170 protein-coding genes, 1 tRNA gene, 1 pseudogene and 1 other annotated feature (1 of these 173 cut by a window edge) are annotated in these 230,686 nt (G+C 28.8%); of the genes and pseudogenes, 46 read left to right on the top strand and 126 right to left on the bottom strand.

The window, feature by feature from the left end; all coding sequences use genetic code 4:
• The 10 genes from V3255_RS00860 to V3255_RS00815 form a co-directional block, all read left to right on the top strand.
• Positions 1-401, top strand: partial view of a 5'-3' exonuclease gene (locus tag V3255_RS00860; RefSeq protein ID WP_333503802.1) — the 3' portion only. Its footprint begins 490 nt before the window's first position; 401 of the gene's 891 nt are visible here — the last part of the coding sequence; its start codon lies off the left edge, out of view; it ends in the stop codon at positions 399-401.
• 16 nt (positions 402-417) lie between these two features.
• The gene (locus V3255_RS00855) at positions 418-1,608 is read left to right on the top strand and encodes an endonuclease/exonuclease/phosphatase family protein (protein WP_333503803.1); all 1,191 of its coding nucleotides are present in this window, start codon (positions 418-420) and stop codon (positions 1,606-1,608) included.
• A gap of 189 nt (positions 1,609-1,797) precedes the next feature.
• Positions 1,798-1,968 (top strand): hypothetical protein, encoded by a 171-nt coding sequence (locus V3255_RS00850; protein WP_333503804.1) that lies wholly within the window; start codon positions 1,798-1,800, stop codon positions 1,966-1,968.
• 186 nt (positions 1,969-2,154) lie between these two features.
• Positions 2,155-2,361, top strand: a complete 207-nt coding sequence (locus V3255_RS00845) for a hypothetical protein (protein ID WP_333503805.1) — start codon at positions 2,155-2,157, stop codon at positions 2,359-2,361.
• Positions 2,362-2,378: 17 nt separating this feature from the next.
• Complete coding sequence (locus V3255_RS00840; RefSeq protein WP_341516276.1) at positions 2,379-4,184, top strand: MnuA family membrane nuclease; 1,806 nt, start codon at positions 2,379-2,381, stop codon at positions 4,182-4,184.
• Positions 4,185-4,219: 35 nt separating this feature from the next.
• A complete protein-coding gene (locus V3255_RS00835; protein WP_332976623.1) occupies positions 4,220-4,870 on the top strand; it encodes a phosphotransferase in 651 nt (216 codons plus the stop codon).
• A gap of 180 nt (positions 4,871-5,050) precedes the next feature.
• The gene (locus V3255_RS00830) at positions 5,051-6,970 is read left to right on the top strand and encodes a DNA gyrase subunit B (RefSeq protein ID WP_333503807.1); all 1,920 of its coding nucleotides are present in this window, start codon (positions 5,051-5,053) and stop codon (positions 6,968-6,970) included.
• Between the two features lie 661 nt (positions 6,971-7,631).
• Entirely contained in the window at positions 7,632-10,889 is a 3,258-nt protein-coding gene (locus V3255_RS00825) for a P97 family adhesin (RefSeq protein WP_341516275.1), read from the top strand.
• A 25-nt stretch (positions 10,890-10,914) separates the two neighbouring features.
• Positions 10,915-14,124, top strand: coding sequence for a P110/LppT family adhesin N-terminal domain (locus tag V3255_RS00820; RefSeq protein ID WP_341516274.1), 3,210 nt, complete (start codon positions 10,915-10,917; stop codon positions 14,122-14,124).
• Positions 14,125-14,944: 820 nt separating this feature from the next.
• Positions 14,945-16,123 (top strand): IS3 family transposase, encoded by a 1,179-nt coding sequence (locus V3255_RS00815; protein ID WP_341492024.1) that lies wholly within the window; start codon positions 14,945-14,947, stop codon positions 16,121-16,123.
• A 241-nt stretch (positions 16,124-16,364) separates the two neighbouring features.
• Here the strand turns inward: V3255_RS00815 and V3255_RS00810 are convergent, their stop codons facing one another.
• Positions 16,365-17,513, bottom strand: a complete 1,149-nt coding sequence (locus V3255_RS00810; protein ID WP_337892317.1) for an amidohydrolase family protein — start codon at positions 17,511-17,513, stop codon at positions 16,365-16,367.
• 942 nt (positions 17,514-18,455) lie between these two features.
• Here V3255_RS00810 and V3255_RS00805 point away from each other — a divergent pair.
• Genes V3255_RS00805 through V3255_RS00795 form a run of 3 tightly spaced genes read left to right on the top strand, consistent with a single transcriptional unit; the run spans position 18,456 to position 21,865 of the window.
• Positions 18,456-19,220 (top strand): glucosamine-6-phosphate deaminase, encoded by a 765-nt coding sequence (locus V3255_RS00805; RefSeq protein WP_341516273.1) that lies wholly within the window; start codon positions 18,456-18,458, stop codon positions 19,218-19,220.
• 22 nt (positions 19,221-19,242) lie between these two features.
• Positions 19,243-21,024 carry a PTS transporter subunit EIIC gene (locus tag V3255_RS00800; RefSeq protein WP_341516272.1) on the top strand — a complete coding sequence of 594 codons (1,782 nt, stop codon included), beginning with the start codon at positions 19,243-19,245 and terminating at the stop codon, positions 21,022-21,024.
• A 10-nt stretch (positions 21,025-21,034) separates the two neighbouring features.
• Positions 21,035-21,865, top strand: coding sequence for a class II fructose-bisphosphate aldolase (locus V3255_RS00795; RefSeq protein WP_341516271.1), 831 nt, complete (start codon positions 21,035-21,037; stop codon positions 21,863-21,865).
• 524 nt (positions 21,866-22,389) lie between these two features.
• Here the strand turns inward: V3255_RS00795 and V3255_RS00790 are convergent.
• The 3 genes from V3255_RS00790 to V3255_RS00780 form a co-directional block, all read right to left on the bottom strand.
• Entirely contained in the window at positions 22,390-24,345 is a 1,956-nt protein-coding gene (locus V3255_RS00790; RefSeq protein ID WP_341516270.1) for an ATP-binding cassette domain-containing protein, read from the bottom strand.
• Between the two features lie 88 nt (positions 24,346-24,433).
• A complete protein-coding gene (locus tag V3255_RS00785) occupies positions 24,434-26,758 on the bottom strand; it encodes an ATP-binding cassette domain-containing protein (protein ID WP_333503970.1) in 2,325 nt (774 codons plus the stop codon).
• Between the two features lie 26 nt (positions 26,759-26,784).
• Positions 26,785-26,967, bottom strand: a complete 183-nt coding sequence (locus tag V3255_RS00780; RefSeq protein ID WP_333503969.1) for a hypothetical protein — start codon at positions 26,965-26,967, stop codon at positions 26,785-26,787.
• Between the two features lie 283 nt (positions 26,968-27,250).
• On the opposite strand from V3255_RS00780, the gene V3255_RS00775 reads away from it, so the two are divergent.
• The 5 genes from V3255_RS00775 to V3255_RS00755 all read left to right on the top strand — a co-directional run bounded on the left by V3255_RS00775 (position 27,251) and on the right by V3255_RS00755 (position 31,822).
• Positions 27,251-27,583, top strand: coding sequence for a glycine cleavage system protein H (locus tag V3255_RS00775; RefSeq protein ID WP_010321305.1), 333 nt, complete (start codon positions 27,251-27,253; stop codon positions 27,581-27,583).
• Positions 27,564-28,427 (top strand): deacetylase SIR2, encoded by an 864-nt coding sequence (locus V3255_RS00770; protein WP_252262718.1) that lies wholly within the window; start codon positions 27,564-27,566, stop codon positions 28,425-28,427. Before V3255_RS00775 ends, V3255_RS00770 begins: the two co-directional genes overlap by 20 nt.
• Positions 28,428-28,429: 2 nt before the next feature.
• Positions 28,430-29,461 carry a lipoate--protein ligase gene (locus V3255_RS00765; RefSeq protein ID WP_333503968.1) on the top strand — a complete coding sequence of 344 codons (1,032 nt, stop codon included), beginning with the start codon at positions 28,430-28,432 and terminating at the stop codon, positions 29,459-29,461.
• Positions 29,462-29,463: 2 nt separating this feature from the next.
• Positions 29,464-30,636, top strand: coding sequence for an NADH-dependent flavin oxidoreductase (locus tag V3255_RS00760; RefSeq protein WP_333503967.1), 1,173 nt, complete (start codon positions 29,464-29,466; stop codon positions 30,634-30,636).
• Positions 30,637-31,312: 676 nt separating this feature from the next.
• Positions 31,313-31,822 (top strand): dUTP diphosphatase, encoded by a 510-nt coding sequence (locus V3255_RS00755; protein ID WP_333503966.1) that lies wholly within the window; start codon positions 31,313-31,315, stop codon positions 31,820-31,822.
• A gap of 35 nt (positions 31,823-31,857) precedes the next feature.
• Here the strand turns inward: V3255_RS00755 and nrdE are convergent, their stop codons facing one another.
• From nrdE to V3255_RS00720, 7 genes are all read right to left on the bottom strand, one after another.
• The gene (gene nrdE / locus V3255_RS00750; protein WP_333503965.1) at positions 31,858-34,020 is read right to left on the bottom strand and encodes a class 1b ribonucleoside-diphosphate reductase subunit alpha; all 2,163 of its coding nucleotides are present in this window, start codon (positions 34,018-34,020) and stop codon (positions 31,858-31,860) included.
• Entirely contained in the window at positions 34,021-34,476 is a 456-nt protein-coding gene (gene nrdI / locus V3255_RS00745) for a class Ib ribonucleoside-diphosphate reductase assembly flavoprotein NrdI (RefSeq protein WP_341516269.1), read from the bottom strand. It abuts the gene before it with no gap.
• Position 34,477: 1 nt separating this feature from the next.
• Positions 34,478-35,524 carry a class 1b ribonucleoside-diphosphate reductase subunit beta gene (gene nrdF, locus V3255_RS00740; protein WP_080719434.1) on the bottom strand — a complete coding sequence of 349 codons (1,047 nt, stop codon included), beginning with the start codon at positions 35,522-35,524 and terminating at the stop codon, positions 34,478-34,480.
• 268 nt (positions 35,525-35,792) lie between these two features.
• A complete protein-coding gene (locus V3255_RS00735; RefSeq protein WP_333503963.1) occupies positions 35,793-36,122 on the bottom strand; it encodes a hypothetical protein in 330 nt (109 codons plus the stop codon).
• Positions 36,123-36,243: 121 nt separating this feature from the next.
• Positions 36,244-39,786 carry a P110/LppT family adhesin N-terminal domain gene (locus V3255_RS00730; protein WP_341516268.1) on the bottom strand — a complete coding sequence of 1,181 codons (3,543 nt, stop codon included), beginning with the start codon at positions 39,784-39,786 and terminating at the stop codon, positions 36,244-36,246.
• 33 nt (positions 39,787-39,819) lie between these two features.
• Positions 39,820-43,323 (bottom strand): P97 family adhesin, encoded by a 3,504-nt coding sequence (locus V3255_RS00725; RefSeq protein ID WP_337898698.1) that lies wholly within the window; start codon positions 43,321-43,323, stop codon positions 39,820-39,822.
• 1,124 nt (positions 43,324-44,447) lie between these two features.
• Positions 44,448-50,369, bottom strand: coding sequence for an MGA_1079 family surface serine endopeptidase (locus V3255_RS00720; RefSeq protein WP_333503955.1), 5,922 nt, complete (start codon positions 50,367-50,369; stop codon positions 44,448-44,450).
• 717 nt (positions 50,370-51,086) lie between these two features.
• Here V3255_RS00720 and V3255_RS00715 point away from each other — a divergent pair.
• Entirely contained in the window at positions 51,087-53,369 is a 2,283-nt protein-coding gene (locus V3255_RS00715; RefSeq protein ID WP_333503956.1) for an ATP-binding cassette domain-containing protein, read from the top strand.
• Positions 53,370-53,446: 77 nt separating this feature from the next.
• Positions 53,447-55,411, top strand: a complete 1,965-nt coding sequence (locus V3255_RS00710) for an ABC transporter ATP-binding protein (protein ID WP_333503957.1) — start codon at positions 53,447-53,449, stop codon at positions 55,409-55,411.
• A gap of 793 nt (positions 55,412-56,204) precedes the next feature.
• Here V3255_RS00710 and aspS read toward each other — a convergent pair.
• From aspS to secDF, 3 genes are all read right to left on the bottom strand, one after another.
• Positions 56,205-57,917 (bottom strand): aspartate--tRNA ligase, encoded by a 1,713-nt coding sequence (gene aspS, locus V3255_RS00705; protein WP_333503958.1) that lies wholly within the window; start codon positions 57,915-57,917, stop codon positions 56,205-56,207.
• Complete coding sequence (gene hisS / locus V3255_RS00700) at positions 57,910-59,196, bottom strand: histidine--tRNA ligase (protein ID WP_333503959.1); 1,287 nt, start codon at positions 59,194-59,196, stop codon at positions 57,910-57,912. Before hisS ends, aspS begins: the two co-directional genes overlap by 8 nt.
• A gap of 98 nt (positions 59,197-59,294) precedes the next feature.
• On the bottom strand, positions 59,295-61,889 hold the full coding sequence (secDF, locus tag V3255_RS00695; RefSeq protein ID WP_341516267.1) for a protein translocase subunit SecDF: 2,595 nt from the start codon (positions 61,887-61,889) through the stop codon (positions 59,295-59,297).
• Positions 61,890-62,020: 131 nt separating this feature from the next.
• Here secDF and glyA point away from each other — a divergent pair, with 131 nt between their 5' ends.
• Positions 62,021-63,277 (top strand): serine hydroxymethyltransferase, encoded by a 1,257-nt coding sequence (glyA, locus tag V3255_RS00690; RefSeq protein ID WP_333503961.1) that lies wholly within the window; start codon positions 62,021-62,023, stop codon positions 63,275-63,277.
• 172 nt (positions 63,278-63,449) lie between these two features.
• Here glyA and V3255_RS00685 read toward each other — a convergent pair whose 3' ends face one another.
• Positions 63,450-64,628, bottom strand: coding sequence for an IS3 family transposase (locus tag V3255_RS00685; RefSeq protein ID WP_341516266.1), 1,179 nt, complete (start codon positions 64,626-64,628; stop codon positions 63,450-63,452).
• Between the two features lie 698 nt (positions 64,629-65,326).
• Between V3255_RS00685 and V3255_RS00680 the strand changes: the two genes are divergently transcribed.
• The 3 genes from V3255_RS00680 to V3255_RS00670 are packed head-to-tail and all read left to right on the top strand — an operon-like array spanning position 65,327 to position 67,921.
• Entirely contained in the window at positions 65,327-66,193 is an 867-nt protein-coding gene (locus tag V3255_RS00680; RefSeq protein ID WP_341516303.1) for an AAA family ATPase, read from the top strand.
• The gene (locus V3255_RS00675; protein ID WP_333503408.1) at positions 66,133-67,137 is read left to right on the top strand and encodes a GxxExxY protein; all 1,005 of its coding nucleotides are present in this window, start codon (positions 66,133-66,135) and stop codon (positions 67,135-67,137) included. Before V3255_RS00680 ends, V3255_RS00675 begins: the two co-directional genes overlap by 61 nt.
• Positions 67,124-67,921 (top strand): hypothetical protein, encoded by a 798-nt coding sequence (locus tag V3255_RS00670; RefSeq protein ID WP_341516265.1) that lies wholly within the window; start codon positions 67,124-67,126, stop codon positions 67,919-67,921. The genes V3255_RS00675 and V3255_RS00670 overlap by 14 nt, the downstream gene beginning before the upstream one ends.
• 162 nt (positions 67,922-68,083) lie before the next feature.
• On the opposite strand, the gene rplQ is transcribed toward V3255_RS00670, so the two are convergent.
• The 33 genes and pseudogenes from rplQ to V3255_RS00505 all read right to left on the bottom strand — a co-directional run bounded on the left by rplQ (position 68,084) and on the right by V3255_RS00505 (position 87,505).
• Positions 68,084-68,446, bottom strand: coding sequence for a 50S ribosomal protein L17 (rplQ, locus tag V3255_RS00665; RefSeq protein ID WP_010321375.1), 363 nt, complete (start codon positions 68,444-68,446; stop codon positions 68,084-68,086).
• 2 nt (positions 68,447-68,448) lie between these two features.
• Complete coding sequence (locus V3255_RS00660) at positions 68,449-69,447, bottom strand: DNA-directed RNA polymerase subunit alpha (RefSeq protein WP_069099484.1); 999 nt, start codon at positions 69,445-69,447, stop codon at positions 68,449-68,451.
• A 6-nt stretch (positions 69,448-69,453) separates the two neighbouring features.
• Positions 69,454-69,858 (bottom strand): 30S ribosomal protein S11, encoded by a 405-nt coding sequence (gene rpsK / locus V3255_RS00655; RefSeq protein WP_010321373.1) that lies wholly within the window; start codon positions 69,856-69,858, stop codon positions 69,454-69,456.
• Between the two features lie 6 nt (positions 69,859-69,864).
• Entirely contained in the window at positions 69,865-70,281 is a 417-nt protein-coding gene (gene rpsM / locus V3255_RS00650; protein ID WP_010321372.1) for a 30S ribosomal protein S13, read from the bottom strand.
• Between the two features lie 109 nt (positions 70,282-70,390).
• The gene (gene rpmJ / locus V3255_RS00645) at positions 70,391-70,504 is read right to left on the bottom strand and encodes a 50S ribosomal protein L36 (RefSeq protein ID WP_010321371.1); all 114 of its coding nucleotides are present in this window, start codon (positions 70,502-70,504) and stop codon (positions 70,391-70,393) included.
• A gap of 36 nt (positions 70,505-70,540) precedes the next feature.
• Complete coding sequence (gene infA / locus V3255_RS00640; RefSeq protein ID WP_044285649.1) at positions 70,541-70,768, bottom strand: translation initiation factor IF-1; 228 nt, start codon at positions 70,766-70,768, stop codon at positions 70,541-70,543.
• Positions 70,769-71,521 carry a type I methionyl aminopeptidase gene (gene map, locus V3255_RS00635; RefSeq protein ID WP_333503411.1) on the bottom strand — a complete coding sequence of 251 codons (753 nt, stop codon included), beginning with the start codon at positions 71,519-71,521 and terminating at the stop codon, positions 70,769-70,771.
• The gene (locus V3255_RS00630) at positions 71,512-72,153 is read right to left on the bottom strand and encodes an adenylate kinase family protein (RefSeq protein ID WP_303438467.1); all 642 of its coding nucleotides are present in this window, start codon (positions 72,151-72,153) and stop codon (positions 71,512-71,514) included. The genes map and V3255_RS00630 overlap by 10 nt, the downstream gene beginning before the upstream one ends.
• A 29-nt stretch (positions 72,154-72,182) precedes the next feature.
• On the bottom strand, positions 72,183-73,604 hold the full coding sequence (gene secY, locus V3255_RS00625; protein ID WP_333503413.1) for a preprotein translocase subunit SecY: 1,422 nt from the start codon (positions 73,602-73,604) through the stop codon (positions 72,183-72,185).
• Positions 73,604-74,050 carry a 50S ribosomal protein L15 gene (gene rplO / locus V3255_RS00620; protein WP_044285653.1) on the bottom strand — a complete coding sequence of 149 codons (447 nt, stop codon included), beginning with the start codon at positions 74,048-74,050 and terminating at the stop codon, positions 73,604-73,606. The genes secY and rplO overlap by 1 nt, the downstream gene beginning before the upstream one ends.
• Before the next feature lie 183 nt (positions 74,051-74,233).
• Entirely contained in the window at positions 74,234-74,866 is a 633-nt protein-coding gene (rpsE, locus tag V3255_RS00615; RefSeq protein WP_337903080.1) for a 30S ribosomal protein S5, read from the bottom strand.
• A 1-nt stretch (position 74,867) separates the two neighbouring features.
• Positions 74,868-75,233: a 50S ribosomal protein L18 gene (gene rplR / locus V3255_RS00610; protein WP_044284050.1), complete on the bottom strand. Its 366-nt coding sequence runs from the start codon at positions 75,231-75,233 to the stop codon at positions 74,868-74,870.
• 2 nt (positions 75,234-75,235) lie between these two features.
• The gene (gene rplF / locus V3255_RS00605; protein ID WP_044284051.1) at positions 75,236-75,775 is read right to left on the bottom strand and encodes a 50S ribosomal protein L6; all 540 of its coding nucleotides are present in this window, start codon (positions 75,773-75,775) and stop codon (positions 75,236-75,238) included.
• 5 nt (positions 75,776-75,780) lie between these two features.
• The gene (rpsH, locus tag V3255_RS00600) at positions 75,781-76,176 is read right to left on the bottom strand and encodes a 30S ribosomal protein S8 (protein ID WP_258824813.1); all 396 of its coding nucleotides are present in this window, start codon (positions 76,174-76,176) and stop codon (positions 75,781-75,783) included.
• A gap of 4 nt (positions 76,177-76,180) precedes the next feature.
• Positions 76,181-76,366, bottom strand: a complete 186-nt coding sequence (locus V3255_RS00595) for a type Z 30S ribosomal protein S14 (protein WP_010321361.1) — start codon at positions 76,364-76,366, stop codon at positions 76,181-76,183.
• A gap of 48 nt (positions 76,367-76,414) precedes the next feature.
• Positions 76,415-76,960: a 50S ribosomal protein L5 gene (gene rplE / locus V3255_RS00590; protein WP_277446603.1), complete on the bottom strand. Its 546-nt coding sequence runs from the start codon at positions 76,958-76,960 to the stop codon at positions 76,415-76,417.
• Between the two features lies 1 nt (position 76,961).
• Positions 76,962-77,285, bottom strand: coding sequence for a 50S ribosomal protein L24 (gene rplX, locus V3255_RS00585; RefSeq protein WP_044284054.1), 324 nt, complete (start codon positions 77,283-77,285; stop codon positions 76,962-76,964).
• Between the two features lie 3 nt (positions 77,286-77,288).
• Positions 77,289-77,657, bottom strand: a complete 369-nt coding sequence (rplN, locus tag V3255_RS00580; RefSeq protein WP_010321358.1) for a 50S ribosomal protein L14 — start codon at positions 77,655-77,657, stop codon at positions 77,289-77,291.
• 1 nt (position 77,658) lies between these two features.
• On the bottom strand, positions 77,659-77,943 hold the full coding sequence (gene rpsQ / locus V3255_RS00575) for a 30S ribosomal protein S17 (protein WP_252262519.1): 285 nt from the start codon (positions 77,941-77,943) through the stop codon (positions 77,659-77,661).
• Positions 77,933-78,292: a 50S ribosomal protein L29 gene (gene rpmC / locus V3255_RS00570; protein ID WP_313414105.1), complete on the bottom strand. Its 360-nt coding sequence runs from the start codon at positions 78,290-78,292 to the stop codon at positions 77,933-77,935. Before rpmC ends, rpsQ begins: the two co-directional genes overlap by 11 nt.
• Before the next feature lie 7 nt (positions 78,293-78,299).
• Complete coding sequence (gene rplP, locus V3255_RS00565; RefSeq protein ID WP_010321355.1) at positions 78,300-78,710, bottom strand: 50S ribosomal protein L16; 411 nt, start codon at positions 78,708-78,710, stop codon at positions 78,300-78,302.
• A gap of 2 nt (positions 78,711-78,712) precedes the next feature.
• Complete coding sequence (gene rpsC / locus V3255_RS00560) at positions 78,713-79,396, bottom strand: 30S ribosomal protein S3 (RefSeq protein ID WP_044284057.1); 684 nt, start codon at positions 79,394-79,396, stop codon at positions 78,713-78,715.
• A 95-nt stretch (positions 79,397-79,491) separates the two neighbouring features.
• Positions 79,492-79,860, bottom strand: a pseudogene (rplV, locus tag V3255_RS00555) (50S ribosomal protein L22); the annotation flags it as partial.
• Between the two features lie 13 nt (positions 79,861-79,873).
• A complete protein-coding gene (gene rpsS / locus V3255_RS00550) occupies positions 79,874-80,149 on the bottom strand; it encodes a 30S ribosomal protein S19 (RefSeq protein WP_010321352.1) in 276 nt (91 codons plus the stop codon).
• The gene (gene rplB / locus V3255_RS00545; RefSeq protein ID WP_044284059.1) at positions 80,149-80,997 is read right to left on the bottom strand and encodes a 50S ribosomal protein L2; all 849 of its coding nucleotides are present in this window, start codon (positions 80,995-80,997) and stop codon (positions 80,149-80,151) included. The genes rpsS and rplB overlap by 1 nt, the downstream gene beginning before the upstream one ends.
• Positions 80,997-81,479 (bottom strand): 50S ribosomal protein L23, encoded by a 483-nt coding sequence (rplW, locus tag V3255_RS00540; protein ID WP_333503420.1) that lies wholly within the window; start codon positions 81,477-81,479, stop codon positions 80,997-80,999. The genes rplB and rplW overlap by 1 nt, the downstream gene beginning before the upstream one ends.
• Complete coding sequence (gene rplD / locus V3255_RS00535; protein WP_318047319.1) at positions 81,466-82,125, bottom strand: 50S ribosomal protein L4; 660 nt, start codon at positions 82,123-82,125, stop codon at positions 81,466-81,468. The genes rplW and rplD overlap by 14 nt, the downstream gene beginning before the upstream one ends.
• Positions 82,118-82,813, bottom strand: coding sequence for a 50S ribosomal protein L3 (gene rplC, locus V3255_RS00530; protein WP_044285661.1), 696 nt, complete (start codon positions 82,811-82,813; stop codon positions 82,118-82,120). The genes rplD and rplC overlap by 8 nt, the downstream gene beginning before the upstream one ends.
• Position 82,814: 1 nt before the next feature.
• A complete protein-coding gene (rpsJ, locus tag V3255_RS00525; protein WP_029513109.1) occupies positions 82,815-83,135 on the bottom strand; it encodes a 30S ribosomal protein S10 in 321 nt (106 codons plus the stop codon).
• 316 nt (positions 83,136-83,451) lie between these two features.
• Positions 83,452-84,735: an MFS transporter gene (locus V3255_RS00520; protein WP_333503427.1), complete on the bottom strand. Its 1,284-nt coding sequence runs from the start codon at positions 84,733-84,735 to the stop codon at positions 83,452-83,454.
• Positions 84,719-85,318, bottom strand: coding sequence for a M28 family peptidase (locus tag V3255_RS00515; protein ID WP_341516264.1), 600 nt, complete (start codon positions 85,316-85,318; stop codon positions 84,719-84,721). The genes V3255_RS00520 and V3255_RS00515 overlap by 17 nt, the downstream gene beginning before the upstream one ends.
• Positions 85,319-85,383: 65 nt before the next feature.
• On the bottom strand, positions 85,384-86,379 hold the full coding sequence (locus tag V3255_RS00510; RefSeq protein WP_277446776.1) for an IS30 family transposase: 996 nt from the start codon (positions 86,377-86,379) through the stop codon (positions 85,384-85,386).
• Positions 86,380-86,443: 64 nt separating this feature from the next.
• Positions 86,444-87,505 carry a hypothetical protein gene (locus tag V3255_RS00505; protein WP_341516263.1) on the bottom strand — a complete coding sequence of 354 codons (1,062 nt, stop codon included), beginning with the start codon at positions 87,503-87,505 and terminating at the stop codon, positions 86,444-86,446.
• 942 nt (positions 87,506-88,447) lie between these two features.
• Here V3255_RS00505 and V3255_RS00500 point away from each other — a divergent pair.
• The 5 genes from V3255_RS00500 (at position 88,448) to V3255_RS00480 (ending at position 95,802) form a co-directional block, all read left to right on the top strand.
• Positions 88,448-90,340, top strand: coding sequence for a hypothetical protein (locus tag V3255_RS00500; RefSeq protein WP_333503429.1), 1,893 nt, complete (start codon positions 88,448-88,450; stop codon positions 90,338-90,340).
• Positions 90,327-92,711, top strand: a complete 2,385-nt coding sequence (locus V3255_RS00495; protein WP_333503430.1) for an ATP-binding cassette domain-containing protein — start codon at positions 90,327-90,329, stop codon at positions 92,709-92,711. Before V3255_RS00500 ends, V3255_RS00495 begins: the two co-directional genes overlap by 14 nt.
• Before the next feature lie 80 nt (positions 92,712-92,791).
• On the top strand, positions 92,792-93,529 hold the full coding sequence (locus tag V3255_RS00490; protein WP_333503432.1) for a hypothetical protein: 738 nt from the start codon (positions 92,792-92,794) through the stop codon (positions 93,527-93,529).
• Between the two features lie 286 nt (positions 93,530-93,815).
• Positions 93,816-94,547 (top strand): hypothetical protein, encoded by a 732-nt coding sequence (locus V3255_RS00485; RefSeq protein ID WP_333503433.1) that lies wholly within the window; start codon positions 93,816-93,818, stop codon positions 94,545-94,547.
• A 514-nt stretch (positions 94,548-95,061) separates the two neighbouring features.
• Positions 95,062-95,802 (top strand): hypothetical protein, encoded by a 741-nt coding sequence (locus V3255_RS00480; RefSeq protein ID WP_333503434.1) that lies wholly within the window; start codon positions 95,062-95,064, stop codon positions 95,800-95,802.
• A 472-nt stretch (positions 95,803-96,274) separates the two neighbouring features.
• Here V3255_RS00480 and V3255_RS00475 read toward each other — a convergent pair whose 3' ends face one another.
• Genes V3255_RS00475 through V3255_RS00465 form a run of 3 tightly spaced genes read right to left on the bottom strand, consistent with a single transcriptional unit; the run spans position 96,275 to position 99,263 of the window.
• Positions 96,275-96,703 carry a PTS sugar transporter subunit IIA gene (locus V3255_RS00475; RefSeq protein WP_333503435.1) on the bottom strand — a complete coding sequence of 143 codons (429 nt, stop codon included), beginning with the start codon at positions 96,701-96,703 and terminating at the stop codon, positions 96,275-96,277.
• Complete coding sequence (locus V3255_RS00470; RefSeq protein ID WP_333503436.1) at positions 96,694-97,794, bottom strand: mannitol-1-phosphate 5-dehydrogenase; 1,101 nt, start codon at positions 97,792-97,794, stop codon at positions 96,694-96,696. The genes V3255_RS00475 and V3255_RS00470 overlap by 10 nt, the downstream gene beginning before the upstream one ends.
• Positions 97,794-99,263, bottom strand: coding sequence for a PTS mannitol transporter subunit IICB (locus tag V3255_RS00465; protein ID WP_333503438.1), 1,470 nt, complete (start codon positions 99,261-99,263; stop codon positions 97,794-97,796). Before V3255_RS00465 ends, V3255_RS00470 begins: the two co-directional genes overlap by 1 nt.
• An 861-nt stretch (positions 99,264-100,124) precedes the next feature.
• Between V3255_RS00465 and V3255_RS00460 the strand changes: the two genes are divergently transcribed.
• From V3255_RS00460 to V3255_RS00450, 3 genes are all read left to right on the top strand, one after another.
• Positions 100,125-100,889, top strand: a complete 765-nt coding sequence (locus V3255_RS00460) for a MurR/RpiR family transcriptional regulator (protein ID WP_332976683.1) — start codon at positions 100,125-100,127, stop codon at positions 100,887-100,889.
• 215 nt (positions 100,890-101,104) lie between these two features.
• Positions 101,105-102,001, top strand: coding sequence for a hypothetical protein (locus tag V3255_RS00455; protein ID WP_333503439.1), 897 nt, complete (start codon positions 101,105-101,107; stop codon positions 101,999-102,001).
• A gap of 100 nt (positions 102,002-102,101) precedes the next feature.
• The gene (locus tag V3255_RS00450; RefSeq protein WP_341516262.1) at positions 102,102-103,001 is read left to right on the top strand and encodes a hypothetical protein; all 900 of its coding nucleotides are present in this window, start codon (positions 102,102-102,104) and stop codon (positions 102,999-103,001) included.
• A 79-nt stretch (positions 103,002-103,080) separates the two neighbouring features.
• Here V3255_RS00450 and V3255_RS00445 read toward each other — a convergent pair whose 3' ends face one another.
• The 10 genes from V3255_RS00445 to V3255_RS00400 form a co-directional block, all read right to left on the bottom strand.
• Entirely contained in the window at positions 103,081-103,317 is a 237-nt protein-coding gene (locus V3255_RS00445) for a hypothetical protein (protein WP_333503441.1), read from the bottom strand.
• Between the two features lie 330 nt (positions 103,318-103,647).
• Positions 103,648-104,604, bottom strand: coding sequence for an MSC_0882 family membrane protein (locus V3255_RS00440; protein ID WP_333503443.1), 957 nt, complete (start codon positions 104,602-104,604; stop codon positions 103,648-103,650).
• A gap of 67 nt (positions 104,605-104,671) precedes the next feature.
• Complete coding sequence (lepA, locus tag V3255_RS00435; protein ID WP_044284079.1) at positions 104,672-106,468, bottom strand: translation elongation factor 4; 1,797 nt, start codon at positions 106,466-106,468, stop codon at positions 104,672-104,674.
• The gene (locus V3255_RS00430) at positions 106,469-106,699 is read right to left on the bottom strand and encodes a hypothetical protein (RefSeq protein WP_069099100.1); all 231 of its coding nucleotides are present in this window, start codon (positions 106,697-106,699) and stop codon (positions 106,469-106,471) included.
• Positions 106,700-106,710: 11 nt separating this feature from the next.
• A complete protein-coding gene (locus V3255_RS00425) occupies positions 106,711-106,983 on the bottom strand; it encodes an HU family DNA-binding protein (protein ID WP_069099101.1) in 273 nt (90 codons plus the stop codon).
• 35 nt (positions 106,984-107,018) lie between these two features.
• Entirely contained in the window at positions 107,019-108,332 is a 1,314-nt protein-coding gene (der, locus tag V3255_RS00420; protein ID WP_129644639.1) for a ribosome biogenesis GTPase Der, read from the bottom strand.
• 20 nt (positions 108,333-108,352) lie between these two features.
• On the bottom strand, positions 108,353-109,036 hold the full coding sequence (gene cmk / locus V3255_RS00415; protein WP_303536162.1) for a (d)CMP kinase: 684 nt from the start codon (positions 109,034-109,036) through the stop codon (positions 108,353-108,355).
• Between the two features lie 52 nt (positions 109,037-109,088).
• Positions 109,089-110,216: a DnaJ C-terminal domain-containing protein gene (locus tag V3255_RS00410; protein ID WP_337903083.1), complete on the bottom strand. Its 1,128-nt coding sequence runs from the start codon at positions 110,214-110,216 to the stop codon at positions 109,089-109,091.
• Between the two features lie 154 nt (positions 110,217-110,370).
• Positions 110,371-112,167 (bottom strand): molecular chaperone DnaK, encoded by a 1,797-nt coding sequence (gene dnaK / locus V3255_RS00405; protein ID WP_044284084.1) that lies wholly within the window; start codon positions 112,165-112,167, stop codon positions 110,371-110,373.
• 168 nt (positions 112,168-112,335) lie between these two features.
• Positions 112,336-112,647 (bottom strand): hypothetical protein, encoded by a 312-nt coding sequence (locus V3255_RS00400; RefSeq protein ID WP_044284085.1) that lies wholly within the window; start codon positions 112,645-112,647, stop codon positions 112,336-112,338.
• Positions 112,648-112,756: 109 nt separating this feature from the next.
• Here V3255_RS00400 and V3255_RS00395 point away from each other — a divergent pair, with 109 nt between their 5' ends.
• Complete coding sequence (locus V3255_RS00395) at positions 112,757-114,337, top strand: GIY-YIG nuclease family protein (RefSeq protein WP_333503449.1); 1,581 nt, start codon at positions 112,757-112,759, stop codon at positions 114,335-114,337.
• A 494-nt stretch (positions 114,338-114,831) separates the two neighbouring features.
• On the opposite strand, the gene V3255_RS00390 is transcribed toward V3255_RS00395, so the two are convergent.
• The 26 genes from V3255_RS00390 to V3255_RS00265 all read right to left on the bottom strand — a co-directional run bounded on the left by V3255_RS00390 (position 114,832) and on the right by V3255_RS00265 (position 146,727).
• Positions 114,832-117,687 carry an SGNH/GDSL hydrolase family protein gene (locus V3255_RS00390; RefSeq protein WP_341516261.1) on the bottom strand — a complete coding sequence of 952 codons (2,856 nt, stop codon included), beginning with the start codon at positions 117,685-117,687 and terminating at the stop codon, positions 114,832-114,834.
• Between the two features lie 108 nt (positions 117,688-117,795).
• The gene (locus V3255_RS00385; protein WP_337898599.1) at positions 117,796-122,547 is read right to left on the bottom strand and encodes a DUF4011 domain-containing protein; all 4,752 of its coding nucleotides are present in this window, start codon (positions 122,545-122,547) and stop codon (positions 117,796-117,798) included.
• 60 nt (positions 122,548-122,607) lie between these two features.
• On the bottom strand, positions 122,608-123,852 hold the full coding sequence (gene tyrS / locus V3255_RS00380) for a tyrosine--tRNA ligase (protein ID WP_333503452.1): 1,245 nt from the start codon (positions 123,850-123,852) through the stop codon (positions 122,608-122,610).
• A gap of 23 nt (positions 123,853-123,875) precedes the next feature.
• Positions 123,876-124,703: a deoxyribonuclease IV gene (locus V3255_RS00375; RefSeq protein ID WP_333503453.1), complete on the bottom strand. Its 828-nt coding sequence runs from the start codon at positions 124,701-124,703 to the stop codon at positions 123,876-123,878.
• The gene (locus tag V3255_RS00370) at positions 124,697-125,470 is read right to left on the bottom strand and encodes a Nif3-like dinuclear metal center hexameric protein (RefSeq protein ID WP_333503454.1); all 774 of its coding nucleotides are present in this window, start codon (positions 125,468-125,470) and stop codon (positions 124,697-124,699) included. Before V3255_RS00370 ends, V3255_RS00375 begins: the two co-directional genes overlap by 7 nt.
• 7 nt (positions 125,471-125,477) lie before the next feature.
• Positions 125,478-126,839 carry an RNA polymerase sigma factor gene (locus V3255_RS00365; protein ID WP_425183347.1) on the bottom strand — a complete coding sequence of 454 codons (1,362 nt, stop codon included), beginning with the start codon at positions 126,837-126,839 and terminating at the stop codon, positions 125,478-125,480.
• A gap of 622 nt (positions 126,840-127,461) precedes the next feature.
• Entirely contained in the window at positions 127,462-129,309 is a 1,848-nt protein-coding gene (dnaG, locus tag V3255_RS00360; protein ID WP_333503455.1) for a DNA primase, read from the bottom strand.
• Entirely contained in the window at positions 129,302-130,669 is a 1,368-nt protein-coding gene (locus V3255_RS00355; protein WP_333503457.1) for a glycine--tRNA ligase, read from the bottom strand. Before V3255_RS00355 ends, dnaG begins: the two co-directional genes overlap by 8 nt.
• A 24-nt stretch (positions 130,670-130,693) precedes the next feature.
• Positions 130,694-132,016, bottom strand: coding sequence for a signal recognition particle protein (gene ffh, locus V3255_RS00350; RefSeq protein ID WP_333503459.1), 1,323 nt, complete (start codon positions 132,014-132,016; stop codon positions 130,694-130,696).
• 80 nt (positions 132,017-132,096) lie between these two features.
• Positions 132,097-132,999: a translation elongation factor Ts gene (gene tsf / locus V3255_RS00345; protein WP_333503460.1), complete on the bottom strand. Its 903-nt coding sequence runs from the start codon at positions 132,997-132,999 to the stop codon at positions 132,097-132,099.
• Positions 133,000-133,020: 21 nt separating this feature from the next.
• Positions 133,021-133,998, bottom strand: coding sequence for a 30S ribosomal protein S2 (gene rpsB / locus V3255_RS00340; protein WP_252262559.1), 978 nt, complete (start codon positions 133,996-133,998; stop codon positions 133,021-133,023).
• Positions 133,999-134,151: 153 nt separating this feature from the next.
• Complete coding sequence (gene recU / locus V3255_RS00335; RefSeq protein ID WP_333503462.1) at positions 134,152-134,637, bottom strand: Holliday junction resolvase RecU; 486 nt, start codon at positions 134,635-134,637, stop codon at positions 134,152-134,154.
• Positions 134,638-134,742: 105 nt separating this feature from the next.
• On the bottom strand, positions 134,743-135,003 hold the full coding sequence (locus tag V3255_RS00330) for an ATP synthase subunit epsilon (RefSeq protein ID WP_044285688.1): 261 nt from the start codon (positions 135,001-135,003) through the stop codon (positions 134,743-134,745).
• On the bottom strand, positions 134,990-136,405 hold the full coding sequence (gene atpD / locus V3255_RS00325; RefSeq protein ID WP_258824775.1) for a F0F1 ATP synthase subunit beta: 1,416 nt from the start codon (positions 136,403-136,405) through the stop codon (positions 134,990-134,992). The genes V3255_RS00330 and atpD overlap by 14 nt, the downstream gene beginning before the upstream one ends.
• Positions 136,406-136,422: 17 nt before the next feature.
• A complete protein-coding gene (gene atpG, locus V3255_RS00320; protein ID WP_303438540.1) occupies positions 136,423-137,253 on the bottom strand; it encodes an ATP synthase F1 subunit gamma in 831 nt (276 codons plus the stop codon).
• Positions 137,254-137,279: 26 nt separating this feature from the next.
• Positions 137,280-138,803: a F0F1 ATP synthase subunit alpha gene (atpA, locus tag V3255_RS00315; RefSeq protein ID WP_333503466.1), complete on the bottom strand. Its 1,524-nt coding sequence runs from the start codon at positions 138,801-138,803 to the stop codon at positions 137,280-137,282.
• A 19-nt stretch (positions 138,804-138,822) separates the two neighbouring features.
• Entirely contained in the window at positions 138,823-139,368 is a 546-nt protein-coding gene (locus V3255_RS00310; RefSeq protein WP_333503468.1) for a F0F1 ATP synthase subunit delta, read from the bottom strand.
• A gap of 3 nt (positions 139,369-139,371) precedes the next feature.
• The gene (locus tag V3255_RS00305) at positions 139,372-139,920 is read right to left on the bottom strand and encodes an ATP synthase F0 subunit B (RefSeq protein WP_333503470.1); all 549 of its coding nucleotides are present in this window, start codon (positions 139,918-139,920) and stop codon (positions 139,372-139,374) included.
• Positions 139,921-139,937: 17 nt separating this feature from the next.
• On the bottom strand, positions 139,938-140,246 hold the full coding sequence (locus V3255_RS00300) for a F0F1 ATP synthase subunit C (protein WP_318055633.1): 309 nt from the start codon (positions 140,244-140,246) through the stop codon (positions 139,938-139,940).
• Positions 140,247-140,306: 60 nt separating this feature from the next.
• Positions 140,307-141,035: a F0F1 ATP synthase subunit A gene (locus tag V3255_RS00295; protein WP_069099121.1), complete on the bottom strand. Its 729-nt coding sequence runs from the start codon at positions 141,033-141,035 to the stop codon at positions 140,307-140,309.
• A 435-nt stretch (positions 141,036-141,470) separates the two neighbouring features.
• Positions 141,471-142,625 (bottom strand): DNA polymerase IV, encoded by a 1,155-nt coding sequence (locus V3255_RS00290; RefSeq protein WP_337897672.1) that lies wholly within the window; start codon positions 142,623-142,625, stop codon positions 141,471-141,473.
• 47 nt (positions 142,626-142,672) lie between these two features.
• Positions 142,673-143,098: an MHO_1590 family protein gene (locus V3255_RS00285; RefSeq protein ID WP_333503837.1), complete on the bottom strand. Its 426-nt coding sequence runs from the start codon at positions 143,096-143,098 to the stop codon at positions 142,673-142,675.
• Entirely contained in the window at positions 143,099-144,304 is a 1,206-nt protein-coding gene (locus tag V3255_RS00280; RefSeq protein WP_337903084.1) for an MHO_1580 family protein, read from the bottom strand.
• Positions 144,305-144,307: 3 nt separating this feature from the next.
• The gene (locus tag V3255_RS00275; protein WP_044284109.1) at positions 144,308-144,670 is read right to left on the bottom strand and encodes an MG284/MPN403 family protein; all 363 of its coding nucleotides are present in this window, start codon (positions 144,668-144,670) and stop codon (positions 144,308-144,310) included.
• 67 nt (positions 144,671-144,737) lie between these two features.
• The gene (obgE, locus tag V3255_RS00270; RefSeq protein WP_303438553.1) at positions 144,738-146,003 is read right to left on the bottom strand and encodes a GTPase ObgE; all 1,266 of its coding nucleotides are present in this window, start codon (positions 146,001-146,003) and stop codon (positions 144,738-144,740) included.
• Position 146,004: 1 nt separating this feature from the next.
• On the bottom strand, positions 146,005-146,727 hold the full coding sequence (locus V3255_RS00265; protein WP_333503838.1) for a phosphotransferase: 723 nt from the start codon (positions 146,725-146,727) through the stop codon (positions 146,005-146,007).
• A gap of 235 nt (positions 146,728-146,962) precedes the next feature.
• Here V3255_RS00265 and recA point away from each other — a divergent pair, with 235 nt between their 5' ends.
• From recA to V3255_RS00235, 6 genes are all read left to right on the top strand, one after another.
• Complete coding sequence (gene recA, locus V3255_RS00260) at positions 146,963-147,976, top strand: recombinase RecA (RefSeq protein WP_044284112.1); 1,014 nt, start codon at positions 146,963-146,965, stop codon at positions 147,974-147,976.
• Positions 147,977-147,991: 15 nt separating this feature from the next.
• Positions 147,992-149,524 (top strand): phospholipase D-like domain-containing protein, encoded by a 1,533-nt coding sequence (locus tag V3255_RS00255; protein ID WP_333503839.1) that lies wholly within the window; start codon positions 147,992-147,994, stop codon positions 149,522-149,524.
• 48 nt (positions 149,525-149,572) lie between these two features.
• Positions 149,573-149,806, top strand: a complete 234-nt coding sequence (secG, locus tag V3255_RS00250; protein ID WP_075949690.1) for a preprotein translocase subunit SecG — start codon at positions 149,573-149,575, stop codon at positions 149,804-149,806.
• A gap of 5 nt (positions 149,807-149,811) precedes the next feature.
• On the top strand, positions 149,812-151,902 hold the full coding sequence (gene rnr, locus V3255_RS00245; RefSeq protein WP_333503840.1) for a ribonuclease R: 2,091 nt from the start codon (positions 149,812-149,814) through the stop codon (positions 151,900-151,902).
• Positions 151,903-152,429: 527 nt separating this feature from the next.
• Positions 152,430-153,029 (top strand): hypothetical protein, encoded by a 600-nt coding sequence (locus V3255_RS00240; protein WP_341516260.1) that lies wholly within the window; start codon positions 152,430-152,432, stop codon positions 153,027-153,029.
• A 37-nt stretch (positions 153,030-153,066) separates the two neighbouring features.
• The gene (locus tag V3255_RS00235) at positions 153,067-153,678 is read left to right on the top strand and encodes a DDE-type integrase/transposase/recombinase (RefSeq protein WP_341516259.1); all 612 of its coding nucleotides are present in this window, start codon (positions 153,067-153,069) and stop codon (positions 153,676-153,678) included.
• A 325-nt stretch (positions 153,679-154,003) separates the two neighbouring features.
• Here the strand turns inward: V3255_RS00235 and V3255_RS00230 are convergent, their stop codons facing one another.
• Genes V3255_RS00230 through V3255_RS00215 form a run of 4 tightly spaced genes read right to left on the bottom strand, consistent with a single transcriptional unit; the run spans position 154,004 to position 161,667 of the window.
• On the bottom strand, positions 154,004-154,606 hold the full coding sequence (locus tag V3255_RS00230) for a signal peptidase II (RefSeq protein WP_333503720.1): 603 nt from the start codon (positions 154,604-154,606) through the stop codon (positions 154,004-154,006).
• Positions 154,590-157,238, bottom strand: a complete 2,649-nt coding sequence (gene ileS / locus V3255_RS00225) for an isoleucine--tRNA ligase (RefSeq protein ID WP_337903060.1) — start codon at positions 157,236-157,238, stop codon at positions 154,590-154,592. Before ileS ends, V3255_RS00230 begins: the two co-directional genes overlap by 17 nt.
• Positions 157,239-157,241: 3 nt before the next feature.
• Positions 157,242-159,746, bottom strand: coding sequence for a DNA topoisomerase (ATP-hydrolyzing) (locus tag V3255_RS00220; RefSeq protein ID WP_333503719.1), 2,505 nt, complete (start codon positions 159,744-159,746; stop codon positions 157,242-157,244).
• On the bottom strand, positions 159,739-161,667 hold the full coding sequence (locus tag V3255_RS00215) for a type IIA DNA topoisomerase subunit B (RefSeq protein WP_333503718.1): 1,929 nt from the start codon (positions 161,665-161,667) through the stop codon (positions 159,739-159,741). Before V3255_RS00215 ends, V3255_RS00220 begins: the two co-directional genes overlap by 8 nt.
• A gap of 156 nt (positions 161,668-161,823) precedes the next feature.
• Here V3255_RS00215 and gap point away from each other — a divergent pair, with 156 nt between their 5' ends.
• The gene (gene gap, locus V3255_RS00210; RefSeq protein WP_333503717.1) at positions 161,824-162,834 is read left to right on the top strand and encodes a type I glyceraldehyde-3-phosphate dehydrogenase; all 1,011 of its coding nucleotides are present in this window, start codon (positions 161,824-161,826) and stop codon (positions 162,832-162,834) included.
• A gap of 1,269 nt (positions 162,835-164,103) precedes the next feature.
• Here the strand turns inward: gap and V3255_RS00205 are convergent.
• Positions 164,104-164,194: transfer RNA gene (locus V3255_RS00205), tRNA-Ser, on the bottom strand.
• A 63-nt stretch (positions 164,195-164,257) separates the two neighbouring features.
• Between V3255_RS00205 and tsaD the strand changes: the two genes are divergently transcribed.
• The gene (gene tsaD, locus V3255_RS00200) at positions 164,258-165,244 is read left to right on the top strand and encodes a tRNA (adenosine(37)-N6)-threonylcarbamoyltransferase complex transferase subunit TsaD (protein WP_333503716.1); all 987 of its coding nucleotides are present in this window, start codon (positions 164,258-164,260) and stop codon (positions 165,242-165,244) included.
• Here the strand turns inward: tsaD and V3255_RS00195 are convergent.
• The 4 genes from V3255_RS00195 to V3255_RS00180 are packed head-to-tail and all read right to left on the bottom strand — an operon-like array spanning position 165,210 to position 170,102.
• A complete protein-coding gene (locus tag V3255_RS00195) occupies positions 165,210-168,047 on the bottom strand; it encodes a lysylphosphatidylglycerol synthase transmembrane domain-containing protein (protein ID WP_337903059.1) in 2,838 nt (945 codons plus the stop codon). The genes tsaD and V3255_RS00195 overlap by 35 nt on opposite strands.
• A gap of 6 nt (positions 168,048-168,053) precedes the next feature.
• The gene (gene scpB, locus V3255_RS00190; protein ID WP_337903058.1) at positions 168,054-168,638 is read right to left on the bottom strand and encodes an SMC-Scp complex subunit ScpB; all 585 of its coding nucleotides are present in this window, start codon (positions 168,636-168,638) and stop codon (positions 168,054-168,056) included.
• Positions 168,628-169,365 (bottom strand): segregation/condensation protein A, encoded by a 738-nt coding sequence (locus V3255_RS00185; RefSeq protein WP_258824757.1) that lies wholly within the window; start codon positions 169,363-169,365, stop codon positions 168,628-168,630. Before V3255_RS00185 ends, scpB begins: the two co-directional genes overlap by 11 nt.
• A complete protein-coding gene (locus V3255_RS00180; RefSeq protein ID WP_337903057.1) occupies positions 169,365-170,102 on the bottom strand; it encodes a 1-acyl-sn-glycerol-3-phosphate acyltransferase in 738 nt (245 codons plus the stop codon). The genes V3255_RS00185 and V3255_RS00180 overlap by 1 nt, the downstream gene beginning before the upstream one ends.
• 473 nt (positions 170,103-170,575) lie before the next feature.
• On the opposite strand from V3255_RS00180, the gene V3255_RS00175 reads away from it, so the two are divergent.
• Positions 170,576-171,280 carry a hypothetical protein gene (locus V3255_RS00175; protein ID WP_337903056.1) on the top strand — a complete coding sequence of 235 codons (705 nt, stop codon included), beginning with the start codon at positions 170,576-170,578 and terminating at the stop codon, positions 171,278-171,280.
• Between the two features lie 605 nt (positions 171,281-171,885).
• Here V3255_RS00175 and tsaE read toward each other — a convergent pair.
• The 6 genes from tsaE to V3255_RS00145 form a co-directional block, all read right to left on the bottom strand.
• Positions 171,886-172,305: a tRNA (adenosine(37)-N6)-threonylcarbamoyltransferase complex ATPase subunit type 1 TsaE gene (tsaE, locus tag V3255_RS00170; protein ID WP_337903055.1), complete on the bottom strand. Its 420-nt coding sequence runs from the start codon at positions 172,303-172,305 to the stop codon at positions 171,886-171,888.
• A 6-nt stretch (positions 172,306-172,311) separates the two neighbouring features.
• The gene (locus V3255_RS00165; protein WP_337903054.1) at positions 172,312-176,547 is read right to left on the bottom strand and encodes a DNA-directed RNA polymerase subunit beta'; all 4,236 of its coding nucleotides are present in this window, start codon (positions 176,545-176,547) and stop codon (positions 172,312-172,314) included.
• A 67-nt stretch (positions 176,548-176,614) separates the two neighbouring features.
• Positions 176,615-180,277 carry a DNA-directed RNA polymerase subunit beta gene (locus V3255_RS00160; RefSeq protein WP_341516258.1) on the bottom strand — a complete coding sequence of 1,221 codons (3,663 nt, stop codon included), beginning with the start codon at positions 180,275-180,277 and terminating at the stop codon, positions 176,615-176,617.
• Between the two features lie 195 nt (positions 180,278-180,472).
• On the bottom strand, positions 180,473-180,838 hold the full coding sequence (gene rplL / locus V3255_RS00155; RefSeq protein WP_333503657.1) for a 50S ribosomal protein L7/L12: 366 nt from the start codon (positions 180,836-180,838) through the stop codon (positions 180,473-180,475).
• Positions 180,839-180,850: 12 nt separating this feature from the next.
• Positions 180,851-181,348 (bottom strand): 50S ribosomal protein L10, encoded by a 498-nt coding sequence (gene rplJ, locus V3255_RS00150; RefSeq protein ID WP_044285718.1) that lies wholly within the window; start codon positions 181,346-181,348, stop codon positions 180,851-180,853.
• A gap of 288 nt (positions 181,349-181,636) precedes the next feature.
• Positions 181,637-182,056 (bottom strand): hypothetical protein, encoded by a 420-nt coding sequence (locus tag V3255_RS00145; RefSeq protein ID WP_341516257.1) that lies wholly within the window; start codon positions 182,054-182,056, stop codon positions 181,637-181,639.
• A gap of 304 nt (positions 182,057-182,360) precedes the next feature.
• Here V3255_RS00145 and V3255_RS00140 point away from each other — a divergent pair, with 304 nt between their 5' ends.
• Both V3255_RS00140 and V3255_RS00135 read left to right on the top strand, forming a co-directional pair.
• Positions 182,361-184,127, top strand: a complete 1,767-nt coding sequence (locus tag V3255_RS00140; RefSeq protein ID WP_333503655.1) for a S8 family serine peptidase — start codon at positions 182,361-182,363, stop codon at positions 184,125-184,127.
• Positions 184,114-184,926, top strand: coding sequence for a hypothetical protein (locus tag V3255_RS00135; protein ID WP_333503654.1), 813 nt, complete (start codon positions 184,114-184,116; stop codon positions 184,924-184,926). Before V3255_RS00140 ends, V3255_RS00135 begins: the two co-directional genes overlap by 14 nt.
• 328 nt (positions 184,927-185,254) lie before the next feature.
• Here the strand turns inward: V3255_RS00135 and V3255_RS00130 are convergent, their stop codons facing one another.
• The 12 genes from V3255_RS00130 to V3255_RS00075 form a co-directional block, all read right to left on the bottom strand.
• On the bottom strand, positions 185,255-186,706 hold the full coding sequence (locus V3255_RS00130; RefSeq protein ID WP_341516256.1) for a hypothetical protein: 1,452 nt from the start codon (positions 186,704-186,706) through the stop codon (positions 185,255-185,257).
• Position 186,707: 1 nt separating this feature from the next.
• On the bottom strand, positions 186,708-188,177 hold the full coding sequence (locus tag V3255_RS00125; RefSeq protein ID WP_337903051.1) for a hypothetical protein: 1,470 nt from the start codon (positions 188,175-188,177) through the stop codon (positions 186,708-186,710).
• A gap of 558 nt (positions 188,178-188,735) precedes the next feature.
• The gene (locus tag V3255_RS00120) at positions 188,736-189,605 is read right to left on the bottom strand and encodes a hypothetical protein (protein WP_333503649.1); all 870 of its coding nucleotides are present in this window, start codon (positions 189,603-189,605) and stop codon (positions 188,736-188,738) included.
• Complete coding sequence (locus tag V3255_RS00115) at positions 189,592-191,478, bottom strand: AAA family ATPase (protein WP_333503648.1); 1,887 nt, start codon at positions 191,476-191,478, stop codon at positions 189,592-189,594. Before V3255_RS00115 ends, V3255_RS00120 begins: the two co-directional genes overlap by 14 nt.
• 188 nt (positions 191,479-191,666) lie before the next feature.
• Positions 191,667-194,141 carry an Ig-specific serine endopeptidase MIP gene (gene mip / locus V3255_RS00110; protein WP_333503647.1) on the bottom strand — a complete coding sequence of 825 codons (2,475 nt, stop codon included), beginning with the start codon at positions 194,139-194,141 and terminating at the stop codon, positions 191,667-191,669.
• 23 nt (positions 194,142-194,164) lie between these two features.
• Entirely contained in the window at positions 194,165-196,324 is a 2,160-nt protein-coding gene (locus tag V3255_RS00105) for a putative immunoglobulin-blocking virulence protein (protein WP_341516255.1), read from the bottom strand.
• Between the two features lie 790 nt (positions 196,325-197,114).
• Positions 197,115-198,596, bottom strand: coding sequence for a hypothetical protein (locus V3255_RS00100; protein WP_333503645.1), 1,482 nt, complete (start codon positions 198,594-198,596; stop codon positions 197,115-197,117).
• Between the two features lie 636 nt (positions 198,597-199,232).
• The gene (locus V3255_RS00095; RefSeq protein WP_333503644.1) at positions 199,233-200,657 is read right to left on the bottom strand and encodes a hypothetical protein; all 1,425 of its coding nucleotides are present in this window, start codon (positions 200,655-200,657) and stop codon (positions 199,233-199,235) included.
• On the bottom strand, positions 200,647-202,737 hold the full coding sequence (locus V3255_RS00090; RefSeq protein ID WP_341516254.1) for a S8 family serine peptidase: 2,091 nt from the start codon (positions 202,735-202,737) through the stop codon (positions 200,647-200,649). Before V3255_RS00090 ends, V3255_RS00095 begins: the two co-directional genes overlap by 11 nt.
• Before the next feature lie 179 nt (positions 202,738-202,916).
• Complete coding sequence (locus V3255_RS00085; RefSeq protein ID WP_318089708.1) at positions 202,917-203,180, bottom strand: hypothetical protein; 264 nt, start codon at positions 203,178-203,180, stop codon at positions 202,917-202,919.
• A 66-nt stretch (positions 203,181-203,246) separates the two neighbouring features.
• Positions 203,247-204,692, bottom strand: a complete 1,446-nt coding sequence (locus tag V3255_RS00080) for a hypothetical protein (RefSeq protein WP_333503642.1) — start codon at positions 204,690-204,692, stop codon at positions 203,247-203,249.
• Positions 204,682-206,664, bottom strand: coding sequence for a S8 family serine peptidase (locus tag V3255_RS00075; RefSeq protein WP_337903049.1), 1,983 nt, complete (start codon positions 206,662-206,664; stop codon positions 204,682-204,684). Before V3255_RS00075 ends, V3255_RS00080 begins: the two co-directional genes overlap by 11 nt.
• A 499-nt stretch (positions 206,665-207,163) precedes the next feature.
• Here V3255_RS00075 and V3255_RS00070 point away from each other — a divergent pair, with 499 nt between their 5' ends.
• Together V3255_RS00070 and V3255_RS00065 are read left to right on the top strand one after the other, a co-directional pair.
• On the top strand, positions 207,164-208,459 hold the full coding sequence (locus V3255_RS00070) for an ATP-binding protein (RefSeq protein ID WP_333503640.1): 1,296 nt from the start codon (positions 207,164-207,166) through the stop codon (positions 208,457-208,459).
• Positions 208,460-209,718: 1,259 nt separating this feature from the next.
• Positions 209,719-214,152 (top strand): MGA_1079 family surface serine endopeptidase, encoded by a 4,434-nt coding sequence (locus V3255_RS00065; RefSeq protein ID WP_341516253.1) that lies wholly within the window; start codon positions 209,719-209,721, stop codon positions 214,150-214,152.
• A 1,347-nt stretch (positions 214,153-215,499) separates the two neighbouring features.
• Here V3255_RS00065 and V3255_RS00060 read toward each other — a convergent pair.
• The 12 genes from V3255_RS00060 to V3255_RS00005 all read right to left on the bottom strand — a co-directional run bounded on the left by V3255_RS00060 (position 215,500) and on the right by V3255_RS00005 (position 229,048).
• On the bottom strand, positions 215,500-215,688 hold the full coding sequence (locus tag V3255_RS00060) for a hypothetical protein (RefSeq protein WP_252262605.1): 189 nt from the start codon (positions 215,686-215,688) through the stop codon (positions 215,500-215,502).
• 117 nt (positions 215,689-215,805) lie between these two features.
• Positions 215,806-216,561 carry an Eco47II family restriction endonuclease gene (locus V3255_RS00055; RefSeq protein ID WP_252262606.1) on the bottom strand — a complete coding sequence of 252 codons (756 nt, stop codon included), beginning with the start codon at positions 216,559-216,561 and terminating at the stop codon, positions 215,806-215,808.
• A complete protein-coding gene (locus tag V3255_RS00050) occupies positions 216,548-217,576 on the bottom strand; it encodes a DNA cytosine methyltransferase (protein WP_337903046.1) in 1,029 nt (342 codons plus the stop codon). The genes V3255_RS00055 and V3255_RS00050 overlap by 14 nt, the downstream gene beginning before the upstream one ends.
• Positions 217,497-217,724 carry a helix-turn-helix domain-containing protein gene (locus tag V3255_RS00045; protein ID WP_265347903.1) on the bottom strand — a complete coding sequence of 76 codons (228 nt, stop codon included), beginning with the start codon at positions 217,722-217,724 and terminating at the stop codon, positions 217,497-217,499. Before V3255_RS00045 ends, V3255_RS00050 begins: the two co-directional genes overlap by 80 nt.
• Positions 217,725-218,541: 817 nt before the next feature.
• On the bottom strand, positions 218,542-220,311 hold the full coding sequence (locus V3255_RS00040) for a hypothetical protein (protein ID WP_337892280.1): 1,770 nt from the start codon (positions 220,309-220,311) through the stop codon (positions 218,542-218,544).
• A 236-nt stretch (positions 220,312-220,547) separates the two neighbouring features.
• Positions 220,548-220,883, bottom strand: a complete 336-nt coding sequence (locus V3255_RS00035; RefSeq protein ID WP_337892279.1) for a hypothetical protein — start codon at positions 220,881-220,883, stop codon at positions 220,548-220,550.
• A 151-nt stretch (positions 220,884-221,034) separates the two neighbouring features.
• Entirely contained in the window at positions 221,035-222,840 is a 1,806-nt protein-coding gene (locus tag V3255_RS00030) for a hypothetical protein (protein ID WP_337903045.1), read from the bottom strand.
• A 72-nt stretch (positions 222,841-222,912) separates the two neighbouring features.
• The gene (locus V3255_RS00025; RefSeq protein ID WP_337898626.1) at positions 222,913-223,209 is read right to left on the bottom strand and encodes a hypothetical protein; all 297 of its coding nucleotides are present in this window, start codon (positions 223,207-223,209) and stop codon (positions 222,913-222,915) included.
• A 253-nt stretch (positions 223,210-223,462) separates the two neighbouring features.
• Positions 223,463-225,232, bottom strand: coding sequence for a hypothetical protein (locus V3255_RS00020; RefSeq protein WP_337903043.1), 1,770 nt, complete (start codon positions 225,230-225,232; stop codon positions 223,463-223,465).
• The gene (locus tag V3255_RS00015; protein WP_332977457.1) at positions 225,204-225,752 is read right to left on the bottom strand and encodes a hypothetical protein; all 549 of its coding nucleotides are present in this window, start codon (positions 225,750-225,752) and stop codon (positions 225,204-225,206) included. Before V3255_RS00015 ends, V3255_RS00020 begins: the two co-directional genes overlap by 29 nt.
• 88 nt (positions 225,753-225,840) lie before the next feature.
• On the bottom strand, positions 225,841-227,646 hold the full coding sequence (locus V3255_RS00010) for a hypothetical protein (protein WP_337903041.1): 1,806 nt from the start codon (positions 227,644-227,646) through the stop codon (positions 225,841-225,843).
• Positions 227,618-229,048 carry a hypothetical protein gene (locus V3255_RS00005; RefSeq protein WP_332977459.1) on the bottom strand — a complete coding sequence of 477 codons (1,431 nt, stop codon included), beginning with the start codon at positions 229,046-229,048 and terminating at the stop codon, positions 227,618-227,620. The genes V3255_RS00010 and V3255_RS00005 overlap by 29 nt, the downstream gene beginning before the upstream one ends.
• Positions 229,049-229,959: 911 nt before the next feature.
• Positions 229,960-230,686, bottom strand: a sequence feature (23S ribosomal RNA rRNA prediction is too short).

Raw genomic sequence — 230,686 nt, 5'->3', positions numbered from 1 at the left:
TTAATTTGGAAAATTTTCACCAGAATTTTGGGATTAATCCTGACCAAATTGTTGATTTTAAAGTTTTAGCAGGTGATAGTTCTGATAATATTAAGATAATTGATGGTCTAGGAGCAAAAGGCGCAATAAAATTACTTGAAAAACATAAAAATGTAGATAACATTTTAGAAAATCTTGATAAAATTAGTGCAAAATTGTCAAAACAGATCGAGGAAAAAAGGGACAAAATAGTGTTTTTTAAAGATTTTATTAGATTAAATTATGGTGCTAAATTTAATTTTGATATTTTTGAGAGTTTAAATATCAAAATTTGTCCTGATTTACTAGAAATTTTAAACGAACTTGAGTTAAAAAAAGTTAGTGATGCTCTAATTGAATTATCTAAAAGGAAAATTGATTAACAAAATTTAATCTAAAATGAAAAAAGCTATTTTATTCCCGCTTATTTTTGCGGGATCGGCAGCAGCTATTGGCGCTGGTGCATATTTTATTTATAATTCATCTACCGGAGAACAAACTGGAAAGGGAGTTATTATAAATAAAAGTCAAACATCGCCTAGGAAAAACTTATCCGCTTCGGTTGATGAGACTCAAAAACAAGATCAAAATGAACAAAAAACTCCAGAACCTGAAAAAAATCCGCAAGACGGTAATATCCAATCAATTCGCGTTGGTTTTTGAAACGTTTTAAATTACACAAATAAATCAAAAAATCCAAATAGTGCAAAAACTTATGCTCTTGCTAATGTTATAAATTCTTCTGGAAGTGATGTTGTTGGTCTTGCCGAAATTACTACAACTGGTGATGGGACTGATATTGTAAAAGATCTTGAAAAATTAAACCCTTCCGCTGGTTGAAAACAAATAACTACTGACAAATATGGGAAAACAAACCAACAAGAAAAATACACTTTTTTATATAAGTCTTCGCTTCTTGAAACAATAAATTTTGAAGGAAATTCTAATCCATACTTAATTCAAAACGGTACAAATTTGACATGAGCTCGACCGGTCGCGGCTGTTAAATTTAAAACTAAAACTAATATTAAAAATGATTTTACTTTAGCAATTGGCCATTTTGATGCGCCGGGTAATAAAAGTAAAAGTCGTAATGAAAAAGCTGATTCTGAAGCTCGTGATCAGGGTGAACAAGAAGCAAATGAAGCTCGTGATTTAGTTAATGTTTTAACTGAAATTGATAAAAAAGATGGCCCAAATAATGAAATAATCTTCATGGGTGATACAAATATTCGTGGTGAAAACACGGAAAAATTATTTAAGTCAACATTAGAGTCATACCAATCGCTCCTTAATAAAGATGAAAAAACAAGTTTATCTTCTAAAGATTTTGGTGAATATGCAAATTCTTATGACAAAATTTTTTATAAAGGTGATTTAAAGACAAAAAACGCACAAAAATACGACCTGTATTCAATTTTTGAGAAAAAAATAGTCGATTTAGAAAAATATGACAAAATGCGAAAACAAGATAATAGATCAACAAAGTATAAAGTCGGAGATCCAAAAGATATAAATAGAATTAGGGCGATTTCAGACCATACAATGGTTTATTTTGATCTTGAATTAAGCGAATCTGACAAAAACTAAAATAGATAATTTTTCTCGATTAATCAAAAAAAACCTATGAATTCCAGCGTTTTTCCTCAAATATTAGTGCTTTGATAAAAAATCCAACCTTAATTTATTGTGGTTTACATAATTATGCTTTTATTGCTTTTTATCAAGACCAAAAAGCGCAAATTCGAATAGCAAAAAATAATTTTGTTGATTGACAAAATGAAAAAAAATTTCATTCAAAATGATCCAAATTTTCTTTTGCACCAAAAGGGAAATTACATTAAAAAATGGATTGAAGGACAAATTTTAGATTCAGAAAACTTGGATTTTTATATTAAAAAGTTATTCACTAAACTTTCAAAGTTTCACCACAAAAAATTAAAAAATTAGTAAATTTAATTGACAAATTGTCGAAATTACGATGAAAAATACAAAAAAAGATCAATTTGATCCTTAAGTAATTTGTCATAATGATTTACAGTTTAAAAATATTATCGTTTCTAAAACAATAAATTACAAGAAAAATATAAAAATGTAGATAACATTTTAGAAAATCTTGATAAAATTAGTGCAAAATTGTCAAAACAAATTGAGGAAAAAAGGGACAAAATAGTGTTTTTTAAAGATTTTATTAGATTAAATTATGGTTCCAAATTTAATTTTGATATTTTTGAAAACTTAAATATCAAAATTTGTCCTGATTTACTAAAAATTTTAAACGAATTTGAGTTAAAAAAAGTTAGTGATGCTCTAATTGAATTATCTAAAAGGAAAATTGATTAACACAAATTTAATCTAAAATGAAAAAAGCTATTTTATTCCCACTTCTTTTTGCAGGATCGGCCACAGCTGTTGGCGCTGGTGGATATTATATTTATAGCACATCTACCGGAGAACAAACTGGAAAGGGAGTTATTATAAATAAAAGTAGTCAAACATCGCCTAGAAAAGACTTGTCTGCTTCGGTTGATGAGACTCAAAAACAAGAACAAAATCAAGAAAACACGCAAGAACCTGAAAAGAATGTAGAAAAAGACTTGTCTACTACGGTTGAAGAGACTAAAAATCAAGAACAAAATCAAGAAAACACGCAAGAACCTGAAAAAAATGTAGAAGCAAACTTGTCAGCTTCAGTTGAAGAGACTAAAAAACAAGAACAAAATCAAGAGCAAAATCAGGAAAAATCCTCAGGACTTGAAGAAAATGTAGAAAAAGACTTTTCTACCTCGGTTGAAGAAACTCAAAAGCAAGAGCCAAATCAGGTAAAAAGCCAGGAACCTGAAAAAAATTTAGAACCAAACTTGTCTGCTACGGTTGAAGAGACTAAAAAGCAAGACCAAAATCAAGAAAAAACTCCAGAATCTGGAAAAAATGTAGAAAAAGATTTTCTCACTTCGGTTGAAGAGACTAAAAAGCAAGACCAAAATCCAGATAAAACTCCAGAATCTGAAAAAAATGTAGAAAAAGACTCGCCTGCTTCGGTTGATGAAGCTCAAAAGCAAAAACCAAACCCAGGAAAAAGCCAAGAATCTGGAAAAAATCTGGAAAAAGAATCACAAACCTCGATTGACGACACTAAAAAGCAAGACCCAAATCCAGAAAAAAGCCAAGAATCTGAAAAAGATTTGCAAAAAGATAATAATCAATCCATTCGCGTAGGTTTTTGAAACATTCTAAAATACACAAATAAAAAAAAGTCAAATAACGCCAAAACTTATGCTCTTGCTAGTATTATAAATTCCTCCGGAAGTGATGTTGTTGGACTTGCTGAAATTACTACAACTGGTGATGGGGGTGATATTGTAAACGTACTTGAAGAATTAAACCCTTCTGCTGGTTGAAAACAAATAACTACTGACAAATATGGAAAAGAAAACCAACAAGAAAAATATACTTTTTTATATAAGTCCTCGCTTCTTGAAACAATAAATTTTGAGCCAAAATCTAATCCATACTTAATTCAAGAAGGTACAAAATTGACCTGGGCTCGACCAGTAGCGGCTGTTAAATTTAAAACTAAAACTAATATTAAAAATGATTTTACTTTAGCAATTGGTCATTTTGATGCCCCAGGTAAATATAATGGGAAAAGTAATAAACGTAAAGAAAATGTTGATTCTGAAGCTCCTGGTCAAGGTGATCAAGAAGCAAATGAAGCACGTGATTTAGCCAATGTTTTAGCTAAAATCGACGAAAAAGATGGCCCAAACAATGAGATAATTTTTATGGGTGACACAAATATTCTCACTAAAAACACCGAAAAATTATTTGAGTCAACATTAAAGTCATACAAATTGCTCCTTGATAAAGATGAAAAAACAACTTTATCTTCGAAATTTGGCGAATATAAAAATTCTTATGACAAAATTTTTTATAAAGGTGATTTAAATACAAAAAATACAAAAAATGCAAAAAAATACGACTTGTATTCAATTTTCGATAATAACATAGTCGATTTAGAAAAATATGACGAAATGCGAAAGCAAGATAAGAGACCAACAAAAGATAAATCCCGTAATCCAAAAGATATAGAAAGAATTAAGGGAATTTCAGATCATACAATGGTTTATTTCGACCTTGAATTAAGCGAATCTGACAAAAACTAAAATAGATAAATTTTCTCGATTAATCAAAAAAACCTATGAATTTCAGCGTTTTTCCTCAAAATATTAGTGCTTTGATAAAAAATCCAACTTTGATTTATTGTGGCTTGCACAATTGTACTTTTATTGCTTTTTATCAAGGTCAAAAAGTACAAATTCGAATAGCAAAAAATAATTTTGTTGATTGACAAAATGAAGAAAATTTCATTCAAAACGATCCAAATTTTCTTTTTTACCAAAATGGAAATTACATTAAAAAATGGATTGAAGGACAAATTTTAGACTCAGAAAACTTAGATTTTTATATTGAAAAGTTATTCACTGTACTTTCAAAGTTTCACCAACAACAAAATCAAAAAATTACTAAATTTGATTGACAAATTGACGAAATTGACGATGAAAAATACAAAAAACTAGTTCAAAAATATCAATTTGATCCTCAAGTAATTTGTCATAACGATTTACAGTTTAAAAATATTATTGTTTCTAAAACCAATCTTTATTTTATTGATTTTGAATGAGTTAGGTACAATGACCCTTATTTTGATTATGTTTCTTTCCATCTAAATTTAGGAATTTCCGCTGATAAAATCATTGAATTTTTTGGTCTGAACACTGAAAAATTCAATGATTTTATATATTTATACAAGATTTTTACAGACTTTTGAAATAAAAAGTGGTATGTTTAGAGTTAATTTTACCAACCTGTTTTTATATAAAAATTTAAATTTTTAAGCTGATTTTGATAGTATTTTTTCTTATTTTTTAACTTATTTTTTAAAATTATCAATTAAAAAATAAGTTAAAACACTTACATTTTTTGCTTTTTATGGTAAAATTTTAATGTAACTTGTCGGAGAAAAAATATAATGTCAAAAGATTATCAAGCTGAAAATATTGTTGTTTTAGAAGGTCTAGAAGCTGTTCGCAAACGACCTGGAATGTATATTGGTGGAACCGGAATTAACGAATTACACCATTTAGTTTGAGAAGTTGTTGACAATGCTGTTGATGAAGCGCTTGCTGGTTTTGCATCTAAAATTACCTTAACAATTATAGATGACAATACAATAAGTATTGAGGATAACGGGCGTGGAATTCCGGTTGGAATTCACCCAAAACATGGTGTTTCGGCTGCTGAAGTTGTTTTTACCGTTCTTCATTCAGGTGGAAAATTTGATGGAAAATCCTATAAAGTTTCTGGCGGACTACATGGAGTTGGCGCTTCTGTTGTTAATGCCTTAGCTAAAAATTTAAAAGTTTATATTAAACGCGAAGGCAAATTGTGGTTTCAAGAATATGTAAATGGCGGTCAAAAACTTGCTGATTTAAGTCCAATTGCTGACTTGGAAAAAAATGAAACAGGAACAACTATTATTTTTCAGCCCGACTTTGAAATTTTGGAAAAAAATAATTTTCAACTTTTAACAATCGTAAATCGTATTAAAAACACAGCCTACTTGACTCAAGGAATCGAGTTTGCAATTATCGACAAAAGAAACGGATTTAATCAAAGTTTTTGCTATAATGGCGGAATTCGTGATTATGTTTCTGATCTTAGCAAGGATTTTGAAAAAGTTAGTGACAAAATCATTTATGCTGAAGGTGAATTTGAACATAATGATGAAATTATTAAAATCGAGGTCGCCCTAAATTATATAAGTGAAGATCACGAACAAATTAAATCATACACAAATAATATTCACAATATCGAAGGTGGAACTCACGAACTGGGACTGTCAGACTCACTTTTAAGAATTCTAAATAATTATGCAATTAATAATAAATTTATTAAATCTGAAGCTGATAAATTTGACAAACAAGATATAAAAGACGGCCTAATTGCAATTATTTCGGTTAAACATACAAACCCTATTTTTGAGGGTCAAACAAAAGCAAAACTAAATAACAAAGAAGTTCGTCCACTTGTAAACAAAACTCTAAGCACTGTTCTTGAACGGTTTTTAGCTGAAAATCCAGAAAATGCCGATAAAATTATTAAGAGAAATCTACTAGCTCAAAAAGCAGCTCGGGCAGCTAAGTCTGCTCGCGAAGCAGTAAAGCGTAAATCAGCCTTTGATGTAGGAACTCTTCCAGGAAAACTTGCTGATTGTTCAACAAAAGATCCCCAAATCGCCGAATTATATATAGTTGAGGGAAACTCAGCTGGCGGGAGCGCCAAAATGGGTCGCGATCGTAATTTTCAAGCAATTTTACCTTTGCGAGGAAAAGTGATTAACTCACAACGCTTTCAACTTGAAAAAGTTTTACGCAATGAAGAAATTATTTCAATGATCACCGCTTTTGGTACTGGAGTTGGTCCTGAATTTAATATTAGTAAAATTAGATACCAAAAAATTATAATAATGACTGACGCTGATTCAGATGGATCTCATATTCGCTCATTACTTTTGACATTTTTATTCCGTTATTTTAAAAAGTTAATTGAATATGGTTTTGTTTATATTGCAATTCCACCGCTATACAAAATTTCTTACAATAAAAAGATCGAATATGCCTATAATGATGCAGAAAAAGAGGCTATTTTAAGTAAAATTAGTGGTGAAAATCCTAAATTTACTATCCAAAGATACAAAGGACTTGGAGAAATGAATCCTGAACAACTTTGAGAAACAACAATGGATCCAAAAACCCGTCGAATGACACAAGTTCAAATTCATAATATCCAAGAAGTAGCACAAATTTTTGACTCACTAATGGGCACAGACGTAACTTTGCGTAAAATTTTTATCGAAGAAAATGCCCAATATGCAAAAATTGACATTTAATTTTTTGCATATTGTCAAAAAAAGAAATAAAAGCTAGAAGTAATTTTTCTAGTTTTTATCTTTTTTTACGAGCTTCCCTGATGGACTAAACAGCAAAAATCATAAAAAATACAACTACTATTTAAACTCAATGTAAATAGAAAACTCGTTTTTATTTGCAGCGAGCCTAAAAAAACATATGAAGTTTTGAAAGAACAATAATTAAAAGCCTTAAATTTGTAGATTTCTAAACGGTCAAATTTAAGGCATACCATCATATTTAAAAATATAATGGAAAATTCGCATTTTCTGATTTTTTACAGCAAAAACATAACTAATTCCTCCTTAATTCAATATCAAAATTTATTAATTATTCTTAAGTGAGATTTATTATAACATAATTTTATTTTAGACCAAACATTTTTTTTTTTTTTTGCAAAATCTTAATTTTAAAATAATAAAGATTAAGGTTTTAGTCAAAAAACACGGATTTACGGGTATTTTTGCATATTTATATCAACTGAAAATTGAATTTTTGCCATGAAACTGTCAAACTCAGCTCCTTTTTTTTTTTTTTTTAATTGAAAATTAGTATAATTACTATGTATAATTATGAAAATAAAATTAGTTTATAATTTAAACTATTTATTTTTTTATTTTTAGTACAACATAGGAGGTTTCTATGAATAAATCATCAAAATCCAAAACCCTTTTGCTAGCAGGGGGGATTTCGGGACTTATCGGAGCTGGTATTGTCGGCCTAACCATAGGTCTTACAGTAAATATAAAATATAATTCTGAAAATCCAAGAACTCAAGTAAATCAGTTTGCATCTCGTGTTTCAAATTTGGCCTTTAATTTAAATGCTTTTAATGCTGATTCAGATTATAAAGACGTAAAATCAGCGCTTTTAGATGAAAGCAACAAAATTAAAAATGCCGAAAATGCGCTTGAATCCTTTTCTTTTTTTGAGAAAAAGGGTGGGAATTTAGAAAAATTAGACTTTTCTGACTCAGAATTTTCTGATGCAAAAATTAGTTACCAAATTCTAGAAATTCTCCCAGATGATGCTAACCAAAATTTTAAAGTTAAATTTCAAGCTAGCCAAAAATTACAAAATGGCGATGTTGCCAAATCTGACATTTATGAACAAGTTGTTTCTTTTGTCAAAGAATCAACTATTTTAATTGCCGAATTTAATTTTTCCTTACAAAAAATTACCAGCAGACTTAATCAGCAAGTTCAAAATTTAATTTCTGCTAGAACCGCCAATTTTGCTGATCAAAATTCAGCTAGTTCAAATCCAACAGATCCTAGCACAATTAGACCAGTTGATTTTCAACATGACCTAAATAAATCAAAAGACTCAAAAGAATTTGGTGAAAAAATTAGCTCTTATTTTCCTTCACTTAAGAATTTATTAGCTAGCCTCAAAAACTCACAGGAAAATAAACTTCCAAATTCAATGGATACAATTTTTAATTTTGATTTTGCCCGTGATAAGTCAACCGGTCAATTTGTTAGTCTTCAAAATCAAGTTCCTTCATTTTTTTTAGAGGCAAATCTTACTTCAAGCGCTAGACAAATGCTTGACTCAAGTTCAAGTTTTTCTACTGTTGTAAATGCAATTAAATTAGAAAAAAACGATAAAAGTTCTTATTTTTTAAATTATTCAGATTTTTTTGATAATTTAAGTTTGAAAAATTTAACAAAAACAGACTTTAATTCAGAAATGGGCGACAAACTGGCTGTTGAATTTTTAGCCCAAATTAAATCTGGATTTTTTAGCGATCCAGCTCAGCGCTCTGAGAGTCTAAAGTCAGAAATTTTAGATCTTTTAAAAGACAAAGAACTTGCTTTTAGTTTTGGTAACTTTGGTCAAAAGTTCAAAAATCACAACTCAAGTCAAGCTCTTAAAGTTTCATTTGATCCATTAGAAGCAAAAATTGATGAAAGCGATAAAACTAAAGTTTTAATTCCTTATACAATTTCAGTTAATAGCCAATTTTTCATGCCAAGCAATTCTCCACTCGAAATTAGTCAAAAAACTGGAACTCTTGAGATTAGCGGACTTAAACAATTAGAAAACTTAGGCGAGTTAAATAGCGATATTTTTAAAACACGCTTTTTAGAAGGACTTGGAGAAAAAAACAAACAAAAACAGGCAGTTTTTGACCAATATGGTGCAGGAATCAAATCATCTGCACGTAAGGTTGCAAAAGAAGAAATTGATGCTCTTTTTAAAGACAGTCCAAAAACCAATGAAATTCGCAATATTTTAGAACGTAATTACGATTTAGACTTTAGACCTTATATTTCTTTATTAGATTCTTGAGTTGGAAAAATTAAACACCCAAGTTTATCTGATATTAAAAGAATGACCAAAGACGGGACTCAATCAACTAGAAATGCTGGAGTTTCAAGTATTGAATCTCGTAATTTTTTCCGTGATGGACACCAAGTTGCTAGTTATTTCCAAGATTTACTAACAAAAGACAGAAAAACTTTTTTGGAAACACTTTTTGAACTTACTAAAAAATGAGGACTTATTGGTGAATCAAGTCAAATACCTCAAAGTCTTTTAGATTCTAAAGACAATATTTTTGAAGAAGCAAATAAAATTAGTTTGACTACAACTTCAGACGATATCAAAAAACTTTCATTCAATACTTTGTGAAGAGACAGCGAAGGTATCGGTTTTTATGGAACTTTGGTTCTGCCAACAAAAATTAAAACTGAACTTGAAAGTAAAAAGGATGACTCATCAATTTTTGACTTTCTAAAAACTCAAAAAGTAACAACTAAAGAAACAAGTGGGTCTGCAACTGATACAGAAAATTATGCCAAATTTGAAAAATTTGGCGATGTTTTATCAGCATTTTTCCTAAAAGCTGGTCAGTTTGACAACTTTAAGTCTTGGGCAAAACTTGATGACAATTTAAAATATACACTTGAATTTACCAAGGAAGCTGAAGAAGAAAAAGATGGACTTTCTAAAAAAATTGAAGAAGTAAGCAAAGAAAAAACTGAAGAAGAACAGAAAAAAGCTGAAGGTGCACAGGATCAAGGCAAAAAAGCTGAGGGCGCACAAAACCAAGGAAAAAAAGCAGAGGGCGCACAAAACCAAGGTAAAAAAGCAGAGGGTGCTCAAAACCAAGGCAAGAAAGTTGAAGGTGCTCAAAATCAAGGCAAAAAAGCTGAAGGAGCTCAAAACCAAGGCAAAAAAGAAGAGAAAGTTTTACCTGTTAAATTTAGCTTCAAACTTGAATCCAACGATGGAAGTATATTAAATGTTAAAACTCCAGAAATAAAAGCATTTCTAGAACTCGAAGATGAAACTGTCTATAAAAATAGAAAAGAAATTAATGAACTAGATAGTGCCGTTATTAAACTTCAAAGCCAATTTAGAGAAACCAGTCTTGACTCAGACAGTTATTCAAAATTAACTTTCCCAAGAGCAGAAGGCTCACAAAATCAAGGTAAGAAAGTTGAAGGAGCTCAGAACCAAGGGAAAAAAGCTGAGGGAGCGCAAAATCAAGGTAAAAAGGCTGAAGGAGCTCAGAATCAAGGCAAAAAAGCAGAAGGCGCTCAGAATCAAGGCAAAAAAGCTGAAGGTACTCCAAACCAAGGTAAAACTGAAGACACAAGCCTTAAAAGTTACCTTCCTGAATTAGGAAAAAGAGTTGATGAATACCTCGAAACTCATTTTAAAGATAAAAATTATAAAACCCTAGTTGAATCAATTTCAGACTCATTTGGCAAAACTACTAAAGATCTATTTTTTGTTTTAGTAAAAGATGAATCTAGTTCTAGTTCAGGTACAGAATCATCCGGAACTACAGCAACTCCTCAAAAAAGATCAACTCTAAGAGTTAAAATTACTATTAGTAAAACTGAAACCACCTCAACAGCAGCAGCGACTGTCAGTAGCAGCAGCTAAATAATTTTCAAAATAGGAGAAAAAAATGAAACTATTAAAAAAGCCTTTTTGATTAGTATCAACAATTTTAGGATCAGCAATTGCACTAAGCGCTGTTATTGGGATCCCGCTGGGTCTAAAAGCGTATAATAATTCTTATTATTCATTTTTAAATGAAAGCCCAACAGAGCACGCCCTTGCAAATACAGGTAGTGTTTCAAGCGAACAATTTAGTACAATTGTCTCAAATTTAAAACTAAATCCAAATATTGCTAATATTTCAGCAAAAACTGCACTTGCAGCAGCCAAAAGTAGACTTTACCAATTTGATTTAAGTTCAGGTTTTGATTTTGGCGATCTAAAATCAAAAGACTATCAAATTAGTTTTAATTTTGAAAATGCCGTTGTTGAAGGTAATTCAATTAAAAATGTTGTAGTTTTTGCTCGTTCAGAAAAAGAACAAATAACTTATTCAAAACAAATTGAACTCAAAGGTTTTGCAGCTAGTGATCAAGCCAGCGGTGATCTTGATAAATTTCAAGTTGATGAGTCAAAATCTTTTATTGATGTCTCAAGAAGCAATCTTTTACAAAAAGAATTTGAAAATAAACTAAAAACAAATTTCCAAAAATCAACAAGTATTATCAATAATTTTTCCAAACTTGAAAGCTCACTGGCTACTTCTGGGGCTAGTCTTAGTCTTTATAATTCTTTAGATGAGCCGATTTTCTTGGATAGTGATTATAGTCTTGAAGCTGTTGTTGGCTCAAAAAACCAATTATCTTTTACAGAAAAAGATAAAAAATTATTTTTAGATGTTAATTTAGTTAATAAAAAAGATAACAAAACTAAAAAATTAAGCCTTGAAATTCGTGGTTTAATTGATCCTGATGAATTTAAATCAACTCTTATGACTTGACTTCAAGATCATTTTAGCGGAAACATTAAAATGAAAGAAGTCCTTCAAGATGCACTAATTAAAGACAAAACCACATTAGTTGATTTTTTATACAATAAAAAATCAGGAACAGATACTGAAGAAATTATTAAAAAACCAGTTAGTGAACTTTTTGAAATTGACTTAAGCCAATTAAGTCCAAGAACAAAATTCGGGACTTTTGATCTCAAAATTGAACCAAAACTTTTTGATGCAACCAAAATTAGCCAAGCTGATCAACAAAAACTTCTTAAAGATAAAAAAGTTCGCTTTGAATTTGATATTAACTTTAGTCGTCAAGATAGCGAATTAGAACAAAAAATAACCGTTTATCTTGATGTAGTTGTTGATTTGAATAAATACGAGCAAGCCTTAGGTCAACTTCTTGGATCAGTAAATTCAGTTCAAGAATTTAGTCTCAAAGATCAAAGTGGACCAAGAACACTTTCAACTAATGAAATTAAAGAAACAGTAGACGAACTTTTTGAACTAGCAAAAGCTAACGAGAATCTAGAAAATCCTAGCGATGAAGTTGTTACAAAAGTATTTTTACTTGACAATGGTAGATTCCCAACAAGCAAAGAAATTACAAAATCAAAGCAAGAACTTAAAAAAGTAATAGAAGAAGCTAAAGCAAAAGCTAGCTCAATTAGCTCACAATCTGTAAATGTTTCTAATTTTGCTGAAGAAGAATCGAGCGGGGGTAGTGGTTCAACTGGTGACTCAAATACTGATTCAGCTTCAGGTGGCGGTTCAACCCCTGAACCAGCTCAAAAAATTGGAACTAATGTTTGGACAACACTAAATACAGCTTCAATTTATAATCTTAGTGATGCAAAAGTTGAATACCAAATTGATGTTAAAGAAGATCACCAATTAGTTTTTGACTTTAAATTAGTTTCAACCAATGATAACTCAAAAGTTCTTGCTTCTTCCCAAATTGTTGTTAATAATGTTATTAACTCTGAAAAATCAGCTTATGACATTATTAAAAAATATAATCCCTCCTTATTTTTAGATCCAATTAGTTTAGAACTTAACGAAAAAGCTGGTAAAGTTGATTTAGTTGATCCTGAAAACAAAGGACTAGCTTTCCAATCTGAACAAGCAAGAAGAACCGCTGATGGTCTTGAGCTTACAAAACCTTTGAAATTTCAAAGTATTCAACCTGAAGGTTCTAAAACTGAGGAAACAAAAGTTGAGCCAACTAAAACTGAAGCGACAAAAACAGAGGCAGCAAAACCGGTAGCAACAAAAACTGAGGCTACAAAAACAGAAGCCACTAAACCTGTAGCCGTAAAAGCAGAGGCTACTAAAACCGAAGCAGCTAAGCCAAAGGTGTCTGCAAAACCATTTTCACGTATCGATTCAGGTGTGCTTTATTTAGCTTTTAGTGCAAAAGGTATTTCTGATGGAAAACAGCATTATCTTTTATCGGATAAAGATGGAAAAGGGATTTTTATCCAAAAACTTGAATCAAAAAAAAATCAAAAACCAGTTTATGTTATCGGAATGGATTATAAACAATTTGAAAATTATTCTTCCTTCACTCGGGTTTTTGGCGACAGAAGTCTCGGATTTAGTGCCTTTACTCAATTTTTTGGTGGTTATGCCAATAAATTAAAAATTGTTGATAAACAACAAGTTCTAGTTACATCAGGAATTTCTAGAACAAATGCAACCCCAGAAAATAGACCAACAACTCTCAAACCATCTTCACGCTTGCAGGATTCAGCTGCTGCTGTTGGTTTATTTCCTAACGATAAATCAACCAAAATACTTTATAAAAAAATTGAATTTTTTGTAAACGATAATAAATCACAACCAACAGTGCCAGCAATTAATGACACTGCAAATAACGTCTATTTTAGTCAATCTTTTTACTCACCAAAAGAAGATGTTGATGTTGAAAAAAATAAACATTTAATTGAAGAGGATGCAAATCTTTTATTAGAAATAATAAAAACACCTTATTTAATAACTTTAAGTCTATATTCTTCCAACACTCAGGATCCTAAAAATTACAAAGAAGTAGGAGATGTTATTTATAATATCAACCCTTCAAAAATCTGAACCCCTTACCCAAACTTCTTTAATTTAGATTGAGCTCAAATAGGTCCAGTTGAACCAGCTGCAACAACTTCAAGAGGGACAACGTTTGAAGGCCAACCTCAAACTATCGACTCTGGTAAATCTCAATCTACAATTACATTGAAAGCTTTAGCTGTTTTTGATAATCGTGATTTTGCAGAAGGTAAAACTGCTCTTGCTCGTCAAGAAATAGTTGATGCATTTATTGATGCTTACATTAAGAAATAGTTTTTATTAAAGTTAATCAAAAAAACCTATGGATTCATAGGTTTTTTTGATTTTTAGGAAAGAAAAGTTATTTTCCCGAGTTTCCTAGCTTGATGAGATCATATTAAAAAAGTTCCTAGTTTTGGGCACCTTTTAACTTTTTCGGTAAAGTCAGGAAAAATAACTATCAAATCAAAAACACTAAATTTTAAATCTAACACTCATGAATGCAAAATCAACTTATTAATCAAATAAAGCAAACTAAAAAAGCTAAAATTTTAACTTAAAAAGCAAAATTATGAAATTTTTAAACTACTTTTTTAGTTTAAAACACTAACAAAAATCATAAAAAAATACAACTACTATTTAAACTCAATTTAAATAGAAAACTCGTTTTTATTTAAATTGAGCCTAAAAAAATATATGAAGTTTTGAAAGAGCCATAATTAAAAGCCATAAATTTGTAGATTTCTAAACGGTTAAATTTAAGGCATTTCATCATATTTAAAAACATGATGAAAAATTCGCGCTATCAGAGCGCATTAGACAAAAAACATAACTAATTCCTCCCTAATTCAATATCAAAATTTATTAATTCATTCTTAGTGACTCTATTATAACAGAAATTTTTTTTAGACCAAGCATTTTTTTTTTTTTTTTACAAAGGGCTGATTTTAAAATAATAAAAGTTAAGGTTTAGGTCAAAAAACACGGATTTTAAACTAGGACAAAAAAAATTAACACTAAGGTGTTGGCTTTTTTGTCCGAGTTTAAGGAGAAAGCTAACACCAAAAGTGTTAGTTTTTTTAAATTTTCAAATGCAACAAAAAGGGAAATACTAATGTCAAGACACTTTAAAAAAGACGAGTTTGATATGATTTATAAAATTTACAATGAATTTGGATTAAAAAAAACAATAAATTATATAAATGATATTTCGCCAGATACAAATTTTACAACCAGAAGTCAACTAGTTCGAAGAATCAAAAAAATTATTCGGTATTATAATAATGGTATGCAAGATCAATTATTAGATAAAAAGGGCGCGAGGAGAAAGCCAGGGAGTGGCAAACCTAAAAAACAAATTGAACCCGATTGAAACGAATTTACAAAAGAAGAATTAATAGAAATAGCTAAGAGATATTACGAAACCAACAAAAATAAATTAAAATCAGGAAAACTTAGTGAAGCCAAAACACTAAATATTGCCTACAGCAAATCTGCAAAAATTTTTAATGTATGCAGACAATCAGTGGCAAAATCTAAAACTAGAGTTATAAAAGTAAAAGAGCACAAAAATGACGCAATAATTAAAAAATCCTTTCTTGATAACAAAGGTAGATATGGTCGCCTAAGGTTGAGTGCTTATATTTATATAAAATATAATATTTACATTCACCCTCGAAGTCTTGGAAGACATTTAAAAAGATTGAATTTAGTATGCAAAATTAGAAAAAAAAGAAGAAAGAGCGAAATTAAGAACACCAAATTCGCACTGCCGGATATTGTTAAACGCGACTACAATGATAAATTAAATAGGAATATTTTTGCTACTGATGTTACATATATAAAAGCTCCCAGAGATGTTAAGGAAAACCATGTATTTTTGTCTGTAATAATTGAGCATAAAACTAAAAAAATCAGAGATTTTAAACTATCTGTAAGCAATGATCTTAATTTAGTTATGGATAATATAAAGACATTTAGGTCTATAGATAAAGATTTTGTTATTCATTCAGACCATGGATTTCAATACACTTCAAAAGTCTATATTGACAAAATAAATAAAATGGGAGGAACTGTTTCGTTGTCTCGCATAGGAAATTCTTTGGATAATAGGGAGGCTGAATATTGATTTTCAATTATAAAAAGTGAATGCTTAAACGAGTTAAACTACAGCAAAATAACTTTTGAAGATCTGAAAAAAATAATTGCAGATTATATATTTTGATACAACAACTATAGAATTCAATCAATTTTAAATTGAAAAACACCACAGCAATATGCTATGATGTTATAATAATATTAAACTGTTAATTTTTTTTGTCCTAGTTTATTTGTCGGTATTTTTACATACTTATATTCACTAAAAAGTGAATTTTTGCCATCAAACTGTCAAACTCAGGATAGTTTTTATTAAAATTATCAAAAAATCCTATGGATTCATAGGTTTTTTTGATTTCTGAAAAAGAAAAAGTTCAGAATTCTAAAATCAAACTTATATTTTTTATCTCTAAATTTATTCTTTGCTACAAAAAAATTTAAAAATGAGTGTAAATTTGACCAAAAATTACTACCATCTTTAGATTAAAATCATCATCAACAATAACAAAATTTGCCTTTTGGCCAACTTTGACTATCCCAAAATAATCTAAAAGATTGTTGGCTTTTGCAACATTATACGAAGAGCAGAAAACAATTTCTTGCCATGAAAGTTTAAGGTTTTGCTTTAAATTTTTGAGAATACTAAGATAGCTCATACCACTTCCGGCGATTTGTTGTGAATTTTTCAAATAAAATAAATCGCCTTTTTTCTCAGTTTCTAAGTCTCCTAAATTATAAAATCCGTCTTTAAGTCCTTTTTGGGCAAGTGAATCTGAAACAGCAATTCAATTTTCCTTTTTAAGATTTTTTATTGTAAATTTTAATGTTGAATTTCTAATATGAAGTCCGTCAGTAATTAGCTCAACAAGAAAATTTCTAGGTAATTTTGATTCAAAAATTAGGTTAGTAAGTGATTGACTTCTATGATCAAAATTAGAACTGCCATTAAAAAAGTGAGTGAATCTACGGTAGTTTTTTAATTCATGATCTTTTTCAAAGTCAAAACAATTTGAATGGCCAATTGCAAAATTAATTGACTTATGATAAAAATCAATTAATTTTGCCGAGTTTCTTTCAGGGGCAACTACAACTGTAATTTTTTTAGCAAATTTTTTTGCTAAAAAATCAAAATGAAAATTTTTAGCCGAAATAATTAGATTTGGATCATGAGCACCCTTTTTTTCAACAGAAATAAAAGGCCCTTCTAAATACCAATTTAGCAAAAAATATGGATATTTTTTAAGTAAAATACTAAAAAACTCAGAATTTTGTTGAATTTTAGTCCAAGATTGAGTGACTGTTGTTCCAAAAATAGCCGCTACACCTTCAAATTTATGTAATTTTTCTTTATACTCAAGAAAATTCTTTTCTCAATCTGGACTAGAAAAATCCTCAAATGAAAAACCATAACCACCATGAGTGTGCGAATCGATAAAAGCTGGTAACAAAATGTTATTTTTGCAATCAATACCTTCAAAATCGGTATTTCCACGTCCTAAATTGACAATAGCTCCGCACTCATCTAACTCAATTCAACCAAAAAATTCTTCTAAATGGCTTATAATTCTTAAATTTTTGTATAACATTTTTTAAATTTGCCTTTATTTTTTAAGCTATTTTTAAAATACTTGAATTTTTAAATAATTGTATCACTATTTAAAAAATTAGTAGAAAAATTAACAAAAGTCGTCCAATCAAAATCACCGATAAAAAACTAGTTGTTTTATTTTTTTCTACTAATTTAGTCTGGTTTTGTGCACTTTTTTAACTTTTTTGGCAAAAGTTAATTACCTATTTTAAAACACTGGCAAAAATAATAAAAAAATACAACTGCTGTTTAAACTCAATGCAAATAGAAAACTCGTTTTTACTTACATTGAGCCTAAAAAAAATATATGAAGTTTTGAAAGAACAATTAAAAAAGCCATAAATTTGTAGATTTCTAAACGGTCAAATTTAAGGCATACCATCATATTTAAAAATATAACGGAAAATTCGCATTTTCTGATTTTTTTATGGCAGCATCATAACTAATTCCTCCTTAATTCAATATCAAAATTTATTAATTCATTCTTAGTGAGGTTTATTATAACAAAATTTTTTTCTAGACCAAACATTTTTTTTTTTTTTTTTGGAAAAGGGCAACTGTAAAATAATAAAAATTAAGATTTTAGCCCAAAAAACACAGATTTACCGCTATTTTTGCGTATTTGTATTCACTAAAAAGTGATTTTTTTGCAATCAAACTGTCAAACTCGGGAAATTCTTCCTAAAAACATAAAGTTGCAATTTTTAGGACTTTAAATCCAGCAATTTTAATGTACTTAAATTTGTCCTCAACTCTAAATTTGTATTGTTTCATTTTGACAAACCTTTTTTTAATGCGTCTTAAATTAATATACTAACTTTTTTTACTTTCTTATACTTTTTTTTACTTTTTTTTTTTTTTTGTCTGTTTTGATAAAATTATAATTGAGCAAATAATAATAACAACTTTTATTTGCTATTTTAAATTGGAGAACATTAAAATGAAAATATTAATTTTTGAAAAATTAACTGACCTACACAAATATTGTGCAGACCTTTTTATTGAACAAATCAAAACAAAACCTAATTCAGTTTTAGGTTTTGCAACCGGAGTTTCGCCAATTGAAACTTATAAACTTTTAATTGAAGACCACCTGCAAAACGGGACTTCCTGGGATAAAATTACAACATTTAATCTTGATGAATTTGTCGGAATTGACCAAGATCATCCAGAGGCATTTATCAAACAAATGAAAACTAATTTATTTGACCATGTTAATGTTCCAGTCTCCCATATTAATATTCCTAACTCAAAAGCGGTAGATCTTGACCAAGAAGTAAAACGTTATGAGCAAAAAATCGCTGAAAATCCGATTGATTTGCAATATATTAGCATCGGAGTCAACGGGCATATGGCCTATAATGAACCTGGAACACCTTTTGACTCAAGTACTCATGTTACTAATTTAACAGATGAGACAATTATTGATATGGTTAAAAAAGGGAAATTTTCCGACTTTGACGAGTGTCCAAAACAAGCAATGACAATGGGAGTTCAGACAATTTTAAAACACACAAAAAAAGCAATTATGGTTTCTTTTGGTTTGCATAAAGCCGGCGTTACAAAACAAATGTTAGAAGAAAAGCCTAATTCAGAAATTACTGCTTCTTTTTTACAGTTGCATCCAAATTGTACTTTTATTTTAGACAAAGAAGCTGCCTCTAAATTATCAAAAGAAACACTTGATAAAGCAATTTTTTACTAAAAAAAAATTGAAAGGTTTTTAAATGACCGCTAAATTTTCTGGTAAAATTAAAAAAATTACTCCAAAACAAAAATCACATAAATCAGAAAATTCGGTTTTCAATCGGATTTTAAACCAATTACAACGGCTTGGAAAATCACTTATGTTTCCAATTGCAGTTTTGCCAATCGCTGCACTTTTATTAAGAATTGGCGCATTAATTCAAGATCCTTCGGCAAATGGTTCTATTGGAATTTCCGAGGCACAAAAATTTATCGGGCGACTAATTTCAACTCCAGGTGGAATTGTTTTTGATAATTTGGCAATTATTTTTGCAATCGGAATCTCGTTTGGTTTTGCCAAAGATAATCGCGGCGAAGCCGCACTTGTTGGTGCTGTTGTCTGATACGGAATGACAGCACTTTTAAAACAAAATCAGCTTGCTGAAGCAATTTATTCAAAAGTTTTAGTGGCCGAATCAGGCGAACTTAAAGGACTGACGCAACTTTTGTATTTCCTAAAAGCTGGCAAGCCCGTCTACCAGTTAGACTCAGGGGTTATTGGCGGTATTGTTGTCGGAATTGTTGTTGCGTTTTTGTATAATAAGTACAAAAACGTTAAATTACCCCAGACTCTTTCATTTTTTGGTGGTCGAAGATTTGTGCCAATGTTAGGAATTTTATCAATTATTCCGCTTGGTTTATTTTTTGCAATTATTTGACCTTGGGCTCAATATGGACTAATTAAAATTGGCTCAGCCCTTTCAGATCAGAGTGCAAATCGTTATGCCCGGGGATTTTATGTCTCAGTTTATGCATTTCTTAATCGACTTTTGCAGCCTTTTGGACTTCATCATATTTTAAATACTTTTGTTTGATTCCAATTGCCAATTGAAGGTGTATTAATTAGTCCTGTTGTTGATTCAGTGGGAAAAACTATTGCAAATGCTGGTGATATTCATACTGTAAATGGAGATATAACTGCATTTAATACCGGAATTATTGGTTCTGGTGGATTTACAACTGGATTTTTCCCGTTATATTTAGGTGGACTTCCTGGTGCTGCTGTGGCAATGATTTTTGCCGCAAAACGGGAAAATCGCAAAACAATTACTACATTTTTGGCAGGTGCAACACTTGTAAGTTTTCTCACTGGAATTGATGAACCCTTAATTTTTACTTTTATTTTTATTTCACCACTTTTATGACTTTTAAATGCTTTTCTTACTTCATTAATTTATATGTTCGTAACATGAACTGGAATGAGTATCGGAATTGGATTTAGTGCCGGATTTATTGACTATATTGTCTCTTTCCCACGTTCTTGAGCCTTTGCAAAAACTAGTGGAATTTTGGCAAATCCACTATGAATTTGGGCATTTTCAGCAATAATGTTTTTAATTCAAGGCTCAAGTTTTTACTTTTTCATTAAAAAGTTTGATATTAAAACCTTAGGTCGCGAAGACAAAATTGAAACTGAATTAAGCACTAATAATGAAAATTTAGAAACTGACAGTACTAAAAAAATAGACCCGCATAATGAAAATATAGCTAAAAACACTGATAAAGTTAGTGACAAATATGAAAAAATGGCATTAGACTTTATTGAAATTATCGGTAAAGAAAACATTGAAGAAGTCTCAAATTGTGCAACAAGACTGCGACTTATTGTTAAAGATAATAAAAAAGATGAACATTTAGATGCAAAAATTCTTGCAGCTGGTGGTCGAGGAATTGTTCGTGTTGGCAATAAAGGTTTACAAATTATAGTTGGCACTGATGTTGAATTTGTTGCTGATCACGTTCGCAAAATAATAGGAAAATAATAGGAAAATAATGGCACTTATTGATCCAAGATCTGTATTTTTGAAACTAAATGCAGAAAATAAAGCAATTTTTGCTTTTAATGTTTTAAATTTAGAAACACTTTTAGCCGTAATTAAAGCAGGGGAAATTTCCCAAAAACCTTTAATTATTCAGCTAAGCCAAGGGGCAATAAAATATTCACGAATTGAAATTTTGGCACCTATGATTTTATCAGCAATTCAAAATTCCTCTGGTAAATTTATTTTTCACCTTGATCACTGTGATGATTTAAATCTTTTTGAAAAATACCTTGCATTTGGATTTAATTCTGCAATGTTTGATGGTTCAAATTTTCCAATTGATGAAAATATCGAAAAATCACTAAAAGCTAAATCAATTGCTGATAAAAAAAATGTTTTTCTTGAGTTAGAAATAGGTCAAATTGGCGGCAAAGAAATTGGACATCAAGAAAATACTGAACAAATTTTTGAAATTGATAGTGTTAAAAAATTCTACCAAAAAACAGAACCAGATCTTCTTGCAATTGCTTTTGGAACCGCACACGGAATTTACAAAAAAAAGGCTAATTTAGATTGAGATTTAGTCAAAAACTTTAAAAAAGACTATAAAATCCCGCTTGTTATGCACGGAACCAGCGGCCTTTCTCTAGAAGAAATTAAAAAAGCAATCAATTTTGGAATTAACAAAATTAATGTTGGCACTGACCTTTTAGTTAATTTTTCTAACGAAGTTGAAAAATATTTTCAAGAAAATCCTAAAAGTTATGACATTAGAAAAATTAATCAAAAAGGAATTGAAAAAATGATCCAAAAAGTGCTTTTTTACCTTGAATTATCATAAAATCTTATGATTTTATATTTAATTTTTTCAATTTTAATTGCCATTTTCCTGTTTTTGGTTGCTATTTTTCTTTGATTTTATCAAAAGAAACGCAATCAAAACTGATCAGATTTTAAAAAAGAGATAATTAGACTTGTAATTTTTATATTTATTGTGTTTGGTTTTGTCTTTATAATTTCAGGTTTTTATCTTTTTTTTAAAAAATAACCTAAAAATAAATTTCTAAACAAAGTTGTATAAATTTAGCCATTTTCAAATTACTTTCAAATTTGAAAATGGCTTTATTTTATATTTGAACAATAAGAAATATTTAAGATTTTTTTGTTTGAAAACCACAAAAAACCTATAAATTATAGGTATATTAATTTAAAAAATTCAGTCACTTTTTTGATTTGTTTCAGCAAAATTAAGCCTTATGTTAAAATATTCTGTTTTTTGGCGATGCTTATAGAACACAAAAAATAAAATACCGAATATTTGAAAAAATATTCGGTATTAAATTGTCTATTTTTAAAAAGTGATTGTTAAAATTGATCGAATTTTAGTAATTTTGTGACAGGTTTTCTATAATTAATCCATGAAATCAATAAGTAAATAAACGAAATTATAAAAAACATTGCTATTCATATTATGAAAATTAATATTACTATTTGTGAAATCGAAGGATATATGGCTTCTTGACCGAGTATTTGCATGTAAATTTTTGGAATTAACGGGAGAGACACTGATAAGTTAATGACTAAAATTAGAAATGAAATTATAATTATATTTAATCAGTGATAAAGAAAAATCTGCCATGTCTTAGCGCGAAGCGCCTTTAGGGTTCCTATTAATTTTACTTTTGAATCAGTTAGATTTTTTGTATAAAGAAACGTTTGTATTAGTAAAATTACTACAAAAACAATTAAAATTGCTCCAACAATTATATTTATAAAATTTTGTAATTCATGAGTTAATTTTGATATACCTTTTAATGAGGAGTCAATTCCATACTTTTTATTATTATTCTCAATAAAATTATTAATATTATTTTCCAAATTATCATTTTCAAAATACAACCTTAAAATAATTGGTTCTATTTTTTTGTCTTGACTGACTTGTGAATTGTCTGGATTTTTGTTTTTGGTTCTCTGTAATTCGATATCTTCACCAAATTTATAATGCAAAAAAGTTAGGTTTAATTTTTTTGCATTAAGTAAATTATTTATTCCAACAACTTTTAATGTTTTTATATCTTTGGCAGCAGTTAAAACAGTAATTTCTTGTTCTTTTGGTTCTTTGATATCAAATTCTGTAGCTACTTCTTTTGAAATTATAACTTCATCTAATTTTTCAATGTTTCTTCCTATTAAATTTTTTTGATCAAAATTGAACCTATTTTTAAAAAATTCACTTTCGTCAATGTAATCAATATCTGCTCCAAGCTTTCTTTTGCCATTATATTCAAAACTTAATGATGGATAAGTAAAGAAAGGAGTAATTTTTTTTATTGTTTTATTTTTTTCTCTAAGATTATTAATATCATTATTTGTGAAAGTTGTTAAATTTGTTTCTGATTTTTTGCTAATTAAAACAGAATCAAGTTGCAATTCATTAACTTTAGGAGAATTAGAAGCGGAAATATTTAAATTTAAAACACCAAATAATAATGTCCCAAAAATGCTTGTTAGAAAGAGTATTACAAATAAAATGGTTGAAACTATTTTTGATTTATAATCTGCAAGAGTAAGCAAAAAACCTGTTTTTAATTCTTGCTTAATTTTTGCAATTTTTGAATAGGAAGAAGTCTTAAAAGAAACTAATTGTCTACTTTTTTCATTGTTGATTGCTAAATTTTCTTCAGTTTTGTCAATGTTTTCTTCGGAAATTTTCCCTTTTTCAATGCGAACGATCTTGTCGGCATATTTTTTTGCAAATTCTAAATTGTGACTGACTACTAATATTGTTTTATTTTTTGCAATATTTTTTAAATTTTCAAATACAGAAACACCGTTTTCAAAATCTAAATTTCCAGTTGGTTCGTCAAGTAAAATAAAATCACTATCTCTTGAAAGCGAGCGGAGAATTGCTATTCTTTGTTTTTCGCCACCAGATAAATCATTTACTTTTTGCTTTAATTGCTGAGTTTCAATCGACACATATTTAGACTGTTGTTCCAATTCTTTTGGATCTAAAAGTCTATTTATTACATTATTTGCAATTAAAATATTATTTTCTGATGAAATATTTGTGATTAAATTAAAGTCCTGAAAAACAACATCGACTAATGGTTTTTTAATTTCAGTGCCATTTTCATCCAAAAAAGAGATTTTTCCACTATCTTTTTTAGTAAAACCGGCAATTAAGTTAATTAGCGTAGTTTTGCCAATCCCTGATTTACCAATTATAAACGTTATTTTTCTTGAAGGTATATCAAGATTTAGATTATCAAAAATGATTTTGTTATCAATCTTTTTCGTTAAATTCTCAATTTTTATCATTTTGCTCCGAGTTTGCTACATTTTCTTATTTAACATTATAAAATCAAGACTTTTGATAACAAAATATAGTTTTAATAATTTTTAAAAATTATTTTAATAATGTCACAATATCTTTTTTATAAGTTATATAAGAAATTAATGAATATATGATTGATAAAATAAAGAAACTTGCAAGCCAGATAATTATAAAAATAACGGCAATTTGCTGATAATCAGGAAAAACTGAATTTTGATTTGAAATTGCACCATAAACTAAAGGTACAAAAGAAATTGAAAATATAATACCAAAAACGAAAACAAAAGCAGAAAGTATTACCAAATTTAATCAATGATACAAGAAAATTTGTGATGTTTTACCACCAAGAGACTTTAGAATACCGATTGATTTTTTCTTAAAGTTGGAAAGATTTGTTGCATATAATGACACAAAAATTAACAAAATTATTCCAAAAATTATTATTGACGCAAAAATAATTAATAACAAAGTATGTTGAGAGTTAATTAATTGATTTAGAACTTGATCAATACCGCCAGATGTCGCATAATAACGACTAACGCCTGGTTTGCTATATTTATTTATAAATTCATTAATATTATTATATAAGTTATCATGATCAAAATAAACCACAGCGCTTGTTGGGAGTAATTCGTTGGAATATTTTTCAATACTATTATTAAAAATAGCGATATTTTCATCATTTTTTTCGGGATCAAACACTCCAACAACTTTAAAAATTATAGTGTTTTTCTTATTAGTAATTTGTAAAAGTTTACCTATTTTATCAGTTATATTCGAGCTAACTGCTATTTCATTAAAATTTTTAGGCAATGTACCTTTTTTCAAATTTATTGAATTAACTTGATTTGAATTCTCATAGAAAGACTTATGTATTTTATTGGGAGTGAAATTTATCTCGTCGTCTGCCAGGGTTGATGGTCTACTAGAAGCATACTCTAAAAGGTGTGATGAAAAATAATTATCAAGTAAAATCTCAAATTCATCAAACTTACTTTCTTTTTCATTTTGTATTGATTTTTGATAAACTGACTTTAATTTATCTGTGTGAACAAGCGAAAAATTGGCGCGATCATCAAGAGACTCATCTAAAACTCCCACAATTGTTGCTGATTCAGAAAAGCGTTCTAAATTATCATGGTTTTGCTCGAAATTGAATCGACCAGGGTGAGCAATTTTAATTGTTTTTCCAATTGGATTATCGATTTCTAATTCTTCAATTAATTTTTGCGAGAGGATAACTTCGTTTGGATTGGTAATAAACTTGCTATTAAAATTTTTATCTTTGCTAAATGAAGAACTATATCTGTTTTTAAAAAAATCAGATTCATCAATTGGTCAAATAGACCTATTCTTAAAAGAAACCTCCTTACCATTATAGATGAATGTATAATAAAACAGCGGACTATATAATAAACTAGTGTGTTTTATTTTGGGATTATCCTTTTTAAGTTGGTCGATTTCTCCAGGGGCTAAAGAAACGATACCCTTTTCGCTAACTCTAATAGTATCAAAATTGGATTGGGCAATCTCGTCAATGACTATATTTTTTGCTGAAACATGTAAGTTCATGAAAATAACCATGCTAAAAATTAAAGCAAAAAATGTTACTAGAACTAAAATAAAACTCGTAATTTTTGATTTCAAATCCGCTAGTACAAGCAATAAAGCTGCTTTAAATTTTTGTAAGAAACCAGGTTTTTTATAAGTCTGGCTCGATATCAGGTTTGAGTGTTTATTTTTGGATTCAACATTAATTTGTTTGTTATTTTCTATAACATTAACGGACAAATTTTCTAAATTAATAATTTGATCAGCATATTGGTTTGCTAATTCTAAATCATGACTAACAATTAAAATTGTTTTATTTTCAGAAGCTTTAACTAACAAATCGAGTAAGGCAATGGAATTTTCATGGTCCAAATTACCAGTTGGCTCGTCAAGCAAAATAAAATCACTTTTTCTTGATAAACTTCTTAAAAATGCTGCACGTTGTTTTTCACCGCCAGATAAATTTTTTGCTACTTGATCCAATTTGTTGGTTTCAATACCAATAGAATTCGCGGCTTGTTGTATTTCTAAATCATCTGATTCGCGATTCAAAATGTGATTTGCTATTAAAATATTATTTTTTATACTTAATGACTCAATTAAATTAAAGTCTTGAAAAACAACATCAACTAATGGTTTTTTAATTTCAGAACCATCTTTGTCAAAAAAGGAGATTTTTCCTTTGTCTTTTTTTGTAAATCCGGCAATTAAGTTAATTAGCGTGGATTTCCCAATTCCAGATTTTCCAATTACAAATGTAATTTTATTTAAAGGAATTTCCAGATTTAAATTATTAAAAATAAATTTATTATTAATTTTTTTAGTTAAATTTTCTATTTTTATCATTAAAATTTGCCTTTGTTATCCGTATATTATGGGTATGTGGTGGTTTTATAATTTGTAATTTTGTCGAGAATTGGCGGATTATTTGTTGTGATTGTGCTATATTTATAGTCATCTATCACAAACGCAGTTGCATATTGACCAAATTCTGTTATTTTGTAATTCCATCCAACACCTTGATAATTGATTACTAGTCTATTTGTGTTTATCATTATACTATTTTTTACAAAATATTTTTGTATTTTAACTTCATTTTTTAATTAAAATTTATAATTTGTTAAACAAATTATTATTTAGGGAGCATTTATAATTTTGTTTTTAAATGTGATTCTCTATTGTTTCAATTTGACGCAGTATTCATGATTTTTTGAAATTAATATACTAATTTATCCAATTTTTGAAGTGATTTATTTATATTTATAGATTTTTTGCCATTAGTTGCTTTTTTGTGGTAATATCATTTTAGATATTAACAAAAAATTTAAGAGGATTGCTATGAAAAAAATTGCTAATTTCTTGATAATTGAACAAAAAAATGAAATTTTTACTATCTATTTAACGGCCGAATTACAAGATGATCTTGGAACAATCGGATTTTTAAAATTTACAAATAAAAAACAACTAGAAAAAGATGATGTTGTCGCTAAAATTGAAGCGTCAAAAACTGTTTTTTCAATAAAAACACCCTTAAAATGTAGAATTATTGAACTAAATCAATTAGCTGAAAAGGATCCAAAAATTTTGAATTCGCATGAGTCAGACAAAAATTGACTTTTTAAAGCAAAAGATATAGACCAAAGTGAATTTGATGAACTTGAGGACTTTTAGTATTCTAGATCAAGCGATAAAGATCAAGAAAATCCTTGATTCAGCTGATGCAATTGTTGTTGGAGTTGGTTCAGGACTAACAAGTGCAGATGGAAATAATTATTATGGATCAAAATTCAGTGATAATTTTAAAGATTTTATCGAAAAATACCATTTTTTAGATATGCTTCAAGCTTCGCTTTATGATTTTGGATCATGAGAAACATACTGAGCTTTTCATAGTAGATTTGCAAAAGTTAATTTTTTAGATCTTAAAGAATCAGAAAGTTTTTTGAATTTGAAAAAAATTTTAGAAAATAAGAATTTTTTTATAATAACCACAAATTCTGATAGTTTTTTTGAAAAATCAGGATTTGACAATCAAAAAATTTTTTACATCCAGGGTAAATATAATTTAATGCAGTGCTCAAAAATGTGTAAAAATTTTTTATACCAAGATGATGAACTAATTCTAAAAATGGTACAAAATCAAAAAAATATGAAGGTTGATTATAATTTATTGCCAAAATGCCCAGAATGTAATGCCTTTTTAGAAATAAACAAAAGAATTTCGTTTAAAGGAATGGTTGAAGATCAAAACTTCGACAACCAAAAAGCAAATTACAATAATTTTATTGAACAAAATAAAGATAAAAACTTAGTTTTTCTTGAAATAGGGGTTGGATTTACGACCCCGCAATTAATTAAATTGCCTTTTCAAGAGATGACAAAAAAATTTAAAAATGCAAAATATCTAGTTATAAATCAGAAAAAATACCGTACTAACAAGGATATTCTTGAAAAATCCTATTTTTTTCATGAGGATATTAAGTTACTGCTACAAAAAATAACAGAACAGGAATAAAAATGTACTTAATCGAACCAAAACGCAATGGAAGCTGAGTTTTTGACGGTGCAATTTTGCTCGCTATTCAATATTGAGCAATCAAAAACTTAAAACTAGATGAAACAATTGTTTTTCCTTATATTTGTGATCCACATGTCCAAATTGGTTATTTCCAAAATCCAAGTGTTGAAGTTAACCTTGAGCTTTTAAAGCAAAAAAATATTGAAGTTGTTAGACGCGACACCGGTGGTGGAGCAATTTATTTAGATAGAAATGGTGTAAATTTTTGTTTTTCATTCCCGTATGAAAAAAATAAAAATTTACTCGGAAATTATGCACAATTTTACGATCCTGTTATTAAAGTTTTGCAAAACTTAGGGATAAAAAATGTGCAATTTAGTGGAAAAAATGACCTTCAAATTGAAGGAAAAAAAGTTTCTGGTGCGGCAATGTCACTTGTAAATGATAGAATTTATGCAGGTTTTTCACTTTTATATGATGTAGATTTTGATTTTATTGGCAAAATTCTAACTCCAAACCAGAAAAAAATTGAAGCAAAAGGAATAAAATCTGTTTCTCAACGGGTAACTAATTTAAAAAATAAGCTTTCAGAAGAATATCAAAATTTTTCAGTTTTTGAAATGAAAGACTTATTTTTAACTGAATTTTTGAAAGTAAATTCAGAAGAAAAGTTTAAAAAATACGAACTTACTGATAGTGATTGAGCCCAAATTGACAAAATGGTTGCTGAAAAATACAAAAATTGGGATTTTGTTTGAGGACTTAGTCCAAATTATTCGTTCAACAGATCAATTAGAACAAAAGTTGGAACAATAACATTTTCTTTAGAAATTGATGAAGGAAAAATTAGCAAAATTAAAATTTCAGGCGATTTTTTCCCGAAAAAATCACTTTTAGAGTTAGAAAATTTCTTAATTGGGACAAAATTAACTCAAGATGAACTATTAAATCGGCTAAAAGATGCAAAATTGGATGATTATTTTACCCAAAAAGTTGATGAAGAAGAAATTTGTAACTTACTTTTAAGCTAAACATGAAAAACAAACTTTTTAAACCGTATCAAATTGGTAATTTCACATTAAAAAACCGATTTGTTTTTAGCCCAATTAATCTTAATCTTTCTGAAAAGGGTCAAGTTTGCCAAGCAGATTTAGATTTTTTTAGCGCTAGAGCCCATAGTGCGCCAATGACAATTACAGGCGGAGTTTATGTTTGTAAATCAGGTAGTTTGTTCAAATATGGTCATAGTATCGAAAATGACAGCGATATCGAAGGTCTAGCAAAACTTGCAAAAGCAATAAAATCAAAGGGAAGTATCGCAATTTTGCAATTAATTCACGCTGGTTCTCACTCTGTTTCAAAAATTGAAAAAGATGGTTTTTGCTATGGACCTAGTGCTGAAAAGCGAAATTATCCCGTAAAATACAAGGTTTTTCGCCTTACACAAAAGCAAATTCAAAAAATTGTTAGTCAATATGCAGATGCTTGTCTAAGGGCAATTAAGGCTGGTTTTGATGGGGTTGAAATTTCTTCAGCGCAAAAATTATTACCACAAGAATTTTTCTCACATTATACTAACAAGCGAAATGATAAATATGGCTGTCAAAATATTGAAAATAGATCTCGATTTTTGGTACAAATATTAGAAAAGGTACAAAAAACTATTTTAAAATCAAAAAATCCTAATTTTTTGTTAGGCTACCGGGCAACTCCTGAGGAGCGAAGAGGCGATAATTTAGGTTACACAGTCGAAAATTTCCTAGATTTCTTAGATCTAATTGAAAAAAGAGGGATAAAAATTTCTTACCTTGCAATTGCCGGTTGGGGTTTTGACGTTTTTCGTGACAAAGTTCGGTCAAAATCAAATAATTTTAACCGATTAATTTCCGATGTAGTTTATGAAAAATTACAAGGGAAAATCCCTGTTATTGCTAGCGGTTCAATAAATTCCTTAGAAAAATCAGTCGAAGCTATTCAATTTTCTGATTTTGTCGGAATTTCTTCAGCATTTGTGCCTGATCCTGATTTTGTTGAAAAAATTGAGAAAAATCAGCCAATAAAATTAAGTCTCGAACCGGAAGAATTTGAAAAATTAAAAATAAGTAAAAATGCCTTTAAAGAAATTGGCCATTATTTTGAATATGGCAAATCTTTACCTGAAAATGCTCGAAAAACTATTTTAAATAATTCAAAAAAAGCGGAATAATTTTTTTCCCGACTTTCCCAGTTTGATGAGATAATCTTAAAAAAGTGTCCGGTTTTTGGGCACTTTTTAACTTTTTTGACAAAAGTTAATTACAATTTTAAAACACTGGCAAGAATCAATTTATGAACAAAATAACAAAAACCATAAAAAAATACAACTACTATTTAAACTCAATGCAAATAGAAAACTCGTTTTTATTTGCAGCGAGCCTAAAAAAACATATGAAGTTTTGAAAGAACAATAACCAAAAGCCCTAAATTTATAGATTTCTAAACGGTTAAATTTAGGGCATTGCATCATATTTAAAAATATGACGGAAAATTCGCATTTTCTGATTTTTTTATGGCAAAAACATAACTAATTCCTCCCTAATTCAATATCCAAATTTATTAATTCATTCTTAGTGAGGTTTATTATAGCATAATTTTTTTCTTGTGCCAAGCATTTTTTTTTTTTTTTAGAAAAGGTTAATTTTAAAATAATAAAGATTAAGGTTTTAGGTAAAAAAACCGGATTTACGGGCATTTTTTTATATTTATATTCACTAAAAAGTGAATTTTTGCCACTAAACCAGGAAACTCTGGAAAATGCAAAATATTTTTTTTTCTTTGAAAAATAAACAAAAAAATATATAATTATACATTTATTAATTATATATTTTTTTGTGTGAAGTAATATGATTGTTGATTTAAAACTAATTTTTGAAAAACAAAAAATTTTAGATAAACTTTTTGCTGAATATAGTTATGGTAATGATTTAATTACAAAAGTCGATCACCAATGGCAAGATAAGGTAATAATTGCTGCCATAGTCGAAATTGCTGAATTTGCAAACGAAATTGAAAGCTTTAAATATTGAAAAATTAACAAAAAATCTAATTTTGATAAAACTATCGAAGAATTTGTTGACGCAATTCATTTTCTTGTTTCAGCCGGAATTCATTTTCAAAGCCAACAAGTTTTTGAAACAAAATTTGTTGAGAACAAAGATATTAACGAGCAATTTAAAAAAGTCTTTATTTTAGCCGCTGATTTTTTGCATAAAAAGGAAAAAGAAACTCTTGTGAATTTGTTTGAATATTTCCTTGGCTTTATTGAAATTTTGAACTGAAATATTGATCAGGTAACTCAAGCTTATTTAGAAAAATACAATAAAAATCTTGAAAGAATTAAAAATCAATATTAAACATTAATTTTTCAAAATAATTTTATTTTGAAAAATTAAACGGCACAAGACTCGCAAAATTCATAGTTTTCTGAATCTTCAAGGACATCTTGGCGAATTCTTACATAATAAATTGACTTGCAACCTTTTTTAAAGGCATGAATATATGCTTTATTTAAATCGCGAGTTGTTGCTTTGTCAGTTAAAAATAATGTCATTGAAATTGACTGATCCACATGTTTTTGGGCCTCGGCAACGATGTTAATAATTGGAATTGGTCCAAGTTCGTATGCTCCTTTTTGATAAAAGTCGTATGTTTTTGGACCTAATTGATATGAAGGAACATAAATTCGCCCTAATTTCCCTTCTTTTCTAACTTCAACAGGGGCAACAACCGGCTGCAATGAAGGAGTACAAGAATTAAGATAAGAAATTGACCCAGTTGGAGCAATTGCCATTAAATGTGAATTGGCAATTCCGTGAATTTTAATTTGCTCGACAAGTTCAATTCAGTCCTCTTGAGTCGGAATTGCAACTTGATAGTCTTGAAAAAGTTGCTGAATTCTAGCGGTTTTTGGTACAAAAGTTGAGGGTTCAACTTTTGTGTATTTTTCAAAATATTTGCCGCTGGCAAATGTGGTTTTCTCAAAACCAGCAAAAGGACCGAATTTTTTTGCCAATTCTAAAGAAGACTTAAAAGCAGAAAAAGCTAGACAATAAAAGAAAATATTTGTAAAGTCAAGGGCTTCTTGCGAGTCATACATTATTTGGTTTTTGGCTAAAAAACCGTGTAAATTCATAGTTCCAAGTCCAATTGCATGGTTTAAATTGTTCCCTTTTTGAATTGAAGGGGCAACTGAAAGATCAGAATTTCTGGAGACACTATCAAGGCCAACAATTGAATAGTGAACCATTTTTTGAAAATCTTTACCTGATTCCATGGCTTTGTCAATGTTTAGTGAACCTAAATTACAACAGATATCCTGACCAATTTCTTTAAAACTTAAGTCAGGAAAATAAGAACTTGGAGTTGAAGGTTGAGTAATTTCTGAACATAAATTTGACATTACAACACGATCAGGATGAGCATTTGCATCATTAACAGTGTCTTCAAATAAAATATAAGGATAACCGCTTTCAAATTGTAGTTCAGCAATTGTTTGAAATAATTTCCTTGCTGAAATAAAGGTTTTTTTAATTTGTGGATTATCTAGCATTTTGTAGTATTCTTGACTGATTGAGATGTCACTAAAAGGTTTTTGGTAAAACTTTTCGGTGTCATAAACAGAAAAAAGTGCCATTTGCTCGTTGTTTTTGGCCAAAGTTAGCGTTATATTTGGGATTATAACGCCCAGAGAGAGCGATTTTATTCTGATTTTTTCATCAGCATTTTCCCTTTTTGTATCAAGGAAAGAAAGAATATCAGGATGGTGAACATTTAAATAAACAGCCCCAGCACCTTGACGTTGACCAAGTTGGTTTGCATACGAAAAAGAGTCTTCAAGTATTTTCATGACAGGAATTACACCTGTTGCTTGATTTTCAATGTTTTTAATTGGTGCCCCTAGTTCACGTAGGTTTGTCAGCAAAACACTAACTCCGCCACCACGCTTTGAAAGTTGCAAAGATGTTGTAATTGCCCGCGAAATTGATTCCATATTGTCTTCAACTCTAATTAAATAGCAAGAAACAAACTCTCCTCTTCTTAGTTTTCCTGCATTTAAAAAAGTTGGGGTAGCTGGTTGAAATCTGCCTAACATTATTTGCTCAAGAATGGCTTTGGCATCTTCAAAATTTCCGTTAGACAAAAATAAACTATTTAACAAAGCCCGGTCAGGAAAATGTTCTAAATATGTTAGATTATCATCAGATTTTAGGGCATATGAAGAATAAAATTTAAAAGCACCCATAAATGAAGGAAAAAAATGATTATAACTTCAAGCTTTTTGATTTAATTCCTCAAGTTGGTCAAATGAATATTGATTTATGACTTTAGGGTCATAATAATTTTGGCTTAGCAAAAAATTAATTCGGTCTTTGAACGAATTAAATACTTTAAATCGAGGCTCAATATGTTCGCTAATATATTTTTGCCCGGCTAAAATATCAAATTTATATGCATCTGGATTTTTTGAAAATAATTTGGCCTTTGCATTTAGGCTAATATAACTTTCAGAACTACTAGAACTAAAAGCATGATTTTTGTCGTGTGTTTTCATCTATTTTTCCCAAAAATTATTTAGTATTGTCTTAACATTAATAACATCTTCAGAAGTCCCTAAGAGCTCAAAGTGATATAAAAAAGGGACATTCAATTTTTTTGACAAAACCGGGCCAGCAAGAGCGTATGTATCGCCAAAATTAGTGTTTCCAGAGGCAATAACTCCTTTACAAAATTTACGGTTTTGTTCATTATTTAAAAATTTTATTACCGGTTTTGGCACCGATCCGCTTGTTTCACCTTTTCCGCCGCTGTAAGTAGGGCAAAAAAGTACATAATCTTGATCAACTTGAATTTGAGAGTCAATATCAATTGGAATTCTTTGATTTTTAAAGCCAAGTTTTTCAATAAAACGGTGAGTATTATTAGAAATTGAAGAGAAATAAACAAGAAAAATTTCGCCTTTAGGTTTAGAATAATCGCCTAATTCATAGAGTTTTTTGTTATTTTCCATTTTAGAACTCCCAGTCTTCATCTTCAGTTTCTTCAGCAAGAGCCATTACATAAGAAGAACCATTTCCTGAGAAAAAATCATGATTCTCGTCTGCCCGGGCTGATAATTGGCTAAAAACTTCAGGTTCAATTTCAGTTTCTTCTTTTGTAAAAGGTGAGTCATATCCTAAATTTTGTAAAAATTTGCCAGCATTATAAAGACTAAATTTTATTGCAGATTCAGCAATTCCAACTTCAGAATATAAGTCATATAAATAATCTTTTTCTAAGTCAATTAATTTATAAAGTAAATCAAAAACAAAGTCTTTCATTTCTTTTTGTTTTTCAGGGCTTAATTTTTCAACTTTTCTTTGATATTTATAGCCTGAATAATAATTGTGGATCACTTTGTCGCGTAAAATTAAACGGATTATATCAGAAGTATTTGGCAGTTTTGAACGTGAAGAAAGGTAAAAAGGAAGATAAAAACCGCCATAAAGTAGAAAACCAGGCATTAGTGCGGCAGCAACTTTTGATTTTAAAGGATCTTTTCCAACATAAAAAGGGATTAGAATTCTTGCTCTTTTTTGTAATTTTTCGTTATTTATTACTCAATTGTGTGCCTCTTCGATTTCTTCACTTGAACAAAAAGTTGAAAAAATCGAACCATAAGAACGAGCATGAACCCCTACCATAAAGGCAAAATTAGCATATATAACTTGCTCGTGATCGGTCAGAGAATGACCAATTTGGGCTACATCACCAATTGTTGCTTGAATTGTATCAAGCAGAGTTAGACCAGTAAAAGTTCGGGTTACAAGTTGTTGTCATTCTGGTGACAGACTTCTTCATGATTCTAAATCGTTTGAAAGCGGAATTTTTTCTGGAATTCAAAAGTTTTGAACTACACGGGTTCAAACTTCTAAATCTTTAGGATCATTGATGACATTTCAGTTTACTGAACGCATTTTGCCCGAAAAATTATTATAGGCATATTCCAGAGGCGAAACTGAAAGGTTATAGTAATCATTTTTTTGTTTAATTTTTAAATTGTTGTTTTCTTGACTCATTTTTCCACCTCTAAATAGCTCTTTGAATAATTAAAAAATTAAATGGAATATAATTTTACCAAAAGAAAAGGCAAATAAAGAAAATTTATTTTTTTAAAAAATTTTTTTTATTTTTTTTGACACAAAAAAATTCAAAAAAACCCTTTGAATTCATAGGATTTTTTTGAATTTGGGGGGCGAATAGATTAAAAATTTTTTTATTAGTTTCGAAGCTTTTGGAAAAAACTAGGAAAAAATAATTTTAAAGACAAAAACAACAAAATTAGACTTATAAAGTTGTTAAGGTGTTGCCAAATGCAAAAACAAAACCGCCAACAACAAAAATTACACACAAAAAAATATGGGCATTATATTTTGCTCTTTGCCAAGCGGGTAAAAACATTTTTGTCTGCTCGTAAGTAAAATGTTTTTTGCCGGGATTTTCTCTTTTTCAATCTTCCATTTGAAGTTCTTTGTATTGTTGAATTTTTTTTCTTGTATATTTGTGAAATGAAATTGAAATTATCGCAAGAACAAAGAAAATAACAGAAAGACTAATTAAAACCGGTTGTGGAAGATCTATTAGTCTAATTCCAGAATAAAAAGGATTTGTTCGCATAATATAATAATTATAATATTTTATTTTATATTTTAATATAAACTATTGTTATTAATACAAAAAAGTAAACTTTTAAAGACAAAAGTTTACTTTTTTGTATTTTTATTTTTTTATTAAAAAATTATTTAATGAATTTTTTAATAAAAAGATTATTTAAGTTTGAGACTGCCTCAACATTAGTTGCCAATGTAGGGGAATCATAAACTGCAAAACCTTTAAACAAGATTTTTGTTGGAGATACAGTTTCAGCTTTAGTATTAGGACCTAAATGAGTTCAAGTTAGATTTTTAGTGTTAAAATCAGGGAACGCATCTAGATCTAAAGTACTAGAAATTCTTTGACTGTAAGGGTTTTTTGCTTTTGATGAAGTAAGTCGAATTGTCCATTTCTCTTTATCTTTTATTAAAGTTAGGAACATTAAATCCCCATCTTTAATAAAGTCAAAGTCATCAGCTACACCTTTATCTACATTAGTTTGTTTAAATCCAAATGGTACAGTAATTTCTGTATTTTCTGTTTCATCAGAACTTGAACCTGAACCATTAAATTGAAGGAAATCATCGGTCTTTTCTACTTCAGTTCCAGAAATTAAAGCAACAAATGATTCAACAGTTGTACCTTCGGCATCTCTATCAGCGCCTTCGCCACTATCACTACCATTTTCAGAAGTAGCATCTCCCGGATTTTCATCAATTCCTAAAACATATTTCTCAATTTTACCATCACCTAATTTGACTTTTTTAATAAAAATACCTTTACCATCTTTAGATGAAATTAAATAATGTTTTTTATTGCTGTCAATATTATGTGGTTGAAAAGCTAAAAATATTACTCCAGATTCAAGAACTTGTTTTTTAGGTTCAACAGTAGGTGTAGCTGTGGTTGTTGGAGTTTCCATTGTGGTGGTTGTCGCTACTTCGGTTGTTGGCACTGTAGTTGCTACTGTTGTTTCAGTAGGCACTGTAGCTGTTGTGCTTGTTGGCATAGCAGCTGTTGTTTCTGTACTTGCTGGCGCTGTAGCTGTTTCAGCGGTTGCTGCTTGTGCTGTCGTTTCAGCTGGTTTCTCCTGACCTGGAGCCGTAGGAACTTCTTTAATTTCAACGGCTTTTTTTACTAATAATCCATGTTTACTAGCAACATTATCTTTATCTTTTTCAAGATCAATTTTTACATCGCCACGGTTAAGCGGTTGTATTTTTGTAATTTTATCACTGCCATCTGTTTTTTGATTTTGGCGAAAATCAAAAAATACAGTTGGATTATAACTTCTTAAAACATCATAATCAGCATCGTTTTCTAATTGTGTAATTGAGAAAATAGCTTTAGGATTTGAATCTTTTAGCTCTGTTTCAGTTTTTGTTCCAAAAGTAAGAATTACATCAATTTGACTATCAGATTTTGTAACTACTTCTGCTTGATAATCAGTTTGACCAAGTGCAGAATAATTAGATTTTTGTAAAAATGCTCAAAGTTCAACACCTAAACCTTTAAAAGTTGAAATTTCTTTTGATTCAGTATTAGTTTTAGTGTTTGAATCATCTTCGAATGCTGTTGTTGATAAGGTTGCTTGGACTCCATTTTCTGAGGTAGTTGAAGTGGCGGCAGTACCGGCAGCTCCAGCTCCAGCGGCTGGAGCACCAGTTGATGGTTGAGATTCTGCTGGTTGGCTTCCAGTTGTTTCACCTTCTTCTGTTTTTTTCTCAGATTCTTTCTCACCTTCTGCTGGTTTTTCGCTACCAGTGTCTTTAGAAGTTGGCTCAAATCTTGGTTTATTTCTATCTATATATTTTTGGAGAGCGCTGACACTTTCCGGCTCCATTCCAAGATCTAAAATGAAAAGTTTTTTAGCTACTTCGGTAAAAGTTTTTTGTTTTTTAGCATCTTCAACAACTTCTGACACAAGAGATTTAACATATTCTAAAGTTAATTTTGGACCATTAGGATTTTCTTTGAATTCAAAAGTTTTAGCTAGAGGATTAAAGTTTTCAAACTTTGGATCTTGAGGATCGATTTTGTCTAAATTTGTAAAGTCTTCTGAATTTTGTTCTAAAACAGCATTTAAAACTTTTCGCTGATTTTCATCATAATCAAGTTGAACTTCAACATTAGATTTTGAAGAACCAAGATCAACTAAAACAAATTTAGAATCATTTCCTTTTCCTAAACTTGCAAGCGAAGATTCAAGAACTTTTGGATAATTTGACTGAACAAATTCACTTTCAAGGTAAGGCGCTTCAATATTTAGTTGTTTTTCAATTTGAAAATCAACTTCAAAAGAAACTTTATTTTCTTCTACAAGTTTATCTTTTTGCGCTTGGGTTAAATTTTCTGCTAATTTAATGCTGTTAATTTTAACAAAATAACCATCAAGTCCAGGAACTTGGAATTTTTCAGACTTTAAATTGAAAAAAGCGCTTAAATCTTGGCGGTTTATGTCAACTTTGGCATTATTAGCTTGTGAATTTTGGCCTGAATCTTGGAAAAGTTGGGTCGAAACTTGGCTCTGTCGTCCATTTTGTTGCGAGTTTTGCGTAATTTTGCTCAAGACTGTTGCGAGATTAACGGGGTTATTGTCGGTTTTGTAGACGATTTGGGCCAAACTTAGGTTATCTTTGACAAGTGCAATTTGAACCAGTGGTTTTAATTGAACAAAATCGCTAAATTGTGAAAGAATTTTTTGCTCAACAGTTTTTACATCATCGCTTAATTTTTTAATTCCTAAAATTGGAAAGTCAAATTCTCTGATAAGTTTGCCTGTTGGATTTTTTAGCTCAAAAGAAATTGAAAGAGTTCCGTCATTATCGTTAAGATTTTTGAAAACTAAGTTTTCAACTTTCATTAGACTATCAACTCTTTTGGTGTCTGAATCACCAACCATAACTATTTTTTCTTGTTTAGCTTTTTGGTTTTCAACTGTTTTTGGTGCCAAAACATAACCTTTTTCCAAAATTGAAGGCAGACCTAAAGTATTAACTAAATTATAAGCCAGTCCATTTTGGAATAAAGCATCAGAAAAAGCTTGTGATTTTGAACGTGTTCTTTTGTAAAAAGCTTGAAAGTCATTATCAAGTTTAAAAGCAACCTCTGAGGCTACTAAATTGGAATTTTTTGTGCCTGTAAGTTCTAGTTTTGACTTTTCAAGGTCAATTTGGAATCCAACTAAATCGCCATCAGCCTTATCACTTTGGGCAAAGCCTTTGAGGTCAGTCTGTTTTGAATAAGTAAGTTTGAATTGATCTGAATGAGCATAAACTACAACATTTTTTACTTCAGTGCCAGAAGCATTTGCTTTTTCAATGTCTAAAACTACCCGGAAATTGTGTTTAGTAATTGGACTAAAGTCATATGCATTTAAAAAATTAAATGCATATGAAGGATTTTTAGCCAGTGCAAGTGCTGTTTTTGCTGATAAATTTTTGTACTGGTCATGTAACTTTAGTTCATTAAGGACATTAATAAAATCTTCTTCGCTAAAAGTAGACTGAGTTTTTAAATTGACAACTTCATTTTTATCAACGTTTCCAAAAATTTGCGAACTATATGAACGCTCAAAAATTGTTAAGCCAATAGGAACTGCAACGATTGTTGTAAGAATTGCGGTGATCGAAAAACCTGTTGAAATTATTGTTTTTATACTTTTGGATTTATTTTCTTTATTTAACATTTTTTCTCCTTTAAAATGGTAGAAATTTTCTTATTATTGTGTATCGTCTAGTGCAATTCTAACTTGGAAACTAAGACTTGACTTAACTGACTGAGAAGCTGAACCGTCGGCAGCTGTTGGTGTAGTTTTTTCGATTTGCAAATTCACAACTTTGAATTTTTGCGGACTGATTTTATCTTCGTCTATTGAAACAACTGAGAGTTTGAGATCTTTATTGTTTTCTTGAATTTTTGCTTGAATTTCTTTGAATGCTGAAGTTTCTTCAAATTTTTTATTGTCTGTAGTTTGATCAGATTCACCTTTTTTGAGCTTCTCAAATTCCTCTTTTTTAAGGTAAAATAGCGAAAATGATGGCGGAATACTTAAAACAGCTTTATTTAATTCATCTCTTTCAGTTCTTTGAGTATCTTGTTTATTAACTCATAAATTTAAGTCAATTTTTGGAGTTTGATATTTATCAACACCTGTATTTTTGTCAAAAACCTTGTAATAATAAGTTAATTTATAGTCCTCAAGTCCAGAAGGTGTAGTAAGAGTTTCACCACCACCTGATGAAGTTGAACCTGAGTGTTTTTCAAAAATAATTTTATAATCTAGATCATTACCTAATTTTGATCAAGCACTAAAGTTGCTTAATTCTTTAGCTTTATAGTAAAATGCTAGCAATAAATCTTTTAAAGTGCTAAGTGATTGTGTTTTTTCTTGGAAGAATTTTTTGATTTCAGCTTCAATTGTAGATGGTGTAGTTGAACCTGAACCACCAGCGCCAGCTCCTCCGCCTCCGCCACCATTACCATCAACACCAGCTTTCAAAATTGAGGAGCTTTGTTTTTTCAGTTCTTCTTTAATTTTTTTAGCAGCATCTTGCAATGATTTATAAAGATCATCGCCTGTTCCTGAACCATTCATTCCTGAACTAGTTGATGTATTTGACTCAACTTTTACAGGTGAATATTGATTTAATTGGTTAAAAATATCACTGTCATTAATTAAAGTATTTGTTTTTTGCCAAACACTTTTTGGTAAAAATAGATTAGAAATTCAACCACGAGAATCAAAACCTAAAAACTGATTGTTAAAATCAAGTGAATAAACTGGGTTATCTTGAGTTGTCTTAAATTTAACGTCTGAGGCAATTTTGAAAATATTGTCATCTTTTATATCATTTAGATTAATTGAAGCATTTTTATCAACTAAACCGTTTGCTTTAGCAATTTCAAATAGATAATTTAAAACCTGAGCAGGTTCCATTTGGATTAAATACGCATAAAAGGAAGCAACATCATATTCATTTTTGAAGAATTTATCAGATTTTAATGATTTAATTTTGTAATCTGATGCAATGAAATTATTTTCCGTAAAATTAGCAAAATCTTCGATTTTAGGGAATTTTTGCTGTCCAACTCAAGCTTTTAGCATTGATTCATTTGCATCAAAATCATAGGCATATTGGAAAGGATTTCCGATAATTTTCTTAATTTCTTCAAATTTAGGAGCTTTTGATTCGCTGTTTTGCTCGGTTCCCTCGCTACTTCCACCAGTTTGACCGATTAAATTTTCTAATTCAGTTTTAGAAATATAAGCTGTTGTTGAACCAATTCTAATTTGTTTATTTGTTGGGGTAGTTGATGCAGCTGTTGAAACAGTAACTGCAGTTGCTTGAGAAGAAGTTGAAGGTAAACCGTCAAGATTATAAAATGTTTTTCGCTCTGTATCTAAATTAGATTCAATATTTGTGCCTGCACCAGTTTGTGTTCCAACCTTCTTGAAATTAGGAATTTCAAAAACTGAAGTTTTAGATCCTAAAAGTTTGTTTTCTGAGTCACCAAAAAAACTTGAATAAAGATTAATAACAACTGGAATTTCAAGATTTGAATTTTCTGCATTAACACCATCTTTTTCTTGTGCTTTAGAAAGATCTAAGTAAAAATCAACACCTTGAGGTTGTTTTTGACCAAAATACTGATTAAAATCACCAAAATCAAGGGAAATTGGCTTAATTAATAATTCAGAATTTATTTTATCTACTACTTCTTTAGATTTTTCTCTAACAGAAGAGTATATTTTTTTATTAAAACTAGCGAAAAAATCATTTACAGTGCGAGTTGAAATTTCAAGATATTTGACTAATTCTTTTGTTTTGTCTTCAGGTTGAGCTGGAGTAGTTACGGGAGGTTGTTCTGTGGTGGTTTGTCCGTCAGTTTGCTGTTCTGTGGTTGATCCATTTGATCCTTCTTCAGCTCCCGCTGCTCCTGCGGCTGCCACTCCGCCTGTTCCAGTTGATCCTGTACTTCCTTGTTGCCCGGTTTGCTGCCCAGTTCCCCCAGTAGTTTGTCCAGATTCCGCAGCTTGAGGTTGGGCTTGACCTTGGGTAAGATCGGCGGCAACTTGAACTAGTTGGTTAATATTTCCAGAAGCTACTAAACTAGCCTGAGCTTGAACTTGAGTATCTACTGGCGTACTTCCAACTTTAAAATCAGTAAACTGTAATTTTCTGAGTGAAATTTTTGACAAAATATCGTCTACATCGGCAAAATAAGTTGCTTGTTTTTCTGCAGTTTGATCCTGACTTGATTCAGAACTTGAACTAGACTGCGGAACTAAATCAATTTTTTCAAGTAATTGGGCATCTTCGATATTGAAATTTTTAAGCTCAAATTTTGCATCATCGCTTAATTCAGCCTTAACTAAAAAACTTGGAACTGAATTTGGACCAACTGAAATAAAATTATTTGTTCCAGGATGTTTTTCTAAACTAAAATTGTAAATTGTTCCTTGTTTGAAAGGGAAAAAATTATTTTTGTCAAAGTTTAATTCGTTAATTAATTTTTGAAAATCAGGGAAATATTGACTTATTTTTTCAATAGCCTCTGCTTCAGTTCCAGATTTATTAACATCAGCGGCAAAATCTTCTGCACGAGTTAACGATGCGATTTTTTGGTCAGTTAAACTTGGATTTATAACACTAGAACTAAAATCTTGTCTTCTTAGATTTTGAATGTTTTCTTTGAAACTTTTAGTTATTTTTTCTAAGTTTGAATTAAATTCGGCAAGAGCAAATTGTGAACGTTGTGCATAAGAAACTTTTTTTGAAATAATTGTTGAAAATGCTGTGTGGTTGTTATCAACTTGGTGCTTTGCACGGAAACGGAGCTCAAAACTTTGATCATTATCATTTGGAATTAAGTCAATAAATTCTAAAAATGGCTTATTTGGTGCAAAAGTTGGCTCAAATTTACGTAGTTTGGAGTTAACCTGTGTGTAAAAAGATATAAATTTATTTAAATCTGTGCCAGCTAATAATTTTCCACTTTGGTCAAAAAGTTGTGACTTTATTTGGCTATATGTGGTAGAATCATCAAAGACATCAGATTTAAAGGCAACATTTTGGACTCGCGAAACTAAACTTTCTAATTCAGCTCGGGGATTTTCTCCTGTATAGCGAATTCGAGTTACAAGCCCAATAGTCGTTGCAAAAATAGCAACACCACCAACAGCGGTTATTGCTATTGCTAATCTATTAGTATTTTTAGGCATATATATTTTTCCTCTATGTGGTTTTTAATCAAATATTTAAAATTATAGCACTACAATGGTGTTTTTTTATGATTTTATTAAATAAAAAAGTAAAATTTACTTCATTTTACCTTTTAGAAATAAATTTTACTCTTTTTTTAGTATTTTTTTACAAATTTTTGCGACTTTTTAGACTAAATGGATTATTAACTTTTTAATTTTAATGTCAATAAAATCGGTAAAAATAGAAAATTTAAAATAAATAGACTAAATTAATAAACTAATTTTTGGGCTCTAAAATTATTTTACTTTTTAAAATTTTTGAAAAAACCAAGGGATATTGTATTCGCGCGGATTTTCCTGAGTTTGACGTTTGATGGCAAAATTTACTTTTTAGTCAATATAAATACAAAAAATGCCCGTAAATCGCGATTTTTGAGGCTAAAATCTTAATTTTTATTGTTTTAAAATCGGCCTTTTGCAAAAAAAAAAAAAAAAATGTTTGGTCTAAAATAAAATTATGTTATAATGATCATCACTAAGAATAATTAATAAATTTTGATATTGAATTAAGGGGGAATTAAGAATGTTTTTGTCATAAAAAAATTTGAAAATGCGGCTTTTCCATTGTATTTTCAAATATGATGGTATGCCTTAAATTTAACCGTTTAGAAATCTATAAATTTAAGGCTTTTGGTTATTGTTCTTTCAAAACTTCATATGTTTTTTAGGCTCGCTGCAAATAAAACGAGTTTTTTATTTGCATTGAGTTTAAATAGTAGTTGTATTTTTTATGATTTTTGTTAGTCTTTTAAACTAAAAAAGTAGTTTAAAAATTCATAATTTTGCTTTTTAAGTTAAAATTTTAGCTTTTTTAGTTTGCTTAGTAGTAGATTTTTCTTTCGTGATGGCTAGATTTAAAATTTAGTGTTTTTGCTTTGATAGTTATTTTTCTGAGTTTGTCAAAAAAGTTAAAAAAGTGCCCAAATAATAAACCAGGACACTTTTTTAGGATTATGTCATCAAACTGGGAAACTAGGGATTTTGAACCTTTTAGTTTTAATGTCAATAAAATTAGCTAAAATAGAAATATTTAAATAAATAGACTAAATTAATAAGCTAATTTTTGTGACTTTAAAATTATTTTATTTTTCAAAATCCTTGAAAAACCAAGGAAGACTGTATTCACGCGGATTTTGAGCATTTAGTCTCATTATCATTGATGATAAACTATATTTACTTTCTAGTTCAAGCGGTTTTTCATTTTGTCAATTTATTCCAAAATAATTATGAGTTGCTGTTGAATAATTCCAACTTTGTAAAAATGTAAGTGGCGAACCTCCATTAATTGTTGAAATATACTCATCATTTGGACCTAATACTCCTGTTCCGGAATTACCAGCATTAAAATATGATGGAGTATAACCTTTTTGATTCAAAATAGTAACATTTTGTTGATCTGAATTAGCCCTGTTAATTATATAACCACTTTGTTTTGCATAAGGAAATCCATTCATTCCAAAATATTTAACATTTTGACCAAAAAATGTTAAATCTGTCTGACCGTTTGAATTTAATTTTAAGTTAGGTAATTTATATCAATTCAATAATCAGGCTGCTTTTTGGAACTCACCACTTTCATAAGCTGCTTTAATTAAAGGTTTAATATCAACTATTAAAACAGTTATGTCAACATTTTTTGGATTTTTTCCTTTTACATCCGGTTGTTTAATACCGGTTCAAACTATCCAAGTAGGAACATTTTTGACGGCGTTTGGTCCACCTCAATAGCTATAACCGCCATCAATTGAATTAGAATAATATTTACTTGCAATAGCCATGTAACGATTATTTGATAAAGAATGAGTTAAATCTTTACCAAAAAGGGTATTTAAATCAAAATTTGCGCCACCTTCGACGTGATTATTTGTGATTATGTAAAATTTACCATCATCTGGGTCATCATTTACTTTTGCAAGCATAGTTGCACTTCCAAAACTAAAGCCAAAGGTTCTAGCTAATAGATTTTTTGCTAGTGGGAACTTTTTAGTATCTCAAGATTTATGTAAAAATTCTAAATCTTGTAAATATCCTTCATGTAATTTATAAGGAACGTTTTGGTTTGGATTATATTTTTCTAAATTGTAAGCATCTGAATTGGTGAAAAATGTAATTGGTTGCTCTTCATTAGTATAGTCAATATTTTTATAATCAAATTGATTTGTCTTAGAACCAAAATCTTCATTTTCAAGCGAGTTTGTGTATTCAATATGAACTCTTGCTCCAGCTTTATGTAAAATAAAGGCTTTTTTTGGATCAAAAGTGTCAAATTTTGAGCTAGTATAGAAGTCAGCACCTTGTTCAACATGATTAAAAACATTATCAACTATCAAGCCAAGATTAGGATCATTTAGTCATAATTTAAATTCAATCCCTTTATCTTTGATATATTGGGCGCTTAAATTGAAACTAAAATCCTGAAATTTTTTGTTTGAATCTTCAAAAAATACATTTTTAGTTTTTTCAGTAATTGCTATTATTTGGCCATTTGCTAATTTTTCAAAGTCAAAAACAAAATCATAACCACCTTTAGTTGGTGTGTTTGTGGTTAAGTCCTTTCCTCCGCTAATTCGGGTAAGTCTTCGGGTATTTTGAACTAAAGCATTTCCAAATAATTGTAGTTTTATTTTGCGGTTTTTAGGATTATTCTTTAAAAATGTTTGAGAAAAATATTTTTCTTTTAATGTTCATTTAGCTGTTTTTGTAGAATTTTCGTAATTTCAATATAAATCTTTATAATAAGGTTCAATTTCACGACTTCTAGTTACTTCATTTTGAGATTCAAATAAAGTAACTAATGGCTTTTGTGTGTCTAAATCTATATTGCCCTGAATATTTTGGTTATTAATATTTGTTAAAAAATATCAAGTTTCACCTTCGACAATATGAGACCCATTAACGTATTTTAGACGGAAATATAATTTATTATTATGTTTTTTTGTCTCAAGAAATTGTAAATTTTCCTTTGAGATTTTAAAATTATTGTACTTAAGAGCTTCTTCTTTGATTTCAAAAAGATCTTTAAAATTACTGTTATTTAACAAGTTTGTTGTAGTTGATCCAGTATTTTTACGAACAAAATCAGAATATTTGATTCCATTTAGAATTATTTCAGGATAAAGTTTATTTTTATAATCATTTTCTAAGTTTTGTAATTTTATATCTTTCTTAGGACTATAGCGGATTTTTGTGTTATGCTTGTTAATAAAGCCAAGTTTGAACGTCATTTCGCCTGGTTTATCAGTGGTTTTAACATCATAATAATAAACAAAATAATCCTTTAAAATTTTTGAAGTGTTAAGTGAAACATCAGGATCATTATCAAAAAATATTTGCTTTTCGACAATTTTTGGTAATTTTTCACTATTTTGTCCACTTTTTTTGTCTTCACCTTCAAGTTTGACTTCTTGATTTTTAAACTTATCTAAATCACTATTTCTAGCGGTTTCACTGTTAGCTTTAATTTGAAGTAAATAATTTAACTTTGATTCAGCTTTTTGTTCAACAATATCAGCAGGGTCTATTAGTCTATATTTTATGTGTATCTTCTCGTTTTTATAAAATTCGCCGGTTACTCTACGATAATCAAAGTGGCGACTATTAATTTGATCAATAATTGATTTATCATCATTGGAAATCGCATTGGATATTGAGATTTCTCTGCCATTTTGTCTTGTTTTTTCTAAAATTGGTGAAAAATCTTCACTGGTGAAATTAGATCCATTTTTAGGCTTAATATCGCTATAAGTGGCTGGCAGTCAATTTGAAAAATTAATGGCTTTTTCAGTTTTGAAAACATCAGTACGTGTAGTTCCTTCAACAATTAGCGGATATTCTAAACCGTTATATTTGTATCAAAAGAAAATTTTTGCTTGACCTTTTAAAATGTCTGTAGAAATGACATCTTTTGCAAAAATTTCAAATTTACCTATTTTAGCAAATGTATAAAGTTTGTTAAGTGAGTCGATTATTTCCGAATTCGTTTTTCCGACTAGTGAAATTTGGCCGTGGGTATTATCAATATCATTAATTTTTGTGTTTTTAAATAATTTTTTACCGCTAGAATCACCTAAAATTTCTTCAATTAATGATAAATCAGCTTTATCACGCGGTGATAAAATTGGTTTTAAGTAATCCTTAGGTGCAAATTGTACAATTTCTTCTCTAGTGTGTTGACCTTTTTTTATTAATAATTTTAAGGAAATACTTTGAGTGGTACTCGAGGTTAAAACTCTTCTTTTTTCATTATCAACATCAAAAGTTGAAAACGAAATTGTGGAATTTTGAGGAATTTCGTAGTTAAAAAATTGCTGATCTTTTAAAATTTTATCAAAAATTTTATCAAGGTCAGCCTTACTTAATTCATCTTGTTGTGTTGGGTTTTCTGAACCAAATTCTGAAACTTTTACAACTTTTGCGTTATCCTTAAGAGTTTTAAATTTTTTATTTGGAGCTATTTGCCCTGCTTTTTGCAATGTTTCTAAAGTTGGTTTTAATAAATATTTATAAAATCAATAGCTACCAACCCCACCAGCACCTGCAGGTTCTTCGAAATGCCAATAATAATCTAATGGATCTTTTAAATTAGTATAATCAAGAACAGCATATTCAGGATCGCTAAGGTAAGTTTGCTTATAAAAACTGGTGTTTTTAAAGTTTTGAGTATATGCGATTTTTACTGGCAAGTTATCTTTTTGTTTAAACTTAACCTGATTCTTGGACTTAGCACTAACTGTTTTAATAACTTGCTTATTAAATTTAATATCTAATTTTAAAGATATTTTATTATCATCGGTAAAGGTTAATTCAGGTCGCTCTGGTAATGCAACATGGAAAAAATTTCCGATTGTTTGTCTTGATTGAGAAAAATTTTCTGAAATAAATTTTTTTAGGTCTTGCTTAGGGAAGTCTTCTTTTTCAAAATCAAGGAATGAATTATAGTAAATATCAAAATAGTCATCAAGAGAATCTATATTTAACGAAGAAATTACCGTATTTAAGTCAACATCATTATTAGAAATTAAAAGTTGGGTGGATAAAGTTGTTGAATGTGAAGGGTTTTTTACTGAAGTTGCCTCATAATTAAGGACTAAAATATTTCTGTTGCTGCTATCTAATGATAAGTCTAATAATTTGAAATTGATTTCATTATTTTGTGGTTGTTTTAATCAAAGATTTGCATTTTTAAGGTTAAAAGAAGCAGAAGTAAGATATTTTTTTATACTATGACGGTCAAGCCCTTGGTCATCAAGACTAATTTTTAGGGCGTCTTGGGCTTGTTGTTTAAAATCTGATAAATTTTGTGCAACTTTTACTGGTGGTTTTTCTTGCACAATTTGGTTATTTTGCGCTTTTGAAACTAAAATTGTTTGTGAAAATGAAGTGACTAAATTAGCAAATTCATCAGCAAAAGTTACCAAATTTTCACTATCAATTACATTGAGTCGGAGATTTTGGTCTAATTTTTCTTTAATTTTATTATTTTTTTCTTCAAGTTGTTGCTTATTTGTTGTAGATGTACTTGAGTTATTCAATAATAATTGAGAATTTTTCACTTCAACATTATATAAATCAAGGGAATCTGCTAATTTTAAAATGCTAGAACTTATATCTTTAATATCAGAAACTAATTTTTTTGAATCTGCCAGTGTTTTAATATCAGAAACAAAATTTGGACTAAATTTGCCAGATGATAATTGATTCTCCAAAGTTTTTTTAGCATCGCTTAACTTAACATTACCATTAAGACGTGCTATTTCTGACTTTACATTTTCATGAAGTGTTAAAGTGTTAGATAGAAAATATTTTGTATTATCAGAAATATCATCATTTAATACAAGCTTATTTTGTTCATCTAAAAAATTTAGCGAACTCATTAAATCATCTAATTCTGTTTTATTTTCAGAATTTAGATAATTAGGATTATTTTCTAGTTCTATTTTTTCTGTTTTCAATGAAGATAGAAGTGATGCAACACCTTCTAGTTCTGAAATAAATGTCTTAATTTCACTAATTTGTGATTCAGTAATTGACCTATTTATTTTTTCCTTAAAATTACTTTGAACACTTTGTGATAAATTAGCAGTTTTCTCAACTTCTAAAATAGCAGATTTCTTTAATTCTTGTAGTTTTTCGTTTTTTCCCGCTGACTCATTAACAATTTTTTCTAAATTAGTTTGGATACTTTTAAGATTTTGAATTGAATCAGTGACATTGTTAATTAAGTTATCAGAATTTATATTTGAATTAAAATTTGTAATTAAATTATTGAAAGTTTCATTGCTCACAGTGGAATATTCATTTTTTATTGATTTAATTTGGGTAATAATATTTTCTAAAATGAGTAAATTTGAGGTGAAATTTTCAATTTCTTGTTTATTATCATTTTTATATAAAGTGGTAATTTTGTCATTAATTTGCGCACTTAAGGCTTTAAGATTAACAAGATTTGCGTGTTTTAAAACCGTGTTAAATCAGCCAAAAGTTGAAAGTTCTTGACTAAGGGTGTCGTTGGTTTTAGTAATTTCCGCGTTTAATTCAGTTATTTTGGTTAAATACTCATCCATTTTAGTTTCAAAATTAGATGAATTTAGAATTTTTTGATTAAACGATTCAATTTCACTTTTTAAATTATTGTATTTTTCCTCGTTAACACTAAAAGACTTATCGATTGTCTTAGATTTAAAATTCGACTCGAATTTTTGAAACAAATCTAATGTTGATGAGTATTTTTCTACAAATTGAGAAACTTTGGGCATATATTCTGAATTTGAGAAATTTTGTGAGGAAATATTTAAGGAATCTTTTATTTTATTTTTAATAGCTTCAGGAAAATTAGGATACTGAAGAAAAAAATTATCTACCTGATTTTTTTGAAGACTTTTATTTGGATCGGTGTAATTTTGAAATGAATTTGAGTTTGAAGTTGAACAAGAGGCAACAACAAGTGAAAAAATACCAACCCCGAATAAAAATATTGGGTTGGTTTTTGCTTTTTTTCTGTACATTATTTTTCCTATTTCGTGAGAGTTTTAATTTATTAATTATATAATTATATAACAAAAAATTAAAAAACCTATATATTTCAATTTAAATTAGTGTGTTAATTTGTTTTTAAACACTCGTATTAAATTCTCACGGCACTTTGCAGCTAGAATTAATCAGTATTGAATGCTGAATTTTTGAAAATTTACTATTGCTTATCAAAAATAAGTTCATTCATTAATTTGTATAACAATTCAAGACTTTAAAGTCACTTTTCATATAAAAAACCAAGCGTTCATATAGAAAATATAAACAAAAACAGTGAAAACAATATCATTGATAAAAAGCTAGTTGTTTGAATTTTTTGTGTAATTTATTTTAAAAATATTTGATTTTTTATTTTTTTAAATTTTTTTTCATTTAATAAAAAAATGTATTTAAAAAACTAAAAATTTGTTATAATTTTTTATTAATTAAATTAATAATATGCGAGGTTGACCATGAACAAAGTAAGATCTAAATTACTGGCTTAATAATTGCATACTTTTCGATACTCACAATAACTGCTAAAACCTAAAAAACAAACACAAATATTAAAAACTAGCAACGACGAACTCAATATTAGTGTCAAATATGTCAGCATGTATTGATTTTTATACTAAAGAGCTTATTAATTACCTTAAAAAATATGACCAAAGTTCCTATTAAATCATTTAATTCCAAACAAGAGGTTTATTTAGATGATAAAAATTGAAAATTTATCAAAAAAATTTAACAATAAAACTATTTTTAATTCAATAAATCTTGATATTCCATCAAATAAAATAACATTTATTGTTGGAAAATCAGGAATTGGCAAAACCACCCTGATTAACTTAATTGTTGGCTTTACAAAAAAGGATAGCGGAAAAATTTCTTTTTTTAAAAACGGTAATGAAATTGAAAATCCTTTAGTGGATGTTGTTTTTCAAGATTTTAATTTGATAGAATCGCTTTCAATTAAAAATAATATTTTAATTGCAAATCATATTCTAAATCGTTATGTTGAAAATCACGAAATTGAAAAGGAAGCTAGCGCAATTAACATAAATAGTCAAAAATTAAATCGATTAGCTAAAAATTTATCAGGTGGTGAAAAGCAAAGAGCTGCATTTTTAAGAAGTTCATCAAGAAATGCAGACTTTATTTTACTTGACGAGCCAACTGGGAACTTAGATAAAGAAAACTCAATTGCATTGCTTGATTTGTTAGTTGAGATATCACAAAATAAGACCGTTTTGGTTGTAAGCCATAATTTAGAACTTGCAAAAAAATATGCTGATCAAATTATTTATGTAGAAAATGAAAATATTCAATCAATAGAAAATAAAGATAAACCACAAAAAAATCTACAAAAATCTACGAATAATTTTTTAGCAAATTCTGAAAATAAAGTATATAAAAAACCATCTTTTTACCAAAAAGCAAAAGTTGCCTTACTTTTGTCTTTTGCTGATTTTAGATCGAAAATTACTACTTTTATTCTTGTTTTAATTTCATTTTTAGCAATGATTTTTGGTGTAGTTTTATTTGTTAACTTGAATATTTCTGCTAAAAATATTAATTTTGACAACGTTGTTCAATATAATTTAGACACCTTAAACATAAGTGAAAAGGTGATTGCTTCCTTTCATATTAATGAATTAGAAAAACTTAAAAAAGAAAACCCAAAAATAGAGAAAATAATACCGATATATTCTGATTTACAATTTTTTAAATTTAGTTATGATGATAAAACAATTTCAACAGGCCCAATTTTCCCCGTTGATGAGTCAGATTTTTTTAAAAATAGATTTACTGACATTATTAAAAGCCAAAAATTTAATAATAATTTTATATCTAATCAAGATGAAGTTATTTTACCTGAGAAAATTATTAATCAACTTGAAATCTCAAACCCAATAGGAAAAAAAATAAAAATTTTTTATTCTAACCATTTTGAAGAATTAAAAATTGTTGGAATAATTGAAGAAAAAAGTATTGATCAACCTAAGTTCTCTTTGATTCATACAAATAAATTAAAAACAACATATGAAAAGGGATATAAAGAAACATCCAAAAATTTCCATGACTTCGATGTTTTGGCAGATAATTTTTATTCTCTTGGCTTTGGCGATCGAACATCAAATAGCAATACGACATCTATTAATCCGACTATTAGCAAATCTTTTTATCAAAATTCAACCCAGGCACATTCAATAAATTTAACTAAAGGTAATTTACCTCAATCATTTGACGAAATTGCAGTTAGTTCTAATATTACTAATAAAATTGGAAAACTAATAAAAATTAACACTACTTTTGATAGTAATTATATTTTTAAAGTTGTTGGTATTTTTGATGCTGATAAAACTACTAATAATGCTTCAGAAGAACCCGAGAATATTGTAATTTTTAACAGTGAAGTCGAAAATTTCTTCAGCCAAGCACATCCTAGCGAATTTTTAGTCTTTTTTAATCATGAAAATCTTTATAATAATATTCAGGATTTTTTAGATAAATATGGTAAATCTGGTGTCAAACGTTATTATTTCATCTCTGGAGGGGTTGATGAAGTAAGACAGCATCTCTTTGCCACCCAATTTACTTTGATTGCGGTTATTTTTGCCTCAATTATAGTTCTTGGTATTACTTTATTGATTTTTATTAGCGTTTATGCTGTAAATCTTTCCAACTTTAAGAAAAAATCGATAGCAGTTTTAAAATCACTAGGCGGTAAAACGCTAGAAATTTTCATGTACCATTGATTAAATTTAATAATTATTAGTGTTTTTGTATTTTTTGTAGGTATAATTTTATCGACTTTGATTGTCCCAGAAATTTATAAAATAGTTCTGAATCAAAACTTATTTCAGCCAGATTATTCGCAAATTGTCGTAATTTTTCTTTTGACTTGGTTAGTCGGTTTTGTTTCTATGTCTTTTATTTACCTATTAATTTCTTATAAAACATATCGAAAAGATGTCGCAACTTTATTGAGATAATCTAAAATCACATCCGTGATTTTTTATATAAATATAAAAAAGATTTACAAGTTTTTTAATTTTAGACCTGAGGAAAAATGATAAAAATTCAAAATTTAACGAAAAAAATTGATGACAGATTTATTTTTAATTCACTAAATCTTGAAATTCCTTCGAACAAAGTAACTTTTGTAGTTGGTGAGTCAGGAATCGGTAAAACAACTCTTATTAATTTAATTGCCGGTTTTACAAAAAAAGATAGTGGAAACATTTCTTTTTTTGATGAAAATGGTTCTGAAATTAAAAAACCATTAGTTGATGTTGTTTTTCAAGATTTTAATTTAATCGAAAAAATTACATCTAATGACAATATTTTAATAGGAAATAATGTAATAAATAAACTTTTAGACAAAAATGCATTAAATCAAAATGCAAATTTAATGTCGATAAAAACTGAACAACTTGAACAAAAAGTAAATAATTTATCTGGCGGTGAAAGGCAAAGAATTGCAATTTTACGCTCACTTTCACGTGATAGTAGTTTTATATTACTTGATGAACCAACAAGAAATTTAGATATTGAAAATGCAAAAATTGTATTTGAAAATTTAACTAATATTGCCAAAAATAAAACTATTTTAGTAGTTAGTCATAACCTTGATTTAGCAAAAAAATATGCCGACAAAATTGTTTATATTGAAAAAAACAAAATTTCTGAGGAAATTTTTGACAAAAATAGCCAAAATCAGTCCTTAATTACTAAAGATACAGCTAAAAACAGCGATTTAAACTATCAAAAAACAGCTAAAAATTCAAAACTTTCGAAAATTAAACAAGAATTTAAAACAGGTTTTTTATTAACAATTACAGATTTTAAATCAAAACTTACTTCAAGTATTTTATTTTTGTTGCTTTTTTTAACCAGTTTTTTTGGGACATTATTATTTGGGGTCTTAAATTTAAATATTAGCAGCACTAATTTGCAAAACACGATTGAATATCAATTAGATTCGGTTGTAATAACCAAAAAATCAAATGCAGAAATAAACACATTTTCTACTAATGAAATCACAAAACTTCAAGAAGATAACACAAAAATTGTAAAAATTGTTCCTATTTTTACCTTTCCTAAGGTTACTTTCACTTATGGCGATAAAGTAGAGTTTGATTCTTCTGTTGACTATATTGATGAAAGTGATTTTTTTAAAAATAGATTTATTTTTGACAACAAAAATTTAGTAGGCAGAAATATTCAGAACAAAGATGAAATAATAATTTCAAAATCTCTAGCAACAAAATTTAATATAGAACAGCCAAACAATCAAAAAATTAGTGTCTCAAGTTTTCGAAACACAGCCGTAGATCTAAAAGTAGTTGGCATAAGTAGTTTGGCTACTTTAGATAGATTAAATTTTAGCTTTTTACATCATAAATTTTTTGAACCAGCAAAACCTGTGCAAAAAAACAACGGACCAAATGAAAATCTTGACAACAATAAGCCAGAAAAAATTGACCCTTGAGTATTGAAACTTTATTTTAATATTGATGATGATTTAGCCAATAATATTGAAAATTTTGCTAAAAACAACAAAGAATTTGAAATCCAATCGTCTCTAGGTGGCATAACAAAATCAATATTAAATACACAATCATTTACAAATATAGTTATTGGTGCTATTTTAGTTTTATTTGTCATAATTTTGCTAATTCAGACAGTCTTTTATGCTAAAAACCTGAGTGATTCAAAAATGAAATTAATTGGAATTCTTAAGGCACTAAATGCTAAAACTTGACAAATTTTCTTTTACCATTGACTAAATATTATTATAATTTCGCTCTTTATTTTGTTTATTAATTCAATCGTTTTCATTCCGTCAATGGGAAAAATTTATACCGCAATAATTGGTCAAGATATTTTACTACCTTCGCTGAGCCAAGTTGGGGCTTTACTTATAATAATATGACTTATAATGTTTGGGTCTATTTCGGTGATTTACCTAATAATTTCTTGACTAAGTTATCGTAAACCGGTAATTAAATTGCTAAAATTTGAGCAATTCTAGTTTTTGAATTTTGCTTGTATATTAAGACTAAATTTTAGATAAATTTGCAAAATCTCTTTGTTATATATTATAAATTCCTAAAGATTTAGAGCTGTTCAAGGCTTAATTCTTTAGGAATTTTTGTTTTGGATTAAAGATAAAAATTAGTTACTTTTTGCTTAAATCCTGAGTTTGCCAGTTTGACGGCAAAAATTCACTTTTTAGTGAATATAAATACGCAAAAATAGCTGTAAATACGTGTTTTTTGATGCTAAAACCTTAATTTTTATAGTTTTGAAATTAACCTTTTACAAAAAAAAAAAAAAATGTTTGGCCTAAAATAAAATTATGTTATAATAAAGCTCACTAAGAATAAATTAATAAATTTTGATATTGAATTAAGGGGGAATTAATTATGTTTTTTGGCTAAAAAATCAAATATTGCGAATTATCCATTATATTTTTAAATATGATGGAATGCCTTAAATTTAACCGTTTAGAAATCTTCAAATTTATGGCTTTTGATTATGGCTCTTTCAAAACTTCACATATTTTTTTAGGCTCAATTTAAATAAAAACGAGTTTTCTATTTGCATTGAGTTTAAATAGTAGTTGTATTTTTTATGGTTTTTGTTAGTGTTTTAAACTAAAAAAGTAGTTTAAAAATTTCATCATTTTGCTTTTTAAGTCAAAATTTTAGCTTTTTTAGTTTGATTTATTTGAAACTGGGAAACTCGGAAAAATTAGTTGCTTTTTCCTTAAATTAATATTCTAATTTGTCTTATTTATTCAAAATTTGTAAGCTTTTTAAAAATTATTCTTTATCTATGTCGCTAATTTTGATATTATATTCAGATAATGACTCAGAATTTATTGATGAAGGTGAATTTAGCAATAAGTCCAAACCTTTTGAATTTACTGGAAAAGCAATAACATCACGAATTGAGTTTGTTTGTAATAAAATCATAATTAGACGGTCAAGACCAAAAGCAAAACCTCCATGAGGTGGGACTCCAAAATTAAAAGCTTTTAAAAGACTACCAAATTGAAGGTTAATTTGATCTTGATTAAGACCTAAAATTCTAAAAATTTTACTTTGTAATTCAGAATTATTAATTCTTATTGAACCAGAACCAAGTTCAAAACCGTTAAGCACAAGATCATAAGATTGAGCGCGCACTTTTATAGGGTCAGTATCTAAAAATTCAATATTTTCAGCAACGGGCGCCGTAAAAGGGTGGTGAGCGGAAGTTATTTGCTGATTTGAATCAAGCTCAAAAAGCGGTCAATTAATAATTCAGGCAAATTTAAATTCATTTTTATTAATAATAAGGTCATATTTTTGTGCTAATAAATTTCGTAAAGCCCCAAGAGCTAATGATGTTTCTTGATAATTATCAGAAATTAAAAATAAAGTTCCATTTTGATAATTGTTGTCTAATAATCAAGTTTCAAGCTTAGATTTCAAGGCAGATTCATCAGTTTTAAAAGAAAAATACGAAATTTTTCCAGATTCAATGTGAATATATAAAAGTCTGTTCGCATTATGTTGTCTTATTTTTTCAGAAAAAATTCGGTAATCTGGTTTTGAAATTAAAACATTTTCAAGAAAAATTCCACGCGTTTTACCTTGGAAAAGTGGATCATGACCATCAAGAAAATCAAGAGAAAATAATTTATTTTCAAATCGCAAGTCAGGTTTGTCGGTTCCATATTTGTCAATTACAAAATCATAATCAAGCCGCGGAAATTCAATTTTTGAATTAGAGTAAATTTTTTCTCACAAATATTTTATAAGGTTTTCAATCTGATTGGAGATTTGTTCAAAATTACTAAAGCCAAATTCTAAATCTAGTTGACAAAATTCAAATTGGCGGTCCTTTCTTAAATCCTCATCACGAAAGACACGCGCAAATTGGAAGTATTTTTCAAATCCAGAAACCATTAAAAGTTGCTTATAAATTTGAGGTGACTGCGGTAAGGCAAAGAATTTTCCTTTTTGACGAGTAGGAACTAAAAAAGATCTTGCTCCCTCAGGTGTTGATTTTGACAAAATCGGGGTTTCAATTTCGATAAAATTATTTTCAAAAAGGAAAGAGCGAATATAGTGAAAAATTCGATAACGAAAAGTCAAATTTTTCTGCATTACTTCCCGACGTAAATCTAAAAATCTGTATTCCAAACGTAAATCTTCATTAGCGTGAGCCTCATTATGAATTTCAAACGGAATTGGCTGTGAAAATGAAAGTGTTTCAAAATTTATTGCATTTATTTCAAGATCGCCGTTATGAATTTTTGTATTTGGATTGCTTCTTAGCGATAAAATACCTTCAACACGCACAACAGATTCTTTTGAGTATTTGTCGACTTTTTTGGTATTTTCATCAATAATTACTTGAAAAATTCCCTGATAATCACGGATTACCACAAAGGTTTTACTTTTAATTTTACGAATATTTTGGACTCAACCTTGAATTGAAACTATATTTCCAATTTGTTCTTTGGATAAATTTTTTGAATTATACATGTGTTTCTCCGTCTATAAGTGTTTTTAAAAATTTAAAATCAATATTTAAAAGTGAAATGACTTTGTTAATAGATGTTTGAAGGTTTTTGATTGATATTTGGCCTGGTTGTTCGTCTTTTTCAAAGAAAAAAGCAAATTTTGCACTTGATTTTTTTGCTTTTTGAAATCCATCTTTAATTGACAAGGGTAATTTATTTAAATCAACTCGAAAATTTTGCTCACGAAGTAAAATTGCAAGTTCAAAATTTTTAAGAATTTCATCTTGACTAAAGCCAATTAAATAAAAATCTAAATTTGTAAATTTAGTAGGGGAATTAGATTTAAAAATTTCTATCAGACGCTCAATTCCAAAGGCAACCCCGATACTTTTAAAATTAGACATGCCAAATTTTTGTGGTAAATTATTATAACAACCTCCACCTGCAAAAGTTAATTTTGAGCCTAAAATTTTGTCAGTATCGATAAATTCAAAAACAAATTCATCATAATAATCAAGCCCTCGAACTAAAGAATAGTCAATCACGTAATTAATTTTAAATTTTTCAAAAATTGAAATTATTGAATTGAAATTTTTCTTATCATCAATTGATCAAAAGTCGCTTATTTTTGGGGCTAATTTGACAAAATCTTTAGAAGATTCTATCTTGTCATCAAGAATTCTCAAAGGATTATTCTTAATGCGTAATTTAGAAATAGGCTCCAGTTTATCGATATATTTTTCAAAATATTGACTTAAAGCTTTAGAATATTCTTCTCTTGTTTGTGAATTTGAAAGGTAATTAATTTTAAGTTGGTAGTTTTGAATTTTAAGATTTTCAAGAATTTTAATAACTAAAAGAATGACTTCTAAAACTTGTAAAAAAAATGACTCTGGTTTATAGTTAGTAATTTCAAATCCGGCTTGGTAAAACTGACGAAAACGGCCTTTTTGCGGTTTTTCATAGCGAAACATGGGGCCAAAATAAAAAAACTTTTTTTCAATTTGGTGCAATTTGTGCTGTCAAATTGCCCGCATGATTGGTGCAGTTCCCTCAGGTCTTAAAGCTAATTGTCGATTTGATTTATCCAAAAATTTATAGAGTTCTTTGGTTACTACGTCTGAATCTTGGCTAGTTTTTTCAAAAATTTCTGCATATTCAAAAATGGGTGTTTCAATATATGAGAAATTAAATTTTCTAGCATATTGGAAAAAAATATTACGGATTTTTAGGAATATTTCACTTTCTTGCTCAACAATATCATAAGTACCCTTAGGACTTGAATTTAAGAATGATTTCATTTTTAACCTTTAATTTTAAACGATAGAAAAATTTTAACAAAATAAAAACCAAAAATTAAAATAGATATTTTTTAGTAATTATTTTAATTTTTGGTTACTTATTTCTCATAGTCGTTAATGCTTGCAAATGTTTGTTCATGAACTTTCTGAATATTTCAGTATTTAGCGTTAATTCTTTTTTGTTTTTTATAGTTTCGATATGCTTCTAATTTATTTCATATTCTAGTTGCGACAAATAATGAAGAATATGTTCCGATTATAACACCTATAAGCATTGTTAAACTGAAAACTACATCAATTGATTCATAAAAAATCATTAAAACTATGATTGTAAAAATTGTTGTTAGCGATGTAAAAATAGATCTTTTGGCTGTATCTTTAATTGCCTCTAATGAAATTTGGTTAATTTTTTCACTTTTGTAAACATCAACGTGATTTGTTTCACTAAATTTTGTCTTAATACGGTCAAAGACAACAATTGTATCATTTACGGTATAACCAATTAGAGTTAAAATTGCAACAACCAAATTTTGAGATATTTGAATTCGAGTAATAATAATCACAGAAAAGACCATTAAAACATTAAATAATTGAGAAAGAATAATTGCAAATGAAAAAGTTCATTTAAATCTAATCAGTGTAAAGATACTTACAAAAACAAGTGCTAAGCCAACTGAAAGTATTGCATTAAAAATTAATTTTTGTGCTTCTTCATTTGAAATTGAATAATTCGTCATTCGAATATTTGAAAAATTGCTTTGAATTTCTGAATTAAGGGTCGAAAGTCTGGAAGCTAAGTCTAGTTGGGTTTTGACTTCAATATTGAAAACAGAAGATGACTCGTTTAAAGGATTTAAAATTATTTGCGAATTTGTACTATTAATATTATGTGAATTTAAAAAATCAATTATTTTATTAGCTTTTTCTTGGTTTATCAAGTCAAAACTTGAATTTGAGGTTTCAATTAGCAAGTTTGTACCACCACTAAAGTCAATAGCTAAATTAAATCCTGAACCAAAAGACTTATAAATTCCGGCAAAAGTTGCAAAAACCACTAAGGAACCTACAAACAAAACAAGCGGAGTTCATCTAGAATATTTATAAATTTTTTCATAATTAATTCTTGAATAAACTGATTGGTAACCCCGTTCATATTTTTTCAAGTAATAATTTTTTATACCTAAAAGTCAAAATCTGTTACTTTTTTGGAAATAATCAGCTTTAAGAATAAAGCTTGTGAAAAATTTTGTAAATCCGATTGTCACTATTAGTGTAAAGACAATTGAAAAAATAAGAGTAATTGAGAAACTTTTTACATTTTTAGTTCCAAAAAAGAACAAAACAAGTGCAGCTATCAGTGTTGTAACATTTGAGTCAATAATTGCATTAAAAGAGGTTCGATTAGCCTGGGAATTTGCTTTTATTGCCGAATTACCGGCATAAATTCTCGATTTAAATAGTTCAAAACTAATGACATTTGCATCAATGTTCATCCCAATTCCAACAACAAGCGCTGAAATGGTTATTGGAGAATATTCACCTCGAACAATTGTGAAAAAAAGTAATGTTAAAAAGACATAAAGTGAAAGCGAAACTGTTGCAACAATTCCTAAAACCCCGTAATTTACAATCAAAAATAGCGAAATTATCGCAATTGCTAGACCAATTGCGATTCATCCAGCAATAAAGGCTGACTCAGACTTGGTTTTGCTAACAAATGAAGCTGACAAAAAATCTAATTTATAATCAGCAGTACCATAATTAATATCCAGTGCTAATTGTTTTGCCTCTTGTGGAGAAAAATTACCTGTAATTACAAAGGATTTTCCATTTAAAGCTTGACTAACTGTTGCATCGGAAATTAAATACCTTTTTGCATCAATTTGGAATTTTTTAAGTGAAGGTTGCAAAATTTTTCGGTCTGGCAAAAAATCAGGGGTAGTTTTTTCGCCAACGTGCAAAAAATTATATATATTTTTATTAGCTCTTTCTCACTGAAGCGGGAATTTTTCTTGGGCTATTTTTTTAAGTTCAGAAATATTAGACCAAATTAAAATTCTGTTTTGACCACGAGGCAATTTTGAAATATGTTCAGTGGCTTTAGTTCACTCTAATTGAGCATTGTTGTCTTTTAATTCGATTAATACTTGATTACTTGATGGATTTTGGGGATTTGGCTGTGAAAGGGCAGAACCTGGAGCAAATGGAACTAGCCAATTTGACTCATCACCGTTTTCAAGACTAAGGTTTGTTGCAAATTTACCATCAAAAAAAAGGGGATTTGTGTTAACATCTGTAATTGTAAGTGTTGGTTTATTGACTATTTCATCAATAAATTGCTCTAATTCACGATTATTTGAGATTTTATTACGTGAAATTCTTATTCGTCCTTCACCTTCGGTAAAAACGTTAGTACCATTCAAATTAGCCCCGCCGGTTAGACGCTGGAAAATAGCTGAATCTGCCTCCTGAACAACTTTTGAAGATGGAATTTTTCCGTCCAAAGTTTTAACTTGAACTAAAACCTCAGCACCGCCACCATATTCAATTGAGCGATTAATGTTCTGAGAAATATAGTAATTTGAAACGAGAAAAACACCACTTCCAAGAAAAGAAAATGTTAAAAAAGCAAGAAAAAAACGCTTTCAACTATTAAGCGAAAACAACCTAGCAAAAAAACTACGTATTTTCATGACTTCCCCTTCTAGTAAATTTAAAATTATACCATGTTTTGCTTAGCAAATGCAAAAAAATTTTTTGCAAAATGTTGGCTGTTTTTAGAGAATTCCTTATTTTTATAGTATAATTTCTATGTTTTTGAAAAATGTACAAGAAAATTAATATTAAAGATCAACAAATTTCTGAGCTAATTAATTTAGAAAGTCAAAGACAAAACGACCAAATTGAGCTAATTGCCAGTGAAAATTATGCCTCCGAAGATGTCCTAAGCGCAAATGGAACAAGTTTGAGCAATAAATATGGCGAAGGTTATCCTGGAAAACGCTATTATGGTGGTTGCGAGTTCATTGACAAAATTGAATTAATTGCAATTGAGCGTGCAAAGCAACTTTTTGGAACAAAATTTGCAAATGTCCAACCCTATTCGGGCTCAAGTGCAAATTCAGCCGTTTTTGCCGCACTTTTAAAACCTGGAGACAAAATTCTTGGCCTTGATTTAAGTTCAGGCGGCCATTTAACTCACGGATATAAAGTTAATTTTTCCGGAATTTTTTACACCGGAATTAGCTATTTTCTTGACAAAAATGAAACTCTTGATTATGATGAAATTGAAAAAATAGCTGTTCAGACTAGGCCAAATTTAATAATTTGTGGCTATTCGGCTTATTCAGGTTTGATTGATTTTGTCCGTTTTCGACAAATTGCCGACAAGGTCGGAGCCTATTTACTGGCTGACATTGCTCATATTGCCGGCCTTATTGCTGCAGGCGTGCATCCTTCGCCAGTTGGAATTGCGCACGTAATAACATCAACAACCCAAAAAACTCTGCGCGGACCTCGAGGTGGCTTGATTTTAACAGACATTGAAGAAATTGCAAATAAAATTGACAAAATTGTTTTCCCTGGAATTCAAGGTGGTCCACTTTTTAATACAATTGCCGCAAAAGCTGTTGCATTTAACGAAGCTCTACAGCCTTGATTTAAAGATTATTGTCAGCAAATCGTTAAAAATGCCGCTTTTTTTGCAAATGAATTTGCAAAAAAAGGTGCAAGAATTGTCTCAGGAAAAACTCAAAATCACCTTTTTATTGTTGATGTTAAAAAAACCTATGATCTAACAGGTAAACAAGCACAAATTTTACTTGAATCAGTAAATATTATTACAAATAAAAACACAATTCCAAATGATACTCTAAGTCCTTTTGTAACTTCAGGAATTCGTTTTGGCACTCCAGCGATGACTTCTCGCGGTTTTAAGGAAAAAGAATTTGCTATTCTTGCTGAAATTATTGATTTTGTCTTGAGAAAGAAAAATTTAAATCCTAGTGAAATTGAAGAAATTAAACTAAAAATTCAGGAATTAACAAAAAAATTTCCGGTTAAGTCTAGTTACTGGATTTAAAAAGAATAAATTATTTTTTGTTTAGCAAAAATCATCTCCATTTTTAAGAAGATGATTTTTTTTTTTTTTTTGATTTGTGGTTTGATGGCAAAAATTCACTTTTTAGTGAATATAAATAGGCAAAAATACCGGTAAATAAACTAGGGCAAAGAAAATTAACAGTTTAATATTATTATAACATCATAGCATATTGCTGTGGTGTTTTTCAATTTAAAATCGATTGAATTCTATAATTGTTGTATCAAAATATATAATCTGCAATTATTTTTTTCAGATCTTCAAAAGTTATTTTGCTGTAGTTTAACTCGTTTAAGCATTCACTTTTTATAATTGAAAATCAATATTCAGCCTCCCTATTATCCAAAGAATTTCCTATGCAAGACAACGAAACAGTTCCTCCCATTTTATTTATTTTGTCAATATAGACTTTTGAAGTGTATTGAAATCCATGGTCCGAATGAATAACAAAATCTTTATCAATAGACCTGAATGTCTTTATATTATCCATAACTAAATTAAGATCATTGCTTAGTGATAATTTAAAATCTCTGATTTTTTTAGTTTTATGCTCAATTATTACAGACAAAAATACATGGTTTTCCTTAACATCTCTGGGAGCTTTTATATATGTAACATCAGTAGCAAAAATATTTCTATTTAATTTATCATTGTAGTCGCGTTTAACAATATCCGGAAGTGCGAATTTGGTGTTCTTAATTTCGCTCTTTCTTCTTCGTTTTCTAATTTTGCATACTAAATTCAATCTTTTTAAATGTCTTCCAAGACTTCGAGGGTTAATGTAAATATTATATTTCATAGAAATATAAGCACTCAACCTTAGCCGACCATATCTACCTTTGTTATCAAGAAAGGATTTTTTAATTATTGCGTCATTTTTGTGCTCTTTTACTTTTATAACTCTAGTTTTAGATTTTGCCACTGATTGTCTACATACATTAAAAATTTTTGCAGATTTGCTGTAGGGAATATTTAGTGTTTTGGCTTCACTAAGTTTTCCTGATTTTGATTTATCTTTGTTGGTTTCGTAATATCTCTTAGCTATTTCTATTAATTCTTCTTTTGTAAATTCGTTTCAATCGGGTTCAATTTGTTTTTTAGGTTTGCCACTCCCTGGCTTTCTCCTTGCACCCTTTTTATCTAATAATTGGTCTTGCATACCATTATTATAATATCTAATAATTTTTTTGATTCTTCGAACTAGTTGATCTCTGGTTATAAAATTTGTATCTGGCGAAATATCATTTATATAATTTATTGTTTGTTTTAATCCAAATTCATTGTAAATTTTATAAATCATATCAAACTCGTCCTTTTTAAAGTGTCTTGACATTAGTATTCTCCTTTTTGTTGAATTTGAAAATTTAAAAAAGCTAACACTTTTGGTGTTAGCCTCCTCCTAAAATCGGACAAAAAAAGCCAACACCTTAGTGTTACTTTTCTTTGTCCTAGTTTATTTAGTGGTATTTTTCATATTTATATTCAATAAAAAGTTAATTTTTGCCATCAAACTGGATAACTCAGGAATTTCTTTATTATTTCAAAAAACTAAAGAATTTGAGTTTCCCAGTTTTATGAGATAATTTTAAAAAAATTCGGGTCGCTTTTTTAATTTTTTTGTAAAAGTTAATTACATTTTTTTTACTATTTTATTAAGATATCGAAGTAAAAATCATACCTATTTCAAATATTTAGATTACTGGGAAATTAAGAAAAAAATCCAAAAATTTTTTTTTAAAAAAGTATTTACTCACAGTTTTAATTGTTAAAAATTTATGCTATAATTTTCTTAGGATAATTTTTTTCCGAATAGCCCTAAATTTATAGGGTTTCCTAGAATCGCAAAACAATAGAATAATCCAGGCACTGGCTATTTCTATTGTTTTAATCTATAAAAAACTTAAATTGATATTATTTATAATCACGCTTAATAACTAAGGGAATTATGGTTAAAAAAACAAAAGAAAAACAAAGAGCAGAAAATATTGCAGAAAAACTCACAGAAGAACAACAAAATGTTGTTAATTTAGCATTAAAGGGGAAAATATTCTAGTTGATGCTTGTATTGGAAGTGGAAAAACATCAGTAATTCAGGTTCTCTGCGACAAATTTCCTATTGATAAAAAAATTTTGTACTTAACTTACAATAGGCTATTAAAAGTTGAAGCTAAAAATAAGATAAAAAACAAAAATGTTACGGTACAAAACTACCACGGATTTGCATACGGACTTTTGAAAAAAGAAGGCATTAATTCTTCTTCTGCAGATGCAGTTAAAATATTTTTAGAAAACAACATTTCTGTTGGCACTTATGATGTTCTGCTAATTGATGAATACCAAGATATTACTGATGAAATATCTTTGTTATTGGAAAAAATAAAAGAAAGAAATCCTAATATACAAATTGTTGCTGTTGGGGATATGAATCAAAAAATTTACGATAATACAAAATTAAATGTCACTGATTTTATTGATAAGTTTTTAGGATCATATAAAAAAATTAGCTTAACATTTTCCTTTAGAATGCCAAAAGAACACGCTAATATGTTGGGTCGAATTTGGGATAAAACAATTAATGGAGTCAACGAAAATTGTCAAATCCAATATATGGAACTGGAAGAAATTAAGGAATTTTTGGCTACACAAAAACCTGGTGATATCTTATGTTTAGGGCCTCGAGTTAATGATGAAATGACAGAAGTGTTAAATTATCTTGAAGAAAATCATAGTGATATTTTTAATAAAAAAACCGTTTATGCTTCTATAAGAGAAAGAGACGCAAATTTGTCTCCTAAAAAAATTCAGCTATTTTTACAACATATGATAGCTCAAAAGGATTGGAAAAACCTATTTGTGTTGTTTTTGATTTTACCACAGACTATTGAGGAAGACGCTTAAGGCCAATTACAGCAAATTATGAAATTGTAAAAAATATATTTTGTGTAGCGGCAAGCAGAGGGAAAGAAAAAATTATCTTTTTAGAACCAGATGAAGACGAAACCACACTATTAAATGAAGAATTCATCAAAGAATCCAAGAATTTTGCAAAATTAAACACTGATTTATCTTGAATGTCTGATATGTTTGATCACAAATATGATATTGATCTTCAAGATATGTTAAAAATGCTTGATGTAAAAAAAATTAAAACTGAAGATACAACTGAAATAAAAGCGCAAACACACGATGATTTAATTGATCTTACACCATGTATAGGGAAATTTCTTGAAGCATCTTATTTCGACGGTTGGGATATAGAAAAAGAAATTAGTTTTTTTATCAACTATATTGAACAACGTCATAAAAACCAACCAGCAAAAGTAAAAAAGTTAAAACAGGACTATGAAGATTATATTAGTGAAAGAGATTCGATAAAAGATTTAATACTCTTTCTTGTTTATTTGGAAACAAAACAAGAAAGATACATTAAACAAGCATCACCTGATTTTGTAGATGATAATGCTGTTGATCAAATGCATAAAAGATTATCAAAAGTGCTTGAAAAAGACGAGATAATTCAACAAGAATGTTCATTGGAATTTAGTGATAATAATGTTAAAATAAAAGCTCAGGGAATTGCCGATGTTATCAAGGATGATATAGTTTATGAACTTAAATTTGTTAGCGATTTAATGACTGCTCATTTTTTACAAACCGCTTCATATATGCTAGCCTTAGAAAAGGAAAAAGGTATATTGTGGAATATTCGAAATAACGAAATGCACGAAATTAGAATCAAAAATCGAGAAGAATTTAGTGAAAAACTTGCAGAAACAATTTCAAAAGGAGTTTATAAACCTAAAAGTCAAAGAGAATTTGAGGAATCAGATGGAAGCAATTAAAAAACAAAAAATTACTAACGTGAATAAATACATTGCTGTAATTGATGTAGAAACAAACTATGATAGTGAGATTTTTTCCGTTGGAGTTGTAATTGCTGATAGTGCTAATTTTCAATGATTTGATAAAAAATATTGAATAATAAAAAACAATTGAAAAGTAGGCGGAATGTATATCCATCAAACCTTCCTTCCCCTTCCCCTTAAATTTAGAGAAGAAATTAATGTTGTTCAAACACGTAAAGAAATGATTACTCAACTAATTCATTTCTTGAAATCTTATAAAGTAAAAAATTGGTTTTCATATACAAAATATGATTTTAAACATTTGCCTGAATTGCACAAATCATTCAAGCATAACGATATTTCTATATTCACTAAAAGCAAGCAATTTAATAAACATATCCCATTAAGTGCAGAACTAACTAAAAACGGTGATTTAAAAAGAGGATGGAACGCACAAGATATATACAGAATGTTAACCAAAGATCGACGTTATATTGAGACACATAATGCCTTACTTGATGCAATGGACGAATTAAGAATTATGGAATTATTAGACTTAGATATTGAAACATTTCTAAATCCAAATAATAATAATAATAATAATAAAGAAAAAACAACTACCCCAAAAAAAATTAGTTTGACAAAAGCAAGTTTGAGCAAAAAAAGTGCTCTTAAAAGTGAAAAAAGTGCAAAAGGCACAGAGACTGCAAAAAGTGCAAAAAGTGCAAAAGGCACAGAGACTGCAAAAACTACAAAAAGTAAGAATTTAACTTTAAATTAATAGACTGGATTTAGTGGTATTTTTGCATATCTATATTCACTAAAAAGTCAATTTTTGCATCAAACCTGCAAACTCAGGATTCAGGAACAATTTTTAACCTAAAAGCACAAAAAAACCTATGAATTCATAGGTTTTTTTAGATTTTAGTCTTTAAATTACTAACTAAACTAGTTCAATAATCGCCATTTTGGAGTTATCACCATTACGGCTAGGAATTTTCACTATTCGAGTATAGCCACCTTGTCTTTCTTGATAACGAGGTGCTATTTTTGTAAACAAATAAGGCATAACTTTCATTCCGTCTTTGGTTTTTTGGTTATATAAATAACTAAGAACCTGACGGCGAGCTGCTAGATCATTTTTTTTGGCTTTAGTTATTAGTTTTTCAACAACAGAACGAAGACGTTTTGCCCGTGCAAGCGTGGTTTTTAGATGACCATGTAAAATTAAAGAAGTTGCAAGTGAGCGGAAAACTTGGCGATCTCAGGCAGCATCACGGGAATAAATTTGGTGCGGATTAGCCATAATTAGTTTTCTCCTTTTTGTTCGTTTTTATATATTTCAAGTTTTTCAATTATTTCCTGAACTGATTTACGGCCAAGATTTTTAATATTTTCAAAGTCATCTTGTGTTAGGTTTTCAATATCAGAAATTTTATAATAATGTGCGCGTCTTAGCGCATTTATTGAGCGTACGGAGAGGTCAAGAGACTCAATTGCATCCGAAAAGCGGCGGGATGGTTCTTCTTTGACAACCAAAGGTTCAAAAAATTCTTCGGAGAATTTGTTAATGTTTTCAACATTAGCTAAAATATTAAGGTGGGCAAGCAAGATTTTTGAACCCTCAGAGACAGCGTCTTTTGCTTTAATTGAGCCGTCAGTTTTGATTGAAAAACTTAGTTTTTCTTCAACAATCGGACTGGCTGAGTTAATTTCAACAGATTGATAATTAGCACTTAAAACCGGTGAAAAATCACTATCAACAGCCAAAACTGTACCATCAAGGTTGGATTCAAGACTTAGTAAAACTTCGTTGACGAATTTTTTGTTAGTTTCAAAGTCGCTAAAACCTTTGCCTGAGGTTATAAAAAGTTCAAATTTAAGTGAATTAACCCTTGAGACATCAGCAATATATAAATCAGGATTGACAATTTTTAGTCCGCTGTCAGAAACAATGTCCCGAGCATAAATTTGTCCGGCTTTTTGGCCATTAAAACTTGCCCGGTGAATTTGATTTTGATCAAAAAGAGCAGGATCATAGAAAAAACGGACTCTTTTTAGGTTATTTAAGATGGTTACAACATCTTCAATTACATCATCAAGAATACTAAATTCATGAGTTACGCCGGCAATTTTTACCCCAAAAACAGCACAAGAAGTGATGGAAGACAGAACTACACGACGAAGGGCATTTCCGATTGTATTTCCAAGTCCGCGCTCGAGCGGTTTTAGTTCAAAACTTGTTTCAAATTCACTAATTTGGTCAGTTAAGTTTTCAGAATAATAAACATTTGCATGTTTTTTCATAAAATCCTACCTTTTTTCCTGACGTTTAAATCATTTACGCGGTGGCCGAGTTCCATTGTGCGGAATTGGGGTAACGTCCTGGGTAAGTAAAATATTAATTCCTGAAGTTATAATTTGTTTACGAGCAGCTTCTTTTCCTTGCCCGGTTCCTTTAAGGTGAACAACAACCTCGCGCATTCCGTGTTCACGCGCTTTTTGGGCAGCAGCAGCTGTTGCTAAGGTAGCTGCATATGCGGTTTTTTTCTTTGTTCCTTTAAAACCAATTGATCCTGAACTAGCTCAAGAAATTACATTTCCTTGTTTGTCAGTAAAAGAAATTATCGTGTTTTGGTGTGAAGAGTGAATGTGGGCAATTCCGGCTGTTACATTTTTTGGACGGATTTTTTTAACTTTACGTGTATTAGTTGCCATGATTAACTATTTTTTACCTTTGTCTTTTTTTGCCATAATTGCTTTTCTTGGACCTTTTCGAGTACGTGCGTTTTTCTGAGTTACTTGACCACGAACTGGAAGACCTTTACGATGACGGATTCCACGATAACATTTAATTTCAATTAGTCTTTTAATATTTGACTGAACTTCACGGTGCAGGTCGCCTTCGGTTTTATAAGTTTTTGCAATATCACGAATGATTTGCAAAACATCTTCTTGGATTTCTTTAACTTTTGTATCTTGGGTTAAAACAGGATATTTTTTCCCAAATTTTTCTTGCTGAATTGCAGCAGTTTTGTCAATTATTTCTGCAGCAAGCGATTTTCCAATTCCATAAATACTTGTAAGAGCAATTACAATTCTTTTATGATTGGGGATTTCAACATTAAGAATACGTGCCATATTTTAAACTTATTTAAATAAATATATTTTCCTTTTTATAAAATTTTATTTTTCACCTCTAAAAATTTAAAGGTGAAAAATACTAACAAAATAGAACAAAAATCAAAAACTACCCTTGTCTTTGTTTGTGTTTTTTTAAAACACAAATTACACGGTTCACCGAACGACGCTTAATTATTTTGCAATCTTTGCAAATTTTTTTAATACTTGCTCGAACTTTCATTTTTTTCCTTTAAATTAGGTAATAATTTCAAAAAAATTATTTAAAGCGGTAGACAATTCTTCCTTTTGAAAGATCATAAGGTGACATTTCAACCTTAACGCTGTCGCCTAAAATAATTTTAATGTGGTGAAGTTTCATTTTCCCAGCAATATGACAATTTAATTTTACTCCGTTTTCAAGAGTTACTTCATATTCTTGGGAATTAAAAACGTGTGATATTTTACCTTGAAATAATAATTTTTGTTCTTTTGAAGAATTTTGCATCTATTTTTGGTCCATTTCTGTTAGTATTATTCCCTTCCCGTCTTGAATTAAAATTGTCTGTTCATAGTGGGAAGTTTTTTTACCATCATTTGATTGCACCGATCATCCGTCTTTTAAAATTTTTATTCGCGGAGAACTCTGGACGATCATTGGCTCAATGCAAATTACCATATTATTTTGTAATTTTTTTCCTCTGCCCGGGACGCCAAAATTGAAAATATTAGGATTTTCATGCAATTTTTTGCCAATACCATGCCCGCAAAATTCAACAGGGGTAAAAAATCCATAAGATCTTATTACTTGATTGATAGCAAAACCAATATCACCTGTTGTTGCGCCAGGTTTGATTGCCTTAAATCCGGCAAAAAAAGCTTCCTCAGCACATTTTATTAGTTTTTCATTTTCAGCATTTTGGCCAAGTGATTTACTAAAAGCACTGTCGGCAAAAAAACCATTATAAGATAGTCCTAAATCAACTGAGACCAAATCTCCTTCTTGAAGAATGTAATCATTTGGAATGCCATGAATAAGGATTTCATTAACACTTATACAAATAGTTGCCGGAAAACCGTGATAATTTAAAAATGCTGGTTTGGCGCCTCTAGCAATAATCTCATCAAAAGCGATGGCATCAATTTCTTTTAAAGAGATTCCTGGTCTTACAAAGTCATAAATTTTTTTCTTGACTTCTGCCAGGAGTTTACCGGCTATTTTTAGTTGCTCAATTTCAAATTCTGTTTTAATTAGAGACATTTTTCAATTTCACTGACAATTTCATCCAAGCTTCGCTCGACATTTAAGTAATAAATTTTACCATGTTTTTCATAAAAATCAACAATTGGGCTTACAGATTCATTAAATTTTTCAATTCGAAGCTTAACAATTTCAGGACGATCATCCGGTCGGGTAAATAAAGGCTCGTTGTCAATGTCGCATGTATTTTCTACTTTTGGTTTTGCCAGTAATAAATTATATGATTTTTGACATTTACTGCAAAACAAACGTTGAGAAAGGCGGCTAACTATTGTCTCTGGCTCAATTTGGAGGTAAAAAACTTTGTCAACCTCAATTTTATTTTCGTTCATAAAATTGAGTTGATTTAATGTTCGCGGGTAGCCATCAAGAATATAACCGGTCTGAGGCGATAGTTGACTGATAAAATTTGACAATAAATCGTTTGTGATTTCATCAGGAACATATAGGCCATTTTTAACATAGTTTTGAATTTTCTCGGCAAAATCACGATCTTTTTCAATTTTTTCACGGAAAAGATTACCAGTAGAAATATGAACTAATTTAAACTTGTCAACTAGAATTTTTGAAATACTACCTTTTCCTGAACCAGGGGCGCCAATTAAAAGAATTTTTGAATTAGATAATGACATTGTTAAATTTCCAGACCTTTTTTAATTTTTTACCATAATAAATCACGACTTGACTTTGCAGAAGAAGAATCTTGTTTGTATGAAAGATTTTTGCGGATTTTTTTTGTTTGTTTTAGTACTTTTTGTGCTCCATAACGTGCTTTAATTTGCGATATAGTCTCAAGAGCAGTTGTTCCTAAAATTATTATCGAAGTTCCTGAAAAAGTTATTGCCGAAGGTAGACCTAACATTATCGCAATTGGTTGAAAAATTCCAAGAAAAGTCAAATAAATAGCACTAAATACTGAAATTCGAAGAATAACACCAATTAAATAATCTTCAGTTTGCTCGCCAGGACGAATACCGGGGATAAAAGTTGAATTTTTTGCAAAATCCTGGGAAATTTTATCAATCCGTGATTGCTGAAGCGACATAATAATGCTAAAAATAATATTACATACAATAAATATACTAAGTCCAATTGGATGATGAATTTGCAAATTATTATCGATTCAATTACGAACAGCTGAAGTGTTTCGGTCAAAAAATCCGGTCAAAAGTGAAGGGATTGAAACAACAATTAAAGCAAAAATTACTGGCATAATTCCGGCTGGATTTAGTTTTAAAGGTAAAACCGATATTTCTTTAATGTTTTTGGACATTCCTGAACCAGTTTGTTGAATTGGGATTTTTCTCTCGGCCAAATAGACATAAACTGATATAAATAAAATAGCCAAAAATGCAACAATATAAAGGATAAAACTAAGAACTTGCGTTATTAAAGAAGAAGGGGAAGATAGATCGACTAAATACTCAAAAGCATGACGAAAACGTTGTGGAAGACCAACAATTATTCCCGAAAAAATTAATAAGGAAGTACCGTTTCCTACACCTTTATCGGTTATCTGTTCGGCTAAAAACAAGGAAAACAACGAACCAGCGACTAAAATTAAGGGTAAAACAAATCAAACATATGCAGCGCTAGTAATTTCTAAACGAACAAAGCCAAAACTTTCATTAAGAATAACGGTTCGAATTAAAACAATCGCCTGAATAAGCGCAACAAGAAGAGTCAAAAACCTTGTAATTATATTGATTTTTCTTCTTCCGGCAGGACCAGACTGGGAAAGTCGATGAATTGGAGGAAAAATCTTTGTCTGAGCAATAAGCATAAACAAAGACGACGTAATAAAAGGGCTGATGCCTAAGGCAACAACTGAAAAATTAAGTAACCCGCCACCACCGACGGTATTAATGATACCTAAAAATGAGTTGGTATCAATTTGGAATTGCAACAACCTGAGCCCAGGAATAGTAATTGTACCACAAACAATAAAAATTACCAATAAAAAAAATGTAAAAATTATTTTGCGGGCAAGAACTTTTTCTTTATAAACAAGTTGGATATAATTTTTCAGACTTATATATCCAGAATTTGTTTTTTCTCAAAGTTTAGCAAAAAGTTTGCTCACTAGTTTACCTCAGTTATTGAACCGCCAAGCTCTTCAATTTTAACTAATGCCGCTTCAGAATAAGCATTTGTTGTTACAAAAAGTTTTTTTGTTAATTCACCTTTTGCAAGTAATTTTGCTGGCAAATTACGTTTTTTAAGCACACCTTTAAGATAAAGTGACTCAAGACTAACTTTATCTCCATCTTGATAACGGCTCTCAAGATCGGCTAGATTAAAGATTTCATATTTTTTTGAGTTAAAATTGCGGAAACCAATTTTTGGCACACGACGAAATCAAGGGTTTTGACCACCTTCAAAGCCAAGACGAACAGTTGAACGTTTTTTTTGTCCAGATTGACCTCTACCGGCTTGTTTACCTTTTCCAGCAGCATGCCCACGCCCTTTACGGTGTTTTTTTGTTCTTGCACCAGGGGTATAAGTTAAATTTTCAAGTCTTATTGCCATGTTTGTTCCTATTTTTTTAAGTTATATAATTATACTTTATTTTAAAACTTTTTTTCAAAAAAAATGAAAAAAAGTTTTAAGCAATTTTTAGTGCCTAAATTTTACGCTAAGGCACTACAAATTTAAAGATTTTTTGCTATTTTTTAAATAAAGGGAAAAATTTATGAATTTGTAAAGCAAAAGTTATTTTTTTTGGGCTAGAACCTGTGAAGGATTAAGATCACGAAGTTCAGCTATTTGATTAATAGTTTTTAGTCCTAAAAGCGCTTTGAGAGTTGCGCGCACAACGTTAATTTTTGTTCTTGATCCGTAAGTTTTTGTATAAATATCGGTATATCCAGCAAGTTCAACAACAGCACGCACGGTATTTGAAGCAACAATTCCTTTACCTCTTGGGGCTGGTTTAATGAGAATTTTTGAGGCTGAATATTTAGCATTTATCTCGTGGGGAACAGTTGATCTTCGGTAAATTGGCACAGACACAAGCCGGTTTTGTGCATCTTTAACGGCTTTTCGAATTGAGTCTTGGACTTCGTTAGCTTTTCCGTGACCTAGTCCAACTTTTCCTTTTTTATTTCCAACAACGGCAAAGGCACTAAAAGAAAAACGGCGACCACCTTTTACAACTTTAGTTACCCTGGCAACTGAAATTATTCTTTCTTCAAACTCAGGGCGAAAATTTTTTTCTTTTGGTTTTTGACGCTGAGCACGTGGACGTTGTTGACGGCTTGCTTCTTTTGCAGGAAATTGTTTTTGATTTTGACTGTTTTGGTTTGTTTTTTGCTGGGTTGGTTTATTTTGAAGATTTGTATCCATTTTAGAATTTTACTCCTTGGGCTCTTAATGATTCGGCAAAAGCTTTAATGCGACCATGATATAAATAACCGCTTCGGTCAAAAACAAAAGGATTTTCTTCCAATTTAAGCTCTTTTAATTTAGCGTATAATTCAGGGGCTAAATTACTTGCAGCTTGGATATTTCCGCTGTATTTATCAGATTTATCAAGTGTTGAAACCGAAAGGATAACTTGATTTTTCCAAGGATCAAAAATGTAAGCATAAAAATGACGTAAAGATTTATATACGCCAATCCGGTATTTTTTTTGCTCTTGGTGCGAAGGACTAAGTTTTTTCAAAATACGGACATGTTTTGCTTTTCGGTGAAAATTACGTGATTTTTGCATAATTATTTAGAAGCTTTTTTCCCTTCTTTGAGTTTAAGAATTTCGTTGCTATAGGAAATTCCTTTGCCTGAATAAGGATTTGGCCGACGAACTTGACGAATTTGGGCGCTAAATTGGCCAACTTTTTGTTTGTCAATCCCTTTAATTACAATAGTTGTTGCATTTGGTACTAAAACATCAAGTTCGTTTGGCACTTTGAGTTCAACTGGATGAGAATAACCAACTAAAAGTTCAATAACTTTTTCTTTTAGTGTTGCCTTGTACCCAACCCCTTTAATTTTAAGTTCTTTTTGAAAACCTTTTGAGACACCAATTAGCATTCCACTAAGGTGAGAATTTGTTGTTCCATGAAGTTGTTTTACTTGTTTTTCTTCAGATTTTCTGATTGTTTTTAGTGTATTATTTTCTTGAATTATTGTAATTAAATCAGAAAATTGGCGCTCTAAAATACCAAGCGGACCTTGAATTTTAACATTTGAGCCATTAATTTCAACACTAACTTTTTCAGGAATAATTAAAACACGATTACCGACACGTGACATATTTTTTACCAAATGTAGGCGATAATTTCACCGCCGACATTTTCCTTTCTTGCTTGTGAATCAGTTAAGAGCCCTTTTGAAGTTGATAAAATTGCAATTCCGTAGCCAGATTGGACAAAAGGAATTTTTTGGGCAGGAGCATAAACGCGAAGCGAAGGTTTAGAAATTCTTTTAAGTCCAGAAATTGATGAAGTAGTTCCTTTGTATTTAAGCTCAACAGTTATTGTTTTTTTAAGCTCGCCTTCAATTTGGAAATCTTTGATATATCCAGCTTCTTTAATAATTTCTAACATTTTTACTTTAATTTTTGAGTGCTGAAATGATACTTGTTTGTGTTTTCTGATTGTTGCGTTCCGAATTCGGGTTAGCATATCAGCAATTGGATCTGTTATAAAAGCCATAATTTTACCAACTCGCTTTCTTAATTCCGGGAATTCGTCCTTGGTGAGCCAAAGTACGAAAACAAATACGGCAAATACGGAATTTTCTTAAAACTGAATGAGAACGGCCACACAACTGACAACGAGTATAGGCACGAACTTTGAATTTAGGAGCCCGATTTGCTTTGACTTTTCACGACATTTTTGCCATAGATTTATCCTTTAACCTAAAAAATTTTTAAAATTTTTTGCGAAAAAATTAACTTTTTTTCGCAAAAGGAAAGCCTAATAATTCAAGAAGTTTTAAGGCTTGCTCATTATTTTTTGCACTTGTTACTATTATTACATCAAGTCCGCGAATTTTTGTGATTTTATCAAAAGTTATCTCAGGAAAAACGATTGATTCTTTAAAACCAAGGGCAAAATTTCCTTTGCCATCAAAAGACTTAGGTGAAAGACCACGAAAATCACGAATACGAGGAATTGCAATATTGAGAACTTTTGAAAGAAAATTCCACATTTGTTCACGACGGAGAGTAACTTTTCCACCAACTGGCATTCCTTGACGAAGTTTTCAAGTTGCAAGTGATTTTTTTGCCACTGTTTTATACGGTTTTTGACCGGTAATGTTTGCAAGATCATCAAGAACAGCTTCAATTGCTTTTGCATTTGTTACTTGATTTCCGGCAGTCATATTAACGACAACTTTTACAATTTTGGGAACTTCAGAAGGGGATTTGAAATTAAAATGGTCTTTTAGTTGGCCAAAAACATTATCACGATAGTACTCTTGAAGCTTTGTCATACTAAATAGCCTTTCCTGTTTTTTTTGCAATTCGGGTTTTTTTACCATTTTCGACTTTAAAGCCAACACGAGTTGGAACAGCTGGCTTATCTTTTCCAGCTTTTTTGGCAACAAGCGCTAGTTTTGAAAGTAAAATTGGCGCCTCATAAGTGACAATTTCACCTTTTGTATTTTGATTTGAAGGTTTACGGTGTTTTGTTTTAATGTTGACATCTTTAACAATTGCCGCATTTTTGGCAGGAATTATTTCAAGGACAGATGAAACTTTACCTTTGTCATCGCCAGATAAAACTACAACTGAATCATTTTTACGAATTTTTTGCATTTTTTAGAGAACCTCCTGCGCCAGTGAAGCGATTTTTAGGTAACCTTTTTCACGGATTTCTCTGGCAATTGGTCCAAAAACACGTGTTCCTCTTGGGGTTCCATCCTCTTTGATAATTACAACTGCATTGTCATCAAATTTTATATGTGAACCATTCGGACGACGAAGACCGTATGTTGAACGGACAATTAGTGCTTTTACAACTTGTCCTTCTTTGAGCATTCCGTTAGGAATTGCTTTTTTAACAGAAACTACAACAATGTCACCAATATTTGAAGTTTTTTTAACAGATCCACCTAAATTTCTGATTACACCAACAATTTTTGCGCCCGAATTGTCAGCAACATTTAAACGAGATTGTTCTTGAACCATTTTAGACTTCTCCTTTTTTTTGTAAAACTTCAACTAGACGGAAATGTTTTGTTTTTGAAATTGGACGGCATTCTGCTATTTTAACAAAATCACCAACATTTGCTGTTCCTGCTTGGTCATGAGTTGCAAATTTTTTAGTTTTTTTGAACCGTTTTCCATAAAGTTTATGTTTATAAGCTGTCTCAACAGAAACCATTATTGTTTTATCAGAAGTGCGAATCACTTTTCCTTGCAGTGTTTTACGAAGATTACGCTTTTGGGGCATTTTTTCTAAATTATTGTTCATTTTGGCTACTCATTTCTGCTGGTTTTGTTTGAATTTTTGGGGCTAAAAGCGGCTTGATATGTGCATTAAAATGGGCTTTGATTGATTTTGGCGATTTTGCAAATACGACTTTTTGTGCTTTTTTTTGCTTTTTGGTGAGTTTTTTTGGCTTTGGACTTTGGGCTAATTTTTGCTCAGATAGAATTGTTAAAATTCGGGCAATTATTTTACGAATCTGGCTGATTTTATGAGTTTGATCTAAATTTGAACTTTGATTTTTAAATCTTAAAGTAAATAATTCAGAACGGTATTCAAGAAGAAGTGCATTAAGTTCGCTTGGTGTTTTTTTTAAAAGTTCTTTATATTCCATTATTTTCCTAAGATATAGTTACTATTTTTCATTTTAGTGGTAATTTATGCCCACCAAGTCGAAGTGCATCACGAGCAACATCGTCTTTTACACCTTTAATTTCAAACATCATTGTATTTTTCTTAACAACAGCGACTCAACGATCAACTGAACCTTTTCCAGATCCCATTCGAACTCCAATTGGCTTAGAAGTTAAGGACAAATGTGGAAAAATTCGAATAATAACTTGACCTTCACGTCCCATTCTTCTTGTAATTGCAATACGGGCAGCTTCAATTTGGGCTGCAGAAATTCAAGCTGAGCCAACGGCTTGAAGTCCGTAGTCACCAAAGGCTAGAAAATTTCCTGAGTGTGCTTCCCGTTTATCGTGATAAAGACGGAAAGTTTTACGGTGCTTAGTTTTTTTTGGTTGCAACATTTTTATCTCCTTTTATCACTTCTTATGACAGATTCAATATCAATTTTTTGTCTTGACTCACCAAGTGAGACTCAAACTTTAACGCCCAAAATTCCGTAAGTTGTTTTTGCAATTGCGGTTGCATATTCAACATTTTGACGTAAAGTGTGCAATTTCATTTCACCTTCGGCATAACCTTCAGAACGAGCCATTTCAACACCATTAAGACGACCAGAGACAAGTGTTTTTACCCCTTTTGCCCCCGCTTTTAGTGCGGTTCGAATTGCAAATTTTTGCGCAATTCGGTAGGATCCACGTTGTTCAAGTTTTTGGGCGATTGTTTCAGCCATTAATTTTGCATTTAATTCAGGATTTGTGATTTCAATTGCATCAATGTGTAAAACAATTTTACGGTTTTTAAGAGTTTTTTTTAGTTGTTCAACAATTTTTTTCAGATTTTCGCCTGAAGATCCAAGAAATGAACCAAGTCTTGCTGTATAGACTAAAACAGTAATTGCATTATTGCGATCACGACGAATTATTGTGTTTCCAATTTGGTATTCACGGGTTAATTTTTCAAAAAAACGGTGAATTTTAACATCTTCTAACAAATTAGTGGCAAATTTATTTTTGTCTGCATACCAAATTGCATTATGAGCTCTTGTTATTCCAAAACGGAAACCATTTGGATTTACCTTTTGTCCCATTATTTTTCTCCTTGTTTTGGATTTAAGTCTTGATTGTTAGTTTCTGGTAAAACTTCAGCAGAAGTTGTACTTTCAGAGTCAAAAGTCTCAAAAGTATTTGAATCTTGACTGTTGTCTAGGGCTGCAAGAACGACTTTGAAATGAGAAGTTCTTTTAAGAATTTGACTTGCTGATCCTTTTGCCCGTGGACGAAAACGTTTTAGTGTTGGACCTTCATTAACAATCGCTGATTTTACAACTAAATTTGCTTGTTCAAGACCATGATTATTAATTGCATTGGCAATGGCAGAATTGATTAGTTTTCGAAAAATTGGTGATGCTTTTTTATTAGTATGGGCTAAAATTGAAAGGGCTTCAAAGACAGGTTTATTTTTAACTAAATTAGCAACAAGGCGTGCTTTTGAGGCAGAAATTCTTTGGGTTTTTAAAGAAGCAACTGCATAATTATTGTTATCTAAATTCATTTATACTGTCCTTTTATTTCTTTTTAGCCTTGTCTTTTCCATGCCCATAATAAGTTCTTGTTGGTGAAAATTCACCTAATTTGTGGCCTACCATATCATCGGTAACATAAACTTCGTTAAAAATTTTGCCATTGTGGACCAAAAAAGTTAGACCAACAAACTGAGGGAAAATAGTTGACCGGCGTGATCAAGTCTTAATTGGTTTGCGTGAGTTTTTCATAATTGCATCATCAACTTTTTTAAGAAGATGCTCATCAGCAAATGGACCTTTTTTAAGTGAACGAGCCATTATTTTTTAGATTCCTTTCTTGAACGGATTATCAATTTAGTTGAAGCTTTTTTAGGATTTCTTGTCTTAACTCCCAGTGCTTTTTTACCTCAAGGAGTAAGTGGAGTTTTACGTCCAATTGGTTGTTTACCTTCTCCACCTCCATGTGGGTGATCATTTGGATTCATTACTGATCCCCGAACGGTTGGTCTAATTCCTTTGTGACGATTTCTTCCTGCTTTTCCGATGTTAACAAGTGAATTTTCTTCATTTCCAACTACACCAACAGTTGCCCGGCAAGTAGATAAGATTCGACGGTATTCTCCTGATTTTAGTTTAAGAATAACGTATTTTCCGTTTTCATCACGACCTTGAATTTGGGCTCAAGTTCCGGCTGAACGAATTAGTTGACCCCCTGCTCCTGGATGGAGTTCGAGATTGTGAACAAAAGTACCCTCAGGAATATTTTTAAGCGGCAAGCAATTTCCAACAAGAATATCAGCCTCAGGACCGGAGGAAATTTTTTGTCCTACTTTTAGATTTTTAGGTGCTAAAATGTAACGTTTTTCACCGTCAATATAAGAAACAAGGGCGATATTTGCTGAACGATTTGGGTCATATTCAATTGTTTTTACAATTGCGGGAATATTGTCTTTGTTTCTTTTAAAATCAATTAGACGGTATTTTCTTTTGTGCCGTCCACCTTGATGTCTAACGGTAATTTTACCTTGAGCATTACGGCCTGAGTGTTTTTTTAAAGTTACAAGCAAAGACTTTTCTGGTCTGTTTGTTGTTAAATTTGCGCCAAAATCAAGTGAAGACATATGACGACGGCCGTTTGTTGTTGGTTTATAATATTTAAGCGCCATTAGTTTGTCTCTCCTTGTTCGTTAGTTTGGTTTTCAGGCTGATTTTCCTCAGTTTTTTGACTTTCGGCTGCCTGTTTTTTTGCAAGTTTTTGGGCTATTTCTTGATTTTTTTGCTCTAGCTCAGCTCTTTTTTCTTCAATTTGTTGACTAAATTCTTGCTGGTCTTTGTTGGTTTGGTCAATGCTTCCTGCTGCTGGAGTCTCGTCCTCAAAAAGATTAATTGTGTATCCTGGTTTTAATTTTACAAATGCTTTTTTGTATTTAGTACTAAAACCACGTGATTTTCCTAGTTTTTTTTCTTTTTTGGGAACAGTGAAAATATTAACTTTTTCAACTTTGACATTAAAAATGTATTCAACAGCTTTTTTTGTCTCAGAACGATTTGTTGTCGGACTTACTTTAAAAGAATAAACTCCTTGAGACATTAACTGGTAGGATTTTTCAGTTAAAATTGGACCTTTAATAATATTATTTACGTTCATCTTCAATCCTTTTTTTAAGACTTGAAATATCATTTTCGGAAATGATTAGCAAATCAGTTTTTACTAGTGATTCAACTGTTATTGAATTAGGTTTTACTAACTCGACATTTGGTAAATTTCTTGCTGATAAAAATAAATTTGTATCAGTTGAGGCGATTAAAATGTGACGAAGTTTATCAATTTTAAAGGTTTTTAACTGTTCTACCAGAAGTTTAGTTGAAATTTTGTCCATTGAAAAATCATTTACTAAAACTTGGTGATTTTGTGCTAGTTGGGAAAGGGCGCCAAAAAAAGCTAGTTTTTTTACTTTTTTGTTTACTTTTAGAGTGTAATTTCTTAAAGTTGTCGGTCCAAAAGCACGACCCCCGCCAACAAAAATTGGTGATCTTCTTGATCCAGCACGGGCTTTCCCGGTTGATTTTTGTTTTCAAGGTTTTTTACCTGTCCCTGAAACTTCACCACGGTTTTTAACTTTGTGAGTTGAAAAACGACGTGAGGCTCTTTCGGCCAAAATTGAGTCAAAAATAGCTTGAGTTTTTAGTTCTCTTTTTTCAAATAAAACTTCTGGAAGAGCTTTATCAGGGTTAAATTTAACAATATTTTCGTATTTTGCGCTCTGAATTGAAATTGGTGTATTTTTATTCATGTTTTAACTCCTGATCTTTGGGACTAACTTCAAAAAGATTAATGGGAGTTTTAGAAGTTGATTTTTTAATTGCTGTTCTTATCATAACAAATGATTTTTTTGGACCAGGAATTGAACCTTTTACTATTAATAAATTATTTTCCTGGTCAACTTTAACAATTTCAAGTGACTGTTTAGTTACACGAGAATGTCCAAGACGTCCTGGCATTGTCATTCCTTTAACAACTTTGTTTCCGGAAATATCTCCAAGTGAACCAGTTTGACGAATTGGTTTTGAACCACCCCCACCACCGTGAGATCTAGGTCCAATTGCTTGATTGTGACGTTTAATTGGGCCAGCAAAACCTTTTCCTTTTGAAGTTCCAATTACATCAACAAATTCACCAGCACTAAAAATTGAAACATTAATGGTTTGACCTAATTTTAAACCTGGAAAATCACGGAATTCACGAACAAATTTTTTCGGTTTAGTATCAGCTTTTGCAAAATGACCTAGTTCAGGTTTTTTGTGAGCTGATTGCTTTTTATCAAAAACACCGAGCTGAATTGCTTCATAGTTATCTTTTTCTTTTGTAAGAATTTTTGTAACTATGTTTTCAGGAACTTCAATGACGCTAACAGGAATTGAAATACCATCAACTGTAAAAAGTTGTGTCATTCCAATTTTTCTACCTAAAATTCCTTTCATTTTAATTTACCTCGATTTCTAATCAAACGCCAGCTGGCAATTGTGTTCGTGAAATTTTTTCTGTAACTGCTTTTTGATTGTTTGGCGAAACTTTTAAAATTACTAGCCGTTTGTGAGTGCGACTTTCAAATTGTTCACGAGATTTTTTATTAACGTGGACAGATCTCAAAATTGTATAAATCGCTCTTGAAGTTGGCAGCGGTACCGGGCCACATGTCTCGACATTAAGTTCACGTGCTAAAAGAATAACCTTTTTAGCAGCAGCATCAATTTGACGATGGTCAAACGATTTGAACTTAATTTTTATTGATGTTGTGCTCATAAAAATAAGTGAGTTGCTCCTGTTCATATTTTTGAACGGACTCTACATAAAAACCAATACACAAAAACAACTCCTTCTCGTGTATTGCAACCTTATGTTTCATAGTCCTTACAATGTAAAGATTAATTATAACAAAAAAAGGAAAAATTTTCTTATCTTTGTAAATATTTTTTAGAGAAATTTTACCAAAGCAAAAAATAAGAAAACTTTTCTTCGAATAAATGCTTATTTATTATACATGCAAATCCCTTAAAACAAAAGACAAAAAATGATTTTTTCTAAATTAATATAAGAATTATAAGAATTTATAGGTTTTCTAGCTTTTTGTAGTTTTGATTTTAACTTTTTTAATAGTTAATTTTTTAATTTTTCAGTAGCTAAAAATGACTATCAAGCCCAAAACTGAGATGAGAACCATAAATATTAAAAATGAAAAGTAAAATGAAAGATAAATAAAAGTTGCGGTTGTAGCAATTGTAACTAAAGTGTAAAAAATCGCTCTAGTTACTAGTGAAATTCCGTTTTGGACATGGAATTTTTCTTTACTAAAAAATAAATATGACAAACTGGAAAAAGTTGGGAAAAACAACGAAAATATAAACTGATTAAAACTAGTAATTATCATATATGAATAAAATTGAACATTTAGATTTTTGATAAAAGCAACAAAAGGCCAAATTCAACCTAATATTAGCAGGCCAACCAAAAGTCAAATAATGCTAATTTTTTTCCTTGTTTTATTTAGTATTAAAAAACTGATGATTGTTCCTAAAACTGAAGCAAACGAAAAACCAATATTGAATCATGTTGCTAATTGCTGGTAATTAAAAATCTCAACTTTACTTTGAGAGTTAATATATTCAAAAACCGGCGGAAATAGCGTTGTTCTTGGTAAAAAGAAAATTGCAACAATAAAATGGCCAGCTAAGACAAAAACTCATTTATAAGTTGAAATTTTTTTGTCATTTTCTTTGAAATTTTCTTGGTGACTAAGGGCAAAATCAAATTTTTTTGCATTTAATTTTAACAAAAAATAAAGCAGACCTGAAATTGAATAGGTAGCCATATTAAACAAAACCATTCAATAAAAATCAAGTCTTGAGTAAATGACTAAGGCAAATACTGCCGAAATTAAAAATCCCATTGCTGTTGCAAAAGAGGAAAAAACATTAATATTTTGCATCTGTTTTTCATTATTTGCTAGATAATAAACAATATTTTTCAAATAAATAAATCGAAAAGCATGGATAAAACCAAGCAATGTATTAACTAAAATTAATATTATTGAAAAAGTAAAAAGTTGACTATTAGCTAGACTAAAAAAAATAATCAACAAGAAAGATAAACAAAAAACACTCAAAATATCTGAAATTAATAGAATAATTTTGTCATTTTTTCATTTTTGGACAATTTTACTACTAAATAAATAAACTACCAAATTAGGTATTTGAATTAACAAATATAAAATTGTAACAAGCCAAAAATCACCTGTAATTTTAAATATGTATAAAGACGAACTAAACTTAAAAGCTTCTGAACCTATAAGCGAAGTGCTAAGTGAACTAGTAAATTTGATTGAATTTTTAAAAAATATTGTCATTTATTTCCTTGCAAATTCAAAGCAAAAAGAAAAAATTTTTTATTAGTGACATCGAGGAATTAGAATGTATTTTTGACGCGGGAATTGATAAAGTTATGGCATTTTGATTTTGAAAATTAGTGATATCAGTTGAACCTGAGCCAAAATAAGGCTTAAAAGAAATACTATTTTTTTGAAAAATTTCAACAATTTTGTTATAAAAAACAATATTATGTGCCGTAAAATTATCAGCTACTCTAATTTTTATACCTTCATTATCTCAATTTTGGTCCTCACAGACGTCAATATTGACCAAAAATTTGTATTTTTTAATTTGATTAGTAACAAAAAAATCTTTTGTTCCCTGTAATTGAATTTCTTCTTTTGTTGTCAGAAGAATATCAAAATTTTTATCAATATCCAAAAGAATTCTAGTTAATATGTTAGAAATTTTATTATCTTGATTTCGGCAAAAGATAGTAAATCCGGAAATTTTTACCTCACTTTTGGGTAAAACTTGGTAAATTCCATTTTCAGGGATTCCAAGACACTTTAAATTAGGCCGATTTATTTTTCTACTTTTTTCTTCAGAAAAAAGTCCCAAATTAAAAATATAAATGCAACACAAAGATATTTTTAAAACCGCCGTTTGGCGATTTTTTTTAAACCTTAAATCACCAAGTTATCATTAAAGACCTCTAAAGCGGATTTTCAATTAAAAATTTCCCTAGGCATTGAGTTAATTTTACCAATTGTATTTTGCAAATCATCATCGCTGATTAGGTTGAAATCAAAACCTTTTGGATAAAACCTTCTAATTAATCCATTGGCATGCTCGTTAGAACCTCTTTGAAATGAAGCATATGGCTCTGCTTTATAAACTATTATTTTTAACCAATATGCCAATAATGCAATTTGCTCAAATTCCAATCCATTGTCGCAAGTGATAGTTTTGATATGTAAATTATTTTCATTTGCAAGATCTTTGATGGCTTTATTGATGGCTCTGGGATTTTTATTTCGTACTTTTTTAGCAAATAATTTTCTGGTTTTTCTTTCTACTAAGGTAAGGATACTATCGTGTCCGCTAGTCTTTTTGCCAACAACTAAATCTAGCTCTCAATGTCCAAAATCTTGCCTTGAATCTATGGATTTATCGCGTGCTCAAATGGGTTTTACATAGCCTGCTGGAACTAATCTTTGCACGGCATTTCTGGTTCTTTTTCCACCTTTTTTGTAATATTGTCTGAGTCTGTCACTCCTAACTATTACCCATTTATTAGTTTTGATTCAGTTAAAAACAGTCTTTAAAGACGGTCTTTCAATGTTCGGAAAATTTTCTGCTATATAAAAATATGTCGCTTTAACTCCATGGACTTTTTTGTCGTATTTTATTGCAAAAATTTTGCTAAATTCCTCATATTTTCCTAACTCAACAAATCTAAAATAATACCTATGATAATATCTTTTTCGTCTTTTTGTTATTGCTAAATTAGCTTCATAAATTCCATATTCATTTAGATTTCTTTTAATTTCTCTTGAGACAGTTGAGGGCGAAACATTAAGTTGTTTAGCGATATACCTAATACTTTTATTGTTCTGCAATAAAAACTCAATTTTTACTAAATCTTCGAAACTAAAATGTTTAAATTTTCTTTTTTCCATGATACTTCCTAAATAAAAAAATGCAACAATAATATTATTATATCATACGTTGCATTTTTATCTTCTATTTAGGACTTTTTTCTTCAGAAAAAAGTAGATTGTCAACTTTGACACAAGAAATTTCATTAATTTTTTCTGAATTCTGGTCAAATATTTCAAAAACACCTGAGTCAAAATAAGTTGTTCCTTGATTAAAAACCTCACCAGCTATTGCAATGCCGCCTACTTCATCGCTGTGATTTATGAATAAAACATTGTTATTCTTATTATTTTTTGATAAATAACCGCCGTTTGTTTTTTTATGAATATTATCGCCAAACAGTTTTTCGACATACTTTTTTTCAAAACCTGGAATTGATGGGAAATTCAAGAAATTTAACATCATATTTGTATAAATTAACTTGTTTTTTAGTATTTTGTCAAAAAAATCTAAATTGCTTTTAAATTGTTCTTTTATAAAAGTTAAAAAATTATAGATATAATTTTTTAACGATTGGTCAAAATAATCATTGTAGCTTTTTAATTTTAAAAAATCAAAATATTTATCAAGCATTTTGTCATAATTATAAAACCAATAAATAAAGAAACTATTTCATAGACTATTTTGAAAGAAATTTTTCTCGCTTTGATAATTAATATTGTCTGGATTTTTACTTAGTATATTTCAGGAAATGCTCAAATCATCAATTATACTTAGCATTTTTTTATTTGAATCATGTGGAAAAACTGGACTTAGAACATAACCCATCATTGTAATTTTTTGAAAAAAAGCATACTTGATCTTTAATTCATAAATATTTTTGTATTGGGATTCTTTTAAAAATTGCTTGTTTATTGTTTCTAATACTATAAATTCAATAATAAAACCATTAATTCTAAGTATTTGTAAATTGTCGTCTTTTTTTATTAATTGAGCATTTTTTTCCTGCAAAATAAAATTAATAAATTCTTGGCGTTGTCTAAAGGAGCAATTTACAAAACCTAAATCCAAATCGTTGGGCTTTCGACTTATAAAATTTTCCTTCCAAAATAGATAACTTCCTTTTAGAAAAATTTGCAAATTCAAATTATTTTCTTTATTGAATTTGCAAATTAACGATGCTATTTGGCTAATAATTTCTTGCATTTTTATGGTAAAATTTCCAAACTTACTTCTCTAGGGATTAACTCAACTTTGCGGATTTAGATTTGTTTATTATAAATAATAGCAATCATTCAAGGCAAATACTAAAACCAGAAGTTTTTAAAGATATATTTTTTATCATTTCTGAATATCGCTTGTATTTTTTATGACCTTTTTATGATATTATAATGAATTTAACGTTTCATTGTGATTTTATTTATACTTTTTTGGTAAAATGGCACTATTATTGTGGGGAAATTATTTAATAAAATAATTTTTTGTAATCATCAAAATTCATGTTTTTGCCTTTTGTTGTTGATTTTTAAAAAAGAAAAACTAACTTAACGCTTAAAATATAATTGTAATTTTGTTGAATTAGTAATTGAAATTGCCAAAATTGTAACATAAAAAAACATAAATTGGTAGAAAAAGTAGCTGAATATTAAAATTTTGTTTTATATTTATAGAATTTATAGTTTGTAAAATTAGCTATGAATAAAAATATAATTTTTAACATTTTTTAACAAAAATTATATTTTTGTATTTTTATTATTTTGTTCTTTGTTATTTGATTTAGTATGATAAAATTATAACTAACTCTAATTTATAAATAAAAATTTATTAAGGAAAATTTATGACAATTACAAAAAAATAAAGAAAAATTCACTAGACCTAAATAAAATTTGATGGTGAATTTTCAGCTAATTCGAGTGCAAATCTAGATGTTTTAATTGATTAAAATGGTTATCTTACTAACTCAATCACTAGTTATAATCATAAATTGCTAGAACTGATAAAACTATTAGGGTTGAAAATACAAAATAACAGCATTTAGCAACTTAACGTCGGCAAGAACTGAATGCAATGAAGGAAAAGTTACAAATATATTGCTAAATCTTCTTTTTATAAAGTTTCAAAATTATCCCAAAATTTAGAGGAACAGTCATGATACCTAAAATTTTTACAAAAAAATGAGTTATTTTTTCAATTATTGGTGCTAGTTTGGGATCAATTGCTATAAGTGTCCCTTTAATTTATTATGCTCTTACTAGGTCTGTTGAAGTTGAAATAAATAAATTTGAACCCAAAACATTAACTAGTAATTTAAAATCGGCATCTATTTTTTCTAATTCTGATCTAGAAAAAATAAACAGTTTTATTTTAGAAGGCGAGTTAAAAAAAGGTACACAAAAAAGTGACTATGCTCTAAAAAGTAATTTTCAGGTAGAGTATGATTACGAATCTGCAAACCAAATTTTAGCAATTTTAAAAATGTCGAATAACATTAATCAATTTGACAAGGTCAAATCACTATTAAAAGATGTGCCTACTATAATGCAAAGGCCGGGATTTGGTTTGAGTGGTGAATACGAAGTAAGCAATATTCATTTTAACATTAACCCAATTAATAATGTTCCTAAACTCGTTAATTTTATTTCAAGATACTATGACAAAAATAAAAAACAGTTTATTGATATCAAAGATGACTTTTGAGATTTAGCATGAAATATTTACTATTTTAAATTAAATGGGCATGATTTTCTAAAATATTTCGATATTAAAGATTGAATTAGCACCGAATTCAAGAAAATGAATTTTGAAAGCGAAGAAGTATTGTTGAACGGGAGTGAAAATCCCGAATCACTAGACAATAAAGATTCACTACTCACGAAAAAATATATCTCGATTTTATCAATAATAAATACTTTAGGCAACAATCATTTTTCTGATATTATAAAAGAAAAACAAAAATCAATAAATATTTTAATTGAAAAATGGGATAAATATTTTAGACAAATCATTGAAAATCAGGAAACAGAAGAAAATATAAGAAAATTGGACATTTTACTTTATCCAATATTTAGTTTTTACCACTTTAGCAAGAATTTTTATAAGTATTCTTCAGAGTATTTGTCAAAAATAAATGAGTTTACTAAAAACTGATTGGTAAATTTTAAAACAAACGGTGATACTCGGGACTATGCCGGTGTACTTCTTTACTATTATTTTGGAAATAATAAAAATTTAGAACCCGAATTACTTAAAAAAAGCGAAGAAATTGTAGATTATGTTCTTGAAAATAGATTGTTTCGTCAAGAGGCTGATATCACAAAAACTATTTTTGTAAAGCAGATTTTAGAATTAAGCGAGAAAAAAGATAATCAAGTACAAAAAATAAATCAAACAATAGAAACCTTATTTAATCAAACAACGGAAAAACCGGAAAATAATCCTGATTTTTTTGCAGACTTATATAATTATGTATTTTTTTCAATTAAGACTCATCCCGATTTTTTAAAGAGTCAAAAAGATTTTTTAAATACAATAATTGGTTATAGTAAATTTGTAAAAAAACCAATTGATTTTTTTTATTTGTCTAAAACAATTGCCTTATTAAATAATTTTTATAATACAGACAAGCCGGCAAAAATTAATGTTTCCAAGCAAATTTTTGACAATATTATGAATGCAAAACTAGAAAAAAATGCTCCATTTTTTTTAAAATTTATTAACTTATTTATTAAGTTTATTTTTAAAAATGAATTAGACGACAACAAGGAAATTGTTGAATTTATAAACCAAAATCTTGATGAAAAAAATATAAATAACGCTGAATTTTTAGAACATCTTTTTTGGTATATTGAATTTCAAAGCGCAATTAAATCAAAATTGGAACACCAAATAGACTCTACTAAATTAGAAAAATTTATTTCATTACTAAAACAAGATATTTTAGATAAAATTGATAGAAAAATAGGTAAAACACACTTTTTGAATATTAAAACTATTTATATGACTTATCAAATAGATTGGCTACTTAAAAATGATAAAAATTAAAAATCTAACTAAAAATTTTAACCGAAGAGCTATTTTTAAAAATTTTAGCCTAGACATTCCTTCCAATGAGTTGGTCTTTGTCGTTGGACCTTCTGGAATTGGGAAAACTACTCTTATTAACCTGATTGCTAATTTTAGTCAAAAAGATAAAGGAGAAATTCTTTTTTATAAAGATAACAAAGTTGTTAAAAACCCTTTAATTGACGTTGTTTTTCAAGATTTTAACCTAATTGAATCTGCTACTGGTATGGAAAATATTAAAATTGGCACAAATGCAATAAATTTTAATATTGATGAAAAGAATATTGAAGAAAACGCAAGTTTTGTTAATATTTCAAAAGAAAATTTAGCAAATAAAGTGAGTGATTTATCGGGCGGTCAAAAACAACGAATTGCAATTTTGCGATCATTAGCGCGTGAATCTGACTTTATTTTATTAGACGAGCCTACTGGAAATCTTGATGTTGAAAATGCTGAAATTCTTTTTGAAAAAATACAAATATTAAAGAAAAATAAAACTATTTTGATAGTTAGCCACAATTTGGATCTTGCTAAAAAATACGGTGATAGAATAATTTATCTAAAAAATGAATCTGTATTAGAAATTGATAAAATCGAAGAAATAAATAAGGGCAAATCTTTAAATAAAACTGATTATAATTTTAAATTTGAAAAAAAACCTTTAAAAATAAGTGACAAATTAAAATCAATTATTTTATTTTTGAAGCTAGATTTTAAAAATAAAATAATTATTACAGCATTACTAATTATCACATTTCTAATAAGTATTTTAAGTCTAAATTTATTTGCTACACTTGATACGCAAGCCAATGCTGTTGACTCGCAACGAATTCTTCAATACAATTTAGATTCTTTAGAGGTTCAAAAAAAGGGAATATCACCATTTTTTGAGGAAGAAATCGAGAAATTCAATGCTAAAAAAGACATTGTTAATAAAATTATTCCTGTTTATTTAACTGAAACCTTTGCTTTTGCTTATAATAATAACGGCAAAGAATTAATTTCTGAGAAAAATTCTATTGAATTAATCGACCAATCTGATTTTTTTAAAAATAGATTTAAATTTGACGACAAAAACGTTCAAGGTAATCTTATACAAAATGAAGATGAGATAATTATTTCAAATTCAGTTGTCGAAAAATTAAAAATTACTGATCCTATTGGCAAAAAAATTCAAATTAAAGATATACGTCATTCGAATGTTGGTAAAAATGCAACAATTTTTGAGGCTACTATTGTCGGAGTAAACCATTCGATTGATGCCTTTGGCAAAATACCCTCTTTTTTACATCATAATTTAGCAAAAAAAATTAATGAAGCTTTTCCCAAAAACACAGGCGGTGATTCGCCTTTCGACGCCTTAACAATCCGTCTTTTAAATGTAAGAAATTTTAACGTATTTTATGTTGATAAACAAAATTTTTTAAAAGATTTAAAGGTAGAAAATTTAAAAATTAGTGATGGTGAACTTCCTAAAAATAAAGATGAAATTGTTGTTTCAGTTAACACTATTGATGAAATAAATAATCTTATAGATGATTTTAACAATAGAGCTACTGAATTAAACAAAAACAATAATTTTAAAATCGATAAATACGAGAAACTAAAAATAGGGTCTAAAGTTGAATTATCAAACAAAAATGGAGAAAATATTCCTTTTAAAATAGTCGGAACTTTCGATCTAAAGGAAAACCAACATTTGCAGGAACAAAAATCTGAAACTGGCACTCCCGAAGAACAAAGACCTGAATTTAAGAACCAAATCATAATGCGCAATGACGGTGATGAATATAGAAACGAAATAAGACCACGAGGTGCAAGAATATTTTTAAAATCTGACAATATCAATGAAAATTTAGACTCATTTAAGAAAGATTTCCCAAATTATTGATATTCAAAAGATCTTGACTCAATAAAAATTTTACTTTTAAGCTCCACTTTTTTAGTAAAAGCAGTACTACTTGCTATCCAAGTAATTCTTATAGTTTTATTGGTAGTTTTTTCAGTTCTTTATGCAAAAAATCTAACACAATCAAAATTAAAATCAATTGGAATTCTTAAATCACTAGGCGAAAAAACTAAAAAAATCTTTTTCCTACACATATTAAATATTTTTGCAATTTCTTCCTTAATTTTAATATCAGGGCTAATAATAAGTTTGCCTAGCATGCCATATTTTTATAGCTTGATAACAACCACTGATTTTATAAGTCCAACTTACACACAAATTTTTATCAATTTCATTGTAATTTGATTCTCAATTAGCTTACTTATTTTTCTTATCTATTTCTTCATATCGTTAAGATATTACAAAAAACCTGTTACTGAACTTCTTAAAAATAGTTTATAATTTCTAGGTCATATTATATCTAAATTAGTGTGCTAATTTAGACTTGATTTAGAAAAAAATCAACGCAGGTAGTTATTAGAATGAAATCAATTTTACTATTTTATAAGCTATTATTTTTTAAGCCCCTTTATATTGTTTCAAACGTTTTTTTATCGTTGAGTTTTCTAATAAGCACACCTCTCCAATTAGCATTTCCTGAACATATAATTATTTTAAGAATATTTGTTTTTGGCTCAATTTCTTTGCTTATTTTTATTAACCTTTCAAGATACATTTGATTTATTTCCAAATACAAAAAAGAGGCTTTGAATTTATCAAATGAAAAACTTAAAGAAAAGTATCCTCAACTTTTAAGAATTGAAAAAAATTTACCTCTATATGCAACGCCCGTTTTAAATTATGAATTTTGACTAAGAACTAGATTACCTTTTATTGCTTCTGAATTTAATGAACAAGATCCTGATTATGAAGAAAAACAAAAATTTTTATACAAGATGCATTTAAGATTATACATTGTTGAATCATTTTTAGTTGTTATTGTAATTGCATGCCTTACCTTATCTTTCTATTTTATATTTGCATGAACATTTTCGGTTACTCCAAGAACTAATAATTTTTCTGTTAATTATAGTCTTATATATTCGATAGTAACTAGTGTTGTACTTTATATTCTTGGTATGTTTGCCATAGTGTGAATAAATCTATCAAAAACCAAAATAATACAAATTTCTAAAAATCTTTTGACTATTTCTGTTGAGGAATGTAAAAAAGCCTATAAAAGTACTTTTTTTAGATTTTATCTTCCTAAAAAAAATTAAGATTGGATAAATTTTTTAGAAAATCAAAGTTAAAACACAAAATTATGAACACTCCCTGATTTTATAAGTTCATCTTATAGACAAATTTTTATCAATTTCATTTAGATTTGATTCTCAACTGGCTTACTTATTTTTCTTATCTATTGTTTTATATCATTAAAATATTCCAAAAAAGATGTTAGTGAACTTCTTAAAAATAGTTTATAATTTTTTAGGGTCTATTATATCTAAATTAGTATAATAATCTAGGTTGATTTAGAAAAAATTATCGCAGGTGTTTATTAAAATGAAATCAATTTTACTACATTTTAGACTAGTATTTTTTAAACCTATTTATGTTGTTCCGAGCGTTTTTTTATTCATTATTATTCTATTAGGCACACCTTTTCAATACTTATTTCCCGAACATTTACTTATTTTAAGAATATTTATTTTTAGTTCGATTTTTTTGCTTGCTTTTTTTACCTTTTCAAGATACATTTGATATATTCCCAAATACAAAAAAGAGGCTTTGAATTTATCAAATGAAGAAGTTGAAAAAAAGTTTCCCAAACTTTTAAAAATTGAAAAAAATGCTGCTCGATTTGCAAAAAGAATTTCAGATTATAATACTTGGTTAAAATTTCAATTGCCTCTAATTGCTTCTCAATTTAATGAACAAGATCCCGACTATGAAGAAAAACAAAAATTTATATACAAAATTATTTTAAAATTTCAGATTGTTCAATTATTTTTAATTACTATTTCAATTGCATTCACTACTTTATCTTACTATTTTATAATTACAATAGCGGTTTCAACAAAAGATAATAATTTATCTGTTATTCCTAATTTTACATATGCGTTCATAACTGGTATTATATTTCTTGTTGTTGGCTTTGCTGCCTGAGTATGATTAAATCAATCAACAATCAAATTAATACAAGTTATTAGAAATCTTTTGACTGTTTCTGTTGAAGAATCTAAAAAAAGCTTTAAAAGTATTTTTATTAGATTTTATCTTCCTAAAGAAAATTAAGATTGCATAAACTTTTTAGAAAATTAAATCACAAATAAATTAATACTTTCAAAAAATAACCACCACAAATTAATCAATGATTTTTTATGCTATTTTGTAGCACAATTAATATTTAAGGTCAAAATTTTAAAAATGTGTGCGTTGCTTATCAAAAAATAAGTTGATTTATTGACTAGTATAACAATTCAAAACTTGAAGGAAACTCCCGCCAAAGTGGCGGGATTTTTTTGTTGTACTAAAAACAAGCCTTGTTTTGTGTGTGAATTTCTTATTAGAATAAAGGCATAAGTTAATTTTGCATAAATAATTTAAACTAAAATTTAAAGTTTTAGGGAGTGTTCGTAATTTTCTGTTTTAAATTTTTATGGATTTTTTCAAATAGAAATCTAATTTAATTTCGCATTATTAGCCAATTAGGGGAAAATAATTTCTATTTTTTTTAGGTTATATGATACCTAAATTAGTATATAATTTAGACTTGATTTAGAAAAAATTATTGCAGGTGGTTATTAAAATGAAATCAATTTTAGTACTTCATAAACTATTATTTTTTAAACCCCTTTATGTTGCTTTAAACTTTTTTTTATTACTTATTTTTATATCAAGCACACTTTTTCAATTATTTTTTCCTGACCATATACTTATTATAAGAATATTTGTTTTTGGTTCGATTTTTTTGCTTGTTTTTGTTAACCTTTCAAGATACATTTGATTTATTTCCAAATACAAAAAAGAGGCTTTGAATTTGTCAAATGAAAAACTTAAAGAAAAGTATCCTCAACTTTTAAGAATTGAAAAAAATGTACCTCAAGTTAGAAGCGGTATTTTCACTTATGGTATTTGGTTAAGAAGTCAAATGCCTTTAACCGCTTCCAAATTTAATGAACAAGATCCCGACTATGAAGAAAAACGAAAATTTTTATACAAGATTTATTTAAGATATTATATTGTTGAATCATTTTTAGTCCCTTTTTTAATTGCATGCTTTACTTTATTTTACTATTTTATGTTTACAACAACATATTCAGTTGCTGTAACAAGGGGTACTGATTTATCTGTTATTCCTGATAGTATATATTCAGTGATGACTGGTTTTATATTTTGTGTTATTGGTGTTATTGCCACAGTATGAATAGGTCAATCACAACTCAAATTATTTCAAATTTCTAATAATCTTTTGACTATTTCTGTTGAAGAATGTAAAAAAACCTATAAAAGTACTATTTTTAGATTTTATCTTCCTAAAAAAATTTAAAATTAGATAAATTTTTAGAAAATCAAAGCACAAATAAATTAATACTTTCAAAAATAACCACCACAAACTAACCAATAATTTTTATGCTATTTTGTAGCGACAATTAATTTTGAATTTCAAAATTTTGAAAATGTGACCATTACCAATCAAAAAATAAGTTGATTTATTAACTAGTATAACATTTAAAAACTTAAAAGAAAATCCCGCCAAAGTGCCGGGATTTTTGTTATTCTATTAAAACAGGTTTTTTTGAGTGTGAATTCCTTATCAGACTAAAGGTACAAATTAATGGATCATAGATAATTTACACTAAAAATTTAAAGCTTTATTACCTTATAAAAAACTATTAAAATACATAAATAATATTAATTAGTTGCAAAAACAATAAAAATTTTTAACCATCGATCAAATTGTTTTTTTGGTAAAGGGGCTAGTCAACAAAAAAGCAATTAATTTTAATAAAATTTAAATTCTAGGCTTGATTTATTCAGTTAAGGATTTTTTCTTTAGTTAAATTTTCACTATTTAAAATTTCTTCCACTTTCTCAATTTCAATAAATGCAAGCCCTATTTTTTCTATATAATTAATCTGATCAACATTTTTTACGGCTAACCCAATAATAAATCTAATTGGTTGATCGTCTCAGTATAGTGTATTTTTTAAGTGAATAATTTCGATACAATTTTTAAAAATTAAATCATTACTTTCATAATTTCCATGTGCTAGGGCGAGATAGTTTCCAAGAGCAACTGATGATTCTAAATCACGTTTTTCCATTGATTGTAAATATTCATATTTACAACATTGTTTTGCTTGGAAAATTTCAATTAATTTTGTAAATGCTTCTTTTTTTGACTCAATAGTTTGATTTAATTGGATATTTTCTATTTTTAAATCCATTTATTTCCCCCTTTTATATTATCATAAAATTCAAGCACTGTTTTGATTTCAAAATCTTCTAAATTTGTTTGCATTTTTAAAAATTCTTCGCGATTTTTTAGAAGATTTTCCTGCATTTTTGTTGCTTGGATATCCTGTTTTGAGTCATAATTTAAAATATTTGCAAAAGTTCTATAAATTATCTCTAATTCTTTTGGTTCTAATTTTGCATTCTTGGCATATTTCAATAACAAATTAAATCTTTCATTTTTTCCTATTTTAGTGATTGGATTCCGAGCAACGCGTATAATTGAGTCTTGTAAAATTGGATTTTCAAATCTTTTAATTGTTTTTTCAAAATATACCTCAAGTTCGCGCTGATTAATTAAGGTATTTTGGAATGAAAGCACTTTAATTAAAACAATTTTTAGTTGGCTAATATATTTTTGAATTACTGGTGAATTTAAAGCTTCATGAATATAATTATATTTTAAAATATATGCCAAATATGCAATTCCCGAGTGCAAAGTGTTGACAAAAAATAATTTTCGTAAAATAAAATAGTCTAAATTTTCTAGATATTTTACTCCCTTTAGTTTAATTTTTTGTTTTTCTTCTTTAATAATAATTTCTGAGTATGTTTCGGTATAAACATTTAAATCTGTCGAAGTCGGGGCAATTTGATCAATTGTTGTGTCAACAAATTGCCAAAATTTACAGTTTTCAAGACCTTTTTTAAAGTTACTGCTAACTCGAAATCCGTTTTCAAAACAGATAATTTGTTTACTATTTTGCTCAATTTTTGCTAATTTTGCAAAAATCGACCTCAAATGAATTAAATTTTCGGATCCAACAGAAGTCGAAATCAGATCGGCGTTTTTTAAATGCATTAATAATTTTTCTTCATCACTTAGATTAATAGCAAAATAATTTCTCACTTTATATTTTTGGCCATTTTCAAAGTTAATAACATAATAAAATCCTTTTTGATTTAGCTCATTAATTAATTTATCATTAACATCAACAAAAATAATTTCAAATTGATTTTCTTGATATAATTTTGCAATTAATCCGCGACCAATATTTCCGGCTCCAAAATGAACAACTTTCATTAGAAATTTTCCTTATTTTCTTGATTATTTTTAAGTTGTGTAGCTATATTTTCATAGGATTTTCTATCTAAAAATTGACTTAAGGAAATAATTTTAGCTTTGGAATTTTTATCTTTAACACGATCTTCTAAACTTTGAATTGTGATAATAAGCTCTTCTTCACCAGTCAAATCGGCAATTGCTAAATTAGAAACTTCAATGTCAACAACATTATTATCTTTCAAAACTTTCCTTAAAATTGAAGCAGCCATTACAGAAGAACCCATGCCCGCATCGCAAGCAAAAACAATCTTTTTTGGATTTAATTTTTGAGTACTTTTTGTTTTTAATTTTTCATTTTCAATCAATTTTTTTGTATGGTTAATGTCTAAATTTTCAGTTTTTTGCTTGTTTTTATTTAGTAGTTTTGCTAAAAAATTGATAGCTCAGGCACTTAGCAAAGTCACTATAGCGGATCCGAAAATCGCAATTGTAATACCAACTAATGAATTTGTCGATTTTTCTACTTGGATATACTGAGCAATAATTGAACCTGGAGAGACAGGAGCAACTGCGCCAACATTAAAAATTTGTAAGATTGAATTTCCAAAAATACCTCCAGCAATTAGTGATAAAATTAAAACTGGTCTTAAAATAGCAAAAGGAAAATAAACCTCGTGAATCCCGCCTAAAAAATGGATTGGGATTGAAGAAGCTGTTTGTCCTTTAATTTGTTTTTCTTTTGAAAAAATTAGATAGAATAGTAAAAGCCCTAATCCTGGTCCAGGATTTGATTCTAATAAAAATAAAATTGACTTGCCAGTTTCAGTTACTTGAATTGTTCCTAAAGTTGTAAAAACACCGTGATTTATTGCATTATTTAGAAAAAGTATTTTTGCAGGTTCAACAATTAAGGCAATTAAAGGATATAACTTTCACTCTCCCATTTTTTGGGTCAAAAATCCGAGTGATTTAATAAAGTAACCGATAAAATAAATTGATAAATAATAAACGGGGAATAAAAGCACAAATCCGAGAATTCCAAGATAAAAATTATTTGCTAGCATTTGGTAGCCGCTTGGAATTTTATTAATTCAAAATTTTTCTGTGTGTTTTAAAATAAGTGCTGAAATTGGACCAAATAACATAACTGCAACTAGCATTGGCGCTGTACCGCCAGTAATATTTATAAAAATTTCTGACTGACCAGCAGCTACCGCACCAATTGCTACAACTCCAGCAATTGCACCACCTCGAATTTTGTAAATTTTATAACCACCAAGAAAGCAAATTAAAATTGGAATTATATAAGTAATTCCGACACCTACCATGGCTGCAAGATCTTTATTCGGTGTTCAACCTGTGGGAATAAAAAAAGATGTAAGTAGACCTCAGGCAATAAATATACCGATAATTGGCATTATCATTTGCCCTAAAAGTCCGCCAAAGGACTGAATTTTAGTTTTAATAGTTTTGATTAAATTTGCCATAAAACCTCCTTAATATCGATACAATTTTGTGGAGTATATATGAATTTGATTAATAATTTGATCAACCTTCAAGGCAGAATCATGTTTTCATTGTTGAAGAAATTCTAGATTTTTGAGCAGTTAAATTTTGCAAATTAAAGTTAAAGATTTAAGGATTTTGGCTGTCGTTTTTCCATGATCATCCTTATTAGTGGCCCAAAAAAATGCTCGTGTGATAACAAAATGGTTTATAAAATAGAATTATTGGTTTAAATCATGCTCACATTAACAAAAATTTCGTCAATTTTTTACAGTTTAAGTCGTGATTTTATTGTAAAAATAGTGGTGTTACTGAAAATATCAAGCATATAATGCTTTGAAAAGGTGAAAATCTATCAATATTTTCAAATTATTAAATTGATTTATACAATAATCTTTGTTTAGTTTTTTAATGTTAATGGTATTTTGAAAATTAAATTTCATTAGCCATTGTGTTTATCTGAAATGCAAATTGTTAATTTGCTAAAAATTAGTTGGTATTTTCTATACCAATTCTAATTTTAAAATTAGCATGTTAATTTTTCATTGCTTTAAAATTAAGTTTACAAATTAAAACAAAAATTACTATTTTTTGCTAAATTTGATGGTAGTGTAAAAATCTATAACATTTAGTTCTACACTAAAAATCTGTATTAATGTCATGAAAAATTCTAAAAAAGCAATCAAAAATCCTATACTAGCAAAATTTGTGATCAAAATTCCTTTTTTAAAAAGTCTTTGATCACAAATTTTATTAAGTTGTGGCTTTATTCCTTAATACTATTTTATGTTACTATAATAAATTGTTATATTGTATAATTTTATAAAATGGATAGTAATTTGATGAATGATTTACTGTGGTTTTCTAAGCAAAATCATAATTTTATTGATAAGGAAATTGCTAAATTTTTGATTTCAAATATCACCAAAATTATGACTTTAAAATTAAGTATAATTGCTGAAAATGCTAATTGTTCAACAGCTTCGGTAATAAAATTTTGCAAAAAACTCGGTTTTAAAGGCCTAAAAGATCTATTGCCAGCGCTTGACCGTAATTATTCTTATATGCAAATTCAAAAAAGCCGTTTTTCGAACAACAAAATTGCCAGCAAAAATACAACAGTTAGCCTATATCATTCTCTTATTAGTAAAAATCTCGATAATCTTTACAAAATAAATCATGATTCTATTATAAAATTTGTTGCCTTGTTAAAGAAGGTGCGGCATATTATATTTTTTGGTAAGGGATCAAATTTAGAAATAATTCAGATTTTTGCTAATTATTTATCGAAATTACAATATTATGTTGATTATCATTATGACTTTGAAGTTCAACAGAAATGAGTAGAAAAATCTGTTGATTTTAGTGTTTGCGTTTTTTTTAGTTTTTCTGGTATGCATTTGGAGATAGATCGATTAGTTCAAACAATGAAATCTAAAAATTGTAATATTATTTCCTTTACTTCAAATTATGAAAGTAATTTATTCAAGCAATCCTCAATTAGTTTCTTAACTTTTAAAAATGAGGATGTTCTTGAAAAGCACACTTCAGCGCGTATTGCTTTTATTTATTTGATAATGCAAATTATTAATTTGCTTAAAAATTAGTCATCTATTAAAACAAAGTGGCATGTAAAACCTTTAGAATCGGGTCTGATGGCCTATCGATAGGCAAAATATCAAGCACTATCAAAAATAGGAGAAATAGGAAAAATAGGAAAAATAGGAAAAATAGGAAAAATAGGAAAAGCACAATTTACAGCAAAAGTGGCATTAACCAGTACAAATTTGATTACGACCCAAATTGGAGATTATGTCTTAAAATGAATTTTTGATTAACAGTTGAAAAATTTATAAACCTTCAAATACCAAAAAAATTTTTAAAAATTCCTATTTTAGGCAATACTTTATATTTTAAACTATTTTCATTTTTAGTTTTTAAATTTAATCCTGATAAAAAAACAATAAAACATTACTTTTTATTTGTAGTACTTTCTTTAATAAGTTATCCATCCCCTCTTTTTTTAGTTATAATAACATTGTTAATTACCGGTAATGCTGATTTTCTGAGGAATTTAGATTTAAAATTTTTTAATAATTATTTTATTCGTCATTTGATCGAAATAATTGGCTACTCACTTTTAATTGTGTCTTATTCGTATTTTTCAGGTTTTTTGCAAAAAATTTTTCATTTATACTTGGTAAAACAAGTTAAAAAAAATCTTGGCAAATTGGACACAAATAATAAATTCTCATTTTTAAACAATTTTAATTATACTAAACATTATGAATTTCTATGTCAACGAAAATTTTATATGGGTGTTGAAAAAGAGCATTGGTATAACCCAGAAAAAATAATTGAAAATATTTTTATTATTATCCAAAGTTGATGGTGAAAAGTTAATTGAAATTTACCAAAATATTTTGCACATATAATTTTAGAAGTTTTTTTGTTCAACACTACTGAATTTACAAATTCAAATATTTCTAAAAAAAACTGGAAAATCTTTTTATACGTTTATTTTACTTTTGTTTTTATACAACTTATATTAACTTGATATCCATTTTGAATAATATATTATTTTTTAAATGATACTAATAACGAAGCAAAACAATTATTACTGTCTGGTTTTTTTACTATAATTTTTGGTTTTCTCATGCTACCCACGGCGGCTTATCATCCTAAATTATGAATAACTTTTTGACTATTTGAGAAATAAATTTTTATTTTTTGATAGTATTATTAAAGGCAAAATGGTTGATTCTTAGGCTAGTTTAACTAGTTTATTAATTTAATTTAAGGAAATTTGTTTTATAAAAATGTATTTTTGATTGACTGTTGAAAAATTTATTAATTTGAAAATTCCTAGAGAATTTTCAAAAGTACCTATTTTAGGTAATATTTTGTATTTTAGGTTGTTCTTCTTTCTTGTATTCAAATTTAATCCTGATAAAAAAACAATCAAACACTTTGTTTTGCTATTCACACTGTTTTTAATAAGTTATCCAGTACCACTTTTTTTAGTTATTTTAGTACTAATTTTTACGCTTAAATTTGATTTTTTAATTCATTTTAATACAAAAGTTTTTGATAATTACTTTTTTCGACATTTTATCGAAGCAATTTTTTACTTGCCCCTGTTGTTGCCTTATTCATATTTGTGTAGTTTTTTCCAAAAAATTTTTAATTTTTACCTAGCGAAGAAATGTAAAAAAAATTTAGGTAAATTAGATACAAATAAACAATTTGATTTCTTAGCTAATTTTGATTTTAAAAAAAATTATAATCTTATAAAGAGAAAAAGCCCTTATATTTGAATCAACTTAAGAAAAAAAGATAGATATAACCCTGATAAAATCATTGAAAATATTTTTGTTATGATTGACGGTTTGTGATTAACTACTAGAGTATTTTTGCCTTCCTATTATTGAGATATATTTTTACACGTCTTCTCATTTAATACAAAAAGTCCTGATTTAAATCCTATTATTAAAAAACGGCAAGTTCGTTTCTTAATTATTTATCTATTTTCAGTTTTTATAAATTTTATTATGTTTTGATACTCGTTTTGAGTATTAACTTATTCTTTTAGTGTTACGATTTCAGCATTTGATGATTATCGCTTAATCATCAACCATATTGTTCTAGTTTTGGTTGCTATTTTTGTAGTGCCGTTTATTCTAGATGGGGTAATTAAATTTCTTGTATTTAAAATTTAATTTTAGTAAGGTTTTAAGAATCTTTTAATTTTAACTTTAAATTAGTAGAAAAATCTAGACAACTAGTTTTTATACTAGCTTAATTTTCGTTTTTATTTTTATCTGGTTCTTTTTCTTGTTGTTGTTCTAGTTCTTGCTTTCGTTGTTTAAGCTCCTCAAAAATAATTGCGGGGTCAATTCCAGATCTTCTAAGAACAGTCTCAATTATGTCTTGATAAACTCCACGATCATTTTCAGAAAGATCGTTAATTGTATATTTTCTTTTTGATTTGCGTGGAGATTTGTTTTTTCCACGAGTACTTATTGAACTTTTCATACCATTATTATAAAACTTTTTTTAAAATTAGTAGAAAAAATTCAAACAATTAGTTTATATACTAACATATTTAGTTTTTTTACTTTTTTTGAGAGGTTAAATTTAAAATAATAAAGATTAAGATTTTTGGTCAAAAGCACGGATTTACAGGTATTTTTTTGTGTATTTATATTGACTAAAAAGTGAATTTTTGCCATCGAACTATCAAACTCGGAACAAATTATTTATTGACAGACACTTTGATCTTAATGAAACTAAAATCTTATATTTATATTAGTTTAAATAAAAAACATCCATTTTTAGGATGTTTTTCTATTTTGCCTTTATTAATTAAGTAATTATTTTTTTCCTTTTGGCAATTTTTCTTAAAATTAGGAAAATAACTATTGTGAAAATTGCTCAAAGCATATGACGACGAAAACGGATTGATTCAATATTAATATTTTTACGGTAAACATGACCAAAAATTGCTTCAATATTTGATAAACGGCGACGAAGTGTTAAGTCATAAACAAGCATTAAAATAAAAAATCCACCAGTTGAGACCATACTTATAATAAATTCGGTTGAAAATTGAATATTTTTTTCTGGATAATATTTTAAAGTAATTCAATAAACTAAACCTAAAATTGCTGTTCCAAACAAACTAAAAGCCGCCAGTCAAATTGCATTTACTTCTTTTTGATTCAATTTTTTAACTAATCAAGGAATCATTGGCGGCATTTCAAGTCTGTGAGAATTATTTCTAAGCTGTGAGCGGAAATATTCAACAGATTTTTTAATTGCCCGATAGTCTAACATGGTTTTTACAAATAAAAATATTATAATTGCACCGATAATTCCGGGAATTATCAAAAGTGGTAAATATTTTTGCTCATAATTTCAACTTGGAATATACTCATAAACTCAAAGCAGTGAAACAGTTAGTATTGCTAAAAAAGCCAAGAGTCAAAAAAGTGCCTTTAGTGGTAAAAAAATTAATTCAAGCCCAAAAATTTTTCTCACTTCTTTTGAAATAAAAGCATTTGCCTCTTGTTGAAGGGCTTTTTGTTCCATTGCCTGATAATAATTTTCTTCCATTAAATGGTTTGAATAATTTTGCGAACTTTTATATTCTGGACGGTAATGATTTTTTTGGGCAAAATATTCATCTGAATCATCAAAATCTTCTTGAATATTAGGACGATTTTGTACGTTTTTATAGTACCTTGACTCACGATAGGCTGAATTTGTAAAACTAGGTCGTTTGTGGTAATTGCTGTTATTAAAGTTCTGTCTTTTTTTCATAATTTCACAAAAGTAGAAAAAACAAATATATTTTTCCTAAATTTTTCCCCTTTTGTAAAATTATACACTATTTTTCGTTAATGTTAGTTTTTAAAATTGCTAAAAATGCTTCTTGAGGAACATCAACAACTCCGAATGATTTCATTCGTTTTTTTCCGGCCTTTTGTTTTTCTAAAAGTTTTTTTCTTCTTGTAACATCACCACCATATAATTTGGCAGTAACATCTTTACGATAAGCCTTAATTGTTTCACGGGCAATAACTTTTGAACCAATAACGGCCTGAACTGGCACCTCAAATGAATGTCTTGGAATTATTTCTTTTAATTTTTGCGTTAAATCACGCGCTTTTGGATAAGAAAAATCTTTATGAACTATCATTGAAAGGGCATCGATTTTTTGACCATTAAGTAAAATATCTAACTTAACTAATTTTGAAGGTTGCAATCCAATTAGTTCATATTCAAAAGAAGCATAACCTTTTGAAAGTGATTTTAGTCGATCAAAAAAGTCAAAAATCACTTCAACTAAAGGTAATTTATAAATTAAACGGCGACGAAAATCATCAATATATTCAAGATCAACGTAAATTCCGCGGCGATCTTGACAAAGTCCCATAATTGCACCTAAAAATTCATCAGGAAGAAAAATTTTAGCCAAAATAAAAGGTTCCCTAATTTCGCTAATAAAATTAGGTTCAGGAAACAAGCTTGGATTAGAAATTTTTTGAATTTCACCGTTAGTTCGAGTTATTTCAAATTCTACAGAAGGTGCCGTGGCAATAATTCCGACATTAAATTCTCTTTCAAGCCGTTCTTGCAATATTTCCATATGTAAAAGGCCTAAAAACCCGATGCGAAAACCAAAACCTAGTGCTTTTGATGACTCTGGCTCATAAATTATTGACGAATCTGAAAGCGAAATTTTTTCAAGCGAGTCTTTTAAAAGATTATATTGTTGTGAATCAATCGGATAAAATCCTGTATACATCACCGGCACCATTTTTTTATAACCAGGAAGCGGCGAGTCGGCCGGATTTTCAACCAAAGTTATTGTATCACCAACATTAACATCTTTTGCATTACGGATTGAGGCGGCAATTCAGCCAACTTCGCCGGCAACTAGTTCATTTTTTTTGACCTGATTAGGATTAGAAATTCCTAGCTCAATTACGGAAAATTTTAAATTATTAGCCATAAATTTAAAAGTATTTCCGACACTAATTTTTCCAGTTACAACCCGAACAAAAATTACAACACCACGATAAATATCAAAATAAGAGTCAAAAACCAAAGCTTTTAAAGGATCTTTTTCGCTTGAATATTTAGGAGGTGGGATATATTTTACAATTGCCTCAAGAACATTTTCAATCCCAATGCCGTTTTTTGCCGAAATGAGAATTGCATTTTGAGCTGAAATTCCAATTGTTGACTCAATTTCTTGCTTAACTTTTTCAACATTTGCCGAAGGCAAGTCAATTTTATTGATAATTGGAATTATTTCTAAATTATTCTCAAGGGCTAAATAAACATTTGCTAAAGTTTGGGCTTGAATTCCTTGACTTGCATCAACTAAAAGCAGCGCACCTTCGGTTGCAGCAAGTGAACGGGAAACCTCATAAGTAAAATCGACATGTCCTGGGGTGTCAATTAGGTGAAAAATATAAGAATTATAACGTATTTGAACAGCATTTAGTTTGATTGTGATCCCTCGTTCTTTTTCAAGGTCCATCGAATCAAGATGCTGATCTTTTAATTCACGCTTTGAAACCGTGTTTGTAAACTCAAGAATTCGGTCGGCTAGAGTGGATTTTCCGTGATCAATATGAGCAATTATTGCAAAATTGCGAATTTTTGTATTTTCCATTTAGCTTCGCGAAACGACTTCCTGGATATTATTTCCACTTCCAGCAAAATGAAAAACAATAAAAATAATTATTAAAGCTAGAACAGCAACCAGAGTAAAAAGAAGCAAAAATAGGGCTATTTTTTTACCGTACTTAATTTCTTTTAGTTTTTGTAAAACAACATTGCCATATATTACTTGATTTGCAGTCTTGTACTTAAAATTACCTTTTTTTCGTTTTTTTTTGAACATTTACAACCTTTTTAGGCAATATAATCTTTTAGAACTTTTGAAGGTTTGAATCTTATTGTTGTTTTAGCTTCGACTGTAATCTGACTTTTGGTGAGCGGATTAAAAGATGAAGAGGCAGGTTTAAAAACTCCTTGGAATGTTCCAAAAGAATTTATAACCAATTTGCCTTGTTTTTTTACAACATCAGCTGTTATTCCAAAAAATTGATTTAAAACAAGCTCAACATTTTTCACAGGCAAATTTGTTTCGGTAGCAATTTGTTCGATTAGTTCTTTTTTGTTCATTTTTTGTGCTCCATTCTTATTAAATCGCTTTAATTTTAACTTATTTTACCACTTTTTTTTATATTTTTATAAATAATTTTTATTGGACAGCCAAAAAAATCAAAATATTTTCGAATTTGGTTATCAATATAGCGCTGATATGAAAAATGAACCAAATTTTTATCAGTTACAAAAAAGACAAAACTCGGAATTTTAGCGCTAATTTGGCTAATAAAATTAAAAAATACCTTTTTTCCATTGACATTTGGGTGGGGTTGAATTAGCTGAATTTCCATTAAAAATTGATTTAAGTGGTTTGTTGGTATTTTTTTTGTTAAATTTTTTTTAGTTTCAAAAATTTGTTCAGCAAGTTTATGGATTTTTTCACCGGTTTTTGCTGAAATAAAAACTATTGGTGCTCAATCGAGAAATTTAAATTTTTCACGTACTTTTTTAACAAATTGCTGTTGAGTTAAGGTATTTTTCTCGATCAAGTCTCATTTATTAATAACAATTATAATCGGTTTGTTTCTTTCTCAGGCATATCCAGCAATTCTAAGGTCAAAATGATGAATATCTTGGGTAGCATCAATTAAAATCAAACTAAGATCAGCGTCATCCAAAGACCGAAAAGCCCGTATAAGTGCATAAAAATCGACAGATTCTACTAGTTTAGATTTTTTTTTGATTCCGGCTGTGTCAATTATTTCAAAAGTCTGGCCTTCTAATTTTCACAGTCCAGAAATCGAATCACGCGTAGTCCCGGGAATGTCAGAAATTATTGAACGATTTTGGCCTAAAATTCGATTTAAAAGGCTAGACTTTCCGGCATTAGGTCTGCCGATGATTGCTAATTTAAAAAAAGATTGCTGGTTTTTGGAAGTTTTTTCAAAATTGCTGACTAAAAAATCAAGTAAATCGCCAACACCTTGACCATGCAGGGCTGAAATTCCAAAAATTTTTTCAAATCCAAGTTCATAAATACTTGGATCAAAATTTTTGGAATTATCAAGCTTATTTGCCACTAAAATTATCTTTTTTTGCGATTTTCGCAATAAATTCAGGACAAAATGGTCTTCAGAGTCAATTCCGGCTGTTCCGTCAAGCACTCAAATTAAAATTTGGGCCTCTTCAATTGCGATTTGAAGTTGAATTCTGATTAGCTCTTGAAAATTTTTGGTTTCAATTTGAATTCCACCTGTGTCAATTAAGGTAAAATCCTTGCTATTTCAGCGCGCATTTTCGTAAATTCGGTCTCTTGTAACACCAGGGGTTGGATCGGTAATTGAAATTTTTTTTCCAACTATTCGATTAAAAAGCGTTGATTTTCCGACATTTGCTTTGCCAACAAGGGCGACTAAGTTTTTCATAATTAAAATAAAAAAAGAAATTAATTTTCCAGTTGCGAAATTTTTCTCAGGACTAATTTGGAAATTTGCTCGACAATTTCATCTTGATTAAAATTGGTTGTGTCAATAAAAATTGAATCAATCGTTTTTTTTAGTGGATTAATTTTTCGTGACATATCAAGATAGTCCCGGCGCTCGATTGATTTTAGAACTTCGGGAAAATTTGTTTCCAAATTTAAACAAGCATTTTGCTTTAAGCGCCTTTTTGCGCGCGTTTGGGCATCACCTCAAAGAAAAATTTTTAAATCTGCATCTGGCATAATATTATAAGTTGTATCGCGACCTTCAACGACAATTCCTTTGTTATTTCTTTGAAAATCGTGTAAAAGTTGGGTAATATCAGCGCGAATTTTGCCATACTGAGCGATTATTGCCGCATTTTTTGAAATTAAATCATCACGTAGCAATTCAGTTACATTTTGATTTTCAAGCCAAACATCACCTTTTTCGTCAAGTAACAAAACATTAGGATCTCATTTTTTTGTTACTTGAGTCTCTTTTTCAGCATTAATTTTGTGATTTTGGCAAAATAAGGCAACTGCACGATAAAGTGCGCCTGTATTTATAAATAAATAATTAAATTTTAGTGCTATTTGTTTGGCAATACTAGATTTTCCAACCCCTGAAGGTCCGTCAATTGCAATATTTATTTTTTTAAAAGACATATAAAATTGATTCCCTAAACAATTTATTTGAAATTATAAATTGTTTTTTAAATTATTGAAACTCTTTTAGCCATTTTGCTTTGACTTTATCTTTTATTTGGCTAAAAACTTGGTTGAGTTCGTTTTTTTGCCTGCTGTTAAATTCAGGAACATAAAAAACTAATTTTACCCGTAAATCACCGATTATTCTCTGATTTTGGGGATCAGGCGCGCCTGCGCGGGCAATAATTACGGTCTGACCTGACTTATAATGACTATAAAGTTGGAAAGTTTTCATTCCAGTTGGACTAGGAACCTCAACTTTATTTTCATTAATGATATCAACTATCGAAACTGGCATCTCTACATGAATATCATTTCCTGATCTTGAAAAGTATTTGTGCGGGCGAACATTAATTTCGATATTTAGATCGCCAGAAGGTCCACCTTTGTGACCAGGGCCACCAAATCCTGCAACCCGAATGAACATTCCGTCTCTAATTCCGGCAGGAATTGAAATTTCAATTTCTTCTTTGGTTTCAATTATTGTTTTTCCACGGCACTTTTTGCAACTTTTTGTAACAGTTTTTCCGCTACCTGAACACACCGAGCAAGTTGTTTGGTTTTGCATACGACCAAATCCGGGAATGTTAATAATTTCGTTTTGAACTCCTTGTCCATGACAGTTGGAGCAAGTTTTTATGTCTGAGTCAGAATTTGCCCCTGTACCTTTACACTGATCACACTGGGAATATTTAGTAAGTTTTTGGCTGACTTTTGTCCCTAAAATTGACTCAATAAAGCTAATATAAATTCGGGCGGTTAAATTTTCACCTTTTAAAGGTCCGCTATATTTTTGACTTCGTCGCGAAGAACCAAACCCAAAACCGGAAGTAAAACTTGAAAAAATATCAGCAAAATCAAAACCGCCAAATCCAGAGAAACCACCACCGGCTTGTTGATCAAATGCCGAATGGCCATAACGGTCATACTGACTTCTTTTTGAATCATCAGAAAGAATTTCATATGCTTCTTGAATTTCTTTGAATTTTTCTTCAGCTTGTTTTTGTTCTTCGGGTGATTTTTTTGTGTTTTTATCAGGGTGGTAAATATTAACTAAGTTTCGATAGGCTTTTTTAATATCAGATAATGTTGCGTTTTTGTCAATTCCTAAAGTTTTATAGTAATCTTGTTTCGCCATAAAATTGACATTTCCTTTTTTAAATTTAAAAACTTTTTTATTATTTTGGGAAAAATAATAAAAATTTAAGACTTTTTAAAGCAAAAGTCTTAAATATTAATATAAAAAAGACACACCGCCAAAAAGCAAGTGTGTTTTTTATAAATTTTAGGTTTTAATTTTGTTTGATTTCAGCATCAATTGTGTTTGAATCTGAATCAGTTTCACTTGCACTGTTAGCTTGTTGAGCGCTTGCTTGGGCAAAAGCTTGGGCTGCTTGCTCAATTTGGTCTAATTTTGTTTTTAGTTCGTCAATTTTTTCTTCTTTTAAAAGATCTTTGAGTTCTTGAATTTGTTTTTCAAGAAGTTCTTTTTGTTTAGGGTCAATTTTTTCACCTTGATCAGTTATTGATTTTTCAAGTTGATTAATAAGACCTTCGGCACGAACTGTTGTTTCAATTTTATCTTTTTTGATTGCATCAGCTTCACGATTTTCTTCGGCTTCTTGAATCATTCTGTTAATTTCTTCTTCAGATAAAGTTGATGTATTTTTAATTGTAATTGTCTGTTCTTTTCCAGTTTTTTTATCTTTTGCTGAAACAGTTGTAATTCCGTTAACGTCAATTGAAAAACTAACTTCAATTTGTGGAAGACCACGAGGAGCAGGCTCGATTCCTGAAAGATTAAAGCGACCTAACATTTTGTTATCAGCAGCAAGTTGTCTTTCACCTTGAACTACAGAAATTGTAACTTCGGTTTGATTGTCCTCGGCTGTTGAGAAAATTTGTGATTTTGTTACCGGAATTGTTGTATTTCTTGGAATTAACGGGGTTGAAACTCCACCTAAGGTTTCAATTCCTAAAGTTAAAGGAGTAACGTCCAATAATAAAACATCACTAATTTCACCAGCAAGAACTCCACCTTGAATCGCAGCACCAATTGCAACAACTTCATCAGGATTTATTGAACGATTTGGCTTTTTATTTAAAGTGTGCTCAATCATTGTCTGAACAGCTGGCATACGTGTTGATCCACCAACAAGAAGAACCTCGTCAAGCTCACTTGCTTCAATTTTTGCTTGTTTTAAGGCATCAACGATTGGTTTTCTTGTGCGGTCAATTAGGTGAGCTGTCATTTTTTCAAAGTCTGATCTTTTTAGTTCAAGTTCAACGTTAATTGGACCATTTTTTCCTAGACCTAAAAATGGTAAGGAAATTGTTGAAACACTTTGATTTGATAGGTTAATTTTGGTTTTTTCAGCTTCTTCTTTTAGACGAGTAAGTGCCATTTTGTCACTTTTTGCATCAAAATCGTACTCTTCTTTAATTCTTTTAACCATTCAGTCAACAATTTGATTATCTCAGTCATCACCACCTAAATGGTTATCACCACTTGTTGATAAAACTTCAAAAGTTCCGTTAGATAATTCAAGAACTGAAACGTCAAAAGTTCCACCACCTAAGTCATAAACAAGCACTTTCATTTCTTTTTCAGTTTTATCAAGGCCAAATGCAAGTGCGGCAGCTGTTGGTTCGTTAATTATTCTTTCAACTTCTAATCCTGCAATTTTTCCGGCATTTTTTGTCGCTTCACGTTGAGCATTATCAAAATAAGCAGGAACTGTGATAACAGCTTTTGAAACTTTGTGACCAATCTTTTTTTCAGCATATTCTTTTAAATATGCAAGAATTTTTGCTGAAATTTCTTCAGGTTTATAGTCTCTTTGGTTAGCACGAACAGTTTTATCGCTACCCATTAATCTTTTAACAGATGCAATTGCTTCAGGGTTGGTTTCTAACTGACGTTTTGCAGCATCACCAACAATTTCCTCACCATTTTTAAAGGCAACAACAGAAGGAGTTGTTCTTTTTCCGTTAGGATTTTCAAGAACAACTGGTTTTTGATTTTCAATAATTGCAACAACTGAGTTTGTTGTTCCTAAGTCAATACCTAAAATTATTTCTTTTGCCATATTATGTTTTCCTTTCATTTAAAAAAATAAAAAATATTTGTCTTTTTTTCTATGACAACAAATAGTATAACATATTTTTTGGCACTCACAAGCAAAAAGTGCTAATTTTTTTTAAAGAAATAAAAAAGGCAATAAATTCAAGGGTTTTTTGAACTTAAATTAAAAATTTTAAAGTTCTTTTAGTTGACTTTCGATGTTTTTTTCAACTTTTTTCATCGCTTTTATTTTATAAATTCCGATAAAAAAAGAAACTAAAAAAACTATTGCAATTACAGCTGACAATAATGCTATTGCAAGTCAAGTTGCCTCGACAAATTCGGTTCGAAATCCTTCATCGCCATTAACTTGAAGTATATAATAAGTCAACAAGCCGATAAAAACAAGTAAAAAGGTGAAAAAAAGCGCTAAAAAAATTTTGCTAACTTTTTTGATTTGTTTTATTTTAGGTTCTGCCGTTCTTTTATAGGATTCAAAATCCATATTCTTCCTCCAAGTAATCCAATAGTTTAAATAATAATTATATCAAATTTTTACTAAATCATAACAGTATTTCAAAAATTAATTATAATTTTATTATTAAAGGACGCTTATGGAAAATTTTGACCAACTAATTAAGAGTACAAATCTGCCTAAAAAAACAGGTGTTTACCGTTTTTATGATGAAAATAGTTCACTTTTATATGTTGGAAAAGCAAAAAATTTGCACTCAAGAGTCAATCAATATGCAAAAGGGTCAACAAATTCTTATAAAACTTTTTTGTTAATACAAAAAATTAGGAAAATTGAATATGACATTGTTGCCAACGAAAAAGAAGCGCTAATCCTTGAAAAAGAATATATTAGCAAATATCAGCCAATTTATAATATCAAACTAAAAGATGACTCAGGATATCCTTATATAAAATTAGAATTAATTAAGCAATTAAAAATTACCCTTGTTTATAAGGTTCCTAGAAGAAAAAATGATCCAAATGTCTTTTATTATGGACCTTTTCCAAGTAAAAAATACGCTTTTGCCTTAAAAAAATTTCTTGAAAGCGAAACTTTATATGAAAAAGGTGAAAAATCCTCTAATCAAGATGTAGAATTTTATCGACAAAAGTTCCTTATTTGCAAAAATTTGCTGCAAAAAAGGAACGAAATCGCACTTCTTGAGGAAAAATTTGAAGCTGCTAAACAAAATTTTCACTTTGAACTGGCACAAGAATATTTTAATGTTATTAGCGGACTGAAAAATGCAAGAAGTCAAGAGCAAAATATTGACCTAAATAACGCAGAAAATCTCGATTTTCTTTGCTTTTCTAGTCTTGATTCTAACTCTTTGGTTGTCAGTTTTGCCTTTTACCGAAATGGTATTTTTCTGTCAAACAAACATTTTCATGTCGAAATTGTTCTAAATACTTACGAAACTTTAGTTAATTTTTTAAATTCGTACTATAAAAATCATATTTCTCCTGATAAATTAATAGTTGATTTTAGCTTTGATAAATATTTTGATTTTTTTGACAGCAAAATTAAGCTAAAAATTGCAAAAAGCAAACAATATAAGCAAATTTTGGACAATTTAAAGGAAAATCACTTTGATTTTATCGCTGGCAATGCTAAAAATCAAAATAAAGTCCAAAATTTTGAAATTTTGGAATTAATTAAGCAAAACCTCAAAATAAAAAGTGCCAACAAAATAATGGCAATAGACAATTCTTTTTTAACATTTGTCCAAAGTGTTGAAAAAACTGCCCAAAAAACAGAAAAAAATTTCCCAACAACCGGAATTATTTTCTACATCGATGGATCATATGAGCCTAGTTATAGTCGTTTTTTTAATTTTTCTGGGTCTAAAAAGGGCGACACGAACTATATGAAACAAGGCTTTGAAAAGTACTTTAGAATTGAAAACTCCCTTAAACCCGATCTAATTTTGGTTGATGGCGCAAGTAATCAAGTCAATGTGATTACAAGTGTTTTAGAAAACATCGGAATTCAGGCACCTATTTTTGGACTTGTTAAAAATAAAAAGCACAAAACTAGCCATGTAATTGACCAAAAAGGAAAAATTGTAAAACTTGACCAAAAAGTATTTAATTTTTTTCAAAATGTACAAGAAAAAGTTGATATGTTTGTAAAATCAAAAATGAAAAGAAATACACTAAAAAGTCTCTTGCATGAATAAAATAATTTAAAATTTTTAAAAATTAAAAAAATTTAAATTTATGGTTTTTTGCTTTTAGGTTTGTCCTGAGTTTGACAGTTTGATGGCAAAAACTCACTTTTTAGTGAATCTAAATATGAAAAAATACCGGTAAATCCGGTTTTTTGACGCTAAAATCTTAAGTTTTATTGTTTTAAAATTAACATTTTGCAAAAAAAAATGCTTGGTCTAAAATAAAATTATGTTATAATAATTAACACTTAAGAATAATTAATAAATTTTGATATTGAATTAAGCGGGAATTAGATATGTTTTTTGTTTAAAAAAATCAGCAAACACGAATTTTCCATCATGTTTTTAAATATGATGGAATGCCATAAATTTAACCGTTTAGAAATCTACAAATTTATGGCTTTTAGTTATTGTTCTTTCAAAACTTCATATATTTTTTTAGGCTCAATGTAAATAAAATGAGTTTTCTATTTACATTGAGTTTAAATAGTAGTTGTATTTTTTTATGATTTTTTATTTTTAAGTTTGTCTAATATGTGATTAAAATCTAAAGTATTTTCTGATTTTTTATCTCTTTTTTCGATGAAACCGTTATTTTTGGTTAGCTCAATTTTGGTATTATATTCAATAGTTAATTCAGAAATAACCTCAAAAACATAGTCAATTAGCTTTTTAAAATAATCTGACTGGTTAGTTTGGTCTAATTTATCAAGAAATTCCTGTGGTAAAATTTTAGCAAAAAAAGACTTAAGCACATCTAGAACCTTGGTGTTGTTAAGGTTTTTGTCAATAAACTTATACAAAATTGGTTTTAATTTTTGGGAATTATTAGACAATAAATTAAAAATTATGCTGTATAAATCGGGACTATTTTGATATTTATAATTATTAATCAAAAAAACATCGTCCATAATTGCGCTAATCAAATCATTTAATTCTTTAAAGTTGTCTTGAGCCAGAAAATCTGAAAAAGACTCAAAAATTAAATTTAAAGACTGATAATTCTCAGAATTTTTGTCAAGAATAAAACTTAAATTAATTTTTGAAATAAATGGTAAAAATTTACCAAGCAAAGACTTAACAGAATCTAGTTGTTTAGCAGAAGGTGAAAAAGAGATAATATCTTGGAAAAGATTATAAATATTTGCCTTATCTTTGATAAAATCACTAACTTTATTGGTTAAATTAGAAATAATATTCGAAAAGAAAGAAAAGTCGGACTGATTATTGCTTACACCACTTTTTATTCCAAAAATAACTTCGTTAGCTAACAAGTCAATTAAATTTTTGAAAGTTTTAGTATTAACTATTATGTCGCTAACACTTGTAATCAAAGTTATAAGCGAATTTATGTCTTCTTTTTCAATGTTAAAGCCAAATTGACTTGATAAAGTCTCAAAAATTGCACTCAAAAAATTAGGTCTTTTAAGAGCTTCTATTACAAAATGTTTAATAAAAGTTACTGATTTATTGTAATTATTTGAATTTTGTAAAAATAAATACAGAACTTGACTAAAAGATTTAGCTGATGTATAATTTTGATTATTTTTTATTAGTTCTGTAAAAATAAAGGTGACAAATTTTTGAACTGAATTGAATTGAAATACTTCTTTTATTATTTGCTGAATATTTTCTTGAGTTGAAATTAAGCTAACTAATAATTTAGAAATTTCCGGTTGGTTAAATAGTAAATTATAAAATAAATTAACTGTTTTAGTGTGGTGGCTCTGAACATATTCGCTAGACAAAATTTCCTTTAAAAGTCCAAGAATATTTTCCTGAGAAAGTGATTTTTTTTTCAAAAAACTCAATAAATCAGGGGATGTTTTTGTTTGGTCTGAAGCGGATAAGTCAGAACTTTCTTGGTCTAAATTCTCGTCAGATTCATTTTGTTCAACATTTTGGATAGCAGAATTTGCAATAAATTCTTGAGCATACTGTGTTAAATTTGTGAAAAACTCACTTTTTAAAATTACTTCAACAACGTTATTGAATGCTTCAAAATTTGGTTGAGATCTATTGGAAAAAGTGTTAATTAAATCTTTAAATACGTTGACAATATCGCTCTGTTCTGAATCAAAAAAGCCGACAAATTGAGTCAAAGCACTGGCATAATTTGCTGATTCTGGCTGCTGAAATGAAATTGTATGCAGATCTTTAATGCTTTTTTCTTCGAAACTAGAATTTTCATTAATAAAATTTTGAAGCGAACCATTGACAGTGATTTTTTCTAAAATTTCCCTGTTAGAGCCGAAATCTAGTTGCTGAGAGTCAAAATTATTAGCTGAAAAATTAGTTAGTAAAATTTCATCGTTTTCATCGCGTTTTATAGATTTATTAAGACTTTTTGGGGATAAAGCTAATGAAATAATTAAATTTTGGGCAATTTGTTTGTTAGCTTTTATTTGAGGTCTGAAATCTAAATCTGTATCAAAAAACGGGTCTGATTTTCCGTCTCAAGATTTTTCGAAAAATGGATTTATGAAATTAACGTCCATTTGTTGTGAGACTTCTTTTATTTCATCATTTAGACGACTTACTGAAAGTAAATTAGGTTCAAATTCTAGCAAATAATTTTTAAGCAAATCATTTAAAAATTTATCAATTTTTGCATGTTCATTATAATATCCAATTAAATTTATGTAAGTGTCAGGATTAATATTTTTAATTAAAGTTATTAACCTTTTCAAGTTATGTTTAATTTTTGTAAATGCGTAATTAATATTTGTTGTTATTGTCTCGTATGAATTTTGGGATGTATTACCTGAAAGAACATTGTCAAAAAAAGTGCTATTAAATGTATTAAGAAAGTCCTTAAAACCAATTGAAATTGTAATTAAATTAGCGTTTCGGATTTCGCTTCTTAAGTTTGAAAAATCGCCACTAAAATTTTCAAATACAGAGCGAATTGTGTCGGCAAAATTTGAAGAATTGTAAGTTTGAGCCCTTAAATTAACAAGATTTTCATCACTTATAATATTATTTTTTGGATCTAGAAGATAAATTCAATCTAGAATTGAGGAATTATTTAGCGCTAAATTTTTAAAAGATTTTACAGAATTAGGTTGAATACTTTGGGCAAAATTGGCAAAAAAAGCAGGAAAAGAGATCCCGCTAATAGAACCGTCAGTCATTTTTCCACGCCCATCAAGATTGCTTTCTCAGTCAAAACCTGAGCTAAGCGAATCACCTAGAGCTAAATATTTTAATTCTTTTAACAACCCAGTTTCTGATTTTTTCAACAAATTTGGCGATAAATGAGTGTTTTTTGCACTAAAAACAACTGCGCTTGAAATAATTCCAGCGTATAAGAGAAATGGTGTGGATGTTTGAAAGAGAATTTTTAAAGCTTTTTTCATTAGACCAAACCTCAATATTTAAAGATAAATTATACCACATGAGCGCTAAAAACGTATGTTTTTCACTTAATAATGCAATTTTAATGATTTTTTGAAAAAAGGGAAAAATTAAGGATTTACTAAGGAAAAAGTTTCTCCTTTGTTTTCAAAAATTATTTTATCATCAAGTAATTTTTGAAAACATTGATCTAAATAGTCCCGAGTCTTTTTCTTTAGAAAAGAAAAATCGGTTACTTCGAGAATTAATGAATATATATCCTCTTTTGAAATTGATTTAGTTTTTTGAATTATTGTTATAATCAAATCCTTAATTTCAAAATAATGTATTTCCCTTATTGGTCTTTTTGGTTCAAGGAAAAAATTATATTTTGTTACATTTTTTAAAAAATAATGCGACGGACTTTCAAAAATAACGTTGTTTTCTATAAAATTATGTGCAATTTTCACACTTTTTGCTTTTATAGAGTTGGTAATTTTTGAATTTCCGCTTAATCAAAGGACAATTTTTTGGTGTTCTAGCTTACTGAGAATTTTAACTCTTTTAAAAATTTCCTCAAAAAAAGAATATTCAGTCTTAGTTTGATTTCATAAGTCAGTCAAATTTTCATCCGTAAATAAAAATCTTTTTTCAAAAAAGGATCTAAAATCAATTGGTTGTCTTTTTTTAACAATAGCTAATGGGGCGCTAAGTTGTTCAGCTGTTTTTGGCGGTAAATCAGAAGGATTTTCTTCAACACCCAGCGGTTTTTCTTCTTGAGATTTAAGTTTTTTTATTATTTCTTTTATTTTTTTAAGTTGACTGCCTCTATTTTGGAATCAATCTAGCGATCAAATTCTAAGGATATTTCAACCTCGAGACATTAGGACATTTTTTCATAAAATTTCACGATCACGGGCGTTTTTATGTTTTAAATAACCAGACCCATCACATTGAATTCCAAGTAAATAACTGTTTTCATTTTGTGGATTTAAAACTGCTAAATCGATTTTGTAATCTGAATATCCGACGTTTTTTACAACTTTTAGACCCATATTTGTTAGTTCTTTGTAGACAGAGTCTTCAAAACTTACTTGTGAATCTGAGGTATTCTCAGGTTTGTTTTCTACAAACAAATTATGTTTGGCAATTTCTAGATATTTTTTAAGAAAACTTGCACCACGTGTGCGGACTTTTTCTAAATCAATTTGCTCAGGATCAAGTGATGTAACCATTATTGTTGAATATTTTGCACGAGTAAAGGCAACATTTAGACGTCTATAACCATTTTTTTGGTTAATGGCTCCAAAATGAAGTGAAACTTTGTTTTGCTCATTAGGACCAAAATTTAATGAAAAAATGATTATATCGCGCTCGTCACCTTGAACTGATTCAATATTTTTGACAAAAATTTCGGTAGATGATTCATCGGTAAAAAATTGGGCAAAATAAGGCTTATTTGCTTTAAATTTTTCTAATTTTGATTGAATGAGGTTTCGCTGTACCGAATTAGTTGTAACAATTCCTATCGAAAATTTGTTTTGATATTTTGTAAGAATTTGGTCTAGTATTTCAATAACAGTATCTGCTTCTTTTTCATTTCTTCGCTCTTTATAAAGCGCATTTTCAACTTTTACAAGCTTAATACCTTGTAAATCATGAGGTTTTTGACTTGTTGGAAAAGTGACTAAATCATTATTATAAATTTCAATGTTAGAAGGTTGAATCAATTCTTCAAACTTTGAGCGATAATGTCATGTTAGTCTGTAAGATTTTAAAAATGTTTGACTGACATCAAGAATTGAGAGATAATCTGAAACATTAAAGTCCGTAAAATCAGATTCTTCATCCTCGCTTTCAGGAATTGTGTCAAAAAAATTTGTTGGGGGCATTTGTTCTTTGTCACCAGCAATTATATATTGTTTTGCGCGCACAATTGCTCCAATTGCGCTTTCAGGTTTTACTTGTGAAGCCTCATCAAAAATAACAAGATCAAATTCCATATCACTATTTTTAATGTAGGAACTTACTGAGAGCGGCGACATCATCAAACAAGGCTTTAATTTTCTTAATAAATTCGGAATTCTGACAAAAAGTTCGTGAAACGGCATTAAACGTCGAGATTTATTAGCTTCTTGTCTTAAAATTCTAATTTCTGGTGTATATTCTGAAACTGAATCGATTTGGGGAATTTTTTCAAGAAGAATGGCGTCAACTCTTTTTGCCGACAGCAAATCTAATTTTTCTTGGGCAAGCTCAAATTTATTTTGATTTGAACTTAGTGTTTGTCAGTCATAATTATGAAATTCAGTGCTAATTATTTGATCTATTAAAATTTTGTAAAATTTTTTTGCAAAAGTTTTATAAAAATCAATTTCTAAGTTTGCCTCAATCGCTTTATTTATAAAATCGTCAATTCCAAAATCAGATAAAAGGGAAATATTAGCGTTAATTTGGGCAATTTCATGAATTTTGTCGATTTTATATAGTTTTGTCTGAAGATTGTTTTCAAATCTTTTCTTTTCTAAAAAGTTAAAATTAACCTCTTTTGAATCAAATTCAAGCGAAAATTTTCGCCAAATATCAACAAATTGACTGGCAGGTTCAAATAATTTTTTATTCAAAAGCTCTCTTGTATATTTTGAATCAAGGAAAAAATCAACAAATTGCTTGTCTTGAACTTTTATTTTTGTTGTATCATTCAAGATTTTTAACTTTTTATAAAACTTTAATTGATAAAAATTTGACTGGATTTGGCTAGGATTTGTTTCACCAGGTTTGAACAAAAGGGTTGAAAGCCATTTTTCAAGCGAGATTTTTTTGTTTTTTAAGGTAATAATTTCTGATGAGTTTTCAAGAAAAGTTGTGTCAGAAAAATCTTTCTTAAAATACGGAGTTAATTTTTGTTTAATTTTTTTGTATCTAAAGTCTAAAAATTTAAGTTTTTTATTGAGATGATCTTCAATAATTTGACAACACTCTTTGATAGGAACGTCTAAAGGAATTTGCTTAAAATGAACGTAAAGTTTTTTTTCTAAGTCTGAAATTTCTGACTGGATTTGCAAAATTTGTGAATATTTTTGAATTTCTTGGGACAAGTTTTGCAACTTTTCGAGCTCAGCTAAATCAATTTTTTCTAAGTTATTTAAAATTTTTAAAAAATCAAACAAGTAAAGAATGTTATTTAAATGTTGATCTGGATGCATCAAGAAAAAATTAAACTCTTTGATGTTATTGAAAATAGTATGACTTAAATTTGTCAAGCTTAAAATTCATGTTTTAAATTTGTCTTTTTTGAATTCGTCAATAGTTTTTTGACTAAAACCATATCAAGGGTGTTTTTTTAAATTAAAGTTGATAGTTTTTATTTTCTGAAATAGATCACTAAGCCCTCATTCAATTTTTTGAAGGGCAAAATAGTCAATTTTTTTTAGCTTTTCTTCTGAAATTGAAAATTCAAAATTTGGAATATCAATCAAATTTTGATATTCAGCAATTAAATCATAAACACTTTTTTGTAACGGAGGACGAATTTGAGTAAGTTTTTCACCGTAATTATTCAGTTTTTGGCGTAGTTCAATATAATTATTTTCAATTAAAGCAGACTCTGAAGCATTCAGTAATATTGAATTAGCCCCTTTTTCGAGCGTGCTTAAAAGATTGTCAACTACATCTTTTTTATTAATATTTTCGTTGTGAATTGCTATAACCGAATCAGATAGTCCAATTTTTTTAAGGTTTGAATAAACAACATTAAGTGCGGCTAGTTTTTCTGAAACAAATAAAACTGTTTTATTTCTGGCTAAAAATTCATTAATTATATTAGTGATTGTTTGGGACTTTCCGGTTCCAGGAGGACCATCGAGAATGAAATTTTCACCACGAATTGCGGCCTGAATTGCTTTTTCCTGAGATGAATCGGCTGGCAAAATGTGAAAATAATCTGATGGAGCAAGATCATTATTAGAACTAGAACTGACGACAGTATCTTGATTATTTTCACCGATAGGGGCAACAGAATTATTTGGTTTTGGGGTAGAATTTCCAATTATTTCATTATAAAAAGGATTATTAATTATTTTTTCTTCATTTTCAACTAAGTCAGTGTAAATTTCAATTTTACTATAATCAAAAAGACTCAATTGAATTGAGCGAATTATTTCTCAATTTGAATTAGTGTTATTTTTGTGAAATAATTTTTCAAAATTTAGAAAATTTTCCCTAATTGAGAGTGTTGTATCGATTTTAAATTTAGATAATTGGCTATCCAAGTTTAAAATTTGCAATTTTTTAAGAAGAGTTAAATTTATGGTTAATGATGAATTATCAAGAAATTCAAGTCAATATTTTTCTTTTCCTTGTTCTAACATTCGGCTAAGTTGCGCAGGAAATAAAAAAATAGGACTATAATAAGGGGTTTTTTCATCATCCTTTTCAAATCATTTCAAAAATCCAATACCAAGATAAAGAATGTTTATCGCTTTTTCTTCTTTAAAATTTTTGAACTTTGAGTACAAATTTTTAATAATTAAATTCTCTTGCTCAACGGGAAAGTCTGATATTATCAAATTCGAGATGTTTTTAGTGTTTATTAATTGATCTTGAATTTCTTCTAGACTTAGAGGTGTAAAATTTTTAGGCTTTGATTTTGAAGCTGATTGCTTTTTAGCCTTTTTTTCGGGATAACGAAAAAATATTTTTGCCTTAGCCTCGACAACATTATCAAGAAAATCATTAAAATTAGGCAATAAAATTCCGAGTTTTATGGACCTTGTTTTTGTTGGGATGTTTAAATTAAAATTGATTAATCGATTTCTTTTGGAAACATCAAGCAATTTATTTTGTCATTTTTTTAGATCTTCACGAACACTGTCAACTTCCATATTTCCCTTATGTAAATCAAGTTTTATTATAATATTATAAAATATTTTTTGTGGTTTTATTTAAATTAGCTCGAAAATAAAGAATTGTTTCTTGCCTTTTTTAATTAAAAAGAGGTTATTTTGATCAGCTAAACTAGTATTAATTTCAGAAGAAGATTCAATTTTTATGCCGTTAATTTCGAGAGCTTTATGTGAAATAAATTCATTTAATTCACGTTTTGAACTAAAAATACCTAATTCAATTAGACTGTTTTGGTCAAAAAATTTTGCACTAAAATAGGGCAAAATTTTTTTTAGTTCTAACTTATCATTAAAAGTTATTTCAAAATAATTTATTTTATTAAATAGAATTTGGGTTATTTTTTCTGCAATTTCAAGCCCTTTTTGGCCATGAATGTTAAAAACAACCTCTTTTGCCAATTCTTTTTGCAAAATTCGGTCTTTTTTATTTTGATTGTGCAAAGAAATTAACTGCCTGATTGAATCTAGATCTAAAAATGACAGTCAGAGCATAATTTTTTCGGCCTGCGAATCACTTTGATTCAACAAAAATTGATATAAATTAAAAGGTGAATACATATTTTTGTCAAGCCAAATCGGTTTTCCAAGACTTTTGCCAAATTTTTCATTGTTTTCGTCAGTAAGTAAATTTGTCGTAAAAACAAAGGTCTTGTCCTTATTTTTTAGGTTTGATTTTTTAATAAAATCAAGGCCAGTCACCATGTTGCCTCATTGATCAGACCCCCCTGATTGGGCAATTATGTCGTGATTTTGGGCTAAAAATTTAAAATCTCACCCTTGAATTAATTGATAAGAAAATTCTGTAAATGAGAGTCCAGACTCAATGCGCGAAGAAACAGAATCTTTCGCCAACAAATAAGCAATATTAATATTTTTCCCAATATCGCGCAAAAAGGTTAAAATATTCATATCTTTGTAAATTTCAAAATTATCAAAAACAGGCAAATTAAACAATTTTAACTGGTTTTTTATTTTTTCAGTGTTATTTTTGACACTTTCAAAATCAAGCAACTTTCGCTCATTAGGTCTAAAAGACGGATCGCCAATCATTCCAGTGGCACCACCGACAACGGCAAGAACTTTAATCCCAAAATTTTGAAGACGTTGTAAAAGATTTATTGAAATGTAATTGCCTAAATGAAGTGAAGGCGCTGTTGGATCAAAGCCGATATAAATTCCGTTTTCAGAAGAAAGATTTAAAAATCTATCAGGATTAGTGATATCTTTTAAAATTCCTCTCTGTTTTAGCTCATCAAGAAAATCAATTTTATTTTTGTCAGACATAGAAAAACTCTCCAAAATTAGTTCTATTTTTTCAATAAAAGGGCGATTTCTTGATCATAAATTGGCTTATTATCAACATAAGGTGTTTCTAAAATTATTGGAATATTATCAAAAAGTGGGTCATGAACAATTTTTTGAAGAGTTTCAAGACCAATAAAGCCTTTGTCAATATTAGCATGACGATCTTTTTTTGAACCAAGCGGATTTGCTGAATCATTTAGATGAATAACTTTTATGTGATTTATTATTTTAGTTTTTATTAATTCTTGTTGAAATTCAGCATAATTTTTAAGATTATAACCAGCATCTCAGACATGACAAGTATCAAGGCAAACCCCAATTCTTTCTGAATTTAGGTCTTGAATTATCTCGACTATTTCTTCAAAACTTGAACACATTTCAGTTCCTTTTCCGGTCATAGTCTCAAGTAAAATCTCGACATTTTTTGTTTTTTCAAGTATAACTTTAAGTGACTTTACAAGCTGATTTTTTGCTTCTAATCTTGTATAAGTTGTGAAAAAACCAGGGTGTAAAACCAGGAATTTTGCCCCTATAAAGTTCATTTTTTCAATCTCTTTTACCAAAAAATCAATAGAAAAATTAGCTTTTAATGGATTAGCTAAATTTAAAATATAAGGAGCATGAACGACTATATCAGCAGGCGGAATTTGCTTAGAAAATTCAGCGACATACTGTTCAAATTTATAATTTTCAGGTTTAGTTCTCATTGTTGACTGAGGTGGGCCTAAAAAAATCATTGCTGTATTTGCTTTATTTTTTAGAGAAATATCGATTGCACCAAAAAGGTAATCTGGTTTTTTAAAAGGTACATGTGATCCAATTTTTATCATTTGATTTTAACCTCGCTTAAAATTTCAGGTAATTTAAAACTGTGAATTTCGATGTTTTTAAATTTTTCTTGTAATATTTGGGCAATTTTATCAGTAAAAACTTGCTCAATAAGGTGGGGAATTTCTAAAACTTTGATTTTATGATGCATGATCGTAAGTTGATCTGATCATTTGAGATCAGAAGTTATAACAAGATTGGCTTTTTGTTTTTTTGCTAAAAGACATGCTAAAATTCCGCCTGAACCTGGAAGAATTGCCACTTTTTTTGGCAAAAAATCTTGTGAAAAATTAGTTCGAAAAGTCACTAAATTACTATTTAGTGAAATTCTTTTTAAAATTTCTGAGACCCTTAAATTATTTTCAATTAAAATGTTAAAATCATCTATTTTTATAGCCCTACTTGAATCTAGCCCTCACTGACTAGCGATTGAAAATGCGGTTTGGTTGTCTGTTGAGTCAAAATTCGTGTGGAGGCCAAGCACGCTAATTGAGTGTTTTTTTAAAAGGCTCGAAATTTTTTTCTTGTATGGCGAATTTTGAAATTCTTCCTTTTTTGTGGGATAAAAAAAGAAAGGATGATGTGAAATTATTAAATTATAATTATTTTTTATGGCAAAATCTAAAACACTTTTTGTAAGATCAATGCAAATAAGAACCTTAGAAATTTCAGAATCAAAAAAGAGATTTCAACCGCAATTATCTCAGTCTTGACAGTTTTCCAAGGGAAATTTTTCGAGCAAAAAGTCGCCAATTAGTTTTGTTTTCATACTTTTTTTAGTTAAAATCACGTAGTGACCATCTTTTTTGAGGGGTTCTTAATTTTTTAAGAATTTTACCCTCTATTTGACGTACTCGCTCCTTTGTAACGCGACGCATGGCAGCTAATTCTTCAAAACTATGAGCTTGATATGGAACACCATTTTCATCAACACCAACTCCATAACGGCGTTTGATAAAATCTTTTTCATCATAGTCAAGCGTTGTCTCGATTATTTCAAGTAAAACTTTAGCTTTTTCCTCGCGCTCGGCGTATTCAGCTGGCGAAATTAAATTTTCATCCTTAATAAAATCAGAAAAAGAGCTATCCTCTTCTTTTCCGATGGCTTTATCTAGCGAAATCGGGTCGACATTTATTTTTTTAATATAACGGACTTTTTCGGCTGTAAATTCAGGTCCAAGACGCTGAGCAATTTCTTCGGCTGTTGGATTTAGCCCTTTTTCTTGCTGTAATTCTCTCTCAGCTTTGTTAATTTTATTAATAGTTTCGACCATATGAACCGGAATTCTAATTAGTCTTGCCTGATCAGCCACAGCTCTTGTGATTGCTTGACGAATTCATCAAGTTGCATAAGTTGAAAATTTAAATCCTTTAGTGTGGTCATATTTTGAAACGGCCTTAATAATTCCTAAATTACCTTCAGAAATTAGGTCAATAAAATTTAAGCCACGGTTTTTATAGCGTTTTGCACTGTTTACAACCAGTCTTAAATTACGTTTTATTAAGGTATCACGAGCTTTTTTACCGATTCGACCTTTAATTTGCATTTTACGGGCCAGTTCTTGTTCTTCTTCTTGACTTAATAATTTTCCGTATTTTCCGATTCAGCGCATGTATCATTTGATCATGTCGTTTGTGTCGGTAAGTTTATTTCGGTAAACATCGTCACTGTAAACTTTAGGTTTGCGAAATTGACTTGAATTTTCATCATTGATATAATCAAGATCGTCAATATCTTGGATTCTTAGTGATTCATCAACTGAGTGACCAAATTCCATTTCGCCACTGTCATCTTGGCCCAAGTCATCAAAATCTTCTTGGTCATCAAGCCTGTCTAGGCTTAAATCTTTGTCATCATCTAAATTATCAAGATTTTTCTTTGTTTTATTTTTAGAATTTTTTTGACCAATTTGGTCAGCAAAATCTGAACTTGAAACATCTTCAAGATCTTCTTTGTCCAGTTCATCACTAATTATTTTTTTCTGCATTAAAATTTGAAAAAACTCGTCTAACTCATCCTCTGAAACGGAAAGGTTTAAATTTTCGATATATTTATAAACATCTTCGTGGCTTAAAAATGCATTTTCAGCAGTTTTTTTCGAACTTTTTTTCGCAGTTTGTTTTTGTTTTTTTTCTAATTGCTCTTGTAACTTTTCAATAACAAACTGATAACGTGACTCGGGACTATTAGCTGATTCAGAAATATTGTCAGAAGTTTCTAGCTTGTGGTTATCTTCAAAAAGTTCTTTATTTTTGGAGCTTTTTTGCTCTTTTGCTGTTGTTTTTGTTTGTTTTGTCTTTTTTTTGGGTTTTTCTAATTTTTCTTGCTCTAATTCTAAAATCTCAGTATTTACGGTTTTAGATTTTGCGGTTGAAGAAACTTTAACTTTTGCTTTTAAAGTTTTATTGGTTGAGTTAATATTTTTTGATAATTGATTTAAAGTTTTAGTTCGAAATGCCTCGATACTTTTTAGAAAATCAGATTGATGCTTGGTTGTTTTAATAACATTAAAAAAATTCTCAATTTGTTCATATGAGTTTTTTCTTTTTTCATTAACAATAATTTTTTTTGAATTTTTAGTGTTCAAACTGTCAGAATCGATATTCAAATTTAAATTAGAATCTACTTGGACTTGCTCTTTTGTTTTTTTACGTGAAGTTTTTACCTTTTTTTCAGCGGTTTTAGTTGCTGACTTTGTAGATTTTTCAGAAAAACTATAAGTTTTTTGGGAATTTTTAGGTTCTTGTATTGCCAATTTATTACCAATTTTCATTATCAGCGCCCCCTTGAATTTCGTCGTTATACAAATCAATTACAAAATCATTTTTATTATTTTTTAAATGCTGATGTAAAATATCGTTATTTATTTTTCTTCTTCTTTCATTAATATCTTCAACAAGCTTTTCAACGTCATCTATTGTTTTTTCATGTACATTAAAATTTATAAAGTCATGAGTTGATATTTGCGAATATTCATTTAATAAATATTCTTTTAATAAATTGCCTGCTTCATTAATTTTTTGTATAGCTTGCTTGTAAATTTCAGGATTTTTTCTATCACTAGAATATAATGTTTCAACAAACTTATTATTAAGTGCATTTAAAAATTTAAAATTTAAACTTTTAAAACTAGAAAATTTTCCCTGATCACCTTCAATAAAATCCTTCAAAATAATTAAAAATAATCTTAACTCAAGATATTGAACTGGATATGCATGGTTTTCATATCTATTCCTTTTATTTTGTTGTCTATTTTCAAAAAGATCTTCATTTTCTTCAAGTTCCCGACCAGGTTTAGATGGATACTGAATTTGTTTTATTCAACGAAAAGCACTTTTTTCAATACCTAAGTCATCATAAATTTTTTTCAAAAAAACACCTAGTAATGGGCTATTTTGGGCATGCAAACTTTGTAAAAACGGTGTAAATTTGTTGACAAATTCAGTAATTTCATCGCTAGAATTTTCTTTGATTTGATTTTTGTAAAAACTGTAGGCAAAATCAAAGCAATTTTGGCGGTCTGAAAGTTTTTCTAAAAAACTTTCAGCACCAAAATTATTTAAATACTCATCAGGATCTTTTCCGTCAAAACCTGATATAATGTAAGTTTTAATTTTGTTTTGCGAAAGTATGAGTGCCGATTTTAAGGTAGCCTCAAGACCAGCCCGATCACCATCAAGGGCAATGACAACTGTAAAATTATTCAGTAATTCACAGTGTTTTTTAGTCAAAGAAGTACCCATAAGCGCAATTACATTTTTAATATTGACCTTGTAAAATGCAATGACGTCAAAAAAACCTTCAGTAATAAAAATTTCTTTGGGATTATCAGCAATTGCATTTTTATAATTATAGAAAATTTCAGATTTAGAAAACAGTTTGCTTGATGGTGAGTTTAAATATTTTGGTTCACATTTAGTGTTAGGCAAACAACGGCCAGAAAATCCAACAACTTTTCCTTCTAAATTTTCAATAGGGAAAACAATTCGATTTTGAAAAAAATCAAAACCTTGTTGATTTAAAAGCGAATAATCCTTTAAAGTTTCTTCATCAAATAATTTTGAATCAACTAGTCGTGGTTTTAAAAATGAACTTGGCGCAAAGCCGATTTTAAATTTTTCAATAATTTCGCGACTTAGTCCTCGCGAATTTATAAAGTTGTAAATTTGCAATTCTTGTCGGTTTTTAGGGTTTTTTTTGGCTCTTGATGTAATTGTAAGCAGCTCTAAAAGATAAAGTGAAACTGAATTTTCAAAAGCACGGAGTGCTTGAAGTTCAATTTCAGAATAAACTTTTACAGGAGCCAAATTATTTGCTAATTCAAGGTTCAAATTGTATTCTTTGTTGAGATATTCAACAGCTTGAAAAAAATTCAAATTTTTTCAAAACATTACAAAGCTAACAATATTTCCACCTTTTTGACAAGAAAAACACTTAAAAATTTGCTTAGAAATTGAAACTGACAAGGATGGATTTTTGTCCTCATGAAATGGACAAAGTCCAACAAATGTGTTTCTTCCACTAGGTGAAAGCTGGATTGCTTGTGAAATTAGCGCATAAATATCGGTGTTTTTTAAAATATGAGCTAAAATTTGCTGCTTATTCATTTGAAGAATTTTCCTCTATAAATTGGATAATTTCGGTGATTTTTATTCTTTTTTGTTCACAAGTATCGCGAAATCTGATTGTTACACTTTGATTTTGAATTCCCTCTTCATCGACTGTAATGCAAAAAAAAGTCCCAATTGAGTCTTGATAATAATATCTTTTGCCAATAGTTCCTGTGTTTGAAAAAGTAGCGGTAATTCCGTGGCTAACAAGTATTTTCCATATTTCTTCTGCTTGAGGTGAAAATTTCTTTAAAAGCGGTAAAACTGCAACTTTATATGGGCTTAAAATAAACGGAAATTTAAGAAAATAACGGTCTTTTTCGATGTCATGAACAAAATTTTGCTCTAAAATCGCTAACATAAGTCTGTCTAGGCCAATTGATGGTTCGATTATGTATGGTAAAATTTTTTGACCGTTTGCTGAATCGACAAATTCAAGATTTTCGCCACTTTTAGCCATATGATTTTTAAGATCAAAATTTCCACGGTTGGAAATTCCAATTAGTTCACCTCAGCCAAAATTAAAAAAATATTCAAAATCAGTGGTTGCTTTTGCATAATGGGCTAATTTTTCAGGTTGATGATTGCTAATTCGGATTGAATCGGGCGAAAAACCTAATTTGGATAAAAAAAGTCGAACTTTTTCAATTTCAGAGTGAAAAATTTCATCGGCTTGTTCAGGTCTGACAAAAATTTCCTGTTCAAGTTGAGTAAATTCACGGGTCCTAAAGATGAAATTTCCAGGCGAAATTTCATTTCGGAATGATTTTCCGACTTGAGCAATTCGAAGAGGCAAGGTGTTTTTAGTAAATCTTAAAAGTGATTTAAAATTTATAAAAATTCCTTGAGCTGTTTCAGGTCGCAAATACAATGTTGTTTTTTCATTTTCAACAACACCTTGTTCGGTTTGGAATAAAAGATTGAAATTTTTAGGAATAGATCAGTCAGTTTTTGATCCATCGTAATTTTCAATTTTAGCCAAATATTGCTGAATTTCTTGTTGATTTAATTTTTCAAAAATTAAATTTGGAAAATTATTTTCAAACAAATGGTCAACACGATAACGTTTTTTATTAATTTTATTTTCAACTAGCAAGTCGCTAAAATTTTCAAGATGACCTGAGGCTTGTCAAACTTTTGGGTTTAGCAAAATTTTTGTGTCAATAAAAAAGGCACTAAGATCTTTGTTTATGAAAAAATCAGCCCAAAAATTTTCAATATTTTTAGCTAAAAGAACACCAAGGTGGCCATAATCATAAGAATTTGCTAAACCTCCATAAATTTGTGAACTAGGAAAAATAAATCCTAAATTCTTTAGATAATTAATAAAAAATTGGTAGTTTTCAAATTTGGCCATAATTTATCCTTTTAATTTTCTTTTTTATTTAAAAAATGAGTCAAAATTAATATTTTTTGATGAAAATTCAGACATTTTTTTGGACATTGATTCAAACTCATTAATTAAACGGTTAAATTCAGCACCTGTTCGACCTGAACCGCGAATAATTCGATTCCTGCGAGATGGATTTTTTAAAAGTTTTGGTTTTTTGCGTTCTTCATGAGTCATTGATGAGATTAAAATTTTATAAAGTTTCATTTTTTGCTCAACTTCATCAATCTGACTTGCGTTAATTTTGCCCGATAATCCAGGAATCATTTTTATTATTTTCGAAAATTTTCCAATTTTTTGAATTTGAGCAAGACTATTTAGGAGGTCATCTAAATTAAATTGACCAGAAAACATACGATGAGACAATTTTTTAACGGTTTGTTTGTCAATATTTTCTTCGGCTTGTTCTAAAAGTGACATCACATCACCCATACCTAAAATTCGATCAGCGATTCTGTTTGGGTGAAATAGTTCTAAGGCAGAAATTTTTTCACCTGAACCAATAAATAAAATCGGAATTTTAAGCAAATGTGTGATGGAAAGAGCCGCTCCTGCACGTGCATTTGAGTCTAATTTTGTAATAATTGACCCAGTTAAATTAATTTCTTTATGAAAAGTTTCGGCAACATTTATTATATCTTGACCAGAAAGGGCATCAAGAACAAAAAGAATTTGATCAGGTTTTACAGCTTTTTTAATTTCAACTAACTCAGTCATCAGTTCAGAATTAATTGAAAGACGACCGGCGGTGTCAAAAATAACAAGGTCATAATTGTTATTTCTGCTATAAATTAGGGCATCTTTTGCAATTTCAACAGGAGTTTTTTCAATATAAAAAACATCAATTGAAACTTGTTTTCCTAATTGTTTCAATTGATCAATCGCAGCAGGACGGTAAGTATCACAAGCTACTAGTAAAATTTTTTTTGAAAAATTTTTTTGACGAGCATAAACTGCAAGTTTTGCCGTAGTTGTAGTTTTTCCTGAACCTTGAAGACCAACTAGCATTATTGTTGTTGGTTTTTTAGCAAAATTAATAGGTTTTGCACTAACTCCAAGAACTGAAACTAAATTTTGGTGTAATATTTTCAAAAATTCTTGTTGGAGATTAAGTTTGGAAGTCAGCCCGTTTGTTAAAACCTGATTTTTTACCTGAGCAATAAAGTTTTTAACAACTAATAAATTAACGTCAGCCTCAAGTAAAGCAAGACGAATTTCACGAATAATTTCTGCTAAATCTTGCTCATTAATGGTTACAGATTTCTGAATTTTTTTTAAAGATGACTGGATTCTATTGGTCAAAAAATCTAACATTTTAAAAATAGAAAATTTTTCCTAAAAAAACAGGAAAAATTTTATACCTTTCTTTATATTTTTTGATTTTAAATTAATGATTATTTAGCTTCTTTTATTTGAGAATTAACTTCTGTATAAAAATCGACAGCTTGTTTTTCGATGCCTTCACCAACTTCAAAGCGAACAGCTTGGACTAATTTAGCAGAATTTTGTTCTAAATATTTACCAACAGAAATGGCGCTATCCGTTGCTAAAGGTTGAAATTCAAGAACGAATTCTGACAATTCTTTTTCAATCTTACCACGTTTAATTTTTTGCTTGATTTCTTCAGGTTTCTTTTCAAAATTCTTATCTAAGGCAAGTGAATCTTCAACTTTTTGATTGATTTCTGCAAGTCTTTCTTGAGGCAAATCGGACTCAAAATTAAATTCTGGTTTTAGAGCTGAAACATGCATAGAAATATCTTTTGCAATAGTGCAATTTCCACCATCTAAAACAACAACAGAAGCAATTTGTCCGTTAGAATGTGTATAAAGCCCAACTTTTTGTCCTTCTAAAATTTTGGTTTTTAGTACACGACGCAAGGTTATTTTTTCACCCATAGTTGCGGTAGATTCGATTAACATTTCTGCAATTGTACGGGAATCTTGATTTTTAATAGTTAAAGCTGTTTCTAAATTATCAAAGTCATTTTCTAGAAGTAATTTGGCAATTTCACCTTGAAGTTTTACAAAGTTTTGATTTTTAGCAACAAAGTCTGTTTCTGAATTAAGTTCAAAAATTAGGGCATGTTTTTCACATTTAGTTGCTAAAACTAAACCTTCAGCGGCAATACGGTCAGCTTTTTTTAGTGCTTTTGACTTACCGTTTTCGTGAAGTCATTTAATAGCACCGTTTATTTCATAGTCAGAATTTTCAAGAGCTGTTTTGCAATCAACAAAAGGAGCATCCGTAATTTCTCTTAATTCTTTAATTTTTGCTAATTTATCTATTTTTAACATTTTTTACTCCTTTTTTATTAATTATGCAATTTTAGATTCGCTAGACTGGCTAGGATTTTGTACTTTTTTATCGGCTGATTTGCTTTTTGATTTATCAAATTTTTCAAATTTATCGAATGAATTACGGCGAAATCTTAGCTGTTTTTGCTCTTTTTCAGGATCTTCTGGCAAAATAATTTGCTCATCAGGCTGATATGCAAAAAGTTTTTTACCACCTTTTGCTGATGAAATTGCATCAGCTAAAATAGTAAAAATTAATGTGATTGATTTAGTTGAATCATCATTAGCTGGAATTCCAAAGTCAACCAAAGATGGATCAACATTTGAATCTGTTATTCCGATAATTTTAATCCCTTTTTTACGGGCTTCTTTAACTGCGATTATATCTTTTAAAGGATCGGCAACTAACATTATTAATGAAAAAAGTGGAACGTCTTTTAACCCTTTAATTCCGTTAAGATTTTTTTGTAATTTAGCTAATTGTTTTTGTTTTGAAAGTATTTCTTTTTTTGTATAACCTTCAAAATTTTCTGCTGTTTGTTGTTCAAGTTCTTCCATTGCTTTAAGTCGTGACAAAATTGTACGACTGTTTGTTAAAGTTCCGCCTAATCAACGACCAGAAACGTATATTGAATTTGTACGGATTGCTTGTTCTTCGATGGCTTTTTTTGCTTGTTTTTTTGTACCTACAAAAATAAATTTAGCACCTTTTTGGGCAAATTTTTCAACTAATTTATAAGCAATTTCTAACATTTTTTGAGTTTTTAAAACGTCAATAATGTGAGTTTCATTGCGCTTTCTTTTTAGTAAAAATTGTGCCATTTTAGGGTGTCACTGTGATGATTTATGACCAAAATAAACACCCGCCTCTAATAGTTTTTGCTTTGAAACGATAGGAATTTCCGCTGAGTTTTCAGTAGAAATCTCACCAATGTTCAACATTTGGCTATCTTTTTGTTCGATATTTTGGTTTTGTTTAGCTGTTGTTGCCTTATCCATGAATATTTCCTTTTGTTTGTTGTTTCTACTTAAAATTTCTAACAGATAGAACTTAAAAAAGCACATCTATCTGAATCCATTTTAATGATATTTGAGCTAATAAATATAAATTAAAAATTAAATTATACCATAAAATAAAAAATAAACAATAATTTAAATCATTTGATCAATATATGCAATAAAATCAATGATTCCAGGGTATGTAAGTGCAATTTCTATCCCTTCTTTTTCTAAAAAATGGGAAGAAATTGACTTTTTTGAAAAATCGATTTTGTCTACGCTTAAAATGTAAAATTTTTCAAGTTGTTTAAAAAAAATGATGAAAAATGCACAACCAAAATGTTTTCTAACTTTATGTAGATAATTGATTTGATGGTCTGGAATTTGCTTTAAATTTAAGACATTTTCATTGGTACTTTTGGCTTCAAAGGCAACAAAAATTCCTTTATAAATTCCATAATAATCAACAGTTGACTTTTTTAATACAAAAGCATCATTTAAGGTCAAATCTTTTTGAACAGCTTTAAAACCAATATCTAGATTTTTTTTGTGAAAAATCGCAATGTCGTTTTGATAATAAAATTCAATTGTGTTGTTAATAATTTTTTCAAGAAACATTCCGCGGTTTTTATGATTCATATTTTTAATTAAATTTTTAAGCTTTATTTGACCAAAAAAGGAAAAAAATGGGAAAAACAAGCACTTTTTCACATTTTTAGCCTAAAATTTAAAAATTTATTAATATTAAGCGGGATGCAGCTCCCCTTGGGTAAAAATTAAAACCTCAGATTTAGAAGCATATATAACACCGTCGGTAATTCTAAATTTGAGTTCTTCTTTTTCGTTTAAAACATACAAAACCGATGGTGAAATTATTCCGCAAAAAGGCGTGATTCCGTATTGGGCAACACGGTATCCTAGTTGTGTTTTTGCAGTAACTGAAACTGGTTGGGATTCTAAAATGATTCCTTTTTGACTAAAGATTTTAAGATTAATTGTTTTCACTTCATCCCATCTTTTTTGCCTTTTCTAATGCTTGATTAATTGTCCCAACATATAAAAATGCTTCTTCAGGGACATTATCAAATTTGCCAGATAAAAGTTCGCTAAAATTATTAACTGTGTCTTCGATTTTAATGAATTGGCCTTCAATTCCTGAAAATTTTTGAGCCACAAAAAACGGCTGAGATAAAAAGTTTCGAATCCGGCGGGCTCTTGCAACAACTTGTTTATCTGACTCACTAAGCTCGTCAACACCCAAAATTGCGATAATATCCTGTAATTCCTTGAATCTTTGTAAAATTTGGACTACTTTTTTAGCTACTTCATAATGCTGTTTTCCAACAACGCTAGGATCTAAAGCTCTCGAAGAAGATGCCAAAGGATCAACTGCAGGATAAATTCCCAGAGCAGCAATCCCACGATCTAAAACTGTTTTGGCATCAAGGTGCGAAAATGTAGTTGCAGGCGCGGGGTCTGTGATGTCATCAGCAGGAACATAAACGGCCTGAACCGAAGTTATTGAACCCCTGATTGTCGATGTAATTCGCTCTTGAAGTTGACCCATTTCAGTTGAAAGTGTCGGTTGATAGCCAACTGTCGATGGAATTCTACCTAAAAGTGTTGAAACTTCTGAACCAGCTTGGGTAAATCGAAAAATGTTGTCAATAAAAAGTAGAACGTCCTGATTGTCTTGGTCACGAAAATGTTCGGCCATTGTCAAGGCAGAAAGAGCAACTCTCATTCGGGCACCAGGAGGCTCGTTCATTTGACCAAAAACTAAGGCAGTTTTGTCTAAAACACCACTAGCTTTCATTTCAAAATAAAGGTCGTTTCCTTCTCGAGAACGTTCACCTACTCCAGCAAAAACTGAAAGTCCACCGTGTTTAGTTGCTATATTATTAATAAGTTCTTGAACTAAAACAGTTTTTCCAACTCCCGCTCCTCCAAAAAGACCGATTTTTCCACCTTTTACAAAAGGAATTAATAAATCAATAACTTTAATTCCTGTAACTAAAATTTCACTTACGGCTTTTTGTTCTAAATATGTCGGGGCAGCTGAATGGATAGGTTTTTTTTCAACTGAATCAAGAGCAGGGCCACTATCAATTGGATTTCCTAAAACATTGAACATTCGTGATAAGACTTGATTTCCAACCGGAACTGAAATTTGTGAACCTGTATCTTTTACTTCTAAACCTTTTGATAAATTATAAGTCATTGACATTGCAATTGCACGGACAATTCCCTCACCTAAATGTTGGGCAACTTCAAAAACGATTTTTTGATTGTCAACTTCAACTTCAAGGGCTGAAAGAATTGCAGGCATATGGTCGTTTGGAAATTGAACATCAATAACAGGACCAAAAATTTGAACTATATGACCAATATTAATCTGTTTTTTCATTTTTTTACCTACTTTTGCTACATTTTTCCGCTGATAATTTCGATAATTTCTTGGGTGATCATCGACTGGCGGCTTGAGTTTATTTCAAGTTCTAATTTTTGAAGAATATCTTGGGCATTATCTGTTGCACTTTCCATTGAAGTTCGACGAGCAGATGTCTCAACTAATTTAGATTCGATAAATATTTTTTCCAAAAGGGATTTAATATAAAAAGGGATTAGTTTTTTGAGTACTTCAACTGCACTGGGTTCAAATTCAATTCCATATCCCTCTTGTTTTGTTTTATTTTTTGCAAAATCAAATAAGTTAATAATATTTGGCTTTGATTGAATTATATTTATAAATTTATTATAACAAATGAAAATTTTTTTATATTTTTTTTCAGAAATTGCCTTATTTATTAAGTTTGTCACTTGAATAATTGGTTCAGAAAAATTCGTCTCTTCAACTCCAGGAAAATATTTGATAATATTTTTAGGATATCTTAGTGATATATAGTTATAAATTTTCTTGCCAAAAATAATGATTTCATCATTTTTTGTTAAACCAGGAGTAATTTTTTTTAAAATTTGATTATTAAGCGCACCGCAAAAACCTAAATTTGAACCAAAAACAATGTAGAGATTTTTTTCCGAGTTTGATGCTACTAGCTCCTCAGGTGTTTTGCATAAATTTGCCAAAATATTTTGCATAATATGGTCTAAATTTTCAAAATATTCTTGAGATGACTTAAATTGACGTTTAATTTTGGGAATTTTTGAATTAGCTATCATTTCCATAACGCCAGTAATTTTTTTTATATTTTGAATTTGGGTAAATCTTGCGCGAATTCTATTTAATTTAGGCATTTTTGCTCTCTTTTATAAAAAACCAACTAAAAACTTCGACCTGAATTAAAATTTTCAATCAATTTTGTTATTGAATTTAAAATTAAATTTAAATCGTCAGTTTTTAAATTAATATTATGATCAATTTTTTCTAAAATTGACTTAATTTCAGAATCTGTGTCTAAATATTTAAGAAAAACTGATTTAAAAGATTGCATAGATTCAAGTTGCAACTGATCAATTAGATGTTCTCTAATTAAAATTAACAGCATTATTTGCTGAATTTGTGAAAAATGTTGTTGATTTTCTTGTTTTAAAAGTTCATAAATTTTGTTTCCGCGATCAAGAATTAACTGCGAACTTGGTCCTAAATCAGATCCAAATTGTGCAAAAGCCTTAAGTTCATTATATTGTGCCAGTTCTAATTTTAATGATGAAGAAGCTCATTTCATTAATTTAGATTGAGCCGCTGAACCTACCCGCGAAACTGAAAGACCTATATCAATTGCCGGTTTTTGTCCTGAATTAAAAAGATTATCACGAACAAAAATTTGACCGTCGGTAATAGATATCACATTTGTCGGAATATAAGCTGAAATATCGCCAGCTTGAGTTTCAATTATTGGCAAAGCGGTGATTGAACCGCCACCTGTTTCATCAGATAATTGTGATGAACGCTCTAAAAGGTATGAGTGCTGGTAAAAAATATCCCCAGGAAAAGCTTCTCTTCCAGGTGGTCTTCTTAATAAAAGTGAGAGCGTTCTGTATGCAATAGCATGTTTTGATAAGTCATCATAAATTATCAAAACATCTTTGCCTTTATGCATTCAATATTCGGCAATTGAGGTTCCAGAATATGGGGCTAAGTATTGTAAAGGTGACAGTTCACTAGCTCCAGAGACAACAACTGTTGTATAATCAAGGGCACCTTTTTTCTCAAGAAGGGCAACAATTTGGGCTACACTTGAATTTTTTTGGCCAATTGCAACATAAACACAGTAAACATTTTTGCCTTTTTGGTTTAAAATTGTGTCAATAGCGATTGTTGTTTTTCCAGTTTGACGGTCACCAATTATTAGCTCACGTTGTCCTTTTCCAATTGGAACTAATGAGTCAATTGCTAAAATTCCGGTCTGAAGTCCACGGTCTACACTTTTTCTGTCCATTATTGAAGGTGCATTTGTAAAAATTTCAGATTTTATACTATTATCAAATTCGCCTTTTCCATCAATTGGAAGGCCAAGGGCATTAACAACACGGCCTAAAAGTTGATCACCAACTGTAATTGAAATGACAGACTTTGTTCTTCTGACAGTTGAGCCTTGAAAAACAGAGTTTTCATTTCCCATAATAACAACACCAATTAAATCTTGCTCAAGATTCAGTGCAATTCCAAAAACACTATTTTCAAATTGAACAAGCTCACCAAATTTTACTTTTTCAATCCCGGAAACAAGCGCAACTCCATCTCCAACAACAATAACTTTTCCAATATCATCATGTTGAATTTTGGACTCGAAATTTTTAATTTCATTTTTAATTATTGCGGTTAAATTTATATCTTTATTCATGTTAAAAAACCTTTAAAATCTATATATTTTTTATGAGTTTTTGCTTGAGTGAGCGCAACTGTGATGAGAGTGAATGTTCAAAAATATGGTTATCAATGCTTATTTTGATTCCAGAAATTAATTTTGGATTTACTTTTTGTCGTAAAACTATTTTTTTATTTAATTTTTGGGAAATTAAGTCTTCAAACTTAGCGATTTCTGATGGTGACAGTGGAAATGCACTTTGAATTTGACCTCAACTTTGGCCTAAATAAGCATTTGCAAGCTTTATAAATTTAATCAAAATTTGATTATAATGTGAAAAAAGATTGTTTTTGCATATTACTTTAAGAAAATTTATCATATAAGTGTCAATTTTAGAGTCAAAAATTTTCTCTATCAAAGTATATTTTTCACTTTTTGAAATAAAATGTGACGTAAAAATCGAAATTAAAGAAGAATTGGCGCTAACTAAATCAATTATATAAAAACTATCATTTATAAATTGATCTACTTTTTTTTCAGATATTGAGATTTCTAAGAGCGACTCAGAATATCCATAAATATTTTTTACCTGTGGGTGCATTTTTTATTCTCTAATATTTTTCTCAGATTTTAGCAAATTTTCTAGATCTAAAATCATTTTTTCGTGTAAGTCTTTGTTGTTTTGCTCTTGATTTATCAAGAATTTTTTACTTATATCAGCAGCAACATTAATAATATTTTCCTGATATTTTTTTACAATTTCTTTTTCATATTCGGTTAAAACTTTTTGACCTTCAGAAATAAGGCGACGAGCTTCTTCAGTGGCTTGTTTTTTTGAGTCTTCGATAAGCTTATTTGCCTCAAGTTGAGATTCATGTTTTAAATCAATGCAATATTGCTTTGTTTCTTCTAAATGATTTTGCGATTGTTTCGCTAATTCTTTAGCTTCATTATTTGATTGAACTGTTGAGTCGATGTGATTTTGGAGAAAATCCTTACGTTGCTTGATATATTTTTTAAGTGGACGATAGACAAAATAAGTCAAAACTAAAAATAAAACTAAAAAACTAACAAGTGTTGCAGCAACTACATAAACATTAGGGATTATCCCTTTAAACAATTCGCTTAATGATTGATTAATACTTGGTTGCATTTCTTACAAATTTGGGATTAACCTTGTACGAAAATTAGGATAAAGGCAATTAAAAGCGCGTAAATTGATGATGTTTCTGCAATAGCTGTTCCAATTATTAACACACGAAAAACTTTTTTTTGTGCTTCAGGATTTCTTGCAATAGCATCACAAGCTTTTCCAACAGCATAACCTTGACCTGCACCAACACCGATAACTCCGATCATCGCAAGTCCAGCACCTAAATATGCAAATGCAGTCGCATTTAGTCCTGAATTAGCAGTGTTAGCTGCAGTTTCTTGAAAATTTTGAACAACTTTTTGCGAGAAATTTATAACAGATTCCATTTTTTTTCCTTTTTTTTATAATAAATCTATAATAACTTAATTATTTTGTTTCCAAAATAATTAAGTTTGAACAATGTTCAATGTTTTTTGTTCAGTTTTTTGCTTTTGTGGCGGGTGAATTACTTCCATTCCTCAGTATGAAACAGTTAGAATTACAAAAATAAATGACTGTATCAACGAGCCGATAATATCAAAATAGATAAGAAACGGTGGGAAAATTAATACAACCGGTAAATTAAAATTACCAAAAGCACCTAGCGGGATTTTTTGGTAAAGTCAAAGAACACCTGAATAAATAATTAAAAAGAAAACAGAACCTGAAATTATGTTTCCATACATCCTGAAAGAAAGTGAAATTAATGGAGCCGGTGCCCCTATTATTTTGAGTGGATTTTTTGCAAATTCAAGTATATAATATCTTTTTGCAAAAATTGATCCAACAACAAAAATCCCTAGTCAGCTAATTATTGCTAAACTTAGGGTTACCGAAATTGAAGTAGAAATTGGCTCAAGACCTGCCAGTGATAATAGATTACCTAATAAAAAGAAGGTAAAAAGCGAAAAAACGTAAGGTTTTGCTTTATTTACATAACCTTCACCGGAAGACTCAACAAGATCATCAATAAACAAAAAGTATGATTCTGCAAATAAAACTATTGCCGAAGGAGCTTTATCAACTTTTGCTTTTTTTATGTGAAAAAAGATAATAATTGATAAAATTATTACAAAAATAACTAAAATAAAAAGAGTAAATAATTGCGGTTGATTTCAATGTGAAAAAAAATCCATTTTTACTCCTTTATTTTTTTGTGCTTTGATAATAAAAAATAAATTATAGCACTAATTGGAAAAATTGTATAACCAAAAATAAAAGAAATTATATTTATTGGTCCAAGCAAAAAATCCAAGCTATTTTCAGCAGCAGTTTGAAATGATTTATTAATAAAAAAAATAGCTATCAAAATTCCAGCTTGAAACAAAATTAATATAATATAAACAAAAAAAGCAAAAAATGAAGAGGTTTTTTCTTTATTTTTTGCTTTTTTTGTGATGGCACTAAAAAATAAGTGTTTTGAAAGCAAAAAGGATGCAACACTAAAAAAAGAAAAAAATCAGCCTAAAATTAGCGTGTAATTTCAAATTGCAACCAAAGATAAAACCAGTGCAATTGCTAAAAAAATCTTAAAATAGAAGTAATAAAAATATTTCATTGCTTTAAATGGCCTAATTTTTAAATGATTTTAGCACAACTAATTTTTTCAAACCTATTTTTTTATTTACACTTGCAATAATATTCTTAACTTTTGGACTTGTATTTAACATACTTATATCATAATCAGAAATTTTTGACAAACAAATTCCAAACCCTGATAATGATGAAAAATCTTCGATTTTGTTTGCAAGTGCAACTAAATTATTGTACAACAAATCATAATTATTTGAAGGTTGAGATAAATCTGTAAAAAAACGGTTTTGTTCTTTGTTTTTTAGCTTAAAATATACTTCAACACGGTTTGCACCTTTGTTAAACTGATCTAGTTTGGCGACCAGACTTGGTAAAAATTCTGAAATTAAAAGTAGTGTTTCTGTTTTTGTTGGACTAGCATAAGGCGAAAAAGTGCGAAAATGTGAGACACTTTTAAAATTTTCAGGCTTGTTTGCAACAATGTTGTCGCCTGTTGAGGTCAAAGATTGAAAAAATCCATAACGCTGAACACCTAAAACTTGAATAACTTTTTCACTGTCAACTCCAGCTTTTACTAGATCACTGATGGTAAAAATTCCAATATTTTTTAGTTTTTGAGCCGTGGCCATTCCTATTCCAAAAAGTTTTTCAATTTTTTGGGAATAAATAAGTGGTATGATTTTGTCCCTTGGAATAACAGTAATTTTTTCTGGGGTATGTTTGGCTAAATTAGTGGCCATTTTTGCTAATAATTTATTATGAGAAACGCCGATTGAAATTGGTAATTTAAGTTCTTGTTGCACTTTTTTCTTAATATAGTGCAACATTTGATAAATTGTCTTAAATTTTCGAAAATAATCAGTCAAATCCAAAAAACACTCGTCAATCGAGTAAATTTCAATTTTTTTTGTAAAATTTTTAGTGATAAAATCAAAAAATTGCCTTGATAAAAAGCGATAATAAGCCAAATTTGGTTCAATTACGACCAAATTTGGGATCTTTTTTTTAATATATACGGTTTTATCTGTGATTTTGAAGCCTTTTTCTTTGACTTCTTTAGAAATAGAAACAGCCATTGCAAAATCCTCTTTTCGAGAAATCGCAATTGGCTGGCCTTGTAATGTTGGATCAAGTCTAATTTCTGATGAGACAAAAAAAGTATCAATATCAATGTGGGCAATTATTTTTGGCATATGGCAAAAATAATTATACTATTATTTTATTTTTTTACAATTTAGCACTAAATATCTTGATATAGGCTAATTTTATAATTTCGATTTAATTTATTCTTTTTATATTTTCAGAGAATTTCTATATAAATTGTTTGCTGATTTTCATCAATTTTGTACCGAAAATTCAAAGATCCAAATGATACTTTAACTTTTGAAATAATTTCTTTGATAACATTTTCAACTAATCACTCATCAATATAAACTTTTCCTTGTTTTACTTTTATTGTGTCGTAAAAATCATTAGCATAAATATTGGGAAAAACATCGTTTTCTTTGTATTCTGATTCATTTTTAACTTCAAAATCTAGTTGTTTTTTTAAAGGTGATAGTGATTTTTCAACTCTTGAGTTATACAAATATCAACCTAGAATTCCGCCGCCGACAATAATCCCTGTTGCAAAAAGGCCTGATAAAATTTTAGCAGTGGTTTGCATCTATTCTTCTAACTGATTTTCTTCATCTTCTTTAAAATTAGTAAAGGAAAGATCTCTGAGCTGCTCGATTGTTAAAAAATTAGTTGCAACATATTTAAAATCTTGATTAGAAATTTTAATTTCGTCAGATTTTATAAAAGGAGTTGGATAATTTGTGATTTTCAGACGGTAAATTCCTTTTTTCTTTTCGTAGTCAATCAATTTTTTGTGTATTTGTTGCGAAAAACCAACACTGATTTTTTCAAAATCAGAATTAATTGACATTTCAACTTTTGGATTTAAGTATCCTGAAAAATTATAAGGAATAATGAATCCTTGTTGGGAAATTTGTGAATTTCCACTAAAAACAACCCGTTCTTTTGAATCATAAAAGGTACTTGAAGTTATAAAAATATCCCCAATTATGTATTTTCCTTCAACAATTTCAGGTTTTGTGTTTTTATTATAGATATCTGGGCGAAATTGGAAGGATAAATTTAAAAAATTTTTTGCTGCTGTGGCCGATTTTATTGGCAGATTTGTCAGTTTTAAGTCAGAAATATTGATCTGGCGATCGATATTTCCGGCATGAAAAGTCTCAGGATCAACCCCAACTTTAAAAATATTTATATTATGTTTTTCTTGAATAAATTTAACAGGAAAAAAATAAACTGTTTGTTCGTCGATTTTTTCATAAGTTTTAGAAAATTCAAGCGAAGCGTCAGCTCCTAAATTTGCCATTTTTATTGATTTTAAGAGTTTAAAGCCAATTCCTTGATTTTGGATAGAATATTCTTTGCGTACATCTGAAAAGTTGCGGATTTTTACCACATTGTCAAGCATCATTTGTTGCTCGTTATGTTTTGTCAAATAGACTAAAATATTATCTATTTTTTGAAATTTGTCAGCATTATCCTTACTTTTTTCGCCATCAAGACCGCCAAAAGTAAAAATTGCTTGATTAAATCGCTCGGGCAATAAATCTAAAACTTTTGGACTTGTAGGAATTGAATTATTTACTTGAACATAAACATCCACTTTTCCCGGTATTTTTGAAAAAACAGTAACAATTACTGTATATCTGTTTGAAACAATGTCGCGCTCGATTTTTACAAATTGTCTAATTCCATTAGGTGATGAATTTGATGCATAATTAAAAGAAATTTGGCCATAGCTTCTTGCAATTTGAATTTCAGGGCTTTGGCTTGGAATAAGATCTAAATTCATAAACTAAAGATTTAAAATTATAATAAATTGGTCGATTGCTTTGTGCATATTTTTATAATATGTTGATTTAGACCAGTATTTTTTAATTCAGTTACGGTCATTATCGATAAATTCTTTGATTAAAAGCTTGGTATATCTAGGTTCTAAGAGTGAAAGAGCTCTATCAATCGCTGAAATTGGTAAATCATCATTTTTATTTGTAATTCCTAAAGTTTCATAAACTTTTTCTTTTTGTGAGTGGAGTTTATTAGTTTTATGGTATAGGAATAAAAAAGCAACTAGTGATTTTTTTTGAACAAATGTCCATTCTGATGGATCTTTTAATTTTTTACGCAATGATCTTGCAGGTTTACGGAAATCATCCATTTTTATATCTCCTGTAAAAATTAAATTTTTTTAAGATCAAAAAAAATTAATAAATGGTCAAAAAATTTTAACTTCATTGAAATTCAAAATTATAAATTTTAACAGTGTCCCCTGATTTTATTCCTAGTTTTAAAAGTTCGTTTCACAAGCCGATATTTTTAATTTTTGAGTTAAATCTAAAAATATTTTCCTGAGAATTTAATGGTATTTTATTAACTATTTTTTTAATTAACTCACCAGTGACCTCGTAAAATCCTGGAAATTTATTAGTAATTAAAAATGGAGCCTCAAGATTATATTCAACAAAATCTTCCTTTTCTTCTGTTTGCTCAATATTTTTGGCCTGATTTGCTTGCAAAATAAGTTCAAACATTTTTCTCTTAATATTTTGAATTTCAACACTATTATTTGAAATCAAACTGGCTTCAATTATGGGAATTTCGGGAAATTCTTGTTGAAAAAGTTGAAAATTTTTTTTAAAACTGGGTAAATCAGATTTATTTGCTATTATTATTTGGTTAAGTTTTAGTAATTTTTGGCTAAAATTAGCTAGCTCGGCGTTAATACTTTTAAAATCATCAATCGGGTTTTTTTCTGGGCTACCAAAGTCAATCACATGCGCAATTGCCCGGCAACGTTCGATATGCTTTAAAAAAACAATTCCCATTCCTTTTCCCAAACTTGCTCCTGAAATTAAACCAGGCAAATCCGCGACAACAAATGAATCATTGTAAGATTTAACCATGCCAAGTTGCGGAACAATAGTTGTAAATTCATAGTTAGCAATTTTGGGTTTAGAGTTAGAAATTAATGACAAAAGTGTTGATTTTCCGGCATTTGGTTTACCAACCAGACCAATATCAGCCATGACTTTGAGTTCAAGTTGAAGAACTAATTTTTGACCTTCTTCACCGTTTTCAGATATTCGAGGTGCTTTATTTTTTGAATTCTTAAAACGGGTGTTGCCCTGACCGCCTTTGCCGCCACGGGCAATCAAATATTTTTTTTGAGTAACTACATCACAAATCAAAGTGTTTTTTGAAAACACTTGTGTTCCAAGGGGGACTTTTACAAAAATATCCTTGCCATTAGCTCCGGTCCTGTTTTTTGATCTACCATTTTCACCGTTATTTCCGAAAATTTTTTTAGTATGATAAAATGGAAATAACGAATTTAGACCAGAATCTCCAATAAAATAAATAGAACCTCCATTACCACCATCGCCGCCATCTGGCCCACCTTTATCAACATGAGCCTCTCTGCGAAATGATATTACCCCATCACCACCCCTACCTGCTTGAATTTCTATTGAAACTTGATCAATAAATCTCATTTTATTCCTTTCATAATTTATATTGTTCATATAAATTATCTAATTTTTCCATGTAAGGGGTGTCGTCAAAGTATTTAGTTTCTTGAGCATTTACTCATAAAATTATAAGGTAAAGAACGAAAATTCTATGTAATAATATTAATTTATAATTTAGTTTTCCATAGAAATTAAGAAAAATTTTTTCCTGATCATCATCTAATCTTGCAGATTCTATAAAATATGCAAGATCAAAATGTATGTCGCCTTGTGATGCATATTCTCAATCTAAAAAATAAATTTTTTTGTCTTTTTTAACCATGTTCATTAATCACAAGTCATTATGAAGTGGTTTGGTTTTATCCATATTTACCAAAATTTCATTGATAAATGGGTTATATTTTTCGATTGTGGGGTTTTTTATCCCTTTTTCAGCTAGAATTTTTAAATATTGTTCTACCCGAAATGCATGGTTAGATGGTGGAAAAACTAAATTTGAATTATGAATTTCCCTTAATTGATAAACGATTTTTTCAAGCGATTCAGTGGTAATTTCAACATTAGATCCTTCAATTCATTCTCAAATAATCACTTCTTTTGAATCAGATATTAGTTTTGGAACAAAATCAAAATTTGATAAAATTGAATAATCAATTTGATGGTTCATTCCATTATAAACTTTTTCTTGAATAAATTGTGAATCCTTGCGAAAAGATTTATTAGTAAAACCAATGGAAATTTTTTTCATGCTATAAATTTTATTAGATTTTTAGGATTTTAAGCTAATAATTCTTGCTAGGACAAAAATAAATGTTTCTTTTTCCGCCCTAGCGTACTATTTTAAGAAAAACTGCTAATTTTTTCTTAAAATAGGAAAATTGGTCGATTTTTCCTACTTTTGAAGTTTTTTTACAAAAAAAATTAAATTAAAATAAGAAAAAACAAGAAAATTATTTATAACCCAATATTTAAAAAGGACAAAAATGACTGAAATTAACGATAAATCACTATTAAAACAAGCTTTAAGTGATATTAAGAAAAAATTTGGAAATGAATCTATCATGGTTTTAGGTGAAAAACCACCGATTGACACTGAAGTTTTTTCCTCTGGAAGTATGGCCATTGATATGGCTCTGGGAATTGGCGGATTCCCAAAAGGTAGAATTATTGAAATTTATGGGCCTGAATCATCAGGAAAAACAACTATTACTTTGCATGCGATTGCCGAAGTTCAAAAACGCGGTGGAATTGCGGCATTTATTGATGCTGAGCACTCAATTGATTCTCAATATGCAAAAAATTTAGGAATCGATATTGATAATTTAATTCTTTCTCAGCCAGATTCAGGTGAACAAGCTCTTGATATTGTCGACACATTAGCAAAAACAAAAGCTATTGACTTGATTGTTGTAGACTCGGTTGCCGCTTTAGTACCAATGGCAGAATTGCAAGGCGAAATGAAAGATCAAGTAATTGGGGCGCAAGCACGACTTATGTCAAAAGCGCTTCGAAAAATAACTGCATCATTAAATAAAAACGGTACAACAGTTATTTTTATCAATCAAATTCGTGAAAAAGTAGGAGTAATTTTTGGAAACCCAGAAACAACCCCAGGTGGAAGAGGACTAAAATTCTATGCTTCAATTCGGCTTGATGTTAGAAAAGTTCAACAAATTTCAACAGGAAATGATATAACAGGGCATAGCGTAAAAATAAAAGTTGTTAAAAATAAGCTTGCAATCCCATTTAAAACAGCATTAGTTGAAATTGTTTTTGCAAAAGGTATTTCAAAATCTGCTGAACTTATTCATTTAGGAGAAGAATTAGGAATTCTTACCAGAAAAGGATCATGATTTGCATACAATGGCGAAAATATTGCTCAAGGAAAAATGAATTTGAAGCTGTTACTTGAAAATAATGAAAAATTATTTAATGAAATAAAGGAGCAAATTACTGAAAAACTTAACGAAAATCAAAAGGAAAGTTCAGAAATATAGTAAAATTATACCATAATGTTCAAAAGAGCAAAATGGATTTTTTACTATTTTTTTTTATTAATTTTCCTTGCGGGTTTTAGCGGAACTATTTACATAATATATGTTTTTCTGTCTAGAAATCTTGATTGAATCGCGATTTTGACACTTGTTTCAGTTTATAGTTCTACCTCGCTTTTCAATTTATTTATTTTGCTACAAAGAAGAAGACATGAAGCAAAAATTTCATGGCTGATTGCTTGTTCTATTTTGCCAATAATCGGACCGATTGCTTATATTTTTTTAGGGCGAAAATACTCAAATCACCAAAATGTTAAGCATTATTTTTCACAATATCAATATTTTATTGGCTCAAGTAAAACTGATGAAAAGTTGTTAGAAAAAATTCCTAAAACTGATCGAGATTTATTGGTTTATTCAAGTAAATATTTTTTATCTCCTGTTCAAAAATTTACCGGCGATTTAATTGTTGATGGTCATAGTTTTTTTGAAAAACTTTTTAACGACATTCAAAAGGCAAAAAAATTCATTTTTATTGATATTTATATTGTAAAAAACGACTTTATTTGGAAAAAATTAAAAAGATTGCTAATTAATAAACGCAAACAAGGCGTAAAAGTTAAGATTATCGTCGATTCCTTTGGGACTTACTACATAAAAACACGGCAATGACTTGAATTAAGAAGTCAAAAAATTGAAGTTCTTTTGTTTAATGCCTTCAAAGTACCTTTTATTTCAGGGCAAAGTTTTTATAGAAACCACCGAAAAGTTTTTCTAATTGATGGAAAAATTGTATATACTGGTGGAAATAATATTTCTGAAGAATACTCAGGTTTTGATAAAAATTATGGCTACTGAATGGATTTAAATCTTCGACTTGAAGGCGAAATTGTCGAAACTTATTGCCGAAATTTCCTATTTCACTGGTCAAAATGAGGTAAGAAAAATATTTCTAAATCTGAAATTAATAATTTTTGCAAACTTGAAGAAAACAGCGTCCAATCTACTAAAATAAAAAATTTAGGCGTTGTTATTCAAAACGGGCCAAATTTACCTGACTCATTGATTGAGGGTTTTATTTTAAAAAGTATTTATTCGGCCAAAAAAAATATTAAGCTTTTTTCGCCATATTTTGTGCCAACACAAAAAATTATCGACGCATTAAAAGATGTTTTACTTGCAAAAATAGAGGTAGAAATTTTTATACCAGGCAGAAATGACATTTTATTGATCAAAACTTTTAATCACTATTTTGCATACAAACTGTTTAAAAAAGGTGCTAAAATTTACTTTTTTAAGGAAATCTTTTTTCACGGAAAAGCAATAATTATTGATGATAATATCGGAATGATTGGGACATCGAATTTAGATGCTAGATCTTTATTTTTTCAGTATGAAACCAATTTATTTTTTAAAGGTAAAATTTTAAACAAGCTTTTGAATCACATTGACTTACTTAAAAAACAAAATATTATTGTTGAAGTAAAAGAATTTAATAAAATTTCTAATTTTTTTAAGTTTTTAATTTTCTTTTTGAAAACTTTGGCTTAGAAATTAGCTTTTTTATAGTATAATTTAACTTATTTTTGGTTGTTAATCATGTTAAAAACAGTTTTAGTTATTTTTATTGCGATTTTTGGTTTCCTGATTGTTTTAGTTTCGCTAATTATGTCGCCACATTCAAACTCATTCTCAGGAGCACTAATCGGATCGAGCGATCTGGATTTATTCCAAGTATCAAAAGAACGTGGTATCAAAAAGTTCACAAAATGAGCAATGTTTATATTGGGCTTTATTTTTTTAGCTCTATCGTTAGTAATTAGGTTGTTGTAAAATTCATGGAAATTATATCTCACGAAAAACTCAAAAATTTTCTTAAAGATGAAAAGACTTTTATTGAAATTGTTAGAAAATTTAACGTGCCTTTTGACTTAAACCAACATTTGACGCACCAAATAAGCACTTTAATTGAAAATTTCCAGGTTTTCAAAACTCTGGAAGGCAAATATTATTGACCTAAATTCATAGAAACTCGGGTTGGTATTTTCCGCGCTACCCAATCCTCGTTTGGTTTTGTTGAAGATAAACAAAATCCAGCCCAAAAAAATAATATTTTTATACCCGGAAGATTTACTGCAAATGCTCTTGAGGGGGATGAAGTCAAAATCAATATTTATGTTGACAGATTCAAAAGTGATCAATTTTTCGGTGTTGTTACTAAAATTATTCAGCGAAACACTAAATTTTTAATCGGAAAAGTTGTTAAAAATGATAAATATTGAGATTTTGAACCTATTAATTTTAAGGGGAATTTTTTCTTTCGCTGAAATTCAACTCAAGATCTAGAAATCAATAATTTTTATAAAGTAAAAATTATTGATTATCAAAAAAATGTGCTAAAACTAGATGTTATTCAAAAAATTGGACACAAATCAGAGCCTTTTTTACATGTAAAAATTCCTATAATTGAGTCAGAAATTACTGACACATTTAGCCCAGAAGTTCTAGCTGAATCTTCAAAAATTGAACAAGAAATAAAAAATATCGACAAAAATAGAGTAGATTTGCGAAATGAACTCGTGGTAACAATTGATGGCGATGACACAAAAGATTTTGATGATGCCATTTCTATTGAACAAACAAAAGAGGGAAATTTTCTCTTAAAAGTTCATATTGCAGACGTCGCACATTATGTAAAACAGGATTCAGCAATCGATATTGAAGCCCAAAAAAGGGGAACTTCAATTTATTTGCCGCACATGGTAATTCCTATGCTGCCTGAAGAATTATCAAACGGAATTTGCTCTTTGATGCCTAATGTTGACAGATTTACTATCACAATGGAATCACTTATAAATAAAAAAGGTGAAAATTTATACATTAAAATTTACCCTTCTGTGATTAATTCAAAATGGCGGCTAACTTATGAAAAAGTAAATAATTTTTTTGCCGGTTCATTTTCATTTGGTGATACAGATTTAGAAAATATGCTAAAAAAGTGTTTGAATTTAAACGCTATTTTGTCAAATTTCAAGAAAAAACAAGGCTATATCGACCTTGCGCTTGATGAAGTTAAAATTATTTTAGACCAAGAAGGATATACACAATCCCTAAAAATAAAAAGAAGAGGAATTTCTGAAGAATTAATTGAAAATTTTATGATTAGGGCGAATGAAAATGTTTCGGAATTTTTAACTAAGAAAAAAATTCCGATTTTATACCGGATTCATGCAACCCCTGATCCTGAAAAAATAACAATTTTTAATCAAGTTATTAAATCTTTAGGCATACAACACAGCTTAAAATTGAATCCTACTTCTAAAGAGTTTGCACATAAAATTAATCAAATAAAACTAGAAAATAATGACAATTTTCTTAAATATTCAATTTTAAGAACGATGCAAAAAGCAATTTATAGCACTGAAAACGAAAGTCATTTTGGTCTTGCAGCTAGTTTTTATAGTCATTTTACTAGCCCTATCCGTCGTTATCCTGATTTATTATTGCATAGAATTATCCATAACTTTTTGTTTAAAAAAAGCGATGACATTGAAACTTATAAGGAAATTTTGGAAAAAAATTCCTACTCCACAACCGAATTAGAGCAAAAAGCATTTAATTTAGAGAGAAAAATTATAAATATAAAAAAAGCTGAATATGTCCAAAATTTGATTGGAAAATCCTTTAGGGCGCAAATAACTTCTATTATTAAATCCGGATTTTTTGTTGAAATTGACGGAATGTTTGATGCCTTAATAATTAATAAAAGTCTTCCTGATAGCGAAAATGATCCCTATGTGTTAGCGGAAGATAATTTTTGTTTATACAATAAAAAACATCGATTTAAATTAGGTGAATTTATTGATGTTAAAATTGAAAGCGCCAATATTTGAGACGGAAAAATTAGCGCTGTTTTAACAAATTATTAGTCTTATTTGTAAAAAAAATGCTGTAAATTACAGTGTTTTTTTAAATCTAACACTCACGAAAGAAAAATCTATTTATTAATCAAATAAAGCAAACTAAAAAAACTAAAATTTTTAACTCGAAAAGCAAAATATGAAATATTTAAACTACCTTTTTTTAGTTAAAACGCTAACAAAAATCATAAAAAAATACAACTGCTATTTAAACTCAATGCAAATAGAAAACTCATTTTTGTTTGCATTGAGCCTAAAAAAATATGTGAAGTTTTGAAAGAACAATAATTAAAGGCCCTAAATTTATATAGATTTCTAAACGGTTAAATTTAAGGCATACCATCATATTTAAAAATATAATGGATAATTCGCATTTTCTGATTTTTTTATGGCAAAAACATAATTAATTCCCCCTTAATTCAATATCAAAATTTATTAATTATTCTTAACTGATTGTAATTATACCTTAATTTTTTCTTAAACCAAGCATAAATTAGTATACTAGTTTCAGACCATTCGAAAAAAGGTGTGTCAAAATGAAACAATACAAATTCACAATTGAAGACAAATTTAGATACATAAAAATTGCCGAATCTAAAGGATTAAAAAACGCAATTTTGCATTTTGCTGAAGAATTTAGAGAAATTTACAAAAGCAAATCGAAAAGCAAAAAAGCGGATAAAGAATGAATGCTGCATATATATGCTAATAATTTGATAAGAAATTGGCAAAAAAAGTTTTATAATAATGATATGAAAAGTTTGATAAGTGTCCGCGGGAAAATCAAATCACCGCGCAAACCAAAGAAGAAATATACAATTAACGATCTTTCTGAAAATGATCGTGAAGTTTATCAAGAAATAATGGAGAATGTTCTTAGAAGATACGGGATTGACCCCGCAATTGTTCTTGAGGAGCTTAAAAAGCGAAAACAAGAACAAGAAAAAGATAAAGGTAAAATCGAAAATTGCACTAGAATTTGTAGTGTTTTTAACATTAATCGCACTTCGATTTATGAAAAGATAAGGGTGAAAAAACCACCAAAGAAAATGATTTATGATGAAAAGTTACTTGAGTGAATTCGTGAAAATTTCAATTTAAATCGAAAAGTTAAAGGGGCGCGACGTTCTATATAATATTTACATAAATCAGGGAAATTATGTAAGCACGTACGTGTTTCAAAAACATTACGAATTTTTAGGATTAAAATCTCTAGCTTATAAAAAGCAAGGAAAACCAGCACCAAAAGAGAAAAAGTTTACGCGAATTTGGACTGAAGATCATATAAAAGGTGACTTTTCCTCAGAAAATTTTGGCGAAAAATGGTTTGCTGATATTAAATTTATCAAAATTAACAACGAATGATTTTACCTACACTCAATTATTGAAACAAAATCCAATTACCTGCTAAATTTTTCAGTTTCTAAAACAAGATTTTCAGAAGAAACTATAAACTTAGTAAAAGAAACAATTAAAAAGTATAATATTAAACCAAAATTTTTCCATTCAGATCATGGTGTGGAATATGCAAACTACAAATTTGCTAATTTTTTAAAACAAAACAATATCCAACAATCAATGTCCCCAAAAGGTTATGCCCTTGCAAACCGGCCTATTGAATATTTTTATGCAGTTTTTCAGCGAGAATTGCTTAATATTGAGGGCGAAAATTTTGAAAATGTGCCTACCGCTTATCAAAAAATAAGTTCATTTATTGATTGGTATAACTATGAAAGGCCTCAAAGTTGCTTATCATATAAAACTCCAAGTTATTATATGAGGTAAATTATTTGTCCAAATTTTTAAAATGAACATGCTAGAAAAAATTAACAAAAGTGGAGCAATCAAAATCATAGAAAAAAAACTAATTGTCTGAGATTTTTCTACTTATTTATTTCTTAAACCAAGCATTTTTTTTTTTTTTTTGCAAAAGGCTAATTTTAAAGTAATAAAAATTAAGATTTTAGCGTTAAAAAACCCGTATTTACGGGTATTTTTCATATTTATATTCACTAAACAGTAAATTCTTATCATCAAACCGGGAAACTCAACTGTTTTGACAAATTATTAGTCTTATTTGTAAAAAATACTGTAAATTACAGCGTTTTTTTTAATTTTTACTTTTTTTCCTAAAGATTTTATTTTTGAGTTTTTTTGAAATTCAAGGCTGAACATGATCATAAAGAGAGACAATAAAAATTCCAATGGGGCCGACAAAAATAAAAATATCTGCAAAATTAAATGTCCCACTTGACCTTACAAATGGCAGAAAAAGCAAGTCTTTTACATGATTATCATCCAAAATTCGGTCAATTTCATTGCCTCAATTCCCACCTAATAATATGGCCATAAAAATTGTTAGGGAATATTTTTTTGAAAAGGGAATCAAAATCAAAAGTAACAAACTTAATAAAAAAGCAAAAATATGAATACCTGTAAAACCAATAATATTATTAATGCCCGAAGTTACACCTTGATGCAAAAGCGGACGAAAACCAATAAAACCTCATGAAATTATTTTGACAAACCCTTTATCGGTTGATTCTCTATACTCATCATAGGTAAAAATTAAATTTTTTGTTAGTTGATCAATTAATAGAGTAACCAGAATAACCAAAAAAGCAATCAAAATGTTAATTAATAAGCGTTTTTTGCCGATTTTAATATATTTTGAATTAATATATTTGATAACGAGGTTAATTTTTGTTTTCATTCAAAACCTCAAAACAACGGTCACAAACATCCTGAATTTTTTCAAAATGGTTTCAACATCTTGGACATTTAGGTCAATTAAGATTATAAATGCTTATTTTGTCCTTAAATTCGACTTTTGCAACCATTAATAATTTCACAAGATCAAGTGATTTTAGAAAATTTGAGGAATTAGAATCTAAAACAATAGCAATTTCATTTGAGCGATTTATTTCTTTTGATTGAATTTTTTGCTCAATTAGTTGATAAACAGAGTTTTTGACATCAAAAAATTCAGTTCATTTTTCATCTAATTTTGGATCAAAATTAGACTTTTTAAAGAAATTTTCCAGGTGGATTGATGTTTGCTTTTCACTTTTTTGAACAAATTGATAAATTTCTTCGGCTGTTGTTGGCATAATTGGCGCGATTGCAATATTTAAAACCAATAAAAGTTCATAAAAAATGTATTGAATTGAGCGTCTTTTTACTGAATTTTTTGAATCAGCATACAAAATATCTTTGACAATAGATAGATAAAAATTAGAAAATTCAATTATAAAATTATTAATTATTTTTACAACACGAACAAAGCGATATTCATCATAATACTGAATTATTTCGTTTTTTAGCTTTTGAATTTTATTATATATAAATAGGTCAACTTCTTCTAATTCATATTGTTTTGGTTCAAAATCTGCTAAATTTGTAATTAAAAATCGAACTGTGTTGCGAATTTTACGGTAAATTTCAACATTTTGCTCAAAAATTGACTCTGAATAAACAATGTCATTATAATATTCGCTATTTGCAACTCAAAGTCGAAAAATATCACAACCATACTTATTCAAAATTACAAGCGGATCAACTCCATTTCCTCTTGATTTTGACATTTTGTTTCCTTTTGAATCAACGACAAAACCGTGAGACAATAATTTTTTATAAGGTGAAAAACCAAAATATATCACCGAATTTATTAAAGATGAGTTAAATCAGCCGCGATATTGATCAGATCCTTCTAAATAAATATCAAAAGGAGGCTTTTCATTGTTAATATTTGCGGCCAAAAAACTAACACCTGAATCAAATCAGACATCCAAAATATCGTTTTCTTTTGTTCAGCCTAAATTTTGATACTTAGGAGGTAAAAGTTCGTCAGCTGTTTTTTGATATCAGATTGAAGAGCCAAATTCTTGAACTTGTGAAATTATATGGTCAAAAATTTCTGGCTTATCTAAGACGGGATTTTTATTTTTATCATAAAAAATAATTAACGGTATTCCTCAACTTCTCTGGCGCGAAATTAGTCAGTCTTTTCTGTCAATTATCATTTTTGTTAAGCGGTTTTTGAGTCATTTTTCAGGAAATTCAATTTCATTTATCGCTGTTTCAAGCTCTTTTTTAATTTTTTCAACAGAAACAAATCACTGAGGTGTACCACGATAAATTACGGGCTTTAATGTTCGCCAATCGTGAGGAAATGAGTGAGTGATAAAATTTAATTTTAAAAGTGATTGTTTTTCTTTGAGATATTCGGTTATTGATTTATTTGCCGAATCATAAAATTGACCAGAAAATTGTCCTGCTTTTTCATTAAATTTTCCATCATCTTCAACATGCATAACCATTTCAAGGTCATTTTCTCGACCAATCCAGTAGTCATCTTCACCAAAAAGCGGCGCAAGATGAACAAGACCCGAACCAGCATCCAAAGTAACATGGTGACCTGAAACTATAGGGCAAACTTTGTCAAAAATAGGGTGAAAATACTCGATATTTATAAGGTTTTTTCCTAAAAATGCGTCAATAATTTCATAAGAATTTCACTCAAAACTTGAGGTTAATGTTTGTAATAATTTTTCTGCTAAAATGTAAAAATTTGATCCAACTTTTACTCTAACATAGTCAAAATTTAGACCAACAGCAACTCCTGAATTTGCAATTAGTGTTCAAGGAGTTGTTGTTCAAATAATGATTTTATCGCCGCTTTTTACAAAATTGTTGCCATTTTTAACATCAAAAGCAACAAAAATTGAGGGAGAACGGTGATTTAGATATTCAATTTCGGCCTCAGCTAGGGCACTTTGACTTGAAGGAGATCAATAAATTGGCTTTAAAGCACGATAAATTAGACCTTTTTCGGCGATTTTTTTAAATAATTTTAGTTGCTTTGCTTCATAATGCGGGTCATTTGTTTGATAAATTTGGCTAAAATCTGTTAATAAATTCAATTTTTCAAACTGTTTTTTTTGAACTAAAATTTGTGAATTAGCAAAATCATTGGCTTTTTGGCGAATTTCTAATGTCGATTTTGTCTCAATTTGGTTAATAATTTTATTTTCAATTGGAAGACCGTGAGTATCTCAACCTGGGACAAAAGGTGAATAAAAACCAGACATTGATTTATATCGAACTATTATATCTTTTAAAACTTTATTAAGAGCATGGCCAATATGAATGTCACCGTTTGCATAAGGAGGTCCGTCATGAAGAATAAATCTTGGATTATTAATATTTTTTTTTAAAAGTTTTTGGTAAATGTCTTCATTTTTTCAAAATTCAGTAAAAAATTTGTCCTTTTGAGGCAAATTAGCTTTCATTGAGAAATCTGTGGAAAATATATTGAGCGAATTTTTATAGAAATTTTTATCCATTGTTTATTCCTTTTCAATCTTTTCAAGAATTAAATTTATGTCAATTTCACTTATTTCTTGAAGTTTAGTCTTTAAAATCTTACTAGAATTTGCTTGATTTTGTTCAATAAAATTTGGTAAATTTTCGTTATTTTTATTAGCTGTTAAAAATAATTTATAATTTTTTTTAGGATTAGGGTCAAAATTGATAAATTTTTGGATTGGAACAACCTTTAAAGTGGTGTCAAAATCGAAAACTTGCAAATTTTCACTATAAATTTCGACACTTTTTGGAATTATAGAAAAATCAAGTTTTGAATCAAAGCTTTTTGGAGCAATTGTTCTGTTACCAAAATGAAGTTTTTCTGATGCAATTTTTTCAAAACGCGAATAATTATCAATAACTGCGATTTCCTCAGAAGAATTAATTAAAACAGATGCAACAATTTTTTCATTTTTTTGAAGTTTTAAAATTTTTACACCTGAAGAAATACGACCATAAATTGGAACATCTGAAGCACTTATTTTTAGTGCGCGATTGTGTGACGTGATTAAAACGATGTTTTTTAATTTATTTTCTAAAAAAATGCTAATTAATTCATCACCTTCTTTGGGTTTAAAGCAATTTATCATATTATTTGGTCTAATTTTTGCTATTTCTTTTAGTTGCATTCTTTTTGCATAACCAAATTTAGTTATAAAAAGCAAAAAATAATTAGAATCTAGGTCATCAAGAAAAAAAGAATTAATTAATTCGTGATCATTTTTAAGGCCAAGAGAAATTTTTAAGTTATTGGGGTTATTTTTTAATGTTAATTCTTCAAGTTGATGAGCTAACAACATCCCAACATCACCTTTATTTGTTAAAAAAAGTCCTTTTTGACGTTGATTAATTTTACCTTGAAAAACAAAAAAATCTTCTGAAGGTAACTGAATTTTTTCAATTTCCTCGACTGCATGATTTTTTATGTTCATTTTTTTAAAAAGGCCACTCTTAGAAACTCAAAAATAAAACTGTTCATCCTTAATTAAATCTTGATGGTTGATTTTTACTTGCAATTCTTTGTCAACTATTTTAGTTTTTCGTGGAGAACCATAAATCTTAGCAAAATTTTCAAGCATAGAAATTAAATGAAGATCAAATTCTTCCTTATTTTCAATAAGTTTTTGAAATTCTTCAATGTTTTGGGCTAAAGTTTTTGATTCATTTAAAAATGACTGCTGTTCAATTTTAGATAATCTATACAAACGCATCGAAGCAATTGCTTCAGCTTGAACTTCGGTAAAATTTAAATATTTAACTAAATCAGCAATTACGCCCGCTTTTGAATTATCAGATTTACGAATAATTTCAATTACTTCATTAGTTATATCGGCAACTTTTAAAAAACCTTCTATAATTTCAAGCCTTTTTTTGCTTTTAAAAAGTTCATAATTAAATTCACCTAGTTTAACTTTTCTTAAATGCTCAAGAAAATAAGCAATCATTTCTTTAATTGATAGTAATTTTGGTGAATTATTACAAATTGCTACCGAATTATAGGAATAATAAATTTGCATATCTGTTTTTTGCAACAAATAATTAAGAATTAATTCGGCGTTTGCATCTTTTTCAAGTTCAACAAAAATAAGCACGCCGTTCTGATCAGATTGGTCAATAACCTCTTTAATTCCGCTAATTTTTTCTTCAAATCGAATTGTATCGATTTGTTGAATCAAGTTAGCCTTTGAAATTCCAAAAGGAACAGAGGAAATTTCGATCACTTTTTGCTTGTTTTTTTCAGAAATTTTGTATGATGATGAGATTTGAATTTTTCCTTTTCCGGTTTCAAAAGCATCTAAAATTCCGGCTTTTCCATAAACTATTCCGCCAGTGGGAAAATCAGGGCCTAAAATAACTTTTGAAATTTGGGCGTTTGTAATTAAAGGATTTTTGATCATTAAAATTACAGCTTGGATAACTTCAACTAAATTATGAGGAGGTATTTCGGTAGCAAAACCACTTGCAATTCCGATTGCCCCGTTAATTAACAAGTTAGGAAAAATTGCTGGTAAAACCGTGGGCTCTTTTTCACTATCATCAAAATTAGGATAGAAATTTACGACATTTTTTGATAATAATTCAAGTAAATGTTCACTAATTTGGGCTAGTCTAACTTCGGTATACCTCATTGCAGCGGGGGGGTCATCATCAATTGAGCCTTTATTTCCGTGCATTTCTACAAGTGGAATGTTAATTTTTCACTCTTGAGACAGCCGAACTAGTGCATCATAAATCGATGAATCTCCGTGAGGGTGAAATTTACCGATTACATCTCCGACAACTCTGGCTGATTTTTTGTAATTTTTAGTATTTTTTAGGCCTAGCTGCCACATTGAATAAAGAATTCTTCTCTGAACAGGTTTTAGTCCATCGCGAACATCGGGAATTGCTCTGTTTTGAATTATATATTTTGAGTAGCGCGTAAATTTTTCAGCCAAAATTTGATCTAACTTGGAGTTAATGATTAAATCGAAATTTTTACTCATAGACTGGCTCCTTTAAATTGTCAATAAAACTATCTTCAAGTGAAAAGTCAACATTTTCTTGAATTCAATTTTTACGCAAATCAGCTCTTTCTCCCATTAAAATGCGGAAATTTTCCTCAACTTTTTCAAGGTCTTCGATAAAAACTTTTTCTAAAATTCGTTTTTCAGGATCCATTGTTGTCTGTCAAAGTTGGGACGCATTCATTTCGCCAAGACCTTTATAACGTTGAATTTGAGCATTAGGATGTTTTTTTACATATTCATGGAATTCTTTTTCTTCTCAAATATAAATGTCTTTCTTATTTTTTTCACTAATTCGGTACAAAGGCGGTTGAGCAATATAGACAAAACCATTTTCAATTAAAGGACGCATGTGATAAAACAAGAAGGTCAAAATTAAAATTTGAATGTGAGCGCCGTCGTTATCAGCATCGGTCATAATAATGATTTTGCCATAATTTAAGTTTTTAAGGTTAAAATTCTGACCAATTCCAGTTCCTAAAGCGCTAATAATGGCAATAATTTCTTCATTTTTTAAAACTTCGATCAGTCTAGTTTTTTGTGAATTTACAATTTTACCTTTGAGTGGTAAAATTGCTTGAAATTCACGATTTCGCGCAAGTTTTGCTGAACCACCAGCTGACTCACCTTCGACTAAAAAAAGCTCACGATTCATAGCTTTTTTTGAATTAGCAGGAGTTAATTTTCCTGATAAAATCCGTTTTTCTTTGGCCACTGACTTAGAAATTTTTGTTTCTGTTAGACTTAATTTTAACTTTTCTTTTTGCTGATAAACATTTAGTAAAAAAGTAATAATTTTTTGAGCAGTTTCTTTATTTTGAATAAAAAAGGACATTAAATTTCTAAAAACGACCTCTTCTGTGACTGTTTTTGCCAAGACTGTTGCTAATTTATTTTTAGTTTGACCGACAAATTCCAAAATTGGTTCAGGAATTCGCAGCGATAAAATTAAGGAAAGACCAACTTTTACATCATTAAAGTCAAAAATTTGCTTATTTTTCAGCAAATTATTTTGTTGACCATAAGTATTAATCGCTTTTACAATTCCAGCTTTTAGACCATTTTCATGACTTCCGCCCAAATTTGTTTTTACGTTATTAACAAATGAGATAATATTTTCCTGTTGAGAATCAACATACTGAAATGCAAATTCTACTATGATTTCTTGACTTTTTTCTTTAAAAGCGATAATTTTGTCATGAATTTTTTGGCTGTCTTTGTTTAAAAATTCAACAAAATTTTCAATTCCTTTGCTAAATTGAAAAGTTTTTTCAATACCGTTTTTTAGATCAACAAACTCAATTTTTAAATTTTTAACTAAAAAGCAAGTTTCCTGCAACCTTGAAATTATCATTTCAGGATCATATTCCTTGTGCGAAAAAAATGAAAAATCAGGCAAAAATATTATTTTTGTGCCACTAATTTTGCTAGGTCCTAATTCTTGGGTTCTATTTTCAATTTTTCCACCGTTAATAAAAGATGTATAAAACGATTTTTGGTTACGAGAAACAAAAACTTCCATTTTTTTAGATAATGCATTCACGACTGATGAGCCAACTCCGTGGAGTCCGCCGGCTGTTTTATAAATTTCATCAGAAAATTTAGCTCCTGAATGAAGTTCTGTAAAAACTAATTCAACACCAGTTTTACCGGTCTTTTTATGAATTTCAGTTGGAATTCCGCGACCATTGTCACTAATTTCAACTGAATTATCAAGATTTATTACCACTTTAATTTCATTTGCAAAACCAGCAATTACTTCATCAACTGCATTATCAAAAATTTCTCAGATTAATTGATGAAGTCCGTTAATGTCTGTAGAACCTATGTACATTCCAGGTCGTTTTTTTACAGCTTCAAGCCCTTTTAAAAGTTTAAGTTTCTCAACTGAATAAGTCATATAAGCCTTTCTGGGTTTTATACTAAGAATTTTATACAAAAATAAAATAATAATTGAAATTTTAAAGTAAACTAGTAAGAAAGTGGTAAAATTTACTATAAAAAAAATTTTAGTCAATTTTTTTAAAAAAATTAGACTAATGAAATGAGGAATAAAATGAAAAAAATTGCAATTAACGGCTTTGGAAGAATCGGTAGATTAGCACTTCGCCAACTTCTAGATCTTAAAGATGAAAATTTAGAGGTTGTTGCAATTAATGATCTGACTGATGCATCTGTTTTAGCTCACCTTTTAAAATACGACTCTGCCCAAGGAAGATTTTCTGGAACTGTTAGCGTTTTAAAAGAAGAAGACAAGAATTATCTTGTAATTAATGACAAAAAAATTCACGTTTTTTCAGAAAAAGACCCTGAAATGTTACCTTGAGGACAACTAGAAATTGATTTAGTTCTTGAATGTACAGGGCGTTATGCATCAAAAGCTGGGGCTACTTTACACCTTAATGCTGGTGCAAAAAAAGTTCTAGTTTCTGCTCCTGCTGGAAATGATGTAAAAACTATAGTTCACAATGTAAACTGCCACACTGTTGATGAAAATGATAAAATTTTATCTTCTGCATCATGTACAACAAATGCGCTTGCTCCACTTGTAAATGCGCTTGAAAAAGAATTTGGAATAAGCCATGGATTTATGACAACAGTTCATGCTTATACTGCCGACCAAAGAATTCAAGATGCTCCACATAAAGATCTAAGAAGAGCGCGTGCTGCCGCTGTTAACTTAGTACCTTCTTCAACTGGTGCTGCAAAAGCAATTGGTCTTGTTGTGCCATCCTTAACTGGGAAATTAGACGGAATTGCAATAAGAGTGCCGGTAATTACAGGTTCTTTTGTTGACTTAAGTGTTGAATTAAAATCATCACCTTCTATTGAAGAACTTAATAAAGCAATTAAAAAATATGAAAGCGAATCCTTTTATTATTGCGACGAACCTATTGTTTCTAGCGACATTATCGGGGACACACATGGTTCAATTTTTGATGCAACCTTAACAAAATTTGTTGAAGTTGATGGTAAAAGATTATACAAACTATACACTTGATACGACAATGAATCTTCATTTGTTGCACAATTCGTTAGAGTTATCAGATACTTTATTCAAAAATAGATAATTATTTTACTTTAATCAATTCAAAAAGTGTCCGGTTTTTGGGCACTTTTTTAACTTTTTGGCAAAAGTTAATTACCTATTTTAAAACACTGGCAAAAGTCAATTTATCATAAAACAGCAAAAATCACAAAAAAATACAACTATTATTTAAACTCAATGTAAATAGAAAGCTCATTTTTACTTACATTGAGCCTAAAAAAACATATGAAGTTTTGAAAGAACAATAACTAAAAGCCCTAAATTTGTAGATTTCTAAACGGTCAAATTTAAGGCATTCCATCATATTTAAAAATATAGTGGATAATTCGCATTTTCTGATTTTTTTATGACAAAAACATAATTAATTCCCCCTTAATTCAATATTAAAATTTATTAATTCATTCTTAAGTGATGTTTATTATAACACAATTTTATTTTAAACCAAACATTTTTTTTTTTTTTTTGCAAAAGGTTAAATTTAAAATAATAAAAATTAAGATTTAAGGATTAAAAACCCGGATTTGCCGGTATTTTTGCATATTTATATTCACTAAAAAGTGAATTTTTGCCATCAAACCAGGAAGTTCAGGAAAATAGATAATCATTTTATTTCCAATAATTAAAAAAGGCAAATTTTCATTTGCCTTTTTTTATAGAGTTTTATTATAGAAATTTTTTAGAGATTAGAGATTAGAGATTAGAGATTAGAATTTTTTATAGATTTTTTTATTGAGAACGACGAGAGATTATAATGAATTTTGTTATTCACAAAAATAAAATATAACTTATAAATTATAACAACGAAAGGAGATTTTACATATGCATGAACATATACATAATGATTTTGTAATTCACAAAAATAAAAGGAAAAACTAAAAACGAATGTAAACACACATAATAAATTTTGGTTTTACACAAAAATAAAATTTAGCATATAAATAAAAATTTAGAAAGGAGGTTACAAAACATGATTTTAGAAAAAATAAACTTTAACGTATAAAAAAATTTACAAAGGAGTTTACTAAAAATGCTTTTACACAAAACCAAAAAAGAAGAAATTGAAAATATAAATAGAAAGGACGTTCCAAAAATGATTTTACAAAAAAATAAATAAAAATTAAGAAAGGAGTTTACTAAACACTGATGAAAACATAAAAAAATAATTTAATAAATAAATGTTAGACACGCAATTTATAAATAAAAAACAAAAATAAGGAGGCAATAAAGATAAACTATTTTTTAATGTATCATGCTTTAAAAGAAATAGAAAACGAAAACGAAGGGTTTTGGCGGGCCAGACAGGATTTGAACCTGCGCGGGATTTCACTCCCCTAACGCGTTAGCAGTGCGTCCTCTTCAGCCTCTTGAGTACTGGCCCATATTTTTATAATTATATCATAAAATATTATATAATAAAATAAAAAAAATAAAAGGCAGAAAAATGAAAATTTTAGGTATTGAAACCTCTCATGATGATGCATCTGTTGCTCTTTTATGTGATGAAAAAGTTGAAATAATTTTAACAATTAGCCAAATTGAATTCCACCAAAAGTTTGGTGGAACAATTCCAGAACTTGCTGCTCGCGAACATTCGCGAAATTTAGCAATAATTTTAGAGAAATTATTGCAAAAACGTGTTGATTTTTCCACGGTTGATGCTATTGCCTACACAAATAATCCAGGATTATTGGGTGCTTTGAAAATAGGATTTTTATTTGCAAGTGCATTAAGTCTTTATTTTAATAAGCCTTTAATTCCAGTTAACCACCTTTTAGGACATTTTTGGTCGGCAAATATTGAGGATGAAATTGTTTTTCCAGCACTTTCGCTCTTAATTTCCGGAGGTCATAGTCAATGAATTTTGGCTAAAAACGAGAGTGAACTTGAAATTATTGGCTCAACAGCGGATGATGCTCTGGGCGAAATTTATGATAAAATCGGTAGAAATTTAGGCTTAGTGTTGCCTGGTGGACCAAAAATTGACCAAATTTGACAGCAAAATCGGCAAAATATTGGTGAACTAATCAATTTCAGTTTGCCAAAAAGGCTTGCAAATCCTTTGGATTTTTCTTTTAGCGGACTAAAAACTCAAGTCATAAATTTTACTAACCAAATGAAGCAAAAAAATAAACTTGATTTAAAAAATGTCGAAAAAATCGCTGTTTCTTTTCAGGAAACAATAATAAAATATTTAAAAAGACAGCTTGATTCTGTTTTAAATGACAATGAAAATATAAAAACCTTAAGTTTAGTTGGCGGCGTTGCAGCAAATTCTGGAATTAGAGCATTATTTAAAGAATATGAAAAAAATTATAAAATTGTTATCCCAAAAAGGGAATTTTGTACCGATAATGGGGCTATGATCGCAAAAGCTGCGCAAATCGAGCTAAAAATTAAATCGCAAAAACAAAAATTAGAATCCCGGTAGCGACAATTGCTCAAAAAGATAAAGCATAAAAAAAGATATGACTGTCTTGTTTTTTCAGTTTGTAATTCAAAATTAAGTTTTCTTGCATCGTATTTTGAATTTCTTTGTAACGGTCAACTCTTTTTTCACCTACTCAAACAGTCAAAATTCCAATCGCTGATAATAAATAAGGTAGAAATCAAGTATAAATTCTGTTTGTAAAGTTAAAAATATCTAAATTTAAAGAGTTTGCTTCATCAAAAAAGCTTTTGAAAATTAATTTTGTTATTAAATCAGCCGAACCAACGCCACCTGGAGAAGGTGAGAGGTTGTTTGAAATTTGTAAAAGCGTAAATCCTGATATAAATTTGAGATAATCGTGAAAATTGATGTTACTTAGATCTAAACCTTGTTCTTTTAAAGTGATAATTAAAATTACAAAAGAGAAATTTATGAAAAAAACTGGTAATTTATAAAGTAAAAGTATTTTTGCCAACAGTTTTTTATTAGACAAAACTTCCATAAAATGGTTTTTGAAATTATCAATTAAAAATTGAAAACGGTATTCTAATCGTTGTCTGTCCTCAATTTTTTTTAAAAAATTGAGATTTAAAAGTGAAACAAATAATTTAATTAACAAATATTGCAATTTTTTTCAAACAGAAATAATTATAATTATTAATAAAACTAGAACGTTTAAGAAAATATTGACAACAAGTCAAGCAAAGAAAATGATTTTTTCCCAAGAGTCTAAAATAAAAAGGTCACGATAGTAAATAAAACCAACTGGAATTAAAATCAAACTGACAAATAAATTAAAAACCTGATGAATTAGGGCATTATATGTCAAGGTTGCGCTGATATTTTTCAGTGGATATTTCTTTTTTTGCAAATATCAATAGTAACTTATTTCGCCACCAAATGAAAATGGTGTAGAAAATTGCATAAAAGTGGCGATAAAAGTGGCGATAAAAAGGTGTCTAAATCTCGTTTTTACCTTTTGATATTTAAAAATCCGCCGTAATTGCAAGGTTGAGGTTAAATTTCAAAATAAAAAATGAGCAATTGCACCAAGAAGAACTAATCTATTTACCCGAGATTTGAAAAAAAACTCATAAAATTTAACAAAAATTTTTGTAGGCGAGCCGTCTGCAAAGCTAGAGTTGTAGAAATTATAAAATAAAATAATTAAAATTACGATAATAGTTGTTATAAAAATCCCAAATTTAAGAAAATTCTTCGTTTTGTTGTTTTTTGATGATACTAGATTTTTATTTGCAAGTTTAATTTTGTCAATAAGAAGGTTTTCCAAAAAAACGGCTTCTTTTTCGGTGTGATTTTTTGACAAAAAATTTGTGTAGAGTGTTAATTCTTCTTTTGGTTTAAAGTAAATTAGTGTGTAAAAATCGTTATTTTGTAAGTTAACTTTTAATTTTATCGAATGTTTTCCTGAATCTGAATTTGAAATGTTGTATCCTTGTGGGCGAAATTGAGCGTCACTTTCATTTACAAGCAAGTTTACAATTTTATCAAAAGTTGACGGAGTTGCTTTCATTCGGTACTTATATTGAAAAACAAAATTCAACTCATTTTTCATCTTTTGAATAATTTCAAATATATTTAAATTATTTTGTGTGTAAAATTCAAAAATTTTCACATACCAGAGAATAGAAAATTTAGTACTAATTCCGTATTTAATTGAATTTTCAGAAACTTTAGGAACAAAATGAACGCTTTTTGATGTTATAACAACAACTTCATCGTCAGTTTTTTCTCGAATTTTAAGTAATTCAGTTTCTGAATTCTCATTATATTCACAAAATTTTGTGATTTTAGCACCGAATTTCTGCTCAATAAACTCAGAAATGTAGTTATTAGCTTGATGACTTATCAGAAAATATTTCCCATTTTTTCAATTTCTTTCAAGAAAATCAAGCACTAACAGCTGAAAATCATTATCTTTTATAATATTAAAGTTAAGTTTTTTACGAACTGCAGTTATAATTTTGTTTTTTTTGACTCAAAAAATTACATTTGTCATAAATTTAGCACTTGTTGTGATCTTTTTTCAAATTATTGAATTATCGCTAACTTGTCTTGTAATTTTTTCAATCGGAAAACTCTTTTTTATTGGTAAAAATTTACTTTTTTCAGTATCAAAATGATCTTTTAAAAAATTAGTTAAAAAGGTTGACTCTGAATCATAAAACTGGTAAAAATTTGCTAATTTGTAGAAATCTAAGTCAAAATAACTGTAAAATTTCAAAATATGGTCTGAATTAATATGAAATTTTGGCGTTAAATAAATTTGTGAACTTCTATAAAAAAATGGTTTTTGCTCAGTTTTGTTGATTTTTTTTTCTTCTTCAGCCGTCAAAAGTGTTAAGTTTTTTTTATAAAAGGTTAAAACTGTTAGATTTAAATTTTTATTTGACAAATTAACTTCAATATTTATGAAAAAATCAAAGTCATTATTTATAAAATAATGACGCGCTAAACTTTGGGAATATCCAAATTTTTCTTCAAAAATTAAAATTTCTTTGTTAGGATCAGAGGCTAAAGCATTGTAAAAAATTGATGCAAAAGCTATTCCAAAATTGTTGGAACTACTATTGATTAAAATTTTCTGATAGTTTTTTTCCTTAACAAGATCAGAAATAGTTGATGCTAAACTAAAAATATAGTTTTCATTTATTGAATTAGGTTTATTACCAACAAAGCCGATAATTTTAGAATTGCTTAATTCAAGTGGAGAGTCATAATTAAAAAAAATCAACTTTTGGTCTTCTAGGTTAACATCGCGATTAATTGCTAAATATTTCATAAAATTTTATTCAGTTTCTCGTTGAGAAGAAAAAAGATCAAAATTTTCGCTTTGGTCAGGATCTTCAATAATGTCTAATAAATCAAATTCTTTAAATTTAGGCAAATCCTTGGCCGATCTTAGTTTGAAATAGTCAAAAAACCTCGAAGTTACACCATAAAGTGTAGGATTTCCAGGGCTCGGAGCCATTCCTAACTCCTCAATTATTCCTTTTGCTAACAGTGAACCTACGATATAATCAGAATTAATTCCGCCACGAATTTGGGCAATAACACTTCTTGTTACAGGTTGTTTATAGGCAATTATAGCGGCGACCTCAATTGCTGCATTACTTAGACGGTATTTTTTTTCATTTCCGACAAAGTCAATAATAAAAGGTTTTAAATCTTTTGCGGTAACAAATTTAAAAATATCAGCAAATTCAACAACAATTATACCTCTTTTTTGACGGTTAAATTCGACTGCAAAATCTTTTAAAAGTTTACGAGCTTCATTAATTTTTGATAATTTAAGTGCACTCTGAAGTTGTTGAGAAGAAACTCCTTTTTCACCTTGAAGATACAAAATTGCCTCAATAATTCTAGTTTTCATCATAACCCCCACGGAAAATTGATATTTTTGAGAACTGTTGTTCTTGTTTTAAATGTAGAAGTTGTTTTTTTGCCATTTCGAGCATTGAAATCATGGTGATAACAAAATGTTTCATTGTCGGAAGTGAAAATAAGTATTCAAAATCTATTTCATTTTCCTTTTTTAATAGATTTTTTAACCATAAACTTTGCTCGTCAGCTGTCACCTGGACTTGTTGGGTTTTAATTTTGATAAGATTTTTGGCTTTTGTTCTGTCAAACATTAATTTTAACACCTTATATAAATTATGTACTGACGAGTGTCCATCAAGTTGACTTGGGTCCGGAGGCCTGCGAAAATCACTATAATCTGAGGTATTTTTTTCAAAATAATCGTTACGGTGTTCTTGCTGTTCTTTTAACATATTTGCAATATTTTTGATTTGTTGATAGTCATATAGTAAAGCTAAAAATTCAAGTCGATCTTTTTCATCTTCAGGTTTTAATTTTTCTTCTTTACTTGGTAAAAGCAAAATTTTTGACTTTAAATGAACTAAAGTAGAAGCAATAACTAAATATTCACCGGCAATTTGGATATTTTTTTCTTTTAAAATTTGAATTATTTTGACATATTGAGTTGCTAAATCAACAAGGTCAATATCTAAAATATTTATGTTTTTTGATTTTACTAAATCTAAAAGTAATTCTAAAGGTCCTGAAAAATTAGCTAATTTTATATCGTAATCCATTATTTTTCACCTTTGTAAAAATCAATAATAGTTCTTTTTGTGGCTAAACTCAAGGATTTACTTGTCTGGGAAATAACAGCGCCCGGTTTTATTGGTTTATGAATGAAAATTTCGATATTTTTAAATTTTTTAGTCTGATTTTTGTCTGTATTTTTTTTAACTACTTTAATTGAAACAGGAACAATTGCAAGACCTGATTCCTTTATGGTTTCAAAAATTTCAATTGGAAAATTTAATTCTGTGTCATGCAAGTTCTCTTTTGCAAAAATAACTCCATAAGCACGTTTTTCACGGATTGATTTTAAAAAATTTTGAAACTTTTTTACATTTTCTTGCTCATTTTCAACTAAAAACTGTGAATCAAGAGAACCAAAAATTCATTTATTTTTACGGGAATAACGTTTTTTTTCAAGAAAAAAACTAACAATTGGATTAAAATCTTCTTCAGCTTTTGATGGGTTTTCAAGTGCTGAAAATAATGCAAAATTGTCGGAAAACTGATTTTGATTAGAAATTAAGATTGATGCATTTTTTGGTAAATTTTCATAACCAAAAACTTTAATTTTTATGCCAAATAATTTTAAAATGAACTTTGAGTAACTTAAAACCAAATCACTTCTATATTGAGGAGAAAGTTCGACTTTTTTTTTATAATATTTTTTCCAAACAGAGCGTATTTTACGTATTTTAAATAGTCAGATTATTGAAAAAATAGCAATTCGCAATTTAATTATCATTTCATTTTTGCTTTTTCTTTTTAAATTTAGTTAATTAAAATTTATAGAAATTTAATTATGATTATATAATTATACCAAAAAATCTAAAATTTTAATTAAAAACAGTTAAAATCTATTTTAATAGAAATTAAAAAAATAAAATGTTTTATTTTGATTGAAGAAAAAGTGATTTAGATGCAAATTCATATTTTTTTATAGTTTATATTGGGCTAATTTTAGGTCTCCTAGGCGTTCTTGTGTTGTATTTTTTCCGTAAAAATTTGGAAACATGGTACGTTCACAAGAACCAAATTCAATTTAAGGTTAGTTTATTTTATAGAGTAAAAAATTGGTTTGTTTTTATTGGTGTTTTGATTTGATTTTTTTCATATATTAGTCGAACAATTTTACTAGAAATTAATGATTATCTCTATAAATGAGAATATCTACCGCTACATTTGTGTCGACTTATTGTTTTAATTTGTGCCTCTTTAATGATTTTTAATAGGACAAATTGGGCAAAATACATAGTAATTCCTGGTTTTTTGGGCTCAATTTTAGCTTTATCTTTTCCACAAATTGGCTTTGATGTAGGAATTGTTATGGATGACATTGAATTTCAAGGAATAAAACTTGACCAAAATGTTAGTGGATCCGAACTAATAAATTTGGCAAAAACTAAGAATTTAGGTATAAATTGGGCGCCTGATAATTACTTTTTTTGAGAGTTTATTTTTAGTCACCTTTTAAGTTTGGTTTTACCATTTTTTTTAACATTTATTAATGGTAAAAACTCAAAATTGGATATAAAAAGTTTCTGAAAATCGATATTATTTACTTTTTTAATGGCAACTTTCACTTTTTTTCTAAGTTGAATAATTGAAAAAATAATTGAAAACCAAGGTGATAATCGACTTAAAATAGCCTGAAATGGAAATTGATTTTATATGGGAAAAGATGGGCAACCAACCATTGGCGAACTAGGAAAATGACCCTGGAATTTCCCGGTTTTAACAATTATTTTCCTTTTTGCATTTTTTATTGTCTTTTTGACAAAAATATTCCTTGAAAAATTAAATTTTTATCTTCTAATTGTTAATTCAAAAATTGAAATTAAGTGCAAACCTAAAAGTTGAAAGCAAGTTTTAAGCCAAAATAACCTTAGCCAAAAGTGAATTAAATTATTAACAAAAAGCTAAAATCTTAACTAAAAAAGCAAAATTATAAAATGTCTAAACTACCTTTTTTAGTTAAAATCACTGGCAAAAATCAATTTATGGATAAAATAACAAAAATCATAAAAAAAATACAACTACTATTTAAACTCAATGCAAATAGAAAGCTCGTTTTTATTTGCAGCGAGCCTAAAAAAACATATGAAGTTTTGAAAGAACAATAACCAAAAGCCCTAAATTTAAAGATTTCTAAACGGGTAAATTTAAGGCATTCCATCATATTTAAAAATATAATGGATAATTCACATTTTCTAATTTTTTTATGACAAAAACATAATTAATTCCCCCTTAATTCAATACAAAATTTATTAATTTATTCTTAAGTAATGCTAATTATAACATAACTTTATTTTTAACCAAGCATTTTTTTTTTTTTTTTGCAAAATCTTAATTTTAAAATAATAAAAATTAAGATTTTAAGGCAAAAAACCCGTATTTACGGATATTTTTTTTATATTTATATTCACAAAAAGTGAAGTTTTTCTATCAAAGCGGAAAACTCACAAAAAGTGAGTTGAATTATTGTCAAAAAACTAAAAAAACCTATAAATTTATAGGTTTTTTTAGTTTTAGTTTCAGCAAAATTGAATTTTTCTTGACTCTGGGTCGATTATCTCAAAATTAATCAAAATTGAATTTTGAGAAAATTCCTCAAGTTTGTTTGCCCATTCAATTACAACAAAATTTTGCTCAAAATAGTCTTGAAATTCGTCGAGTTTTGATGAAAAATTGTCAAGGTCAATATGAACTAAATTTTCGTAGGCAAACATAAAATTAAATGACGGGGAAATAATTTTATCTTTTATCCCGATTTTTCGTGCAAATTTTTTGGTAAAATCAGTTTTTCCTGAACCATACGGCCCAACTAAATAAATAAATTGAATTTTTTTACTAATAATTAAATTAAAAATAATCTCCAAATCAGAGGAAGTTTTGGAGATTATTTGTTGGCAAAAATGGTAATTTTTAGCTATATGTTCAAAGTTCATAAACCCTTAGCGTGAAGTTTTCATGAAAAAACTGAATGGATCACGGATGTCAAATTTGGACTTAGGTTCATAATTTGAATTTGTTCCAGCAGGAATTTTGTGGCCGACAATTATGTTTTCTTTAAGTCCTTCTAGTTTGTCAGCTTGTGATGAGATAACTGAATGAACAAGAATTTTGGATGTTTCTTGATAACTTGCCGCGGCCAAAAATGAGTTTGAAAGTAGCGGAATTTGTTTAGCACCTTTGACAATTATGTTTCCAAAAGCAGGATTTTTTCCTTCAGAAATAAGCTGACCATTGACTTCTTGATAGTCACTAATGTCAACAATTGATCCAATGAAGAAATTAGAGTCTCCGCTTTCAGTAATTTGAATTTTTGAGAGCATTTGGCGAATAATAATTTCAATGTATTTATCAGAAATAGTTATTCCTTGCATACGGTAAATTCTTTGAATTTCTTTTAGCAGGTAGTTTTGTAGTGTTCTAGCATCAGAAATTGCCAATAATTCTTTCAGAATAATTGGCCCTTCAACAAGTTTTTGACCTGGAATAACTTTGTCGCCAACTTGAACTCGAAGTTTCTGATTTTGCTCAACACGGACGATATGTTCAGCTTTTTCACCTTGAGCATTTTTATAGTCAATTGTAATTAAAAGTCCTTTGCTTGTGGCATTTTTTTCCGACAGATCAGAAATTTTAGTGATTGTTCCATAATAAGGTGAAATTTTTGCTGGCCGTCCTCAAGGATGTTCGTGAGAGTCAATTAGTTCAATTAGACGGGTAAATCCACCTGTAATATCTTCAACGTTGGCAACCCCTCCGGTGTGGAAAGTTCTCATCGTTAGCTGAGTTCCTGGCTCACCAATTGACTGAGCAGCAATAATTCCGACAGCCTCACCAATTGAAACTAAACGGTTTGTTGCCAAATCTTTTCCGTAGCATTTTTTGCAGACACTATTTTTGATATGACAGGACAAAATTGAACGAATTTCCACTTTTTTAACACCAGCATTTGCGATTTGTTTTGCAATTTGGAGATTAACAAGTTGTCCGCCGCTAGCAATTTTATTTCCTTTTGAATCATAGACATCTTTATTTAAAAAGCGACCTTCGATTCTTTCAATTAAAGGAACAATTATTGTGTTAGTTTTAGTGTCAATTATGTCTTTAACGACAAAGCCAAAATCTGAAAAACAGTCGTCGGCTGCAACAACAATGTTTTGGGCAACGTCAACCAGTCTTCGAGTTAGGTAACCTGATTTTGCAGTGTTAAGCGCTGTATCGGTTAGACCTTTTCTAGCTCCGTGAGTTGAAGAGTAAAATTCAAATGAAGTTAGACCTTCGACAAATGATGACTTAACTGGAACTTCAACAATTGAACGAACAACACGTTCGTTTTCAGCATCGACTTTCAAGGCCTTAACGTTGTTGGCCATCAAACCACGCATTCCGGCAAGTTGAACGAAGTTAGAAATATTACCTCTAGCTCCAGATTTCATCATCATTACCAGCGAGTTGTGGGCTTCATTTACGATTGATTCATTAAGGTCGTCTTGAATTTCGTTCTTAATTTGGGTTCACTTTGCAATCGCCAGAACATATCTTTCATCATCAGTGATTAGACCTTGGTTGAAAAAGTTATTAAGTTGGCTAATATATTTTTCACCTTCGGCGATAAATTCGTGTTTTTTAGGTGCGACTTTAATGTCACTAATTGCAATTGAGGTTCCTGAAATTGTTGAATAGTGGAATCCAAGATCTTTAATTTTATCAAGAATTGAAGAAACCATGTTGTTGTATTTGAACCAAATTTTTTCGAGGAGGTCAACTTTTTCGTGATCTTCAAAAACACGGTAAATTTCGGCTCTTCCGGCTTGTTGTTGGCGTTTAAATAACTGGTCAAACTCAAAAATTGTAAATTCAGAAAGTTTTGCCAAGTGAGAAATTGGTAATTTTTCTCCTTTGTAATCACGAAGTTTTTCGTAAATTAAAATACAGTCTTGGTAATTTTCAAAGTCTAACTGGTCAATAACATTGGCAATGTCTTCTTTTGCAAGAACTCCATCATAGGTGTCAAAAATTTGACGAACAATTTTTGCAATTGCTTTTTTGTTTAAAGGTTCATTAATTTGTAAATTTTGAATGTAATCACGGAAATTTGTACCGTACGGCAAGACATATTTTTTAATTTGACGGGGATAATTTAGTTCTAATTCATCAACATTGTGGTCAAAAATAAATGGGAAATTTTCAGGGAAAATGTTATTTAAAATAAATTTACCAACTGTTGAAATTATGTGTCCGCGTGAATTTTTTCCAACCAAAGGTTTGACTGACTCAAAAGGTAAAACGACTCTTGCATGAAGTTCTACAGATCGAAATTCATAGGCTTTTAGCATTTCATCATAAGATGAAAAGAATGATCCCTCACCTTTTGCACCAGCTTTTTCTTGCGATAAATAATAAAGTCCAAGCACCATGTCCTGAGAAGGATTAACAATTGGCTCACCATCTTTTGGCCCTAAAATGTTTTTATCAGCAAACATTAATTCTCTAGTTTCGCGAACAGCTTCAGGCGAAATTGGAATGTGCACGGCCATTTGGTCACCGTCAAAGTCAGCGTTAAACCCGGCAGTAACTAGTGGATGAAGTTGAATTGCCTTTGCTCGAACTAAAACTGGTTCAAAAGCTTGAATTGAAAGTCGGTGCAAGGTTGGAGCACGGTTAAGAATTATCGGTCTAGTTTTAATAACTTTTGCAACATGAGGTCAAATAATTGGATTTTCTTCTTCAATCATTTTACGGGCTGACTTAATTGAGCCGACTTTTTTTTCTTGAATTAAATTACGGATAATTCAAGGCTCAAAAAGAACAGCGGCCATTTTTCGCGGCAGACCAGCTTGGTGCATTTTTAGTTTTGGACCAACAACAATAACAGAACGACCTGAATAGTCAACACGTTTTCCAAGTAAGTTTTGACGAAATCTTCCTTTTTTCCCGGTAAGTGAGTCAGAAATTGACTTGAGTGGACGGTTTTCTTTTGTTGTTACTTGGTTAGTTGTTTTTTTCTGATTGTCAATCAAAGCATCAATTGCTTCTTGAAGCATTCTCATCTCATTTTGAATGATAATTACAGGAGCTTCGGATTCTTTTCATCTTTTTAGACGGTTATTTCGAATTATAATACGACGATAAAGTTCGTTACAATCACTTGTTGAATGACGAGAGCCATCAAGTTGAACTAGTGGTCTTAAATCGGCCGGAATTACCGGAAGATTTTTAATAATCATTGATTTAGGGTCTTGACCTGAATTAATAAAAGCGTTAATTACTTGCAATCTTTTATAGAGTTTGTCGCGTTTTTGGTTTTTTATGACAACTTTTTTGTTTTGGTGAGATTGTTTTTGTAAAACTGCAAGTTCAGCTTCTACCTGTTTTTTTTCAGCATGTAAGTCTAATTTATCAAGCAAATACTCAATTGCTTCAGTTCCAGTTGCAATTCGGGCATCAGAAAATTCTTGAATTACTTCATTAAGTTCATAATAATCAATCCCGTATTCACGGCCTATTTTACTTGAGGCAAGGTCAGTTAATTCTGAAAGAGCCTCAGCAACTGCTTCGTATTCATCAGTTTCGGGTTCATAAGTTTCAAGAATTTCGACAAGCGCATTTTTGTAAATTAAACCTGCCTCGGAAATGTCAATTATTTTATTTTTTTGCAATGATTTTAGACCACCAGTTTCAAGAACAATGTGAGACTTATAATAAATAAGTTGTTCTAAGGCTGTTTTTGAAATATTGGAGGTTAATTTATCGCCTTCATAAACTTTTAGACCTAAAAGTTTTGCAACAATCGAGTGATCGATTTTGAAAAATCAAAAGTGCAAAATCGGCGTATTAAGTGCAATATGACCCATTGCATAACGACGGGACAATTTTGACATTATTTGTGATTTTGAAATTTGACACTCTTTTGTGGCAATACAGAGTTGATTTTCGTTTGCTTTACGGTATTTACGTCCACAAATTGAACATTTAAAATCAACAAGTGGACCAAAAATTAACTCATCAAAAAGTCCGCCTCTTTCTGGTTTGAAAGTTTTATAATTTATTGTCTCAGGACGGGTTACTTCACCACGAGATCAGTCAAGGACATCTTGAGGGGTTGCAAGTGCAAGGGAAATTTTTTCGATTGAATTTTCGTAAATTTTTGCATACTGGCGAGAAACCTTTGTGTTCATTTTTTAAATTCTCCTTTAAAAATAGGCATAATTTGCTTTTAGTTAAAAAAGTAAATTATTCCCTCAATTAGTCAAAATCGATGTTTTCTTCATCAAAGTCATACTGATCGTCGTTGTAGTCAATTTGACGACGTCCTTCACCGGGAAATTCATCATTATATTCATCAATAATTTCTGATGGAATTTCGGCAAATTCAAGATTATTTGTTGTCTCAACTTCTGGTTCATCAAATAGATGTTTCTTATGAACTTCCAGTTTAATTAAAAGTCCACGAAGTTCGTAAGCCAAAACATTGAATGACTCAGGTGTTCCTGGCCGCGGAATTTGGCCGCCCGAAATTATATTATTATAAAGTAAATTTCGACCTTGAATATTATCAGATTTATAAGTTAAAAGTTCTGATAAAACAGAGGCAGCTCCAAAAGACTCAAGCGCTCAAGTTTCCATTTCTCCGAATCTTTGTCCACCGTTTTGTGATTTTCCACCTAAGGGCTGCTGGGTTGTCAAAGAATAAGGACCAATTGATCTTGCATGCATTTTATCATCGACCATATGTTGCAATTTAAGCATGTACATGTAGCCAACTGAAACTGGATTTTCAAAAGGTTGACCTGTAATTCCGTCAATTAATTTAAATTTTCCTGACTGCGGAATATTAGCTTCTTTAAATAAATCTTGAATGGTGTCAATTTTGATACCATCAAAAACAGGGGTAACAAATTTTGTATCAAGTTTTTTTGCTGCCATACCAAGATGAAGTTCTAAAACTTGACCGATATTCATACGTGATGGCACACCTTGGGGATTTAAAACAATGTCGATAGGTGTTCCGTCTTCTAAAAATGGCATGTCTTCAACTGGAAGAACAACAGAAACAACACCTTTATTTCCGTGGCGTCCAGCCATTTTGTCGCCCACTTTGATTTTTCTTTTTTGGGCGATCAAAATTTTGACCAGCATTCCAACACCTTCTTCAAGATTATCACCTTGATCTCGTGAAAGAATTTGGACGTCAATTACAGTTCCACCTTCACCGTTTTTTACCCGGAGTGAGGTGTCTTTTTGTGCTAAGGCTTTTTTACCTCAAATTGCGGCCATTAATTTTTCTTCGGCTGTTGGGTTGTTTTCTCCTTTTGGCGAAGTTCTTCCGACTAAAATATCACCAGTATCAACTTCTGAACCAACAATTACAATCCCATTTGCATCAAGATGAGCACGTGATCTGGCCGAAGCATTTGGCACTTCAGCGGTTAGAATGTCATTTCCTGCCTTAGATGAACGGAATTTTATTGTCTGTTCTTGAATGTGAATTGAGGTAAAAACGTCGTCTTTTACGAGCTTTTCACTAATTATGATGGCATCTTCGTAATTGTAGCCATATCAGGTACTAAAAGCGACAAGCACATTTTTACCAAGAGCGAGTTCACCATTTTCGGTTGACGGACCATCACAAATTAGTTGGCCTTTTTTAACAAAGTCGCCGACTTTTACAGTTGGTTTTTGTAAAATTAATGTTTCTTGGTTTGATTTTTCAAAAGCCCGTAAAAAATAGGTTTTTGTTGAATTTTCGGAGTTAACAACGATTTTTTTGGCATCAACAAAAATAACTTTTCCATCTTCAAGGGCGCGAATATTTGTTGCTGAAAAACGGGCAATATCTGCTTCAATTCCTGTTGCAACCAGTGGTGCCTCTGGTTTAATTAATGGAACGGCTTGACGTTGCATGTTTGAACCCATAAGTGCACGGTTAGCGTCATTATTTTCCAAGAAAGGAATTGCTGAAGCCGAAATTGATGTCATTTGCATTGAAGAAACGTCGATATAATCGACTTGATTTGCATCAAGAACAAGATATGTCTGATTTTTACGAACTGTTAATTTGTCAGCAATAATTTTGTTATTTTCATCAATTTCGATTGAAGACTGAGCAAAACTAAGACCAAATTCTTCGGCTGCCGTGAGTCAGTGAACTTTGCTAAAATCAACAACACGATTTGTGACTTTATAATAAGGAGTCATTATAAAACCATATTTATTTGTGCGTGAAAAAACTGAAAAGTTAAGAATTAGACCGATATTTTGCCCTTCAGGAGTCTCAACAGGACAAATGCGACCATAATGAGTTGCATGAACGTCCCGAACCTCAAATTGAGCAGTATCACGATTTAAACCACCTGGACCAAGTGAAGTTACCCGTCTTTTATTGGCGGTTTCTCCTAATGGATTAATTTGATCCATAAATTGTGATAATTTTGAGGAGTTAAAGAAATTTTTAAACTGATTATAAATAGGTTTGTTATTAATAATTGATTTTACAGTTAGCTGTGATAAATCAGATTTTGAAGAAATTCTTTCCTTACTGTTTTTTTCAATTTTAGTAAGGGCAATTAAAAACTGATTTTGTAAAAGTTCACCAACACTAACAATTCTTTTATTAATTAATGAATCAGGATCGTCATTTTTCCCTAAATTGTGCAGTAAATTAAAGTAATATGAAACAATTGCGATTATATCTGATAAAACTAAAGTAGTTTCGGTCAAACTTGGATCTGTTGCAATTACGCTTACAGGCTCAGTTTCTTGAATCATCGCTTTTTTGTTTGGTCAAACTTTTACAATTGCAACATAAATTCTTTCGCCAAGACGTTCATTACGGCTAATTTGTAATTGACGAGCATAAATAGATGAATCTACACCTTCAATTGTGGAGAGTTCAAACTCAGAGTTATTAAATTTTTCCTGAATTTCAATAGCAATTGAGCGACTAATGTAAAGTCCTTTTTGGTATAAAATTTCGCCTTCTTTATTTACTAAATCTTCTGCAAGATAAGTCTGTGAGATTCGGTCAATTAAATTCAACTTTGAATTTAACATGTAACGACCTGTTGCTGACAGATTATAACGTCTTTCATTGAAAATAATTGATGGAATTAGGTTTTTTAGACCATCTTCAGTAACACGGTCATCTTTACGAATAATACGATAAATTGACTCAAGATTTTCGTCAATTGAGTCGATTTTGTGACGGCGAATTGATTCTTGTAATTCTGGTGAATTTCCAAAATACTTACGAATTGTTTCGTTTGTAAAACCAAGACTTTTTAAAAACGCCATTAAAGGGATGTTTTTATGTTTATCAACACGAAACTTAACTGTGTCAACTTGGTTTCCAGTAACTTTGTGGAAAATTTCCATTCATGAACCAAGTTGCGGGATAATTTCGACCTTATTAAAAAGGTCATCAGCTTGACGATTTCGAACATTTTCACGGAAACAAACACCTGGAGAGCGAATTAATTGTGAAACAATAACTTTTTCAAAGCCATTTATAATAAAAGTTCCGCCTTGGGTCATAAATGGAAATTCAGAAAGTAAAATTTCTTGCTCTTCCATTTCCCCATCTTCAACTTGAATTTTAACTAAAGTAACATAAACTCTAGCAGCATAAGTTTTACCTTTAATTTTAGCTTCACGAATTGCTAAATATTCATTTTCAGGTTTTTCAACTCTAATTGAATCAGGACGAAATTTAATTTCCAATTTACCGTTTGAAGAAACAATTGGAAAAATTTTATCAAAAGCTTGTACAATTCCAGTGCTTAAAAACCAGTCAAAAGATTCACGCAAGGAATCTAAGAAATCTGGCGTTTCTAGTGTATTATTTGTCTTTCCGTAAAAACGGCGCTGGGTTCCTATGCCATAAGATTTTAGCTTAAATAATTGGTTCATGACTCACCCCTTTTTCCCCTTTTTTGTTTAGGTTATATATTATATTTAAAAAGCAAAAAAATCAAAGCGTTTTTATACAAAATTTCAAAAAAATTAATAAAATATTAAAAAAATATTTTATTTTAGTAAAGTAAAAATAACAAAAAAGGCGTTTAGAACACCATTTTTGCTTTTTAAAATTAATTTTTTGAAATATTAATCAATAGAAACTTCAGCTCCGGCTTCTACTAATTTAGCTTTGTATTCCTCAGCTTCTTCAGGTTTTATTGCTTCTTTTATGACAGAAGGTGCTGCATCAACAAGTTTTTTAGCATCCATCAAACTTAATCCAAGCATATCTTTAATAACTTTTATAACAGCAACTTTTTGTTGTCCTGCTGCTTTTAGAGTTAATTTAACTTCAGTTTTTACTTCAGCGGCAGCTTCTGGAGCAGCTGCAACAGCAACAGCAGAAGGATCTACCCCAAATTCTTCTTTAAGAGCGTCAACAAATTCCATTACTTCTTTAATTGTCATTTCTTTCAATGACTCGATGAATTGTTCTTTAGTAATTTTAGCCATTTTTTTCCTTTTTTATGCAGTTATTTTTTGTTCATCTATTAATAATTTAAGTCCAAAAGCCAATTGTTTCAGTGGGGCTTGAAGTGAAGAAGCAAGCATTGTAATTGCTTCAGTGTAATTTGGAAGTGAAGCAATAGCGGTATTTTCTTGCGGTGTAACAACACTTTTTTCGTAAATCCCACCTTTTAATATTAATAAAGGTTGATCTTTTGCGACTTTTGTAATAATTTTAGCGGGTGCAATTGGGTCTTCTAGACCAAAAGCAAATAAATTTGGACCCACTAATTCTGATTTTAGATTAGAAAAACCGAGTTCATCTGCTGCAATTTTGAAAAGTCGATTTTTATAAATTCTAGTAAAAACACCTGATTTCTTTAGTTCCTGACGCAAACTTTCTAATTCAGCGACTGAAAGTCCGCGATATTCAGCAATTGCTAAAGAAGAAGATTTCTCGAGTAAATCTCTAATTTCAGTAATTATTTCTGCCTTTTTTTGGCGAAAAGCGTTCAAATCTAGACTCCTTTCTGTTTTAGGAGCAATACTTTGAAAATACATTCAAACAACAAATTAAGTCATTCTGACAGTTATTATCTCTATGTATTGCGTTAAAAATTATATCAGAAAGAAAAAAATTTCCAAGTAAATTAGTAAAAAAATTAATAATGGGTTTTTTGGCTTTAAAACAATCACTACTTCAAACTAATACCAAACACTAAAGCCGCCATAAAAACGTTTTAATGTTTGGTATTGATTTCTTAAAGAAGTGTAATTTCTAATTTTTTAAGTTATTAATGTAACTTATGCAATTTTTGGAGTGACATTGTCTAGTGATTCTTTTTTGTAGTTGCGGGCAAAAAATAAAAACATTACCATTGAAAATACATCAAAAAACGGTATGAAAAAGCCAATAATTGCTGTAATTTTAATTACTGAAAGTTTTAGTAATTTTGCTGAATTTTGTTCTATATCCATAAAAATTTTGTTAGGAAAACTTACTTTTACGATATAGGCAATAGTTAAAACTCGGTTTACAATAGTAACAAAAATTCAAACAAATATAGTTGCTAAAAGTTCAGAACCAATAACAAATAATTCGCGATTTGAAAATAATGTGCTAAAGGCGGGAATAACAAATAAGAAAAATAAAGTAGCGCCCAATATAAATTTAATAAGACGTGTTGCTAGTGATGAAAAAATTAGATTTTTGACATTCGCCACAGGTTTTATTGTTTTACTAATATTCATAATATAATAAATTATAGTTTATTCTTGTTTAAAACCTAAGAATTTATTTTTAAATATTTAAATTCCTGTGGTTCCGTACTTTAGACTTTAAAAATATTGTAAATTTTAAGGTGCAAATATTTGTTGCTCGAAATAAAATTTGAATAAAAATTCAAAAAGTTGAACTTTTTAAATTTTTTGATATAAAAGTGTATATTTTCAATAAATTTCCCTTTATTTTATAAGTAATGTTATAATTAATTATGGATTCACAAATATTCAATAATTAGGATTTTTTATGACAAAGGCAAAAAAAATATTTTTTAAATTAGTGCGTTCATTATTTATTTTAGCGCCGGTATCACTAGTTACTTTTAATACAAATTTAAATAACACTTTTAACTACCAAAATACTACTAATTTTTCAAATGTATCAAGCTATGATGTCCATGATGTTTATCTTACTAGCTCATCTCTAGAATCAGAGGGCAAAAAGATTAATATGGGTGTTAATCGATTTGATATTTTTATAAAAAATATAGATAGTGGTTCACTTAGAGATCTAAAAGAAGCTCTAAATATAAAGTTTAAAACAGACTTCCCTATAAAATATGACGAGTATACTGGGGTTCTTTCGATAGCGCATGTTAAAAAAATAGACAACAAAAAATTACTTGAGTTCATAATTGATTGACTTAAAACAAACAAGATAAATTATAGGAAAATTTATAATTTTAATACCAACACTTATTATGATGATTTTATTAAAAACAATAAAAAAACATTAAAAAATATCGTTAAACCAAATGCATTAGTTGGAAGATATAGTTACCCATATTTTTATTCTGAAACCGAAAATGTTCAAGCATATAATATGGTTGGTTTGAATATCGAAGACCGATCTAAACACTTTACAAGATTTATTGACTCAGACGTTAAAGTGGGTATTTTAGAGTGGGGAGGCGTAATTGAAGACAATTACTATGGTTTTACTTGAAACAAAAGATTTGGTAATGACTTGTGATGAAGAAACCATTGGTTATACGGCGAAAGTTATTCACGTCACGCTTCGCAGGTTGCTGAAATTATTGTTGGGAAAAAGGGAATCAACCCAACTTTAGGCCTTGTTTCTGTTGAGATAAGTTTAAATTGGAATGGTATATCCGGCGAAATGAATTATCTATTATATTACACAAATATTGTAAATAATAGTTGAGGTATTGTGCCGTTTATCTCTAAATATAATTGACTATCAGAATATTTTGATAGTTTAATATATAATAATAGCGAATTGATAAATGTTGTTTCTGCTGGAAACGACTTTAAAACAAAAAAAGTGTTGGCTGATATTGCTTTGTCGCGAAATAGTGTAGTTGTTGGGGCAATTGATTTTAACGAAAACAAAACTAGTTATTCACAAATAGGAAGTGATTTAAACTATGTTTCAGTAGTTGCGCCCGGTACATACACCTTTTCTGAACAATCACCAGTCAAAGATGAAAGTGGTAAAATAGTTGATTATTCATATCATGCAAGCGGAACAAGTTTTTCTGCCCCTGTTATAACAACGATAGCTGGTACATTAAAACAAAAATTCAAAGGTTACTTTGATTTAGGTTCTGATTCTTTAATTTTTAAAACCTCTTTAATCGCAGGATCCAGAAAACCTAAAAATTCATCAACAATCTATAGTCCTGAAACAGGGTATGGCATACCACAATATAAGAAAATTGAGGAAGCTGTCCAAAACATTCTTGTGTTTAAAAATGTGAAAAAATCAAAAAATAGCATCGACAACCAAAGAAGAGTTTTTTTCCACAAGGGAGATAAAATTCGAGCAACTCTTGGCTTTCTTTATCAAAATCAAAATGATAAAACAGATGTTGACTTAAAAATATTAGATGAAAATAATAATGTAATCAGTCAGTCAACTAGTGGTAGCAGAAATCTTGAAATTACTGAATTTGAAATTCCAAAAACAGGGTATTACAAATTCCAAGCATATCGTTATGATTCTAATGAAAATAATCTTCCTGAGGTGGTTATAACTTATGTCAAAAAATAGTAAAGGAAATTTTTGAACTTTTTTCTCCCTTGGAACCTGGTTTTGAATCCAAAGCTCGATTTTAGTTGGTGTAGGTGGGTTTTTGCTTTATACTTATGATGTTCAAAATCAAAAACAGTTGTCAAAAATAAGTGCATATCGATTTTGAAATGATAAAAAGAATGTCTTAACATTTGAAGGCGAATATCCTCGTTTTTTTATAGATAACATCCATAAATTGACTGATGAAGAATTAAAAACAAAAACAAACTCTAAAGAATCGTTGAGTTTCCATGATTTTAGAGATGAGTATGTGTTTGTTTATGAAAATCATCATAATAAAAATCAACTTTCATTTAAAAAGGAAAAAAAGGAAAGTGAAAATAATAAGCAATTACATAACACTCATTTAATTAAAAATAAGCAAGATCTTGTTGATTTAATTATACCTGATAAGCAAAAATTATTCTCAACAACTCATAGACCTCTTATGGGATATCTTGATGAAAAACAGGTTAATGAATTAAGTGAAACAATTGATTTATCAAATAAAGATGCAATTATTTTAAATAATTATGTTAGTAAACTTTCTGGTTCTTGGGGTGACCGAAGAGCGAAGGGGTTAAATCTTGTTGATTTTAATTTTAATGAAAATACAAAAACAATAGAATTAAAATGGAAATTCCAGGACTACCGCAAAAGATCTGTAATTGTTCCAGTAGTAGGCTACTATGATTGGTTTAAAAGTTATGTTCTTCTAATTGACAAAAATAAAATTGATAGTCTTGATAGCATAAAGTTTACATCTACCTTTTCTTAAAATTTTAGATAAATTTTTTAAATCTTCATCATTTTAACTTGGAAATTTTGAACAAAAAGTATCTAATATTTCCAACTTTGCTTCATTAGATTGGACTTTTGGTGTTGCTTAGTTGAGATATTTTGCTCTTTGTGTTTTAGTCCTATACCTCAATTTATTCCAGGAATTTATAATTATAACTAGTAAATGGACCAACAAGGTATCTATTTGATTTAATTAAAATCTAAATTTTATTCTTGTTATTCCAGTTCACATAATCTGTCTTAATAAAAAACCGCCATAATATGGTAAATATTGGCGTTTTTTTAATAATTTTGTCAAACTAAAATTAAGTTGCTGTTATTTGATTGTGCAATGAGTTAAATTCCTCTAATGTTTTGATTTTTATGTACTCTATCTTTTTAATATCAGTATTTCCAATATCTATTTTTTCAAATTTTTGGAGATCATTTATTGTAAAATTATCTGGTTCAACGGCAAAATTAGGAAACAAATCTTTATAATTAAAGGTATAAATTTTAATTATATCTTTGTCTATCTTTCAATATAAAATCTGATCGTCAAAAATAATTTTTGGATTTTGTTTTTTAAGTATGAATTTATTAAATTCTTCAGAGTTGTTATCCTTGTAAGTGAACAAATTTGAAGGGTGAAAAGCATTGCCCCAATCCCAATTTTTTAATTGCGAAACATTAGTAATGAATTTTTTTGTCTGTTCTAATGTAGAAAAAATTTGGTCTTCTTCAGTGGTTTGGTTTGATGGATCTAACTCCTGCATAGCATATAAACGAGTAAGTTGAAAAGGGTTTTTCATAAAAATTTCTTGCTTTTTTAAAAGAAATTTTTTAAACTCGCTTGCTTCTTTATGGCGAATAATTTTATTGTAAAGTACAAGATCTTCAATATTTTTAATATGAATATCTAAATTACGGTCAAAAACATGTTTGTTTGACTTATCTATAATTTTGTAAAAAATGTCAAAATCTGTAGTTGTTGTATTTGGACGATCAGAGGGTCTAGGAACAATTACTCTTGGTTTTTTTATTCCTGTTATTACTTTTGGTGTCCTTGCTCTTTGTGGACCGGTGTATCTGTACTCTATTCCTGAGTGAAAAAAATTTTTAAATTTTGAATCAAAAGAAATAATGCTTGTTTTTCCATCATTTTGGTTATTTTGGAAAATATGATTAGGATTTAATGATGACATTTTTGATTTTGAATTAAACGATGAACCGTCAGCAATATCTTGAGGGCGTATATAAATAATAACTGATTTTTTCTCAAAAAAATCAGGTGTTGACAAAATTCTTTTACTTAGTTTTTCAATTTTTAACTTAGAAATAAAAGATAAGAAATCATTTTTATTATCTAAGACAACGAAATTGTCTGCAATTTTCTTGTCTTTTAGTTGTCCTTGATCCCAAATAACATTAAATTCCATTGTGTCTTCGTTTTTGGCGCTCTCAGAATAAAAGAAGCCTGACAATCTTCTTAAAGCGATATTTTCACGTAAATCATCAAATCAATAGTCTTCAAATAGGGAGTATTTTTGAATTAATAAATCTAATTTTTGAGGTTGTTTTTTCAAAATGTTATGTCAATATGGGTTGTTTAGTCATAAAAGTTTATTAAGGTCAGTTATTTTTTTAGTGTCTGAAATACTAAAAAATTTTTTATTGTTATTGTTAAGAACCACAGCAACCGAAACCGCGGCAGCGGCACCTAAGTTAGTTAATATAAATCCTAATAGAAAAATTTTTTTATATTTTTTTAAATCCATGCTAGCCTTGTGTTTTTTTATATATATTGCTAAATTCTTCGAGTGAATTTACTGTTTTTAACTCAACATTTTTAATATTTATATCGCCAAAATCAATTTTTTCAAACATTAGTAAATTTTTATAATTAAATTTTTCAATGTTTTTTAAGGTTTCTGGAAAAATTGATTTGTAGTTTAAAGAATAGAGCGTAATTTTGCCTGAGTTTTTGTCAACTTCTGAATAAAAAACTTCATCAAGAAAAATTTCATCTACATTTTGAGACTTGAGAATGAATTTATTAAATTTTTCAGGTTCATGAATATTTTTGCTAGGAATAAATAAATTGGCGAGGTGAAATGCTTCTTCTCATTCAAGGTTTTTAGATAAATTTTTATTATAAATAAGTTGTTTTGCATCGTCAAAATCTGAAAAAATTTCTGTTTTGGGTTCATTTTTTGAATACTGTTCATTTTTGGACCCATATAATGTGGTTACCTTCGAATTATTGCTCGCTAAAATTTTCTCTTTTTTGTTCATTAAATCTAAAAAAGTCACAAATTCTGGTGATGTTTTGTCTAGTAAGTTGTACAAATATAAATCCTGAATTTTATTTAATTTTATAGTTGATAATTCGTTTGTTTTTTGGAAATTGTCTTTTGGATAAAATTTAAAATAAACAGCAAATTCATCCTCAAATTCTGGAATTCCTCTCCTATTTTTACTTACATCTTTATAATTAAAAAGTTTTTCTGGTATTGAAATAATAAAATTATGATTTTTATAAGCTAGAAATTTAATAGGGGACAAATTAGTGGGCAAATACTTTTCATTTATAAGTAATGGGTTAGCTAATTTTTTCCCGTTAATATATATAAAAAATAAATTTTTAGCAAAAAATTCATTATCGTTTTCGTATTTTAAAAACGGTTCTTTGAGATCGGTTTTTTTAAAAAATTCCTTATACTGATTAAGACCATCGATAATAAAAAAATTTTTAGTAAATATTTTTTTGTAATCAACAAAACTTCAATTTCCACTTAATTTTTGAAAGTTTTCACCTTCAGTAGTAGCTTTGTCATACTCTTTGGAGAAAAAGGCAGACAATTTATCAAATTCTTTGCCGTTGTAAGTTTTAAAATTGTCGCCTTCAAAATATAGATATTTTTTGATTATTTCTTGAATTTTTTCATTGTCGCTCAAAAAAATCGGCATTCAGAGACTATTTTTAAGTCAAATAGTCTCTTTTTTATCCAATCTTATTAAATCATTATAGGAAAAAATGTTGGATTTTAAAGCTTCACTGTCCTTTACGTTTATAGTGAACAAATTATTATTGGGAGAAATGTTAGATTTTAAATTTTCATTATCGTTTATGATTATAGTGAACAAATTATTATTTTTATTTTGAAGGGCAAAAATTATAGCTGGAAAAATCCACGGTAAAACAATTAAAGGTGCTAAAAATAAATATTTTTTGTTATTGAATGACATGTGAAACCGCCAAATCATCATCTATCGAATTTTCAAACAAAGAGGATTTATTTTTTTTAACAACTAACCGATAAATTCCTGTTTTTTCAGCTGTTTATCTTATTAATTCTACATTTGATTTTTCTGAATTTCCAGGGTTTAATTCAATGTTTTTTCAAAGCCCTCCTTCATATCTTTAAAAATTAAATTTTAATGACTAAATAATGTATTTTTTCTTAAGCTAAAAAGAAGGAAAAGAATAGGATGGTCGAGAATAAATTTTATATTTTCACTAAAAACTAAACTATGAATGGGAAGTAAATTATCTACAATATAAATTATAACAATTTTAAATGGCTTTGAGCAGAAAAACTAAAATTAAAATACAAAATTATAATTTTAATAGAAAAACTTAGATTTATGATAAATAAATATAAAAACACTTTTACAACAAAAATTTTTGCAAAAGTGTTTTATTTATATCTTGAGTTTGGCAGTTTGATACAAAAATTCACTTTTAGCGAATATAAAAATGCAAAAATACCGGTAAATCTAGTCTATTAATTTAAAATTAAATTCTTACTTTTTTTTAGTTTTTGTACTTTTTGCAGTTTTTGCAGTTTTTGTACTTTTGCTAGTTTTTGCAGTTGCTCCACTTTTTGTAGTTTTTTTACTTTTTGTACTTTTTGTACTTTTTGCAATTTTTGCACTTTTAAGAGTGCTTTTTTTGTTCAAACTTGCTTTTGTTAAATTAATTCTTTTTGGACTAGTTGTTTTTTCTTTATTTATATCTGGATTTAGAAATGTTTCAATATCTAAACCTAATAATTCCATAATTCGTAATTCGTCCATTGCATCAAGTAAGGCATTATGTGTTTCAACATAACTTTGATCTTTGGTTAACATTCTGTATATATTTTCTGCATTTCATCCTCTTTTTAAATCACCGTTTTTAGTTAGTTCTACGTTTAATGGGATATGTTTGTTGAATTGCTTGAAATCGCCTTTTTTAGTTTTTTCTGCATTTAATGGGATATGTTTGTTGAATTGCTTGCTTTTAGCGAATATAGAAATATCGTTATGCTCGAATGATTTGTGCAATTCAGGCAAATGTCTAAAATCAAATTTTGTATATGAAAACCAATTTTTTACTTCATAAGATTTCAAGAAATGAATTAGTTGAGCAATCATTTCTTGGCGTGTTTGAACAACATTAATTTCTTCTCTAAATTCAAGGGGAAGAGGAGCTCAAATATTACGGGCATACATTGCACCTACTTTTAAATTGTTTTCTATTATTCAATATTCTTTATCAAATCATTGAAAATTAGCACTATCAGCAATTACAACTCCAACAGAAAAAACTTCATTTTCATAGTTTGTTTCTACATCAATTACAGCGATATTTTTATTCACGTTAGTAATTTTTTGTTTTTTAATTACTTCCATCTGATTCCTCAAATTCTCTTTGACTTTTAGGTTTATAAACTCCTTTTGAAATGGTTTGTGCAAGTTTTTCGCTAAATTCTTCTCGATTTTTAATTCTAATTTCATGCATTTCGTTATTACGAATATTCCACAATATTCCTTTTTCTTTTTTTAAGGCCAACATATATGAAGCAGTTTGTAAAAAATGAGCAGTTGTTAAATCGCTAACAAATTTAAGTTCATAAACTATTTCATTTTTGATAACATCAGCAATTCCCTGAGCTTTTAATGTAACATTATTATCACTAAAGTCCATTCAACATTCTTGTTGAATTGTTTCGTCTTTTTTAAGCACTTTTGATAATCTTTTATGCATTTGATCAACAGCATTATCATCAACAAAATCGGGCTGCGTTTGTTTAATGTATCTTTCTTGTTGTGTTTTCAAATAAACAAAAAAGAGTGTTAAATCTTTTATTGAATTTCTTTCTTTGATGTAATTTTTATACTCGAGTGTTAACTTTTTTTGCATGTTTGGCGAATCTCAATATCTAGTTGCGATAAAAAACTCAATTTCTTTATCTAAATCCCAACCGTCAAAATAAGATGCTTCAAGATAGATCCCTATACATGGTGTAAGATCAATTAAATCATCATGTGTTTGTACTTTTATTTCGTTTGTATCTTCGGTTTTAATTTTTTTTACTTCAAGCATTTTTAACATATCTTGAAGATCAATATCAAACTTGTGATCAAACATTTCAGACATTAAAAATAAATCATTATCTCTTTTTCTAAAATTTTTGTATTGCTTGATGATTTCTTCATTTAATAATGGGATTGACTCTTTTGGATTTAAAAAGATGATTTTTTCTTTGCCCCTACTTGCCGCTACACAAAATATGTTTTTTACAATTTCATAATTTGCAGTAATTTTATCTAAGCGGTTTTCTCAATAATTTATGGTAAAATTAAAAATAACACAAATAGGTTTTTCCAATCCTTTTGAGCTATCATATGTTGTAAAAATAGCTGAATTTTTTTTGGGAGACAAATTTGCGTCTTTTTCTCTTATAGAAGCATAAACGGTTTTTTTATTAAAAATATCACTATGATTTTCTTCAAGATAGTTTAATACTTCTGCCATTTCTTCACTAAATCCCGGCCCTAAACATAAGATATCAGCAGGTTTTTGTGTAGACAAAAATTCCTTAATTTCTTCCAGTTCCATATATTCAATCTGGCAATTTTCGTTGACTCCATTAATTGTTTTATCTCAGATTCGCCCTAACATATTAGCATGTTCTTTTGGCATTCTGAAGGAAAATGTTAAGCTAATTTGTTTATATGATTCTAAAAATTTATCAATAAAATCAGTAACATTTAATTTTGTGTTATCGTAAATTTTCTGACTCATATCCCCAACAGCAACAATTTGTATGTTAGGATTTTCTTGTTTTATTTTTTCCAATAACAAAGATATTTCTTCAGTAATATCTTGATATTCATCAATTAATAGAACATCATAAGCCCCAACAGAAATGTTATTTCTTAAAAATATTCTAATTGAATCTGCAGGGGAAGAATTAATACCATTTCTTCACAAAAGTCCGTATGCAAATCCGTGATAATTTTGTACCTTAACATTTTTGTTTTTAATCTTGTTTTTAGCTTCAATTTTTAATAGTCTATTATAAGTTAAGTACAAAATTTTTTTATCAATAGGAAATTTGTCACAGAGAACTTGAATTACCGATGTTTTTCCACTTCCAATACAAGCATCAACTAGGATGTTTTCACCTTTTAATGCTAAATTAACAACATTTTGTTGTTCTTCTGTGAGTTTTTCTGCAATATTTTCAGTTTTTTGTTTTTCTTTTGTTTTTCTAGCCATAATTCTCTTAGTTATTAAGTTTTTTTATAGATTAAAACAATAGAAAAAACCGTGTCTAGTTTTTTCTATTGTTTTGCGATTCAAGAAACCCTATAAATTTTAGGGCTGTTTGGAAAAATTAACCTAAGGAAATTATAGCATAAATTTTTAACAATTAAAACTGTCAATAAATGATTTTTATATTATTTTTAACTGTTTCAGTCGCCAAAAACATCAACTTTTTGTGAGTCTTCAAAGCCATTTGGAAAGAGATAAGTTTTAATTCCTTTATTTTTATAAAGTTCTTGCATTGCTTGAAAATATGATTTTCGCTGGTGTTTTGACCCATAAATTAGGTCATATTTTGGTAAATTATATTGTCCGTAATAGCCTTTATAGTCATTTCCATATGATCTTAAATTTAAACTAACAGCAGTTGAAGCGCGCGGATCAGTTGCAAAAACTAATGAATATAGTTTATTATCTTTATATATTCCAGTTCCTGACATTCCTCCCCCACCGGTGAAATTATCAAGCAAAGTGCCTAAACCTCAAAATAAATAAGGAGTATGACTAAATACATTTTTTGATGAGTCAAATTTAGTAATTTTAATAAAACCATTACTTACATAAGGCATTGCAATAAAAATATCAGTCAACCCAGGCTTATTCATAAATGAGCGATAAGATCTTGACCAAGAAAGATCGCCACCGTCTTTCCACTGTTGGTTAGAAGGATCTTGATTAAAATAGAGGCCATTGTCTTTATTTACATAAGGACTAACGCTATGTTTTCTTGATTCTCAAGCATTTTTATTTTTAAATTCATTTAAAGTTTGATGTGTTTCTGCTTCTGTAAGTGGAAAACCTAGACCATAAAACTGATTTGCTGGCAGTTTTTCATATTGTTCATCTTTTAAAAAGTCGGCATCAGAAGTAATTGCTGTTGATTTGTCGTTGGTTTTTTGGTCTTGGTGTTCATCATACCAGTCTTTTGTGATTATTTTTGCTTGCTCTTCGTTGTCAAAGGTGACTTCCATAATTGCAAAATCAAGCAATTCTTGCATATTTTTGTATTTTTCTTGATCTGTAAAGTCACTTAGTTTTTTGTCAAAAACATTAGAGCCAAAGACAATTGTTCTAACATTTAGTTCAGCATCTTTTGGAATTTCTTGATTATTGTTAAGTTGATCGTCAATTACAGCAAAATTTTTTGAACTTTCAAGTTTTTTTCCGGCATTATGAATGTTTGAATTTTTTGTTCGCACGGTAAGATTGACTGTGTCATAATAACTCTCGCTGCGGGGCTCGCCAGTTGTTGGCATTATATTATTTAGACTGACAGAATCTTTAATTTTTGTAAAAACGAGACTTCATGTATTATATTGACGGTTATGAGTGTTATAAGCATTATCATCACGGCCATAAATTTTACCTTCATGATAATCATTTGCAACTTGAAGTCGATTTAAAACGTGTGCATTTGTAATAAAATACCAAGTCAAAGGATATTTATTGTTATCTTCTTTTTTATAGTCGATAATATTTAGAGTCCCTCTGTGCAAATTATTAAAATGAACTATTTGATCTGGGGGTAAATAATCAGGCTCACCCTCTTTTCCGTTGTGAGTTCTTAAAAATTGACCATTTCTAAAAGCAACAGAAATTGCACTTTTTGTCAGTTTTTTATATTCTTGGTTTGGCAAAATCCGTGGCAAACCAACTCTTCCAGGCCCACCTCTTAAAACTTGCCCAGTCTGAGGATCAAGATGAATTGCCGGGGACGTATCACCTTTATGATGTTCGGGAATATCAATTCCTGTTATGTTTCCAGAACTGTCATATTTTGGCAAGACAAAAGTTCGCTGTGAAGCATTATCATATAAAGGCTGATTTGCTTGCTTGGCTTTTTCATCTAAAGATGATTTTAAATTTGAAGAGACTTTTTTAGTATTACCAAGCGGATAATCACTAAGCCCATCAGGGTCATCAAGTCCGATGACTTTAGCCCCGCCGCCACCGTATTTTTCAAGGTAATATCTTCATTCATTATCAGGAAAATCATACTGATATTGGTCTTCAACAGTTCGTTTTCCATCTTTTACAATTGCTCAATTTTGACCTTTTGGGGCAACAGCATTTAGTTGTTCATAATATTTATTAACTCGATCTTCGGGGATTTCAGGCTGGCTTGGCCGGGGTAATTCTCTTGATTTTTCAATTGGTTTTAGAATATCTAAAAAAGATCCAATTATTAATTTAGTTAAATTATCAGTTTGGTAGCCAGTTTTTTCAAGCTGAAAATCCAAAGTTTTTTTGGCACTATCTCAGTCAATTTGCTTTTTTTCTAAGTCTTCATTTTTAAACAATTGAGACAATGAAGACTTGACTTCATCAAGAGTTTTTGCAAGATTTTGGTAAGAAGTCTGAGATGAACTAGCTTCAAAAGTTGAATAGGCTGTATTTATTTTATCTTCAAAACTTTTTTGGGTGTTTTGATCAAATTTGGGTTGTTGATTTTCAGTATTTGATTGACTGCTGCCCCCTGGTTTTAGATCTTTTTTTGGCTGCTCAGTTTTAATTTCGTTGTTAGTTGTGCATGAATAAAAAACAAAACTACTTAAACCAAGTCCAAAAAGTAGGAAAAGTGCTTTGTTTTTTACTAAAAAATTACTTTTTTTCATTTTTCACCACCAAAAAAATTAAATTAAACAAGCCCAGAAGAACTTGAACTATTTTGGCTACCAACAAGAACTTGAGCTGTTCCAATTGTTAAGCCAATTTGGCTTCTTGCTTTTTCAGTTTCTACAAAAATTTGGCTTATATTATTTCCTGATCCATTTGCAACGGTTATGAATTTGCGTAGTTGTTCAATTGAATCGCCTGTTGGTGATCCAGAAATATAAACAGGATAAGAATTAATTTGTCTTCCGTCAATTTTTACATCAACTCTTGGACTACTTCCAGGGACAGATTCTGAAAATCTTTCAGTAAATTGGGCACCGTCAAGATCAGAAAATTTAAAGTTTAGGCTGTTTGATCTATTAGAATTTGAACCTTTAATTATTAATTTGGTGAACTTTAATTTTCTAAAGCCAGTATAATTTTCCTGAGCAAATGGGTCATCTTGCCAATTTTTAACTTTTTCGTTAAAAGTTTTGTCAAATTGATCAAATTTTATGCCTTTAAAAGTATTTACATCTGTTTCTGAAAAATCAAGCGTGGTTGGTCAACCACCTTTTCCACCAAAATTTCCTTGGAAAACTCGCTGATTAATTTTTGAGTCAAAAACTATCGAGAGACCCTCGTTAATTTTGTCAACAGTGTCACCTTTTTCTCATCTTAGGCCTGAAAAAACTATTGAACCGCCGATTTTTCCTTGAGATCGATCAAAAGTTGCTTGATTATTATAGTCAAAACTAATAAAATCAACATTTTTTAGACCATTAGGATTAATACTTCATTCATCACTTACTGAATTAATTTCTGTATAAATTGACAGTTCTTTTAATTTTTTATTTTCAAGACCGCGTAAGGACTTGGTGGCATTTGTATTATTTAAAAATACTGAAACTGTATTAATTTGACTAGGAATGGCTTCAAGAATACTTGAGGCATTTTGTAAAGAGTTAGCCTCGCCAATATTTTTTATTCTTATAGCTTGAACTTTGCTGTCCTTTTGCGAAATTTTTGCCATAATTTCTTGAAATTTCTCAAAAGCATTATTATCATTAGCATCAAGTTGAATTAATTTTAGAGGTTGGCGATTTTTATCTTCATTATCTGAATTAGGGCTGTATTCATAAACCTTAATTGAATTAGTAAAATTGCTACCAATTTCTGAAGAAAACTGTGAACTTACATCAGATTTTGTCCAACCGGGAAATTCACCATTGGAAATATTCCACGGACTTAAAGAATACCAACTTGGAGTATTAAAAGTACGGCTTTGGTTATGTTTTTTTAGTCTATTTAAGGTTGGATTTTTACTTTCATCTTCATATTCTCAGACATTAATCGAATCAAGCGAAGGAACCAAACCTTGTCTAAGTGATTTTAGCTCTTGCAAAGTAAGGGAAGTTTTTTCTGGAAGGTTTTTTAAATATTCTAAATACTGTTTTTCGCGATTTAAATTATATCTAGGAAGATCGATTTGTCGTTGATAAGCTTCTTTTCAGAGATCTCGTCCTGCTTGAGTTTTAGGAATTTTACCGCGAATATGATCTTTATCAAAATCTTCTTTATAGGAACGTTCAATTTCATTGACTTCAGCTTGCAAGTTTGCAACTCGAGATTGAATAGTTTTTATTTCGGCAGCAAGACCTTTTTTATACCTTTCAAGGGCATGCTGAATTCTTGACTGAGAAACGCCAGGAACCAGATTTTGACGAGTTGTCGGAACTGGCGATGAATTTTGAACGATTACTGGTGATCTAGTTTGAGTATTTGGGGTTGAAATCTCTGCAGATTTCCTAGGAGAGAGAGAGAGAGAGCGACGTGGCGTCGAAATTCTCTGGATCGGAGTTTCTTTTTTGGTTATAACTACCGGTTCTTTTATTTTTGTTTCTTTAGGAATTTCTTGTTTAATTATCGGTTTGGGTGTTTCTTCTTTTGGTTTAACTAAGTCCACTTTAGGTCCGTTATTTTCTTGAGGTTTAAAATCGGAATTAACGACTGGTGAGACAAAAGTTAAATCATTTGGATTATTTTTAATTACAATCGAAGGAGACAAAGAACTATAGTGAATTTCATTACTGGAGCTAATAAAATTATTAACTAAGGAACTAGCAAAAGAACCTCCAACTAAAACCATAGCGGATGAGGCTAAAATTATTAATTTTCTTCTTCTTGGAACATAAATTTGCATATTTCCTCCTTATTATTTTTCATATAGGATATAATAATTATACAAATTTTTTATTTTAAAAAATAAAAAAGATACTACAAATTTTGAATTTGTTAGTTTATGTAGTTTTAATTGTCCTTTTATTATTAATTTAATTATTTTTGCCAAAAACAGTCAAATTAATAATTTTGTCTATATTTTTTTAAATTTAAGAAACACCTCGTAGTGAAATTTTAAAATGAAAAATTTTAAAAAGGGCGGAGCCTTAGTATAAATTAATATGCCAACTTGCTTTTTTAAAATGTGATTTTTTATAGAAAGTTCAAGTATATATTAAAAATTTTAAACCATTAATAATTTTTTTCAAGTAAAAAATGAATATTTTATACAAAAAGAAGTTCAAAAGGATTTAAATTTTGCCAACTTATGGTAGTTTGTTTCTGTTGTTTAGTCATTTTAAGTCTTTTTTAAAATATTTTTCTGAGTTTGCTAGCGGTCTAAATATTTGAAATAGGTATGATTTTTATTTTGATATCTTAATAAAATAGTAAAAAAATTGTAATTAACTTTTGCCAAAAAAATTAAAAAAGTCCCTAAAACCCGACACTTTTTAAGATTACATTATCAAACTGGGAAACTCGCATAATTTAGGAATTAATGTTATTTGTATATAAAGAGTCAAGTCGCCACACAACCTAAATTAATTTCTCCAAATCTTTTAAAATGAACATGATAGAAAAAATTAACTAAAGTGTACAATCAAAACTATAAATGAAAAACTATTTGTCTGATTTTTTCTACTAATTTAAACTTATACGTCGTTATTTACTGTTTGTTTGTCTTTTTCTTCATATTTATCTAAATAATTGTTTTTTAAATCATCAATTAGTTCAAGCCGGCTAACATTTTTATCAAAAACAATATTCTTATCCTTAGGAAAAGCCAAGATTTGGAAAGCCACTTTATCAAAACTAGATTCAGGGCTTCTAACAAAATTTAGTGTTAAATCCGTTTGAAAAATTGTTGTCAAAAAAATATTATTATTTTCCGTTTTTCTAAGAAGTAATTTTTCTCATTCCACTCTTCTTGGAACATCAGCAGGATCCGGTATAGGGTCGGGAGTCAACCTTCAAAATGATTCATAACCAATTCGCTCCCAAGTTTCGTAAATAAAAATATTATTATTTTTTAGAAATTCACCAAGTTTTTCGCTGTTTAGAAATTTTTGTTCAAAATCAGAAATTAGATCATTTTGGTCAATTTTTAATTTAGGATCTAATTTTAAAATTCGGTCAATAATTGTTGCCTTAAATTCGTCAATATTTTTAATAATTGCATGTTTTTTTGGTAAAAAACTGTTAGATCAAGGATTAATTTTATTTGTAATTAAATCAAGAATTTTTGGCTTTAAGGTTTTAATATTATTAATTTTTTGGCTAAAATCGATAATATCAAATATAAAAGATGATGAATAAGTACTAATCTTGTTTTTTGGCAAATTATACTTTTTTGCAAGTTTATTATAAATTTTTCTAGCTTCTCTTTCAATTAATATTTTCAATTTTTTCTGTTCTTCATAATCTATAATGTTATCGTCGGTGTAAATTCCTCCGTCAATCTCCCTAAAAGTGATTGTTTTATTTTTAGGGTAGACTATAACATTAAAAAAAGGCGAATCAGGAAAATTCATAGCGGGTTGAACTAATTCTCCTTCTATAACATAATCTGGTACAAGTCTTGTGGCTATAATGTTTGAAGAACCATTTTCTTCAAAATAATAGTGGCTAACACGAGTCTGCATTCAATTTCTGACATTTTCGTCTATTATAATATTGTTTTTTTCTAATACTTTTTCAAGAGGCTCTCCCTTTAGAAATTTGTCTTCAAATTCTGACTTGAGTTCAGAAGTATTAAATTTGGCAAAATTAGGATTATTTTTTATAATTTCTTCCGTTCTATTAATAATATTTTTTTCAAATTGCTCTAGGTTTTCAATTGTTATTATATCTTGTTCGCCAAGGAATAAATTTTTGTCCCGTTTTCCTTGGGGTTGATTATAAAACAGATTTAAGGCTGAAAAAGTACCATTTTTTGCATTAAATTCTTCATAATGTTTCGCTAGTAAATTTAAAAAATAGTTAGAATTATAATTTTTCGGATTGTTAATTTCCTCATCTATGTTAAAAATTTGTTTAGTAATAAAATGAATTAAATTTCCGCAGGAGGTTAAAAAAAATGCCGGAATTAAAAGGGTTGTTCCCAAAAATTTAGTAAGAATTAGTTTAGTTTTCATTGTCTACCAAATAAGAAAGTGCTAATTTGTCATCCACCGAATTTTCAAAAACGGAAGATCTATAATTTCAAACATTAATCTGATAATAACCAGATTCGTTTGACCTAAAATGGGTTTTATTACTAAAGTTTGCATAACATCAATATATTTGTTATTAATTCAATTTTGCCTTCTATCTAACTTATATCATCTAAGAAATTTCTAAATCATCTTTTTATTCATAATTAATTATATCAAAAATAGTTGTGATTCAATAAAAGTTGTTATAAAAACTAAATAAAAATTAATAGAAAAAATCAGCCAACTAGTTTTTTATCAATGATTTTGATTGTAGCACTTTTGTTAATTTTTCTACGGGGGTGTTCATAATTTTGCAATCTAAATATTTAAAATAGATATGGTTTTTACTTTGATATCTTAATAAAACAGTAAAAAAATTGTAATTAACTTTTGCTAAGAAAAATTAAAAAAGTCCCTAAAAACTGAGACTTTTTTAAAATTACCTTATCAAACTGGGAAACTCGGGGAAAAGAAACATGCAAAATTGACACAATAAATCAATTTTGCATGTATATAAAACAATTTAATAATGATTTGGCAAAAAAGTTTGATAAATCTATGGAAAATAAATCTGTACTAACCCGTTTTTTCCATTTTTCATTCTGGTAAATAATTTTTTATTACTGATTCGATTGTTTTAAGACGATTAATGTTTTTATTAAAAATAATATTTTTTTCTTTTGGAACTACCAAAATTTGAAAAGCAACTTTATTAAATTTTGACCACGGGAAAAAACCCGAAAAAGCATCAAAATCATAATCTGAATGGCTAATAGGTTGTAAAAAAATATTGTTATTTTCTTCATTTGTAATGATTATTTTTTCAAATTCTACTGTTGTTGATTTATTACCAGAATTTAAATAATAAGATTGAGGAGAACCATAGACAAATTTTTCTCATGTTTCATATATAAAAATATTTGAATTTTTAAAGATTTCTTCTAGCTTTTTTCCACTAAATACTTTCGTTTCAAAATCATTTGTAAATTCATTTTCATCTATTTTTAAACTTGGGTCCAATTTTGAAATACGATTAATTATTTTATCTTTAAATTCTTCTAAATTTTTAATTATTGCTTGTTTATTTTCAAAAAAATTATTGACTCAAGGGTCAAGTTTTTCAGCAACTTTATCGTACGGTTGCTTTAATTTAAAAAATTGAATTTTATTTTTCTTTTGGATAGACTTAATTTCATCAGAAATTTCATAAAATGTTTTATTTTTTAAATAATTCGGAAGAAAATACCTTTTTTCAAGCTCGCGGTAAATTTTTCTAGTTTTATTTACAGTTTTTTCGAAAGTTGCATTACGATCATGGTCAAAAATAATTTTTTTGTGTTTGGGATATAAAATAACCGTAAAATATGGATTAAACACTGGTTCAATCCCTAAATTCATAACCTGAAAAAAATGAACATTTTTCGCTTGAAAAGGAGTTATATTTATATAACCCTTCACTTTATCATGAAAATAATATTGTTCTGCATATAACTCGTCTTTTTCGCCAAAATGCTCAATAATTAAAATATTGTTCTTCTTAAGTGTTTCTTCTATTGTTGTGCCATTTAAAAATTTTTCTTCAAATTCTTTTTTTATTGAAGCAGCGCTAACAAAACGATCTATATTGGCGTCTTTTGTAATTTCTTTGGATTTGTCAACTATCTTTTCTTGAAATTCTTCAAGATTATAAATATAGAATGAGTCACTCTGACCAAGAAAATAATTTTGGGTTGTATTTTGGCTTTTATTTTTGTCTTTTTTTTCTTCTTGCAAAGAATAAAAAAAATTTAATGGGGAAAATGTCGCCCTTTTTACATTATTATCTTCATAATGTTCTTCCAATAAATTTAACAAATAGTATCTTTTATATTTATCATCATCACGATCTGGGCTTGGACTAGTAAAAATGAAATTAAAAAACTGGCCACATGAACTCAAAAAAAATGGTAAAGTTAAGGAACCTATAACTATAAATTTACTAAAAAAGTATTTAATTTTCATTGTCTACCAAATAAGAAACAGCTAATTTGTCATCCACCGAATTTTCAAAAACGGAAGATCTATAATTTCAAACATTAATCCGATAATAACCAGATTCATTTGACTTAAAATCTATTAATTCATCATTACCTAGGTCACTATTAGATGATGCTAGAGTAACTCATTTGCCATTTGAATTTAATTTTTGTAAGTAAAGATCATAATCAGAAACAATTTTATTATTTTGTCGGTTTTTAGTTGCGTTTAATGACAATCATTGCGTGTTAAGGTGATCTGATGATCATTTATACATATCAGCTAAACCTAAACCAGTTGCGGCTTTAATAGGAACTGTAATATTAAATAGTCCAGATACAACCCCGGTAATTGGCGGTAAAAATCACCATCAACTAGGTATATTTTGCCCTATTTTGTAGTCTTCCTTATTTTTTAGAATACCAGCATTAAACATTCAAGACAAAGAGGATTTAATTCGCTGATTTGAATTAACTCAAAACTTATCGCTAGTAAAAATACTTTTGCCCACATTTTCTTTATTGCCGGAAATAAAAGCGATATTATCTACTGCTTTTTTCATTTTTTCAAAATCAGGGGTTCCAGCCCCATACTTTTCATAATAACCATTCTTTTTTTTGACCAAACCAGTATGATTTGGACTTATTGCAGAAACAGAAAGAATCGATTTTACTGCCGGAATTCTATAATCATTATAATCTAAATTTGGTTTTTCTCTTAAAAGTGTTGATATTAATCCGGTTACAATAGGGGCTGCATAACTAGTTCCACGCACATATCTTTTACCATTGTTGAATTGATTTTCATCATAAAAAACATTATAAATCTCCGCTGGTGCTACAACTAAGGGTTTAGAAAATTGCGAGTATTCATCACTAGTTTTAAAATTAGAATAAGGAGCTATTTTATTTTTTGCTATGTTAAAATTACTAGAATTATCTTCGAGCGCTCCAACCACTATTGAATTTAGTGATAAACTATTTTCATCAATTCATGGATTATAACCATCTGTATTTTTGTCAGTTTCATCAGCGCTGTTGCCTGCGGCAAAGACATTAATTACGCCGTATTTTCTTGCTAAAAAATCAAGTAAATACGTATTCTCGTTGTAGTCTACAAAATGCGCATTCCCATTTCCATAGCTGTGATTTATTACCTTCACGCCTTTAGTGACAACCATTCATTCGATTGCTTTTTGTCATTCAGCATCTGTTTTATATATTGATAAATACAAATCCGACTTTTTATCAACACCTGCTTTGCCGCCTAAAATTAACGAAACTAGCGTTGAATGAGATCGTTTTTTCGTTTGATGCGATCTATCCGAAACTAGATCGTTTATAGTTAATTGATTTTCATTAAAATATACATTAAAATTTGGGTCAAATTTGTCTCCTAATTCTATAGCGCCAACCTTTGAGGTGATTTTATTTTGAGTTCCATTGTCTTTTGCTGCTTGTTTTTGAAAATTTACTATTGAAATATTTCTGTCTAACGAGTTGTTAAAAAGTCAATCATTAATATAATTATTATTTAACTGATAAGTATTTAATTCATAACTATCATCTAGCATTTCAACATATCTTGTTTGTACATCTTTTTCTTCATTTTTATAAACAATAAATCGACTGATAGTAGAATTTTCTAAGGAATTTTTAACAAAAAATTCTCGATCATTTTCAGTATCAAAATAAAACCAAACAATTGGTAACATTTCGCTGTATTTTGCTTCTTTATATTTTAAGTTTAACTTTTTAATTTTTTCTAAAAAATCAATATTAAAAGAAGTTATTTTTTTAGAATCAGTATCTAAAAAGTCAGGATTTAATAATAATTTTAATTCAAAATTATTATCTAGATTTTCAACCTTTGACGATTTATTTAACTTTTTAATAAAAGGGTCTCTTACATCGATTTTATTACTAAAGTTTGTAGAATACCAATATTGCTTATTATTATTATTATTATTTCAATTTATAAGGAGCGAACTGTATATTAATGGAATTGAAGCAAAACCAAAAAAATATAATGCAAATTTTTTAAATTTCTTAAATTTTTTAGCCATAAAAACCAAACCTTATTATGTATTTTATTTTCTAACTAACTTATATAAACTTAACAAATTTATAATTCATAAATTGGTAATTCATCTTTTTATTCATAATTAATTATATCAAAAAATAGTTGTGATTCATTAAAAGTTGTTATAAAAACTAAATAAAAATAGTAGAAAAAATCAGGCAACTAGTTTTTTATCAGTGATTTTGAGTGTAGTACTTTTGTTAATTTTTCTTCGGATGTGTTCATAATTTTGTGATCTAAATATTTTAAATAGGTATGATTTTTACTTTGATATTTTAATAAAACAGTAAAAAAATTGTAATTAACTTTTGGCAAAAAAGCTAAAAAAGTACCTAAAAACCGAGACTTTTTTAAAATTATTTCGTCAAACTGGGAAACTCAGGGAAAAGAAAAATGCAAAATTGAGACAATGAGTCAATTTTGCATGTATATGAAACAATTTAATAAGAAATTGGCAAAAAATTTGATAAATCTATGAAAAATAAATCTGTACTAGCCCGTTCTTTCCATTTTTCATTGTGGCAAATAATTTTTTATTACTGATTCGAGTGTTTTAAGACGATTAATGTTTTTATTAAAAACAATATTTTTTTCTTTTGGAACTACCAAAATTTGAAAAGCAACTTTATTAAATTTTGATTTCGTGAAAAAACGCGAAAAAGCATTAAAACTATAATCTGAATGGCTAATAGGTTCTAAAAAAATATTATTATTTTCTTCCTTTGTAATGATTATGTTCTCAAATTCTACTGTTGCTGATTTATTATCAGAATTTTTATTACCAGAATTTAAATAATAAGACTGAGGAGAACCATAAGCAAATTTTTCTCATGTTTCATATATAAAAATATTTGAATTTTTAAAGATATCTTCTAACCTTTTCCCACTAAATACTTTTGTTTCAAAATCGTTTATAAATTCATTTTCATCTATTTTTAAACTTGTATCCAATTTTGAAATACGATTAATTATTTTTTCTTTAAATTTTTCTAAATTTTTAATTATCGCGTGTTTATTTTCAAAAAAATTATTGACTCAAGGGTCGAGTTTTTCAGCAACTTTATCATACGGTTGTTTTAATTTAAAAAATTGAATTTTATTTTTCTTTTGGATAGACTTAATTTCATCGAAAATATCATAAAATGCTTTATTTTTTAAATAATTCGGAAGTAAATACCTTTTTTCAAGATCATGATAAATTTTTCTAGTTTTAGTTACATTTTTTTCGTAAGTTGTTTTAAAATCATGGTGAAAATAAATTTTTTGGTCTTTGGGATATAAAACAACGGTAAAATATGGGCTAAACACTGGCACAATCCCCAAATTCGTATACCGATTATAATGAATATCATCTGCTCGAAAAGGAGTCATATTTATATAGCGGTCCACTTTATCATCGAAATAATAATGTCTAGCCGATAATAGACTTTTTTCGCCAAAATGCTCCATAATTAAAATATTATTATTCTTGAGCGTTTCTTCTATTGTTGTACCATTTAGAAATTTTTCTTCAAATTCTTTTTTTATTGAAGCAGCGCTAACAAAACGATCTATATTGGCCTCTTTTGTAATTTCTTTGGATTTATCAACTATCTTTTTTTGAAATTCTTCAAGTGTATAAATATCAATTGAGTTTTTATTACCAAGGAAATAATTTCGAGTTTTATTTTGGGCTACATTGCTATCTTTTTTTTCTTTTTGCAAGGAATAGAAAAAATTTAATGGCGAAAATGTCGCCCTTTTTACATTATTTTCTTCATAATGTTTATCTAATAGATTTAAAAAATAATCTCCACGATATTTATGATTATCTTCATCTAGACTTGGCTTAGGCTTAGTAGAAATCAAATTAAAAAATGGACCACATGAACTCAAAAAAAATGGCAAAGTTAAGGAACTTATAACTATAAATTTACTAAAAAATTGTTTAATTTTCATTATGCACCAAATAAGAAGCAACTATTCTGTTATCCTCTGAATTTTCAAAAACGGAAGATCTATAATTTTTAACATAAATACGATAATAGGCAGATTCGTTTGACTTAAAATCTATTAATTCATCGTTGCTCAGGATGCTATTAGATCTTGCAACATCAACTCAATCGCCATTTGAATTTAATTTTTGTAAGTAAAGATCATAATCTGAAACAAAAGTACCACCTTGTCGTTTTTTTGTTGCCTCTAACGGCAATCAATCGTGGCTAACATTTCTGGTAATTGCCGACAAAAATCACCATCATCCAGATATATTTTGGCCTTTTTCGTTATTTTTTAGCAAACCAGCGTTAAAGTTTCAAGACAAAGAGGCTTTAACTCGATCATTTGAATTAACTCAGAACCTATTGCCAGTAAAAATAACTTCGCCCTCATTTTCTTTATTGCCGAAAATAAGACTAGTATTATCTGCTGCTTCTTTCATTTTTTCAAAATCAGGGGTTCCGGCCCCATATTTTTCATAATAGCCACTATCTTTTTTATCCAAATCAATATGATTTGGACTTATTGCAGAAACAGAAAGAATAGATTTTATTGCCGGAACTCTAAAATCATCACGAACTCAAAGTGGTTTTCCTCTTAAAAGTGTTGATATTAGTCCGGTTACAATAGGGGCTGCATAACTAGTTCCACTTACATATTTTTTGCTTTGGCCAGATTGATTTTTATCATCAAGAACATTATAAATCTGACCTGGAGCTACTACTAAGGGTTTAGCAAATTGCGAGTATTCATCACCAGTTTTAAAATTAGAATAAGGTGCTATTTCATTTTTTGCAATATTAGAATTACTAGAATTATCTTGGAGCGCGCCAACCACTATTGAATTTAGTGACAAGCTTCTATCATCAATTCATGGATTATCATCAGCTTTATTTCTGCCAAATTCATCTTCGTCAATTTTATCAGCACCATTACCTGCGGCAAAGACATTAATTACGCCGTATTTTCTTGCTAAAAAATCAAGTAAATATGTATTTTCGTTGTAGTCTTTAAAGTCCACAAGATTATTCCCATAACTGTGATTTATTACCCTTACATCTTTAGTAGCCATTCATTCGATTGCTTTGTGTCATTCAGCATTTGTTTTAAATATTGATAAATACAAATCCGACTTTTTATCAACACCTGCTTTGCCACCTAAAATTAATGAAACTAGCGTTGAATGATATGGTTTTTCTGCTTGCTTGGGTCTGTTTGAGACTAGATCGTTTATATTTAATTGATTTTCATTAAAATATATATTAAAATTTTGGTCAAATTTGTCTCCTAATTCTATAGCACCAATCTTTGAGTTGGTTTTATCTTGATTTTCACTGTCTTTTGCTGCTTGTTTTTGAAAATTTACTATTGAAATATTTTTATTTAACGACTCGTTAAAAAGTGCATGATAATCATCATTATTATTTAACTGATTATTATCATCTAACATTTCAACATGTCCTGTTTGTTTGTCTTTTCCTTCATTTTTATAAACAATAAATCGACTGATAGTAGAATTTTTTAGGGAATTTTTAACAAAAATTTCTCGATCATTTTCAGTATCAAAATAAAACCAGACAATTGGCAACATTTCGCTGTATTTTGCTTCTTTATATTTTAAGTTTAACTTTTTAATTTTTTCTAAAAAATCAATATTAAAAGAAGTTATTTTTTTAGGATCAGTATCTAAAAAGTCAGGATTTAATAATAATTTTAATTCAAAATTATTATCTAGATTTTCAACCTTGACCGATTTATTTAACTTTTTAATAAAAGGGTTTCTTACATCGATTTTATTACTAAAGTTTGTAGAATATCAATATTGCTTATTATTATTTCAATTTATAAGCAGCGAGCTATATATTAATGGAATTGAAGTAAAACCAAACAAATATAAGGTAAACTTTTTTAACTTTTTAAATTTTTTAACCACAAAAACCAAACCTTATTATGTATTAATTCAATTTTATTTTCTATCTAACTTATATCAGCTAAGAAATTTCTAAGTCATCTTTTTATTCTTAATTAATTATATCAAAAAATAGTTCTGATTCAATAAAAGTTGTTATAAAAACTAAATAAAAATTAGTAGAAAAAAATCAGCCAACTAGTTTTTTGTCAAGATTTTGAGTGCAGTACTTTTGTTAATTTTTCTACTTATTTAAGCTACAAATTAGACAGGAACTTCATATTAATTATAGTATTAAAAAATATAACTATATAACAAAAAGTGATAGACAAGCATTTATAAATAGATAATGTTTTAAGTATTTTCACAAATTTAAATTAAAAATATTGGATACATTGAAATAAAAAGGTGGAAATCCACCTAAATTCTTCAAACTATTACTAAGAATAAGTTTATTTATGTTAAAATTATTTTGAAATAAAAAGGTGGAAATCCACCTAAATTCTTCAAGTGAGGTAGCAAAATGATAATAAAACGTGATTTTTATCTAAACCAAATAATTGATAAAAAAGAGAATGGCAGAATCAAGATTATTACTGGCATAAGAAGATGCGGAAAATCATATTTATTATTCAATTTATATCGTGATTACCTACTTAGCAGTGGAATTAAAGAAAATCAAATTATAACAATTGCTCTTGACCAAATTGATAATATTGAATACCGAAATCCATTTAGATTACATCAATATATTAAGCAAAAAACAAAAAATATAAACAAAATGTACTACATTTTCATTGACGAAATTCAATTATCCGAAAATGTATCAAATCCCTATGTTGAGACTAATGAAAAAAATATAACCTTTGTAGATGTGCTTTTAAGTCTTATGAAACATAGTAACTTAGACATATATATTACTGGTAGTAACTCTAAAATGCTTTCATCAGATTTATTAACTCAATTCAGAGACCGCGGAGACCAAGTGCATGTAAATCCTTTATCTTTTGCTGAAGTTTATGAATTATTTGATGACAAATCAGAAGCTTTTGAACATTATTTTGTATATGGTGGTATGCCACATATTTATAAATTGCAAAATGATGAACAAAAAAGTCATTATCTAAAGCAGTTATTCAAGCAAACATATATTAAAGACATTCTTGAGCGCAACAAAATACATAATGAGCAACAAATACTTGAAATCCTGCTTGACTTTACATCTTCAAATATTGGTTCTTTAACCAACCCCTCTAAGCTTGCAAATCGTTTTTTGTCAGAAAAACAAATACACATATCATCAAATACAATTTTTAAGTATCTTAAATTTTTTGAAGAATCTTATATTATTCAATGCGCTTATCGCTACGATGTAAAGGGTTCTAAATATTTTTCAACCCCACTTAAATATTATTTTTCAGATATTGGCCTAAGAAATGCAAGATTAAATTTTCGCCAAATAGAAAACACACATATAATGGAAAATATAATCTACAACGATTTACTTCGAAGAGGATACAATATTGACATTGGTGTTGTAGAACATGAATTTAAAAACGGCTCAACAAGAAAAAAAGTTCAGCTTGAAATAGATTTTGTTATAAATAAAGGCCACAAAAGATACTATATTCAATCAGCGTTTAATATTGACAATTTAGAGAAAAAAGAACAGGAAATAACCTCGCTTAAAAAAATAAATGATTCATTTAAAAAAATAGTTATAGTAAGAAACAAAATAATTCCAAAACACGATGAAAATGGTATTTTATACATTGGTTTAGAAGATTTTTTACTTAATGAATCAATAATAGACTTATAATTTTTAAATAGCAACTTATTATTTAATAAATTTCTTAAGGCAATCAAGATGCTTTGATACTTAGTGGTATTTTGATTTTTAATTTACTAAATATAAACTTTAATTTTCTAATTATACATGCATAAATTAATAACTTAACTATAATAAAATGATTATATCGCGAGTTTCCCAGTTTGGTGAGATAATCTTAAAAAAGTGTCTGGTTTTAGGGCTTTTTTAACTTTTTTGGCAAAAGTTAATTACCTATTTTAAAATACTGGTAAAAATCAATTTATGGATAAAATAACAAAAATCATAAAATACAACTACTATTTAAACTCAATGCAAAAAGAAAACTCATTTTTATTTACATTGAGCCTAAAAAAATATGTGAAGTTTTGAAAGAGCCATAATCAAAAGCCATAAATTTGAAGATTTCTAAACGGTTAAATTTAAGGCATTCCATCATATTTAAAAATATAATGGATAATTCGCAATATTTGATTTTTTAGCCAAAAAACATAATTAATTCCCCCTTAATTCAATATCAAAATTTATTAATTCATTCTTAGTGAGACTTATTATAACATAATTTTTTCTTAGACCAAACATTTTTTTTTTTTTTTTTGCAAAAGATTAATTTCAAAATAATAAAAATTAAGATTTTATACCAAAAAACGCGGATTTACCATTATTTTTCATATTATATTCACTAAAAAGTGAATTTTTGTCATCAAACTGTGAAACTCAGGTCTAATTATACATGCATAAATTAATAACTTAACTATAATAAAATGATTATATAAGTCTAACAGATATTGCGTGGCATAAAAATATTCATGAACCTAAAGATGTTGTTAAAAACTGACTAAGGCTAAGAGATACAATTGAATTCCTTGGTCTATGGGAGACTATCAACAACACTAATTTTAAACGTGTCGAATTCGACACGTTTAGAAAGAAAAAAGGTAGCAATCCCTTTACATTATCGCCACAAAGATGGATTGAAAATACAAATGGGGTAAACCTGGACAAAGAAAGTTAACGCTAAGGTGTTGGCTTTTTTGTTCTAGTTTAGTTATGGTTGCATTTTTTATTTCCGAATTATTATAAAGAAGATCTTATTTTAAATATTTAGAAAAACCTAAACTGTGTTGCAAAACCATGAACAATTTTAGTTTTATTACCAAAAAACCTAAAGTTTATTTTTCACCTTTTTACAAAAAAGTAAAATGTGTTATATAATAAAAAAAATATTGAATTCAATAAAAGAGTTAATTATGAAATCTAAAATTACTAAATCTATCTTACTTTTATCTTCTTTTGTAACAGTTTTTGGTCTTACAATTGCTTGTGGAACTACCCCTGAAATTAAAACACCAGCTAAACAAAACGAAAATGCAAAACCACTGCCTAAGAAACCAAATTTAGATAACCAAAATAATTTATCTTCAGACAAAAAAGAAGAGCAAAATAATCAAGTTGAAGATAAAAAAAGTGAAGAAAATAATCCGACCTTAGAAAACGATAACAAAGAAATTAAATCCAAACCAGAAAATCAAGTTAAAACTCCTGATCCTACCTCATCAGATAATACAACTCAGGAAACACCGACAACTCCTGAAAATATTCAACCAACTTTGTTTCAAGAACAGCAAAAAAGTATTAAAAAAATTAACACATTTACTACACTAGCTTCTAGTTTAAAATTGCATTTTGCACAACAAATTAATGAACAAACAAGTACTCAAGATCTTAAAAAAATAGAAGAAAAAGTTAGTGAACTTTCTAATTTATCAACAAAATTAAGTGATACTATTAAGTCAGCAGAAGCTATAAAATCAACACCAAAATACACTTCTACTACTAACAATGCTGATAAATTATTAGATATTACTCTTTTAAAAGCGCAGTCATTTTTTCATAATCAAGAACTAGCTTTTTCAAGTAATATTAGTGATTTGGAATTACAAATTAATGCAGTACAAAAAGAATTAATTGATGCACAAAAAGCTCTAAATGGAACAGCAACAGATGAACAAATTAGTCAAATTAACACTTATTTAGAACAAGTAAATCCTTCATTTGATGAAGCAAAAATTAAACTTTATAGACTTGAAGACAAATTAAATCCAGTAGCTTTTGATGTTGAAACTACAAAATTATTGACTAAAATTGGAAAAGAAGGTTATTCTTTTGAAATTAAAGATACAAAATTGGATAATTCCAACAATAATAAAATTGAAATTACTTATCAGGTAACTAATGCGCAAGGACATAGAACAAGAATTTCAAAATTACTTGATTTTAAAAAAGATAATACCTATACTTATGATATCGAAAGTAAGATATCAGCTTTAGATACAAAGTTTCAATATTTAGATGACTTATATGATTTTGATAAAATTGCTCTTCAACAAATTAACAAAGAACACGTTGGTCAACTTCAAGATATTATTAAGCAAAATTTTAGATCTAAAGGTAATAAAGTTGATCACATTTTTCAACATGATTTGGCTCAAATTAGCTATGAAAATGAACACTTTAGTGCAAAAGTTAACTTCTTAGCACTAGGAAAAATAGTAAAGCAAATTACACTCCAAACTAAAGATAAAATAACTCTTCGATCTACTAGTATGACCAAACTTGAAAGAGATAAAGCGGACTTGCAACTTTTAATTTCTAGTTATCTTACAAATGTACAATGAAATAAAGATAATTTAAGTGGTAGTGAACAAATTTTGAAGGATTTACAACCTATCAAACAAGGTGTTGATCATCATGGAATTCCTTCAATATTGGCAGAAAAGGAGTTAAATAATATTTATAAATGACCAAAAATAGGTAAATATTCACTTTTTGTTAAAGAAGTACTTGATCATTCAAATATTTTTAATTCCAATCGTGGTGGAACAGTCAAACTAATTTTTGGAATCAAAAAGGACAATCAAGAACTTAATTTTCAAGATTGAGATTTAAAGATAACTGAAAGTGATTATAAAACTAAATATGCTAAAAATATGTGATATTTTCGACCACTTCGTACTAGTGATATTGAATTACCTTCTAATTGAATAAGTCCTAACTTTGATGAAGCTCATAAACACTTAATTGATAAAATTAACGCCTCTAATTTTGCTTTAAGAAAAACTCCTGGTGCTAAGGTTGGCAAAACAGAAACAGCTTTTAGTATTTTAAATCCTCAAGAATTAGTTGCACAATTTCCAAACAAAGACGCGGGCACCGTTTTGCAATATTTACTGCAACTAAAAAATAATCATGATGTAAAAATTGAAACTGACTCATTAAAATTTGAAAGTACATTAAATAATTTAGGAGCTGCTACTGAGGGAGATGCTTACGATAAACTTAATATTCAGGCCAAAATTGATGATTCAGCAAATGTTTTTGAAGTTAACAATAATAAGATAATTCCTGATGATGTAACAACTAATCAAGATAATATCGCCAATATCATTAATCAGTATTTTGTTGTTTACTATGATGTAAAATCAGAAAATACTGGTGAACTAAAATTTAAAGTTGGCTTTGTTAATAAAAGTGATCCTAACAAATTTTATTCAAATTCCAAAGATATCAAACTTGTGAATTTGTCAAATGATTTTCAAAATAATATATATCCTGAATTACTAATGAACAAGGTAAGTTTGCAAGATTTTAAATATGAGAATCAAAAATTGACCTGAAATCAAGCAACTCTTACACTAAATCACTATTCAATTAATACTAATGACATTTCAATTCATAAAATAGTAACACACAATGAAAACACTTATATTAATTTTAAATATACTTATCCTAGCAAGAAAAAAATAGTTGTTGGTAATAATTGATACAAAGTTGCTGGTTCAAATTCCACTTCACTCGAAGATATAAAAGATGCTAAATTTACTTGAACACATTCTGGTTTACATACCTTAATAATTGATAAAGGTACAACTATTCGAAATCGACAAATTGAATTTAGTGCCAAGGATGCAATTTGATCACAAAATGGAAAAGGTGCATCCTGAGTTTTAAAAGAAAAATATCTTGAAAAAATGTTAAAAAATGCTAAAAATGCAAAATTAGACTTAACAATTTATGGAAATATTTTAGTTCAAGATGATTTTCGTTATACAAGATTTACTAGTCCAGGAACTTCTGGAAGTGAATTTGCATTTGTTAATGATAAAGTAGTTTATTATAAATTTCCTTCATTTTCTGTTGATTATTTACTACTAAAAGAACAAAATAAACAAACCCTTGAACTTAAATTACCTAAAAGACATAATAACACTAGTAGTGGAAGAGGACAATCTATTCCTGAACTAACATTGTTGTTACATGTAACAAAACAATCTGATGGATTACACTTTATACTAAATTTAAAAGATGAGAAATACAGTATTATGGTAGGAAATCCAATTAATTATGTAAATACCACTCAAAACTATAATCCATTCAATAATGAAAATGAAAAATTCAAAGAAAACCAAGCCTTTATTCTATGAAATAGAGGTGCTGGTGTAAATGTTATTTATGAGAATTCTGAGCAACATGAAGAGTACACAAATCAAACTAATTTATTCGATTATAAACAGATTTCATACACTCAAGAAAATGCACCAATTCCTTTTTATACCGATCCTAATGTTCGAAAAAATGTTTATTTTCCAAACCAAAACGTTCCCTATGAAATTCATAATGGTTATTTACAAAACAATGATTATATAAATTATTCCACTATCAAATCAAATCCTCAATTTGAAAATAATTTCCAACGTGCACTTGCTTTTAGTTTTGGTTCTGCAACGATGATTGGAAAAGTAAATAATGATGAAAATGACTGAAAATTCTACTTTATAACTAATAATCACGTTGAAAATGTCAAAAATTTTGACCAGCTAAATAACTCAACAACTGGCTTACCAAAGACTTATCGAAGATATAGTTACATTGTAAAACCTTCACTTAATTTTGGAAATAATGTTAATGCTGGATTTAGTTACTGAGGTGGTCTATTAAAAGGTCCAAATTCTTCATCAAAACCTAGCGACAAAGAAGAAGACCCAAATTCTGGATTTCTACTTTCTCAAATTTGATCTGGATCAGATCAACAAAGTCGGGATGGAAAGGAACATAAAGGCCACAATATTGATGCTACTATTTTTGTGGTCGATGTTAAGCCGCTTTATGATGAAGCACTTGCACAAGGAAAATATGAGTATGCCAACTGATTAAAATCATGACTAGCGCTTGAAAATATGAAATTTAATTTCAATGGTATGGATTATAATATAAACCACCAGTCATTAATTTATGACTTTTCAATTGTTGGTTTCCCTTATGGAAAACAATCTGCATATGTTATTCACCGACCAGGTCTAAGCAATTATAATGTAATGTTAAGACATCAAAATGGCTATGTGCCTACATATTTTGATGCCGGAAATTCAGGAACTGGAATTTTAAGCACTGATAACAATTACATTTCATTAATTAACTCCGGAACACCTCGCAACAGTTTGCAAGGTTGAAATTATGCAACTCGCGGTTTTAACTATTTTGGTGTGAACTTCAATGGTGAACATCCATTGGATTTAAAAAATACTAAATCATTTGCTGCTCAAATTTTAAGATGGCATCTACTTGCACCCGCCAGTGCAAATTCGCCATGATTTTTTAACCCATTTAAAACAAACACAAAATAAATCAAAATGTCAAAAAAGTGTATAAATTTATATACTTTTTTAAACTATTTAATATAAAAAAGCAGTTCAATCTGCATAAGTTAGCGCACCAATTTCAGACGTATTCGAAAAAAGGTGTGTAAAAATGAAACAATAAAAATTCACAATTGAAGACAAATTTAAATACATTAAAATTGTAAACCCGAGTTTCCCAGTTTTAAGGCAAAAATTCACTTTTTAGTGAATATAAATATGAAAAAACACCCGTAAATAAGTGTTTTTTGATTTTAAAATCTTAATTTTTATTACTAGCATTTACTAGCATTTTAAGTAATTTTATGGTATAATTATAGATTATGAAAAAACAAAATAAAGATGGTTTTATTGAAGTAAACAAATTGTTTGGCAAAAAACCTAAATATTTTAAGGAAATTTCAAACGTGAAATTTGAAACAAGTTATTTGGAAACAATGAATATTTTGATATCTTAATAAATTACTAATAAAATTGTAATTAACTTTTACCAAAAAACTTAAAAAATTGCCTAAAACCAGATGCTTTTTTGAAATTACCTTATCAAACTGGGAAACTCAGGAAAGGTGTGTAAAAATGAAACAATAAAAATTCACAATTGAAGACAAATTTAAATACATTAAAATTGTAAATTAGTAGAAAAAAATCAGGCAACTAATTTTTTGTCAAGATTTTGAGTGCTGTACTTTTGTTAATTTTTTTTACGGGAGTGTTCATAATAAAAAATATTTTTTTAACTAAACATAATTTAATAGAAAAAATCAAAGCAGAAGATGAAAAGTTTTTTAGAAAAAAGCTACTCAAACAAAATCTGACCTTATTAGCAAAAAAATAAGAAAACCTTATAAATTTGCCAAGAGCAAATCACAAGTTTAATAAACAAAATCAAGTCGCTAATTTTTTCAAGAATTTTTAAGTCCTGAGTTTGTCAGTTTGATGGCAAAAAACACATTTTAGTGAATCTAAATATAAAAAAACACCCGTAAATACGGGTTTTTTGACCCTAAAACATTAATTTTTATTAGTTTCTAATTAACCTTTTGCAAAAAAAAAAAAAAATGCTTGGTTCAAGAAAAAATTATGTTATAATAACCATCACTTAAGAATAATTAATAAATTTGATATTGAATTAAGGGGGAATTGATTATGTTTTTTGCATGATAAAATCAGAAAATGCGAATTATCCATTATATTTTTAAATAATATAATGGAATGCCTTAAATTTAACCGTTTAGAAATCTACAAATTTATGGCTTTGGTTATTGTTCTTTCAAAACTTCATATGTTTTTTTAGGCTCGCTGCAAATAAAAACGAGTTTTCTATTTGCATTTAGTTTAAATAGTAGTTGCATTTTTTCTTTCGTGATAGTTAGATTCAAAATTCAGTGTTTTTGTTTTGATAGTTATTTTTCCTGAGTTTGACAGTTTGATGGCGTTACTAGTGATCCAAATATTTGAAATAGGATGATTTTTACTTTGATATTTTAGTAAATCAGTAAAAAAATTGTAATTAACTTTTGCCAAAAAATTAAAAAATCCCCTAAAAACTGAGACTTTTTTGAGATCATCTCATCAAACTGGGAAACTCAGGAAAAAAGACGACTAGATTTATATTTCTAGTCGTCATAAAATTTCTATCAACTAAAACCCCTCATAAGTACTAAATGCTAGTTTATATAGCGCTATAAGTGTATCATTATCTATATTTTTTAACTCTTCAAAAACTGTGTCTTTTTGAACTTTGAGTGATTTATTATTAGAAATGATTTTTTCAATTGTTATTGGTAGCTGCTCACATATTAATTTAAAAGAATTTTTATCTCCAGTAACAATTTCATAAAACTTATCGATTGATATTCTTCTTAATTTTTCATTAGAAGATTGTTTCACTTTATCAAGAGTAATAACCCACGGAATATTTTGAGATTTTTTAGCAATAACTTCTACTAATGCACAAATGCTTCTATCTCTATCTTTCGCATTCAATAAATGATTTTGCATCTTCATAAATGTTTTTGCCGATGATGAACTATTCATTGTATTATGTTTATTTTTCAGTTCAACATAATATGTTATATCATCGCCAGTAAAAATCACATCCCATCCCTCATCTGGAACTTCACATTTTTTTATATTCTTAAACATATTTTGATGAAAATATCCAATTATATTACTGTTAGATCTATCTCTTTGTTTGTGAATTTCCAATTTTATTATGTCTTCAAAACTTTTATCAAAAACATTTTTATCAAATAGTAATTTTATTGGATCAATTAAATTACTATTGAATTTTTTTAAATTTATACTCTCAAGCGTTTCATTATACTGCTTCAAAGTATTAGTTATAAGCTTTTCAAAATCTTCTTGTGAAATAAAATCTAACTTATAAATTTCCATATCTAATTTCCTCTAACTTCTCCAATATTTTTAAACCTACTTCTTTGGCTAAATTACAAGGAACCGCATTTCCTACTTGCTTGTATTGTGAACCCATTGGTCCTGTAAATATCCATTCGTCTGGAAAAGATTGTATTCTAGCATTTTCTCTAACAGTAAGTGGTCTAGTCTCTGTTGGATGACATCTATCGGTTTGTTTCATTTGAGGTGTAGTTAAAACTGTCAGTGACGGCTCATCTAGACTCAATCTCCTTAGTATTCCTGTTCTTCCACCAGCCATATACCAACAAGACTTCATATAGTCTTTAGCTATGTCTTCAGGAATATCTCTTCAATACCCACCTGGAGGAACTAATGAAAAAATATCTTCTTTTGTTTTTGAATACTTAGCCCCTAGACTACTTGGAACATCCCGTAAAATATCCGATAATACTGGTTTATATTTATATTTTGAAGGATACAAAAATTCTTTATCATTAACTAAATCATTTCTTATACCAACAACAATTAATCGTTCTCTTTTCTGAGCAACACCATAATCTCAAGCATTTAATACCTCATAGAATATTTTATATCCCTCTTGCTCAAAAATATTGATAATTGTGTTGAATGTTCTCCCATTATCGTGAGATAAAAGTCCCTTTACGTTTTCAAACAACAACATTTTAGGTTGCAATTTATTTAAAAAAACTGCATAGTGATAAAACATTGTACCCCTAACATCATCAAGTCCTAATCTTTTACCAGCATAACTAAAACTTTGGCAAGGTGCTCCACCAGATAATAAATCTAATTCTCCTTTTTTTATGTTAAATTCCTTTTCTAAATCTTTCTTAGCCACAATCTCTATATCTTCGCAAATAACATTCCATTTTGGTCTGTTAGCTCTTAGTGTATTAGCAGCATATTTGTCATATTCAACTAATCCAATGTGCTTAAATCCCGCCTGCTCTAACCCTAAGGCCAATCCTCCTGCACCTGCAAAAAGTTCAATACTTGTATACGCGCTCTTCATTAATAGATCCCCCTGGTTTACAATAACAAACAACTTCTCCAATATCCCGTTGAAGTGCTTTACATATCTTTTCGATATTTCTAAGTGATATATACTTATTCTTTCCCATATTCGCTATGCAATTTGTTGTTAAATTTGCTTTTTCTAATAAATCTTTTTTTCATATTAATTATAGCATTAAAAAATATAACTATACAACAAAAAGTGATAGATAAGTATTTATAAATAGATAATGTTTTAAGTATTTTCACAAATTTAAATTAGATATATTGGATACATTGAAATAAAAAGGTGGAAATCCACCTAAATTTTTCAAGCTATTACTAAACATAAGTTTATTTATGTTGAAATTATTTTGAAATAAAAAGGTGGAAATCCACTTAAATTTTTCAAGCGAGGTTGCAAAATGATAATAAAGCACGATTTTCATCTATACCAAATAATTGATAAAAAAGAGAATGGGAGCAATTAAATAATCTTGAATTTAACCCCCTCGAATTCGAGGGGTTTTTGAAAAAGGCTGGCAGTAATGCATTTACCTTATCGCCTCAAAAATGGATTAATACAACAAATGCAAAAGGGATATATGCAAAACTCAGAAGATATCGAGGGACTCTTGCACATAAATATATTGTATTTAAATTTGCTTCTTGGAGATTATTAACAACCCTAATTTTAAAGGGGTCGAATTCGACCCCTTTAAAAAGAAAGCAGGTAGCAATGTAAACTCGGACAAAAAAGCCAACACCTTAGTGTTAATTTTTTTTGTCCTGGTTTAAAACCGACATTTTTTTAAGATTATCTCATCAAATTGAGAAACTCGGGAAGTACATTTTTGTAAATAAACATAAATTCAACTAACAAAATTGCTATTTTTAAATAAATAAGAATGTAAAAAACAAGTTAAGAATTTTAAAAATAAACTTAAATTTTTTGTCTTTAAATTTATTAATTAACAAAAAGACCTACGATTTTCCTTCTATCTCAATAAATTTTTTGCTTTTATGACCACGAAAATCTACTCTTGCAATTTCATCATAATATTCAGTTCAATCATCAGAATCTCAAGAAAAGAGAAGGTGTTGTTGTAAAATTAATTCTTTCTCTTGTTGGCTATATAAATTAGTATTTTCTAGAAAGCGTCTAAAATACTCAAACTCATGGTCTGTTTCTTTTAGAAATTTATTCAAGGCATCCCGATATAAAATTAATTCTTCCATAGATGATCCAATCACATTTTTAGTTAAATTATTTTGCCTTGGTGGTCAAGAGACAAAAAACGCTGGATCTATGCCATCACGCAAAAAAATATCTTGTTCAAGTTTGACTAATTTTTCTTTGAAATAATATTTTAAAATTTCGTATTTACCTTGATAAATATTATTATATAAATTTGAATGGCCAAATCAGTAATAAATTTTTTGACCGTCAACATTCAATAAAATGAAATTTTTTAATGCAATTGGCAAAATTCGTGCTTCACCAGCTCCATAGGCGGAGTAGTAAAATGGTTGAAATCAAAAAACTGGCTTTTTTGAGTCAAATTGGGAAATTATTTCATCAAAAAGTCCATATTCTTGTCCACCAAAGTAAAAAATTTCAAAATTTTCAAGTTTTAGTTTTGCCCAACTTGGTAGAATAAAATAATCAGGTTTATCGGGGTAAAAATCTAGATCTTCAAGTCAGTATTTAGGGCCAAATAAAATTTGCAACAAATAGATTAATTCGATTTTATTTGTCCAATTATTTACATTATCATAATAAGTTTGGCCATCTTTACCAAAAAGTTCGATGCAATATTTTCGATACTCTGGGCCAAATTTATCAAATCAACTAAGAATAAATTTATCGCGATTTTCAATGTTTAAATTAAGCTTTTTAATGCCGTATTTTTCAAATTTTTTAAGCAAATTTTCATAAGTTTCAAAAGTAAATACATTTTGAATTGGTTCAATTTGGGTTTTTTCGCCAAAATTATAATTCTTTTTTAATAACAAATTATAGATTTTTTCTACATTTTGTCCTAAATATGGTTTATTTATATCTACAAACTTTGAATCATATTCATATCTATTTGATAGAAAATCAAAGATTTTTTCGTGGTAATTCGATAAATTTTTTGGCTTTGCATAAGGAACACTTTCCTGAATTTCCTTAATAATTAAAGCTTCAATTTCTCTCAATCTGCTTTTTGATTTAAACATTTTTCAAAAAATAGCCGAATAAGAGATTGAAAATTCGCATTTTTCAACATCATCAAAGTTTTCAAAGACAACAACAACTTTTTTAAAAGCTTTACCGTCGTGAAAAGTATACCAAGGATAAAGTTCAGAGATAGAATCAACATTTTCTTTTCCATTTTTACGACAATATTCATTGTCGTCTAAGTCGCCGATTAAACACCTAATATCATTATAAAAATGGAAATCTTTGAGATTTTTGGAAAAAAACGCGCTTTTTGGAATATTTTCTAGTTTTAAATTATAAACATAATCTTCTTGTTTATAATTTAAACTTATAATTCTTTCAATTGGATTAGGATTGTAGGTTTCTTTAAGGTAATCGTATAAAAAATTTGGAAATGGATAATTCTTATAATAACAATCAGACGTTGAATCCACATCATCCTCAGCCATATTACCAGTTGAACAACGACTTTTAATATTAATTTCTATATATTTTAGGTTAATTAATTGTTTTTTTGCCTTGGATATTAAATTTAGTTGGGATTCCATATAAAAAATGCACCTTTTCAACATTTAACATATTATTATTATTATTATTATTATTATTATTATTATTATTAATAATAATATAGTAATTTATAAAAAAGAAGGTTTTTCAACCCAAGTTTGATTTTGAAATTCTCTAAATTCAACAACATCACCTTTAAATTTTAGTTTTGGTACACCTTTTTCAAAATAGAGCTAAACTTTTTTGTTAACAAATTTAAGCAAATAACTATTTAAAATTAGCTGACAATATTGATTAATTTGAATTTCAATATCATCTGATTAGGAGGGGCTAAATTAGTGCTTGTTTTGTTTAGATATGTTTGGGATTTTTTAATATTCGCATTAATAACAAGCGAATTTTCTTGGTTTTTGGTTGAAAAAATTTTGGCTAAATCATCAAAATTTAGCGATTTTTTTGAATTTAACAAATCTAAATAACGGGCTGTGAGTTTAAAATCTGAATAGCTTTTTGTACTTTGAAAATGTCAAAGTATGCTAAAAACACCTAGACTTAATAATGAAAAAGTAATAATATTAACAATGAACTTAAAAAGTTTCAGTTTTTTATTCATGTTTTCTCCCTTTTTATATACTATATTCAAATTCTTTACTCATTAAAATTATAGCATACACTAAAACTTTTTAGGGAAAATTTCATTAAAAATTCAGCGTCTTAAAAAAATTGATAAAAATTCAAGCAATTTTTGCAAATAAACAAAATTTTTAGTCTCGAAGTTTTTCGCCGTCGAAAAGATCAGCGAACATTTTCTCATCATCAAGTGCTTTCTCGCTATAATCACCGCGAAAATCTGTTTTTGAAATTTCTTCAAAATAGTAATTTTCGTCTCTAGAATTTCAAGAAAAATCAAAGTGTCTTTCTAAAATCAATTTCTTTTCTTGTTGGCTATATAAATCCGAATTTTCTATAAAATCATCAAAATACTTAAATTGATGAGTTGTTTCTTCATGAAATTTTTTAATTGCATCACAATATAAAATTAGTTCTTTCATAGAAGATTCAATTACATTTTTATTTAAATAATTTGATTTTGGTGGAGAAGCAAAAACAAACTGCGGATCTTGGTTATTTCGCAGAAAAATATCTTGCTCAAGTTTGACTAATTTTTGTTTGAAATAATATTTTAAAATTTCGTATTTACCTTGGAAAATATCGTCATATAAATTTGAATGGCCAAGTCAGTAGTAAATTTTTTCACCATCAACATACAATAAAATGAAATTTTTTAATGCAATTGGGGAAATTCAGCCGGTGTTGGTACTATAAGCAGAACGATAATACGGTTTAAACCAAAAAACTGGTTTTTTTGAGTCAAATTGTGCAATTATTTCATCAAAAAGTCCGTATTCTTGGCCGCCAAAGTAAAAAATTTGGAAATTTTCTAGTTTAAGTTTGGCTCAACTTGGTAAAATAAAATAATCCGGTTCGTCAAGGTCGACATTCTCGGTGGGGAAAAAATATCTAGGACCAAATAAAATTTGCAGCAAATAGATAAATTCAATTTTATTTGTTCATTTATTCAAATTATCATAATAAAATTGACCATTTTTACCAAAAAGTTCGATGCAATACTTTCGATATTCTGGGCCAAATTTATCAAATCAACTAAGAATAAATTTATCGCGGTTTTCAATGTTTAAATCAAGCTTTTTAATCCCGTATTTTTCAAATTTTTTAAGCAAATTTTCATAAGTTTCAAAAGTAAATACATTTTGAATGGGGTTAATTTTGGTTTTTTTACTAAAATTATAATTCTCTTTTAATAACAAATTGTAGATATTTTCTACTTTTTTGCCTAAATATGCTTTATTTATATCTACAAACTCTGAATTATATTCATATCTATTCGATAAAAAATCAAAGATTTTTTCGTGATAATTTGCTAAATTTTTTGGCTTTGCATAAGGAACGCTTTCTTTGATTTCCTTAATTATCAGATTTTCAATTTTTTTTAGTTCATCTTTTGATTTGAACATTTTTTGAAAAACTCCAGGAAAAGAAATTGAAAATTCACATTTTTCTGTGTCACCAAAATTTTCAAAAGCGACGATTAGTACTCTAAAATCTTTAGTCTCATAGGGAGTGTCCGAAAAATAGGGTTCTCATTTACATTCATCACTTAGATTTTCTTTTTTTCGACAATAATCTTTATCAGTTCATCTACGGGACAAACACCTAATTTCATCATAAAAATCAAAGTCTTTCAGTTTTTTCAAAAAAAAGACTGTTTTTGGGATATCTTCTAGTCTTAAATTATAAACATAATCATCACGTTTGTAATCTAAGGCAATAATAGTTTCAATTGGATTGTCTACAACCGCGCAAGAATCCATGACATAAACTCATAAAAAGTCTGGAATTGTTCGATATTCATTATTACAATCATTGGGAAAATCTTCATCGGAAAATATCCGTTCAATTAAGCAATAACTTTTAATATCAATTTCTAAATATTTTAGCTCTTTTAATTGTTTTTTTGCTTTAGACTTCAAATCTAATTGGACTTCCATATAAAAAATGTACCTTTTCTACACTTAACATTTTATCCCTGTCTACATGTTCACTATTAAGTCTTACTCTTCTTACATGATAACCTCGAAAAAAACTTTTGTATATGATTTTGGATTAGATTGTTTATCAGGAATCTCAAAAGCGTTTTTAGGGTCAGTTCAATCAATAGAATCATAAGCAAGTCCACTTCCGGTAACAAAAGGACCTTTAGTAAAACTAGGATCCTTATTTAAATTATTATTTCATGATGCTAGCCATCATTTTCCTACAATCAAATTTGCTGTATCTCTTGTTTTTTCAGCCAAATTTTTCATAACTCATCAATTATATGAATAAAAATCAATAGGTGAATTTAGTTTCTTATCCATAATTTTAAGGTCATCAACATTTTTAATTATTTTTTACTGAACTAGGCAGGAAAATATCAATAACAATTTGAGTAAATTTTGATTGAGCTAGCAAACTTCCAACCGCTCAAAGTCAGGCACATTTTTCCAAATAAACATAAATTCAACTGACAAAATTGCTATTTTTAAATAAATAAGAATGTAAAAACAAGTTAAAAATTTTAAAAATAAACTTAAATCTTTTGTCTTTAAATTTATTAATTAACAAAAAGACCTACGATTTTCCTTCTATCTCAATAAATTTTTTGCTTTTATGACCGCGAAAATCTACTCTTGCAATTTCATCATAATATTCAGTTCAATTATTAGAATCTCAAGAAAAGAGAAGGTGTTGTTGTAAAATTAATTCTTTTTCTTGCTGGCTATATAAATTAGTATTTTCTAGAAAGCGTCTAAAATACTCAAATTCATGGTCTGTTTCTTTTAGAAATTTATTCAAGGCATCCCGATATAAAATTAATTCTTCCATAGATGATCCAATCACATTTTTAGTTAAATTATTTTGCCTTGTTGATCTAGAAACATAGAACTCCGGATCCTTACCATCACGCAGAAAAATATCTTGTTCAAGTTTGACCAATTTTTGTTTGAAATAATATTTTAAAATTTCGTATTTACCTTGATAAATATTATTATATAAATTTGAATGGCCAAATCAGTAATAAATTTTTTGACCGTTAACATTCAATAAAATGAAATTTTTTAATGCAATCGGCAAAATTCATGCATCACCAGCTCCATAGGCGGAGTAGTAATATGGTTTAAATCAAAAAACTGGCTTTTTTGAGTCAAATTGGGAAATTATTTCATCAAAAAGTCCATATTCTTGTCCACCAAAGTAAAAAATTTCGAAATTTTCAAGTTTTAATTTGGCCCAACTTGGCAGAATAAGAAAATCAGGCTCATCGGGATAAAAATCTAGATCTTGAACTCAATATTTAGGACCAAATAAAATTTGCAACAAATATATTAATTCGATTTTATTTGTCCAATTATTCACATTATCATAATAAGTTTGGCCTCTTTCACCAAAAAGTTCAATGCAATACTTTCGATATTCCGGTCCAAATTTATCAAATCAACTAAGAATAAATTTATCGCGATTTTCAATGTTTAAATTAAGCTTTTTAATCCCGTATTTTTCAAATTTTTTGAGCAAATTTTCATAAGTTTCAAATGTAAATACGTTCTGAATTGGTTGAATTTGGGTTTCTTCGCCAAAATTATAATTCTCTTTTAATAACAAATTGTAGATATTTTCTACATTTTGTCCTAAATATGCTTTATTTATATCTACAAACTTTGAGTTATATTCATATCTATTTGATAAAAAATCAAAGATCTTTTCGTGATAGTTTGCTAAATTTTTTGGTTTTGCATAAGGAACACTTTCCAGAATTTCCTTAATAATTAAAGCTTCAATTTCTCTTAATTTGGTTTTTGATTTAAATATTTTTGAAAATACAACTGGATAAGAAATTGAAAATTCGCATTTTTCAATATCATCAAAGTTTTCAAAGACAACAACAACCTCTTCAAAACTTTTGCCATCGTGCAAACCATACGAAGGATAAAGTTCAGAGATAAGATCAAGATTTTCTTTTCCATTTTTATCACAATATTCATTGTTTGCTCAACCGCCAATTAAACACCTAATATCATTATAAAAACCAAATTTATTGAGTTTTTTGGAAAAAAACGCACTTTTTGGGATATCTTCCAGTTTTAAATTATAAACATAATCTTCTTGTTTATAATTTAAACTAATAATTCTTTCAATTGGATTAGGATCGAAGAAGTCGCTAAGGTAATTTGATAAAAAATTTGGAATTCTATAATACTCATAATTACAATCAAGCGATAAATCAACATCCTCATCAATCATGTTTTGAATTGAACAACGACTTTTAATATTAATTTCTATATATTTTAGTTTAATTAATTGTTTTTTTGCCTTAGTTACTAAATCTAATTGCCTTTCCATATAAAAAATGCACCTTTTCAACATTTAACATTTTTTCTCTTTCTATAAATTCCTTCTTGTCGAATTTTCCCTTTATCATTCTTGCTCTCCTTACATGATAACTGGGGAAATATATTTTTACGTATGATGGTATATTTTCATCTTTACTTGGATCAATATCAAACGCATTTTTAGGGTCGGTTCAATCAATAGCATCGCTAGCAAGGCCTTCTCCAACAACAAAGTGATCTTTAGTAAAACCGGAATCTTTATTTAAATTATTATTTGGATCAATTGACCATCTATTTCCCACTATCAAATTTGCTGTATCTCTTGTTTTTATAGCCAAATTTTCCATAACTGATCGATTATATGAATAAAAATCAATAGGTGAATTTAGTTTCTTATTCATAATTTTAAGGTCATCAACATTTTTATTATCTTTTACTAAACTAGACACCAAGTTATTAATAATAATTTTGGTTAATTCTGATTGGGCCAGCAAACTTCCAACCGCTCAAAATAAGGAACATTTTTGCAAATAAACAAAATTTTTCTAGCAAAATATTTATTTTTGGATAAACAAAAATAAAAAACCTAAAAAATTTTAAAAAAAGAATTTAAAATTTTTAGTCTCGAAGTTTTTCGCCGTCGAAAAGATCAGCGAACATTTTCTCATCATCAAGAGCTTTCTCACTATAATCACCGCGAAAATCTGTTTTTGAAATCTCATCAAAAAAGCTATTTTCATCTCTAGAACTTAAAGAAAAATCAAAATGCTCTTCTAAAATCAATTTCTTTTCTTGCTGGGTATATAAATCCGAATTCTCTATAAAATCGTCAAAATACTTAAATTCATGAGTTGTTTCTTCTTGAAATTTTTTAATTGCATCACGATATAAAATTAGTTCTTCCATAGAAGATTCAATTACATTTTTGTTTAAATAATTTGATTTTGATGGGGAAGAAAAAACAAACTGCGGATCTTGGTTATTTCGCAGAAAAATATCTTGCTCAAGTTTAACCAATTTTTGTTTGAAATAATATTTTAAAATTTCGTATTTACCTTGGAAAATATCGTCATATAAATTTGAATGGCCAAATCAGTAATAAATTTTTTGCCCGTCAACATACAGTAAAATGAAATTTTTTAGTGAAATGGGCGAAATTCAGCCAGTGTTGGTGCTATAAGCCGAGCGATAATACGGTTTAAATCAAAAAACTGGTTTTTTTGAGTCAAATTGGGAAATTATTTCATCAAAAAGTCCGTATTCTTGCCCGCCAAAGTAAAAAATTTGGAAATTTTCCAGTTTAAGTTTGCCTCAACTTGGTAAAATAAAATAATCTGGTTCATCAAGGTCGACATTCTCAGTGGGAAAATAATATCTAGGACCAAATAAAATTTGCAACAAATAGATAAATTCGATTTTATTTGTTCATTTATTTAAATTATCATAATAAAATTGACCTTTTTTACCGAAAAGGTTGATACAAAATTTTCGATACTCAGGGCCAAATTTATCAAATCAACTAAGAATAAATTTATCTCGGTTTTCAATGTTTAAATCAATCTTTTTAATCCCGTATTTTTTAAATTTTTTAAGCAAATTTTCATAAGTTTCAAAAGTAAATACATTCTGAATTGGTTGAATTTGGGTTTTTTCACCAAAATTATAACCCTGTTTTAACAACAAATTGTAGATATTTTCTACATTTTGTCCTAAATATGGTTTGTTTATATCTACAAATTTTGAATTATACTCATATCTATTCGATAAAAAATCAAAGATTTTTTCCCGATAATTGGATAAATTTTTTGGCTTTGCATAAGGAACGCTTTCTTTGATTTCCTTAATTATCAGATTTTCAATTTTTTTTAGTTCATCTTTTGATTTGAACATTTTTTGAAAAACTGCAGGAAAGGAAATTGAAAATTCACATTTTTCTTTGTCATCAAAATTTTCAAAAGCAACGATTACTGTTCTAAAATCTTTAGTCTCATAGGGAGTGTCCGAAAAATAGGGTTCTCATTTATACTCATCACTTAGATTTTCTTTGTTTCGACAATAATCCTCATCAGTTCATCTACGGGACAAACACCTAATTTCATCATAATAATCAAAATCTTTTAATTTTTTCAAAAAAAAGACTGTTTTTGGGATATCTTCTAGTCTTAAATTATAAACATAATCATCACGTTTGTAATCTATGCCAACAATAGTTTCAATCGGATTATCTACAACCGCGCAAGAATCCATAACATAAACTCATAAGAAGTCTGGAATTCTTCGATATTTTTCATTGCGATCACAGCGAACATCTCTATCAGAAAATATGCTTATAACTGAATAACGAGTTTTAATATCAATTTCTAAATATTTTAGTTCTTTTAATTGTTTTTTTGCTTTAGACTTCAAATCTAATTGGACTTCCATATAAAAAATGTACCTTTTCTACACTTAACATTTTGTTCCTTTTTAGATGTTCATCTTGAAGCCTTACTCTTCTTACATGATAACTTGGAAAGAAAACTTTTGTGTATGGTTTTGGATTAGATTGTTTATCAGGAATCTCAAAAGCGTTTTTAGGATCGGTTCAATCAATAGAATCATGAGCAAGTCCGCTTCCAGTAACAAAAGGACCTTTAGTAAAACCGGGATCCTTATTTAAATTATTATTTGATGATGCTAGCCATCATTTTCCTACAATCAAATTTGCTGTATCTCTTGTTTTTTCAGCCAAATTTCACATAACTGGCTCATTAAATGAATAAAAATCAATAGGAGAATTTAATTTTTCCTTCATATTATCACGGTCTCTTTTATTTTTATTAATTTTAGCTTTTATTGAACTAGGCAGAAAAGTATCAATAACAATTTGGGTTAATTTTGACTGCATTGTTAAATTTGAAACGGCTCAAAGTCAAGCTGCAGTTTCTGGAATTGCTTGTTCGCTAATAACAAAATAAGATTTTAAGCCTTCAGTGTGAAAATTAAAAAATCAAGCTGGATGAATTCCAGTGTATTGTCTTAATTTTTTCTCATCTTTTACAACAGAAAGATTTAAAGTCGTTGTACCTGCTATTGTTTTAATTCTAGACTTACTTTTTCCTTTTGTCAATTTATCTAAATCAACTTCAATTGAGTCAGTACCTCTTGAAACAATAGGACTATCATCATCCTTGTGGACAGGATGGGCAGGCCGATTATTATTCCATCATCTTCCAACATCACTAACAATATTCGGAAAAAAGACCGAAGCAGCAATACCAATAACCGAACCAACGATAGCAGCTCCAACAGCATATCAAAATAATGCACCAAGACCAGCAGCAGGAGCAGCAACTGCTGCTGCTGGTGCCACAGTTTTTTCAACCCAAGTTTTATTTTGAAGCTGTCTAAAGTCAAAAACATGCCCTTCAAATTTTAGTTTTGGTACACCTTCTTCAAAATAGAGTTCAGCTTTTTCGTTAACCAATTCAAGTGAAGAACTATTTAAAATTACCTCACCTTCTTGATTAATTTGAATTTGAATATCATCTAGATTGGGAGAGTCTGAATTAGTACTTGTTTTGTTTAGACGTGTTTGGGTATTTTTAATATTTGCATTAATAACAAGCGAATTTTGTTGGTTTTTCGCCGAAACAATTTGAACTAAATCATCAAAATTTACCGGTTTTTTTGAATTTGATAGATCTATATCACGAGTTTCAAGTTTAAAATCTGAATAGCTTTTTGTATTTTGGAAATGCCAAAGCGGCCCAAAAACACTTAGCGTAAGTGAAGTGACAGCGACAACATTAGTGATAAACTTAAAAAACTTTAACTTTTTCTTCATGTTTTTTCCTTTTTTTATATACAATATTAATTCTTTATTTTTTTAATTATACTATATATTAAAAATTTTTTAGGAAAAATACCTAAAAAATTGTTTTTTAAAAGAATAAGTTATTATGCTAATCAATGGCTAAAAATAAACTGTACTAAAATTCAGGCATATTTTCCTGAGTTCGCCAGTTGATGGCAAAAACTCACTTTTTAGTGAATATAAATATGCAAAAATACCCGATAAATCCACGTTTTTTGACGCTAAAATCTTAATCTTTATTATTTTGAAATAAACCTTTTGCAAAAAAAAAAAAAAATGTTTGGTACAAGAAAAAATTATGTTATAATAACACTCACTAAGAATAAATTAATAAGTTTGATATTAAATTAAGGGGGAATTAAGAATGTTTTTGCCATAAAAAAATCAGAAAATGCGAATTATCCATTATGTTTTTAAATATGATGGAATGCCTTAAATTTAACCGTTTAGAAATCTATAAATTTAGGGCTTTTGGTTATTGTTCTTTCAAAACTTCATATGTTTTTTGGGCTCGCTGCAAATAAAAACGAGTTTTCTATTTGCATTGAGTTTAAATAGTAGTTGTATTTTTTGATGGTTTTTCCCTGTGTTTTAAACTAAAAAAGCAGTTTAAAAATTCTTTTTAGTTTACGTTATTTGATTAGTAGGCAGGTTTTTTCTTTCGTGAGTGTTAGATTTAAAATTTAGTGTTTTTGCTTTGATAGTTATTTTTCTTGAGTTTGCCCTCAAACTGACAAACTCGGATTTTTTTAATTAAGCAATTAGTTAATAAAAAAAATCCTTATTTTAAAGAGTTTTTTGTTGGCTCTCTAAAATAAGGATGCTGATTAGCGCTCTCAAAACTGAATAGTAACATTTTTATTAAAATACTTTAAGAATTAACTTTTTAAACTTTGAATTTATTAGTATTAGTCAGCTGAATGTATTACTACACTTACACCTCTAACCTATCAACCTCATAGTCTATAAGGAATTTCATAAGGAATACTCATCTTTGAGGAAGCTTCCCGCTTAGATGCTTTCAGCGGTTATCTTTTCCGTACTTAGCTACCCAGCTGTGCCTTTGGCAAGACAACTGGAACACCAGCGGTACGTCCACTCCGGTCCTCTCGTACTAAGAGCAGCTCTCATCAATATTCCAACGCCCACATCAGATAGGAACCGAACTGTCTCACGACGTTCTGAACCCAGCTCACGTACCGCTTTAATTGGCGAACAGCCAAACCCTTGGAACCGACTTCAGCTCCAGGATGCGATGAGCCGACATCGAGGTGCCAAACCTTCCCGTCGATGTGATCTCTTGGGGAAGATTAGCCTGTTATCCCCGGGGTAGCTTTTATCCGTTGAGCGACGGCCATTCCACAATGAACCGCCGGATCACTAAGTCCTGCTTTCGCACCTGCTCGACTTGTAGGTCTCGCAGTCAACCACACTTTTACCTTTATGCTCTGCATATGGTTTCTGACCATATTGAGTGTAGCTTTGAACACCTCCGTTACTCTTTAGGAGGCGACCGCCCCAGTCAAACTACCCACCACGCACTGTCTCACTTCCAGATAATGGAAGCTGGTTAGAAAATCAATTTATTAAGGGTGGTATTTCAAGGTT

The organism is Mesomycoplasma ovipneumoniae (assembly GCF_038095975.1).
Taxonomy (GTDB): Bacteria; Bacillota_I; Bacilli_A; order Mycoplasmatales; family Metamycoplasmataceae; genus Mesomycoplasma; species Mesomycoplasma ovipneumoniae_C.
The sequence above is the reverse complement of the archived record's forward strand: the minus strand, read 5'-3'. Positions and strand labels throughout refer to the sequence as shown.